Genomic DNA, 225,942 nt, shown 5'->3' with positions numbered 1-225,942 from the left:
CGGGAGGGATCCGGGCGACGAGGCCATGGAGTTCATCAGAGCCTTCATGGTCACCTCGTCTTCGAGCCGCCGACCGTGCCGGGGCTCAGACGATGAGCCGCCTGGGTCCTACGCCTTTTGGGACGAGGAGGCGGCACGTGAGCAGCTTGCTCCTGCTGACCAGCGCACTGGAGCCCTCCGAGGAGATCCTGCCCGCGCTCGGGCTGCTGCTGCACCCGGTGCGCGTCGCGCCCGCCGAGGCGTCCGCGCTCATCGACGCGCCGCCCGCCGACGTCGTCCTGGTGGACGCGCGGCGCGACCTCGTCCAGGCCAAGAGCCTGTGCCGGCTGCTGCGCACCACGGGCCTGGACGCCCCGCTGTTCGGCGTCGTGACCGAGGGCGGCCTCGCGGCGCTCAGCAGCGAGTGGGGCCTGGACGACCTGCTCCTGCAGACCGCCGGGCCCGCCGAGGTCGAGGCCCGCCTCCGCCTCGCCGCCGGACGCGCCGCCGCCGCCGGCGAGGACGACGACGCCCCCGGCGAGATCCGCAGCGGCGAGCTGACCATCGACGAGGCCACCTACACCGCCCGGCTGCGCCGCCGCGTCCTCGACCTCACGTTCAAGGAGTTCGAGCTGCTGAAGTACCTCGCCCAGCACCCCGGGCGGGTCTTCACCCGCGCCCAGCTCCTCCAGGAGGTGTGGGGCTACGACTACTTCGGCGGCACCCGCACCGTCGACGTCCACGTCCGCCGCCTCCGCGCGAAGCTGGGCGCCGAGTACGAGTCCCTCATCGGGACCGTCCGCAACGTCGGCTACCGCTTCGTCCCCGAACACGACCCGGGCGACACCGAGGAGAACACCCACGCCCCCGCCTGACCCCGGCAACTCCCGCGGCCGCCGAGGACCCCGGCACCGCGATCGCCCCCGAAGGCGGATGCGAGCGAAGCAGGCATCTGATCGCGAAGCGAGCCGCCAGGCGAGTTCGGAGCGATGCCGGCGATCGCCGCGGTGCCCGCCGAAGGAGGGCGCCCAGCGCCCGACGCCAAGGGCGATGCCATGAACGCAGCTATCCGAACCTGCCCGTGATGTAGTCCTCGGTGGCCTTCTGCTCCGGGTTGGTGAAGATCTTGCTGGTGTCGTCGATCTCGATGAGCTTGCCGGGTTGGCCCGTTCCCGCGATGTTGAAGAAGGCGGTGCGGTCGCTGACGCGGGCCGCCTGCTGCATGTTGTGGGTGACGATGACGATCGTGTACTGGCTCTTCAGCTTGCCGATGAGGTCCTCGATGGCCAGCGTGGAGATGGGGTCGAGCGCCGAGCAGGGCTCGTCCATCAGCATGACCTGCGGCTGGACGGCGATGGCGCGGGCGATGCACAGGCGCTGCTGCTGACCGCCCGACAGGCCCGCCCCGGGCTTGCCCAGCCGGTCCTTGACCTCGTTCCACAGGTTGGCGCCCTGCAGCGACTCCTCGACGATCTCGTCGAGCTGGCTCTTGCGGCGGACGCCGTTGAGCTTCAGCCCGGCGGCGACGTTGTCGTAGATCGACATGGTCGGGAACGGGTTCGGGCGCTGGAAGACCATGCCGACGACGCGGCGCACGGCGACCGGGTCGACCGAGGAGGCGTACAGGTCCTCGTCGTCCAGCATGACCTTGCCCTCGACGCGGGCGCCCGGGATGACCTCGTGCATCCGGTTGAGGGTGCGCAGGAACGTCGACTTGCCGCAGCCCGACGGCCCGATGAACGCCGTCACCGAGCGCGGCTCGATCGTCATCGAGATGTCCTCGATGGCGTGGACGCCGCCGTAGTAGGCGTGCAGTCCGGACACTTCGATCCGCTTGGCCATGGGGTGAATGCTCCTTGTCGGGTGGGTCAGGCCAGGTCGTGCCAGTTGTGCTGGGGGGTCAGCGGCCGGTGGGGGCGCGCCGTCCGGCGATGATGCGGGCGACCAGGTTCAGCAGCATGATGATGAGGATCAGGACGAGGGCGCCGGTCCAGGCGCGGTCGATCGAGTTCTGGCTCGGGTCCTTCGCCTGCTCCCAGATGAAGGTGGGCAGCGAGCCCTGCGGCCCGGAGAGCGGGTCGGTGTTGATCGCCTTGGTGAAGAAGATCGTGAGCAGCAGCGGGGCGGTCTCGCCCATGACCCGCGCCACCGCCAGCATGATGCCGGTGATCATGCCGGTGAGCGCGGTCGGGACGACGACGAACAGGATCGTCCGCCAGCGCGGGACGCCCAGCGCGTAGGACGCCTCGCGCAGCTCGTTCGGCACCAGCTTGAGCATCTCCTCCGTCGCCCGGACCACCGTCGGGATCATCAGGATCGTCAGCGACAGCGCGCCCGCGAGGCCGGAGAAGCCGAAGTCGAGCGTGAGCAGCCACAGCGCGAGGACGAACAGGCCCGCGACGATCGAGGGGATGCCGGTCATGACGTCGACGAAGAAGCTGACCACGCGGGCCAGCCGCCCGTTCGCGCCGTACTCGACCAGGTAGATCGCCGTCAGCACCGCGATCGGCACCGCGATCAGGCTGGCGATCGCGACCTGTTCGAGGGTGCCGATGATGGCGTGGTAGGCGCCGCCGCCGGTGTCGCGCCCGCTCACCCCGTTCATGGAGTGGTTGAGGAAGTCGGCGTCCAGGCGCTTGGCGCCGTTGCCGACGACCGTCCACAGCACCGACACCAGCGGGATCAGCGCGAGCGCGAAGGCCAGGTAGACCAGGCCCTGGACGGCCCTGTCCTTGATCTTGCGGCCGAGCGAGACCGAGCCGAGCGAGGCCGCGCGGGAGGGGGTGGTCAGGGAACTCACACGAACTCCTTGCGCCGGGCGACGACGGCCCGGGCGACCATGTTGATGACGAGCGTGATCGCGAACAGCACGAGACCGGAGGCGATCAGCGCGCCGCGTCCGGTGGCCGTGGCCTCGTCGAAGCTGTTGGCGATGTTGGAGGCGAACGTCGCGCCGCCGTTCTCCAGCAGGTGGATGTTGATGCCGGGCACGTAGGTCAGCACCATCGCGACCGCGATCGTCTCGCCCATCGCGCGGCCGAGGCCGAGCATCGAGGCGCCGATCATGCCGGAGCGGCCGTAGGGCAGCACCGCGAGCCGGATCGTCTCCCAGCGGGTGGCGCCGAGCGCGAGCGCGGCCTCCACGTTGGCCCGCGGGACCTGGAGGAACACCTCGCGGGTGATCGAGGAGATGATCGGCAGGATCATGATCGCCAGCACCACCGAGGCGGTGAAGATCGAGTTCTTGCCGGGCGAGTCGCCGCCGAACAGCGGGATCCAGCCGAGCACGTCGTTGAGGAACGTGCTGATGCCGTCCATGTGCTTGGACAGGAAGGCGAGGCCCCACAGCCCGTACACGATGCTCGGCACGGCGGCGAGCAGGTCGACGACGTAGCCGAGCGCGGAGGCCAGCCTGCGCGGCGAGTAGAACGAGATGAACAGCGCGATGCCGATCGCGATCGGCGTCGCGATCAGCATCGCCAGCAGCGACGACACGATCGTGCCGAACGCGAGCTGCGCGATGCCGAACCTTGGCTCGGTCGCGTTGGGGTTCCACTCCTCGGCGGTGAGGAAGTTCGCCTTGTTGTCCTGAAGCGCCGGGATCGCCTTCCAGACGAGGAAGACCGCGATCGCGGCCATGATCGCCAGCACGACGATGCCCGAGCCCCGGGCCGCCGAGACGAAGATCTTGTCACCGGCGCGGCCGGTGCTCATCCGCAGGCTTGTGGCGCCGCGGTGCCTTGCGCCGGCGGTCGCCTCGACGCCGGTCTCGCTGGTCACGGGGGGTCCTCCCTGGATCACATCGGCGGAACCCAGACCGGCCCCGCCGCCGAGCTCCTCGGCGGCGGGGCTGCTGGTGTCGTCATCGGTCGTCAGGACGGCTGCCTCAGGCCAGGGCCTTCACGGACGCCTGGACCTTGGTCAGGACGCTGTCCGGGACGGGGGCGTAGCCGAGGCCCGTCAGGACCTTCTGGCCGTCGGCGCTGGAGGTGTAGGTGAGGAAGGACTTGACGAACTTGGACTGCTCGGCCGGCAGGCCCTTCTCGCACGCGATCTCGTAGGTCACCAGGACGATCGGGTAGGCCCCGGGCTCCTTGGTGGTGTAGTCGATCTTCAGCGCGACGTCGTTGCCGGTGCCGACGACCTTGGCGCCGGTGACGGCCTTGGACGCGCTCTCCGGCGACAGCGTGGTGTACTCACCGGCGCCGTTCTTCACCTGCGCGGTCTGGAGCTTGTTGTTGGTCGCGTACGACAGCTCGACGTAGGAGATCGCGCCGGCGGTGTTCTTGACCTGGCTGGTCACGCCGTCGGACTTCGGCGCGCCCTGGCCGACCGAGTTCGGCCACTTCTTGGCCTTCTCCCACGTCCAGATCTTCGGCGCGGTGGTGTGCAGGTAGTTCGTGAAGTTGTCGGTGGTGCCCGACTCGTCCGAGCGGTAGATCGTCTTGATGTCCGAGGAGGGGAGCTTGGCGCCCTCGTTCTCCTTGGCGATGCCCGGGTCGTTCCACTTCTTGATCTTGCCGGCGAAGATGTTCGCGATCGTCTCGGGCGACAGCTTCAGCCCGTCCACGCCCTGGACGTTGTAGACGACGGCGACCGGGCCGACGACCATCGGCAGGTTGAGGGCGTTGGAGCCCTGGCAGCGCTGCTTGGCCGGGCCGACCTCCTCGGGCTTGAGCGCCGAGTCGGAGCCGGCGAAGGCCACCTGGCCCGCGGTGAACGCCTGGATGCCGGAGCCCGAACCGTTCGGGTTGTAGTTGAGGTTGGCACCCTTGCACTGCTGTGCGTAGATCTTGGTCCATTCCTCGATGGCGTTCTTCTGGGCGCTGGACCCGGCCGCGTTCGCGCTGCTCTTCGCACAGTCGATCTGGCTGGACGGCGCGTTGCTGCTGCTGGCCTCGGTCGTGTTGTCGTCACTTCCGCAGGCCGACAGGGCCAGCGCCCCCGCGACGACCACACCGCCAAGGGCGGCGAGTCGAGAACCGTTCTTCACCGGAGGGTCTCCTCATCAGATTTCGTCGGGCAGGTTCCCCCGACCGTCACGCTGGCGCGGTTCGGCCAGGTGGCGGGGTTGCCGTCGGAAGTGACGCTAAGCAGGGCAGGTGACCAGCCACCCCGATCCAGGTGAACGAATCATGAACGCCGCCGGGCAGAGCTACGAAGAATGTCCCGATTTGCCGTGACCAGGGGGTTAACACCGCAGCTCACGGGCTCCAAAGGGTCGCCCGGATTCGGCAAACCAGGTTTGACTGGCCGCCGTCGTGGGGAACGCGCACGCGCCCGACGATCGTTCCGCAAGCAGGAGTCTGACCTGCGTCGGAACGGCGGCCGCCGCCGGGCGGAGCCCTGTCAGGCGTCCTTGACCGCGGTCAGGCCGGTGTGATCAGGTCAGGCGTACATGACATCGACGGTGTGGGGCGTGAAGCCCAGCGACTCGTACATGCGGACGGCGGCGGTGTTCGACTCGTCCACATAGAGCATGAAGCGGGGCAGACCTTGGGCGCGCAGATGGTGCAGGCCGGTGAGCGTGAGGGCGCGGCCCAGCCCGAGCCCCTGCGCGGACGGGTCGACGCCCACGACGTAGACCTCGCCGAGGCCGTCCGGCTGCACCTTCGTCCAGTGGAAGCCGACGAGGTCGCCGTCGCGCTCGGCGAGGAAGAATCCGGCCGGGTCGAACCACGGCTCGGACTCGCGCTCGCGGAGGTCGTCGATCGTCCAGGCGCCCTGCTCGGGGTGGGACGCGAACGCGCGGGCGTTCACCCGGAGCCAGGCGTCCTCGTCCTGGCCGGGCCGGAAGGTGCGGAGGGTGACGCCGTCCGCGACCCGGGGCTCGGGGAGCGGTCCCCCGGCGGGGCGGCGCATCTGGAACAGGGCCCGCGCGCGGGCCATGCCCTCGGCGGACGCCAGCGCCGCGGCGGCGGGCAGGTCACCGTGCGCCCAGACGCGCAGGGGCCCGCCGGCCCGCTCGCGGAGCGCGCGCAGCAGCCCGCGCCCGTGCCCCCGGCGCCGGTGGTCGGGATGGACGAACAGCTCCGCCGACGCGGGCTCGTCGCCGGTCGCCGGGTCGAGGCGGCCGTAGCCGACGACGGCGCCGCCCTCGGCCACGACCAGGCCGGGACGCCCGGCGCGCACCGCGAGCAGCGCGTGCTCCGACAGCGGGGCGACGCCGTCGGCGCCGGCCGCGGCCCTGGCTGCGGCGAGCACGCCGTCGGTCTCGTTCACGGCCACCAGCCTAGGCGTCCGGCGGGGGCGGACCGTCCGCCTGATCCTGATGAAAACGTCACAAAACTGTCATTGGGTCGCCGGGGCGCGTATGCCGGGCCGTCCTAGCGTGCGGAAAATGACTCGACGACGCACCATCCTGGCCTGCGCCGCCGCCACCGTGACGGTCGTCGCGGTGGCGGCGCAGCCGGCCGCCGCGCGGCCCGCGCCCACCGCGGCAGTGCGGCTGCTCTCGCTGAACGACTTCCACGGCAACCTGGAGGCGCCGACCGGAAGCTCGGGCACCGCGATCGACGAGAACGGCAACGCCGTTCCAGCGGGTGGCGCCACCTACGTGGCGACCCACCTCAAGCGCCTGGCCGACCGGCACACGCTGACGGTCGCGCAGGGCGACCTGATCGGCGCGTCGCCGCTGATCTCCGCCGCCTACCACGACGAGCCCTCGGTGCGGTTCCTCGGGGACGTCGGCGTGACGGCCTCCGCCGTCGGCAACCACGAGTTCGACGAGGGCTACCGGGAGCTCCAGCGCATCCAGGACGGCGGCTGCCACCCCACCGACGGGTGCTCGCCCGCCGGGCGCTGGCGCGGCGCGGAGTACGACTACCTCGCCGCCAACGTGATCCTGGAGAAGCGGAACAAGCCCGTCCTGAAGCCCTGGACGATCCGCCGGGTCAACGGCGTGAAGGTCGGCTTCATCGGCGTCGTCACCAAGACCACCCCGTCCATCGTCACCGCCGACGGCATCAAGGGCCTGCGGTTCGACGACGAGGTCGCGGCGGCCGACCGGTCGGCGCGCGAGCTGAAGCGGCGCGGCGTCCGGGCGATCGTGCTGCTCGTGCACGAGGGCGACCAGGTCAGGTCGGGTTCGCGGCCGGACGAGTGCGGCGTCGTCCCCGGCGCCGGCACCCGCATCGCGCGCGACGCCGACCCCGAGATCGACGTCGTGCTGTCCGGCCACACCCACCAGCAGTACGTGTGCTCGGTCCCGGACCCGAAGGGTCAGCCCCGGCTGTACTCCTCCGGCTCCTCGTTCGGACGGGTGATCACGCAGGTCGACTTCCAGGTGAACAAGCGGACGGGCGACATCGTCCGCTCCTCGCTCAGGGGCGACAACCACGTGGTGACGCGGGACGTCCCGGAGGACCCGGCGACGGTGAGGTTCGTCCAGACCTGGAAGGACCGCGTCTCCGCGATCGCGAACAAGCCGATCGGCAAGATCACCGCCGACCTGACCCGCGCCCCCTCCCCCGCCGGTGAGACCGCCCTCGGCGACGTCGTCGCCGACGCGCAGCTCGCCTCGATGAAGGACAAGGGCGCCCAGGTCGCGCTGATGAACCCCGGCGGCGTCCGGACCGACCTCACCTACAAGGCGAGCGGCTCGGAGGGCGACGGCGTCGTGACCTACGGGGAGGCGTTCGCCGTCCAGCCGTTCAGCAACGTGATGGGCCAGACCTCGCTGACCGGCGCGCAGCTCGACGCGCTGCTGGAGCAGCAGTGGACGCCCACGACCGAGAAGATCCTCCAGCCCTCGTCCGGCCTGCACTTCACGATCGACCGCTCGAAGCCGATCGGCGACCGCGTCTCGGCCATCACGATCGACGGGAAGCCGGTCGACCCGGCCGCCGCCTACAAGGTGTCGGCGAACAACTTCCTGCTCGGCGGCGGCGACGGCTTCAGCGTCTTCACCCAGGGCAAGGACCAGGTCCTCGGCCCGATCGACCTGGACGGCCTCGTCTCCTACCTGGGCGCCCAGGGCACCATCGCGCCCCCGCCCCTGGACCGCATCTCCGGGAAGTAAGCGACCCGGGTGGGCCCGCCGTTCCCCGTGGAGGACGGCGGGCCACCAGGGGTCAGGCGCCGAAGAAGTGGACGATGCCGTAGACGAGGGCGGCGACGGCGGCGGCCGCGGGCATCGTGAGGACCCAGGCGAGGACGATGTTGCCCGCCATGCCCCACCGCACCGCCGACAGCCGCTTGGTCGCGCCGGCGCCCATGATGGCCGAGGTGATCGTGTGGGTGGTCGAGATTGGAGCGTGCCAGAAATACGCGGTCACGTACAGGACGACGGAGGCGGTCGCTTCCGCGGCGAAGCCCTTCGGCGGATCCACCTCGATGACCTTGCGGCCGAGCGTCCGCATGATCCGCCAGCCGCCCGCGTAGGTGCCGAGCGACAGCGCGCCGGCGCACGACACGATCACCCAGGTCGGGACCGAGTTCCCGTCGGAGTGGTCGGTGACGACCAGGGCGAGCACGATGATGCCCATGGTCTTCTGCGCGTCCTGGAGGCCGTGCCCGAGCGCGAGGGACGCCGCCGACAGCGTCTGCGCGATGCGGAAGCGGCGGCCGACCCGTCCCGGGTGCGCGTGCCGGAAGATCCACAGGATCGCGATCATCACCAGGTAGGCGAGCAGGAAGCCGACGACCGGCGACACCACCATCGGGATCGCGACCTTGTCGACGACGCTCGACCAGTTCACCGTCGAGGCGGAGGCGATGCCCGCCCCGACGACCCCGCCGATCAGCGCGTGCGAGGACGAGGACGGCAGCCCGAAGTACCAGGTGATCAGGTTCCAGGTGATCGCGCCGAGCACGCCGGCCGCGATGACCGTGAGGCCGTGCAGGTCGTCCGGCGGGGTGATGACCTCGCTGATCGTCTTGGCGACCTCCACGCCGAGCAGCGCGCCCAGCATGTTCATCACCGCGGCCATCAGCAGCGCGACCCGCGGGGTCAGCGCGCGGGTGGAGACGGCGGTGGCGATCGCGTTGGCGGCGTCGTGGAAGCCGTTGGTGTAGTCGAAGACGAGGGAGACCACGACGACCAGGACGAGTACGGCCGCCTGCGCGTCCGAGCGCAGCCCGACCGCTCCCGCGGCCGTGACCAGCGCGACGCCCGCGAGCAGCAGCAGCCAGGCGCGGCCGGAGACCCGCCGGGTGGCCTGCTCGCCGAGCGTGGCGCCCTCCCCGGCCGACGGCTCCCGCACGAGCGTCGAGCCGTCCCCCGGCGTGCTCATGATTCCTTGACCGCGATGGTCTCGACCGTGTTGGCGACGTGCTCGAAGGCGTCGGCCGCCTCCTCCAACCGGTCGATGACCTGCTTCATCTTCAGCACGGTGAGGGTGTCGTACTCGCCGCTGAACAGGTGCGCCAGCAGCTTGCGGTACACCTGGTCGCCCTGGTTCTCCAGGCGGTTGATCTCGATCCAGTACTCGTTGAGCTCCTTCATCGACCGCAGCCTCGGCATCGCCTCGGCGGTGAGTTCGGCCGCGCGCTCCAGCACCTCCACCATGTGGACGATGCCCTTCGGGAACTCCTCGATCTTGTAGAGAACGACGAGGTCGGCCGCCTCCTCCATCTCGTCCATCACGTCGTCGATCGTCGAGGCCAGCCGGTAGATGTCCTCCCGGTCGAACGGCGTGATGAACGTTTCGTTCAGCCGCCGCATGATCGCATGAGTGCATTCGTCGCCCGCGTGCTCGCAGGCGCGCATCTTCTCGGCGATCGCGGGCCGGTCGGCGCCGTCGCTGATGAGCTCCACGAGCAGCCTGGCGCCGGTGACCAGGTTGTTCGCCGAGTCGGCGAACATGTCGTAGAAGCTGTCCTCACGCGGCGTGAGACGCAAGCGCACGTCGTTCTCCTGATGTGCCGGAACAGTCCGCAGAGGATCGTAGGCGCAACCAGCCGTAAAAAGAACCTTTGCCCCAGCTTCGGCCGGTGTCCTCCATCCTCTCACCTACAAGATTGCCCTAGATCACCAGGTACATACCTGTGAGAGGGCCCCCTATCTGCGGCGATGGCGGGGATCCGGCGGCCACGTGGGCATGCCACGGAGAGTGACCGCGATGGCGAGTGAGATTACTAACAGCCCGGCGGGCGGTGGCGCGGGGGCGGCGTTTCGTCCGAGGTCGCGGGGGTGGCGGCCTCCGTTTCGCCGGGCCGGGGCCCCCGATCGGATGATCACTGTGCGTGGCAATGGCCCCGGAGCCGGGGCGCGCGGGACCGAACGCGGCCGGGCCGGTGGTGGGGTGGCGGGCCGCGGCCGCCTTTCCACGCGCCGTGGAACGGGCCAACCGAACGTTGCGGAAGCGGTCGAGGCCGATGTCGGACTTTCCGAAAAGCGGGCTGAGGGGTGGGCCCTAACGCGAACCGGGGACGCCCGTAATTCGGCGTCCCCGGTGCTCTCGCTGCCTGCTGCCTGCTGCCTGCGCGGCGTCGGCCGGCCGGGGGGCTAGCCCGTTGCTAGTCCCATGGCTAGTCTTGCGGCGTCAGCTCGCGACGACCGGATTCGTCGGACCGTACTCCGAGCACCATGTCGATCTCCGCGACGGACAGCGGCTCCTTGGCCGCCGCCACGGCGCTGAGCATCTCGGCATAGAGTTCGATCTCGTCCAGCGCAACACGGTCGTGGACGCGCAGGTCGAGGTATTGGCGCACCGCGTCCACCTCCGTTCGTTCCCCCCACACCCGGGTTCGAGGCTACGCGTCCCGCCCCGACGGGCACATGACCCAAGAGGGCCATTCGGGGGCCACTCTCCTTGCTGGTCTTCCCGGGTGGGCCGGGAATGATGCGAAAGTCCCGGCCATGAAAGGACACGCGGGCAAGATCGGCCTCCTGCGGGGCCGGGCCGCCGACCTGCGACGGAGAGGCGAAATCCCAGGTCAGCCGCCTGGACGGAAGTCGCCGAGCATCTGCTCCAGCGCCGACTCGGGCAGGTCGCGCGGGGTGAGGCGGGCGACGGTCGCGGCGTTGACGTCGGCGCCCGCGAGCCGCGCGGCCTGCCGCGCGACCGTCTGCTCGAACAGCGCGCGGACGGTGCGCGCGTAGGCGAACGCCGGGTCCTCGCGCAGCCGCGCGAAGCGGTTCAGCAGTTCGACGCGCAGTTCCTCGTCGAGCATGTAGAGGTCGCGTTCCGCATAGTTCTGAAAGAGCTGCACCAGTTCCCTGTCGGCCATTCCGGTGAACTCGACGACGCGTCCGAACTCGCCCCGGAACCCGGGGTTGCCCGCGAGGAACCCCTCCATCTCCGGTCCCTGGCTCGAACAGATCACGACGAACCGTCCGCCGCGGTCGTGCATGGCCCGCCGCAGCTCGCTCACCACGGCCGGGCTCCGGTCGAGCCGGTGCGCCTCCTGGATCAGCAGCACGCCGCCGAGCGCCTGCTCGATCATGCTCGCGACCCGGTTCTCGGTGTCGACCTGGTCGCGTCCGGCCAGGTGGACGGGACGGCACGCCACCACGTGCCCCGCCTCCAGCAGCCCGAGCGCCGCGTAGATGCCGCCGACCAGGCCCGCGACCGTCGTCTTGCCGGTCCCGGCCGGGCCGGTGAAGATCAGGTGCCGGCCGGTCTCGGAGGTCACGCCGTAGCGCGCCCGGTCGGCCGCGAGCCCCGCCTCCTCGGCCAGTTCGCGGACGGTCTCCTTCACCGCGTCCAGCCCCATGAGCTGGTCGAGGCGGCGCAGGTAGCCGCCGATGTCGCCGGGCGGGCGCAGCGCGGGCTCGATGCCCTCGGCGACGCCCGCGAGGTCGTCGGGGGTCAGCACGAGCCGGTCGCGGGAGGCCCCGGCGCGCTCCAGGTGCCGCTGGCACGCCTGGTCGAGGTAGGTCTCCACGAGGCGGGCGTTGACGAGGTCGCCGGGGCCGCGCAGGCGCTCCAGGTCCTCGCGGGCGACCTCCAGCGCGGACGCCCCGATCGTGACGCGGCGCTCCTCGGCGAGCAGGTGCAGCAGCGTCATGCGGTTGTCGAGGTCGCCGAGGTCGGGCATCCGGTGGACGCGGAACACCTGCACCAGCTTGGGATGGTCCTGGACGAGCCGCTTGTAGGCGCGCGGCTCGCACGTCGCGATCACCGGGGTCGCGTTGACCGGGTCGCGGCGGGCCCTGCGGACCGCGCCGACGACGGCCGCGGGGTCGAGCGCCGAGGTGATCGCCACGTCCAGCCGCTCGAACAGGATCGCCGGGCCCGGCTGCGTGAGCAGGCGCGCCATCCGCTCGGCCGGGGCGTCGCGGACGTCCTCGGCGTCGTGCGCGCGGATCGCCCCGTCGCCGACGCCCGCGTCGGCGAGCATCAGCGCGATCATCCGGGCCAGCCGGCGCTGCCCCGAGTGGGGCTGCCCGACCAGCAGCACGCCGGGGACCCCGGGCCGGATCGAGCTGGGCGCGCCGTCCACCCGCGTCCGCTCGGCGCCCGAGTCGGACGGCGCGTTCCACTCCTCGACCTGCGCGCGCAGGTCGTCCAGGAGCTTGGCCGCGTCGTGCTCGCCGGAGACGTAGCCGATCCCGAACCGCTCCAGCGTGCGGCGCCGGCCGCGGTCCTCCGGCGGCGGGATCTCGTGGACGGGCCGCTCCGGTGAGGGCGTGTCGTCCAGGAAGCCGAAGTCGCCGACCATCGTCTCGGACATGACGCGCGTCCCCGGGCCGACGCCGGGGGCCTCGCCGCCCTGCCCGCCGTCCGGGTCGCCCCCCAGGTCGGTGGGGCCGAGCACGCGCGTGCCGGGCGGGCCGGCGGGCGGCCCTGCCTGGGCGGGCTGGGGGGCGGGCTGGGGGGCGGGGCCCTCCAGGCGGGTGGCGTACGGGTCGAACGTCCCCTGAGGCTGCGCCTGCGGCTGCGGAGGTCGGGGTTGTCGCTGAGGCTGGGGCGGCGGCGGGCTTGCCATCGCGGCCGCCGGGACGTTCGCGCCCGGAGGAAGGCCCTGCGCGGGCGGCCCCTCGCCCGGCCGCTGGTAGCCCAGCTGCGTGTAGGGCGGCGCGAAGTTCTCCTCCGGGTGGTCGGGCTCCTGCTCCGGCGGCTGGTAGAGGTTCTGCGGCGGCTCGGGGGGCGGCGCGTACGACGGCCGCGGCGGCTCGGGCGCGTTGTAGGGCGCCGGAGGCTGGACCTGGTTCTGCCCCGGCACGGGTGCCCCGGGCATGCCGAAGGCGGCCTGCGCCCCCGGCATCGGTGCGCCCGGCATGGGATTCGGTACCTGGTTCGGCATGGGCGCGGCAGGCGCGCCGGGGCGCTGGAAGCCGAGTTCGGTGTAGGGCGGCGCGACGCTCGCCTCGTCCTGCTCCTCCTCCCCGGGCATGGGCGAGGCCGCCATCGGGTCAGGCGGAGCGAACGCGGCCTGCTGCCCGCCGTGCGCCATGGGCCCGGGGGCGTTCTCCCATCCCGGCTGCGCGGGCGGCTGGACGAACGGGCGGTCGGGCTGCGCGGGCACGCCGGGAGGCTGCGGGGACGCGCCGGGCGCGAGCCCGGGTTGGCTCTGCATGCCGAACGGCGACGGCTGCGAGGGCGCCGGGCTGGGCGGGGGCGTGGCCGGCGCCTGCGTCGGGGACGCGGCCGTGGCGCGGGCGCGGTTGCGTCCGATGATGCCCGCGACGATCGCCGTCGGGACGGGGAATCCGCGCGGCCGCGCGGGCATGCCGCCGAGGCGGCACCAGGCGAGGTCCACCTCGTACATCGCGGCCAGCAGCGTCTCCGCGCCGGGCCCGGACCCGGCGGCGGACCGCAGCGGCTCGGGCAGCCGCATGTCGACGGGCCACAGGCGGCGCAGCGGGTGCCCCTTCTGCTCGGAGACCGCCTGCACGGTGTAGCGGATCTCCGGGTCGAGCCAGGGGACGATCGAGCCCGCCATGTCCTTGCGGACGACCTCCAGGTCGGCGGCCAGCAGCGCGGCGGCGACCAGGCGCGGTTCCACGTACGCGGGGTCGGCGGGGTCACCGGACAGGTCGGCGATGGCCTCGCTCAGCGTGTAGAAGGCGTGCCGGAAGTTGTCCCCGGGGGAACTCTCGTTCCGCAGCGCGGGCACCAGGTTGGGCGGGCACCGCGTCAGCCACTGCTGGACGAGGGCCTGGTCTCCGTACGGGAGCGCCCCGTAGTCGACGGTCGGGTTGCTCAGCGTCGTCCCGAGGATGGCGAGCAGCGCGTCCGCGCGGGTCTGGAAGCGGGGGTCGTCGCGGAGCGCGCTCGCGACCGCCCACATCGTCCGCAGGACGACCACCGCCGCGTCCACCCGGCTCGCGCGCAGGCGCTCGGAGTAGAGCCCGACGAGCGTCTCCAGCGCGGGCGGGGTGAGCCAGCGCGGGCCGTCGACGTCCGGGAGGGGCTTGGCGCGGTAGGGCTTCCAGAGGTCGAGCATCTGCGCGTCCAGCCGCGCGTCGAAGGCGGGCGCGGACGCGCACCACAGCATCACGCCCCACGCGACCGCCACGGTGGACGGCGTCTCCGGCGTGAACTGCGACCACCAGTGCGGGTACTCGGGCGCGGCCAGCGCGGCGGCCGACTCCACCGTCGCGCGGACGCGCGCGGTCAACTCCGTCGCGAACCCGTGCCCGAAGAACGGCAGCCCGGCGGGCGGCGCGAAGGAGAAGTCGGGCCCGGCCGGGACCACGTGCGGCGGCAGGTTCGGGACCTGCGCGACCCCCTGCCCGGGACGGGCGGCCATGCGGACCGCGGGCGTGCGCGGCGGCGGGCACAGGTACCACTGGCCGTCGGAGGGGTGCAGCCGGTACCAGCGCGCCCACGCTCCGAACAGCCACCAGGTGCCGTCGGGGAGGACGAGCACGCGTCCGCCGATGGCGTGCTGGCGCTGCTGAGGAGGCGCCGACGGCCACCACGCCGCGGACACCATCGCCCTCGTGTCGCGCTCTGCCTCCGCGAACGGATCCTGCCCCATCTGGGGGCTGGGCGGCGGAGCGCTGCCATAGCCCGGTCCCCACACCACGCACGTCATGGTAGTCAGCCGATTGCGGCAGGGGGTCCGCCGACGGCGGCGAACCCGCGTCCCCGCAGGTCACAGGCTCAGCATTCGCCGGAGCCGGACAGCGCCGGCCCCCGGCACACTACTCCCAGTCCGCCGCGCGGTGCCGCGCCGCCTTCGCCGTGTAGATCGGCGGGGTCTGCTCCAGGACGAGCCGGTCGCCGTCCCGCAGCTCCCGGACGATCTTCGCGGGCGTCCCGGCGACGAGCACGCCGGAGGGGATCTTCTTGCCCGGCGGCACCAGCGCGCCCGCCGCGACCAGCGTGCCCGCGCCGATCCGCGCGCCGTTCAGCACGATCGCGCCGATGCCGATCAGCGAGCCGGTCTCGACGTGCGCGCCGTGCACCATCGCCTTGTGGCCGAGGCTGACCCGGTCCTCCAGGACGGCGGGCATCCCCGGGTCGCAGTGCAGGCAGCACAGGTCCTGGATGTTGCACTCCTCGCCGACGACGACCTCCTCGTCCTCGCCGCGCAGCACCGAGCCGTACCAGACGCTGGACGCGCGGCCCAGGCTCACGCGGCCCACCACGACCGCGCCGGGCGCCACCCACGCCTCCGGATGGATCTTCGGCCGGTCCTCGCCCAACGCACCCACGTAGTTCATGCGCCGATGCTAGGACGGCACCGGGACGCCCCCGCCCGCCGGGTCCGGGCGGGTGGGTGCGGGTGGGGTTCGGGTGGGCCGGACTCCACGACACAGCCGCCCGGATAGCGCGAATTTTCCTGACTTTGGATAGTTTGTCGGACCAGCCGGATGAAGAAACCGATGAAGAAACCGCAGCGAGAAGCGCGTTCCGGTTGCGCGAATGGGGTGGACCGGACAAGAGTCGTCCTGACGTTTCTAATGTGGGCCCGCTCACAGGCGGGTGAGGATCGCATCCGACCCTGACGGGGTGATGACCCCCGCCAACGACCCCCCAAGGCACCATGAGCAACGAAGCCGAAATCCTGCCGAACCTCCTCCAAGAAGAGTCCTTCGAGATCGTCATGCGCGGCTACAACCGCCGCCAGGTCGACGACTACATCGCCCGCGCGCAGCAGAAGCACCGCGAACTGGAGGCCCGGCTCGCCCGCGCCCAGGACGACGCCGAGCGCATCCGCCGCGAGATGGCCGAGGTCCGGGAGGCCCGCAAGCCGACCGGGGACGACCTGAGCGACCGGCTCCGCCAGATCATCAACCTCGCCGAGGACGAGGCCAGCGACAAGGTCGCCGAGGCCGAGGCGGCGGGCGCGGAGATCCGCGAGGACGCCGAGCGCGAGTCCAAGCGCATCATCGACGACGCGCGCTCGCACGCCGAGAAGAACCTGGCCCAGGCCCAGGAGAAGGCCGAGAACGTGCTCGCCTCGGCCAAGAAGGAGTCCGACAGCGTGCTGTCCGCCGCCAAGCAGGAGGCGGAGCAGACGGTGACCAGCGCCCGGATCGAGGCCGAGCGCACGCTCACCGCGTCCGAGCGCCGCGCCAGCGTGATCAACGAGGGCGCGACGCAGCGGCTGACCTCGCTCACCAAGAACCACACCCAGGCCCTCCAGCGCCTCACCGAGATCAGCGAGACGCTGCACCGGCTGCTGACCGCCGAGAACGAGGCGGGGCCGCTGGAGAAGATGGTCGAGGACGCCGTCCGGCAGTCGCCGCCGCGCAAGCAGCCGGCCGCCGCGCCCCCGGCGTCCCCTTCGGCGTCCCACTCCGCCTCGGCGCCGAAGCCGGTGAGCGCCGTCCCGGCGACGCCCGCGACGCCGGTGGCACCGGCCGCCCCGGCGAAGCCCGCCCCGGCGCCGGTCGCCGCCAAGCCGTCGTCCCCGCCGTCCTCGTCGACGTCGGCGACGCCGCTGCCGTCCGGCCCGTCCGGTCCGTCCGGCCCGTCGCTGAGCAAGGCCGACCCGGAGCCGGCGTCCGCCGACGCCCCGGCCGCGCAGGTGCCCCCGCAGGCCCCGCGCTCGCCGCAGCCGCCGCGCCCGCAGGAGGACGACGGCCCGCTGTCGCCGCGCGGCCCCGCCGACCTGGGCTGACCTCGGCTCCGCCGCCCGCCGCGTTCCGGCGGTTCCGGGGTCTCGTAGGATCTCGGGGTGAGCAAGAAGACCGCCGCGCACGCCGACCGCCGGGGACGGCGCCGCGGGACCCCCCGTCCGATCAGGCTCCTCGGGGACCCCGTCCTGCGCACCGCGTGCGACCCCGTGACCAGGTTCGACGAGTCGCTGGAACGCCTGGTCGACGACATGTTCATCACCATGTACGACGAGGACGGCGCGGGCGTGGCCGCCAACCAGGTCGGCGTCCCGCTCCGCGCGTTCGTCTACGACTGCAAGGACGACCGCGACCGCCGCCACGTCGGCCACGTCGTCAACCCGGTGCTGGTCGCCGCCGACGGCGAGCCGCTCGTCGAGCGCGAGGGCTGCCTGTCGCTGCCCGGCATGAACTTCCCGACCCCCCGCTTCCCCCACGCGGTCGTCGAGGGCGTGGACGTGAAGGGCAGGCCCGTCCGCGTCGAGGGCACCGGCTACTTCGCACGGTGCCTCCAGCACGAGTGCGGCCACCTCGACGGCGAGGTCTACGTGGACGTCCTGTCCGGCGACACGCGCCGCGAGGCGATGCGCGCGATCCGCGCGCTCAACCGCTGAATTCCGCGCGCCCGCCGACGATCCTCCGCGCGCGGACGGGTGACGTTCAGGTCGCTTTCAGGTTCGGATGCCACCCTCTGCCATGATTGGTGGAGGGGGGCCACACGTGTCACTGGTTGAGCGGACGGCGAACGGCGGCGGCAGGGCGGCCGAGGCGACGCTGCTCGTCGTCGAGGACGAGCCGAACATCCTGGAGCTGCTCTCGGGGAGCCTGCGCTTCACCGGCTTCGAGGTCGTCACCGCGACCAACGGCGCCGACGCCGTGCAGGCCGCCCGGCGGCACCGCCCCGACCTGATCGTGCTGGACGTGATGCTGCCCGACATCGACGGGTTCGACGTCGCGCGGCGGCTGCGGTCGGGCGGCGACCACACGCCGGTGCTGTTCCTCACCGCGCGCGACGCCGTCCAGGACCGCGTCAAGGGCCTGACGATCGGCGGCGACGACTACGTCACCAAGCCGTTCAGCCTGGAGGAGGTCATCGCCCGCATCCGCGCCGTGCTCCGCCGGTTCCGCGGCGGGGTGGCCGAGGCGACGCCGCGGATGGTCTTCGCCGACGTCGAGCTCGACGAGGACAGCCACGAGGTCTGGCGCGACGGCCGGCCCGTCCAGCTCTCGCCGACCGAGTTCAAGCTGCTGCGCTACTTCATGGCCAACGCGGGGCGCGTGCTGTCGAAGGCGCAGATCCTCGACCACGTGTGGAACTACGACTTCCGGGGCGACGCGGGGATCGTCGAGTCCTACGTCTCCGCGCTGCGCCGCAAGGTCGACAACGTCGAGCCGCGGCTGATCCACACGTTGCGCGGCGTGGGATACGTGCTGCGCGAGCCCCCCGCCCCGGGCTGATGGCCACGCGGGCCCCCGCGCTCGATCCCGCCGGTCCCGGCACCGCGCGGCCCACCTGGCGGCTCGGCTCCTTCTGGGGGCGGACGACGCTGCGCGTGAAGCTGGTGGCGGGGATGCTCGTCCTCGTCACGCTCGGGATGACCGCGATGAGCGCGGCGAGCACGTCCGTCCTGCGCGAGTACCTGGTGACGCGGGCCGACGACCAGCTGCGGGGCTGGGTGCAGCGCTCGCTGACGCAGGTCGTCCCGCAGTTGCAGACCGGACGCGCGCAGATCGACGTGCGCATCCCGAGCGAGATGAACGTGCAGATCCGCGACGAGGCCGGACGGCCCGTCCAGCAGAACAGCCCGTGGGGCGTGGAGGGCTACCCGAGGCTCCCGAAGAACCTCGACCGGCACCTCTACGAGCCGTTCACGGTGAGCGGCGGCGGCCCCGGCTCGCCGTGGCGCGTGCTCGCCGAGCCGATCCCGGGCGGCGGCGTGATCATCCTCGGGCTCAGCATGGACGAGATCGAGCGCACGGTCGGGCGGCTCGTCGCGATCGACGTGATCGTGGGGCTGCTCGTGCTCGCGGTGCTGGTCGTCCTCGGCGTGTGGGTGGTGCGGGCCTCGCTGCGCCCGCTCCGGGCGGTGGAGGAGACCGCCGGGGCGATCGCGGCCGGCGACCTGTCCAGACGCGTGCCCGAGGACGATCCGGCCACCGAGATGGGACGGCTCGGCCGCTCGCTGAACGTGATGCTCAGCCAGATCGAGTCGGCGTTCGGCGCCCGCGCGCAGTCCGAGGCCGCCGCGCGCCGGTCGGAGGACGCGGCCCGCCACTCCGAGGAGCGCATGCGCCGGTTCGTCGCCGACGCGGGCCACGAACTGCGCACCCCGCTCACCGCGATCCGCGGTTTCGCCGAGTTCTACCGGCAGGGCGCCGCCCGGGACCCGGCCGACGTCGCCCGGCTCATCGGGCGCATCGAGGAGACCGCGTCCCGGATGGGCCTGCTCGTCGAGGACCTGCTGCTGCTCGCCCGCCTCGACCGCGAGCGCCCGATCGAGCGGCGCCCGGTGGACCTGCTCGCGGTCGCCGCCGACTCCGTCCAGGAGGCGCGGGTCCTCGCGCCCGCGCGGACGGTCGAGCTGTCGGTCGAGGGCGGCATGGCCTACCAGGTGCGCGGGGACGAGCCGCGGCTGCGGCAGGTGCTCGGCAACCTGCTGACCAACGCGATCCGGCACACCCCCGAGGGCACGCCGGTCGAGGTGCGGCTGTCGCCCGGCACGCTGCGCGGCGCGCCCGCCGCGATCGTCGAGGTCGCCGACGAGGGGCCGGGGCTGTCCCCCGAGCAGGCCGAGCGCGTCTTCGAGCGGTTCTACCGCGCCGACCCGTCCCGCTCCCGGGAGGACGGCGGCACCGGCCTCGGCCTCGCCATCGTCGCCGCGCTCGTCGCCGCGCACAACGGGCTCGTGGAGGCCGACTCCACCCCGGGCGAGGGCGCGCTGTTCCGGGTCGTCCTCCCCCTGGATCCGGACTGATCTTTTTCGCGGGTGATCTTCAGGCTCCTTTCAGGAAGGTGCGCTTGGGTGAGTGATCACAGGGCGCGGCCCGATCCCGGCGGGACCGGGGGAGACGCGCCCTGGCCAACGTCACGGCACCGTGGCCGAGGGGGCGCACGCCGCACACCCCCTCGGCCACGGTTTTTTCGTGGCGTCTCCCCGTTCAGCACACTTTCAGGTTGGCTCCAGGCGGGATGCAGGCCCGGGACGCAGGCTCATGGGTGACGAGACAGGGAGAAGACATGAGCGCCGACCAACCGCGGCAGCCTTGGGAGCCGCAACGACCGGACCTCGCTCCGCACGGCCCGACCTGGCAGCGGCCCGGTGGACCCGGAGCGCCGTCCCACCCGACAGCCCCGACCGACCCGCCCTTCCACACCGACCCGCCCGCCCCGCCCTACCAGGCCGGGCCACAGGGCGGCCCGCACTTCCCGCCCTACCAGACCGTCACCGACCCGATCGCGCCGCAGCGGCCCGGGTTGTGGACGGCCCGCCGCAAGCTCGCCGCGTTCGGCGCCGCCGCGCTGATCGCGGTGGGCGCGGGCGGCACCGGAGCGGCCCTGGCGATGGCCGTGACGGACGGCACGACCGCATCCACCAGCCCCACGGCCGTCGCCGGGGCGTCCACGAAGGCGGGCACGATCGCGCAGGTCGCCAAGGCGGTGCAGCCGAGCGTGGTGTCGATCCAGGCGCAGACCGCGCAGGGCACCTCGGGCGGCTCCGGCGTGATCCTGCGCGCGGACGGCATGATCATGACGAACGCGCACGTCGTCTCCGGCGTCCGCCAGGCGCAGGTCAAGCTCAGCGACGGCCGCACCGCTCCCGCGCGCGTGCTGGGCGCCGACACCCGCAACGACATCGCCGTGATCAAGGCCGAGGGCCTGTCCGGCCTGAAGCCCGCCACGCTCGGCGACAGCGCGGCGCTCGCGGTCGGCGACCAGGTCCTCGCCGTCGGCAGCCCGCTCGGCCTGGACGGCTCGGTCACCTCCGGCATCGTCAGCGCCCTCGGCCGCCAGATCCAGGAGGGCGGCGGCGGTGGTGAGCAGAACCTGCCGCCCGGCATGCGCGGGCAGCTGTCCCAGCAGCAGCAGACGGTGATCGAGAACGCGATCCAGACCGACGCCGCGATCAACCCCGGCAACTCCGGCGGCGCGCTCGTCAACGCGGCCGGGCAGGTGATCGGCGTCAACACCGCCATCGCGACCTCCGGCGGCAGCGGCGGCAACATCGGCGTCGGCTTCGCGATCCCCTCCAACACCGCCAAGAAGGTGGTGCAGCAGATCATCGACGGTCCGCAGACCTGACCTGGGACGGCCGCCCGTTCAAGCTCTGGGGGGAGCGGGAGGACGGACGGCCGCCCCAGGTCAACAGGGCCTCTCCCGGGCCGGGGAGAGGCCCGAGAACGGCCGCGTGCCCTGGGGACACGCGGCCGTTCTCGCATTCCCGGCAGGAAAACCGGACGACAAGCCTTCGCCCGTCCGGGGATAATCGACGACATGTCCGAGGAGCTGCACGTCCGCGGCTCGGTCTCCGTGCCGGAGTCCGAGCTGCGCTGGCGCTTCTCCCGGTCCTCCGGCCCCGGCGGGCAGCACGTCAACACCAGCGCGACCGCCGCCGAGCTCTCCTACGACGTCGCCGCCTCGTCCCTGCCCGAGCCCTACAAGGCCCGCGCGCTGGAGCGGCTGGCCGGGCGCCTCGTCCGCGGCGTCCTCACGATCCGCGCCGAGGAGTTCCGCTCCCAGCTCCGCAACCGCGACGCCGCCCGCGCGCGGCTGGCCGCGATCCTCGCCGAGGCCACCGCCCCGCCGCCGAAGAAGCGCGTGCCCAAGAAGATCCCGCGCGGCATCAACGAGCGCCGCCTGGAGAACAAGAAGCGCCGCTCCGACGTGAAGCGCTCCCGCTCCCGCCGCTGGGACTAGCCGGGGGGTGTTCATGTCGATCCTGTACGGGCGCGGAATCGCTTCGCGGTCTTCGCGGTGGCTGAGGTCGCTGCCCTAAGCGGCCGCGCGTTCGGCCACGGGCTGCGCGTCCACCGCTTCTTCATGGGACGGCCCGGTGGGGCGCGTCGCCCGGATCAGGAGCGCGAGGGCCGCGAAGATCACGGCGGAGACGGCGCCGGTGATGTTCAGCCCGACGGTGAACGCGTCGTGGGCGGTGCGCAGCAGCGCCTCGGCCTGGTCGCCCGGCAGGTCGCGGGCGGCCGCGTCGGCGCCCGCGAGCGTCTGGCGCGCGGCGGCGGGCGCGTCCGCCATCCGGGACCGGTAGACGGCGGCGCCGACCACCCCGAGCGCCGCCATGCCGAGCGAGGAGCCGAAGTAGTTGCTGGTCTCCGACATCGCGGCCGCCGCGCCCGCCCGCCGCGGCGGCACCGAGCCGACGACCAGGCCGGTGCCGAGCGCGAACAGCGGCCCGGTGCCGAGCGCGAGCACGGTGACCCCGGCGATCAGCCACGGGAGGCCGTCCGCGCCGTCCACCCGGGTCAGCAGGACGCAGCCGGCGACCGACAGGCAGAGCCCGGCGGCGATCGCCGAGGCCGGACGCATCCGCCGCGCCAGCAGGGGTGCGGTCATCGTCCCGGCCGCGACGCCCAGGCCCATCGGCGCGAACAGCACCGCCGAGGCCAGCGGCGAGTGCCCCAGCACGCCCTGGAGGTACTGCGTGGCCATCAGCCCCGTCCCGGCCATGGCGACCCCCGCGAACACCAGACCCACCAGGACGGCGGCGAACGAGCGGTTCCGCAGCAACCGCAGATCCAGCAGCGGCTCCCCCAGCGTGAGCTGCCGCCGGACGAACACCACGCCCACGACCACGCCGCCGACGATCGCGGCGACCGGAACGGGCGTCCCGGCCGAGGCGTCGACGGCGAGCCGCTTGAGCCCGTAGACGACGGGCAGCACCGCCGCCAGCGACAGCCCGACGCTGAGCAGGTCGAGCCGTCCGCGCGCGGGGGCGCGGAACTCGGGCAGCAGCACCGGCCCGAGCACCAGCAGGCCGACCATGACCGGCACCGCGACCAGGAACACCGACCCCCACCAGAACCACCGCAGCAGCAGCCCCGCCAGCACGGGCCCGAGCGCTCCCCCGGCGAACTGGCAGGTCGCCCAGATCGCGATGGCTCGGCCGCGCCGCCGCTCGTCGCGGAACATGTTGGTGATCAGTGCGAGCGTCGAGGGCATCAGCGTCGCCCCCGCGACCCCGAGCAGCGCCCTGGCGGCGATCAGCATCTGCGGGTTCACCGCGTACGCGGACACCACCGACAGGACCGCGAACGCCGTGCCGCCGACCAGCAGCAGCCGGCGGCGCCCGATCCGGTCGCCGAGCGTCCCCATCGTGATCACGAACCCGGCCATCAGGAACCCGTAGCCGTCGGTGATCCACAACTGCTCGGTGCCGCTCGCGCCGAGATCCTCGCTGATCTGCGGCAACGCCAGGAACAGCGACGTGATGTCCATCGCGACCAGCAGCGTCGGCAGGACGAGCACCGCCAGCCCGAGCCATGCGCGCCGGGGCGCGATCTCCTGTGTCATGTCGGTCTCCTCTTCCGGAGGGGGCACGTTCACGACTGGGTCGGAGCCGCGGACCGGATCTCGACAACACCTTGACGTGAAGATCGCGTCAGGATCTCCTTGACGCATGAGCGAATCCGCGGAGTTGAACCGCGCGTCCCGGATCCGGGTGGCGCTGAGCGAGGCCGCCGCCCAACTGGCCGACCGCGCCGCCGTCCTCGTCCGCACCGGGTCCGACGGGCTCCCGGGCGACCTCACCGACGAGGCGCGGCGGCTCCTCGCGCAGGCCGAGCAGGTCCTGGAGCTGGCGGTGCTGTGCGACCGCAGGCGCGGCGCGCCGTGGGCGGCCATCGGCGAGGCCCTCGGCGACGTCTCGAAGCAGACCGCGCACGAACGCTACGCCGAGGCCGACCGGCGGCTCGACGAGGCGCTCATCGAGCACTGGCTGACCGGCGAGTCCCCCGCCGCCGACCTGCCGCCCGGCGCCGACGCGTCCGTCCGCACCCTCGTCCGGCTGGACGAGTGGGCCGCGACCCGCAACCGCGTCGCCACCGTCCCCGACGAGGACCCCGAACGCCAGGTGACCTCCGGCCTCGCACCGATGACGACCGCCGAGCACGGCGCCCTGCTCACCGCCGCCGAGGCCCTGATCGGCACGATCACCGACACCGTCCGCCGCCACGCCCTGGAGGAGGGCCACGCCAACCGCGCCGTCCAGTGGCACGAACGCCGCCTCGCGGACGAGCTGGCCGCCCCCGGCAGCACCGGAACCCCGGTAGAGGAACTCCGCGAACACCTGACCAAGGCCCGCACCCGCCTAACCGACCTCTAGCCCCGGAAAGCACGCGGCGACCCCGCACCTCCCCGCGACACCCGCGGCCGTTACGGGTGTGCGGAAGGTAGGCCTCACCGTTGCGTGCGGTGCGTCCCCTCACTCGCCAGTGTAACTTTTAGTAGTCGATTGAGTTCGAGGAGTAGTTGTGAAAGATGTTCCGGTCGCCCTGCGCGTTCTCGCCGCCGCGCCGAATGCGGTCCGGCGTGCGGGGGCGGCGTGAGAGGGATTCCTCGCCGTTCGGTTACGGGGTGATCTATCTCAGGAAATGAGTCGCATTGGTGAGGGGCCGCGTCGAGGGTCCGCGCATATCGCCGTGCCGGGTTTCATTGGGGTCCCCTTCGCGAGAAGAGCTCGTCCGGTGAACTCTGCTCTTGTGGACGGGGCCTCGACGCATGGGTGCCGGCCTTGCCGTGGCGTCCGTTCGGGCCGGGGCGAGCGATAAGTGCCGCTGCCGCGTGCCCGCGGTGTGACACTCATAGGTGCCTGGCGGCGTCCTCCCGGGCGTTCGCGCCCGGACGCCCGGGCACCGGCGAGGTTCGTCTAGCTGAAAGTTAGTCCTCGTCACACAGGGCGACAAGAACCGGGGGTAGAGGGCGCTTCTCACCGGGCGGCCATGGCACCCTCACCACCTGGGCCATGGACGCGCCCCGTCGAGCGGGAGTGACCTACTTGATCGAGAAAGCACGGAACAGGAGAGGGAGCGATGGTGCGCACGAACCCCGAGCGTCGGGAGGCCCTGCTGGACGCGGCGATCGAACTGCTCGCCCAGCGCGGAGCCCGCGGGGTCACCTACCGCGCACTCGACACCCAGGCCGGGGTCCCCACCGGCACCTCTCTGCACTACTTCCGCAACCGCGAAGAGCTGCTCAAACAGCTCGCCTACCGCGTCCTGAAACGCTACAAGCAGCGTGAGGACAGGAACCGCGACGCCGTCGCCGCCCCGCTCGACCGCGAGGCCCTCACGACGTTGTTCCAGCAGAGCGTCCGCCAGGCCATCGCCGACTCCACCCTCCAGACCGCCTCGATCGAGCTGGCCCTGGAGGCGTCCCGCAGCCCCGACCTTCAGCCGATCATGGTCGAGATGACCCGCACCGGGATCAGCGACGACTTCTCCGACCTGGCCGCCCGCCAGGGGGCGGACGGCACCAACGACCTCACCATGCTCTACATGGCCCTGCACTCGCTGGTCACCCACATGGTGCTCATTCCGGGCGCCCTACCGGTGACCGACATCGACGAACTCGTCGCCCATTTCATCCACCGCCTGATCCCAGAACAGGAACCCGACACCTCCTGACCCCGAGCACCCCTCCTCCCGGGCCGGGGCCGGCGCCGTCGCGCTTGCAGCATATTGCTCATGGTATATACCATCAGCGATATGTTCGCGATCGAGTTGGAACCCGAGGTCGTCACCTGGCTCGACGCCCTGACCTTCACGCAGTACCAGCGCGTCATGCGCAACGTGGACGACTATCTCGTCGAACGCGGTGACATCCTGGACGGGAACCACACCAGGGCGCTCCGTGAGGGGGTTCGGGAGTTACGTCTCTTCTTGCGGGAAACCACATGGAGGATCACCTATTGGCTCCCCACCGGGCGCGGACGCGTGGTCGTCCTGCTGACCGTGTTTCAGAAAGTCCGTAACGATATGCAGATCCGGGACATTGAACGGGCGGTCAAGATGCGGCATGTCTGCGAAGCGTCCACACCGGCCCGGCAGGCCATGTCTACGAGAGGAACGGATGATGGCCGGTCACAGCAGCTGGAAGGTCTACCGCGAGCAGCGGCTGCGCGAAGGGGTGGACGCGCATCCGGAGTACGACCAGGCCGGGCTGGATCTGCGGCTCGGCGACATGGTTCGCGAACGGCGCTTGGAATTGGGGCTCACGCAGCGGGAGGTGGCGGAACGGACCGGCATCAGCCAGCCCGCGCTGTCCCGCATCGAGGGCGGCGGAGGAATCCCCACCCTGGCGATGCTGGATCGAATCGCCAAGGCCATGAAGACCACTTTCACCATCACCGTTGGCGATACCGCGGCGGCTTGAGCTCCGCGGTGCGTGTGGTTCGAGCGGGGCCGGCCCCGGTGGTCGAGCGGGCGGGGGTTGCGCGCTCGGGGCCGGCCTCCGCGTAGGGGTGGCGCCGCGGTGCTCTGGGGAGAGCAGAGCACCGCGGCGTCGGGGAGGGGGGCTCGGGTCAGGCGACCTGCTCCCAGAGGGCCGGGACGGCGGCGGGCGTCCAGCCCGGCTGGGCGGTGTGGGGCTGGAGGCAGCGGTACTTCACGCCTTCGAAGGTGACGACGTCACCGGCCTTGTAGTCGGTGCCGGCGGCCCAGCTGGTGTCGCCCGGGTTGCCGGGGCCCGGGTCGTCGGGGCCGGAGCGCGCACCGACCTTGACGCCGGCCCACGCGTCGGCCACCGCCTTGTACTCGGGGCTGTCCGCGCCGTACAGCTTGGAGGCCGCCGCGAGCGTGCCGCGGCGCGCGTCCTTGTAGTCGGTGTTCGCGCGGAACTCCTCGGTGAGGGCCTTGTACCAGATGGCCGTGGCCTTCTCGCGCCCGATGCCGGTGACCGGCTTGTTGTCGGCGGTCGGGGAGTTGTAGCTGACGCCGTTGATGACCTTCGACCCGCTGCCCTCGGAGAGCAGGTAGTAGAAGTGGTTGGCGATGCCGGAGGAGTAGTGGACGTCCACGCCGCCCGCGTTCGGCCCCCAGTTGTCCAGCGACGAGCCGTCCTTGCTCGGACGGTCCATGTACCGCAGCGGCGACCCGTTGCCGGAGATGTTGATCTTCTCGCCGATGAGGTAGTCGCCGACGTCGCTGGAGTTGTTGGCCCAGAACTCGATGGCCGTGGCCATGATGTCGGACGTGGCCTCGTTCAGCCCGCCGGACTCGCCCTCGTAGATGAGGCCCGCCGTGTTGGCGGTGACGCCGTGGGTCATCTCGTGGCCCGCGACGTCCAGCTCGGTCAGCGGCTTGCTGTTGCCCTGGCCGTCGCCGTAGGTCATGCAGAAGCAGCTGTCCTCCCAGAAGGCGTTGACGTAGCTCCTGCCGTAGTGGACGCGGGAGTACGCGCCGACGCCGTCGCCGCGGATGCCCGCGCGGCCGAAGACGGTCTTGTAGAAGTCCCAGGTCTCGCCCGCGCCGTAGGCGGCGTCCACGGCGGCGGTCTGGGCGTTGCTCGGCGTGCCGTCGCCCCACTGGTCGTCGGCGTCGGTGAACAGCGTGCCCCGGCCGGAGGTGCCGCCGTTCAGGTTGGTCGTGTCGTGGTTGCCGCGGCCGGTGTCGCGCAGGGAGTAGCTGCCCCCGGAGCCGCTCGTGCCGAGCTGGACCGTCCCGGAGTACTGGCTGCGGCCGGTGCCGGTCTGGACGCCCTGCCACTGGATGATCTTCTTGCCGGTGGTGGCGTCGGTGAGGACGTGCAGGCGGTTCGGCGTGCCGTCCCGCTGCGTCCCGCCGACGACGGTCTCCCAGGCCAGCACGGCCTCGCCGTCGCGTCCCATCCAGACGACCTTGCGCGGCGCGACGCTGCCCTCGGCCTTCGGGGTGGCGGGCTTGGTGGAGGCCAGGGCCGAGGGGGCGGTGTTCAGCTTGAGCTGGTGGGTGTCGGCGCGCGAGACCCGCTCCAGCTTGCCGGACGCGGCGCGGTGCACGATGAGGTCGCCGCCGATGACGGGCAGGCCGTCATAGGTGCGCGTGTAGTGGGTGTGGGTGGTGCCGTCCTGGTCCTTGACGACGGTCTTGGTCTGCAACGCGACCTTGTCGCCGAGGTTCAGCTCGGACGCGGTCGCGCCCTGCTGGGACTGCGCCTTGCCGATGAGCGCCCGGTACTCCTGGGGGCTCACCTTGGCGGGCATCTGGCCGGCACCGGCGGCGGGCTTGGCGGGTGTGGCGGCGGCGGGTCCCGCCTGCATGCCGATGGCCGCCATGGCGGCGACGGCGACCAGCGCACTGCTCGTGCTGACGCGCCGGCGGGCGCGTCCGGGGGTAGTGGATGTCACGCGGAACTCCTTGTCTGAGACCGCCTCGGGGGGACGACCGAGGGGGGAGCGTTCCAGGGCGCTGGTGAGTACCCAGGAACTTCGGAGTGTCGAAGGGGTGGTTGACGGGGGAACAATCCCACGCATTTAGGTGCATGTCACCGGAAAGTTCGGCGCTGGACGCATCCATAGGGAGATCGGTTCCGCCGCAAGGGGAATCCCTACGCGCCCGAGGGTCTAACGAGGGTCCCCTAATCAATAGGAAGGTTTCCTAAGCAAGGGAAACGCCCTAGCCGGAAGGGGTCCGGACGGCGGGCGCCGAACCGGGGACAGTCCCGGGTTCGAGGGCCCGCGGACCCGCCGCGAGCGCACGGCAGCGTATCGAGACGATCAGCCGGACGGGCCGCCGGGCCCGATCGGCGGCGGGGTCAGCCGGGGAGGGAGGCGCCGGGGCCGTCCAGGCCGCCGCCCAGGAAGGAGCCCAGTTGCGCGCGGGAGCGTATGCCGAGCTTGCGGTAGATGCGGGTGAGGGACGCCTCGACGGTCTTCACGCTGAGGAACAGCCGGTTCGCGACCTGCTGGTTGGTGGCGCCCTGCCCGACCAGCAGCGCGATCCGCTGCTCGCCCTCGGTCAGGGACGCGCGGGCCGTCGCGCCGAGCGGCGCAGATCCGTCCCGCAGGCCCATGTCCAGGCGCGCGAGCCGGTGCCGCGCCTGCTCGGCCCAGGGGCGCGCCCCGCAGCGCAGGAAGATCTCCAGCGCGTCGGACGCGGCGTGGCGGGCGGGCCCGGCGCGCCGTCTTCGGCGTTCGATGCGGGCCTGTTCGAGCAGGCAGTGGCCGACTTCGAGGGGCTGGCCCAGCCGTTCGAACAGCGCGGCGGCCTTCAGCAGCTGCGCGACCGCCGCGTCGTGCTCGCCGCGCGCGGCGAGCACGGCGGCCTCGGCGCGGTCGAGCCGTCCGGTGACGCCGATGCCCCGGGCGCGGTCGCCGACGGCGGCGCGGGTCGCGGTGATGACGCCCTCCGCCAGTTCGACGTCGCCGAGCTGCGCGAGGCCCTGCGCGAGGTCACCGTGCCAGCGCAGCACCAGCGGGGACGGGACGCCGCGTCCCTCGCCGAGCGCGTCGATGCGCCACAGCGTCTCGACCCCGGCGCGGATGTCGCCGCCGCGCATCCGGGCGAGGCCCAGCACGTGCAGCAGCCGGCTCTGGAAGATGACGTCGTTCTCCTGCTCGGACGCCCGCAGCCCGCGCTCGGCGAGCGCGATCGCGCGCCGGACGCTGCCGCCCGCGAGTTCGGCGAGCGCCCCGTGGTACCAGGCCGGCCCCGGGCTGAGCGCCGCCTCCTCGGTGATGCGCATGGCGCGGTCGGCGAAGTCGAGGGCCTCCCGGCAGCGCCCCGTCCGGACGGCGACCTCGGACAGGTTGCGCAGCACGTGCACGACCTCCTCGCCCGACCCGCGCTCCACCAGGGCCAGCATCCGCAGGAGTTCGTCGCGGGCCTCCGCCAGCCGGTCCTCGACGACGGCGCAGTACGCCGCGATGTAGCGGGGCGTGGTGTGCATCTGGCCGTCGAGCGGAAGCTCCGGCAGCCGCCGCGCGCGCCTGAGGTCGCTGGCGTAGTCGCCGCGTCCCTCGATCAGCGAGATGTTGGCCCGGACGGCGAGCACCTTCGCCTCCAGCGCGGTGTCGCCGGTCTCGCGCGCGTGCGCGAGCGCGAGGTCGGCCTCCTGCTCGGCGCGCTCGGACGCGCCGTTCAGCAGCGCGCCGAGCGCCATCCGCAGCCGCAGCGGGCCGAGCAGGGACGGGTCTCCCTCCGCGTCCACCAGGGCGGCGGCGAACACCTCGCCCATCTCGGCGAGCCCCTGCCCGGACAGGTCCAGGATCGCGAGCCTGACCCGCACCCGCTGCGCGCGGGTCGCGTCGGCGGCGAGGACGGCCTCGGCCGAGCGGTGCACGAGGTCGGGCAGCCCTCCGTTCGCGCCGGTCTCGGCCGCCGCGACCAGCCATTCCAGGCGTTCGGCGGCGGGCTCGGCGGGCGAGCGGTCGGCGGCGAGCCGGTACAGCTCGGCGGCCATCCGGTGCGAGCCCTGCCGGACGGCCTGCTCGGCGGCCGTGACCAGCGAGTGCGCCAGCTCGGCGTTCGGGCCCGGGTCGGCGAGGGCGCGGTGCCGGGCGCGGCCCGCCGCGTCCGGCACGACGGCGGCCAGCGCCCGGTGCACCCGCGCGAGGTGCGCGGCCTCGGCGGACTCGGCGAGGACGGTGCCGACGGCGGGCGGGGTGAACCGGATTCCGCCGCCCTCGGTGATCAGCAGCCCGAGCACCGCCGCCTCCCGGATCTCGCGCGCGGCCTCGGCGCGCCCGGCGCGGCGCAGCAGGTCGGTCGTCGGACGGATCGCCAGCGCCGCCATCAGCAGCGTCTCGCGCGCCTCCGCCGACAGCCGCGCCAGCCGCTCGACGATCACCGCCTGGACGCGCTGCGGCAGCGGGGCCGGACGCCAGTGCCGGGGGATCCGGTCGGTGAACGCGCCGCCGAGCGCGAGCGCGAGGAACGGGTTGCCGCCGGAGTCGGAGTGCAGCGTGTTCACCACGCGGACGGGCAGCCCGTAGCTGTCGAACAGCTCGGCCAGCTCGTCGGGCTCCAGGGGCGGGACGGGGAGGTGGAGCGCGTCGGGCGCGGGGCTCCAGGTCGCCCCGGCGGCCTCGCCCGGGGCGAACCCGTCCGGCCAGCGTCCCGCGACCACGGCCCGCACGCCCCGGGCGCCGAGCCGCCGCACCGTGTAGCGGATGGCGTTGACCGACTCGGTGTCGAGCCACTGGGCGTCGTCGATGAGCAGCAGCACCGGCCGTTCCTCCGCGCACCGGGCGAGCAGCCCGCGGAACGTCAGCCTGCATGCGAGATGGTCCATGGGAGACCGGTCGGTGGAGGAGCGTCCGATCGGGCCCGCGTCGTCGTGCTCGTCGCCGGACGCCGCGCCGGACGCCTCTCCGGACGCCGCGCCGCCGCCCTCCTCGCCCGCGGCGGCGAGGTCGCCGGGCGCGGCCGAGTGCGGCTCGGGCAGCCCGGTCAGCCGCTCGCGCGGAAGCTGCGCGGTCAGCGTGCCGGGGAGCTGGTCGAGCAGTTCGGCGAGCCCCGAGCAGGGCACCCAGCGCTCGGTCTCGGTCCCGGCGACGCGCAGGACGAGTTCGCCCCGGGCGGCGGCCGCGGCGCCGACGGCTTCGAGCAGCGCCGTCTTCCCGATGCCGCTCGGACCCGTCAGCACGGCGCTGCCGTCCGCGGCGAGGCGGGCCTCCACGGACGTGAGCAGTGCGGATCGGCCCACCAGCGAGGGCGGCGTTCCCTTCCGGACAGCCGGCTGCGCGGCCCGAACGTCCATGGCTCGTTCCCTTCAGGAGGAATCCGGCGCCGCGCCGACAATAACCACGAGCCGGGACACTCACAACGCCCCTGACCGGCCCGAGCGCCGCCGGTTCGGACGGCGCCGCCCGTCGGCGCAGGTCACCGCCTCGGGCGCGACCGTATACGATCTTGATTCCGTCCCCTGACAGATCGCGGGCGGCGCCGAGTCAGGGCCCGTGCCGCAGCCCGCCCGCGCCCGGTGATCCTTTCCCGGTCGGACCCGGAAGCAGCAAATCCCGGCGCCGTGCGTGTAAGAGGCGTGAGAACCACAGCGGCAAGAGCGACGCGCCCTCCCAGCGCGGACGATCCCGTCGAGGACGCCATCACGGAGAGAACGGCGCACACTATGGAGGACGCCGTCGAGGACACCGCCGGATCCTGGCAGCGGGAGGCGGCGGGAGAGGCGGCGGGAGAGGCGGCGGGAGAGGCGGCGGGAGAGGCGGCGGGAGAGGCGGCGGGAGAGGCGGCGGGAGAGGCGGCGGGAGAGGCGGCGGGAGAGGCGGCGGGAGAGGCGGCGAAGGACACGGCACGCGAGGAGACCCGTGTCGCGGAGGCCAAGCTGGCGCTGGTGACGCTGTTCCGCGAGCACCAGTTGAGCCTCACCCGGACCGCGCTGATGATCGTCGGTGACCGGCCCACCGCCGAGGACGTCGTGCAGGACGCCTTCGTCGAGATGCACCGCCGGATCGACAGGATCACCGACCACGACCGGATGCTGCCCTACGTCCGCGCCGCCGTGGTGAACCGGTGCCGGTCGGTGCTGCGCCGCCGCAGGCTCGCGCCGCGGCTGTGGCGGACCTACGAGCCGCCGGTCTGGTCGGCCGAGTCGGCGGCGCTGATCGGCGAGGACCGCGCCGCCGTCTTCCACGCGCTGCGCCGGCTGCCGGAGCGGCAGCGCGAGGCGCTGGTGCTGCGCTACTACCTGGACCTGGACGAGCCCGAGATCGCCGAGGTGATGGGGATCAGCCGCAGCACCGTCCGGTCCGCCACCTCGCGGGCGCTCGCCGCGCTCGCCCGTGACCTGGGGGAGGAATCATGACCGGGACGGAACGGCGGCTGCGGGAGGCCTTCGGCTCCGCCGCCGACACCATCGACGCCGACTCGCTGAAGCCGCTCGTCCTGCCCACGCGCGGGCGAGGCTGGGCCGTCCCGTCGCTGATGGCGGGGGCGCTGGCGGTGACGCTGGTCGGCGGCGCCGCCGTCGGCGGGCAGCTCTTCCGGTCCCCGTCCTCCTCCTCGCCGGCGCTCGCGGGCGGCGGGGAGCGCCTCGTCGCGATCCGCGGCGGAGGGGCGGTGGTCGAGGACGGCTCGGGGCGCCTCGTCGCGAGGATCCCCGGCCGCTACGTCGCCGTGGCAGCCGCCGCGGACGCGCCGTCCGCCTCCGCCCCGCCTTCCTCCTCCGCGCCGAACGAGGCGTTGAGCAGCCTGGCCACCGCCACCTCGGCCGCCGCCAGCGGCACCTTCACCGACCCCACCAGCCCGGCTCCGAGCGGGAAGCCCGATCCGGTGTCGAGCGAGGGGCGCGTGTTCTTCCTGGCCTCGGAGGCGGGCCGCGGCGCCCTCGCCTTCTACCGGGTCACGCTGGACGACCCGTCCGCCCCGAAGCGGGTGCCCGGCGGGACGGTGCGGACCTCCGGGGCGGACGGCGCGGCGAACCGGTTCGCCGTCAGCGACGACGGCTCGAAGCTCGCCGTCGTCGGCAACACCGGCGACCGCGCCGAGGTGGTCGTGCTCGACGTCCGCACCGGCGCCCGCCGGACGTGGACCGCCCGCGGCGACCGTCCCGTCACGAGCGCTACCTGGTCCCCCGACAACCGCACGCTCGGTTTCATCTGGCCGGACAAGGACGGCGAACCCGGCCTGCGCGCCCTCGACACCGGCGGCGCCTCGTCCGACCTGGCCTCCGCGCGGCCGATCGGCGCGGCCGCGTTCCCCTCGAACGCCGTGGTGAACGCCTTCGCCTACGACCCGGACGGGCGGACGCTCACGGCGGCGGTCCAGGGCGAGAAGCACGGCGACGACGACGAGGCCGAGTACACCATGACCCGCCTGGACGCGCGGACGGGCAGGCCGGCGGGCTGGAGGGTCGTCCTGCCCACCGACTCCTTCTCGTTCAGGCCCGACGCGTCCGGCGGCCACTTCCTCCACGTCATCGACGGCCGCCTCGGCCGCGTGGACGGCGGCGCCTTCACCTGGGTGACGCGGCGCTACTCCGAATACCGGGACGCCGCCTGGTAAGCGGTGCTCCGCGGTGAGCGCGGCGGCCGCATGTGGACGGTGGACGCCCGGGGCCCGCGGGTCCCGGGCGTCCGGCGCTACTCGCCCGTCCAGACCGGCTTGCGCTTCTCGGCGAACGCGGCCGGGCCCTCCTGCGCGTCCTTGGACGCGTAGACGGGCAGGGTCACCTCGCCCTGCTTCGCCCACGCCTCCTCGGCCGTCCAGTCGGCGGACTCGACGATGACCCGCTTGGTGGCCGCGAGCGCGAGCGGCGCGTTCTCGGCGACCTTGAGCGCCAGCTCCCTGGCGGCGCCGAGGGCGCCGCCCGGCTCGGCGAGCCGGTTGACGAAGCCCAGCTCGGCCATCCGCTCGGCCGGGTACTTGTCGCCGGTGAGCGCGATCTCCATCGCGATGTGGAACGGGATGCGGCGCGGCAGCCGCAGCAGCGCGCCGCCCGCCGCGACCAGGCCGCGCTTCGGCTCGGGCAGCCCGAACAGCGCGTCCCGCGCGGCGACGACCATGTCGCACGACAGCGCGACCTCGCAGCCGCCGGCGAGCGCGTAGCCCTCGACGGCGGCGATCAGCGGCTTGGCGGGCGGCCGCTCCACGATGCCGGCGAACCCGCGCCCGTCCACGACGGGGTTGTCGCCGGTCAGGAAGCCCTTGAGGTCCATGCCCGCGCAGAACGTGCCGCCCGCGCCGGTGATGACGCCGACCGACAGGTCCTTGCGCGCGTCCAGCTCGTCCAGCGCCGCCGCGATCCCCTGCGCCACCGCGCCGTTGACGGCGTTGCGCGAGGCCGGACGGTTGATCGTGATGGTGAGGACGGCGCCGTCCTCCTCGGTGAGAACTTCGGTCATCGCTGGTGCCTCACTTCGGCTGGAAGCGGATGCCGCCGTCGAAGCGGATCGTCTCGCCGTTCATGTAGTCGTTCTCGATGAGGGCCTTGACCAGGTGCGCGAACTCCGACGCGCGGCCCATCCGCTTCGGGAACGGGACGGGCGCGTACAGCTTCGCCTTGAACTCCTCGGCGGCCTCGCCCTCGCCGTAGATGGGGGTGTCGATGATCCCCGGGCAGATCGTGTTGACCCGGACGCCGATCGCGGCGAGGTCGCGGGCGGCGGGCAGCGTCATGCCGATGATGCCGCCCTTGGACGCGGAGTAGGCGACCTGCCCGGTCTGCCCCTCGATGCCGGCGACGGAGGCGGTGTTGACGACGACGCCGCGCAGGCCGTCCTCGTCGACGGGCTCGGTCCTGGCGATCGCGGCGGCGCCGATGCGCATCAGGTTGAAGGTGCCGATGAGGTTGACCCGGATGACGGTCTCGTACTGGCCGAGGTCGTGCGGGCTGCCGTCGCGGTTGACGGTGCGCGACGCCCAGCCGATGCCCGCGCTGTTGACGATGACGCGCAGCGGCGCGCCGGTGTCGACGGCGGCCTGGACGGCGGCGGCCACCTGCGCCTCGTCCGACACGTCGGTCTTGGCGAAGGCGCCGCCGACCTCGTCGGCGACGGCCTTGCCCTTGTCCTCGTTCAGGTCGGCGACGACCACCGTGGCGCCCTCGGCGGCCAGCGCGCGGACGGTGGCCTCGCCGAGGCCGCTCGCGCCGCCGGATACGACGGCGGAAACTCCGTTCAGGTCCATGGACAGCACCTTACGTGAGGGACCGAATGTGGTTCGGGACGATGGTATCCAGACGCGACCGCGCCATCCCGCACCTACCCGCCGAGGGGGTGCCGCCCCGGGCCCTCGCCGGATGGCCTGCGGCGGGTCGCGGTCATGGGACGCCGCACGACCACGACCCGCCGCAGGCGGACCTCACCCTGTGATGGTCAGCAGTCGACCAGCTCCGGCGACTGGTTGAGGAGCTGGGCGCGCGGCGAGACGAACCGCTCGTGCCGCTCGGCGACGCCGTCGACGGCGAGGTCGAACGCGGCGACGCGATGGCAGTTCTGGAACGCCAGCCGGACGCCGAAGTGCCGCTCCAGCGCCCCGCGCATCGAGTCGCTGGCGAGGACGCGCAGCAACTGGCCGCGGGCCTGCTCGTCCGGCGGCGGGGTCTGGTTGTCGGCGAACCCGGCACCGCCGTCGCGCATCCGGGTGATGACGTCGCTGATGACCTGCCACGCGTACGGCAGCGAGTCGCGGACGCACGCCACGAACGACGCGTCGTCCACCTCGCCCTGCCGCGCCTTCTCCAGCAGCCGATCGTCGACAGTCAGGGACATGACCGAACTCCCCTCTCACCGTGTCTGGGACAGGGTTCAGCGTCGCATGGAAATGATTTTCGTTCCATACCCTGGAAGCGGGAGTGTTCTCTCATCCCGGACATCAACCAGTGATCGCGGAGGCACCGGACGGGGTGCGATACGGCACGCTCGAAGATCCCTGACGCGGGCGTGACGCGTCCGTGATGGGCGTCGCACCGGGCGCCGTCCGGATGTGGACGGCCCGCCCCCGCGGCTGTGGCACATATCACGCCCGAATAAAGAACAACTCGCTCGCCGGGGTCGCCATTCACCTCTCACCGGCCGGTCACATTTCCTTGATCGAGCGCCCGCGCACCCTCCCCCGGACGGTTGATCGCGACACCTTCCCGCCCCCGCCAACCCCGTGATCTGGGCACGCATTTCTCAAGAATGGCTCGTCACGCGACGCGCCGGACACTTCACGATCCGTTCGCGACCGGGCTTGCGAATCGGTTTCGCCAGCAGGTGTGACTCACCTCACAATGGACGAAATTCGGGCGCGGTAACCCCTGGCAGCACGGTGATCGCCACTCTCCGTCAAGATCTGTTCCAATGTGTGAATCGTCCAGGCATTTGCCACGGCGGCCGGAATCTGGCTACGTTCCTGCCCGGTTCATGCGGCACAGACGCCGCCCAGATAACAGAACACGCAAACCGACGAGCGGTTGCGGTACCGCCTCGGGCCTTTCCCCCCTCAGGTCCGAGGACCGTCCTCCCGGCGGCGCGGGTCCATGCCAGGGCCCGGCGCGCGTCCCGGGGACGGGGTCGCCGCAGTGGAGCCGCCGTCGCGAGCCGAGTCCGTGCAGCCATGAGGCACGGAGCCGGAATGCGGCCACGTCCGCGGCGATCAGACGACGCCCGGAACCCCCTCACGACGTCGAGCGACGTCCGGAAGGCGGAGTGGCCGCGGCAGCCCGAGACCCCCAGCGGTAGCACCGCCGAGGGTGACGGCTGCCCGGTAGGCATGGTCCGCGAAATCTGGAGTCATCCTGCATACCCCCCGATTCCCCCTGAAGTCCGCCATCACCCGCAGGTCGCTCACCGGCGGCCTGGTCCTCACCTCGGCGACCGCGCTCGGCGTGTCGCTGCTGGTGGCGGCACCGGCGGAGGCCGCGAACGCGCGGACGGCGTCATCCACCACGTCGGCGCGCACGGCGGCCGCCGCGAGCGTCTCGGCGGCCAGGATCTCCGCCTCGCGGAAGGCCCGGCAGAAGAAGCGCGCCGACTACGCCGTCAAATACGCTTACAAGCAGATCGGCGACCGGTACCGCTACGGCGGCACCGGCCCCGGCTCGTGGGACTGCTCCGGGCTGGCGGGAGGCTCGTGGCGCAAGGCCGGGGTGAAGCTGCCCCGCACCACGCAGCAGATCTACCGCGCGGTGAAGTACAAGGTCTCGTGGAAGGGCGCGGTCAAGGGCGACCTGCTCTTCTTCTACGGCGGCAGGTCCCACATGGGCATCTACGTCGGCAAGGGATACATGATCCACGCGCCCAGCTCGGGCAAGCGGGTCAAGAAGGTCAAGCTCAACGGCTACTACAAGCGCAACTTCCACGGCGCGGTCCGTCCCGGCTACTGATCCGGGTCATCCTCTGACGACATTCCGGGGTCCACCTGTGCCCTCGGTCTGTCCAGGGACGGCCATGGAAGCGCGGCAGGCCCCGCACCGTCCCGGTGCGGGGCTTCCGCCGCTTCCACAGGTCAGGACGTCAGGGCCGGGTAGTCGGTGTAGCCGCGGTGGTCGCCGCCGTAGAAGGTCTCCGGGTCGGCCGCGTTGTAGGGCCCTCCGGCCCTGATGCGCGCGGGCAGGTCCGGGTTGGCGAGCCACATCTCCCCGAACGCGACCGCGTCGGCCACGCCCTCGCGCAGCGCCTCCAGGCCGTGCTCCGGCGTGGACGGGAAGGACTCGGGCGTGGGGTGCGCGTTGAGGATCAGCGCGCCCGGCCAGGCGGCGCGGAGCTCGCGCGTCGTCCCCCGGTCCCCCAGTTCCAGAATGTGCAGGTAGGCCGGGCCGAGAGGCGCCAGGGCGGCGAGCAGCCCGGTGTACAGCTCGATGGTGTCGCTCTCGCTGACGCCGTTGGACGTGCTCCCCAGCGAGATCCGGAAGCCCAGGCGCTCCGCGCCGATCGCGTCCGCGACCGCCCGCGCGACCTCCACGCCGAACCTGATGCGGTTCTCCACCGTGCCGCCGTAGGAGTCGGTGCGCTCGTTGCTGCCGTCGGTGAGGAACTGGTGGATCAGGTAGCCGTTCGCGCCGTGCAGCTCCACCCCGTCGAAACCGGCGTCGATCGCGTTGCGCGCCGCGTCCGCGAACTCCTGGACGGCCTGGGCGATGTCGTCCCGCGTCATCTCGCGCGGCTCGGGGTGGTCGAGCATCCCGTCGGGCGTGAAGAGCTGCTCGCCGCTGGCGAGCGGCGACGGGGCGAGCGGCAGCGCGCCGTCCGGGTAAAGGTAGGGGTGCCCCACGCGGCCCGTGTGCATGAGCTGCGCGAAGATCCGTCCACCCTCGGCGTGCACCGCGCCCGTGACGGCCCGCCACGCCTCCACCTGGTCGCCCGCGTGCAGGCCCGGCGTCCAGATGTAGCCCTGCCCGAGGACGCTCGGCTGCGTGCCCTCGGTGATGATCAGCCCGGCGCCGGCGCGCTGGGTGTAGTAATCGACGGTCAACTCGGTCACCTTGCCGTCCCGCACGGCCCTGCTCCGCGTCATCGGCGACATCACCAGCCGGTTGGGCAGTTCCAGGTTCCCGACCGACAGCGGTTCGAACAGTTCCTTCATGACATCCTCCGCAGTGCGTTCTCGATGCCCTGAAGCTAGGGACGGCCGGGTACCGGGCGAATCCGTACGGTTTCGGTAGTCAAGCCCGTAGTTTGGATGCGTGCTCTACGGGCGGAACACCGAACAGGCGCGGATCGCCGCGCTGCTCTCCGAGGCGCGCGACGGCAGGGACTCCGCGACGGGGAGCGGCGGCGGTCGGCGCAGCGGCGCGCTCGTCCTGCGCGGCGAGGCCGGAATAGGCAAGTCGGCCCTGCTGGAGGACGCGGCGGACGGCGTCCCCCGCGTCCTGCGCGCGGTCGGGATCGAGGCGGAGTCGGAGATCGCGTTCGCCGGGCTCAACCAGCTCCTGTGGCCGGTCCGCGACCGCGTCGACTCGCTGCCCGGCCCGCAGGCCAGGGCGCTGCGCGCGGCGCTCGCCGGTTCCGGCGAGCACCCGGGCGACCCCGACTCCCGCGACCGCTTCACCACGGGCCTGGCGCTGCTGACACTGCTGGCCGACCTGGCCGAGGCCGACGCCCCCGTGCCCGGTGAGGCGACGATCCCCCACACCCCCCGGAACGGTCAGCCTCCCGGTGGGGGGACGACCCCCCACACCCCCCAGAACGGCCCTGCTCCCGGTGGGGGGGCGACCCCCCACACCCCCCGGAACGGCCCTTTGCTCTGCCTGCTGGACGACGCGCAATGGTTCGACGTCGAGACCTCCGAGGCGCTGCTGTTCGCGGCGCGGCGGCTCGCGGCCGAGGGCGTGGTGATGCTCTTCGCCGCGCGGGACGAGGCGTTCGCCGGGACCGGCCTGCCCGAACTGCACCTCGACCGGCTCGACCGCGACGCCGCCGAGCGGCTGCTCTCGACGCGGCGCCTGCCGCCGCTGACGCGCGCGCGGATCGTCCGGGAGTCGGAGGGCAACCCGCTCGCCCTGCTGGAGTTCGGCTCCGTGCGGTTCCCGGTGCCGGACGGCGCGCGGCCCCTGCCGGTCACCGACCGGGTCATCGCCGCGTTCCGCGACCAGATCGGCGGGCTCCCGGAAGCGACTCAGACGATGCTGCTCATCGCGGCGGCCGAGGGGCGCGGGCACATGCCGAGCCAGCTCGCGGCGGCGCGCGCGCTGGGCGTCGGCCTGGACGACCTGGAGGAGGCCGAGCGCGCCCGCCTCGTCGAGGTGACCGGGCGGACGATCGTGTTCCGCCACCCCCTCATCCGCGCCGCGTCCTACCACGGGGCGGTGGCGGCGCGGCGGCTCGCCGTCCACCGCGCCCTCGCGGACGCGGCGGACGACCTGGACTGCCGCGCACGCCACCTCGCCTCCGCCGCGATGGCCCCGGACGAGGACGTCGCCAGCGAACTCCAGCAGGCGGCGGAGCGCGCGCGGGGCCGATGCGGTTACGCGACCGCCGCGGCCCTTTACCGGCAGGCGGCGGAACTGACGCCTGTTCCGCATGCGCGGGCGGTCCGGTTGAGGTCGGCGGCGGAGCTGACCCTCCAGGCGGGGCAGCCCGACGAGGCCGAGTCCCTCGCGGCGGACGCCGAGAAGTTCACCGCGGACGCCGCCGAGCACGCGCGCCTCGGCCGCGTCCGCGCGTCCGTCGAGTTCGAGCGCGGCGACCCGGCGACCGCCGCGCGGATGATGGTGGAGCACGCCGAGCACGCCGCCCCGGACGACCGGGCCGAGATGCTGCGCACCGGCGCCACCTACGCGTGGAGGTCCGGCGAGGCCCCCGCCGTCCTGCGCGCCGCCCGCCTCCTGCCCGCCGACCGGACGATCCAGGGCCTCGCGCACCTGGTCGAGGGCGATGTCGGGCGGGGGCTCCCCGTCCTGGCGGCGCTGGTGTCGCAGGCCCGCGCCACCGAGCCGGCCGGACGGCTCCAGGCGGCGCGGCTCGCGCTCATCGTCGGCGACGACGCGGCGGCGCTCGACCTCACCACCGCCGAGACGGCGTTCTCCCGGGGGCACGGCCTGATCGGCTCGCTCCCCGACGTCCTGCGGACGCAGGCGCAGGCCAGGATCGCGGCGGGCCTGCACGGCGACGCGGAGCACAGCGTCGCGGAGGCGGTCGCGCTCGCCCGCGACATCGGCCTGCCGGTCCGCGAGGGACGGTTCCGCGCCGTCCTCGCGCGGATCCCGGCGATCGAGGGCGACGAGGCGCGGCTGACCGAACTGATGGACGACACACCGCAAAGCGGACTCACGGGCCTGCTCCACCTCGGTCTCGGACGCTACGACGACGCGCTCCGCCACCTGGAAGGCGCCGCGCACGGCCCACGCCGATACAGCGCGGGCGTCATGGTGTCTTCCGCGGACCTGGTGGAAGCGGCGGTCCGTTCCGGCGATCCCGACCGCGCACGCCCAGCGTTCGACCGTTTTCATGCATGGGCGCACGCAGGAGGACAGCCCTGGGCCCTCGCCGTGGCGTCCCGCTGCAAGGCTCTCCTGGACGACGCGGAAGAGCATTACGCTCAGGCCATTTCCCGGCACGAACGATCAACGCGACCGTTCGAGCGGGCCCGCACAGAACTTCTGTATGGCGAATGGCTTCGGCGCGCCCGCCGCCGCTCGGACGCCCGCCACCCGCTCCGCTCGGCGGTGGAGATCTTCGAACGCCTCCGCGCGGCACCCTGGCTCGACCGCGCACGCGCCGAACTGCGGGCGACCGGCGTGCCCGGCGCCGCGTCCGTTCCCACGGCCCCGGACCTCTTCGACCGCCTCACCCCGCAGGAACTCCAGGTCGTCCGCCTGGCGGCCGAGGGCACGAGCAGCCGCGACATCGCCGCACAACTGTTCCTCAGCCCGCGAACGGTCGAATACCACCTTTACAAGGCGTATCCCAAGCTCGGCATCTCCTCGCGCAAGGAACTGTCGCGGCTCACCCTTGAGCCGGCTCATTCCTGAGAGTGCGCGCGAGGAACTCCTCCGCGAGCCGCCACGCCTTTTCCGCCGGTTCGGGCTGGTGGAACATGGGCGCCTTGCGGTTGTGGAACGCGTGCCCGCCGTCCTCCTGGACGTGGATCTCCATGTTCTCCCGCCCCTCGACCGCGCGCTCGACGGCCGCCACGTCCTCGCGAGGGATGTAGGGGTCGGAACCACCGAAGTGGAACTGCGCGGGCGCCTTGATCCGCTCGATCTCCCCGAGCGCGCCCGGCACCCCGGAGCCATAGAACGACACCAGGGCATCAACGTCCGCCCGCGCGGCCAGCAGATAGGCCAGCGTCCCGCCGAAACAGAACCCGAGCACGCCCACCGGCCCCGACACCTCCGGAAGCCCCCGCACATGTCCGAGCGCGGCCTCCAGATCCTCCGGCCCCTTCTCCCAGTCGAACCGCGAGACCATCGACGCCGCCTTCGGCAACGCCTTCTCGTCATGCCGGACGGACCATTCCGGCTCGATCCGCCAGAACATGTCGGGCGCCGCCACGACATATCCCAGCGCCACGAGATCCCGCGCCACGGCCTCCATGTAGTCGCCGACCCCGAAGATCTCCTGGACCAGCAGGATTCCCGGCCCCGATTTCTCCGGGGCCCACACGTGCAGGGCGAACTCGCCGTCCGCGACACCCACTCGCTCGATACGCATCAGCCCATGATCGCGTAGACGGCACTCGCGTGCGCGACCACGGCGGAGTCCCCGTCCAGGGTCAGGGTCACATCGGCGAACGCGAGCGTCCGCCCGAGCTTGCTCAACCGCACCGCGACGAGCACGTCCCGCCCGACCACGGGCCGCTGGAAGGACGTGTTGAGCTGGACGGTCGTCATCGGCGCATAGCCGCCCTTGGCCCCCGCGACCGCCACCACGACCCCGGTGTCGGCCGCCGCCATCATCGCCTGCCCCGACAGCGCGCCGCCCTCCCGGGCGAGCCGCTCCGACCACGGCAGCCGCAGCACCGCCGTCCCGTCCCCCACCTCCTCCACGACGAGCCCCAGGTCGAGCACCCAGGGCGCGAAGTTCTCACGCAGGATCTTGTCGCCGTCCACGGGCTGCAACGTCACACCGCCATGATGCACTCTGAAGGCATGCACGAGGAGATCTTCCTGCCCTCGACCTACGCGGCCGGGGTCCCCTACGCCGCCTTCCGGAAGCTGCGCGCCGAGTCACCCGTCGCCTGGATACCGGAACCCGCCGTCGGCCTCTGGCCCCCCGGCACCGGATACTGGGCGGTCTTCTCCCACGCCGACGTGAAACACGTCCTGCGCTCCCCCGACCTCTTCTCCTCCCACCTCGGCGCCACCCAGATCCGCGACCCCGACACACCCGAGGACCTCGACTTCGTCCGCGCGATGATGCTCAACCAGGACCCCCCGTCCCACTCCCGCCTCCGCCGCATCGTCGCCGCCGCGTTCACCCCCCGCGCCGTCCGCGCGCTGGAGGAGACGATAGAAACGCGGGCGCGTACCCTCATCGCCTCCGCCGTCGGCCACGACACCGACTTCGTCGAGCTGGCCGCCGACCTCCCCGTCTGGACGCTCGCGCACATCATGGGCGTCCCCGAGACCGACCGCCGCCTCCTCTACGACTGGGCGTCCCGCGTCATCGGCTACCAGGACGACGAGTACGCCGACCTCTCCACCACCACGTCCATGAGCCCCATGGCCCGCGAGGCGACGCGCCGCAAACCGTCCACCACCCACCCGGACGGCCGCCCGGTCAACCCCCGCTCCGCCGCCGCCCTCGCCGACATGTTCGCCTACGCCCACGCCCTGGCGGCCGTCAAGAAGAAGCGCCCGACCGACGACATCATGTCCCGCATGCTCGAAGGCGGCCTCACCGGCCACGAGTTCGAGAACATGTTCTTCCTGTTCGCCGTCGCCGGAAACGAGACCCTGCGCAACGGCATCCCCGGCGGCCTGCTCACCCTCCTCGACCACCCCGCCGAACTGGCCCGCCTCCGCGCCGACCCGTCCCTCCTCCCGTCCGCCGTCGAGGAGATGCTCCGCTTCTGGCCCCCGGTCATGGACTTCCGCCGCACCGCCACGACCGACCTCACCCTCTCCGACCGCCCCATCCGCGCGGGCCAGAAGGTCGTCGTCTACCACGCGTCCGCCAACCGGGACGAAACCGTCTTCCCCGACCCGGACCGCTTCGACATCACCCGCGCCCCCAACGACCACGTCAGCTTCGGCTTCGGCCCCCACTACTGCCTGGGCGCCCACCTGGCCCGCACCCAGATGCGCGCCCTCTTCCGCGCCCTCCTCCCCCACCCCGTCGAACGCACCGGCACCCCCGTCCGCCTGGCCTCCAACTTCCAGAACGGCCTGAAGCACCTCCCCGTCCGCCTGACCCCCACCCCCTAACCCCGTCGCGAACCCGTCCCCGATCTCGGTACGCTTGCAACGAGGGTCGCTAGCTCAATTGGCAGAGCTCCGGACTTTTAATCCGTAGGTTGTGGGTTCGAGTCCCACGCGACCCACCTAGAGGCCGCCTGACCTGCCGGTTCTCTAACGAGGGGGGTTCGGCTCCCCACTGGATCCCCACGAGATGGGGGATCAAGCCGCCTTGATACGGCGGCGTGCCAGCGCCTTACGCGCGGCGGCCCGTCCCTGCTCAGAGGGGTCGGCGTACATGTCCAGCGTGATGCTGGCCTTGCTGTGCCCGAGGATCGCTTGGACGGTCTTGACGTCCACACCGTCACCGATCAGCAGGGTTGCCATGGTGCGGCGGAGCCGGTGACGGGTGATCTTGATGTTGGCCTTTTTGCACGCCTTATCCCAGCGCCAGCGGAGATACTCGCGGGTCATCGGCTGGCCGTCGTCGGTGGTGAAGATGAGCCGGACCGTTCGGGTTTCCTCATCCCCGTTGCGGTAGCGGTAAGTCATCTCCCGCTCTACAGGCGGGTTGGCCTCCATGTAGGCCGTGAGGGTCTTGGACAGGTGAGGGGTCAGGACGGCCGCGCGGACCCCGGCGCGGGTCTTGGGCTCCTTGAGGTACCACTCCTTGATTTCGCGGTGCTTGCGGATCTGACGGTCAAGGGTGATGTCGTCGGCGTCGATCTGATCGACGCACATACCGGGTCACGGGTTGGGTCATGCCCGCATGACAGCCCTGACGGCATCAAGGCGCGAACGGATCACCCATCGATGTCCGCTCGTCCCGAGGCCGGAACGGGTCGTCCGCCAGGCCACCAGGCCACCAGGCAGAGGCGATCGAGGCGGTGTAGGAGCAGCGGGCGGCGGGTTCAGCAGCGGGCCCATGACCGCGTCTTCGAGGTTTGGGTACTTTCCCCGGAGAGCTTCAGGGAAGGTGATTGTCAGGAGGTCGGTCCGGTGCTTCGGCCCTTGCGAACCAAAAACCCATGGTCCAAGAAGACGTCCATGACCTTCTTGAGGGGGGCATTGGAGTGAATGCCAAGGTTGTCGCTCAGCTTCCGGCGAGACACGAAAACCTCACCGCTACTCCGGTTGAAGTGATTCCTTGTACAGCGTCTCCATGTACAACTACTTGGACTCGTGCGTGAAGTCCAGCGCACGGCACGGTGCGGCCAGCGGTTCTCCTTGCGGCTCCGGTGCCCTCAACACTTGGCGCTGTCACCTGAGGACGGCGACTCGCCCGGCGGACACGGCCCCGCCGCCGAGCGCAAGATCACACTACGTCCAAGTTTGGGGTAGATCGACCCACAGCGCATCAGTCACGGGCCGGTTGTGTGGGAGTGCGACAACGGCTCTCCCTGCGAGTGGCCCCGGTTTCCTACAAGACGCGTGCGTTACGGTGCTCTGCCCACTGCCGGGCAATGGCCAGGTTGGCCGGAGGCTCTGCGTCTGGATTAGCTGCGGCGCGTCGTCTCCAGCGTTCAGCCGATGCTCGCGTGTACAGGTCGAGCGCCTCAGGGGCGGCGCTTGCCCAGGCGGGAAACTGGGCCGCCCATCGTTCGGCGTCGGCGAGGACGTGCCCAGCATGGATCAACCAGGGGATGATCTGGCCGATCTCCACCCAGGGCGCGCCCCGAGACGCGAACCCCCAATCCACCACGTAGACGCGGTGCTCTGGGGTGATCAGCAGGTTGTGGGGGTTGAGGTCGGTGTGCAGAAGGGCGTCACCGGCCATCGGAGCCACATCCGGTACGAGATGTTCCCAACGACGTTCCACACGCATGACGACCGCATCCGGGCATGGCGTGCCTTGGAGTTGATGCACCGTCTTCGCCAGAATCGCCAGGTCGGGGGAACCGGCCGAGTAGTCGGCATGGCGACCGTGCACGTGCTCGAAGCCCACCGCGAGCCACCCCCCGGCTTCCACGGTCCACAGAAGCCGGGGGGCGAACTCGGGCACGACAGGGTTGATCGTGGCTTCCCTGCGCAGCGCGCGGACGCGTGGTCCGTCCTGGCCCGGCGAGGTCTTCCGAGCGGCCTTGACGAACGATGGCCCGGACGAGCCGGTCACAGTGGCGGCAAAGTCGGCATTACTGCCGCCGGGAACGGCCCGAACGCTGAGGACCACGCCGGTTCGTCCGGTGATGGCCGTCCGGACCGCTGCCGGTAGGCGGGTCCACTGGTCGCGCATCCTCGCCCTTCGTCAGTCGGCGATCGTGCTGCACTCGGGCGGGCAGCAGCCCGCCCCGACACCGGCCTCCCAGAATTCCATGTCCACGTGATAACCCGTGGCCCGCAGGATCGGGACAGTCCTCTCCAGAGCGGCCCCGGAGAGGATGTCAGCGTCCACCACCGGCACGTGGTGAAGGTACGCTCCCGCGTGTGTCATGCCGAACTCGTGGTAGGGCTTGGTGCGCTTGAGGAAGGCATGCCATCCCTCATCCACCGGTACCGACGGAACGATTCTGACCCACGCCTCAGGGTCCGTCGCGGCGGCCTTGATGAGTTCGGCGTGTGCCTTGAGGAACACCAGGGCCTGCCCCATCAGGCGTTCGGCGTAGGCGCGGGTGACGTGGTCGTACCGCATGATGTCTTCGACCAAGAGGGCGAACACCTCAGGTGAGACCAGGTCGCGGGGGTCCTTGACCGCCTCCGCCGTTCTCTCGGGAGCGATGGTCATTGCGACTACCTCCAGGGACTGAGCGCGACCGGTTGCCGCGCTTGAACCTCCGAACGGCGGCGGAGCGTGAGAGTCGACGAAGACCCGCCACCACCGCGCGGAGGGGTCTAGGCGCCGGGTTCGGCGCTATCCTCCTGCGCCGCTACCTCGGCAAGCTGGGACTCGGCGTAGGCGTGAACCTCGGCGATCTTCCCCGCGAGCATCCCCGCGCGGGTCATAGCCTCCTGATAAGCCCCCCTGGCTATCTCCAGCGCTGCGGCCACCTCCTCGGCTGTCGGGGCTTTCATCGGCGCAACCGCCGAACAAAGCGCCGGCCCCAGCGCACCAGATCGGGCCCGAGCACGTAACCGAACAAAGCCCCGAAGGCCACGCACACGGCCCCGAACAACGAAAGAAGTCGAAACGTCTCGCCCAGTTCGCCCGACATCAGCCATGCACCCGCGCGTGGGCGCCCACGGCATAGCTAACGAGATCGACAACGCCGTCCACGTGTCTTGCATGTCGGGGAGTGTCGAAGCTCATGCCCACAACGCTAGGAACGTCTGTTCTCGGTCGTCCACGATGTTGCAGGTTGTTGAGCACTAGAACGCCGCAAGTGCCTTCCTGATCAAGGCTCGGGCCTCCGGGCCGTAGACGGCGGCCTCTCTGAGCACGTCAAACATCCGAACATACTGCGCCACCTCTTGGGGGCGAGTCACTTCAATCGAAGCAGTAGGAGTCTCCAAGCAAACAAGGGAATCATCGAAGATCCAGAATCCAGCGGAACCCACGGCTCTCCGCTCCCTCATCATCGGGATGATGCCAATCGATACATTGGGCAATCCCATGACAGCCAGCAAGCGTTCAAGCTGTCCGATCTGAACTTCCGCTGTTCCGAACCAGGTGCACAGAGCCTGTTCTTCCAGAAGTACGGCAACGCGCCTGCTGCTTTGATATATGACCTTCTGACGATCCATTCTGATCGCCAGGGCTTGCCCAAGGTCGTTAGGCGAGTCCAGGAAGTCAATCCAGAAGGACAGCATCGATGCCGCATAGTCGGCGGTCTGGAACAGTCCAGGAATCGCGTTGTGCTCATAGATTCTGAAGTGCTCGGTACATTCGTAGAGCGGAACGTGCGCCGCCATAAGACGCTTCATTCCCGCACGCGTTTGTCTGCGGAATTCCACGTAGGCCGACTCGACTGCCCGAGCGGTTGCAACGAGGTCCGGAGCTTCCTCCTCTACGCCGCAAGCATTGCACCAGGCTCGAATGTCCGCATCCGTGGGCGCCTGCGAGCCAGTCTCCAGACGACTCACCTTGGAGTAGTGAAAACCCACACGAGAGGCAAGTTCCCTGCCAGAGAAACCGGCATCCTTGCGAAGCTCCCGTAGACGCGCCCCGAGTGCCTCTCTCGCCTGCCTGGCCGAACTAGAAGGGACGGTAGCCACTGTGAGGGACCGAGAACTTCCATACCGCCTCAAAGGAGGAACGGCAGAGGTCAGCTACATCTGGGTCATCCGTCGCCGTCATTCCAACAGACAGGCCGTTGCCAGCATAATGAAGGAAGACCGCCAAGCGGCCGTCGAAGAGATAGAAGTCGTTGCCGGGAATCCCGACAGCAGATACCGCAGGGCGAGGGATCCACCTGATGTCCTCGCCGGCCTCCACCATCGGGCCAGCGATGCTATGTGACCAGAGTTGGTATTCACTCAGAGGCTCGGACACGATCCTGGCCCGCCGGACCGACCTCCCCGCCTTGACGTGCTTGCGAAGCGTTTGACACCAGCCATCCAGCCATGCCAAGTCGTCCGGCTCACCGGCAAGCCATTTAGCAAGGTATGGCAACTCGGTGGCAGTGCCGTACGCATCCCTCGCCTCAAGATGCAGGGCTTCACGTTTGAACGTCTTCAAGAGCCGTTCAAATTCATCAGCTTCCACTCTCCGCACGAGCCTCCTCCTCGAAGAATTCTCGGAAGAACCAAATCATGCGGTCCGGGATCTCAACAACCGTCTCTCCTTCGGGGATGTCCATCGTCGCGAGCGCCTCCGGGTCCGACACGACCCACCCCTGAACGAACCAAGAGCCCCGGTCCGTCCGGTAGATCGTCGGCGAGCCAGTCGGGTTCGAGTCCGGGTCCTTGCCGACCAATCTAGGACGCATGAGCCTCTCCCGTCGGGTTGTTGCGCTGTGTTGCGCCCCCTCAGGCTCCTGTTGGGCCGCGTTGACCGTCAAGGGGTGTTGCACGAGGTTGCACACCAATAGCCGCAGGGCCGTGTTCCACCTCCATTCGATCCCCACGGATGGGGCCTGGTGGAGCTCCAAAGGACTCCGACAGCCCGAAGTTGGAGCCCAATGAAACATGCCCCCTAGCTGCACGGACACCTTCAGATCGACACTAGGCCGGAACAGGCTCCAGACAGCCGGAAACTCCCTCGTTAATCCGTAGGTTGTGGGTTCGAGTCCCACGCGACCCACCACCCCCGACCAGGGCAAACACGAGTCTGCCCCGGTATGTCACTCGCCCGTTTCGCCCCGATACGCTGCGAGCGTGCCGTTGTAGACGTGGTCGCGCTTGTCCTAGCGGGTGGCCACCGCGCGATAGTGCTTCCACTGGTCGACGCACCGCTCGGCGGCACCGCGGTGCCGGTACCGGGCTCGGTCGGGGTCGCCGCCGCGATCGCCCACGCCGTCCACCACGCCACCCGGGGTCCGCGTCCGTGATCTGCCCTCACCCCGGGAGGCCGGCCATCAGCGGGGGCGGGCGTCGCCGCCCTTGACCGGCACCGCCTCAAGGATCGTGAGCGCCCCCGGGGTCGGGACGACCTGGTTCACGGCGAGACCGGCCTCGCCGAGGAGCTCGGCGAGATCCGCCTCGGTGCGCTCGCGGCCTTCGAACACCGCCATCATCAAGACGTCGGAGAGCCTGGTCGAGTCCGGGCAGGCGCCGCTCACCGGAATGAGCGGGTCGATGATCAGCAGGCGCGCCGCGGCGGGCATCGCGCGGCGGCAGGCCCGCAGCAGCCGGACGCAGTCGGCATCGGTCTTGTCGTGCAGGATGCGCTTGAGGAGGTAGACGTCGGCGCCCGCCGGGATCTCGGCGTAGAAGTCGGCCGCCTGGGCCTCCCAGCGGCCCGCGACGGCTGGGTCGTCCAGCCGGGCGGCGGACACGACCGGCTCCCGGTCGAGCAGGATTCCGGTGAGACCAGGGTTCCTGGCGAGGACCGTGTGCAGCAGGCCGCCGAGCCCACCGCCGATGTCCACGACGGTCCCCCTCTCGGGGAACGGGTAGCTGTCGACGATCGGGCCCTGTTCGATCGTCGACAGGGTGGCCATCGCCTCGCAGAACAGCGTGTTCGTGGCCCCGTCGGTGAGCAGGTGGTCGAAGAACTGGGAGCCGAAGACCTCCCCGAACACCGCCTCGCCCGTGCGGACCGTGTCCTCCAGCCGGCCGGTGGGGAGCCAGCAGAGCGGGTCGGTGAACAGCAGGACGAGCGGGCGCAGCGAAAGAGCCGCGTCCGAGCGCAGCAGGACGGCCGCTGTGGTCAGCTCGAAGTCGCCACCCTCGCGTTCGCGGAAGACGCCGCGAGTCGCGAGGAAGCGGAGCACCCGCCTGAGGTGGTCCGCCTGGACGCCACCGAGCTCTGCGAGCTTCTCGGGCGGCAGCGGCCCGGTCGCCAGGTGGTCGGCGACCCCGGCGCGCACCGCCGCTCTCAGCGCTGCCGGATACAGGTATCCGAGCGAGTCACCGAGCAGTTGCCGCACCGCGGCGCCGAGCGCCGCAGGATCCGCGTCAGTCAACGTCTCCACTCCCATCGGACGAGTTCGCCCCCAGTCTCGCGAGGCGGGCTGACCGGCCGCTGACGTCCGGTTGACGCGCGGCGCGACGACCTCGGCGTCGCGGGAGCGCCTCAGTCCAGCCCGGTCACCAGGTGACCGGGAACTCCTCGTAGTTCCTCAGCGCGGCGAAGTCCTTCCACTTCAGCTCTTCCGCCGGGATCGCCAGCCGAAGGCCGGGGAACCGGCGGAACAGTCCCCAGATCCCGTACTCCAGTTCCATCCGCGCCACCGGGGCCCCGAGGCAGAAGTGCGGGCCGTGGCCGAAGAAGACCTGCGAGAGGGGCTTGCGCCGGATGTCACCCGCTCGACCTGGAACCGGTCGACGAGCAGGTCGACCAGCTTCTCGTACATCGTCGGCATGACAGGTTCCTTCCGTTGGTTCCGGTTCGTGCGTGTGAAACCGCGGTCCGCGGCCGTCCCGTCACGGGACGCATTCGATGTCCGGCCAGGTCAGGAGCGCGGAGCCCCAGGTGAGCCCGCCACCGAACGCGGTCAGCAGGACGCGCTGCCCGGCCCGGAGGCGGCCTTCGGCGTGCGCGTCGGCGAGCGCCAGCGGAATGGACGCCGCGGCGGTGTTGCCGACCCGGTCGATGTTGGTGAGGGACCGCCCGGACGGGATCCCCAGTTCACCGGCGAGGCTCCGCAGGATCCGGGAGTTCGCCTGGTGACCGACCAGCCAGTCGACGTCCTCGACGGTGAGTCCGGCGGAGCCGAGCGTGGTCCGGGCCGATTCCGCCATGCGCTGCACCGCGTGCCAGAAGACCTCCTTGCCCTCCATCGTGAAGTACCGGTCGTCCGGATCGGGCGAGGCCGCCGAGAGCCGCTGCTCCGAGCCGCCCGCCCGCACGGTGATCAGGTCGCGGCCCGCGCCGTCGCTGCCGAGGTCGAACGGGCCGATGGCGCCGGGCTCGGCCGGCTACCCCGCGCGCAGCACCACGGCGGCGGCCGCGTCACCGAAGATCACCGAGGTGGTGCGGTCGCGCGGATTCAGGATGCTGGAGTAGGTCTCCGCGCCGATCACGAGGGCCCGCTCGGCCGTGCCCGCGCAGATCAGCCCGCAGGCCGTGGCGAGCGCGTAGAGGAAGCCGGTGCACACCGCGGAGACGTCGTAGGCCGCAGCCCCGGCGAGGCCGAGCTTCCAGGCCACGTAGGGGGCGGTCGCCGGACACGGGCGGTCCGGTGTCGTGGTCGCGACCACGACGGCGTCCACCGCGAGATCGTCGGAGGACTTCAGCGCCCTCTCCCCGGCGGCGACCGCGAGGTCGGAGGTCGCCGTGCCCGGCTCCGCGAAGTACCGCTGCGCGATCCCCGTCCGGGAGCGGATCCACTCGTCGGAGGTGTCCAGGACCTCGGCGAGCTCCCCGTTGGACACCGCCCGCGGGGGGACGTGGCCGCCGATCCCTGCCAGCACCGCCGCCCGAGGAGAGATCATGATGGCGTCCTCCGGTCCTCGACAGCGCCCTGACCTTCGCGTTCTCAGTCTGGCGCACGGCACTGACGCCGGATTGACGTCCCGCTGACCGGGCTCAGACCTGCCCGCGGGCGAGGGCCTCCAGCCGCTCGGGCGCGTTGTTCACCACGAACTCCTCGAACTCCGCGAGCCCGGCGCCCGCGGGCGCCGCGATGACGAGCCGGTCCACACCGAGCTCGGCGAACGAGCGCACGACATCGGGATCGAGCCTGCGCGCCGGGGTCACCGAGATCTTCAGCGGCGGTTTGTCGCGGACGATCCCGTCGGCGGCCCCACGCAACAGGCGCAACTGCTCGGCCGTGGCGCGCAGGCCGAGCATGAAGCCGTACCACTCGTCGCCGTCGGTCACGGCGCGCCGGTGCGCGGGCGCGCTGTGGCCGCCGATCACCAGCGGCACCGGCCGCTGGATGGGGCGGGGATGGGCGTCCACGCCTTCGAAGTCCACGAACTCGCCGTGGAACGAGGGCTTCCGGTCGTACCAGAGGGAGAAGATGGCCCGCAGCGATTCGTCCAGCCGCCTGCCACGGGACGCGACGTCCACGCCGAGGGTCCGGAGTTCGGGAACGAGGTAACCCGCCACGGCACCGAAGTGCAGCCTGCCCCCGCTGAGGACGTCCACGCTGGCGAGCTGCTTGGCCAGGACGAGCGGATTGCGCTGCGGGACGACGACGCACCCGGTCGCGAGCCTGATCCGGCTCGTGACGGCGGCGATGTACGCCAGGGTCACGAGAGGGTCGAGGAGCGGCTCGTCCGGCTCGATGGGTGAGGGCTCGACACGGGGCGCGGGCACGACGACATGGTCGGCGACCCACAGCGAGTCGTACCCGAGATCTTCGGCCAGGGTCGCGATGCGCCGGGTTCCGTGGAGATCGGCGGTGCCGTGCATGTTGGGCGCATACAGTCCGATGTGCAGTGGCATGCATGGGATGCTAACCGTGAGTTAGGATATCGTTACCTCCTGTGTGAAGAATTGACTCACGCGTGCAAGGAATTCCGCGTTCTCCTCAAGGTGCGGCATGTGGCTCGATTGCTCGAACAGGACCCATCGCGCATCGGGCAGCCCGCGGTGCAGGCCCTCCACGGCGGCGGGCGTCACCTCGTCGTACCGCCCGGAGACCAGGAGCACCGGCACCTCGATCCGATGCAGCCGATCGGTGATGTCCCAGTCGCGCAGGATCCCGGTCATGGTGAACTCGCTCGGCCCCGCCATCGCCTGGTAGACCGCCGGGTTCCGGCCTAGGGCCCCGAGGGTCCGCATCAGGTCGTCCGGTATCGCGCCGGCCCGGAAGACGTGTTCGCGATAGAACACCCGAACCGCTTCCTGATACTCGGGCGCCTCGGTCGTGCCCGCCGCCTCGTGGCGCTCGATCACCGACCCGGTCTCCTCCGGCAGGGCGGCCACCAGCCCGGCGACCTCCCTGGTGTAGGCGGCGCTGGAGGCGAAGGCGTCCGCCACCACGATCGAGCGCAGGCCGGGCGGGCGCCGCACCGCCAGTTCCAGCGCGAGCATCCCTCCCCAGGAGTGACCGAGCAGGTGGTATCCGCCCGCGAGCCCGAGATGCTCAACGAGAAGCTCCAGTTCCCGGACGAACAGCTCGACCGTCCAGAAGTCGCGGGGCGCCTCGGGACGGTGATCGGAACGTCCGTTGCCGACCTGGTCGTAGAACACACAGGGATGGCCCGATCCGGCCAACCCCGCCACCGGCAGGAGATAGTCGTGGGTGAGCCCCGGTCCGCCATGGACAACGATCACGGGGAGCCGCTCAGCGGTTCCCGGCGCGCGGTCCATTGTGCGATACCAGGTGGTGAGTCCATCCCACTCCATGATTCTCTTGGTCATGATGCCGCCGAGCTTCGCCGTCATGTTTCTTTCCTCGGGGACTGAGCGGATGATGTACCGGAACATCTTCACCAGGGCCGCTGACGTCCCGCTGACCGGGCGCTGACGGGCCCCTCTCCCGGCCCTGTCGGCGACGTACGCTGATTCGGCCTGTTCTGACAAGGAGTGATGCGAGTGAGTGCGGTGCCCGAACCAATCGTCCAGTATGGCCACGTCGAACCGACCTTCGTTCACTTCGACGATCTCGACTCGATGGGAATCGTGCACAACTCCCGTTATGCGGTGATGCTGGAGCGCGCCCTGACCAACTTCTGGGAACAGCACGGCTATTCGCATTCCGGCGGCAAGCCCAGCCATCCCGACGCCTTCGTGGCCGTGGTCGAGTACTCGATCGGCTACAAGGTGCCGGTGTTCGGAACCGGGGAGATCCTCATCCACTTCTGGGGCGACCGGATCGGCAAGACCAGCGCGACCTACGGTTTCCGCGTGCTGTCGACGGACGGCAAGACCGTGCACGCGGAAGGCAGGCGGGTGCACATCCGGCTGGACCAGGAAAGCCTGACCCCGACCCCCTGGGCGGCCGAAACTCTCGCGATCTACGAGACGATCCTGCCGCCCGAAGGCTCGGCGGCCTGACCGGACGTCCACCACGATCTACGTCGACGTGCGCGGGCTGTTCGCCTGCGGCGGCCACCCGACGGGGCACAGGGGAACGGCCGCCACACGTCCTCGGACGGGTCGCGGCCGCCTATCCTGTCGCCGCCTTCCCTAGCCGACGTCCGCGGCCTGGTCACGCGTGACGAACGCGGCGACCGCGGCCCTGTTGGACACCCCGAGCTTCGCGAAGACCTTGGACAGGTGCATCTCCACCGTCTTCTCCGAAATGTGCAGTCGTCTGGCGATGAGCCGGTTGGTCAGCCCCTCCCGGACCAGTTCCGCGATCTGGCGTTCGCGACCGGTGAGTCCCACGTCCGGGCCGTCGGGCTCCCCCGCGATGGCGATCTTCGCCTTGGACGCGAGCGCGGCGAGCCGGCGCCGCTCGGTTCTGGCCCGCTGGGAGAGCGTGACCGCGCCGAGCTGGTTCAGGGCGAGCTGCGTGTCCTTCACCTCGCGCGTCGCGTCGTCGTAGCGGTCGTGATGCCAGAGCGACTTGGCGAGGATCACCCGGGCGCGGTGCGCGTCCACCGTCATCCCGGCCGCCGTCAGGCTGGACACCGCCCGCTCCGCGCTCGGCAGCGCCGCCTCCGGCTCGGTCGCGAGCAGCGCCTCGGCCTGCGCGAGCATGGCCAGACCGTTCCGGCCCTGCTGGTCGAGGAGCGTGGCGGCGCTCGTCGCCGCCTCGGCCCACTTGGTCGCGGCCTCCGCCCGGCCGAGTGCCAGCTCCGCCCGGGTGAGCAGCTCATACCAGGCCATCCGGGAACAGGCGTCGGTTGCGGGCAGCTCGGCGCCGCCGACCGCGGGCAGCAGGGTCAGGCACCCCTCGGGGTCACCCGCCAGCAGCTTGGCCTCGGCGAGCATCCGCAGCGCCAGCGCCTCGAACCCGCCGACCTCGCCGCGGACGTGGTCGGTGGCGACCAGGATGCTCTCCAGCCCCCGGTCCATGCGTCCCATGATGACGTCCGTCCACGCGAGCATGGAGTAGGCGCTGATCATCTGATCGGGACTGCGGGACTGCTGCGCGAGATACACCGCGTTCTCCGCGGCGGCCTGGGCCTCCGCGAGCCTGCCGGTGTTGTAGAGGGCGAACACCTGTCCGACGAGCAGGTGCGGCAGGGCGAGCTGGCGGCCCGTCCGCGTCGCGAACTCGACGGCCTTGCCGAAATGCCGGAGCGCGTCGTCCCAGCGCTCCAGCAGCGCGTCGCTCCAGCCGACCCACACGACGGCGTCCAGGCTGTAGGTGAAGTCACCGTCGAGCATGCCGTCGAGAATCGCCGTGGCCCGCCCGAGATGATCGGCCGCGGCCTCCAGCATCCCGCCGCTGACGCACGCCTTGGCCAGGAGCCCATGGCAGGCGAGCTGCCGGGAGCGGCTGCCGCACTCCTCGGCGAGCCGCAGTGCCTGCCGCGCGACCCTGGAGCAGGCCGACCAGCCGCCACCGCCGTGGAGTTCGCGCGCGGCGAGCTCGAACATCAGCGCGGCGCGGCCCGCGGGGTCGTTGTCGCCGAGCGTCTCGATCTCGGCGCGGAGCAGCGCCGCCGTCTCGGCGTGCGAGCCCAGCAGCCGCTGCACCGTCGCGGTGAAGGCCACCGCCTTCGCATGCTCGCCCAGCGGTTCGCGGGGCAGGACGCGCAGCACCTCGTGCATGAGATCGCGGCACTCGCGCAGCTCCCCGGCCGCCCCCCTCGCCTTCGCGAGGCGCAGCAGCAACCGGGTCTGGCGCGCCTCGTGGCAGGGCTGGTGCGGCAGCAGCCGCCACGCCGCCGACAGCCAGGACGCGGCCGTCACCGGCTGCGTCCCGCTGACCGCCTGCGACGCCTCCTCAAGCACGTCCACCGCGGCGAGGTCTCCATGGCCGGCCCACTGCTCGACGTGCGGCGCCCGGACCACGGCGGCCGCGCCGCGCTCCGCGAGGACTTCGTCGGCCCTGACGTGCAGGCGCACCCGCACGCTCAGTTCGCTTCCGTAGTAGACGGCTCGGTGGACCACCGGATGGCGGAACGCGAAATAGGGGCCGCGCGCCACCGAGCGGACCAGATCGCGGCCCATGAGATCCCCGATGGCGTCGAAGATCTCTGACTCCGGACGATCCAGCATCCGGGCGACGAGCTCGGCGTCGAAGTCGGCGCCGACGACGGCCGCCGCCTCGGCGACCGTCCTCGCCCACTCGCTCATGCCGTCGAGTTCGCGCAGAAAGACGGCGTAGCTCCCGGCCCGCGCGAGCGGCTCCATCCCCGTCTCGGCCACGCGGCCGGGGAAGACCAGATGCTCGGAGATCAGCGCTCTGAGGTAGCCGGGGTTGCCCCAGCTGTCCTCGTAGATCTGCTGTCGCCAGCTCGCTATGCCCTGGCTGGCCAGGATCTGTCCGACCGCGCCTTCCGAGAGAGCCCGGAGGTGGACATGGGCCACCCGGCCACCCGACAGCGAACCGCCGATGGCCGACCGGAGAACGGCGTCGGCCTGCTGGTCGCGGTACCCGAGAACGAAGAGCACCGGCGCCGTGGCGGCTGCCGGACCAGATGCGCCAGCAGGTCGACCGACTCGTGGTCCGCGAGGTGCAGGTCGTCGAGGATCACGACGAGCACGGGGTCGGCGAGGTCCTCCAGCAGCTCGCGGACCTCGTCATGTGAAGCCCCGGCCGCCCCCTGGTGCGGCGCGCCGACGGCTTGGAGGAGGGCGTAGCCTGAAGCGCCGTCCGATCTTCCACCGCTCCAACCGGCCCGGACGACGGCTCCCCGCGCCTCCGCGACCTTCGCGAACTCGGTCAGCAGCGCGGTCTTGCCTATCCCGGGATCACCTGTCACCTCGATGACGCGGTCCCGTATTTCGCCGCAACCGAATCTGTCCAGGATGTCGACCAATTCGCGCAACTCGGTCTCGCGGCCGACAAGATCCCAGACCTTGTCGACGGAGGACCAGCCCCTTTGCCGAGGAAAACTATTGACAGTCGATCCTCGCCAGCGATCAGGAATTAACATCTGCTTTCCCCCGAATCAGACGTCCAGCAAAACCCATCAGCCTCTCTGTAGACCTGAATCCCATGCAAGCGTCCAGCCAAGGGCCTCATACGGCCGGACGCGCCCGCCCTCTCACCACGGCCGCCCGCCCCCCACCCCTGTCACCTCACCAAGGATAAGCAAGTCAATCTCGGATCAAACCGAACAGTCACAGGCTAGGCCAATATCGGACATCCCGTGTTGATCATCATTCAATTAAGTGAGGCGAACTACACCCGAACTCGGCGCCATCCCTTGATCATCCGGGTGCCGTCCGCTGGTCCGGGCACCGGGCGAGCAGGCGCGGGAGCCCGAGTACGGTCTCGCCTCACGCCAGACCAATTCGCCCCCGCCGACCGGAAAGCTGGACCACGCACCGGCTGCTGTTGCGTGGGGCCGGTGGATCATGTGTTGGGCTGTGACCAGAACGATCGCCGCGCGGCAGTCGCGGACGAGTTCGTCGTAGCGGGTGGCGATGCCGCGCCCTGCTTGAGGCGCCCGATGCAGCGCTCGACCACGTCGCGGCGCTTGTAGAGGGTCGGGTCGAAGGCCGGCGGACGACCGCCGCGCGAGCCGCGCCGGACCCGCCCGGCCTTTTGCTCAAGGCGTTCGGAGATGGTCGCGGCGCCCCCCCGCACCCGCAACGACCGGCGGATCGCCGCCGGGCCGGCACCGAGGCCGACTTGAAGCGTGCCGCAGCACGGCGAAGGCGGTCCAGTCGTTGACGTTCCCGGCGGTGACCACGATCGACAGCGGCAGGCCGCGCCCGTCCACGGCCAAGTGGACCTTGGCGGTCAACCCGCCCAGCGCCTGACCGGATGCCCGGTTCGTCCCACCCGGTTCCTCTTTTCGCGGGCCCCGGCGGCGTGCTGATGAGCGCGCCCGATGGTGGAATCGACGCTCCCGGTCCAACCGATGCGCCCCTCCGACACGGACTCCGGGTGACCTGTCCGCCGACGCGGCGTTCCCCGCGGACGCCGAGCGCCGGCTCGGCCAGCTGAACGGCCTCCGGGCCGCCGGGGTCCTCTGGACGGTCGGGGCGGGCGATGTCATGGTGTGGCGCACACCCGAACGGCACGCGCGCGGCGACAACAAGGAGGGCGTCAGCCTGGTCGCCTCCCGGCTCGGCATTACCAGCGCCCGGAACCAGCCCGCCGTGTTCATCGGCGACACCGCGTTCACGGTCATCGGCATCATCGACGATGCACCGGAGCGGCCAGCGCATCAGACCTGCTGTAACCCCCCGCATTATCCCTTGGTGGACACAATCCTCTGAGGGGACAGCATGCGGAAAAGAACGATTCCCTTCCTGGCACTGGCCGCCGCGGGCCTGCTTCTGGCGAATACCGCCGCAGCGGACGCGAGCGCCTCGATCTTCCGGGTGGTGCCCAGTGTTGACACCGCCACGGCGCCGATCTCCAACGACCTCCTGACCTCGACAGCGAGCATTTCGCCGCAGGACGGATGGGCGGTCGGTTTCGTCTCGCACCCCGACACCACCGAACACACCCTGGCGGAGCACTGGAACGGGACACGCTGGTCGGCCACGCCATCCCCGGACGGCACGTCGGGAAGTCAGCTCGCCGCCGTCGCGGCCGTGTCGTCGAAGGACGTCTGGGCGGTCGGCCGCCAGAACTCCAACCTGTCCATCGAGGCCAGCACCACGCTGATCGAGCACTGGAACGGCACCGCGTGGTCGATAGTGCCGAGTCCGAACGCGGGCACGGAGGGCGCCCAGTTGACCGGCGTCGCCGCGGTGTCGACCAGTGACGTGTGGGCGACCGGCTATTTCTCGACCACCACCCAGATCCTTCCGCTGTTCGAGCACTGGAACGGTACGGCGTGGAGCGTCGTTTCGGTGCCGGACGTCCCGAACGGAGTGAACTTCGTGAGGGCTATTTCGGCGGCGTCCACGAACGACGTATGGGCCGTCGGCTCCGACGTCGACTCGCACAGCGGCAACACCGACGAACTGATCCTGCACTGGAACGGCACCCAGTGGTCCGTCCTGCCGACCCTGCCCATCGGGCAGAACTCCCTGGAAGCGGTACACGCCGTGTCCTCCAGCGACGTCTGGGCCGTGGGCCGGTCACTCGGCGACAAGGGCGGAGAGTCGCGCAATCTCGCACTGCACTGGAACGGCACGGCGTGGAGCAAGGTGCCGGTGCCCAATGTCGGCAACAGCGTCAATCCCAATTTCCTCACCGGCATCACCGCGCTGTCCTCGCATGACGTGTGGGCGGTGGGCGCGGCCACCGGTGGCGCCGACGGCGTCAACCAGTCGCTGATCGAGCACTGGAACGGCAGCGCATGGAGCATCGTGCCCAGCCCCAGCAACCCGAACGGCTCGAACTCCACCACCCTGGGCGGGGTCGCCGCGATCGCACCTGGAAACGTCACGGCGGTCGGCAGCTGGAACAGCACGCAGCAGGGCAATCCCGGCCTGCGCACCCTCGTCGTCACGACGTCGCGCGGCTAAGGATCAGCGCCAACAAGTGATCGTGGCGAGACCACCGTCGAAGCCCGCATCTCTGGTGCGCCTCTGGGAGACGATTGCCACCAAGGCCGCGTGGGCGACTGGCCAGGTCTGGTCGCCGACGCCGAAGAAGAGCGCCGCGACCGTGAGCAGAAGCCCCTTCTGCTCACGGTCGTTGACGATCGTGGCCGGCATCCGCGCGACACCAGCAGCGGCTCCGGATATCGACTCAATGATCGGCACAGCTCCTCTTCAGAAATGGCGGCGAGGGACGCCGCTAGATCAGATAATCAAGCAGCTTCGTCGCCGCGAGTCTCGTCCTCTTCGGAGGCGCCCCGGCGATGCTCCGAGCGATAGGTGCTACCGGCAGGAAGGTCCTCCCCCGTTGCTTCCCTGTACGCCGCCCTGCGCTGCTCGCTAGCTTGCTGTCCAGCGGGGAGCTTCACCACGCTCGCGGATACGTTGTGTCCATTGCGTTTCGGAGTGGCCGAGTGTTCGGAGGCAGGGAGCGGCGCGGACTCCTCCGCGTCCCACGCCTTGGTATCGCTCCTTTCGGCGAGGTGGGCGATCACGCCCAAGCCCGCGATCAGAGTCACTGCGCCGACTGCGCGGATCTTCGTTTTGTGCTTCTGGTACCAGTTCTTCGCGTTCTCCGCAAAGGAGGTGGGCTCGCTATCCTCGGGGGGCGTGGGATCGGTCACGCGCTCACATCTATCGGACCCTCCCCTCAGCTGTCAGGCAATCGCCGGACATCATCTGATCGGGCTCTGGGAGGCAGCGGCGGTACCGGGCTCATGCCGGGCAGGGCGGCGGTAGGGTGCACAATGCTCTGCACGATCATCTCGTTCCGGCCGGCCGGTACTCGTCATTCCCGTGGGTGTGAGCATGGACGCTGAGAAGCAAGGGGCCCCGGTTCAGCCTGGCCGACTCGCGAACCTCCGTTCGAGGCTCCGCGACGGGCAGGACCGTCCGCCTACCTCGGTGTTCGTCGTCGGCACACTGTTCTCGGGCTCGACCCTGCTCGGGCGCGACATGACCACTCGGATCCGGAGCGCCCACTACGTCGGTGAGCTGAACAACTTCACGCAGATGCCCGGGTACAGCCACAAGGACGCCGGTCAAGAGTGCGGGCCCTGCTCACTGCTCGGCAAGGAGTGCCGACACTTCACGGCCGCGCTCCGGGAGCGGGCGTCCTATGACGACATCCTCGGCATGCACCGGCACTTCGCCCGGTCACTGGGCGTTTCGGTGGTCGTCGACGGAAGCAAGTACGTCACCTGGCTCCGGCGGGCCATCGAGCAGCAGTCCGCCGACCCGACGAACCGTGCACCGGTGAACGTGATCGTCACGGCGCGGAACCCGATCGCCTTCGCGATCAGCCACCGGAACCGGACGGGGGAGCCGCTGTGGCGGGGCGCGGGCATCTGGCGGGACACGTACGTGGACGCGCTCCGCACCGTCAACACGTACGGTCTGCCGCACATGGTCGTCCGCTACGAGGATTACATGGCGCGCCCGGAACGGTCATTGGAGCGGCTGGCCGGCTTCCTGCACCTTCCGCTTGACTCGCAATCCGATACCACGAGGATCCACGACACCGGCGGCAATTGGAGCTCTTTCGTCCCGTACGTGGGGAAGGAGCAACTGGAGGGGTACATCCGGCGCCTCGACGGCCCCGGGCGTGCGGAGGCGGAGGACTTCATAAGGCATGCCCGGGCATATTGGAACGACGAGAAGCCCCGGGAGGACACCCGCTGGCGAGGCGGCTTGGAGGCCGGTGAGGTCAACGCGGTCCTCAGCACTCCGGGGCTGACCGACCTGGCCAGCGTCCTCGGCTACAACGTCGCGGAGGTCGTCCATGCCGCCGTCCGGGACGAACCGGCGAAGCCCCGCGAACCCATGCCCGCCACCGAGCAGTGATATTCGCCGCCGCGACGGCCATGCCGGCTCGTTGCCTGCTCGGCGGCCCCGGCACTGCAGTGAGCAGCACTCTCACCCTGTTCGACGGAGCCTCCCATTACGATCACATCCGTCAACACCCGTGACAGTTGGTAGTCGACGATTGCGTTGGCTGAACAGCCGCTCCGAGCGATTCTTGCTCGCAACATTCGCAGGGCAGTCGGCGCCTCGATGGATATGAAGCGCCAGTGGCTGGTTCGAGGCGGCTGTGAGTGCTGTGTCGCTTTGCTGGTGTTCAGTCTCTCCAGGCCCAGACCTGTTTCTTCTCGATGAAGTCGATCTGGACTGTCCGGCGCTCGATGTGCCAGAAGCCGCCCTCCCGGCGGTAGGCGTCGCTGTAGCGGAGATGCCAGGCGAGGTCGGTGGGCTTTCCCGGCTCCTCTTCGTTGAGATGGTGCGCGACGCAGGCGATCTGTCCTGTCGCCGTCGCGTTCTCGCGTCCCGGATCGAATACCTGGCCCACGATCTCGTGCGACGTGCGCGGGAACCTCTCCAGGGATCGGAACGCCTTGCCGATCTCGTCTCGTCCCGTGAGGGTACGGACGGGTTCGAGCTGCTCCGGAGGGTCCGGCAGGACCAGCACCGCGTCGTCGGCGAAGAGACCCACGAGACCGGTGTACCTGAGGTGGTCGGCGTAGAGCGCGTACCTGGCGACGAGGTCGGCGAGCGCGATCCGGTCGCGGTGGTCGAGCACCCTCATGAGAGCCCCATGCGTTCGGCGCCGAGCCTCTCCGGCGGCCAGGGAATCTCGTCGTAGCGCGACGTGAAAAGCCCAAGATCCAGCGACATGTCCGGAGCATACAGCGGGCCCGAAAGGCGCTCTGCGACCAACGAGCGTGGAGGTGGGCTCCGACCAGCCCTTGTGAGCCGCACCGCGCTCACCCCTCGTTGGAGCATTTCGCTTTCAAGGGCAGAGCGAAACGGCGGGGGGCGGGATGGCGCTGGTGGGTGGGGGTAGCTGTTTGCCTGGTGTTAGGCGGCGGCCGCTTGGTGGTTGGTTTCGGGCAAGCTGCGGACCCTTTGATGATCGCGCCGATTCTGTTTTGCCTGATCAGAGAGGTTCTCATGCGTCCCAAACCCCTCCCGGCCCTGGCAGCGGTCGTGACCGTGCTGGCCGTGAGCATGCCCGTCGCGGCGGCCGCTCGGACCGCGCCCATTCCAGAAGGGGCTCAGGCCGCGCCCGGGTCCTTCTTCGGGGGCAGGCTTCCGCTGAGCGGGCGGCCGGTGACCACCGAGGTGGCGCGTGGAGTGACGCTGACCACGATGTCGCTCGGCGCCAAGGACGCCGACGACTACTGGACCGTCCACGTGTACCTGCCGGCCACGATCGACGGGCCGCTGAACAAGGCCGGGACGGCGCTGGGTTCGGAGGAGATCGCGCGCCGGGTGGCCGAGGCGGTGCGGGGCAAGGGGTTCGAGCCGCGGTTGGAGCGGGTCTCCTCGCCCGCGTTCGCCGACCGTCCCGCGGGGACACTCGGGTGGACGGTGCGGGTCGGCCGGTACGCCACCGACGCCGAGGCGTCGGCCGCGCTCGCCACGGTCAAGGCGGCGGGGTTCGCGGGCGGTACGCGCTACACCGCTCAGGACGGCACCGACCCGGGCGCGCCCCAGAAGGTGCACATGATCAGCGTCGACTTCCGCGAGTTCCGCGGGTCGGTCGGCACCGACTTCGGTCCGACCCTGAACGGCACCGAGAAGCTGACCGACCTGGTCGCCGCGAACCGCGCGGTCGCGGGGATCAACGCGCAGTGGTTCTACAACAGCGCGCCCGGCGGCATGTACGTCAAGGACGGCAAGCTGATCGGCGGGGCCACGCAGGGCCGCGGCGGCATCAAGCTCACCAAGGACGGGCGGCGGGCCGAGGTGGACGCCTACACCGCCCACGTCACGATGCGGGTCGGCAAGGCCACCGTCGAGCTCGACGGCGTCAACCGGGTGCCGGGTGAGATCTGGAACTGCGGCGGGGTGGGCGGCGACCAGCCGACCGAGAAGCCGCAGCACGACCTGAAGTGCACCGACGACAGCGAGCTGGTGCGGTTCACGCCCGAGTGGGGCGTCCCGCCGAAGGGCGCGGGTGCCGAGGCCGTCCTGGACGAGCGCGGCAGGGTGACGGCGGTGAACGGCTCGCGCGGCGCGGCCGTGCCCGCCGGGGGTTCCACCATCCAGGCGACGGGCGAGAGCGCTTCCTGGCTGCTCGACCGGGTCAAGGCCGGCGACCGGCTGAAGGTGCGCGAGCGGGTCGAGGACGGCCGGGGCCACCGCGTGTCGCTGAAGCGCGGCACCACGATCCTCCAGGTCGGCCCCACCCTGGTCAGGGACGGGCGCGTCTCGGTGAACGCCCAGGCCGACGGGCTGATCCGCGAGGGCGACGACCAGACCTTCACCTACAACTGGACGCTGCGCGCCAACCCGCGCTCGATGATCGGGATGGACCGGGACGGACGGCTCATGCTGGTCGTCGTCGACGGCCGCCGGGACGGCTACAGCGAGGGGCTCGGGATCGCCCAGACCGGCGAGCTCATGAAGCTGCTCGGCGCCGAGGAGGCGATGAACCTCGACGGCGGCGGCTCCAGCGTCCTCGTCACGCGGGACGGCGGCATCGTGAACCGGCCGTCCGACGCGACGGGCCAGCGCTCGCTCGGCAACGTCATCCTCGTCCGCCCGTAGCCATGGGCATGCCCACCGTGCGGCGGGGGCCGCACGGTGGGAGACCCCGCGCACCAAGATCCTCGACAGGTGATCATTTTCGCCTCCGTCGTATAGCGTCCGAGTCGTTCGGACATCTGATCTTCTGGAGGCGGGCATGACGGCAGTGAGCCGGCGGGACTTCGGACGGGTGGCGGGGCTGGCGGGCCTCGGCGTCGGCGCGGCCGCGCTGCCGGCGGGCCGCGCGTCGGCACGGGCGGCCGCCCGTTCCTGGCAGGCGACCGGACCGCTGCCGGCGGCTCTCGCGGGATTCGACTCGACGATGAAGGGCTTCATGCAGGCCCGCGACATCCCGGCGGGGCAGCTCGCCGTGGTCAAGGACGGCAGGCTGGTCCTCGCCCGCGGCTACACCTGGAGCGCGGACACGACCTCCCCCACCCAGCCGACCTCGCTGTTCCGCATCGCCAGCATCAGCAAGCCGCTGACGGCGACGGCGGTGCTGCGGCTCGTCCAGGACGGGCGGCTGAAGCTCACCGACCGCGCCGCCTCCCTGCTCGGGCTCTCGACGGCCGCCGACTCCCGGCTCGCGGACGTCACCGTGCTGCGCCTGCTCCAGCATCTCGGCGGCTGGGACGGCTCCGTCTCACCGGATCCCATGTTCCAGGACGCGACGATCGCCAAGGCGCTCGGCGTTCCCCTGCCGGTCTCGCAGGCCGCCATCATGAAGTACGTATCGGACCGCAGGCTCGACCACGCGCCGGGCACGAAATACGCGTACTCCAATTACGGGTTCCTGCTGCTCGGCCGCATCATCGAGAAGGTCACCGGGCAGAGTTACGGCTCCTACGTCCAGCAGGCCGTCCTCACCCCGCGTGCCATCAAGCGGCTGAAGCTCGGGCACTCCCGCACCAGTGAGAGCGGCGAGGTCCGCTACTACTCCGGTTACACCGGCCCGACCGTGTTCGACAACAGCGGGACGACGGTCGCCTATCCGTATGGCGCGTTCAACCTGGAGAACATGGACTCGCACGGCGGCTGGCTCGCCACCGCCCTGGACCTGACCCGGTTCGCGGGCATCTACGACGGCGGGACGACCGTGCTGAACTCCGCGTCGATCCAGCGCGCGTTCGCCGAGCCGGAGACCGGGATCAGTGACGGCTACTACTACGGCTGCGGGTGGCAGGTCCGTCCCGTCGGCGGCGGGACCGGCATGAACACCTGGCACACCGGTTCCCTGGCGGGGACGTTCACCCTGCTCGTCCGCCGGTACGACGGGCTCGCCTGGGCGGCCCTGTTCGACCAGCGGCAGGAGGGAGACGCGCCCGGCTACGGCGACATCGACCCGGCCTTGCACGACGCCGCCGACGCCGTGAAGACCTGGCCGACGGGAGACCTCTCGTCCCGCTACTTCTGAGACGCGCCGCAGCTCGGATGGCGGAGGCCGGCTTCAGCCCAGGACCGCGAGGACGGCCTCGGCCACGCCGCGGGCCGAGGCGGGGTTCTGTCCGGTGACCAGGCGCCCGTCGACGACCACCTGGGAGGTGAAGTTCTCGGCCGGCACGTGCGCGGCGCCCTGGGCCACCAGGCGGTCGGCCAGCAGGAACGGCACCACCTCGGCCAGGCCGACCGCGGTCTCCTCGGCGTTGGTGAACGCGGCGACCTTCTTGCCCGCCACCAGGTAGGTGCCGTCGGAGAGGGTGAGGCCGACCAGGGCGGCCGGGCCGTGGCAGACGGCGGCGACCACGCCGCCCCGCTCGAACAGCGTGCGGGCCAGCCGCGCCAGGCCCGGGTTGTCGGGGAAGTCCCACATGCTGCCGTGCCCGCCGGCGAACAGGATCGCGTCGTAGCCGTCGGCGTCGATCCGGTCGGGGGTGGTGGTGTCGGCCAGTTGCGCGGCGATGTGCTCGTCCGCCAGGAAGCGGCGCTGGACCGGGTCGGAGCGGTCCTCGCCGTCGCGCGGCGGGACGCCTCCGGCGACGCTGACCAGGTCCACCCGGTGGCCGGCGGCGGTGAACACCTCCCACGGCACCGCCGCCTCGTCGACGTAGAAGCCGGTCTTGCGCCCGGTCGAGCCGAGGGCGGCGTGGCTGGTCAGGGCGATGAGGATCCGCTTGGACATGGCGATGGTTCTCCCTACGGGATCGAGTGGCCGTCGAGACGCCTCGGTCCCCGTGCGGGGCCGAGGCGGCGACGACTTGATCATCAGCCGTCCCCGGCATCGAAATCCAATAGGACGTCACGCGTGCTGCTATCGGTTTTCTGATACAAGGGTCGGGTGCGCGACGTCTCGTTCGATCTCTTGCGGACCTTCGTGGCGGTCTACCGGACCGGTTCGGTGTCCCGTGCCGCCGAGCTGCGGGGGCTGTCCCAGCCGACCGTCACCGCCCACGTCAAGACGCTGGAGTCCGACCTGGACCGGCCGCTGTTCGACCGCGTCCCGCGCGGCATGGCCCCCACCCCGGCCGCCGACCACCTGGCCGCGCGGATCGCCCCGGCGATCGACAGCCTTGAGGACTGGGCCCACACCGACCTGGATCGCTCCGCCGACCCCTTCGGGCGCGCCGTCCACCTCGGCGGGCCGGCCGAACTGCTGTGCGCGCGCGTGCTGCCGTCGCTGGCCCACCTGATCGCCCGGGGACTACAGGTGCGGACCCGGTTCGGGATGCCCGACGACCTGCTGGCCGATCTCTCCGGGGGCGGGCTGGACCTGGTCGTCTCCACCGTCCGTCCACGGCGGCGGGGGCTGGACGTCGAGGTGCTGACCGACGAGGAGTTCGTCCTGGTCGCCGCCCCCGTCTGGGCCGCCGAGGACATCGACCGCGCCCCGCTGATCACCTACGCCGAGAACCTGCCGATCCTGCGGCGCTACTGGCGCACCGTCTTCGACACCCGCCTCACCCGCAGCCCCGCCGTCGTCGTCCCCGACCTGCGCGGCGTGCTGGCCACGGTGATCGCGGGCGCCGGAATCACCGTCCTGCCGGCCTACCTGTGCGCCGCCGAGCTGGCGGACGGCCGCCTGCGCCTGCTCCACCAGCCCGAGGTGCCGCCGATCAACACGCTGTTCCTGGCCGGACGCGCCGGAGCCGCCCACCCGGCCGCCACCGCCGTCCGCGGCCGGCTGCTCCACCAGGGCCGCGTATGGACGGCGGAGGTCACCTGACCGGCGAACCCCGGTTCACCTGCGCAGTGCGGCGAGCACCCGCAGCGTCACCGGCACGAGGGCGTACACGACGCTGGGCACGACGATGGCCGTCACCACGAGGGTCCTGACCGGCAGGGCCAGCGCTCCGAGCAGGGGCCCGAGCAGCACCTGGGTGACCATGATCATGGCGTAGACGGCCAGCCACGTGATCACCGCCCGCAGGTGGATCGACGGGGCGACCGGCTTGGTGGACCGAGTGCGTACCGATGCCATGACGTCTCCCTGATACCTCTGGACGCGAGGGAAATTCCAACTCGCTGGTTGGAGTTTGGCACGGCGATCCCCAGATATCCAACCAGCGAGTTGGAGTTGGCGGTATGCTCGACTCATGGCTTGGGACACAGAGCGGACCAAACGGCTCATCCTGGACGCCGCGATCGGCGAGTTCGCCACCCACGGCCCCGAGGCGGCGCGCATGGATCGCATCGCCGCCACGGCCGGGGTGAACAAGGAGCGCATCTACTCCTACTTCGGCAACAAGCAGCGCGTGTTCGCCGTCGTCCTCACCGCGGAGCTGGAACGCCTGGCCGAGGCCGTCCCCATGGATTCCGAGGCGGCCGCCGACCTCGGCGAGTACGCCGGGCGCGTCTTCGACTACCACCGCGCCCACCCGCACTTCATCCGCCTGCTGCACTGGGAGGGCCTCCACTCCGGCAAGGACGAACCGGTCGCGGCGCAGGCCGAGCGGACCGCGCACTACGCCCAGAAGATCGCCGCCCTCGCGGACGCCCAGCGATCCGGGCGTCTCAACCCCGACGTGCCGCCCGAAGAGCTGATGTACGCCGTCATCGCCCTGGCGGGCTGGTGGTTCGCGACCCCCCAGTTCCAGCGCATGCTCATGCCGGACCTCAACGACGACCCGGACGGCCAGCGCCTCGCCCTCGTCCGCCTCGTCCGCCTCCTCGGCAAGCCCACCTGAGGGGAGATACGGCGTTGACAGGGGTGTCGCTTGACCGCAGAGTCTTGGCGGGAAGGGCTGCCACGGCGGTAGGGGGCGCGGGTGGACGTCAGGACGGGGCTCATCGGGACGGGTTCGGACGCCGATCCCTATCCGGCGTACGCGCGGCTTCGCGAGGAGCGGCCGGTCTGCCGGGTGCGTCTGCGCGACAATGCGCATTGCTGGGTCGTGTCGCGTTATGAGGACGCGCGGTCCGCGTTCGCCGATCCGCGGCTCAGCCGGGACCCCCGGGCGGCCGGGCCGGCGTGGCGCGAGGCCGACCGCGGCCGTCCGCTGGAGGACGGCGCGGGCCTGGGCGTGCACCTTCTGACCCGGGAGCCGCCGGACCACGAGCGGTTGCGCCGCCTGGTCTCCGCCGTCTTCACCAAGGCCCGGACCGAGGCCCTGCGCGAGCGGGTGGAGCAGGTCGCCGACTCGCTCATCGACGCCTTCGAGGAACGCGGTGAGGCCGAACTCATCGCCGAGTTCGCCTATCCGCTGCCCATCACCGTCATCTGCGAAATCCTCGGTATACCGGCGGAGGACCGGAGCCTTTTCCGGCAGTGGACCTCCAATGCCGTCGCGACCGAACCCGGGGACGTCGACGGGCGCCTGAACGGCGTCCAGCCTCCGGGCGAGTATCTTCGAGCGCTCGTCGCGGCCAAGCGGGACGCCCCGGGCGACGATCTGATCAGCGCGCTCGTCGCCGACCAGGGGCAGGGCCGGCTCAGCGAGTCCGAGCTGCTTTCGATGATCTTCCTGCTGGTGATCGCCGGGCACGAGAACACCGCCGGGCTCATCGGCAACGGCCTCGTCGCGCTGCTGCGCTCCCCCGAGCAGTTGGCGCTTCTGCGGGAACGGCCCGAACTGGCGGACGCCGTCGTGGAGGAGGTCCTGCGGTACGACGGGCCGATGGAGCTGGCGGCATGGCGCTGGACCACCGAGCCGGTGGAGATCGGCGGAACGCTGATCCCGGCCGGTGAACCGGTGCTCATCGCGCTGGCCGGCGCCCACCGCGACCCCGCGCGGTTCGCCGAGCCCGACCGGTTCGACGTGGAACGCCCCGACAACGCCCACCTGGGGTTCGGGCACGGGCGGCACCACTGCCTCGGGGCCCCGCTCGGCCGGTTGGAGGGCGCGGTGGGGCTGCGTGCGCTCGTCCGGCGTCTCCCCGACCTGGCGCTGGCCGTGCCGCAGGAGCGGCTTCGCCGCCAGCCGAGTTCCATCGTCCGTGCGCTGCATGAGCTCCCGGTCGTGTTCACTCCCGTGCGCGGGCCGGGCGGGGCCGCCGGTCCGCCGGCACGGCGACGATAGGCGCGGATGTCGCGTCCGACGCTCTTGCGAATGCGTAAGCGACTTACGGTTGTGCAGCGACTTACTTTTCCTTAGTATCGGCGTGTGGACATCACCGACACCGCGTTCTGCCCGCGCTACCACCGCGCCGTCGAGGTCATCGGCAAGCGGTGGACCGGTGCGATCGTGCGGGCCCTGCTCCTCGACGTCAACCGGTTCGCCGACCTGCGGGTGGTCGTTCCCGGGCTGAGCGACCGCATGCTGACCGAGCGCCTGAAGGAACTCCAGGACGAGGGCATCGTGGAGCGGATCGTCCACGACGAGACCCCCGTGCGGATCGAGTACAAGCTCACCCAGAAGGGCCTGGAGCTGCACGACGCGGTCTACGCGCTGAGCCGCTGGGCCGATCGCTGGGTCCCCCTCGAAGCGACCACCTGACCCCGGCGCACGCCGGACACCAACCCCATAGCGACCTCCCCCGACGAGCCGAGCAGGGCCCGCCGCGGGACGCCCCTTCCCTTTTGTTCGCCGGGCCTCCCGCCCGCTCGCGACGCGACGCGCGCTGCCCGGACTCCCCCCACCTGGAGGTCACCGTGCCCTTGCCCGACTCGCCACCGCGGGACGCCGAGCGGACGACACCGCGGATGTGGCTCGGCGTGCTCACCGTCTCGCTGGGCATCTTCTCGATGATCACCGCGGAGCAGCTCCCGGTCGGGCTGCTCCCCTCGATGTCCGAGCAGCTCGGCGTCGCGGTGGGGACGGCGGGCCTCACGGTCACGGTGCCCGGCGTCGTCGCGGCGTTCTCCTCGATCGGGCTGCCGCTCGCGGTGGGCAGGCTCGACCGGCGGGCGCTGCTGGCCGTGCTGCTCGCCGTGATGGCCGTGGCCAGCACCGTCTCGGCGCTGGCCACGAACTTCGGGGTGCTGCTCGCGTCCCGGCTGCTGGTCGGGGTCACGATCGGCGGGTTCTGGGCGATCGCCGGCAGCCTCGCGGTGCGGCTCGTGCCCGGGCCGTCCGTCCCCCGCGCGCTGGTGCTGATCTTCGGCGGGGTCGGCGCCGCCGCCGTGCTCGGCGTACCGGTCGGGACGATGATCGGCGAGCTGCTGGGATGGCGCGGCGCGTTCTGGTCGCTCACCGGGTTGAGCCTCGCCGTCCTGGCCGCCGCGCTCGTCCTCCTCCCCCCGCTTCCGGCGGCCGAGCCGGTGCGCCCGCGGGCCCTTCGCGCGCAGACGCGCAACCCCGTCCTGATGGCCGGGATCGCCGCGACCGCCCTGCTGATCGCCGGGCACTACGGCGCCTACATCTTCGTCAGCCCGGCGCTCCGGGACGTCGCCGGAGTCGGCGCCGCCGCCGTCGGGCCGCTGCTGCTCGGCTACGGGATCCTCGGCATGGTCGGCAACGCGGCCGCCGGAAGCCGCGCGTCCCGGGCCCCGGGCCGCACGCTGGCCTCCATCGTCGTCGTGCTCGCCGCCGCGCTCGTCCTGTTCCCGCTGCTGGGCACGACGCCCTGGACCGGCGCCGCGCTGCTGCTCCTCTGGGGCCTGGCCTACGGCGCGGCGCCCGTCGCGCTCCAGACCTGGATCCTCGGCGCCGCCCCGGACGAGGCGGAGGCGGCGACGGCGATCTACTGCTTCGTGTTCAACCTCGCCATCGCGCTCGGCGCGCTCGCCAGCGGCCTGGTGGTCGACGCCACCGGCGTCCGGAGCGTGTTCTGGATCGCCGCCGCGCTCGTCCTCCTCGTCCTGCTGACGGTGCGCCGCGCCCCGGCGACCCGCCCGTCGGCCGACTCGCGGTCGCCTGTGGTGGAAGCACCGGCCCAGGAGCGGACAGCGCGCCAGTAGCGGGCTCGATCCGCCGCCGCGGAACGGCCCCGGCCGTTCCGCGGCGGCTCACCCGTGCACGGGCTTGACCTTGTCGTCGGTGTCAGGCCCTACGGTGGACCGCCTATGACCCAGGACGCCCTGCTCCAGCACGACCGGCTCTTCTTCCAAGCGCTGATGAAGGGCGACGCCGCCCGCCTGGACGCGCTCCTCGCCGAGGACTTCCTCCTGGTGGGCGTCGAGGACGGCGCGGTCGTCGGCAAGGCCGCCCTGCTCGCCCTGGTCTCCGGCGGCGACCTGCGCTTCCCGGCGATCGACTCCTTTCCTGAAGAGGCCGTCGTCCGCAGGGTCGGTGACGTCGGTCTGGTCGTCGGCCGGACCAGCATGACCTTCGAGAACCCGGACGGGACGGCGTTCAGCGCGGGCAGCCGCTACACCCACGTTTTCGCCGCCGAGTCCCCCGGTGAGTGGCGCCTGCTCTCGGCCCAGGGCACGACCATCAAGCCCTGAGGCGTGAAGTGGGCGGGGCGCGGATGGCAATACACAGGTGACAGGAATCCGCACCCGCTCGAAGGGCCGGAGATGACCACGAAAGTGCCGCCGTACCGCCTGTGGCGGCGGCGATGACGTCCGAGCCGGTGACCACGGCCGGGCGGAGACCGCGTGAGGGCGACGAGAGGATCGTCGCGGTGTCGCTCACGGAGCCGGAGACGTTCGGTGTGCTGTTCGACCGGTACTACGACGCGCTGCGGCGGTACGTCGCGCGCCGGCTCGGTCCGGAGGCCGCCGACGACGTCGCCGGTGAGACGTTCCTGGTCGCGTTCCGGGAGCGCGGCCGCTACGACCCCGCGCGAGGCGGGGTCCGGCCGTGGCTCTTCGGTATCGCGACCCATCTGATATCGCGGCACCGCAGGTTGGAGGCCACCCGCTACAGGACGCTCGCCCGGACGCCGGTGGAGGCCGACGACGACGCCCTCGGCCGGGTGGACGACAAGGTGAGCGCCGAGGCGGCCCGGCCCGCGCTGGCCGGGGCGCTGGCCGCGCTGGCGCGGCGCGACCGGCATGCCCTGCTGCTGGTGGTGTGGGCCGGGCTCTCCTACCAGGAGGCGGGCGAGGCGCTCGGCGTCCCCACCGGCACGGTGGCCTCCCGCGTGAACCGCGCCCGCCACAAGGTCCGCCAGGCACTCGGCGGACGCGACCCCCTGCGTGATGACCGACTCGACGCGGAAGGTGATCGAGATGAATGACCTGACCGAGCTGGGCCGAAGCCTGGACGAGCCCGTCGACCCCATCGCCCGGCAACGCCGGCGCGTGGCGTTGATGCGCGAGGCCGAGGCCGGGACGCGGGTCCGCGCGGCATGGAGCCGCCGGTGGGCGGGCCGGCGGCTCGCGCTGGCGGCCGCCGCGGGAAGCGTGGTCGCCGCCGGTGCCGTGTTCACCATGGTGGCGACCGAGTCCCAGGGCAGCCCCGCCTATGCCGCCGAAAGGCTCCCGGACGGCACGATCAAGGTCACCATCCGCGAGTTCCGGGACGCCCCCGGGCTCGAACGACGGCTCCGGAAACTCGGCGTGCGAGCCGTGATCACGTATCTGCCGCCCGAGAAGCGGTGCGTGCACGGGCCGGGATGGGAAAAGCGGCTCATCAGCCAACGGCGACAGGTGTTCGAGCTCGTCAACGTGCTCAACAAGGACCGTGTACCGGTGGACTACAAGGAGGCGATCGTCCACCCTGAGCGCATTCCCGCCGGATACACCATCTATGTCGACGTCCTCTACAGTCCGGCGCAGAAGGGCGACAAGAGCCTTTGGAGGGGCGAGGTCATCGGAACGATGGAGGCGCTCGCCTCGGGGCCGGCGGATCGCTGCGTTCCCACCCCGTGGCCGCCGCCGCACAAGCCCGGTACCGGACGACCCGCCAACTGAACCGGTCCGATCCGCGATGCGGGGCCGCCGCCCGGGGGAGGCGGCGGACCCGCATCGTCCGCCTAGGCCGTGGGCGGGTAGCGCACGGGGCCCTCGGAGGTGATCTTTCCGTTGGTGACGGTCATCAGGCGGGTCGCGGCCGCGATCCGCTCCGGCGGCACCGTCAGCGGGTTCTCCTTGAGGACGACGAGGTCGGCGTACCTGCCGGGCGACACCGTGCCGCGCTGCCGCTCCTCATACGAGGCGAACGCCGCCTTCGAGGTGATCAGGCGCAGCGCGGCGGGGACGTCGAGGCGCTGCTCCGGCATCCAGCCGCCGGGCGGCGTGCCGTCGAACTCGGTGCGGGTCACCACGCGTTGCAGGCCCCACAGCGGGTCGAGGACCTGCCTGGCCACCTCCTCCTGCATGACCAGCAGGTCGTTCTTCATCTTCTCGGTGACCGGGCTGCGGGTGCGGTTGTCCACAGGCGTCTCGCCGCGCGCGTGGATCTCCAGGTGCCGCTTCCCGTTCCGCCTGCGCGACTCGAACGCCTCGCCCTCGTCGTAGGGCTTCCACACCGGACGGTAGGTCTCCGCTCCCGCGCCGGTCAGCGCCGTCTGGATGAGGTGCGTGTGCTGGTCGCGGAATCCCGGGCCGACGAAGGCGCCCCGCAGGTCCACCCGGCGCGTGCGGTCCCCCGCCCATTCGAGGACGTGCTCGTCGGAGCCGACGGCCACGATCCGCATTCCCTTCACGGCCACCGCCCGGGCCGTGCCGTTCCCGGTCCACACGGTTCCCGAATGGAGCACCAGGTCGGCGTGCTCCCGGGGGCGGCCCGCGGCCACGCCTCCCACGGCCGCGCCGGTCAGGACGAGAGCCGATCGACGCGATACCGAAGACTCCATGGCGCACTCCTCACATGATCAGGTACATCCCGATCGCTTGGCTCGCCACCAATCTGACCGGAATCACATCAGAGCGCAAGCCATGGAGAAAACCGACAATCAAATTCCTTCCATCTCGACCATTCAAAACGCCCCAGGATACTCCTTGCCAACCCTTATTGATTCGCACGGAAAAGGGAAGATACGGCTTACCGGCGTCGTTTCAGGCGACGGCGGATCCCATGGCATCCCCGGCCGATGGCCCCAGCTCGCGGCCGTGGGACGGTCGGCGCCGCGCCGCATCCCGGGACTCCGCCGGGTGACCACCTCATTGCGACGTTCCACTGACCGCCGCCCCGCCAGGTCCACAGCCCCCGGACCTATTCAGTCGGCCACGGAATTGATATGATAAATGAATCTCAGAAAGGATCACCATGACTTCTGCCGCGCCTTCGGCTGCCGACGTCTACGCGTCCTGGATCGACGGATCATGGCGCGAAAGCGACACCCGTTACCCCGCGATCAACCCGACCACAGGACGGCCGTTCGCCGATGTGGCGGCGGCCTCGACGGGCGATGTGGACGCCGCGGTCGCCAGTGCCGAGGCGGCCTTCCGCAAGACACGTTCCGCACGTCCCGCCACCCGCGCCGCGTGGTGCCGATCAGCCGCCCAGGTGCTGCTCGCCTCGCATGAGGAACTCGCCGAGGTGCTCTCCACCGAGCACGGCAAGCCGGTCGCCGAGGCCCGCGGCGAGATATTGTTCGCGGTTCGCGGGCTGGAGATGGCCGCGGAATCCGTTCTCGCGATGAGCGGGGAAACGCCGCACGTGGAGGACCCGAACAAGCGGGTGATCGTACGCCGTGAAGGGCTCGGCGTATGGGCGGTCATCACCCCGTGGAACTTCCCGGTGAACATTCCGGTCGAATATCTCGGCCCGGCCCTCGCGTCCGGTAACGCCGTGGTGTGGAAGCCGGCCCCCACCACCGCCGTCGTGGCGGCGAAGTTCCGGGAGATCCTGCTCGCCGCGGACTTCCCGCAGGAACTGCTGCAATTGGTGGTCACGAACGAGGTCGCGGTCGCCGAGCATCTGGTCACGCACCCGGGAATCGTCGCGGTCGGTTTCACCGGTGGCAGCGGGACCGGTCAGTCCATCGCGAAATCCGCCTGGGACAAGAAGCTCCTGCTCGAACTGGGCGGGAACTCCCCCATCGTGGTGCTCGGTGACGCCGATCTCGACATCGCCACGGCGGCCATCTCGAACGCGGCGTTCTGGAACGCCGGCCAGGTGTGCAGCGCCGCGGGCAAGGTGCTGGTGGCGGCGTCGTGCGCGGACGAGTTCACCCGGCTGCTCGCGAAACGAGCCGAGGACACGGTGCTGGGGTCCCCGCTGGATCCGGAGGTCACGATGGGACCGGTCCACCTGGAATCGGGCATCGCCCGGTACGACCGGTTGATCGCGGACGCCCGGGCGCACGGCGCCGACGTCGTGACCGGTGGTGAGCGCGTCCAGGACAAGGACGGGTTCTTCTTCCCCCCGACGGTCGTCACCTCCGTCGGTTCCGACGCCGCCCTCTTCACCGAGGAGACGTTCGGCCCGATCGCCTCGCTGTCGGTCTTCGACGACGAGGAGGACATCGTCGCGGCCGCGAACTCCGGCGACTTCGGGCTCGTCGGCGCGCTGTTCACCTCCGACGTCTCGAAGGCGTTCCGGATCGGCGAGCGCATCGACTGCGGGCTGGTGGTGGTCAACGACTCCTCCAACTACTGGGAGTACAGCCTGCCCTTCGGCGGCGCGGCCGGGCGGCGGTCCGGCCGGGGCCGGCTCGGCGGCCACTGGGTGATCGACGAGTTCAGCCAGATCAAGACCCTGGCGATCGACGTCCGGTGACCCGGTCGGCGAGCGGGGCGGCGGCCGGTCCGGCCGGGCCCCGCTCGCCGTCGTCCACCCGAAGGGCCGGCGAGCGTTTCGTGATTCACCGATTCACGCGAATGCCCGGGGGCGGAGGATCCGCCCCCCGATTCTCATGAAGACGGATTTCCGCTGGTGAGGCTCGGGCCCGCGAGCACCGTCTCCTGGTGCTCCCCGAGGCCCGGTGCCGGAGCCGGGTCCGGCGGGGTGTGGCCGTGCAGCGTGAGCGGGAATCCCTTGCGGCGGGTCGCGCCGTCCCCCAGGAAGACCCTCCGCTCGCTGAAGCGCGGTTCGCGCCCGCGTTCGGACGCCGTGAGCACCGGCGCGCTGGCCACTCCCGCCCCGGCCAGGGCGTCGAGGCATTCCGCCCGCGAACGGGCGCGGGTCCATGCCCCGATCAGCTCGTCCACGCGCCCCTCGTGCGCCCACCACCACTTCTCGGACCGCTCCGCCAGCTCCTCCGGCGCGACGAGGGCCGCGAGCGCGTCCCGTTCGGCCTGGGTGTGGCAGGCGATCGCGACCCACCGGCCCTCACCCGCGCAGGGGTAGACGTCGTGGGGCGTGGCGCCGGGGCGCCGGTTGCCGGTGGGCGCGGGAAGCGCGCCCGTGCAGGTGTGCTCGGCGATGCGGTCGGCGAGGGTCCAGCTGATGAGCTCGCGCTGCGAGACGTCCAGGTGGACGCCCCGGACGTCGCGCTCCAGGCAGTACGCGACGAGGCCCGCGCCGAAGAGGGACGCCACCTGGTCGGGGTAGTTGACCTCGGCGGAGGACCACATCGGCCCGCCGTCCAGGTAGCCCGTCACCGAGGCCAGCCCCGACAGCAGGTCGAGCGTCGAGCCGTAGGACCTGCGGCCGGACTCCGGGCCGTCCTGCCCCTGGCTCGACAGCGACAGGTAGACCAGCCGCGGGTTGACCGCGCGCAGGGTCTCGAAGTCGGCCCCGAGCCGCCGGGTCACGCCCACGGTGAAGTTCTCGATCACGACGTCCGCGCGGGCGGCCAGCCGGTACAGCTCCGCGCGACCGGTCTCGGTCTTGAGGTCCAGCACCACGCCCAGCTTGCCCGCGTTGTTGGACTCGAACATGGGCGAGAGGGTGCCCTCGGCCGGGGGGCTGCCCGCCACCGGCCACTGCCGGAACGGGTCCGGGTGGCTCGCCGACTCGACCTTGATCACCGTGGCGCCGTAGTCGGCGAGCAGCCGCCCGGTGGCCGCGCCCGCCGTGATCGTCCCGAGGTCCAGGACGGTCACGCCCGCGAGCGGCGCCTCCCCCTCACCGGACGACCCCCGGGGCGCCGGGACGGGCGCCCCCGCGGCCTGGGCGCCGTCGCCGGGTTCCGGCGGCGGGCCCGAGCGCCACGGCAGTCCCGCGGCGCGGGCCGGAGGGCCGACGGGCGCGATCGTCCTGCCGTCCCGCCGCGGCCCGCGGAAGAAGCCGCGCGCCTCGTACTGCGGGTCGCCGAGGAGGTCGCCCAGGTCGGCGCTGAAGCCGACGGCCAGGCCGAGCGCCTGCGCGCGCTCGTAGACCGTCCGCTTGGGCAGTCGCGCCGCCCACCGCTCGATCAGCGCCCACCCCCGCTCCGGGTCGTCGGACGGCGCCGGCGCGGCCCCGCCGGCGAGTTCGACCAGCAGGTCCCACTGCGCGGGCTGGAAGATCACGCCGACCCAGCCGTCGGCCGCGCGGACGATCCGCCACTGCCCCGCCGTGGCCCCCGTGCGCGTCGGGGCGGTGGCGGCGACGTGGGTCTCGATGTCGCTCTTCCAGTCGATGTACGCCGCGACGTCGCACAGGGCCACGTCGACGACGTCGCCCGTCGCGGCGTGCGCGCGGCGGCGCAGCGCGAGCATGCCCCCGAGGAAGCCCGCGAACGCGGCGGCGTGCGCCGCCTGCTCCCCGCCGAGGCTCAGCGGGGCGCGGTCCGGCTCGCCGATCATCGAGGCGAGGCCGCCGTGGGCCTCGGCGAGCAGGCTGTCGCCGGGGTGGTCCGAGCGCGGGTCGTCCAGGCCCGCCGCCGTGACGCTCACGGCGACGAGGCCCGGCCAGGCGCGGCGGATCTCCGCCGCGGTCAGGCCGAGCGCCCGCGCCCGGGTGGGGCCGAGGTCGGTGATCAGGACGTCGGCACGTTCCAACAGGTGGTGCAGCGCCGCCCGGCCGTCCGCCGAGTCCAGGTCGAGGACCACGCTGCGCTTGTCGGCGTCGAGGCTGGAGAAGGTGAGGCCGACGCCGTGCCCGTCCAGCGGGGCCCGCGTCCGCAGCGGGTCCCCGCCGGGCGGCTCGCACAGGAGCACGTCGTGTCCCAGCCCGGCCAGCAGGCGCCCGCAGACCTTCGCGGCCACCCCGCCGGACAGTTCCACGACCCGCAGCACCGCGCCGGCGTCGCCGTCCCGCTTCTCCTCTGAAGGTGCCACCGGCTCAGCGCGCCGTGTCGGCGGCGCCCGGTCCGGTGCGCTCCCACTCCCAGCCCTCCGCGGGACGGGGCCAGTTCAGCACCGTGGCCGCCGTCCGGCCGAGCATCCAGACCTTGTCCTCCTCGCTGAGGAAGTCGAGCGTGTAGCGGACGTGGTCGAGGTTCTCCCGCCACGTCGCGCCGCGCACGCGCGTGGTGTCCGAGGCCCACATGAGCCGCTGGGGCCCGTAGGCGTCGTAGACGCGCTTCAGCGTCGGGGTCAGCGACGGGTAGGGGTAGGGCTCGTTCGTGTAGTCGGGGATGGCGGAGTACTTCATGTAGACGTTCGGGTACTTCACGAGCGGGAAGATGTCGTCGATGTGCGCCCAGAGGTCCTGGGTGTCCGGGTCGCCGATGATCAGGCCCATGTGGTCGACGATCAGCTTGAGGTCCGGGTGCCGCTCGGCGATCGCGGCGACCTTGCGGACCTCGGGGCCGTAGATCAGCAGCATCAGCGGGATGCCGAGCCGTTCCGCGGCCTCCCAGAACCACGGGAACGTGTCGACGTCGATCCACTCGCGTCCGCGGAAGTCCGGGTAGCTCATCCGGATGCCGCGCATGTACGGGTTGTCGAACCACCGCTCGATGCGCTCGCGGTCGGGGTCCCAGAGGTTGAACCGGCCCATCACGCCGAACCGGCCGGGATGCTCCGCGGCCCAGCCGAGCGCGGGCCCGTTGTCGTCGCCCGCCCAGATCGCCGGGACGATCGCCACGGCGTCGATGCCGAGCTCGTCCATCCTCGGCAGGATCTGCTTCGGCGTCGACTCCGGCTTGCCGGAGTAGCTCTCACCGATGTCCGGCCAGGGCCGTTCCGGTGTGTTGGGCAGGAACATGTGGATCTGGGTGTCGAGAATGAACACGCCTCCCCCTCCTCAAGGTTGCCGGACGGTCGCTTGGTCCGGCGACGTCGCCCGTGGAATGACCGCGATGTGCCGGTACCAGAGCCGCCACGGCGTCGTCTTCCTGGTCCAGGACGCGGGGCCCGGCGTCCAGCCGTCCGAGTCGATCAAGGTGCGCAGCGTCGCGCGGGCCTGCTCGTCGCTGCCGTCCGCCTGCTCGTAGACCGCGAGGAAGCGCGGGCAGCCGGGGGCCGGGTGCTCCAGCTCGCGCCGCAGCGTGTACCTGCTCCCCCGGCTGAAGCCCCCGATGGCCACCGCCTCGGGCAGGTGGACGCCGGTGTAGAACTCGTCGAACTCGGCCAGCTCGTCACCGACGTCCGCGGGCGGCTCGATCCCGATGATGTAGATCGAGCCGGGGTCGCCCGTCGAGGGCCCGGTCTCCGAGACCTTCTCGTAGACGACGCGCCAGCGGTGGGTGAGCAGATCCGGCCAGAGCGGCGGGTCGTCGCTGTAGGGGGGACGGGTGCCCCCCGGGGCCGTCGTCCCCGCGATGTACTTCTCGACCGCCTGCTCGTCCTCGACCTCGTAGGCCGCCAGGTACCCCCCGCCGAAGTCGCCCCGCGGGTCGGGGATCTGGAGGGAGAAGCGGTGCGCGACCCGGAAGCCCGGGTACCGCGAGAGGACCTCCGGGACGTGCGTCTCGTTGTAGAAGCGCTCGAAGCGCGCGAGGTCCGCCGGTTCCGAGCCGGCGAAGTCGAGCGATATCCAGTACAGGAACTCGCTGGTGAAGGGCGGCGGCGCCGCGCCGGCCGGCGCCGTCATCGCTCGCCGTTCCCGCCCGCGGCTCCGATCTCGCCCGCCGCCTCGTTCCTGCCCGCGGCCTCGTTCTTGCCCACGGCCCGGCGGTAGGTCTTCGCGCCGTCGGACAGGACGTCGCTGCGGGCCTGGATCTGCGCGCGGACGTCCTCGCCGTAGCGCAGCGCCGTCGTCCAGTCGGAGATGTGCTGGGGGATCTCGTGCAGCGCCCGCTTCGACCAGTCGAGGCTGACCGGGTCGAACTGCGCGATGTCGCGGGCCAGTTCCAGGGCCGCGTCGGCGAGGTCGGCGAGCGGGACCGCCTCGTTGACCAGGCCCCACTCGGCGGCGGTGGTGCCGCTGATGCGCTTGGTGGTCAGCACCATCCAGGCCGCCCGCTTCGGCGAGAGCCGCAGCTGGGTCGAGGGCCCGGCGAGCCCCGGGTACAGGCCGAACCCCAGCTCGGGCATGCCGAGCCGGGCCTCGTGCGCGGCGATGGCGAGGTCGGCGGAGTTGGCCAGCGTGACGCCGCCGCCGAGCGCGAACCCGTTGACCGCCGCGATGACGATCGCGGGGTGGCGCCGGATCCTCTCCTGGACGGTGTGCCAGCTCGTCCGCCTGCCCTCGACGGTGTCGTCGGCGCCGGGGCCCTCCTCGCCGGCCTCCTTGAGGTCGACCCCGGAGCAGAACGCGGTGCCGGCGCCGGTCAGGATGATGACCCTCGCCGTCCCGTGGCAGCGGTCCAGGGCCTCCAGCAGCGCCGACCGCGCGGCGCGGCTCATCGCGTTGCGCTTCTCCGGCCGGTTGAGGGTGATCCGGGCGACGCCGTCGCCGAGGTCCTCGTGCAGGACGAGCTGCTCACTCGACTGGGCGCTCACGCCGCGTCCTCCGGGGTCTCGATCGCGAACTTGAGGATCGTGCGCTCGCTCAGGCCGGGCTCGAACACGGCCCGGACGGGCAGGTCGAATTCGAGGTCGTCCGGCACGTCCACGAGCGTGCTGATGATGGGCGGGCCCTCGTCGAGCTTGATGTAGGCCACCAGGTACGGCCTGACCTCGTCGAAGGCGCTGAGGTAGCGCTGGTGCATCCGGATCCAGGACCACAGCCGTCCCTTGCCGCTGACCGCGCGCCAGCCGAACGAGCCGGACAGGCAGCGCGGGCACACCTCGCTGTCGGGGAAGCGGTACTCGCCGCACGCGTCGCAGCACTGGAGCCGCAGCTCGCCTTCGGCGAGGCCGTCCCAGTACGGGCGGTTCTCCGGGGTGATCTCCGGCAGCAGCCGGTCGTAGCTCTCGGCGATGCTCTGGGTGTCGTTCTGGACGCTCATCGGGTGACCGCCTCGTCATTGGTGAGGATGTGCGAGGTGACGATCGGCGACGCGCACATGTACTGCACCGTCGAACATCCGGGCACCTGCCTGCCGCCCGCCTCGCCGCGCAGCTGGCGCACCGCCTCGACGTGGTGCGCCCAGCCCTGCATGTAGCTCTCGCTGGTGTGCCCGCCCGCCGTGTTCAGCGGCCGCGGGCCGTCGTGGCGGATCTTCTCCTCGTCCACCCAGCGCCATGCCTCGCCCTGCGGCGCGTGGTTGAAGCCCTCAAGGGTGAACAGGATCGTGGGCGTGAAGTTGTCGTAGATCTGCAAGCAGTCGACCTCCTCCGGCGCGATGCCGGTCTGCTCGTAGAGCCGGCTCGCCACGTCCTGGCAGGCGGAGTAGAAGAAGTCCTCCGCCGTGTAGTAGTTGCCGATGTGCCCCAGGCCCGCCGTCCCGGCGACGCGGACCGGCGCCTTGCGCAGCGACCGCGCGCGGTCCATCGAGGTGACGATGAAGGCGACGGCGCCGTCGTTGATGAGGCAGTAGTCGAGCAGCCGCAGCGGTTCGGCGATGTACCGGGAGCTCAGATACTCCTCGCGGGTGAACTCCTTCTGGAGGACGGCGACCGGGTTGAGCGCGGCGTGCCGGCGGTTGTTGATCGCCAGCGGCGCCAGCGCGTCCTCGCCCGCCCCGTACATGCCCCGGTAGCGCTGGTACATCATGCCGACGTAGGCGCCCGGCGAGGTCATGCCGTACATCTCGTCGTAGGCGGTGGTCGGCCCCGCGCCCTCGCCGCCGTACTTCACCTTCGCCGACCGGCCGTTGTTGCCGTAGACGCAGGCGACGACGTCGGCCACGCCGCTGGAGATCAGCGCGGCGGCCTCCTGGAGGGCGATGCCGCTCATCCGGCCCGTCCCCTCCAGGTCGTGGACGAAGCGGGGGCTGCTCAGGCCGGTCACGGTGGCCAGCCGGTCGTAGGGCACACGGCAACTGAGCAGGCCGTCGATCTCGTCCTTGTCGATCCCGCAGTCCTCGATCGCCTCCCGGAGGGCGGCGGCGGCCAGCCCGAAGGCGTCCCTGGGACGGTCGGTGGGGGCGTAGAGCGCGCGGAAGTCCGACTGCCCCACGCCCACGATCGCGATATCAGCTAGCTCATGCTGCATGAGTCTCTCCGGTCGGTAGGCCATTGCTCGCCCGTCCGAGTCGGGCACGACTTTCTCCGGGCACGCCGCCTTCAGGGGCATGCCGCTGTTTCCGTGTACGCCGTTGTCACGGGGTGAACCGCTCTTCTCGGGAACGCCGCCGCGCGGTCCGGGGTCTCGGAGTCGCCGCCGCGCGGTCGGGGCGGGCGCGCGGTGGAACCGGCGCCCGGCGCGGTCACGCTCCCGAGGCTCGTTCTTCTTCCAGCTTCGCGATGGCCGCCAGTGCCGCCTCCTTCGCGGCGTCCACGTGGACACGGGCGAGTTGGGCGGCGCGGTCGGCGGCCCGGTCGGTGATCGCGGCGACGAGGTCGCGGTACTCCTGGTCGGATTTCTCCCGGCGCCCGGGGGTGCTGAGCGACAGGCGACGTAGCGCGTGGATGCGAGCGTGCAGCGGCGCGAGGGTGGACTCCAGGAGGGCGTTGCGCGCCCCCGCCATCAGCAGCTCGTCGAAGTGGTATATCGCCGTGAGCTGGTCGTCGTCGCTCTTGCCCGGTCGGGTGAGCTTGACCAGCTCCAGGACCTCGCTGTCGGTGGCGCGCTGGACGAAGAGCGAGGCGGCCTCGGACTCCAGCGCCGCGCGCACCTCGTAGACCTGCCGTATGTCGTCGCTGCTGAGCACCGCCACCCGGACGCCCCTGCCGCCCGACGTCTCGACGAGGCCCAGCGTCTGGAGATGGAGGACGGCCTCGCGGATCGAGGTGCGGCTCACGCCGGTGAGCTCCATGAGCTCCCGCTCGGTGAGCCGGCGCCCCGGCAGCAGCGCGCCTTCCAGGATGGCCTGCCGAACCCTGCGCACGACCAACTGCGGGACCGTCTCCGCAGGACGGTCGATCCGCAGGTCCGGTCCGGTCTCTGGCATCCCATCTCCTCACACTTTGTATGACGTAATATAGTCGTACCCAAAGACAAGGTCAACCTCCAGCGGGCGCCCCCGCGCGGGACCTGGGCGGCAGCCCTCCAGCCCGACCTTGACCGCTTGTCAGCAGCGACAACGCCATCTTGTCGGCAAACTTCATGTGATTTTCGATGTTGACGCCACCTGGGGTGTCTGATTTAGTACGTCATACAAAGTGCCAAGTAGCCAGACTCGGTCGGACAGGATGACCTCTTGTTCGCGCACGTTTGCGGAGCACGGCAGCCAAGGACACCGACCGATCTCGTTCCGGGCAAGAGCTCCCATCGCACCCACAGCGTCTTTCTAAGGAGGAAGGATGTTGAGTCGAATGGTCGGCAAGGGGTACAGGAGACATCCCCGGATGCTCGCGCCCATGGTGGCCTCCGCCATGGCCCTCAGCCTCGCGGCCGCATGCTCTTCAGACTCGTCGGAGGGGCAGGGGGGTGCGTCAGGGGGGATGCTCCGCGTTGGCGTGGTCGCCAGCACGATCTCCACTATCGACGCGTACTCCAACCTGCGATCACAGGACTTCTACGTCCGCAACGCCTCGTTGTTCGAGCCGCTCGCCCACCGGACCAAGGACGGCGGCTTCCAGTGGGCACTCGCCACCGGCATCACGCACAACAAGGACAACACCGAGTGGACGGTCAAGCTCCGTCCGAACGTCAAGTTCCACGACGGCAGCGCGTTCAGCGCGGACGACGTGATCGCGGTGTTCCAGCGGATCCTCGACAAGAAGAACACGCTCATCGAGCGCAACTACATCGACTTCATGGACCCCAAGGGGATCGAGAAGGTCGATGACCTGACCGTGAAGTTCAAGCTGGCCAAGCCCTACGGGCCGTTCGACTTCGCCGTCACCAACAGCAACATCATCTTCTACAAGAAGGGCTCCAAGCCCGAGCAGGCGATGGGGACGGGCCCGTTCAGCCTCGTCTCCTTCACCCCCGGGCGGGAGACCGTCGTCAAGCGGAACGACACCTACTGGGGCACCAAGCCCAAGCTCGACAAGGTCAAGCTGATCAGCTTCAAGACCGCGGAGGCCTCGACCAACGCGCTGATCGGCGGGCAGATCGACGCGAGCTCCAACATCCTCCAGACCTCGCTTCCGACGATCGAGAAGACGCCGGGCAAGAAGGTCATGAAGAGCGATGTGAACCTGAAGGTCAGCATCGGCATGCGCGCCGACGTCGCGCCCTTCAACGACGTGCGCGTCCGCCAGGCGATGCGGCTGATCATCAACCGCAAGCTCGCGCTCACCAACGCCTTCGACGGCCTCGGGGAGCTGGCGAACGACTACTCGGGCTTCGACAAGTGCGTCCCGGAGGTCCCCCAGCGCGACCAGGACCTCAACCAGGCGAAGAAGCTGCTCGCGGACGCCGGCAAGTCGAACCTCAGCATCGACCTGGAGACCGCCGCGAACAAGCCGGGTATGCTCCAGCTCACCCAGATCCTCGCCGAGGACGCCAAGAAGATCGGCGTCAACATCAAGGTGCAGAAGATGGAGCTGGGCGCCTACCTCGAAAAGTGGGGTAAGCGGACGTTCTACACCGGGTACGACACGCGCCCCTACCTGGAGGGCGTGCCGGAAATGATCAGCAAGGACGACACGCTCAACCACACGCACTGGCACGACCCGGAGTTCGAGTCGCTTTCCAAGAAGCTCTACGAGACCTCCGACCCGCAGCAGCAGTGCGACATCTCCAAGCAGATGAAGAAGATCGAGTACGAGCGGGGAGCGTCCATTCTCGCCGCGACCAACCCCACGGTGAGCGTGTACTCCTCGAAGGTGCACGGCCTCGTTCCGGACTACCCCTCGGGGAACCTGTACGACTTCACCAAGGTCAGCATCAACAACTGAGCAGGTAGGGCGGTGTCGCGCGAACCGGAGTTCGCCCTCCTCGGGTCCAGGCCTTCGTGGGCCTGGGCCCGGCGAGGGGGCGGCTCCGTGTTCCGCAAGCACGGAGTCGTGGCCAGGAGGTGTCCGCTTGTGGCGTTCCGACCCGAGCGGTGCCAAGGCTACAAGCCGACCGCGCCGGCGGAGGCGATCGCAGAAGGCTTTCTCGTGAACATCGCGGAAGATTCTCCCGCGAGCGTCGCGGAGGGCTTTACCGCGAACATCTCGGGGGCCATTCTCCCGAACAGCCCGGGGGAATTCCTCCCGAACGCCGACAACGGCGCCAGCGCCTGCCCTGGGCACCGCTCGGACCGGAAGGTCACCAGCGGACGCCCCCTGGCCCAAACGACGACCGGACACGTTGAACGGGATTGTTGCAATGGCTATTGAGACGACGACCGCCATCGCGGTCAAGGCCGCCCCGCCCCGGCGCCGTTCCCGAAAGGCCACGCTCGCGTGGCAGATCGGGGTACGCGTGCTGATGGGCCTGGTGACCTTGTGGTGCATCTCCGTCATCGTCTTCGTGGCGACGCAGGCGATGCCCGGCGACGTCGCGAAGATCATCCTCGGCCCGAGCGCGACCAGCGAGCAGGTCGCCCAGATGAACGAGAACCTGGGCCTCAACCAGCCGCTGATCAGCCAGTACTGGGACTGGCTGAGCAACGTCCTGACCGGGAACATGGGCGACTCGCTGGTCAGCGGCCAGCCCGTGTCGGAGCTGCTGTCCGAACGGATCTTCAACTCCGCGACGCTGACCGTGATCGCGATGGTGCTGATCCTCCCGCTGTCGCTCCTGGTCGGCCTGATCGCGGCCGTCTTCCGCGACAAGTTCGTCGACCGCTCCTACCTCGGCGCCTCGCTCGTCGTGACGGCCACCCCGGACTTCGTCCTCGGCAGCCTCGTGATCGCGCTGTTCGGCACCGTCGTGTTCAAGGTCCTCCCGCCGGTGTCGCTGATCCCCCCGGGTGAGGCGCCCTGGGAGCACCCGCGGCAGCTGATCATGCCGCTCGCCGTCATGACGGTCGTCGGGGTCACCTACCTCTCGCGCCTCGTGCGCGTGTCCTTCATCGACGTGCTGGAGAGCGAGTACGTGCAGCTCGCGACGATCAAGGGCCTGTCCACGCGGCGGATCCTGTTCCGGCACGCGCTGCCGAACGCGCTCGCGCCCAGCATCCCCGCGGCGAGCATCATGGCCGCCTACACCATCGCGGGCTCGGTCGTGATCGAGTACCTGTTCGCCTACCCGGGCATCGGCTCCGCGCTCGTGGACTCGGTCGCCGGCCACGACCTGCCGATGATCCAGGCGATCATCATGCTGATGGCGACCGCGTTCTTCTGCTTCAACCAACTCGCCGACGTACTCGGAACCCTGAACAAGTCCCGCTGACAGACGAAGGAGCGTGCGGCCATGATCCGAACGCGACCCAAGGAGCAGGGGGACCAGGCTCCGCCCAGGACTCTCACCCACCGCGTCCTGACCGCCCGGCAGACCCGGCTCGGCCTGATCATGATGCTCGTCATGATCGTCTTCGCGCTCGCCGGCCCGTTCTTCGCGCCGCACTCGCCGACCGCGGTCCTCGCCAAGCCCTACGCCGACCCCGGCGACGGCCTGGTGCTCGGCGCCGACTCGCTCGGCCGGGACATCCTCTCGCGCATCCTCAGCGGTGGCGCCAACCTGACCTGGATGGCCTTCGCCGCCACCTTCATCGGCGTGACGCTCGGGACCACGATCGGGCTGGTCGCGGCCTTCAAGGGCGGGATCGTCGAGGCGCTGCTCATGCGGCTCGTCGACATCATGCTGACGTTCCCGACGATCATCATGGCGATCCTGTTCATCTCGATGGTCGGGCCGAGCCGGGTGATCCTCGTGGTCCTCGTGGCGATCGGCCTCACCCCCGGGATGGCGCGCGTGATGCGCGGCGCGGCGCGTCCGGTGATGCGGCGCGAGCACGTCATGTGGGCCCGGACGATCGGACTCTCCTCCCGCCACATCCTCATGCGCGAGGTGCTGCCGAGCGTCACCTCCCCGCTCATGGTGGAGATCGGGCTCCGGCTCATGTGGTCGGTCGTCGGCCTCGCCTCGCTGAGCTTCCTCGGCTTCGGCGTCCAGCCGCCCGCCTCCGACTGGGGCCTCATGGTCAGCGAGAACAAGGACGGCCTCGCGATCCAGCCGCTCGCCGTCATCATCCCCGCCGTCTGCGTCGCCCTGTTCACGATCGGCGGCAACCTCTTCGCCGAAGGCGCCGCGCGTGTGATCGGCCGCACCGAAGGGACCCGTTCATGAAGGCGGTCGAAGTCACCGGCCTCACCGTCACGCTCGACGACGGCAGCGTGATCGCCAACGACGTCTCGTTCAGCCTGGACACCGGCCAGGTCATGGGCCTGGTCGGCGAGTCGGGCTCGGGCAAGAGCACGGTCGGGCTCGCGCTGCTCGGCTTCGCCAAGTCCGGCGCGAACATCACCGGCGGCAAGGTCGTGGTGGGCGGGGTCGACCTGCTGGCGCTCGGCCCGAAGGAGCTGCGCGAGGCGCGCAAGAAGCTCATCGGCTTCGTGCCCCAGGACCCCGCGACGGCGCTCAACCCGGCGATGCGGATCGGCACCCAGCTGACCGAGGGACTGCTCGGCGGCAAGAAGGAGAACCTGCCGAGGATCCGCAAGGTCCTGGAGGACGTCGGCCTTCCCTCGGACGACGCGTTCCTGCGGCGGCACCCCCAGGAGCTGTCGGGCGGCCAGCAGCAGCGCGTCGCGATCGCCATGGCCGTCGCGAAGGGCCCGAAGCTGATCGTCTTCGACGAGCCCACGACCGGCCTGGACGTCTCCACGCAGGCGAGGGTCCTGGAGATGGTCGCCGGCCTCTGCTGCGACAACGGCATGGCCGCCGTCTTCGTCTCGCACGACCTCGCGGTCGTCGGCACGGTCGGCGACCTGGTGACCGTGATGTACGCCGGGCAGATCCTGGAGACCGGATCGCGCGAGGAGGTCCTGCTCTCCGCCGCGCACCCCTACTCCATCGCGCTGCTCGAATCGGTGCCGTCCACGCGCCAGCGGCTGCCGCTGGTCGCCATCCCCGGCCGGGCGCCGGCGGCGGGGGCAAAGTTCGAGGGCTGCGTGTTCGCCGACCGCTGCGCGTTCGTCGAGGACCGCTGCCGCGAGGCCGCGCCCGAGATGGTCACGACGTCCACGGGCAGCCAGGCGCGCTGCATCCGGGTTGAGCACGTCCTGCAGAACCAGAAGCTGCTGGTCAAGGAGCCCCTGCACCACACCGAGAACAAGGGCGGGGACAGGCAGGCCGTCCTCAGCGTGCGGAACCTGAACGCCTCCTACAACCGCACCCAGGTGCTCTACGACCTCTCCTTCGACGTCGCCCCCGGCGAATGCCTGGCGGTCGTGGGCGAGTCGGGCAGCGGCAAGACGACCATGTCCCGATGTCTGATCGGTCTCCACGAAGAGCAGACCGGCGACTTCGAAATGGACGGCAAGCCGCTTCCCTCCCGGTTGCGGGACCGCCCCAAGGCCGTCAAGCAGCAGATGCAGTACGTCTTCCAGAACCCCTACGGTTCGCTGAACCCCCGCGAGACGGTCGCGACCGCGGTGACCGTTCCGCTGAGGCACTTCTACGGCGAACGCGGAAAGGCGGCCCGCACCAAGGCCCAGGAGGCCCTTGAGCGCGTGGAGATCCCGTGGCGGCTCGCGGATCGCTACCCCGCCGAACTGTCGGGCGGGCAGCGCCAGCGGGTGGCGATCGCCCGCGCCCTCGCCTGCAACCCCTCGCTGCTGATCTGCGACGAGGTCACCTCGGGCCTCGACGTCTCCGTCCAGGCCTCGGTCGTCGAACTGCTCCGCACCCTGCAGGACGACGGGCTGAGCATGGTCTTCATCACCCACAACCTCGCGGTCGTGCGCAGCATCGGCGACCAGGTCGTCGTGTTGAGCAAGGGACGCGTCGTCGAGTCGGGCGCGGTCGAGTCGGTGCTCACCGACCCGCAGCACCCCTACACCCAGGGGCTGCTCGCCGACACGCTGGAGGTCGACCGCTCCGACGCGGAGACGAGCGACCTCACCGGATGAGAAACGTCCTCCCACGGGTGCCCCCGGCCCGTGGGAGGATCCCGCCATCGCGAACTACGGCGGCTCCCCAAGACGCGTAATTCACGACGAAAGAGCTGTGCGATCTCCGATCGCACAGCTCTCGTCTTTTAGTGGGGCAGGTCTATTGAGAGGCCACGGGAAGGGCGCCCCGGGCCTCCGGGTCGGACACGGCGGGATGCTGGAAAAGGGCCCCGGACCGACGGTGCTCAAGCTCGACCGTCCGCAGATGGGACCAACCGGCTTTGCGGTAGAAGTCATGAAGCTGATAGTTGGTGCGCCACGCGTCGAGCCTGACCCACCGAGCGCCCTGGCGGGCGCCCAGGTCGACCGCCCAGCGAAGCAGCAGCCCCCCGAGGCCCTGCCCGGAGTACTCGCGGGCGGTGGCGAGCTTGGCCACGTAGCGCGCGGGCTCCGCGCGTTCCTCGGTGGTCCAGAAGTCGGCGTCCCCGTCGGTGGAGACGGTGACGGTGGCGATCGCGGCCCCGTTCTCGCGGACCACGTACAGCTCACCGCGCTCGATGATCGGCGCCATCTTCTCGGCGGTGAACCCGATGGCCCACTGCCTGATGCCCCGGGACATCAACCACGACGCGACACCGTTCAGCAGCGCCAGCACCTCGTCCAGATCATCGGGCCCGGCGGTCTCGATGCTCCTCACGCGACCGACACCACGAGTTTGGAGCGCTCCACGAGCCCCGCAGCTGACTCCATGACGAATGCCATCTCCCCCCACTTTGTATGACGTAATATAGTCATACATCGACAAGGGAGCAATACTCCCGAGCCCACCGGTGCCCCTGAGCCCCAAGTGACCTCACCCAGAGCACGGCCCTGGTCGGCGTAGCAGGCGCGCGAAGAACTTCAACGCCGATCGGCCTTCGGCCTCCGGTCGGGGACGGGCCAGGAAGATCGCCTCTCCTCCATCCAACAGCCCCGCCACGGTCTCGACGGCCTTCCACAGCCCGGGGATTGCGTGTCGGCTTCGGGGCCGGGTGGAATTCGGTGGCTTTTCAAGGGCGGGGCAGGTGAAATGTGATGATGATCTTGGGGGGAACTACTTTTCCAGAGTTCCGCGGCGGGGCCGTAAGAGGTTGAGCTGCGGTTTTGGAGATCCTTCGGGCGGTAATCACAGGCGCCGGGGGCGGCGGTGCGGGTCGAAGGGAATTAGCATGCCCTGATCAGAGACACAGGTCGCGTCGCAACGGCCCAGGTCGCGACCACCGCTCCGCCGAAGCGAGGTCCCCGTGAAACGTACCGGCCGCCTGACCCTGCTGACCGCCGCCGTCGCCCTGTCGCTGGTGCCCGGCCCCGCAGCCGTGGCCTCGGCCGCGCCGGGCGGCGCGGCCGAACCCTACTGCTACGGAGAACCCTCGACACCGACGGCCGACATCAGCGACGTCAAGGCGCGCTTCGGCTCCGGGAACTGGATGGCGAGCCTCCAGGAGATGTACAAGCGGCGCTGGCCGAGCGGGCAGAAGCTGGCCGTCGCGCAGGCGGGCGACAAGTACTGGAGCCAGTTCGTGAACACCCGGAGCTTCGAGGGCTTCGCCGAGTCGATGATGGTGGCGATCCACGAGGAGACGCACATGTGGGACCTGGATCCGTCGCGGACCCGGTGGGACGTGCACATCGCGGCCTGGATCAACGCCTCGCAGCAGGCGACCACCGTGCCGCTGCACGGCGGCTTCCCCCGCCGCGAGATCCTGCCCCTGATCACCGACAAGTACAGCGACAGCATGGACGGCATCTACCTGCGCGACTCCCAGCAGGGCAGCTACAAGTTGCAGGGCGTGCTCGCGGAGCTGAACGCCGGCCTCATGGGACTGCCCGCGGTGACCGTCGTGCAGGAGTACATCAAGGGGGTCGGGGCCAGCAACGCCCGGGACATCGCTGCCACCAACCTGCGCTACCTGCTGCTCTATTTGCGGGTGGCCAAGGACAAGCACCCCGACTACTGGGCGCAGATCAAGGGTGAGCCGAAGCTGCGCGAACTCGTCCTGACCGAGTTCCTGCGCACGGCCTACTGGCTGGAGAAGTCCGCGCCCTACACGGGCAAGCTCGGCAGCCCCGACGCCGACCGGATCACCGCGACGAACTACGCCCCGGCGAACATCGCCATCCTTGAGGAGTTCACCGGCGCCACCGTCCGCCGCGACACCGACAAACACTGCACCAGCGCCTGACGGGGCCTACCGCTGGGGACCGGGGGCGGGCGGCGTGGTTCCCGACGACGTGGACGAGAGCTCGGTGCGGACGTCGCCTCCGGCGAGCCATCGGGAGTTGGCGTGCGGTCCGCTCACTCGGATCGGGCGGACGAGGGTCGTGCGTCCGGAAGCGCGACTATTGGTTTTGCCCATGAGCGGCCTTCGGGGTTTTTGAGGATCAGGTATTCCGCGTCCACGTGGGGTTCGATCGCGCTGTGCTTGTCGTTGGGGGCTCCGATGATGAGTTGGAAGCCCAGGCCGCGCCAGGCGCCGATGGCGCGGCCGGTGAAGTGCGCGTCGGCCTTGATGAGCGCCTCGTCCAGGAAGACGGGGGCGTAGCGGGGGCGTTCGGCGCCCGCGTCGCCCAGCTGGTAGCGCAGCGCGGCGCCGACGATGAACGCGACCAGTTCCTGGGACTCGCCGCCCGACTTCTCCCCGATGTGGTCGTAGACCGCGACATGGCGGCCGGTGAGGTCGCATTTCTCCGCGCTGATCCGGACGTGGTTGCGCACGTCGACCAGGTCGGCGAAGTCGGGGGCGGTGCGGCGGATGCGATCGATCACCTTGGCCATGCGGTGGTAGGCGCGTTCGCGGTCGGAGTCCGTGGTCGATGTGTCGATGGCGGCGCGGACGTCGCGCAGTTCCTTGCGGAAGCGGGCGCGTACCGCGGAGTGGCTTTCCTGCGGGTCGATGCGCAGCCGGTGGCCGTCGTCGTTGAAGGGCAGTTCGGCGAGGATGCGGTTGACCGGGTCGATCCGGTCGCGGATCTCGCGGACGGCGGCGGCGAGTTCGCTGTCCAGGCTGGTGAGGTCGTTGCCGGAGAGCTTGAGCAGGCTGTCGCGCCACTCGGTCTCCAGCTCGTGCAGGCCGCTGGTCTCCAGGTCGGTGAGCAGGCGGTCGAAGTCGCGGTAGGACGCGTCCGGTTCGGTGCCGAGGTTCGGGTTCGGCCAGCGCTCGACGAAGGTCGAGAAGGTCTCGCGGAGTGCCTGGCGTGAGCGGTCGATCGACTCCTCGGCCGATTTCCGGTCGTCGCGCATCCGTTCGACGCCGCGGCGGTGCGCGGTGTCGAAGTCCTTCAGCGCCGTCGCCGGGTCGGTGCCGTCGGGGGCGTCGTCGAACAGGGCCGCCAGGTACTCGCGGTGCCGCGGGCTCACCTCGGTGCCGCTCGCGGCGGCGGTGTCGAGCGCCTGCTGGGCGCCGTCCACCTCGTCCACGATCGCTTCCCAGGACTCGTCGAGGCGTTTGGCCTCGCTCTTCTGCTCGCCTATGCGTTCGGTCAGCGCGCTGACCCGGGTCTTGAGCTCCTCCGCCTGTCTCTGCAGCCGGTCGATCTCCGGGTTGTCGTCGCGGACCTCGGTGATGAGCCGGTTCCAGCGGTCGTGTTCGGCGGTGACGGACGCGACGTCCACCTGGTCCCAGGAGAGGTCGGTCACGGTCTGGTAGGCGGCGCGTCTCTCCTCGAAGGAGTTGAGGTTCCGCTCCGCTTTCCTCGCCTGCGCGAGGGCGTCCTCGTGGCGTTCCCTGGCGTGCTCGATCCGGGTGTCGAGGTCGGCGAGCAGCCTGGTGTTGGAGAATCCCAGCAGGTTGGCGCGGCCGTGGCCGCCGTGCGCGCCCCGGCCGCGCTGCGAGGTCTGGCCGGTGATGGTGAGCGCCCTGGGATGCTGCACCAGCAGTTTGGGCGACTCGACGCAGACGAAGTCGAACCCGCGCGCGAGTTCGCCCTTGAGCCAGGCCGTGAACGGCGACGGCCGGTAGTCGAGGCGGCCGGGGAGCGTCCTGTCGTTCAGCCCGACCTCGTCGCGCATGCCGGTGCGGACGCCCTCGAAATGCAGCCGCCGGGCGACGGGCACCGCGTTGATCGCCTCGCGGAACGCGTTCAGCCGGCCGATGTCGATCAGCATCCGGGTGGCGAACCCGCCGAGCGCCAGGTTGAACGCCTCCCGCCACGGCTCGAACTCCGTGCGCACCTCGATCAGCTCACCGACGAAGGGCAGGTCGTCGGGGGTGAGCCCGGCGGCCTCGGCCAGCAGGTCGCGGGCGGTGTGCAGGTCGGTGGGGATGTTGCCGCGGCGGGCCTTGACCCGGGTGTGCTCGGCGCGCAGCGCGGCCAGGTCGCGTTCGGCGGCGCCGCTCTCCGACGCCGCCTTGGCGAACTCGTTCTGCGCGGTCTTCCTGGCGTCGGAGTCGGCCAGCGTCCGGTGCGCGGTGTCGACCAGTGCGGCGAACTCCTCATCGGACGCCGCGGTGGCGCCGAGGGTCGCGAGGACGTGGTCCAGCCGCTTGCGCGCGCGCTCGACCTCGGCCAGCCGCAGTTCCACGCCGCGGATCTCCCGGCGGGCGGTCTCCAGCCGGTCGCCGCCGGAGGCGCGCAGGGTGTCGAGGACCGCGTCGCGCTGGGCCTCCGCCGCAGTGATCAGCGTGGAGGTCTCCTGGACGTCCCCGGCGGCCCGGTGGCGCCGCCTGGTCAGGTCCTGCTCGGCCGCGCGCAGCAGGTCGAGCCGCCGCTCGTGGCGCCACAGCGCGGCGGGGGACGCCGGGTCGGCGAACGATCCGACCTCGTCGATCACCTGCAAGCGGGTCACCGCGTCGTCGATGGCGGCCCGGTGGTCGCGGATCGGGGCCAGCGCCCGCACCTGTCGGCGGGCGGTGATCATCCGGTCGCGGGTGCCGGACAGCTCGTCGAACTGCTGCACGACCTCGTCGGCCGTCGCGAGGGTGGACGGCTCCTCCAGCACCATCGTCTTGTACAGCGCGTCGACCGTGGTGATCTGCTGGCCCGCCTGGATCCGGCCGAGCAGCCCGACCGCCTTGTGCCCGTCCCCGGCGGCGCCGATGCCGAGCGCGGTGTGCAGCCGGGCGGTGAAGTCGCGGTCGGTGCCGAAGCAGGTCAGGCCCGTCGCGGTGACGGCGTCGCGGGCGAACCTGCTGCCCGCGGGGCCGTCCAGTTCGCGCAGGTCGTAGGCGTCGTCGCGGGTGGCGCGGACGACGGCGACGTCGTCCAGGACGCGCGCGGCCGAGGGCACGTACCAGGCCCGGAGCGCGGTGAACACCGCGCCGCCCGGGTCGGCCCAGGTCATCGCGATCGCCGACCAGGTGTCGCGGCCGTCCCCGCGCAGCACCCGCGACCTCGTCTCGCCGTCGGTGCGCGACTCGTCGAGCTTCCCGCGCGCGTAGGAGAGGATGTTGCGCTGGTCCTTGCCGCGGGGGCGGCCGACCACCCCGCCGTTGGAGGCGCCGTTGAACGGGGTGGTGTGCGGCATCAGCAACGCGATGTAGGAGTCCATCAGCGTCGACTTGCCCGATCCGGAGCCGCCGCTGAACAGGGTCGCGCCGGGGGCGAACCGGATGCGGTGGTAGCCGTCGTAGCCGCCCCAGTTGACGAGCTGGAGGTCTCGCGCGACCCACTGCTGCCCCCGCGAGGCCGCCGGGATCAGCCCGAACAGCGTGTCGATCATGCTCATGACGCGGCCTCGTTCCGCTCCCGCAGCCACCGGCTCAGCTCGGTGAGCCGCTCGGTGCTGAGCACGACCTCGACCAGCGAGGTGATCCGGTACCGGCCCGCCGACTCCTCCGCGAGCAGGCCCTCGGTGACCAGCCGCTGCACGGCGTTGCGGATCTCGCGCTGGCCCCGGGCGAGGTTGTGGTCGTCGGGGTCGAAGTAGGTCAGCACGGTCTGTTCCAGCTCTTCGATGTCGACCCGCGCGGACGTCTCGCCGGTGCCGCGCTCCCGTTGGAAGACCGATCGGAGGTGGACCAGCACCAGGGTCTCGGCCCGGTTGTAGGGGTCGTCCTTCAGCAGGATCGGGACGTCCAGCTCCGCCGTGCGGACCTGCTGCTTGTAGGCGATGCCCCGGTCGTGGTCGACGACGAGCCGGACGAAAAGGTCGTGCAGCCGCGACTCGATGATCTGCTGGTTCTCCAGCAGCGTGCGCCACTGCGCCGGGTGCTTCTCGGCCAGCAGGAACCTGCGCTGGAGCAGCCGGACCAGCACCCGCCGCACGTCGACGTCCAGCGTGCCGGTGTCGCCGGCGAACAGCTCGGCCGGGTCGTCCTCCATCGGGACCGGCTCGATGAAGCCCGCCGCCGCGCCGGACGACCGGTCGTCGCCCGCGCCGTCCCCTTCACTCATCGTCGCTTCCCTGGCTCTCGTCCGCGGCGCCGCTCGTCGCGGGGTGCGCCGGGTTCGCCGCCAGCACGCCCCCGAACGCGAACCGCCGCCCGGTCAGGTCGGGCCTGACCGCGTCGACCGTCACCATCTCAGCCGTGTCGGACATTCCGAGGTCGTGCGCGATCTCCAGCAGTCCGAGCAGGTCCACCGGGCGCCGGATCCGCGCGGCCGCCGCGCGGAACGCCGCCGCGACGTCGACGCCGTCCGCGTCCCCCGCGAACTCCTCCAGGTGGGCGCGCAGTTCGGCGTACTGGGGGCCGCCCCACGCACGGGTGTCCGCGGACGGCACGTCCTCGATGTCGTCCCATTCCCGCAGGGGCGTGGGCGGCTGGGGAGGCCGCAGGTCGTTCATGGTCTGGCGCAGTTGCCCGACGTCGGCCACCGGGAGGCGGCGCAGCGGGTCGACGACCGTGCCGCGGCGCGCGCCGGGCACCCAGGTGTGGAACCCGGCCATCACGTCCCGGAGCAGCTCGTCCACCTGGCGGTCGCGCATCGGGTCGTGGTTGCGCACCTGGGTGGTGATGACGTGCGACGCCTGCCGCTGCGCGGTCAGCACCTCCTTCACGCCCTGCTCGATCCGGCGCGCGATCTCGGCGAGCTCCCGCCGCTGCGGCTCGGCCATCTGGTGGGTGAACCCGTGCCTGAGGACGGTGCGCAGCAGGTTCGACAGGTCGTCGATCCGCGCCGGGTCGCCGATCAGGCGCAGCGCCCCGGCGAACGCGCGGCCCTCCGGCGTCGCGTCCATGATCTGCCGGCCGCGCTCCAGGTACTCGCGCAGCACCTCGCCGGTCGGCCGGACGTCCTGCCGCAGGTCGGAGACGACGTCCCGCTGCATGGCCTTGATCGACTCGGCGACGCGGGCGAAGTCGGCGGGCAGCTCCCGCGCCAGGTGCAGGACGTTCTCGGCCGCTTCGAGCAACTGGTCGTCGTCGACGGTCTCGACCGCGCCGCCCCGTTCGAGCCGGTCGAGTTCGCGGCGGCGCTGGTCGATCTCCGTCTGGAGGCGCGCCATCCGGGCCATCACGTCCGGGTCCGCGTCCTGCGCGAGCCGCTCGACCGCCTCCAGCAGCGTCCGGACGCGGGACTCCGACACCCGGGTCCGGGCTCCGCCGACCCGTCCCGCGACCTCCAGCGCGCCGACGCCGTGCGCGGACAGCCGGTACACCTCGACGTCGTCGGCGACCTGCCGGACGAGCCAGCCCGCGTGCACCCACTGCCTGCACAGGTCGCGCGCGTTCCCGGCGGGCAGGGGCTGGTCGCCCTCGTCGCCGTGGCCCGCCGCCCGCAACCGGTCCAGGGCGTCGGCGATCTCCGCGTGGGCGTCCGCCACCGCCACCGCCGGACGCTCCGGCGTGAACATCATCGCCAGCACCGTCACCACGAACGGCGCGTAGGTCCGGTGGAGCAGATCGAGCATCGGGTTCTGAAACGCCCGGAGCGCGCCCTGGTACGCGCCCTCCACACCTCGTGTTCCCATCGCGGACCAGGGTACGACCTGCCGCTCGGCCCGGACGCATCGGCGAACCGGCGCGGGCGCGGGGCCCGGTCTCCGCTCAGCCGGCGGCGGTCGTGCGGCGGGTCAGCCGGCACTTCATGCCGGTGGGCAGCAGGACCGGCCCGTACTCGGCGCCGATCTGGTGGAGGTCGGGAACGTCCAGGTCGTAGCCGGCGGCCAGTCGCGCCGCGGCGAGCAGGAGAATGCTCAGCCCCAGTTGCGCGGCGAGGCAACCGCGCGGGCCGCTGCTGAAGGGAAGGTAGGCGTGGGGCGCGTGGGGACGCTCGCCGGTGCTCCAGCGCTCGGGTTCGAAACGGTCGGGGTCCGTCCAAAAGCGCGGGTCGTGGTGCAGCAGATAGGGGCTGAACATCACGGCGGTGCCGGCGGGGATCCGCATCTCGCCCACCGTGATGTCGGCGATGGTGTCGCGACCCAGCAGCCATGCGGGCGGATGTACTCGCAGCACCTCGTGGAGGAAGGAATAGGTATAGGGCAGGGCCTGCTCGGGAGCGGCGCGGATGGATTCCCATCCGGAGGCCGAGACCTCGCCGCGGATGCGGTCGAAGGACTGGGGGGCGGCGGCCAGGTGGTAGAGCAGCCAGCACCAGGCCCCGCCCATCGTGCCGATGGCGCCCAGCGCGCTCATCCCCGCGGCGCCGTGCGCGATGTCGTGCGGCACCGGTTCGGGCGCGGCCCGCAGGATCTCCAGCAGAGTCGGTGGGTCCTCGGCCGGCGCGTCGTCCTCCAGCATCAGCGAGATGCGGTCCCTGATGCGCTGATCGGCGGCCTCGATCCGGCGCCGGGCCCGGCTGGGCCACCAGTTGGGCACGCGGCCGAGCGACGCGGAGGAGGTCTCCGTGAAGGACTCCATCAGCGCGTCTTCCAGTTGCGGCGACGGGTGCGGCGCGTAAACCGACAGCAGCGCCCTGACGCAGAATCGCCACCCCTGCTCGGCGGGGTCGAACCACTCCCCCTCAAGCGCCCGCAGGTCGGCCTCCACCACCTGGTTCACCATCGGCAGGTGCGCCGGAAGCGCCGTCGGCCTCAGGACGGCCAGGGCCTCCTGGCGGGCCCGCATCCATCGCTCGGTCTCCTCGGCGGCGGGGAAGCGCCCTCCCCGCAACGGGTTCGCATTGGGGACGGAGTCGCGGTTGGTGCGCGCGAGCACCTGCTGGATGAGCGCGGGATCGTTGACCACGACCACGCCGGTGTCGAAGCGGAAGACGTCGCCGTACTCCCGGTTGCACCAGGCCAGGTACTCGGCCGGTGCGGCCTCGTACGCCTTGAGGTGCCGTGCGAACACCCCGCCGTCCGGCCCCGGAATCTCCGCGTTCGACGCCCGCCGCAGCATGTCTCCCTTTCGACGTCCTACTCCCACACGCAGCCCGACGCGGTGCCGGAAAGCACGTCGCCGTTCCGGCACCGCCGGCGGGATGGGTTACCGGACGCGGTAAATCCTGTAGCGGCCAGGCATCTGACCGCGGTGGACGCCCAGCGTGCGCTTCACGAGCCTCATCATGATCTCTACTTCCTCCTCCCCGTCGCCCAAGGAGCGTGCGCATGCACGCCCCTCGAATCAATTACCCCTTGGGCGCCTGTCCAATGTCTCCAAGCAGATAGATTGTTGGGAGATTAATTGACTACACGCTGTTGCGGGATTTGGATACGGCCGTCAGAGGATTTGGGTGCGAGCAAAAATGCCCGCCGAACCCGGCGGATCAGGCTCCCGAGACACAGTTCCGGCCTTCGGCGCGCACATTCGGCCGGCCGGAATACTTCCAGCGGCATACGGCGGTGGGGCCGGCTATCGTTCCGTTCTCACCTTCACGGTCTTTCGAGCAGACCGCCTGATCGGCCCAGACGGCGGAATAGGGATAGCCGTGCGCCCTACAGTAATCGGAGTAATCCTGCGCGCTCAGGGAGCCGAGGTTCCGCGACTTCGGCCGGGGCGTCCTCTGGGACGGCCGGCGTGTCGGCGCCGGATCACTCTTCGTCGCCGCCGGGCTCGGATGAGACCCCGGACTCTCCGGCGGCGCGCTCACGCCCTCGGTCGTGCCCGTGGTCGGACTCGGGCTTTGACCGGGCTCTTTCGACGGGCCCGGGGCGGGCGTTGCGGACGGCGCGCCGGGGGGCGTCGGCGAAGGGCGCGCTGTCGCGCCCTCCCCCTCCCCTGGGAGCCGGATGTAGAGGGCACCGACCATGGCCGGCACCGCCAGCACCACGGCCGCGAACCCCAGGCGTCGGCGTTTTGCGCCGGGGGGCTCGGGCGGTCGGCGGGGTTCGGTGTCGTCGGGGGCGGGCCGCGGTGTGCGGGAGTCGAGGAGGCGGTCGCTCACCTCGGCCGCGGTGGGGCGTTCGGCGGGGTCCTTGCGCAGGCAGTCGCGGACGACTTCCGCCAGGTCGCCTTCCATTCCGTCCAGATCCGGTTCCTTGTGGAGGACGGCGAGGGCGACCGCCGAGACGGTGGTGCCGGGAAAGGCTCTGCGGCCGGTGGCCGCGAACACCATCGTGGCCGCCCAGGCGAACATGTCCGCCTCCGGGCCGGCCTTCGCACCGTCGATGTGCTCGGGGGCCATGTAGCCGGGCGTCCCGACCACCTGGCTGCTGGTGAGCGACTGGCTGAGGTCCAGGGCGCGCGAGATGCCGAAGTCGATGACCACGGGGCCGTCGGGGGCGAGCAGGACGTTGCCGGGCTTGAAGTCGCGATGGACCACCCCGCCCTTGTGGATGGCCGCCAGCGCGGTGATGGTGTTGACCGCCAGCCGTTCGAGTGCGGAGTCGCCGCGCGGCCCCGCGTCCTTCACGGAGGCCAGCAGGGAGGGGCCGTCGACGAATTCGCTGACGATGTAGGGCTGACCGTTGATCGTTCCGCTGTCGAGGACCTGTGCCGTGCAGAAGGGGGCGACCCGTTTGGCGATCTCGACCTCGGCCAGAAAGCGGGTGCGCGCCGTTTCCTGGGTGATCAGGTGGGGGTGCAGGAGTTTGATCGCGGCGCGCCGTCCCCGCTCGTCCAGCCCCAGGTAAACGGTGCCCTGGCCGCCGACGCCGAGGCGCCCCCGCAGCTCGTACCCGCCGATGGCCTCGGGGTCGGTGGGCAAGAGCGGCGTCACCTCGGGCACGCGTCCTCCAAATGCACGGATCCCATGATCTTAGAAATCGCCGATAGATCATGGAGTGATTCGGGGCGATCAAGTCCCTTGGTGCGTCCCGCCCCCGACCTGCGCGGCTTGTCGTGGCCGCGCGCAATCGGCGGCCGCCAAGCCCCGACATGTCTATCGGACCCGATCACCGATCGGCAAGGGACCCCTACCGCGCCGCCACCACTCCGCGCATTCGGACTGTTGACACAGGCCCTATTGCTCGGAATCGCCGAATGGTGCGGGCCGGCACCCGCCCGCCGCCGGACACGGTCACCCGAGGAATTCCCGCAGCGAACGCGGTTCGCGGCCCAGGATGTCGGCCACGGTCGTGGTCGTGCCCGCCCACCGGCCGTCCCCGATCTGCGCCATCAGCTCGGCCAGGTCACGGGCCGCCGGGGCGGGCATGCCGCGCTGCTCCAGGTGCACGGCGGCCTCCTGCACCGTCAGGTCCACGTACCGGACGGCCCGGCCGAGCGCCCGGGTGAGCTCGGCGGCGATCTCGTCATGCGTGGGCGCGGCCGGTCCGGTGAGATCGTAGGTGGCACCGGGCCCGACGGGACGCGTGAGCAGCGCGGCCGCGACCGCCGCGATGTCGCGCGCGTCGATGTAGCCGACGCCGCCCCGGCCGTACGCGCCGACGATCCGCCCCTCCTCGTCGACGTCGCCCGCGAGGTTCTGCATGAAACCGACGGGTGCCAGGATCGCCCACGGCACCCCCGACGCCCTGAGGTGCTCGTCGACCTGGCCGTGCATGCCGAACCCGAGCAGGCTGCCCGACGTCACGCCGAGCACGGACACGGTCACGACCTGGGCCACGTCCGCGGCCGCCGCGCGGTCGATGACGGCCTTGTGCGCCCGCGCGAAACCCGGCCACTGCGAGCTGTTGAGGAAGAGCCGGTCGCCCGGTTCGAGCGGGATGCTCTCCGGCCGCTCCAGGTCGCCGACCACGTAGTCGCATCCGAGCTTCCCGGCCAGTTCCTCGCCCTGCTCCGCGCGCCGCACCACGGCTCGCGCCGCGCCGCCGAGCTCCGCGACCAGCGCGCGTCCGATCGTGCCCGTCGCACCCGTCACCACGATCATCGCGTTCCCCTCAAGTGGAATGTTGGCTTCCGGTTATATAATAAGCGGAAGGTCATCGTCCAGTTGAAGGAGAGCCATGCGCGCCGACGCCCGCCGCAATCGGGACAGGATTCTGGAGGCGGCGCGCGGGGCGGTCGCCGAGCGCGGCCCGGACGCCCCGATGGAGCTGATCGCCCAACGGGCCGGGGTCGGCGTCGGCACGCTCTACCGCCGCTTCCCCGACCGCGCCGCGCTGCTCGCCGCGCTGGCGGAGCAGTACGTCCACGAGCTGATCGACGCCGTCGACCGCGCCGTGGCGGCCGAGCCCGGCGCGTGGGCGGCGGTCCGCGCGTTCATCGTGTACGGGGTGGAGAAGGGGCGCGGCGCCGTCGCCACCGCGCTGGCCGGGACCTCCGCGCCGCAGGCCAGGCGGGCACTGGTGCGGCGGCTGGACGAACTCGTGCGGCAGGCGCAGGCGGACGGCGCGATGCGCGCGGACGTCGGCACCGGCGACCTCATGGAGCTGCTCGGCGCGTTCGCCTGCCACCCCGGCGTCATCCCCGAGCGCTTCCTGCCCGTCCTGCTGGACGGTCTCGAACGGCGGTAGCCCCGCCGCCCCGGCGAGAAGGGCCGGTCGGGCGCGCCGCGCGCTCGCGCTCGACCGGCCGGGATCAGATCAGCGGCAGGGCTGGTTGCTGTTGTTGTACTCGCCGTAGCCGCCGCCCCAGTTGACGCAGGTGCCCGTCACCTTCACCGGGCCGGCGTACTCCCTGTAGCGGCCGACGTCGCTGTCCGCCCCGCCGGGGCGGGCGTCGATCCAGACGCCGATCTTGACGTTGTTGCCGACGGCCTTGCCCAGCTTGAAGGTCGCGGCGCAGGCGTGCGAGCCGTCGGAGCGGTAGAACCGGATCTGGGCCTCGCTCGACTCGCCGACGGGGAGCGTGCCGCGGAGCGTGTAGCCGCTGCCGCACGGGTTGGCGGCGGCCACCGACGCGGTGCTCGCGTTCGCGGTCCCGGACGTGGCCAGCGGCACCGCGACGGTCGCGGCGACGCCCACCAGGGCCGCCGCGCGCTTGATCTTCCGCATGTCTCCTCGCTTCCTCCGCGGCCCTCGCCGCGGAGCACCCACACAAGATCAACAACGTGGCGGGCAACGCCCCGGTGAACAACCTGAAGATGATCTTGAAATGAACAGATGATCTTGAAAGGGCCGGGAGGAGCAGCATCGTCGCAGGTCAGCGCGCAAGTGCTGGGACGGGCGGAACACCTCGCGCCGAGCCGACGGCCCGCCGCGACCGCGCGGGCGGCCCCGCCGGCGCGGTGCGCGGCCGCCGCCGTAACCGTCGAGGCGGATCCCGTTCACCTTCCTGGGATACCGCCCAGGCGGGATCGGGCTACGGGAGCCGCCAGAACGGGCCGGTGAGGCCGCACTCGTCGAGGAGCCGCTGGTTGTGCTCCCGGCTGTGCGGCTGGAACTCGGAATCGAGGCGGTCGCCGTACCACGGGCCCGCCAGGCGCCACACGGTCGCCGCCTCGGCGATGTAGCCGCCGCCCGGCGCGTTGTCCGCCGTCCACCGCTCGGCGTGGCCGCGGTCGCAGAACGTCCGGATCATCGTGCAGGTGGCGACCACGTCGTCCCACCATTCCCCGGCGGGCCGGGGGAAGCGGACGGCCAGTTCCGCCGGAGGCGGGAGTCGCGGGCCCGCCTGGTACGCGATCGGGGTTCCGCACTGCGGGCACGCCGTGTCGATGCGGACGTCCAGGTCGAGGGCGGCGCTGATGCCGAAGGAGTCCCAGGCGCAGCCGCCCCACCAGCGCCGGTCGTCATGCCCGTCCAGCGGTGTCACGACGAACGCCATCGGCGCCGCCGTGAACGGGTGGGCCATCCGCACCGCGTCCCCGTCGGCCGTCAGGACCAGGGCGTGGGCCTCCGCCAGCTCATGCAGGATCTTCTGTGTCGCTTCGGTGGTGCTCCGCGTCCTGCGCGCCAGCTCCGCCACCGACGGCGCCCGCCCCTCCGACGCGAGCGTCTCGTAGACGAGGTCGCGCACTCTCCGCGAATCCGGTGTGTTCACAGATGTCCCCCTTGTGTCCGAACTCTCACCCTATTCGGGCACGGCCGGAGAGGAGGGAGGAGGACTTCAGGGCTTGCGGGCCACGCCGCCCCACATGCCCGTCTTGATGGGTGCCGGAGGCGATTCCGGACGCCATTCCTGGACGGCGACCACACCGGGTTCGAGCAGGTCAAGGCCGGTGAAGAAGCGGCCGACGCCCTCGCGGGTCCGGAAGGTGACCCGGTAGCCCATCGCGTCGGTGAGGGCCTTCTCGGCGGCCGCCATCTGGTCGGGCAACTGGTCGATCCCCGGATGGGTGACCGCGAGGAAGCTGCCCGGCGCCAGGGCGCCCATCAGCGTCCGGACGAGCGCGCCCGGCTCCTCCTCGTCCGGCACGCAATGCAGGATCGCTATCAGCAGCAGGCCGATCGGACGCGTGAAGTCGAGCAGTTCGGCCGCGCCTTCCAGAATCCGCCCGGTGTCGCGCAGGTCCGCGTCGATGAAAGAGGTGGGCGCGGTCACGCCGGACAGCAGCGCCCGCGCATGGGTCAGCACAATGGGGTCGTTGTCGACGTAGACGACCCGGCTTTCCGGGCTGGCCGCCTGCGCGATCAGATGCGTGTTGTCGGCGGTGGGAATTCCGGTGCCGATATCGAGGAACTGGGTGACGCCCTCCCCCACCATGAACCGGACCGCGCGGCTGAGGAAGGCCCGGTTCGCGGTCACCCCCGGTTTGACCGTCGGTGTCGCCGCGATCACCTGCTCGGCGGCGGCGCGGTCGACCGCGAAGTTGTCCTTGCCGCCGAGCCAGTAATCGTAGATCCGCGCGATGTGCGGGGTGTGGACATCGATTCCCCGGGGCGCGATGGTCTCGTCGTCGGCGGCCATCGGGCCAGGCTAGCCCGAACCATCGAGGGCGATCACCTTTCACGCTATTGACGCCATCCCAAAACCCATCGGCCTGTCCCCCCGAAAAACGTCATCGCAGCGCGGCTCTGAGTTCCTCTTCCGTCGGCGGATCGGCCCCGGGACGCGCACAGGTAATGGCGGCGGACGCCAGCGCGGCGGCGAGCGGGCCCGACAGCGGCGACTCGCCGCCGTTGTCGAGGTCGGCGCGCCGCGCGGGGTCGAGCAGCCCGCCGTCCAGCAGCGCCGACACCAGGCCCGACATGAACGCGTCCCCCGCGCCCACGGTGTCGACGACCTCGACCGGCGGGGCGGGACGCTCGACCCGGCCGGACGCGGTGATGGCGACGCAGCCGCGCGGCCCCCGGGTGACGACCACGAGCGCGGGCCCGAGAGCGCGCCACCGGTGCGCGACCTCCACGGGATCGGCGCCGGGGTAGAGCCAGCCGAGGTCCTCGTCGCTGGCCTTGACCACGTCGCTGAGGGCGACCTGCCGCTCGACCCGCCGCCGCTCGGACGCGGGGTCGCCGAGCAGCGCCGGTCTGATGTTCGGGTCGTAGCAGACCGCGGGCGCCCCGGCCATCGCCGCCTCGACGGGCCCCTCCGCGAGCGCCGCCGCCAGCGATCCGGTGCACAGGACGGCCGCGTCCGGCGGGATCTCGGGCGTTCCGGGCGTCCAGGAAAGCGCGAAGTCATAGGACGGGACCCCCGCGCCGTCGACCGACACGACCGCGAGCGAGGTGAACGGGGCGCGACGCACATCCGGTGTCACGCCGGAGGCGGCCAGGTGCGCGGTGACGAGGCGGCCGAACGCGTCGTCGCCGAGGCCGGTCACCAGCGTGACGGCCTTGCCGAGCCGTCCGAGCCCGACGGCGACGTTGGCGGGGCTGCCGCCGGGGTCGGCCCGGTACCGGCGTCCGCCGGGCTCCCCGACCAGGTCGACCAGCGCCTCGCCGAACACCAGGATCCGGGCCATCGCGTCCCCCTCAGGTGAGCACCTTGCGCGCCTCGACATTCTCCCGGGTGACCTCCGCCGCGCGCCCGCCGAACGCCCAGGTGACGAGCGCGCCCAGGGCGAGCGCGGCGCCGAGGACGGTCGGCCCCGTCCAGCCGAAGGCGCCGAACAGGGCCGTGGTCGCCGCCGCTCCCGCCGCGGACCCGAGAGAGTAGAACACCATGTAGCCGCCGACGGTCGAACTCGTGCGGTCGGCGTAGGCGGTGGTCAGCGTGTGCTGGTTGCTCACATGCACCACCTGGACGGCGAAGTCGAGCACGATCACGCCGACGACCAGCAGCGGCAGCGACCAGGAGAGCTGCCCGATCGCGACCCACGAGACGATCAGCAGCACGAGCGCGGCGCCGGTGACCCGGCGCGCGTACCCGGCGTCGCCCCACCGTCCGGACCGGGCGGCCCCGAGCGCGCCGGCGAGCCCGGCGACCCCGAACAGGCCGATCTGCGCCTCGCTGAGGTGCCACGGCGCCCCGGCCAGCGGCAGCGCCATGCCGCTCCACAGCGTGCCGAACGAGGCGAACAGGAAGAACGCGATCAGCCCCCGGCTGAGGAACACCGGCTGGGCGAACAGCCCGCCGAAGGAGCGGAGGACCTGCCCGTACCGCGCCGCGTCCGGCCGGACGTCCGCGGGCAGAAGGGCGAGCGTGAGCAGCGCGAGCAGACCGGCCAGCACCGCCAGCACCACGTAGATGCTGCGCCATCCCCACACGTCCGCGAGCACTCCCGCGACGACCCGCGCGCCGAGGATGCCGATCACCACGCCCGAGGTCACGATGCCGAGGTTGCGCCCGCGCTCGGCGGACGGCGAGACCGACGCCGTGTAGGCGACGGCGGTCTGCACGACCACGGCGAACACGCCCGCGACGGCCAGCCCCGCGAACGCCGCCCAGGCACCCGGCGCCGCCGCGGTGATCGCCATCCCCACGGCCACCAGCGCGAGATGCCCGGCGATCAGCCGTCTGCGGTCGAGCATGTCGCCGAGCGGCACCAGCAGCGCCAGCCCGGCCAGGTAGCCGAGCTGCCCGGCGGCCACGAACCAGCCCACCGAGCCGACGGAGACGCCCAGGTCACGCCCCATCGGCGCCAGCACCGGCTGCCCCGCGTACACGCTCGCCACCGCGACACCGCACACGACCGCCAGCAGCAGCCTCGTCCTCCAGAGCACCGCCCTCACCTCCCAATCAGTTTCATTTTGCAACCAAGCCGACCCTAGGCCAGAATGGTTTCAATACGCAACTCTTGGGAGGCGCGATGGAACGCGACTGGACGGACCCGACCTGCCCGGTCGCCCGCACGCTCGACCTGGTCGGCGACCGGTGGAGCCTGCTCATCGTCCGTGACGCGATGGACGGCGCCCGCTCCTTCACCGACTTCCAGCAGCGCACCGGGATCGCCCGCAACATCCTCACCGACCGGCTCCGCAAGCTCACCGCGCACGGCCTGCTCGCGCAGGTGGAGGCCCCCACGGGCAGGCGCAGGCTCTACACGCTCACCGACGCGGGCAAGGCCCTCTTCCCCGTGATCGTCACGCTGCGCCAGTGGGGCGAGCACCACGCCTTCGAGCCGGACGAGACCCACTCGATCCTGGTCGACACGGGCGGCGCGCCCGTCCCGGCACTTCTCCCCGCGACACCGGACGGAGCCCCCCTGACCAGCGACACCACCTCGGTTCGACGCCCCGCCTGACGTCCGGCCGGAGCTCAGAACTCCAGGAGCTTGCCGACGAGGGTCGCGAGCCGGGCGCGTTCGTCGGGGGTGAGGGGGGCGAGGATCTCGTCCAGATAGGACGGGACGGTGCGCTCGGCCTCCGCGAGGCGCTCACGGCCCTCGCCGGTGATCGTGACGGCGTAGGAGCGGCGGTCGTCGGGGTTGCGATCGCGGCGGACGAAGCCGGACCTCTCCAGGTCGTCGCAGACGTTCACCATCACGCTGCGGTCGATCCGCAGCTCCTCGGCCAGCACCTGCTGGGAGCAGGGGCCGACGGCGTCGAGCATCTTCAGCACCAGGTGCTGGCCGACGCCGAGGCCGTGCAGGCCGGCGTGGGCGTCGGCGGCGCGGGCCAGGTAGGCCGAGGCGCGGCACAGCGCGATGTCGGGGCGCTCGGCCGCCAGCGTCGGGAAGTACGCCGGACGGGCGGTCTTGGACGGCATGGCTCTCCTGCTTCTGTCGGCCCGCCCGAGGCTACCAGAAACCGTCTGTCATCTGATTGTTTGACAGCAGATCATTGGCGGTCATACGTTTCATTCGTCTGCCCACAGATGATCTGCTCACAGATGGAGCACCGCGATGACCCTCGACCTGACCCCCGACGAACTGCTGTCCACCACCCGGGCCGTCCGCAAGCGGCTCGACCTCGACCGGCCCGTCCCCCGGAGGCTCATCGAGGAGTGCGTCGACCTGGCCACCCAGGCGCCCACCGGGCGCAACCGGCAGCGCTGGCACTTCATCGTGGTCACCGAGCGCGCGCGGCGGCGCGAGGTGGGCGACCTCTTCCGCCGCGCGCTGGCCGCCGCCGAGGGCCATCCGCTCACCGGGGACGACGTCCGCCGCATGAACCACGCCCCGCGCTCCACCCAGGGCGTGTTCGACGGGCTGCGCCATCTGACCGAGAACATCCACCGCGTCCCGGCGTTCGTCATCCCCGCCATCGAGGGGCGCACCGACCGCGCCTCGGCGGCCCTCCAGTCCGGGACCTGGGGCTCGATCCTGCCCGCGGCCTGGAGCTTCATGCTCGCCGCGCGGGCCCGCGGCCTCGGCACCACCTGGACCACCGCCCAAGGTCCGCTGGAACCCGAACTCGCCGCGATCCTCGGCGTCCCCTACCGCGAGGTGATGCTCGCCGCGTTCATCCCGCTCGCCTACTCCATCGGCACCGACTTCAAGCCCGCGCCCCGCATCCCCCGCGACCAGGTCCTCCACTGGGACCACTGGTGAGGGTCCGGGCGAGACCGCCGGAACTCAGGTGAGGAGCGACCTGGCCTCGGCGGCCAGGTCGAGCTGCCGCGCGAAGTCGTCGCCGTCCAGGGCGAGGCCGATCTCGTCGACCCCCGCCTCGGCGTACGCGGCGAGCCGCTCGGCGGCGCGGGCCGGCGCCCCCGAGAGGGAGATCTCGGCCACCTGCTCCGGCGCCATCTGGAAGGCGGCGCCCAGTTGCGCGACCATCGCCCCGCGCGCGGTCTCGTCGGCGGCACCGTCCCCCAGCACGGCGTGCACGCCGAGGTAGACGCGGGGCACCGGGCGTCCGCGCTCGGCCGCGAGTTCGCGCAGCCGCGCCGCGGCCTTCGCCACCTCCGCGGGCGTCAGCGCGGACGGCAGCCACAGGTCGCCGTACTGGGCCGTGCGGCGCAGCGCGGGCTCGGCCGCGCTCCCGCCGATGAGGACCGGCGGCATCGGGGCGCCCGGCGCCAGCGTGACGACCGGGCCGCCCGGGACGTCCGGCAGCGCGGTCGGCTCCCCGGCGATCAGGCCGGGCAGGACCTCCAGGGCGGCGTCGAGGACACGCCCGCGCCCCCGCGCCGGAGCCCCGACCGCCTGCCAGAACGGCGAGCCGGGGAACCCGCCGATGCCGACTCCGAGCCTGACCCGGCCGCCCGACAGGTGCTGCAACGTCTGGACCTGCGCGGCGAGCATGGCGACCGGGCGGGTCGGCACCGACAGCACGCCGAAGTCGAGCGTCACCCGCTCCGTGACCGCCGCCGCCGCGGCGAGCACGGCCACGCTCTCCAGCGCGGGCGTGCCGTTGCCGATCAGCACGTCCGCCGCGCCCACCGAGTCGAAGCCCGCGGCCTCGGCCCGCCGCGCGACGTCGGTGACCCCGCCGAGACCCGCCGCGGGCGCCCCTCCCAACGTGGGCAGGCCGATGCCGAGCTTGAGGGGTGTCACCTGTGGCTTCGTTTCCTCGAACATCCCTTCATGATGGAACCTGAAGCCTTGTTGAGGTCAACCGCGCCCGGTGGTCAGGTGGAGTACGCGCCGTCCCAGGGGTCGCGGAACCCGAGGCCGTCGGGGTAGAGCTCGGCCCAGTCGTCAGGGTTTGCGGGCCACGCCGCCCGCGCAGGAGACCTCGGGGACCTCCTCCTGGCCTGGGGCCGGGCGCCACCGTGTCACGGGGACGACGCCGGGTTCCAGCAGTTCCAGGCCGTCGAAGAAGCGGGTGATCAGTTCCGGGCTCCGGGGGGTGTAGGGGATGGCGCCGCTGCCGGCGTTGTAGGCGCGGATCGCCTCGGTGTAGTCCGGGTCCTGGTCGGTTCCGTCGTAGACGGCGAGGTGGCTGCCGGACGGCAGCGCGTCCATGAGCGTCGCGACGATCGACCTGGCCTGGTCGAAGTCGGGGACGAGCCCCAGGATGCCCATCAGCATGAGCGCGACCGGGCGGTCGTAGTCGAGGGTCCGGGCGGCCTCGGCGAGGACGGCGCCGGGGTCGCGCACGTCCGCCTCGATGTAGTCGGTGGCGCCCTCGGGCGTGCTGGTCAGCAGGGCCCTGGCGTGGTCGAGCACCATCGGGTCGTTGTCGACGTAGACGATCCGCGCGGTGGGCAGGGCCCGCTGGGCGACCTCGTGCGTGTTGTCCATCGTCGGCAGGCCGGTGCCGATGTCGAGGAACTGCGCGACGCCCGCCTCGCCCGCCAGGTACCGCACCACCCGGCGCAGCATCTGCCGGGACTGCTGGGCCATCGCGACCATCCCCGGGAACGTCGCGAAGACCCGCTCGCCCGCCTGCCGGTCGACCGGGTAGTTGTCGGTGCCGCCCAGGAGGAAGTTCCAGACCCGCGCCGAATGCGGCACGGAGGTGTCGATCCTGTCCGCCGGGTCCGTCACTGGCCGTCCTCGCTGGTCGGGTTCCGAAGTCCTCACCTGAGGGTTACCCCCAGATCGGCCGCTGACTACCGGCCCTGGTGGAGGTGGGCGAGGAATTCGTCATTGGGACGGGCCGGGGACGGGTGGCCGCGGCGGGAGTGGGTGAGGCCCGCGCGCAGGAGCTGCTGGACGAGCTGGTGCGCCGCCGCCCCCGGGTTGATGACGGGGATCGGGAGGTGCTCGGCCAGGTAGCGGTGCGACTGGTGCATGGTCGTGCTGCCCAGGATCAGCACGTGGACGTCGTCCTCGTCGATCGCCGCGCGCGCCGTGTCGAGCAGGACCGGGAAGATCTCGTCCTCGCGTCCGGTGAGCAGCGCCGCGGAGTCCGGGCGGACGCCGATGTCGCGCACGCTGACCAGGCGGTCGGCGAGCCCGGCGGCGGACGCGGCGGACGGGTAGAGCGCGTGCCAGGGCGGCCACATCGTGATCACGCCGATCCGGTGGCCGAGGACGCCCGCCAGCGCCATCGACGCCTGGCACGCGCCGACGACGGGGATGTCCAGCCGGGAGCGCAGCGCGTCGAGCCCGCTGTCGGACATGGAGTTGACCACGACGGCGGCGTAGCCGTCCGCCTGCGCGCCGGTGGCGGCGGCGAGCACCGCGACGTCGCTGAGCGTCCGCTCGTAGGCGCTGTCGATCATGTTGAGCGGGCCGTCCGCGGGGGCGGTGAACTCGACGGCCACGTCGTCGTCGACGATCTCCGCGGGGAGCTGCTCGGCGAACGCCGCCCGCGCGGCCGGGGGAACCGCCACGGGAAGGACGTGCAGGACGCGCCTGGTGGCCATGGTCTCCGTCATTTCCCGCAGGCGGCGACCGTGAGCCGGGAGACGGGCCGCGAATGGTTGAGGGTCTGGGTGGGCGTCTCCCCGAACCGGCGCCGGTAGTGGACGCCGAAACGGGTCAGGTCCATGTATCCGGCGGCCTCGGCTATTTTCGTGATGACGCCGGGAGCGGAATGCGCGGCGAGAATGGCGGCGCGGGCGTTGTCGAGCCTCACCCCGCGCAGGAGTTGGGTGGGCGTGACGCCCCACTGGTCGCGGCAGATGACCTGGAGCTGGCGGATGCCGATGCCCGCCGCCGCCGCGATGTCGCGGACGCCGATCGGCTCGTCGTAATGCGCGTGGACCCAGTCGCGGATCAGCGTGGCGAGGTAGTGCGGGACGCGGCGCGGCGGCTCCGCGAGCGACGCGGTCGCGGTGTGCGGGAGCCCGAGCAGAATGGCGGTCAGCAGCGCCTCCTCCATGTTCCGCGCCGCCAGCGGATGCAGGTGGGAACCGTTGTCGAGAATGCCGCAGACGTGCCGCCAGGTCTGCTCGACGATCGAGGCGGGGGCCAGTGCCGGGGAGCCGGATTCGGAATCGTGGAAGCGCAGCGGAAGGCCGGGCTGGTCGCCCAGGTAGTCGGCGAGGTAGTCGGTGAGCCGCCCCGTGCTGGTGGCGATGACCAGGCAGCCCAGCCGGGCGTCCGGCTTCATCCGCATCGGCCGGTCGTGGGAGAGGACGAGGCTTCCGCCCGCCGTGCCGTGGTCCTTGGAGTTGCGGTACTCGAAGTCCATCGGCGCGATCGGCGCGCACATGGCGAACTCGCCGTCGGTCGGCGGGGTGTCGACGATGACGCCGCCGCCGCCGTAGCGCACCCACACCAGGTTGACCGCGCCGACGCCGAGCGCGTTCACGCTGCCGTTCAGGGGAATGGCGCGGTCGAGCGCCTGGAGGTCGTGGCCAACGGCGAACGGCTCCACCTCGTCATGCAGGACGTCGATCTCCGTCACGCCGGAGACGCGCTGGTAGGCCGACAGCGGCGGCCGTTCTGGCCCGCGTTCCGGAAGGGCGGGCGGGGCGGTCTGGGTTTCAGTCATGTCGTCTGTGATCGATGTCGTGATCAACGGGATTCGGGACGCTCGGGATCGGAGACGCGGACGCCGCGGGCGCGGAGCCGGGGCATCACTTCGGCGGCGAAGTAGCCGAGCTCGTCGGCGTAGTTGAGGAATGACAGGGCGATACCGTCGAATCCCGCCTTCGCGAACCGCTCAAGGCCGTCCGCGATGTCGTCGGGATCGCCTATCAATGGGCAGCTTCCGTGCCCGGCCGCGAAGCGGTCGCGGTACACCTGGAGCATTTCCGGGGTGAAGGACTGCGCGTGCAGGCCCTGGAGCCGCATCACCTCGTCGACGGCGGGCCAGTCGGCGTTCTCGTCGGCGTAGTAGCGCAGGAACTCCTCCGCCTCGGCGCGGGTCGGGCGGCACACGACGTGGCCGAGGGTGAAGACCCCGACGCTGCGGCCGTGCCCGGCGGCCTCCGCGCGGATGGCCTTGACGATCTCCGCGCCGTCCTCGGGGCCGCCGACGACCGTGAACGCCCGGTCGGCGTTGCGGGCGGCGAACGAGCGGCCCTGCGCCGAGGAGCCCGCGTTGATCACCGGCAGCCGGTCGCCCCGGTAGGGCCCCGGCGCGCCGACGACCCCCTTGAGCTGGAAGAACCGTCCGTCGTGGTCGAAGGGTTCGGCGCTCGACCAGATGCGGCGCACGATGTCCCACCACTCCTGCGCGAGCGCGTAGCGGGTGTCGTGGTCGCCCGGCAGCGTGAGGCCGAACATCTCGTACTCGGGGGCGTGCCAGCCCGCGACGATGTTGAGCCCGGCCCGCCCCTTGCCGAGGTGGTCGGCGGTGGCGAGCTGCTTGGCCGCGACGACCGGGTGGTGGAACGCGGTGTGGACGGTGCTGAACACGCGGATCCGGGTGGTGGCGGCGAGCAGGCCGGACGCCCAGACGAGCGGGTCGAGGGCGCTCTTGTGGAACTCGGTGTCCGGGCCCCAGTGCGTCCAGCGGGCGACCGGCAGCAGGAAGTCGATGCCCGTCTCGTCCGCGAGGCGCGCGAGCCGGAGGTTGTTGTCCCAGGTGGCGTGCCACCGCTCCGGGACCTTCGTGATCGCCAGTCCCGACTCGGTGTTGGGTGAGAACAGGCCGAGCTGGAACCCCATCACGCATCTCCTCCACCCCGGCACGCCGCGCGGCACGTCAAGCACCGGCCGTCCCAGTATCGGCATCAGCCCGGCGATGGGCAACGGATCGCGCCGTGTTATCCCCGCCGAAACAGATGATCATTAACCGGGATGACAATTGGGCGGTTAAGCGTTTCGGGGTCAGGAGCCGGTGCGCCGCTCCGGGCGGCCGCCGCCCACCGGCATGACGCCGAGGCGCAGTTGGTCGAATGGACCGGGCGCGCGGGCCTCGCCTATCACCTGCCCTCTCGCGGTCGCGTACACACTGACCTGCGCGACGGCGGTGGTGTGGCGGTCGGCCCAGCGGATCAGGGTTTGGGTCACCCTGGCGAGGTGGACGCCGCACGCCCTTCGAGTTCGGCGGACGGCATGGCGGCCGCGGCAATTCTCCTGGTCCCGGCGATTGTCCTGCTCCAGCGCGATCCGGAAACACGACAGCCGGTCGCAGCCGGGCACCGAGCAGGTCTGGCGGGCATTCGCGGGCGTTCGGATTGGATCAGTCATCGGCAGATGCCTCTGGGCGTGGACCCCAGAAAAGGGTGGCGGGAGATTTGTCGGGGGCGTCGGGGTAAGGCCCGGGCCCCGCGGGGCGGCGGCCCGAGGGGGCGGCTTTCGCCGTCCCGCGGGGCCCGGGTTCGCCTTACGGCGATATGTGCCGCGCGAGCGGGGGCATTTCGGTTCCGAATCAACCGGAACGCGCCCTGTCCGCGCGGCGGGCGGTCCTACCGGCTTCGCCGCCAGGGGAGCGCGGCCAGGAGCAGTTCGAGCAGCCGGGCATTGTTGTCGAAGGTCGCCGGGTCGCGATGGGCGCGCCAGGCGATCACCAGGATGAACAGCACGTACAACGCGATGAGCACGCAGAGGACTATCGCGAGAGCAAGGCCGGCGGACCCGCCCGCGAGTGCGAGGTGTCCGGCGAGTTCGCCGGTGGGGGGTTCGGCGGGCGCCTTGACTCCGTGTCCAGTAATGTCGTGCATAGACGTGCCTCCGTCTTCCGGATACCGAGAGTGCTGGGTGCGGAGAGCACGAGGAGGGGTCGTCTTCCCGTAAGTCTGTTGGTCGCAGGTACGGGAGGGCGGCCCTTCCACTCTCCAAAAGGGCGGTGACCATGCGAAAGGCACCGCCGACCGCCATCGGACGCGATCAGATGTCACGAGCGGCGCGAAGCCGGTGACCTGCCGCGACCGGTGGCGTCACATTCATGCCGGGCATATCGCGCCGGACGCACCGCCGATCACGGCGGCGCCGAAACGACGGCGGTGAGCGGCGAACAGGCCGCATCCCTCATGCCCGTGGAGGCCGGAACACCCGGTCGCCGCCATGGCGTTCGGACCCGGCCGCCATTCCCGGTCAGGCCACGCTCGCTCGCGGATGAATTCAGCGGACGCATGACCATGCCCTCCTAAAAGGCGACCGGTACGAGACATGTGGCCGCCCGCTCGGCGGACGCCGGAAGCGGGCACCGGGTGGAACCGACGATCGCGCGGCGGCCCTCGCCGGTTTCGGCCAGGTTGACCCGCGCCCACCGGCGGCGACCGGCGGGTACAGATCAGCGGCTTCCAGCATGCCCCAACTTCACCGCCCGTTCAATTCGCAATTCACAGGAGCCGTGACGCTATCGACAGAACCCCCGTACGTGGCATTTATCCGGGAATACCCCTAATAGGCGTCCCTAGCGATATGCCGGTCTGGGGCGGCTTTGTTGGCAATTGTCGCGGTCGAACGGCGGCGCTTCCGGCGATGGCGCGACGGCGGCCCGCACGCGTGCTGAGCGGGGATTGCGCCCTCCACCCAGGACGAGGACGAACGTTTCAGAACAGCACATGAGGCACTCCGCGGACGGGCACCCAGAGCCGACTTTCCCGCCGGAAAGACAACTGTGGCGCCCCCGATCGCGGCCGGATGCGGCCATCACCGGACGCGCACCGCCCCGGCCCTGCCGAACGCGGGACCGGGGCGGTGGGCGTTTCGTCCGTTACCGCTGGTCGTCGTCCACGTCGTAGCGGCGCTCGGCCTTCACGGCGCCCGCCTGCGGGGACGGCGAGCGGTCGACCACGGTGATCCCCGGGCGTCCCGCCTCGACCCGGAAGCGCGCGGTCGTCGCGATCGTGCTGCCGGTCGGCTTCCACACCGAGCTGACGATCCGCAGCGAGGCCGACAGCCGGGCCGGGGTGACGTCGCAGACGACGTATCCGCGCTGGTTGTCGATGTACTTCCAGTGCGGGCTCTCGGCCATGATCGGGTCGAAGGTCCGGTGGAAGGAGACGGGGTCGGAGTCGCCGCCGGAGGTGATCGACGTCCCGGTGATCTCCGCGCCCACGACACTCGACGCGGGGTCGTCGAAGTCGGGCCGCAGGTCGCACACCCAGGTCGCGTGCCGGTCGCCGGTGAGCACCACCGGGTTGGACGTCCGGCCGGAGCCGAAGTACTCCAGCATGCGGCGGCGCTGCACGCGGTAGCCGTCCCAGTTGTCGAAGTCGTAGACCTTCTCGGGGCCGGCCTTGCGGTCGTTGGAGGCCCACATCACCTGGTTGGCCAGCAGGTTCCACCGGGCGCCCGACCGGGACATGCCCTTGACCAGCCACCTCTCCTGCTCGGCGCCGGTGAGCGTGCGGGCGGGGTCCTCGGCCTCGGCGAGCGTGACCGGCTGGACGCTGCGGTACTGGCGGGTGTCGAGCACGTGCAGGGACGCGAGCCGTCCGAACCCGAGCCGCCGGTGCAGGCGCATGTCGATGCCGTGCGGGGTCGCGGACCGGCGCAGCGGCATGTGCTCGTAGTAGGCGCGGAACGCGGCGGCCCTGCGCGCGAGGAACTTCTCGTGCGGCTGCTGGGCCGGGTCCTGCGGAACCTCGTCGGCCCAGTTGTTGTCGACCTCGTGGTCGTCCCAGGTGGTGATCCAGGGGAAGGCCGCATGCGCCGCCTGGAGGTCGGGGTCGGTCTTGTACTGCGCGTGGCGGTTGCGGTACTCGGCGAGCGAGTACGGCTCGTCGGTGCCCTCGTGGGTCCGGACGGTGGTGGTGCGCGGCGCCGATTCGTATATGTAGTCGCCCAGGAACGCGACGAACGCCAGATCCTCCTGCGCGAGGTGGTGGTAGGCGGTGAAGTAGCCGTCCTGCCAGTTCTGGCAGGACGCGAACGCGAACCGCAGGTGCCGGTTGACCGCGCCGTGCGCGGGCGCGGTCCGGCTGCGTCCGGCGGGCGAGAGCTCCGACCCCGCGCGGAACCGGTAGAAGTACGCGCGGTCCGGACGCAGGCCGAAGACCTCGACGTGCACGGCGTGTCCGTCCTCCGGCCGCGCCTTCACGACACCGGACGCGCGGACGCGCCGGAACCGCTCGTCCTCGGCCACCTGCCACGCCACCGGCACCGCCCGGTCGGGCATGCCGCCGCCGTCGAGGGGATTCGGGGCGAGGCGCGTCCACAGCACGAACCCGTCGGGCGCCGGGTCGCCGGACGCGACGCCCAGCGTGAACAGGCCGTGCGGAACCGGGCCGCCGCCATGGGTACGGACCGCGCCGAGCGCGCCGTCCTGACCCAGCATCGCGGGGCCCAGCACGACTTGGCCCGCGGTGAGAACGGACGCGGCTCCCCCGGTGGCCAGGAACCGACGGCGAGGAAATTCTCCGGACATATACCCTCCCTAATGCCGATACAGGAGGATGTCGGGCGACTGATGAACGGTGTCAGGCGCGTGGCCCGACACCGAGACGACCAGCGCGCGAACATTGATCATCTAAGGCTTCCCGCCTGCCGGTATGAACGGCATTCAAGCCGTCCCTTTCCCACCGCGCCCCAAACGGCCGACCCCAGACGGGAAAAGGACCTGGCAAGGCGTCGGACGGCATGATGCACTATGGACATGACCACTCCGGTCACATCCCTACATAAGGAGCGATCGCGATGGTAGACCCTCTCACCCTGGCGGTCGCCGTGGCGGCGGCGGGCAAAGCGGTCGAACTCAGCGGCGAACCCGTCCGGGACGGCATCGCCGCGATCGCCCGGAAGGTCCGCGACCGTTTCCGCGCCCGGCCCGCCGAGGCGGAGATCCTGAGCGGCGCGATCGCCGAACCGGATGACAAGGACCGGATTTCCCGACTGGCCGAAACACTTCGCCGCGTGATGTCCGAGGAGCCCGGTTTCGCCGACGACCTCCAGGCCGCGTTCCAGCGCGTCATGGCCGAAGCTCCCGAGTTCCGCGCCGAGGTCGACGCCCGCGTGCGCCAGACGACCGTGAACACCACGACCAGCGGCGGCGTCACCAACACCTTCAACGGGACGGCCGACAAGGTCATCCAGATGGGGGACGTCAACGGCGGCCTCACCATCAACTGACGCGGCCGGGCGTCAGTCCCGTCCGGCCTCGACGATCTTCTCGGCCAGCCGCTCGGGAGCCGTGAAGATCACTTCATGGCTGCCGGGCATCTGGACGAGGCGGTGCAGCCCCAGCCGGCCCGACAACCGGGGGTGCCATCCCCATTCGCCGGGTGGCAGCGCGGTGTCCTCGGTGGCGTTGAGATAGCTCTTCGCCAGCCTCACCTGGTAGAACCTCGACAGATCGAGGCGGGCCAGGAAGAGCCGGTACGGTTCCGGCGAGAGCCTTTCGTAGCCGGCCCTCGCCAACTCCAGGTCGGCGTCCTGGATGAACGCCTCTCGCCATATCGGGAACGGCAGCGTCACCGTGTCGTCCTCCGAGGCGGCGGCCAGCTCGGCGAAGAGTTCGCGGTAGTGCGGAGGGATGTCGTCGTTGATGCTGCCGTTCTGCCGGAGCACGAACGCGTTCCAGAAGATCAACCGGCGCAGGGCGTCGGGGATCTCCTCGGCGACGCGGGCGATCACCGTGCCGCCGAAGCTGTGCCCGAGCAGCACCACGTCGGAGAGGTCCCGCTCGACGATGAACCGCACGACCGACTGGACGCAGTCGTCATGGTCGACCGCCTTGTCCACGCCCTTGCCGTGCCCGGCGACCGTGGGCGCGTAGGCGGTATGACCGAGGCTCTCCAGGTGGAGGACGACCCGGTCCCAAGCCGAGCCGTCGTGCCATGAGCCGTGCACGAGAACGAATGTCGTCACCCTCGCCTCCACATTGAGAAGAATCCGCTGGGCTTTTGCAACGGGCCATCAAAGAATGGAACGCGGCACCGGCCAGGAAAGGCCCGTCGCGCGACAGGCACGATAGTTCACCGGATCCCGGCACGCACGGCGCGACGACTTACGTACGGGAGCGAAACGACTGATGCTGTCGCCCGTTAGCGAATAGGCGGCGGGACCTCGCGCCGTGTGGCGCCCTGCGCGAGCAGTGCACGGACGGCCTTCTCGGGGTAGCGCCGGTGACCCCCCAGCGTCCAGACGTAGGGGATCTTCTTCAGCTTCGCCCACCGCGTGACGGTTTTGGCGTCCACCCGGAACATGGTGGCCACCTCCGCCGGAGTCAGTAGGACTTCGTATTCGGGTGTCTGTCGTGGCATGGAGGTCTCCTTAGGGGGTTGGACCTCCGGGCACACCGGCGGGGCCTCCGCCAGGCCGACTCCCCAGCCGCCGATAGCGGACGCAGTGTGCCCGGAGGAGTTCAGGGACGTCGGCCAGAGGCGATGCGCAGCACGGCCCACACGGTCTTCCCGCCGCGCTCGTTCCGCACGCCATGGCGCCGGGACAGGGTCTCCACGATGCCCATGCCCCACCCATGCGGATCGGGTGCGTCATCAGGCACCGGCTCAGACGGCATCGTCAGATCGGGTTCGCTCTTCCTGGGCTTCTTCCTGGAGAAGTCGTGGACCTCGATGTGGAACCCGTCCTTGGACACGAACATCCGCAAAGCAATCGGCCACGCGCTCGCCCGGATCGCGTTGGTGACCAGCTCACTGGCCACGAGCACAGCGTCCTCGGTGGTCTCGGCCTCGATGCCGTAGCCCACCGCCGCCGCCCGCACCAGACACCGCACATCCGGCAGCACACTCGGCGTACTGGCCACCTTGTGCCGCACCGCCGGAAGCACAGAAGCCTGCGCGGTGACCTGTCGCCCACTCAGCCGCGCGGTCATGTCTCACTCACCCGCAGCCCGGCATCGGCGGCCAGAGAGTCCTGCTGCTCCATTAGCGCAGAGAGGGTTTCCCTGTTAGTAGCAGTGAGAGTGTCCACCAGACGGACGTCATCCCCCAGCAACTCGGGAAGCCGAAGGTGGACCACCCACATTTCCGTTTCAGCCTGCTGATAGGGCTCCGCCCACCTGCCCTCGGGTGGGGGAACCGCCGGCAGTGGGTCCTGGGGGTTGATGTACGGGATCGCGTCAGCGCGGTCTCCTGAGCGATGGCTGTCCATGATTACGGGTCCACTTCCTCGACTGCTCCGATTTCACTGGACAGCGAGCTACTTCCACTGCCCCACTTCGACGCCTAGGCCCGACTATTTCCGTTTTGTACGCAATGGATTTCGTCGGAACCTCTGACTAGAGTGCTATCCGCCATCTACCGTGTCCATTAATCAGCCAACTTCCACGAGGGCTGCGGAAATGATCAAAAGGAGGTGACCGCGCGAGATGAGCATGACGGATGAGGTGGACCCACGCTCCTCGCTGTGGGGCCTTATAGGCTTCTACCTGCGGTTTCTTCGTACATCGAAGGGCCTCACCGGCGCGGAGGCAGGCAAGATCGCGGGATGTGCGCCATCGACCATTTCCCGTATCGAGACCGGCGCTCAGCTCATGTCGACGAAGCACGCCGCGCGACTCGATGAGGCATGGAGGACCGGTGGGCTGTTCACGCTGCTGATCTACTACGCAGTCCGCGCGACGACACCTGACTGGTTCCAGTCGTACCTGTCCCACGAGCAGGGGGCCGACAGGGTGCGGATGTTCGCCGGACAGTACGTCCCCGGACTGTTCCAGACTCCCGAGTACGCCCAGGCGCTACTGGCCGAAGGACGGGCAAAGGACAAGAAGGCAGCCCTCGAACGGCGCATGGCTCGGCAAGAGATCTTGAGTAGACCCAACCCCCCAGAGGTCTGGGTCATCATCGCTCAGACCGTGCTTGAGTGGCCGGTCGGCGGGAAGAATGCCTTCAAGGCCCAGCTCGCCAGGTTGCTGAGTTTGTCCGAACAGCCGAACATCAGCATCCGCGTCGTGCCAGGAACAGCAGGGGCCTACGAAGGAATGGACGGCCCCTTTATGATCACCACTGGCCGGGAGGGCGAGATCGCGTTCGCCGAAGCCCCGAACGCAGGGAGGCTCGTCGCTCATCTGGAGGAGGTGAACGACTTCGTGATCCGGTTCGATCGGATCGGCATGCTGGCCCTCCCCGTCGGACCATCTCGTGACCTGATCAAGAAGAACATGGAGCAGATGACGTGAACTCGCCCCCCGTTTGGCGCAAGTCCAGCCGTTCCGAGGGAAGCACCAACGCCGAGTGCGTCGAGCTGGCCTCCCTTGACGGCTCGGTCGGCATCCGCGACAGCAAGAACCCCCACACCCCCCACATCACCGTCGGACGCGAGGGTCTCGCAAGGCTCCTCGATCAGATCAAGGACGGAAGCCTGGACCCGCACTGACGGCCCTGATTCTCCGAATCGGAGGGTGTGACGTGACCACACTATGGCGTAAGAGCAGCTACAGCGGCTCCGGCAACGCCTCCGACTGCGTCGAACTGGCCTCCCTTGACGGCTCGGTCGGCATCCGCGACAGCAAGAACCCCCAAATCACCCACATCACGGTCGGCCGCGAGGGCCTCGCAAACCTCCTCGATCAGATCAAGGACGGAAGCCTGGACCCGCACTGACGGCCCTGATTCTCCGAATCGGAGGGTGTGACGTGACCACACTATGGCGCAAGAGCACCTACAGCGGCGCAGGTGGCGAGACGCAAGGCGATTGTGTCGAGCTGGCTTCGCTGGACGGCTCGGTCGGCATTCGCGACAGCAAGAACCCACAGACTCCTCACATCACGGTCGAGCGCGAGGGTCTCGCGAGGCTCCTCAGCCGGGTCAAGGCCGGGGAACTGGACCTCTAGTCACCGCAAGGGAGCCCCTCGACTTCGGTCGAGGGGCTTTCTTGTTCAGACGGGTTCGCCATGTTCCAGGTAGTGGGTGGTTCCGTCTTGGTGGGCGGCGTGGGCGTGGACGAGGCGGCGGGCAAGGCGGGGGATGGTCAGGTCGTGGACCTGGGCGATGTCGTGGAAGTGATAGCCGACCACTTCCCTCGGGTCGGTGCGGATGGCGTTGAGCTGGTCAGCGGTGAGTGAACCACCGTCGAAGACGAAGAGGACCTTGTCGCCTTCGGCCCCGTTGGGCGCCCAGTCCGCGACCAGTAGTCGGCCGATCTCCGCGCGGATCCCCAGCTCCTCCGTGACTTCGCGTAGCGCGGCCTGGTGCGGGGTCTCGTTGTGCTCGACGTAGCCACCGGGGATGTCTCGATAATCCTTGTACGAGGGTTCGACCAGCATGACGCGGTCTTCCGCATCGAAGAACAGAACGCCTGCCGCCGCTCGGGCACGGGCGAAGGAGGCTGCTGGGTCATCGGCCACGGACGTCGAGCGTAGGAGATCGGAGCGATGAGTTTCGCCGGGGCCGCTGGTCCACATAGGCGAAACCACCACAGCAGGGAGAACACCGTGACCGAGCAGGACCAGGCGCGCATCACCGGCATCGGCACCGTCGCCGTTCCCGTCAGCGACCAGGACAGGGCCGTCGAGTTCTACGTCGGCGTCCTGGGGCTGGAGAAGCGGATGGACGTCCCGCTGGAGCAGATCGGCGGGCGCTGGATCACCGTCGCCCCGGCCGGGGCCGAGACCGGCATCGCGCTGATCCCCGGCGAGTCCACCGGCGTGGACACCGGGATCAGGCTCAGCGCCGGGGACGTCCCGGCCGTCCACGCCCGACTCAAAGAGCAGGGGGTCGATGTGAGCGACCTGCTTCAGTGGCCCGGTGTGCCGCCCATGTTCACCCTCCGGGACCGCGACGACAACGCCCTGGTGATCGTCGGCTAGGCCCGCGGCTCAGCGGGGGGTGGCGTCGATGATGGCGTCGAGCATGGTCCGGGCCGTGTCCATCTGGGTGATCGATCTGCTGATCCGGTCGCGTTCACGCTGGAGGTCGTCGAGCAGGCCGGGGCACGCCGCCGCGAGCCCCTCGCCGGTGTCGATGGTGCAGGGCAGCACGTCGGCGATCGTGGTCGTGCTGAGCCCGGCGGCCAGCAGGGTGCGGATGCGCCGCACGCGTTCGGCGTCGGCGTCGTCGTACTCGCGGTATCCGCTCGGCCGCCGCGACGGCCGCAGCAGACCCTGCTCCTCGTAGTAGCGCAGCAGCCGCTGGCTGACACCGGTCCGCTGAGACAACTCGCCGATGCGCACGGGTGCCTCCGGGTTGACTCTCACATGCATGTGAAGCTCTAGCTTAGCGGCGCAGGCACCGCGCGACCGCGCGGACCGCATGGGTGGAGGAGGAACTCGTGAGCCGTCCGATGGACCCCGTGACCGTGATCGGCCTGAACCCGCGAGGCATGGCACTGGCCCGAGTGCTCGCGGCGGACGCCCGGGTGACGGTCTGGGACGAGAGCGCGCCCGGAACGTCCCCGGGCGAGGGGCTCCAGCCGGCCGAGTCGTTGCGGGCCGCGCTCACCGACGCCTCGCTGGTCCTCATGTGCGTTGACGACTACGACGCCTCCCAGCGCATCCTCACCCAGGCCGAGCCGCATCTCGCCGCCGACGTCGTCAACCTGACGTCCGGGACGAGCGCGCAGGCCGAGCAGGCCGCCGCCGGGACGCGCGCCCGCTACCTCGACGGCGCGTTGATGGGCCATCCCGAGCACGTCGGCGCCCCCGAGACGGTGCTGGTGTACAGCGGCTCGGCCGAAGCCTTCGAGCACCACCGGGCCGTGCTCGACCGCCTGGGCGGCGCGACGTACCTGGGCGAGGCGCCGGGCACCGCGTCCCTGTACGAAGTGGCGATGCTCAACTTCGCCTGGGCCACCCAGCTCGGCTTCCTGCACACCGCCGCGCTGCTCGGGACGGCCCAGATCCCGGCCACGACGGTGGCGCCGCTGCTGATCCGCTGGCTGTCGGCCACCGTCGCGGACGTGATCAGCGACCAGGCCCGCCAGATCGACGACCGCGACTACCCCGGCGACCAGGAATGGCTCGAACTCGACGCCCCGCTGATGGACCACCTCGTCGAGACCTCCCGAGCACGCGGCCTCGACACCGCCCTTCCGGAACTCGTGCGGGCACTGACCGCCCGGGGCATCGAGGCGGGCCGCGGCGGGGAGGGCTTCGCCAGCCTGGCCGAGATCATCCGCGCTTAAGGGTGAGGGCCGGTCAGCGGTGGAAGATCACGCTGTGCGGGAGGTTCGGCGGGGTGAAGGTTCTCGACTGGCCGGGGCGCAGGGTGCTGTGCGTGTCCTCGCAGCCCCGGTCCGAGAAGAGGGTCGCGGTGGCGTTCGTGGCGTTCCTCGCGCGGTCCGCGCCCTGGAGGAGCAGGCGGCATTCGCCGTCGTCCGGGTTGTTGATCTCCAGGTCGCCGGACTCCGGCGAGTGGTAGAAGAACGTGCCCGTCGCGGCATGCGCGTCGGCGGGGAAAGCGCCAAGGGGAAGGGTGAGCGCTGCCGCGATGATCGCGGTCGTGCGGCGTAGGCGCTTGGAATGGCTCATGCCGTGTCTCATCCCCGACGGATGGGTTCCGGAAGCTCGCACGACGATGAGGGGCTTCCGACCGCGCGAGGAGGCAACTACCTCCTGTGGGCGCCTTGTGACGCTCTGCGTGGTACGGGTATACCGCGTGGCCCTGCCTCCCTGGATCCCAGGGAGGCAGGGCGCCTTTCAGGACTGGAAGAGGGGGCTCGTCAGGGCCCGGTGGTCGTGGCTCGGGATGACCTCGCAGTCCAGGGCGGCGACGTATTCGAAGGTCTCGTAGCACTCGATCAGGTTGGTGTGGATGGTCGGCGCGACGCTCTGGCGCCAGTCGCCGGAATCCCAGTTCTCGTAGACGCCGATCGCGTCGCCCGCGAGGAGGTAGCGGCCGTTGTCCGCCTCGACGAGAACCCCCTGGGAGCCCGGGGTGTGGCCGGGCATCGGGACCACGGTGACGCCGGGGCAGATCCGCTGTTCGCCGGTGATCGCCTCGGTGCGGTCCCAGGCCGACATCCAGGGGGCCTGGAGGCCGGGCAGTTTCTCGTACGCGCGTTCGTGGATCGGGAGCGGGTTGATCGCGTATTCGAGTTCGCGCCTGTTCACGAGCACCCGGGCGTTTCTGAACAGGGCGTTGTTGGAGCAGTGGTCCCAGTGGAGATGGGTGTTGACCACGTAGTCGATGTCGTCGGGTTCGATTCCGGCCTCGCGAAGGACGGTCTCGGGCGTCTCCTCGGGGTCGCGCGCGAAGTCGTAGGCGTGGTGCCGCCGGACGTATTCGGGCGCCAGCGTCCCGGTGTCCACGATCACGCGCGTCCCGGCGGACTCGATGACGAACATGAACATGATGATGTCGATGGTCTCGTCGCTCGCCGAGCCGTAGACGGCGGCGGGCAGCGGGACGTCGCGGGAGCGTCCCACGCGGAACGGGGTCACCTTCATCGGTCCACCAGCACTTCGACTCCCAGGGAATCGGCGACGCGGCGCAGGTCGGTGAGGGTTCGCTCGGGGAGGAGCAGGCCCTCGGCGAGGTTGCGCTCCTCGGCCAGGGCCTCCAGCTCGCCCGGGTAGCGCACTTCTTCGGCGCCTTCCCGGGAGCCGGATTTCAGCTCGGTGACAAGTGCCTTGATACGTTCTTCGAACTCGTCCGGAGGGCCGAAGGCGGCGATGTCGAGGGCCATGAAGAGGTGTCCTGAGCGGCCCGGGTGCTCGGATTGGTAGGGGCCGTTGACGAGGGAGCCGAAACCGCTTCCGCTGAGGACGCCGGAGAGCACGTCCATCATCACCGAGATCCCGTAGCCCTTGTGCCCGGCCATCGGCAGCACGGTGCCGAGCAGGGCGGCTTCGGGGTCCCGGGTGGGGGTGCCGTCGGCGGCGACCGCCCACCCGTCGGGGATCCGCGTGCCTCGATTGCGTGCGAGGTAGATCTTGCCCCGGGCGACGGCGGTGTTGGCGATGTCCAGCACCATCTGGCGGTCGCCGTCCAGCGGCGCGGCGATCGACCAGGGATTGCTGCCGACGAGCTTTCCGCGGCCGTCCCAGGGGGCCATCGCGGGGCTGGAGTTCGTCGTCAGGATGCCGATCTGGCCGCGCGGCGGCGCCATTCTCGTGAAGTAGGCGGCGGTGCCGAAATGGTTGGAGTTGCGGACGGCGACGACGCCGACGCCGTGCCGTCCGGCGCGCTCGACCGCCGCGCGGGCGGCGTGCGCCGTGATGACCTGGCCGACGCCGTCGTGGCCGTCCAGGGTCATCACGGCGCCGAGGTCGGAGACGGTCTCGATCTTCGTCTCCGGCCGCATCACGCCCGACCGGATGCGGTCGACGTACCAGCCGACCCGCAGCACCCCGTGCGACTGGTGGCCCCACAGGTCGGCCTGGACGAGGCTGTCGGCCACCAGCGCGGCGTCCTCCAGCGGCACCCCGGACGCGGCGAAGATCCGGGTGGCGGCGTCGCGCAGTTCGTCGGCGGCGATGCGGACCGGCATCTCAGGCCCCTGCCGGCTCGATCAGGATCAGCCTTTCCTCGCTCATCTCGCGGACGGCGTAGCGCGGCCCCTCCACGCCGTACCCGCTGTCCTTCACGCCGCCGTAGGGCATGAGGTCGGCGCGCGTGCTGGACGGCGAGTTGATCACGACGCCGCCCATCCGGAGGCGCTGCGCGGCGGACAGCGCGGTGTTGAGGTCGCGGGTGAACACGCCCGCCTGGAGGCCGTAGGGGGTGTCGTTCACCGTCTCGATCGTGGCGTCCAGGTCGTCGAAGGGGACGACGGACACGACCGGGGCGAACGCCTCCTCGCAGAGCAGCCGGGCGCGGGAGGGGACGTCCACGAGGATCGTCGGGTTCATCACCGGCCCGTTCCGCTTCCCGCCGGCGAAGACGCGGGCGCCCTGGACGACGGCCGCCTCCACCCACTGCTCGGCGCGCTCGGCGGCCGCCTCGCTGATCATCGGGCCGATGTCGGTCGCCGGGTCCTCGGGGTCGCCGACGACGAACTTGGCGGCGGCTGCCGACAGCGCGTCGAGGAACTCCTCCACCACGTCCGCGTGGACGTAGAGGCGCTGCACCGACGTGCACACCTGGCCCGACTTGCGGAACGCGCCGCGCGCGCACTGCTGCGCGGCGGAGGGGATGTCGGCGTCGCGGCACACGATCGTCGCCGACACGTTGCCGCACTCCATCGTCGCGCGCCGCATGCCGAGCCTGGCCGAGATCGCCTTGCCCGCCGCGGTGCTGCCGGTGAAGGTCACGAAGTCGACCCGCTCGTCCTCGACGAGGGCGGTGCCGACCGGGTCGCCGGGGCCGAGCACGAGGCCGATCAGCCCGGCGGGCAGGCCCGCCTCCAGCAGCATCCGGCACAGCGCCGCCGCCGCGACCGGGGTGAACGGCGACGGCTTGACCACCGCCGCGTTCCCGGCGGCGAGCGCGGGGCCGATCTTGTGGGCGACGGTGTTCAGCGGCGAGTTGAACGGCGTGATCGCGCCGACCACGCCCACCGGGTGGCGGACCGTGAACGCCAGCCGGTGCGCGAAGCCCGGCGCGGCCTGGATCGGGACGACCGAGCCGTCGATCCGCTTGGCCTCCTCCGCCGAGGTCAGCATGGTCTGGACGGCCCGGTCGGTGTCGCCCAGGCAGTCCTTCAGGCTGAAGCCGGACTCGCGGACGACGTCCAGCGCGAGGCGCTCGCGGTTGTCGGCGATCATCCCGGCGACCGTCCGCAGGATCTCGAAGCGCTCCAGCGGCTCCAGCGGCGTCCGGCTCGCCTCGCGGGCGACCGAGACGGCGTCGCCGACCATCTCGACCGTCGCGTCGGAGGCCACGGCGATGGGCTCGCCGGTGAACTTGTGGTGCACCAGGCGTTCCTGGCCGGTCGTCAGCCATTCGCCGTTGATCAGGTTGGCGACGGTGGGCAGATCTGTCATGAGGGTCGTCCTCTCGTCGTTGCCCGCGCCCGCGACGCCTCGGCCACCGGGGACCACCCGGTGTGCCGCTCGTAGGCGCGCCCCACCCGCAGGACGCGGGCGTCCCGGTGGCGGGGGCCCACGATCTGGAGCCCGGCGGGCAGCCCGGCACGCGTGATGCCGCACGGCACGCTCAGCGCCGGCTGCCTGGTCATGTTGAAGGGGTAGGTGTAGGGCGTCCAGGACGCCCAGACGTCCGACTGCTCGGGGGTGGGCCCGTTCCGGCCCGCCGGGAACGCGACGCACGGGACGGTCGGCGTGACCAGCACGTCGTAGGTCTCGTGGAACCGCGCCATCTTCAGGCCGAGGTCCGCGCACACCGCCATCGCGTCCAGGTAGGACACGGCGCTGATCTCGCGGCCCCGCTCCCCGTACTCCAGCAGCGCGGGATCGACGCGGGTGAGGTGGTCGGGCTCGAACGGGCGGAGCGTCCGCGCGATCCCGGCGCACCACATCGTCTGGAAGGCCGCGACGGGGTCGGCGAAGACCGGTTCGATCTCCCGCACCCGCGCGCCGAGGCCCGCGAGCGTCTCGACCGCCGCCGCGGCCAGCGCCTCGACCTCGGGGTCGTTGCGGCCATAGCCGAGGTCGGGCGAGTATCCGATCGTCAGGCCGGCGACGCCGGCCTCGATCTCGTCGGTGAACGACCCGCCCGGATGGGTCCCCGCCGCCCAGTCGCGGGCGTCGGGGCGGGCGAGGACGTCGAGCAGCGTCGCCGCGTCCAGCACCGACAGCGCGATCGGGCCGCGGTGCGACAGGTGCCCGTTGCTGCCGGGCGGGAACGCCGGGACGAGCCCGCCGGTCGGCTTGAACCCGACCGTCCCGGTGAAGGCCGCCGGGACCCGCACCGAGCCGCCGCCGTCGGTGCCGACCGACCACGTGCCCATGCCGGCCGCGACCGCCGCCGCCGAGCCCCCGCTGGACCCGCCGGGCGTCAGCGCCGGGTCCCACGGGTTCCTGGTGATCCCGAACCGGCCGGAGTCGGTGACGCCCTTCCAGCCGAACTCCGGTGTCGTGGTCTTGCCGAGGATGACGGCGCCCGCCTCGCGCAGCCGCGCCACGCTCGGCGAGTCGTCGCCTCCGGGGGTGGGGTCGCCCGACAGCCAGCTTCCGCGCAGCGTCGGCCAGCCCCGGGCCTGTTCGAGGTCCTTGACGGTGGTGGGGACGCCGTCGGCCGGGCCCCGCTGGGTGCCCCCCACCCAGCGGGCCTCCGACTCGGCGGCCGACCGCAGCGCCCCTTCGGCGTCGACCAGCACGAACGCGTTCAGCTCCGCGTCGCGCGCGTCGATCGCCTCCAGGGCGGCGCGGGTGGCCTCGACCGGGGACGTCTCGCCCCGCCCGTAGGCCCCGGCCAGTTCGGCGGCGGTCATCCCGAGGAGATCGGACATGGGACCCCCTAGGTCCGTGGCGTGCCGGCGGGACGGTCAGATCGCCGCGGGGGCATCCGCCTCCGCACCCCCCGCGTCCGAGCGGAGGAGTTCGAACTCGGTGAGCGCGGCGACCTCGTCCTCGGTGAACCCGGGCGCCACGTACTCGATCTTGAAGGCGTCGCCGTGGCGGCGCAGCACGCACAGGTCGGTGACGACGATGTCGACGCAGTTCAGGCCGGTCAGCGGGTACTCGCACTCCTTGACGAGCTTCGGCCGGCCCTTGGAGTCGAGGTGGGTCGTCAGCACCATCACCGTGACGTCGCCCGCGACCAGGTCCATCGCGCCGCCGATGCCGCCGCCGATCATGTTCGGCGTGCTCCAGTTGGCGAGGTTGGCGTCCGCGTCGACCTGGAACGCGCCGAGCGCGACGAAGTCGACCTTGCCGCCGCGCACCATCTCGAAGGAGGTCACGCTCTCGAAGAACGAGGCGCCCTTCTCCAGGTGGACGTACTGGCCGCCCGCGTTGTAGATCTCCGGGTTGTAGTCGTCGCGGCCCGCGATCGTGCCGTAGCCGAGGACGCCGTTCTCCGAGTGCAGGACGATGTCGCGCCCGGCGATGTAGTTCGAGATCAGCGTGGGGATGCCGAGGCCCAGGTTCATGTAGCTGCCGTTGGGCACCAGGCTCGCCGCGACCTCGGCCATCTGGAGGCGGGTCAGGCCGGGCTTGCCGTTGTAGGTGCGGGCGCTGTCGGCGCCGCGCCCCTCCCTCGGCGCCATGTGGTCGTGCGGGACGTCCACGGTCTTGCGGACGACCCGGCTCACGAAGATCCCGGGCAGGCCCACGGTCTCCGGGTCCAGCTCGCCGTCCACGATCTCGTCGACCTCGGCGATCGCGATCTTGGCGCCCTTGGCGAAGGCCGGCATGAAGTTGCGGCCGACGCCCTCGAACGAGAGGTTGCCGAAGCGGTCGGCCTTGGTCGCGCGGATGAGCGCGTAGTCGACCTTCAGCCCCATCTCCAGGACGTGCTCGACCCCGTCGATCACGCGGGTCTCCTTGCCCTCCGCGACGGCGGTGCCGACGGCGGTGCGGGTGAAGAACGCGCCGATCCCGGCGCCGCCCGCGCGCAGCCGCTCCACCAGCGTGCCCTGCGGGACCAGCTCGACCTCGATCTCACCGGCCGCGATCTGCTTCTCGGCCGCCGAGGTCGCCTCGCCCGCACGCGCCGAGAACGACACGATCAGGCGGTTGACCTGGTTGTTCTCGATGAGCGTGTTCGAGCGGTAGTCGCCCGTGCCGAGCGAGTTCGCGACGATGCACAGCCGCTTGGCGCCCTGCTCGCGCAGCGCCACGGTCAGGCTCGTCGGGAAGCTGTGGGTCATCCCGAACCCGGCGATCGACACCGACGCGCCGTCCGGGACGTCCGCCACCGCCGCCTGCGGGGACTCGTACACCTTGTTGATCGTCATGCCTGGCTCCCTGCCTCTGCGCGCACCGGACGGAAACGGGGCAGCGCGCTGCCGTGTCCCGTGTCCTCGAAAACCACCTCGACCTCGTCCCCGATGGCGACCGACTCGACGTCGCAGTCGACGATGTTGGTCATCATCCGGGGACCCTCCTCCAGCTCCACATAGGCGAGGACGTAGGGGGTGACGCCCTTCCACTCGCCTCCGGCCCGGTGGACCACGCTGAAGGAGTAGACGGTGCCGCGCCCGGTGAAGTCCTCCCAGCGCGTGTTGGAGCTGTGGCAGAACGGGCAGATCGGCCGCGGGTACCACATCGCCGATCCGCAGTCGTCGCAGCGGCGACCGATGAACCTGCCCTCGGCCGTCGCCTTCCAGAACTCCTCGGTGTCGGGGTTCACCACCGGCCGCGCGGCCGGCAGGACCGGGCTCCGAACCTCACTCATTTGGCTTCCCTTCCGAGGATCATGGTCGCGCTGCGCATCCGGGTGCCGAGGTCGCCGCCGTTGCCGTGGACCAGGGCGATCTCGCAGTCGGGCACCTGCACCCCCGCGTTCGCCTCGCCGCGCAGCTGCCGGACCGCCTCGATGATCTTGGTGACGCCGCCGCGGTGGCCGGGGTGGTTGTTGCTCAGCCCGCCGCCGTCGGTGTTGAAGGGCAGCCGACCGTGCGGGGCGACGAGCGCGCCGTCCATGACGAACCGTCCGCCCTCGCCCTTCTCGCAGAAGCCGAGGTCCTCCAGGATCTCCAGGACGGTGATCGTGAAGCTGTCGTAGATCGACACGTAGTCGATGTCGCGGACCGTGACCCCGGCCTGCTCGAACGCGCGCGGGCCGGACCAGACCGCGCTGGTGTAGGTCAGGTCGAGCCGTCCCCCGTTGGTCAGCTTCGCCGACTCGCCCTGGCCCATGATCCGCACCGGCTGCCGCTTCAGCCCGCGCGCCACCTCCTTGCTGACCACGACGATCGCGCCGCCGCCGTCGGTCACCAGGCAGCAGTCCGCGCGGTGCAGCGGGTCGGCGACCATCGGCGAGTTGACGACGTCCTCGACCGTCAGCACCTTCTGCAGGAACGCGTGCGGGTTGTGCGCGGCGTGCTTGGTCGCCGCGACCTTGATCTCCGCGAGCTGCTCGCTGGTCGTGCCGAACTCGTACATGTGCCGCTTGGCGGCGAGCGCGTAGGTGCTGACGAGCCCGGCGCCGGTGAACATCCCCATCTCGAAGGAGTCCTCGGGGCGGATCGGGCCGCCGCCGCCCGGCTGGACGCCCGTCCGCGGCTTGCCCGCGAGCGTGATCAGCGCGACGTTGCACTTGTCCGCCGCGATCGCCGCGATCGCGTGCGACACGTGGTAGATCGGCGAGGCGCCGCCGCTCTCGGTCGAGTCCATGTAGGTGAGGTCGCGCAGACCCAGGTACTCGGCCATCGAGACCCAGCCGCCGCCGTAGCCCGGCGCGTCGTGGCCGCAGAAGTAGCCGTCGACGTCGTCGAGCGTCAGCCCGGCGTCCGCGAGGGCCCCGATCGCGACCTCGGCGTGGATCTGAGCCAGCGACTTGTCGGGCAGCTCCCTCCCCGGATGTTCGTAGGCGCCGATGATCACGGCGGCATCGTTGACGTTCATGTCGTTCCTCCCGGACGCTGGGACGGCACTTCGACGGGCGCCGCGCTGATCGCCTCGGCGGGCGCGGCGTGCGGCCAGTGGGGGGCGCGGGCGTCGGCGTCGTGCTCACCGAGCCGTGGCGCCGGACGCGGCTGCCGCGGCTCGTGGCCGAGCAGGCGCAGCGGGTACCCCTTCTGGCGGCGGGGTCCGTCGAGGAACACCCGCCGAAGTCGGAAATGTGGGTCCTCGGCCCGCTCCCGGGCCGACTGGACGGGCGCGGCGGGGACCCCGGCGCGTGTCAGCTCGCGCAGGCACTCCTGTTTCGAGCGCCCGCGCGTCCACCTGGTGATCGCGCCGTCCACCTCCTCGTGGTCGCGCTCCCACCAGGAGGCCGGCATGTCGGCCATGTGGCCCGCGCCGACCAGTGCGGCCAGCGCGGCGCGTTCCGCGTCGGTCGTGCAGGCGATCGCTATCCACTGGTCGTCGCCCGAGCAGCGGTAGACGTCGTGCGGCGTGCTGCCGGGGCGGCGGTTGCCGGTCGGCTGTGGAACGGTCCCGGCGGCGAGGTGTTCGGCGATGCGGTCCGCGAGCGTCCAGCTCACCAGCTCGCGCTGGGAAACGTCAAGGTAGGTGCCGCGCAGACCCTGGGCCACGCAGTAGGCGATCATGCCGGCGCCGAACAGCGATACCAGCTGGTCAGGGTAGTTGATGTCGGCCGAGGACCACATCGGGCCGCCGCCGGGGTAGCCGGTGACCGAGGCCAGGCCGGAGAGCAGGTCGAGCGTGGAGCCGTAGGAGCGGACGCCCGACTCGGGCCCGGACTGGCCCTGGCTCGACAGCGACAGGTAGATCAGGTCCGGGTTGACCTCGTGGAGCGTCGGCGGGTCGATGCCGAGCCTGCGGGTCACGCCGACGGTGAAGTTCTCGATCAGGACGTCGGCGCGCGCGACGAGCCGCCGCATCTCCGCCCGTCCGTCCTCGGACTTCAGGTCGAGCGTGATCCCGAGCTTGCCCGCGTTGTTGGACTCGAAAAGCGGGGACTCCTCGGTGACCTCCGCGTCGCCCGAGGTCGGGGAGGGCCACAGCCGGAACGCGTCCGGCCGCCCCCTCGACTCGATCTTGATGACGGTGGCGCCGTAGTCGGCGAGCAGCCGCCCGGTGGCGGCGCCCGCCGTGATCGTGCCGAGGTCGAGGACGACGACGCCCTCCAGCGGGGCGCGGTCGGCGCCGTCGGCCGGCGGCGGCGCCGGACGCGGCACCGGGACCTCGTCGATGCCGGAGAGGCCCGGCGGGGGGCCGAACCGCCACGGCAGGCCCTTGAGGGGCGCCAGCGCGCCGTCCCGTCCCGGCTCCGGGAAGAACGAGCGGGCCTGGTACTGGGGGTCGGACGCCAGGTCGGCGATGTCGGCGCCGTAGCCGAACGGCAGGCCGAGGCGCTGCGCGTCCCGGTAGATCTCGCGTTTGGGGCGCCGCGCGGCCCACCGCTCGACGACCGGCCACCAGGAGTCCATGCGCTCGAACCGGACCTGGTCGCCGCGCAGCTCGGGGTCCTCCAGCGCCGGGTCGCCGATCAGCGAGATGAAGGCGTCCCACTGCTCGGGCAGGAAGATGATCCCGACCCAGCCGTCGGCCGCGCGGACCGTGCGCCAGCGGCCGCTGTTCGTGCCCGTCCGGCCGGGGACCACGCCGGTCTCGGCGTAGACGACGTCGCTCTTCCAGTCGATGTAGGCCGCGACGTCGCAGAGCGCGACGTCGACGACGTCACCGCCGGGGCGCAGCGCGGCGAGCATGGACCCGTAGAAGCCGACGAACGCGGCGGCGTGCGCGGTCTGCTCGCCGCCGAGCGTCAGCGGCTCCCGGTCGGGCTCGCCGACCATCGCGGCCAGGCCCCCGTAGCTCTCGGCGAGCAGGCTGTCGGCGTGGGCGTCCGACCTCGGGTCGGCCATGCCGTAGGAGGTGATCGCCACGACGGCCAGCCCGGGGTGGTCGGCGCGCAGGCGCTCGGCCGCCAGGCCGGTCTCCGCCGCGCGGGCCGGGCCGAGGCCGGTGATCACGATGTCGGCCGCCGCCAGCAGCGCGGACAGGCGGGCGCGGCCGTCCCGGCTCTCCAGGTCGATCTGGACGCTCCGCTTGTCGGCGTTCAGCGCGGCGAAGGTATGGCCCAGGCCGTTCGCGTCGACCGGCTCCCGCCGGCGGAGCGGGTCGCCGCCGGGGGCCTCGCACCGGGTGACGTGATGGCCGAGGCCCGCGAACAGCCGTCCGCAGACCTGGACGGCCACGCCGTCGCCGAGTTCGACGACCCGCAGGAGCCTCCCCCGCCCCCCGGTCCGGGTTCCGTCGCTCATCGGGGACCCGCGCAGATAGAGGCCGCATGCGATACGCACTCCGGCCTTTTCGATTTCAACGCCTCGTGCACAATTTTATGATCAGCGATCGGATCCATGGGAAACAAAACCTCACATGCCTATGGGCGGCCGCGCCGCCGGCCCGGTCGGTGCCGCCGGGCCGGCGGCGCGGTCGGCTCACGCCGCCGCGCCGGTACTGAATTTCAGGACGGTGCGGTCACCGGCGATCGGCTGGAAGACCGCGTGAACCTGCCGGCCGATCTCCGGTTCGCCCGGCTCACCGGCCAGCACACTGATCACGAGCGGCCCTTCGGCGAGCCGCACGTACACGAGCTGGTAGGGGACCTCGTCGGCGAACGCGGCGAAATACTTCTGGTGCATCGTGCACCAGGACCAGATGGTCCCCGCGCCGCTCACGGCCTCCCAGGACGACTCGCCGGAAAGGCACTCCGGACAGAGCGGAGCGTCCGGGAAGCGGTGCCGGCCGCAGGCCGCGCACTTCTGCAACCGGAGCTCTCCGGCGGCCAGGCCGTCCCAGTACGGCTTGTTGCGGGGGGTGATATCGGGAAGAAGTTTCGCGTACGCGGCGACGTCCATCGGCGTGCCCTTCTAGTCGGCCGTGAATATGTGCGACGTCACGATGGGCGAGACGCACATGTACTGCACGGTGCCGCAGTTCTCGACCTGCCGTTCGCCGGCCTCCCCGCGGACCTGCCGCACCGCCTCCACATGGAGGGCGAAGCCCTGCATGTAGCTCTCGCTCGTATGGCCGCCCGAGGTGTTCATCGGGCGCTCGCCGCCGAGTTCGATCCGGCCGTCGCGGATCCATTCCCAGGAGGCGCCGCGCGGCGCGTGGCCGAAGCCCTCCAGGGTGAAGAGGATCGTCGGAAGGAAGTTGTCGTAGACCTGCATGCAGTCGATCTGGTCAGGGCCGATACCGGACTTCTTGTAGAGGTCCTCGGCGACCGCCGCGCTCGTCGCGTAGTAGAAGTCGGGGCTGATGTAGCTGCGGCCGAGCTCGGCACGGCCCGCTGTGGCGGCCACGCGTACCGGCTTCTTGCGCATTCCCCTGGCGCGATCCATCGAGGTGACGATGAACGCGACCGCGCCGTCGTTGATGATGCAGTAGTCGAGCTTGCGCAGCGGCTGCGAGATGAACCGCGACGCGAGGTACTCGTCCTTGGTGATCTCCTGCTGGAACACCGCGATCGGGTTGCGGGCCCCGTTGGCGCGGTTGTTGATCGCGAGGGGGGCCAGCGCGTCCTCCGGGGCGCCGTACAGGTGCCGGTAGCGCTGGTACATCATCGACAGGTACGCGCCGGTGGAGGTCATGCCGTACATGGCGTCGTAGGCCCCGGCGGGGTCGGCGTCCCCGCCGCCGTACTTCAGGCCCGCCGTCCGGCCGTTCGTCGCGTACACGACGGCGACGGTGTGGGCGGCGCCCGACTCCACGAGCGAGCACGCCTCCTGGAGCGCGACGCCGCTCATGCGCCCGGTGCCCTCCAGGTCATGGACGAACCCCGGACCGGTGAGGCCGGTCATGTCCCCGAAGGGACCGTACTTGATGTTGACGCACAGCAGCCCGTCGACGTCCTTCTGGGTGGCGCCGCAGTCCTCCAGCGCGTCCCTGAAAGCCTCGGCCGCGAGCTGGTACACATCGTTCTTCTGGCTCTTGTCGGCGTACAGCCGCCGGAAGTCCGACGTGCCGACACCGACGATCGCCACGTCCTTCATGGCCATCGCGATATCACCCTTGTACTCGTGCAGGTCGTGGCCGCGGGCCACGATGTCGCGCTATGACGTCGGGTGCTCTTTCTCCAGGATCTCCACGGCTTCGAGCGCCGCCTTCGCGGCCGCGCGGATATGCCGGTGCGCGGCCTCGGCCGCGCGCTCGGGCGAGCGCGCGCTGATGGCTTCACCGAGGTCGACGTATTCCTGTACCGACGATTCGAGTCGTCCTGGAATGGTCACGGAAAGGCTGCGCAGCGCGTGGATGCGGGTGTGCAGCGGGCCCAGCATGGAGGCCAGCAGCGAGTTGCGGGCGCCCGCGACGAGCAGCTCGTCGAACTCGTATATGGCCTGGAGGCGCTCCTCGCCCCGGGGGCGCGGGCGCGTCTTCTCCACCAGCTCCGCGACCTCCTCGTCGGTCGCGCGCAGCACGAACAGCTCGGCCGCGGCGGGCTCCAGCGCGTCGCGGACCTCGTAGATCTCCCGTACCTCGGCGCTGCCGAGCCGCGCGACGCGGACGCCGCGGCTCGGCGAGGGCTCCACGAGCCCGAGGGTCTGGAGGTGCCGCATGGCCTCCCGGACCGACGTCCGGCTGACACCGGTCAGCTCGACGAGCTCGCGCTCGGTGAGCTTGCGACCCGGGGGGAGGAGACCCGAGGCGATCGCGTGCCGGATCCGCCGGACGACCATCTCGGGAATGGACTCGGTCGGGCGGTCGATCAGCAGGTCGAGCTTCGGGTCGGTCACGGCAGTCCCTTACTTTTGTCTGACGTACTACAGACTACGTCTGCCAGTAGAAGCCGGTCAAGGTGAGCCGGATCACGGGTCAGGAATGCCGGTCGCCGCCTCATGCCGCGGGACCCGGCCCCTTCGGGAGGGCGCTCAACGGCGCCCCCGCCAGCGTCGGACCGCTCGTTTGCAAATGGCACGAGACCTCTCCCCCGCCCTCCACAACGGTCGGTTCGGGCACCCGCTGCCGGCAGATGTCCATCACATGGCCGCACCTCGTCTGGAACGGGCAGCCCACCGGGGGCCGCGCCGGATCGGGCAGGTCCCCCTCCAGCACGATCCGCTCCGATTTCCGGCGCGGATCGGGGATCGCCGACAGCAGCGCCCGGGTGTAGGGGTGCGCGGGCGCGGTGTAGACGCGCTCCGCCGGGCCGGTCTCGACGATCCGGCCGAGGTACATCACCCCGACCCGGTGCGAGATGTGCCGGACGATGGCGAGGTCGTGCGCGATGAACAGGTAGGTCAGCCCGAACTCCGCGCGCAGCCGCTCCAGCAGGTTGATCACCTGGTTCTGGGTGGAGACGTCCAGCGCGGACACGGCCTCGTCGCAGACGACGAAGCCCGGGTTCAGCGCGATGGCCCGTGCGATCGCCAGCCGCTGGCGCTGCCCGCCGGAGAACTCGTAGGGGTAGCGGTCGGCGTAGCTGGCGCGGAGCCCGACCATCTCGATCAGCTCGTGCACCCGCTCCCGCGCGGCCCGTCCCGAGAGCTTCTCGTGGACGATCAGCGGCTCGGCGATGCTCGCCGCCACGGTCGAGGACGGGTCCAGCGACGAGTAGGGGTCCTGGAACACCATCTGCATGCTCCGCCGCGCCGTCCGCAGGGCCTTGCCGCGCAGGCGCGTGACGTCGTGCCCGGCGACCGTGACCGAACCGGCCGCCGCCGGCACCAGCTTCAGCAGCGCCCGCCCGGTCGTCGACTTGCCCGACCCCGACTCGCCGACCAGGCCGAACGTCTCGCCCTGGTCGATGTGGAAGGAGATGTCGTTGACGGCGCGGACGACCCTCGGGGCCGCGAGCGTCCGCCGCTTGCGGAAGACGACGCTGAGGTCGCGGACGTCCACCAGCGGCCCGGACGCGGGCGCCGGCTCCGGCGAACCGGGCGCCGGGACCTCGGCGCTCGACTTCATGACGCTCATGGGGACCCCACCAGACGCAGTTGCTCGGTACGGCAGCAGCGGCAGCCGCGGCCCTCCCCGACGATCCGGAACTCCGGCGGCGCGGCCGTGCACGTCTCGTTCGCGTGCCCGCACCGGGGGCTGAACCTGCACCCCTCCGGCATCCGCCAGGGCTCGGGGGTGCGGCCCGGGATCGTCGGCAGTTCCTCGCCCCGGACGCCGAGATGCGGCATCGCGCTCAGCAGTCCCGCCGTGTACGGGTGCTTCGGCGCGTCGTACAGGTCGAGCGCGGGCGCGGTCTCGACGACCTCGCCCGCGTACATCACGACGACCCGGTCGGCGAGTTCGGCGACGAGCCCGAGGTCGTGGGTGATGAACAGGATCCCGCAGCCGGTCTCGTCGCGCAGCCGCGCCAGCAGCGCGACGATCTGCGCCTGCACGGTCACGTCGAGGGCGGTCGCGGGCTCGTCGGCGATCAGCAGCCGCGGCTCGCACACCAGCGCCATCGCGATCATCGCGCGCTGCCGCATGCCGCCGGAGAACTCGTGCGGGTAGTCCCGGACGCGGTGGCCCGCGTCCGGGATGCCGACGAGGTCGAGCATCTCGGCGGCGCGGGCGAACGCGGCGCGCCGCGAACCGCCCTTGTGCCGCCGGTAGCCCTCGGCGATCTGGTCGCCGATCGTGTAGGCCGGGTTCAGGCTCGTCATCGGCTCCTGGAAGATCATCGAGATCTCGTTGCCGCGGATGTCGCGCAGCTCCCGCTGCGGCATGCCGATCAGGTCGCGGCCCCGGTAGCGGACGTGGCCGCCGGGCGTGCGGGTGTAGGCGGGCGGCAGCAGCCGCAGCACCGACAGGCTCGTGACGCTCTTGCCCGAGCCGGACTCCCCCACCAGGCCCACGATCTCGCCCGGCCCGACGTCGAAGGAGACGCCGGCGACGACGTTCGTCCAGCCCCGGTCGGTCAGGAAGTCGACGTGCAGGTCCTCGATCTCCAGCAGTTTCGCAGGCTCGTGTTCGGGGGTCATGACGCCTTCCTCGTCTCGCGGCCGAAGGCGTCCCGGAGGCCGTCTCCGATGAGATTGAAGCAGAGCGTCGCGATGGCGATCGCGATTCCGGGATACACGGCGAGGGACGGGCTGCTGCGCATCTCCAGGAACGCCTGCCCGAGCATGCTCCCCCAACTCGCCGTCGGCGGCAGCGCGCCGAGGCCGAGCAGGCTGATCGTCACCTCGGCCAGCAGCGCGGAGGCGAGCAGGAACGAGAGCTGGACGAGCGCGGCGGGCAGGATGTTCGGCAGCACGCGCTTGCGCAGGATCATCAGGCTGGGCGTCCCGATGCTGGTGGACGCCTCGATGTAGACCGCGCGCCTGACCTCCATCGTGCTGCCCCTGACCACGCGGAACATCCGCGGCGCGTAGACGATGCCGAGCGAGACCATCGCGGTCGTGAGCCCGGGGCCGACCGCCGCGATGATGGCGATCGTGAGGATGATCGCGGGGAAGGCCATCAGCACGTCGGCGGCGCGGTCCAGCAGCCAGTCGACGATCCCGCCGAAGTAGCCGCTGACGAGGCCGAGCGGCAGGCCGATGGCGGTGGCGATCGCGACCGCCAGCCCGGCCGCCGCGAGCGACACGCGTCCGCCGTGCATGAGCCGGCTCAGCGTGTCGCGCCCGAGCGTGTCGGTGCCGAGCCAGTGCTCGGCGGTGGGGCCCGACAGCCGGTCGCCGATGTCGACCTGCGCCGGGCCGTAGGGGGCGAGGAGCGGGGCCGCCGCGGTCACGACGATGATCGCCAGCAGCAGCCCGAAGCCGACGACGGCCGACCTGTTGCCGCCGAACCGGCGCAGCAGGGCGCGCCCGCGGGACGCGGGGACGGCGGCGTCGGAATCCTTCTCCGCCGGGACGGGGGCCGGTTTCTTGATGTCCACGCTGCGACTTCGCGTCATGACACCTTGACCTTCGGATTGAAGTAGCCGTACGAAAGGTCGACCGCCAGGTTGATGAGCATGATCAGAATGGCCGTGATGAGCAGGATTCCCTGCACCATGGGGAAGTCCCGGGAGAACACCGAGAAATAGGCGAGCTTGCCGACGCCGGGGAGCGCGAACAACTGCTCGATGACGACGGTCGCGCCGATGAGGCGGTTCGCCTCGACGCCGAACGCCGTGACCACGGGGACGGCGGCGTTCTTCAGCACGTGCTTGACGACGAGCCGGCTGGGATGCAGCCCCTTCGCGCGGGCGGTGCGGATGAAGTCCTCCTGCATGACCGAGGTCACCGACGCGCGCGTCTGCCTGGCGACGACGGCGGTCGGCACGGTCGCGAGCGAGAAGGCCGGGAGGATGAGGTGCTGGAACCACTCCAGCGGGCTCTCGGTGAGCGGCACGTAGCCGACGGCCGGAAGCGTCCGCATCTGGATCGCGAAGACGAGCACGAGCATCATGCCGACCCAGAAATAGGGCAGCGACATGAACGCGCTCGCGGTGACGGTCGCGATCCGGTCCGCCCAGGTGCCCGGCCGCAGCCCGGCCGCCAGGCCGAGTGCGAGCCCGAGCACCGCCGCGATGACCAGCGTGAGGACGACCAGCGAGAGCGTCACCGGGAACCCGGAGGCGACCGCCGAGCGGACGCTCTGCCCGTCCACGAAGGACTTGCCGAGGTCGCCGTGCAGCGCGCCGGTCAGCCAGCTCCAGTACTGGGACATGAACGACTTGTCGAGGCCGAGCTGTTCGCGGATCGCCGCGATCCTCTCGGGCGTCGGATTGTTCCCGGCGAGCGCCACCTCGGGCCCGCCCGGTACCAGTGCGATGAGGCTGTAGATCAGGAAGCTGACGATGAGCAGCATGGGAACCATCGCCAGAAGTCGGACGGACAGCAGACGCAGCACGCCGGGGCCTCCGTTTCTGTGGTGGCGGGTTCCGGCCGGGCGTATCGGGCTCCGGCCGGAACCCGCCCGCTATCGGCGCGTCACTTCTTCTTGACCGCGACGCCGCGGAACTGGCGGGACCCGTCGACGAAGACCTCGACTCCCATCACCTTGTCGTTCATCGCGAGAGGCGTGTTGAGATGGCACAGCGTGACCGGTGAGGCGGCGTCGTCGTGGGCCGCCCGGAAAAGCTGCTTGTAGATGGCCGCGCGGCTCGCCCGGTCCTCGGCGCCCTGCGCCTTCGCGGCGAGATCGTTGATCGTCGGGTTGGAGTAGCCGCCCGGGTTGCTGAACCCGTCCGCGCCGTAATAGGACGAGATCTGGATGCTCGGGTCGGCGTCGGCCTTCTGCTGCACCATGATGGCGTCGACCGACTTGTTCACCGAGAAGCCCTCCATCAGCTTGGGCAGCTCGACCGGCCGGATCGTCATCTTGACGCCGACCTCCTGGAGATTCGCCTGGAGGAGCTCCGCGACCCGCTGGTAGGCGTCGAGGTTGTCGGTTTCCAGGGTGAAGTTGAAACCGTTCTTGATGCCGGCCTTGGCGAGCAGTTCCTTCGCCTTCGCGGGGTCATAGGGGTAGGCGCCCGCCGTGAGCGAGGGGTCGGAGGCGTAGTAGGTGGAGGGGAACATCTGCACCCCGGGCTGGCAGAAACCGCCCTGGAGCTCGTTCACCGACGCGCGGTCGATGGCGTAGTTCAGCGCCTGCCGCACTTCCTTCTTGTCGAACGGCGGCCGTTTCACGTTCAGCGCGATCGTGAAACTGGCGAGGCTCGGCTTCTGGCAGACGGCGAGCCCCGCGTCCTTGGCGGGCTTGTACATGCTGGAGCGCAGGAACGTGACGTCGGCCTGCCCGGTGATGGTGGCGTTCAGCCGCGCGTTGTCGTTGCTGGAGATCAGGAAGACCATCTTCGCGACGTTGACCGCGGCCGGGTCCCAGTAGCCCTTGACCGGCGTGTACTCGACCTTGGTGTTCGGCTCGTAGGCGGTGACCTTGAAGGCGCCCGACCCGCCGGTGGGCATCCGCGCCTGGTTCGGGTCGTCGAAGACCTTCGGGCTCATCATCATGCCCGCGGAGCTGCCGAGGATCCCGATGAGCGGCGCGGCGCCGTCCTTGGTCACCACCTTGACGGTGGCGGAGTCGACGACCTCGACCGAGGTGACGCCCCGCAGCGCCTGCTTGTTGAAGCTCTTGGCGTCGCGGTGCCGGTCGATGTTCGCCTTGACGGACGCGGCGTCGAAGGCCGTCCCGTCGTGGTACTTCCAGTTGTCGATCAGCGTCAGCGTCAGGGACTTTCCCTTCTCGCCGATCTTCCATTTCTTCGCCAGCATCGGCTTGGGCTCGCCATTGGCGTCCATGCGGACGAGCGTGTCGTAGACCGGGTACAGGTACATCCAGCTGTTGCTGGTCGTGATCTTGTCCGGGTCGAAGCTCGTGTTGGCGACGCTGTACATCCAGGTGAATGTGGCGTTCTTGTCGATCGCGGCCTTGTCGATCGGCGGACACGCGACGTTCTGCGCCGGTTTGCCCGCACCGGTGCCGCCGCCGCCGTCGTCATCGCCCGCGCTGCACGCGGTCGTGAGGGTGAGGAATGCGGCGGTCGCCGCGACGATGAGCCTTTTCCGCATCAAGGAGTCCTCCGAACCAAGATGTGGGAGGGGAAAACGCGGGTGGGGGGGTGGCCTTTGTGCTCCGGATGTCGCGCTATTTCGCGTCCGGAGGGGGACGGGGCCTGATCGCTCGCAGGGTTCCTGCGTCCGGAGGGGACGGGCCCGATCGCTCGGAGGGTGGGTCGCTGAGCGGACTGCCACGGGGTCGCCGCGGCGACTGTTTGTACTTTGTCTGATGAATGAGAACATACGTCTGCTTGCCCGTCAAGATTTGTTTCCACGGGCCGGGTAACGGCGACGGGCCGGAGGCGAGGATCGTCCTCGCCTCCGGCCCGTCGGGCGGAAACCCCGTCGCGCGGGTTTCCGCGCCGAAACCTCAGAACATGATCAGCTCACCGGTTCGAGACTCCGGTCGGGCGCGTCGGCCCCCTCCGGGTGCCCGGTGCCCGCCGCCCGCTTCGGCAGCAGGACGGCCACCGCGATCATCACGACGGCCAGCCCGGCGGCGACCACGAACGCCAGCCGCATCCCGTCGAGCTGGGCGAGCGTCTCCTCGACGCCGCCGGCGATCCGGGAGTCGGCGCGGCGCGCCATGACCGTGACGACCAGCGCCGTGCCGAGCGCCGCCGCGACCTGCTGGAGCGTCCCCAGCATGGAGCTGCCGTGGGAGTACAGGTGGGCCGGCAGCGCGCCGAGGCCGAGGGTGAACACCGGCGTGAACATCGTGGCCAGGGCGACCATCAGCAGCGTGTGCATGCCGAGCACCTGCCAGTACGGCATCGTCTTCGAGATCTGGGTGAACCCCGCCAGCGCGACCACGATGCCCACGGACCCGGGGATGACCAGCATCCGGCCGCCGAAGCGGTCGTACAGCCGTCCGATCGTCGGGCCGAGCAGGCCCATCGCGAGGCCGCCGGGCATCATCAGCAGCCCGGTCTCCAGCGGCGACAGGCCGCGCAGGTTCTGGAGGTAGATCGGCAGCAGGATCATCGCGCCCATCATCGCCAGGAACCCGAGCGACATCAGCAGCAGCGACAGGGCGTAGGTGGCGTGCCGCAGGACGCGCAGGTCGAGCAGCGGGACGTCGCGGCGCTGCAACCGGAGCTGCCGGACGGCGAACACCGCGATCAGCGCGAGGCCGGTCGCGACGATCACCGTGGGCATCGCCGCGCCGCCCGCGCCGTACCGGCTCAGCCCGTACACCAGCGAGCCGAACCCGGCGGCGGCCGCGACGACGCTGAACCAGTCGATGGCCGACAGCTGCGGCTCCCCGACGTTCTCCAGCCGCGCGAGCCCGCGCCAGGTGACCACCGCCGCGATCGGCAGCACCGCCGCGAACAGCAGCCGCCACGAGCCGACCTGCAGGATCAGCCCGGAGACCGCCGGACCGAGCGCGGGCGCGACCGAGATCGCCATCGTCACCGTGCCCATCACCCGGCCGCGGTCGCGCTCGGGCACCACGGTCATCAGCGTCGTCATCAGCAGCGGCATCATCACCGCCGTGCCCGCCGCCTGCACGATCCGCGCGAACAGCAGCACCTCGAACACCGGCGCGACCGTCGCCAGCGCCGTGCCGGCGAGGAAGACCCCCATCGCGGTGGCGTAGGCGCGGCGCGTGGTGACCCGCTGCAGGAACCACCCGGTCACCGGGATCACCGCCGCCATCGTCAGCATGAACGCCGTCGAGACCCACTGCGCGGCCTGCTCGGTGATGCTCAGGTCCGTCATCAGCCGCGGGATCGCGTTGATCATGATCGTCTCGTTGAGGATGACGACGAACGTCGCGAGCACCAGCAGCCGGACGACGGCGGGGGTCCGGCCGCCGGAGCCGGAGGCGGTCACGCCCTCGTGGGTGACCGCCTCGCGGCCCGGCTCGCGGTCGGGAGTGGCTTCAGGTGTGCTGTTCATGCCGGGGTAGACCGGCGCCGCCGCCGGAACTCATCGCTCCGACCCGAAAATTTATTCGATCATGGCACCGCCCCCGCTCGGCACGCGCCGCTGACCGGCCGGGTTGCCCCGCCAGCGGGCGCTCGGCGGGATCTGCTCGCCCTTCATCAGGAAGGAGTCGGCGTCGAGCGTGGACCCCTCGCCCATCGTCACGTCGTAGTGGATGAACGCCTCCACACCGACCGTGCAGCGGGCGCCGATGCTGGTGCGGCCCGACTTGAAGACGCCCTCCTCCAGGGAATGGCACTGGATGACGCTGCCCGCGTTGAGCGTGCATTCGTCGCCGAGCGTCACCAGCGTCTTCTCGGGGATGGCGCAGCCGTCGTCGAAGACGCGGCGGCCGACGCGCACGCCGAGCAGGCGCCAGAGCACGTTCTTGTACGGGGTGCCGCTGAACAGCGCCTGCCCGCCCATCTTCCAGAGCCGCTCGTGGAACCAGAAGTACGGGTCGTAGATCGAGCAGAGCCGCGGTTCGAGGGAGCGGAAGTGCAGCAGGGCCCGTTCGACCAGCACGCCGTAGGCCGCGCCGAACAGCAGGGTGGCCGCGACCCCGGCCGCCACCCCCGCCGCGGCGTGGTCGTGGAACTGGTCCTCGGCGAACAGCCACAGGACCGTCACGGCGAAGAGCCGGAACCACCGCACCGCGAGGAACAGCAGCATGGTGGCGAGGTTGTAGCGGTTCTTGGCCGCGAGCCGGCGGCGGAACTCCTCGCCCTTCTCCAACTCGGCGAACGCGTGGTCGCGCTCGACCGCCCTCGGGATCTCAAAGCACGGCGAGCCCAGCAGCCCGGTGTTCTCGCGGACGGGGCCGTCGACCGGGACGGCGACCTTCGTCCCGAGCAGGACGTTGTCGCCGACGGCCGCGCCCGCCGGGAACGCGATGTTGTTGCCGAGGAAGTTGCGCGCGCCGATCCGCACCTCCGACACCGTGAACGACGTGCTGGAGAAGTCGATGTTCATCACCCACAGCGCGTCCGAGACCATCGTTCCGCTGCCGACGGTCGTCAGATACGGCGAGTGGTGCTGGAGCTCGGTGCCGAAGTTGCTTCCCGTCTGCACGATCGGACGCGCGAACCGGTACCCGAGCGCACGCAGGTAGCCGACGATGTAGGAGCTGTCGCCGAACAGGTCGTGGAAGAAGGTGATGTTCGTCAGGCGCCGGGTCGCCGTGACCGCCCAGTAGTGCCACCCGTACAGCCGGTAGACCTTTCCGGGCCGGACGAACGGGGCGATCACCCGGGGCACGGTCAGCACGAAGATGAGCCCGAGCGCCGCGCCGCCGAAGAACAGCAGGCCCGAGATGATGATCGCGTCGCCGTAGAGCGCCATGCGGCCGAGGCCCTCGGTGTCGGCCGCCATGATGTCGGCCAGCATCGGAAGCTGTGTGAGCAGCGCGACCGGAACGATGATCGCCAGCGGCCAGGCGACCGCGAGCAGAGCGAACAGCTGCGCGACGCCGTAGCCGAACCTGCGCGCGGTGCCGCACCGGCGCGGCGGGACGGTCAGGTAGCCGGTGCCGGTGGGACGGGCCGGGCAGCCGTGCCAGCGCTCGCCGCCCGGCACGACCTGCCCGGAGTGCAGCGAGGAGGCGTGCCCGAGCTGGGTGTCGTCGCCCATGGCGGTGTCGACGTCCAGCACCGTCTTGGCCCCGACGAAGACGCGGTCGCCGAGTGTGATCGCGCCCGTCCGGACCACCCCGCCGTCGACCCGGTAGCCGGGCATCGCGCAGTTCTCCCGGACGAGCGTCCCGGCGCCGATCGTGAGCAGGTCGGTGCAGACCATCGTCCGGGAGAGCACGACGGCACCCGGGCCGATCTTCGCGCCGAGCGCCCGCAGGTACAGGACGTGGAGCGGCGATCCCGCGAGCAGCATCAGCGGGCTCGTCCGGACGAGCGTCTTCACCGTCCAGAACCGCACGTAGGCGAGGCTCCACACCCGGAACCGCCGGGGTTTCCAGCGGCCGATCAGCGCCCACTTCGCCAGCACGGGCAGCGCGCACAGGTAGCCGAACGTCGCGGCGCCGAACGCGACGCACCGCAGGTAGAGGTCGGGGAACCCCTCGAAGTCCGAGGTCCATTCGTAGCCGACCGTCGCGACGACGGCGCCGACATAGGTGGTCGCGACGAACAGCAGCAGTTGCAGGACGGCGCAGACCACGTACTCGTGGCGGCGCGTCCGCACACCCGCCTCGGGCACCGCCTCGGTGTCCGCCGCCGCCGCGGCCTGGTCGAGCACCCGTTCGGCGAGCACCGCCGCCAGGCCCCTGACGTCGGGGTTCTGGTAGACGTCGAGCATCGACACCGGCAGGTCGGTACGCTCCCGCAGCGCGGCGCAGAAGCGCGCCATCAGCAGCGAGTCGGCGCCGAGGTCGTCGAAGAAGTCCGCGTCGGCCGACACCCGCTCCACCCGCATGACCCCGGCCAGCGCGGCGGCGACCGCGCGCTCGGCGTCGGTCTCCGGCGCGAGGTGGCCGCGCCGCCCGGCGAGCGCGCGCGGGGCCGAGGGCGCCGGCAGCCGGGCGCGGTCGGCCTTGTCGCTCGGGAGCATGGGGATGGCCTCCAGCTCCTCGAAGTAGGCGGGGACCATGTAGCCGGGCAACCGCTCGCGCGCGCGTCCGCGCAGCGCGTCGCGGTCCACGGCGACGCCGGGGTTCCGCCGCGTGTAGTAGGCCACCAGCTCGGTCTTGCCCGGTTCGGACTCGTGGGTGCCGACCACCACCTGCGCGACGTCGGGCGCCTGCGAGAGCACCGACTCGATCTCGGTCAGCTCGATCCGGTAGCCGCGGATCTTGACCTGGGTGTCGATGCGGCCCTGGTACTCGATCTCGCCGTCGGGGGTGATCCGGCCCAGGTCGCCGGTGCGGTAGATCCGGCCGGAGGCGTTGCCCTCGATGCCGACGAAGTCGCGGACGAACTTGCGCGCGGTGAGGTCGTCCCGGTTCACATAGCCGCGCGCGAGCCCGATGCCCGCGATGCCGATCTCGCCCGACTCGCCCGGCGGCAGCGCCCGGTCCTCGTCCGGGTCGAGGATGACCACGGCGTAGGTGGGCAGCGGGATGCCGATGGTCACGGGGCGGCCCGGGTCCAGGGGCGTCCACGTCGCGGTGACCGTCGCCTCGGTCGGCCCGTAGACGTTGAGGAACCTGCGGCCCGGACGGTGCCAGCGCGCGACGAGCTCCTGGGGGCACGCCTCGCCCGACACCAGCAGGAAGCGCAGCCGGGGCAGGTCGCCGTCGAGGGTCGCGAGCAGCGTCGGGACGCAGCACATCGCGGTGACGCCGTGCTCCAGCAGGAAGTCGCGCAGGTCGGGGCCGACCAGCACCGATCCGCGCGGCTTCGGGACGAGCGTCGCCCCCGCCAGCAGCGGCACCCAGATCTCCTCGACGGAGAAGTCGAACGCGATCGTCATGCCCTGGTACATGCGGTCGGTGTCCTGGACGCCGTAGACCTCGACGGCGACGCGCACGAAGTTGCAGATGGCGGCGTGCTCGATCGCGACGCCCTTCGGGCGGCCCGTCGACCCCGAGGTGTAGACGATGTAGCACAGGTCGTCGGCCGGGGCGCCCCTCTCGGCGGCGGTGAGGCGGTGGCCGGGCAGCGCGCCGATCCGCTCGTCCGCCTCGTCCAGGCACACCACCTCGGCCTCGGCCTCGCGCAGATGTTCGCGCAGCCGGGTGAGTGACAAGGCCGTGCGGACGCCCGCGTCCTCGATGATGTAGGCGAGCCGGTCCGGTGGGTACCCGGCGTCGAGCGGCACGAACGCCGCGCCCGCCTTCAGCACGGCCAGCATCGCCACATAGGAGCGCACGGCCTCGTCGAACAGCAGCGCGACCCGGTCCCCGGGGCCGACGCCGCGGGCCAGCAGGTGGCGGGCGAGCCGGTTGGCCCGCTCGTCCAGATCACCGAAGCTCAGCGTGGACCCGCCGGTGTCGACGGCCGGATGGTCCTCCCTCCCCGCCGCCAGGAAACGGTCGCAACGCTCCTCGAACAAACCCTCCAGCCGCTCACCCGGCCGCCAGCGGATGTCCCGCCCGTGGCCCGTGGGCACCAGGACGTGGTCCGCGGTGACGTGCCGGGCCGTCTCCGCGGGGGCGACCGGTATCCGGTCGCCCGCCTCCGTCGTGCTGTTCGTACCGCCCAACTGAAACTCCTCGAATCGCCTCCGCGCCCTAGTCAAGGGCCGCAAAGAAGGGAGGTCAGAATCGGAAGATGGTCTAACCCTGCCATTGGATTTCCAACAACAATGACCGGAGGCGGTCATTGGGCAGGCTGGCAGCCATATCCATTGACAGGCGCGCGATATGGGTTTGAACGTTTCAATAACGGTTCACCGGCGCCGCTGTCCCGACTAATTTCGGTAAAGCGGTCGGGGCGATATTCGGCCCGCGCCCCGGAGGTGGCCGACCTCACAATTCACAAGTGGTCTACCACAGGCGCCCCGAAGGAAACCCGCAGGATATACCACCGCCGCCCGCCCGACTATTCGGTCGTGGCGCCGGCGCCCCGCCGGTGGTCAAGGTAGGTGAGGACCGCCTGGACGCGCCGGTGGCCGCCCGCGTCGGGAGGCAGCCCGAGTTTCGCGAAGACCGAACCGATGTGTTTGTGGACGGCGTTCCCGGTGATGCGCAGCCGACACGCGATGGCGGCGTTGTCGTGCCCCTCGGCCATGAGCGCGAGCACCTCGTGTTCGCGCGGGCTGAGGCGCGCCAGGGCGTCGTCCTCGCGGCGGACGAGAAGCTGCGAGATGACCTCGGGGTCCATCGCGGTGCCCCCGGCCGCCACGCGGCGCAGCCCGCCCGTGAACTCCGCCACCCGGCTCACCCTGTCCTTGAGCAGATAGCCGATTCCCCCGCGCCCGTCGGAGAGCAGTTCCCGCGCGTATTCGCGCTCGACATATTGCGACAGCACCAGCACGGGCAGCCCCGCGTGCAGTCGGCGGGCGCGCAGCGCCGCGCGGATCCCCTCGTCCTTGTAGGACGGCGGCAGCCGCACGTCGACGATCGTGACGTCCGGGCGGTGCTCGGCGACCGCGTCCAGGAAGGCGGGCGCCTCGCGGGCCACGGCGGCGACCTCGAAGCCCCGGGCGGCCAGCAGCAGCTCCAGGCCGCCGGCCAGCAGCACGTTGTCCTCGGCGATCACGACCCGCACGGGACCTCCACGGCGAGCGCGGTCGGGCCGCCCGGGGGGCTCGTGAGGCGGAGCGTCCCGTCGAGCGCCGCCACCCGGCGGCGGATCCCGGCGAGGCCGGTGCCGCGCGCCTCGTCCGCGCCGCCCGCGCCGTCGTCGGTCACGAGGATCGACAGCCGGTCGCCCGCGCGCTCGACGCGCACCTGCGCCCGGGTGGCGCGGGCGTGTCTCGTGATGTTCGCGAGCGCCTCGGTGACGGCGAAGTAGGCCACGGTCTCGACGGCGGCCGGGACCTCGTCCAGCCGCCCGACGCTCAGCCGGGTCGGCACGGCGGAGTCGGCGGCCAGCGCCGCGAGCGCCCCGGCGAGGCCCCGGTCGGCGAGGATCGGCGGGTAGACGCCCCGCACGACGCCGCGCAGCTCGGCCATGGCCTCCTCGACGCCCTCGTGCGCGTCCCCCACCAGCACGGCCACGTCCTCGGGGGCCCCGGCGAGCGACTCGCGGGCGACGCCGAGCCGCACCGCGACCGCCACCAGCCGGGCCTGGACGCCGTCGTGCAGGTCCCGCTCGATCCGGCGCAGCTCGGCGGCGTGGGCGTCCAGGGCGTCCGCGCGGGTCCGGGTCAGCGTCTCCACCCGCGCGGACAGCCGCTCCGACAGCCTCTCGGCGGGCGTCGGCGCCAGCAGCGCCAGGCAGAGCCGGGCATGGGCGCGCGCCAGCGGAGGGCCGCCCCACCACGCCACCGCGAGGAGCACGGCGGCCTGCGCGGGCGCGGCGGTCAGCGCGACCGTCCAGCCGTCCACCGGGACGTCCCCCTGGAGATGGGGCGGTGCGTCGGCCGGGAACGCCCACCAGGCCGTCATCGCCACCAGCGCCGTCACGATGTTGCCCACGCACAGCACCAGCGCGAGCCCGGAGGGAAGCGCGGTGCCGACGTGCGCGACCGGCCACAGCAGACCGCGCCGCAACGCCGGGCCGACGCGGGCCCTGGTCATCGGAGGGGTCATCGGACGGGTCATCGGACGGGCGGGCACCGCGACGCCCAGCAGCCGCCCGGCGCGCCGCCGGTGCCGCTCCGCCCAGGCGCGCCCCTGCGCCGGGACGGCGAGCAGCGGCGCCCCGAGCACGGTGACGACGGCGGTGCCCAGCGCCCCGAACAGGTAGGCCGCGGCCGCCCACCGGTCGCGCATGTCCACTCCCTCCCGTCGCCGAGCCCTCAGTATCCGGGCGCCGCGCACGGCGGGCACTACGGCTAGCTGTAGTCACGACCCGCAGCGGGCTGCATTCTCGCGGCGGGCGTACGGACCTAGCGTCCCGGCCCATGACATCGAGAACACTCACCCGCGCCCTGGCGCGACGGCTGGGCGCGCTGGTCGCGCTACCCGTCCTGGCGGCCTCGGGCACGGTCGCCGCAGCCGCCGGGCCCGGCCCCGGCCCCGGACTCGCCCGCTACTACGGCCAGCACGTCACCTGGACGAGCTGCCGGCAGGGCTCCGACGACGAGCAGGGCCGCGAGCTGGACCGGGCCGGGGCCCGCTGCGCGCGGATCACCGTCCCGCTGGACCACACGCGCCCCGGCGGCCGGACGATCACCATCGCGCTGTCCCGGATCGCCGCCACCGACCGGGACCACCGGGTCGGCGCGATGATGCTCAACGAGGGCGGCCCCGCCGAACCGACGCTCGGCATGCCGCTGGAGGCGCGCCGGTACATGGGCGCGGTGGGCGCGCGGTACGACCTGGTCGGGATGGACCCGCGCTTCGTCGGACGCAGCACGCCGCTCGACTGCGGATGGCCCGGCGGCATGTGGATCCGCTCGGCGGGCTCCACCAGGGCCGCCTTCGACAGCCAGGTCGCCCTCCAGAAGGACCTGGCCGAACGCTGCGCGCGCAGCAGCGGCGACGTCCTGCCCTACGCCGACACCCGCGATACCGCCCGCGACATCGACATCGTCCGCGCGGTGCTCGGCGAGCGCCGCCTCTCCTACCTCGGCTACTCCTACGGCTCCTACCTCGGCGCCGTCTACGCGCAGATGTTCCCCGGGCGGACCGACCGGATGGTGCTCGACAGCCCCGGCGACCCGCGCGTGTGGGGTCCCCGGCTGACCGGCACCGAGGGCCCCTCGGAACGGGCGCTGCGCGCGTGGGCGGCCTGGACGGCGGCGCGGCACGGCGAGTACGGCCTCGGCCGGACGCGGGCCGCCGTGCTCGGCACCGTCGCGCGGATCGTCCGGGCCTCGGCGGCGCGCCCGCTGCGCGTCGGCCGGTACACGGTCGACGAGCACCTCGTCCCGTACCTGGTCTACGGCGGTGTCGGCAGCGACCGCGACGAGGCGCGGGCCTCGTTCGCCTCCAGCGTGAAGGTCCTGGACGCGGCGGCGCGCGGCGAAGAGGCCACGCCCACGCCCGAGCTGGAGGGCGCGCTGCGGTTCAATCTGAGCGGCGGGAGCTCCGCGCTCGTCAGCCCGGCGGCGGCGATCCTGTGCGGCGACCGGGCCGCCCCGCGCGACCCCGAGGTCTACTGGGGCGACGTCCAGCGCTCCCGGCACCGCCATCCGCTCTTCGGGCCCATCACGAACAACATCGGGCCCTGCGCGTTCTGGCCCGCGCCGCCGCGCGAGCAGCCGACCGCGATCACGACCGGGGCGCCGGCGCTGCTCGTGTCCGCCACCGGCGACACCGCCACGACCTACCGGGGCGCGCTCGGGCTGCACGGGCTGATGAGCGGATCCCGCCTGCTCACCCTGCGCGGGACCATCGCCCACGGCATCTACGGCGAGTACGGCGCCCCCTGCGTGGACGCCGAGGTGAACGCCTACCTCGCGTCCGGGACGCTCCCCTCTCGGAACCCCGCATGCGCGCCGGGCCGGAGGTGACGCGTCAGGCGTTCAGCAGAGGAACGATCTCCTCCAGGACGTAGGTGCCCGGGTCGCGACCCTTGAGCGGCGTCTCCAGCACGCGGACGCCGTGGGTCGCGGCCTGTTTCTTCAGCAGCGAGCGCGAGCCGGACTCGACGCCGCCGCCGATCACCAGCAGGTCGACGTCCCCGCCGCCGAGATGCGCGATCGCGTCGGCGTCGACGGTGACGCCCGTCCCCTCGATGCCGTGCTCGCTCATGGCCTTGGTGACGGAGTCGACGATGGCGCGGCCTCGGCCGATGACCAGGACGGTCATGGGGTCCTCCTCTGTGGCGTGGGAGCCTCGCTCGGAATGAGCGCGAGCAGGAGGCGGTTCAGCTCCGCGATCCGCTCCGCTCCGATCTCTATGACTAGTTCCCGTTGGAAGTCGTCCATATCGTCGCGGGCCTCGCGATGGCGCCGCCGCCCGTCGGGGGTGATGAGCAGCAGGTGCTCCCGGCGGTCGTCGGGGTTGCGGTCGCGCCGGATCACCCCGGCCCGCTCCAGCTCGTCGATCGACTGGATGATCGCCGGGCCGCTCACACCCATCAGCCCGGCGAGCCGCTGCTGCGAGCAGGGCTCGGCGCTCGCCAGCGCGGTGAGCAGGCCGAAGTGGCGCGGCCGCAGGCCCCGCGAGGCGAGCCGCTGCTCGCCGCGCCGGCGGAGGCGGTGGTGGCAGCGGGCGATGAGGAACCCGGTGCGCGCCAGCAGTTCGGCGGGCAGCGCGTCCCGCAGGTCGGGGATCAGGTCGAGCAGGATCGGGACGAGGCGGGCCCGCTCGTCCGCCGACAGGCACGCGAACGCTGCCCGCTCGGCCTCGTCGGCCGCCGCGCGCAGCTCCTCGCACGCGCGCTCCCCGGCCTCGGTCGCCCGCAGCGCGTACCGGCGGCGGTCGGCGGGGTCCCGCTCGCGGACGACGTAGCCGGGGGTTTCGAGGCCGTCCACGACCTTGACCATGTCGGTGCGGCTGATGTCGAGCAGCGCGCCCACCCGGGCCTGGGACAGGGGCCCGGCGTGGATCAGCAGGAGCAGCACGCCGATCTCGCGCGGATGCCGGCCGATGGGCATCGCGTCGGCGCCGTGGGCGTGCACATGGAGGAACGCGCGCTTCATCAGGTGCCCGGTGTAGCCGAGCAGACCCCGGTCGGAGCCCGGGGGGGTCATATCTTCACTGGTCATCAGTATAAGTCTAGCAAAGTTTACGGATGATTAAGCATCTTGACGATTAACGAGCTGGACGCTACCTTGGTCTCCGTCGCACGAGCGAGGACTGGGGGCTCCATGTCCGATTTGTCGCAGTGTGTAGGGGGATCGACGTCTCTATCGGAGACGTCGGATTCAGGGCCGGATTCCGCCCCGGATTCGGGGCCGGATTCAGAGCCGCATTCACGGGCGGCCACCCGCGGGTGGGCCGGTCCGCCGGGCCGAGCCCGCGCCGGGCTTTTCGCCGGGAACCGAAGCAGGTAATCCGCCGGCTCCCGGCGGGGGGGACGAGGGACGTGTGCGGTGCGGCCGGCGGGGCCGCCGCACCGCACACCTACGAGCGTCCGGCGGCTAGGCCGGGCGCCGGCTTTCCCCTGCCCTCAGGTCGATGATTTCGTCGAGGTCGTACAGCGCCCTTCTCGTGGTGCCGTGCCGGGTGAGCTTGCGACGGCTCGCCCACTTCCTGATCGTGGCCTCGGAAACGCCCGCGGCGAGCGCGGCGAGTTCGGTCGGGACGAGGCGAGTCTGTGTTCGCGGCGTCATCCTGTTCCCCCCATAAGACCATCCCCCGGGTTTTCTCTCCGTCGTAGCTGATGCGCTAGGTCGAGCCATTGATGAGGACGCCAAACATGGCCCGCCGCGCACTTGACATCGCGTCCGCCGCGGCCGTCCCATTCGCGCGGAGACGCCATGATCTTCGCGTTGCAGCCGGGCCAGACGCATTCGCCGATCTCCAGCCGCCCGGCATCGGGCGTCGAGTCGCGGCCGACCCGCGCCACCGCGACGACCTCATTGGCGAATTCGACCGCCGCGGAATGCGCCAGCATCCAGTCGAGGTGGGTGAGGACGAACGCCGCCAGCGCGCGCGGCTCGCGCCGCTCGGGCCGGCAGACCCGGCGCTCGTCGGCGATCAGGGCCGCCCAGGACGCGAGCGTGGACAGGATCGCCGACCGCGCGGCGACGGCCCTGTCGTTGAGCGTTATCCCTGCTCGGCGGCTTCCCCTGCGGATCTGGCCGACCGGCGGGCCGGCCGTGTGGGCCAGTGCGGCAGCGCACTCGTCGAAGAGGTCGGGGAGCTGCTCGACGGCGCTGCGGGTGGATTCGTGACACGCGACGCAGACCCGGCTTCCGGGCCGCGGGATCTGGCGCCGCCGCTGGGGTCGACGGTCGCCACAGCTAGGTCCGCCACAAAGAACTATGTCCATTTTGATCACCTGACAACTAAGGACCAGTCAACGGGCATGATGGGCGGGGACCATCGCGTTCATGCTCAGCACGACAGTGCAAGCGGTGCCCTCGGCACGCTTCCCTGTTTTCGCCGCCGGCGTCCGCCTGATCGGCGAAGAACCCTCACGGTGAGAGAATTAGTACGCTACGTCCCCGGATACAAGCCCACAGCCGTATAGCCCCCCGTCGTTAATCTCGCGTTCCGCATCGATCATTGCTCGCGGCTTCGCAGCGGCGGCCTGTCCTCCACCGCTTCCCGATCGAACGCTAAGGAACGGCCGCTGGATCCGTCCAGTCTGTATACCAATCATTTCGTTGTCCACACCTGGACATGCCTCCCCGCTAACTCCTCTTGCCGTGGCGTCGTCTCAGGGGTTTCATTGCGCGGCCGCGCCCGCGCATTGATCATCAGTGCCCGCAGCGATCTTCAATCGCGCTTCAGACCACAATTTGTGAATGCCACCTCACGTTATGAAATGAGCTCTGACCGGCCCGTCTTTCCAGCTCGGAGCCGATCAGTTTTCTGCCCGTTGACATCGGTCGACCGATGATGTCACGCTGATTCCGGCGGCAGAGCCATGCGCTCGGCCGAGACGGCACCGAGAGCCTCTCCCTCGCCCCGCACGGTCTCACTCCGTGATCGCATTCGTCCTCCACACCCCCGCGGGTCCGACCCGGCCGGCGTCCCCTCGACCATCGAGCGGGCCGCCCCCCGTCCGGCATCGTGCCCACCCCGCCGACGCACACGATCGACGCGCACGGCGCATCCATGTCGCTCCGGCGCGAGGTGGAGGAGACCGGGGAGATGGGTCCCGGAGCCTTGACAGTCCGCTCATTCGAGGAGTTGGCGACGTTGCTCACCCAGGGACAGACGGAGGATGACCTCGCGCGGGACGTGCGGCTGAACGAACTGCGCGCCCTCAAGGAGACCGTGCGCGAGGGGGCCGATCCGGAGGCCACCAGGCGCCAGCACGGCAAGGGCAAGCTCACCGCGCCCGAACGCATCGCGATGCTGCTCGACGAGGGCAGCTTCACCGAGATCGAGGGGCTGCGCAGGCACCGCGCCACCGGTTTCGGGATGGAGCGGCGCAGGCCGCACTCCGACGGTGTCATCACCGGCTGGGGCACGGTGTTCGGCCGCACCGTCTTCGTCTACGCGCACGACTTCCGGATCTTCGGCGGGGCGCTCGGCGAGGCGCACGCGGAGAAGATCCACAAGGTCATGGACATGGCGCTGGCGGCGGGCGCCCCGCTGGTCAGCCTCAACGACGGCGCGGGCGCCCGGATCCAGGAGGGCGTCACCGCGCTCGCCGGCTACGGCGGCATCTTCACCCGCAACGTCCACGCGTCGGGGGTGATCCCGCAGATCAGCGTGATGCTCGGCCCGTGCGCGGGCGGGGCGGCCTACTCCCCCGCGCTCACCGACTTCGTGTTCATGGTGCGCGGGGTGTCGCGGATGTTCCTGACCGGGCCGGACGTCGTCCAGTCCGTCACCGGCGAGGAGGTCTCCCAGGAGACGCTCGGCGGCGCCGACATGCACGCGACGACGTCGGGGCTGTGCCACTTCGTCCACGACGACGAGGAGAGCTGCCTCACCGACGTCCGCTACCTGATCTCGCTGCTGCCCTCCAACAACCGGGAGATCGCGCCGGTGCGCGTCACCCACGACCCGGCCGACCGGCGCACCGACGCGCTCGAACGGCTGGTGCCCGCCGAGCCCAACCGGTCCTACGACGTGCGCGACGTCCTGGAGGAGATCCTCGACCTCGGCGAGTACATCGAGGTCCAGACGCACTGGGCGGCGAACGTGGTCTGCGCCCTCGGCCTGCTGGACGGGCGGACGGTCGGCATCGTCGCCAACCAGCCCGCCGTCCTCGCCGGGGTCCTGGACCTCGACGCCAGCCAGAAGGCCGCCCGGTTCGTCCGGTTCTGCGATGCCTTCAACATCCCGCTCGTGACGCTGGTCGACGTCCCCGGCTTCCTGCCGGGCGTGGACCAGGAGCACGGCGGGGTGATCCGGCACGGCGCCAAGCTGCTGTACGCGTACTGCGAGGCGACGGTGCCGCGCGTCCAGGTCATCCTGCGCAAGGCGTACGGGGGCGCCTACATCGTCATGGACTCCCGCTCGGTCGGCACCGACCTGTCGCTGGCCTGGCCCGGCAACGAGATCGCGGTGATGGGCGCCGAGGGCGCCGCCAATGTGATCTTCCGGCGGGAGATCGCCGCCGCCCCGGACCCGGAGGAGGCCAGGAAGCAGAAGATCAAGGAGTACCGGGACGAGCTGATGCACCCCTACTACGCCGCCGAGCGCGGGCTCGTGGACGACATCATCGAGCCGGGCGAGACGCGCGCCGCGCTCTGCGGGGCGTTCAGGATGCTGAGCGCGAAGCACGCCGTCCCGCCCACCCGCAAGCACGGCATCCCGCCCCAATGAGCGGCGTGCTGCAAGTGGCCGGCGGGCGCCTCGACCCCGCCGAGCTGGCCGGGCTGGTCCTGGCGCTCCACCTGGCGCGGCGGGCGGCCGCGGCCGCCGCCACCGCACCCGGTGGACGCAGCGTGCTGATCCCGCCGCCGTTCGTCCCGCCGCACAGCTGGACGCGCCGGGAGCCCGGCCGTCCCTGACCGCCTCCACCGATGCTCCCGATGGTCACCCGCCACCAGTGAAACGCGAGGCGCGCGAGCGCCTTACGAAGGCCGGACCCGTCCCGGGTCCGGCCTTCCTCATCTCATTCTTCCTTTCCCTATCAGGGAGGTTTGGTGGACACGCCCGTCATCGTCGTCGGCGCCGGTCCCTCGGGGCTGGTCCTGGCGGCGGAGCTACGCCTCGGCGGCGTCGAGGTCATCGTCCTGGAGAAACTGGCGAAGCGCTCGGGGGAATCCCGGGGACTCGGATTCACCGCGCGCACGCTGGAGATGTTCGACCAGCGCGGGCTCGTGCCCCGTTTCGGCGAGGTCGAGACGAGCCCGCAGGGCCATTTCGGCGGCATACCGATGGACTACTCGGTCCTCGCGGACGCCCACTTCGGGGCGCGCGGGATCCCGCAGTCGCGCACCGAGGAGGTGCTGGAGGACTGGGCGACCGAACTCGGCGCCGACATCCGGCGCGGCGTCGAGGTCGTCGGGATCACCGACGACGGCGAGGGCGTCGACGTCGACGCGGTCGGGCCCGACGGCCCGCTGACCCTGCGGTCCCGCCACGTGGTCGCCTGCGACGGCGGCCGCAGCACCGTCCGCGCGCTCACCGGCTTCGAGTTCCCCGGGACCGACTCGACCATCGAGATGTTCCTCGCCGACGTCGGCGGCTGCGTCATCGAGCCGCGCCAGATCGGCGAGAAGGTGCCCGGCGGCATGGTGATGTCCGCGCCGCTCGGCGAGGGCTACGACCGCATCATCGTCGTCGAGCGCGGCACGCCGCCGCGGCGGCGCACCGCCCCGCCGGACTTCACCGAGGTCGCGGACGCGTGGCAGCGCCTCACCGGCCAGTCCCTGCACGGCGGGCACGCCCGCTGGGTCAGCTCGTTCGGCGACGCCACGCGCCAGGTCACGCGGTACCGGCTGGGGAACGTGCTGATCGCGGGGGACGCGGCGCACACCCACCTCCCCGCGGGCGGCCAGGGCCTCAGCGTCAGCGTCCAGGACGCCTTCAACCTCGGCTGGAAGCTGGCCGCCACCGCCGCCGGACGCGCGCCGGACGGCCTGCTCGACAGCTACCACGCCGAGCGCCACCCGATCGGCGCGCGGCTGCTGATGAACACCCAGGCGCAGGGGATGCTCTACCTCAGCGGCGTCGAGATGGACCCGCTCCGCACGGTCTTCTCCGAGCTGATGGACGACGCGAACGTCCGGCGGCGGCTGGCCGGGATGGTCAGCGGCCTCGACGTCCGCTACGACGTCGGGCCGGGTTCGCACCCGCTGGTGGGGCGCCGCGTCCCCAAGGTCGAACTCGTCGTCGGCGACGCCAAGACCAGCACGTTCGGCCTGCTGCACGACGGCCGCCCGGTGCTGCTGCGGCTGCGCGAGGGCCTCGCGCCGGCGGCGGGCCTCGCCGAGCACGTCAAGGTCGTCGACGCCGTCCCGCACGGGCTGCCCGACGACAGCCCCCTGTGCGGCACCGCGACGCTTCTGGTCCGCCCCGACGGCTACGTCGTCTGGGCCGGCGACGACGGCTCCGGGCCGCGGGACGCGGCGTCCCGCTGGTTCGGCACACCCCGCTAGTCAGGACCCTCGCGAGCGAAGGAGAGATCCGATGCACAGCACCCTCATCGTCGCCCGGATGGCACCCGAGTCCGAGGCGGAGGTCGCGGGGCTGTTCGGCGCGTTCGACAAGACCGAGATGCCCGGGCTGATGGGCACCCGCCGCCGCCAGCTCTTCCACTACCGGGGCCTGTACTTCCACGTGCAGGACTTCGCCGACGACCACGGCGGCGAGGCCATCGAGCAGGCCAAGACCCATCCGCTGTTCGTGCAGGTCAGCGACGACCTCCGGGCGCACATCACCGCCTACGACCCCGCAACCTGGCGCTCGCCGTCCGATGCGATGGCGACCCGCTTCTACCACTGGTCCACGGAATGAGCCGAGGGGGCGACGCCTCGATGGGGCATCGAGCAGTGATCACGGGAATCGGTGTGACGGCACCGGGCGGCATCGGGACGAAGGCGTTCTGGAACCTGCTCGCCGAGGGACGCACCGCCACCCGCACCATCAGCTTCTTCGACCCGGCGCCGTTCCGGTCCCGGGTCGCGGCGGAGATCGACTTCGACCCCGAGGCGCACGGGCTCGGGCCGCAGGAGATCCGCCGGATGGACCGGGGCGCGCAGCTCGCCGTCGTCACCGCCGCCGAGGCGCTGGCCGACAGCGGGCTGGAGCAGGGCGACCTCGACCCGCACCGGGTCGGGGTCACGGTCGGCACGGCGGTCGGCGCGACGATGGGCCTGGACCAGGAGTACCGGGTGGTCAGCGACGGCGGCCGGCTCGACCTCGTCGACCACGCCTACGCCGTCCCGCACCTGTACGACTACTTCGTGCCGAGCTCGTTCGCCAAGGAGGTCGCCTGGTCGACCGGCGCGGAGGGCCCGGCGACGGTCGTCTCGACGGGCTGCACGTCCGGGCTGGACGCCGTCGGCCACGCGATCGAGCTGGTCCGCGACGGCGAGGTGGACGTCATGATCGCCGGTGCGTCGGACGCGCCGATCTCACCGATCACGGTCGCGTGCTTCGACGCGATCAAGGCGACCACCGCGCGCAACGACGACCCGGAGCACGCGTCGCGGCCGTTCGACGGGTCCCGGAACGGGTTCGTGCTCGGCGAGGGCTCGGCGATGTTCGTCATCGAGAGCCTGGAGCGGGCGCGGCGGCGCGGCGCGCACATCTACGCCGAGATCGCCGGGTTCGCGACGCGGTGCAACGCCTTCCACATGACGGGCCTGCGCCCGGACGGCCGCGAGATGGCCGAGGCCATCTCGCGGGCGATGGACGAGGCGCGCACCGACCCGGCCGACGTCGACTACATCAACGCGCACGGGTCGGGCACCAAGCAGAACGACCGGCACGAGACCGCCGCGTTCAAGCGCAGCCTCGGCGAGCACGCCTACCGGGCCCCGGTCAGCTCGATCAAGTCGATGGTCGGGCACTCGCTCGGCGCGATCGGCTCGATCGAGATCGCCGCGTCGGCGCTGGCGATCGAGTACGACCTCGTCCCGCCGACCGCGAACCTGCACACGCCCGACCCCGAGTGCGACCTCGACTACGTCCCGCTCACCGCGCGCGAGCAGCGCACCGACACCGTGCTCACGGTCGGCAGCGGGTTCGGCGGCTTCCAGAGCGCGATGGTGCTGCGGAGCGTCGCATGAAGTCGGTGGTGATCACCGGGACCGGTGTGACCGCGCCCAACGGCCTCGGCAAGGACGACTTCTGGGACGCGACCCGCGCGGGCCGCACCGGCATCGGGCCCGTCGGACGGTTCGACGCCACCGGGTACCCCTCCACGCTGGCCGGCGAGGTCCCCGGGTTCGTCGCGCGCGACCACCTGCCGAGCAGGCTGATCCCGCAGACCGACCACATGACGCGGCTCGCGCTGGTCGCGGCCGACTGGGCGCTCGCCGACGCGGGCATCGTCCCGTCGGAGTGGCCCGAGTTCGGCATCGGCGTCATGACCGCGAGCTCGTCGGGCGGGTTCGAGTTCGGGCAGGGCGAGCTGAAGAACCTGTGGAGCAAGGGCGGCCAGTACGTCAGCGCCTACCAGTCCTTCGCCTGGTTCTACGCGGTGAACAGCGGCCAGATCTCGATCCGCAACGGGCTGCGCGGGCCCGGCGGCGTCCTCGTGTCCGACCAGGCGGGCGGGCTGGACGCGGTCGCGCAGGCGCGCCGGCAGATCCGCAAGGGGGGCGGCCTGGTCCTCGCCGGAGGCGTGGACGGGTCGATCTGCCCGTGGGGCTGGGTCGCGCAGATCGCGGGCGGGCGGCTGAGCACCGACCCCGACCCGGGACGGGCCTACCGCCCGTTCGCCGCCGACGCCGCCGGGCACGTCCCCGGCGAGGGCGGCGCCCTGCTGGTGATGGAGGAGGAGGACGCGGCGCGGGCGCGCGGGGCGCGGATCTACGGGCGCGTCGCCGGCTACGGCTCCACCTTCGACCCGCACCCCGACACCGGGCGCGAACCCGGCCTGCGCCGCGCGGCGGAGATCGCGCTGCGGGACGCGGCGCTCCGCCCGTCCGACATCGACGTGGTGTTCGCCGACGCGGCGGCGATCCCCGACCTCGACCGGGTCGAGGCCGAGGCGATCAACGCGCTGTTCGGTCCGGGCGGCGTCCCGGTCACCGCGCCGCAGACCATGACCGGGCGCCTCAACTCCGGCGCCGGGCCGCTCGCGCTGAGCACCGCGCTCTACGCGATGCGGGACGGGCTGATCCCGCCCACGCTCACCCGCGACCCGTCCCCCGCCTACGGGCTCGACCTCGTCCGCGACACGCGGGAGGCGGCCATGAGCACCGCCCTGGTCCTCGCGCGGGGCCAGGGCGGGTTCAACTCGGCGATGGTCGTCGCCACCGCCGAGGCGCCCGTCGCCGCACCCGCCTGACCAGGCTTCACGGAAGGAACCACGATGTCCGAATTCACCGTCGAGGACCTCGGCCGCGTCCTGCGCGAGGCGGCCGGCGAGAGCGAGGTGGCGGTCGGCGGCGACAGCCTCGACACCGACTTCGCCGAGATCGGCTACGACTCCATCGCGCTGTTGGAGGCCGCCGGGCGGATCGAGCGCCAGCTCGGCATCCAGCTCGACGACGAGACCGTCGGCGAGGCCACCACGCCGCGCCTGTTCCTGGCGGTCGTCAACCGCCAGGGCTCCGCCGACGCCGCCTGACACGTCCCGAACCGCAAGCGACCCCCGAAAGGAGCAACGATGCCGACGACCGAGCAGCGCGCGCAGGAGGGCCGCGTCGCCCTCGTCACCGGCGCCACCAGCGGGATCGGGCTGGCCGTCACCCGGCGGCTCGCCGAGACCGGGCACCGGGTCTACATCTGCGCCCGCACCGCCGAGACCCTGCGCACGACGCTCAAGGAGCTGCGCGAGGAGGGCCTGGAGGTCGACGGGACGCCCTGCGACGTCCGCGACCCGGAGCAGGTCAGGGCGTTCGTCACCGCGGCCGTCGAGCGGTACGGGCCGGTGCACGTCCTGGTCAACAACGCGGGCCGCAGCGGCGGCGGCGTCACCGCCGAGCTGCCCGACGAGCTGTGGCTGGACGTCATGAACACCAACCTCAACAGCGTCTTCCGGGTCACCCGGGAGGTGCTCACGACCGGCGGGATGCGCGGGCGCGGCCGGGGCCGGGTCATCAACATCGCCTCCACCGCGGGCAAGCAGGGCGTGGTGCTGGGCGCGCCGTACTCGGCGTCCAAGCACGGCGTCGTCGGGTTCACCAAGGCCCTCGGCAACGAGCTGGCGCCGCACGGCATCACCGTCAACGCGGTCTGCCCCGGCTACGTCGAGACGCCGATGGCGCAGCGGGTGCGCAGCGGCTACGCCGCCGCCTACGGCGTGTCCGAGGACGAGATCCTCACCAAGTTCCAGGCGAAGATCCCGCTCGGCCGCTACTCCACCCCGGACGAGGTGGCCGGTCTCGTCGGCTACCTCGCGACCGACACCGCCGGGTCCATCACCTCGCAGGCGCTCAACGTCTGCGGCGGCCTCGGCAACTTCTGACCCCCGGTGATTTCCGAAGCGAAGGAGGAGAGACCATGACAGCGCCATCCGGCCTCCACGAGGTCGAGCACACCGTCACGGTGCGGGCACCGGCGGCCGAGGTCTACCGGCTCCTCGCCGACGTCGGGAACTGGCCGCGGCTGTTCCCGCCGACCGTCCACGTGGAGCGGCTCGGCGAGATGGACGGCGGCGAGCGGATCCAGATCTGGGCGACCGCCAACGGCGAGGCGAAGGGCTGGACGTCGCGGCGCCTGCTGGACCCCGAGGCGCGGCGCATCGAGTTCGCGCAGGAGGTCACGGTGCCCCCGGTCGCGGCGATGGGCGGCACCTGGATCGTCGACGCCGTCTCCGACGAGGAGAGCCTGGTGCGGCTGCTGCACCACTACCGCGCGATCGACGACGACCCGGACGGCCTGGCCTGGATCGACACCGCCGTCGACCGCAACAGCGACGCCGAGCTGGCCGCGCTCAAGGCCAACGCCGAACTCGGCGGCACCGAGCCCGACCGGCTGCTGTCCTTCCAGGACTCGCTGCGCGTCGAGGGCTCGGCCAAGGACGTGTACGACTTCCTCAACGAGGCCGGGCTGTGGGCCGAGCGGCTCCCGCACGTCGCGCGCGTCGGCCTCACCGAGGAGAGGCCGGGCCTCCAGATCCTGGAGATGGACACCCGCACCGCGGACGGCTCGACGCACACGACCAAGTCGGTGCGCGTGTGCTTCCCGCACGAGCGGATCGTCTACAAGCAGATCACGCTGCCCGCGCTGATGGACCTGCACACCGGCTACTGGCTGCTGGAGGAGGACGGGCAGGACGGCGTCCTCGTCACCTCCCAGCACACGGTGGTGCTGAACACCGAGAACATCACGAAGGTGCTCGGCGCGGACGCGGGCGTCCTGGAGTCGGCGCGGTTCGTGCGGAACGCGCTCAGCCGCAACAGCACCGCGACGCTCGGCCATGCCAAGGAATACGCCGAGAGCAGGCGCTGAGGTGGCGGCCGACGCCGACCCGCGGCAGGTCGTCGTGGTGGGGGCGGGCCCCGCCGGGCTGCTGCTCGCCGGGTCGCTCCGCCTCGGCGGGGCCGAGGTGACGGTGCTGGAGCGCCGCACCGAGCGCGCCACCGAGACGCGCGCCACCACGCTGAACGCGCGGACGATGGAGATCTTCGACAAGCTGGGCCTGCTCGACCTGCTCGGCGTCCCGCCCAACGAGCCGATGGGGCACTTCGGCGGCATCCCGCTCGACCTGTCCCAGGTCGACTCCCCCTACCCGGGCCAGTGGAAGGTCCCGCAGACGCGGGTCGAGGAACTGCTGGAGAAATGGGCCATCGAGCAGGGCGCGCAGGTGAGGCGGGGCGTCGGCGTCCGCTCGGTGCGCGTCCGCTCGACGTTCGCCGAGGTGGGCGGCGACGGGCTGGAGGAGCCGCTGCGCGCCGCCTACCTCGTCGGCTGCGACGGGCAGGACAGCACGGTGCGGAGCGAGGCCGGGATCGCGTTCCCCGGCACGTCCGCCACGCACGAGCTGCTCGCGGCGGACGTCGCCGGGATCGACGTCCCGAACCGGCGGTTCGAGCGGTTCCCGGCGGGGCTGGCCGTCGCGTCCAGGCGGTCGGACGGGCTGACCCGCGTGATGGTCCACCGGCACGGCCACCTCACCCCCCGCCGGATCGGCACGCCCTCGTTCGGCGAGGTCGCCGCCGCCTGGCGGACGGTGACCGGCGAGAGCATCGGGCACGGCACGGCCGTCTGGCTGCACGCCTTCGACAACGCCGCGCGGCAGGCCGAGCGGTTCCGGCGCGGCCGGATCCTGCTCGCGGGCGACGCCGCCCACCGGCAGATGCCGGTCGGCGGGCTGCCGATCAACCTCGGGATCCAGGACGCGCACGCCCTCGGCCCGGCGCTCGCCGCCGTCGCCACCGGGCGCGGCCCCGAGTCGCTGCTGGAGGACTACCACGACCGGCGGCACGGGACGGTGCGCAAGGCGCTCAGCGCGATGCGGGTCCAGGAGCAGCTGCTGCTCGGCGGCCCGGAGCAGGACCCGCACCGCGCCCTGATCGCCGACCTGATGACGCACCGGTCGGTCCGGCGCAAGCTCGCCGCGTTCGCCAGCGGCCTCGACCACCAGGAAGACGAGAAGGACGCAGAGGAGAAGTGATGTCCAAGACCGTGACGATGAAGAGCCCCGACAAGAGCGACGGGAAGACCCACCTCGTCGACGTGGTGATCCTCGGCTCCGGGCTGGCCGGTTCGGTCACCGCCTCGATCCTCGCGCGCCAGGGCGTCAAGGTCGCGCTGATCGACGCCTCGCAGCACCCGCGCTTCGCGATCGGCGAGTCGATGACCCCGCAGCTCGTCGAGTGGCTGCACATCCTCGCCGAGCGCTACGACGTCCCCGAGATCAAGGGCCTGACCTCGATCACCGCCAGCACCCGCGACATCGGGCCGACGTTCGGCAACAAGGCGCACTTCGGCTTCATGCGGCACTACCCGGGCAAGGAGCCCGACCCGCGCGAGTCCACCCAGTTCACCATCCCCAAGATCCTCACCCAGGCGAGTCACATGTTCCGCCAGGACTCCGACTCGTTCATGTTCCACGCCGCCTGCCGGTACGGCAGCGTCACCCGGCAGAACTGGCGCGCCACCGACCTGGACTTCGACGACGACGGCGTCACGGTCACCGGCAAGAACGGCGAGGTGTTCCGCGCCCGGTACCTGATCGACGCGAGCGGGTTCCGCTCGCCGCTGGCCGAGAAGTTCGGGCTGCGCGAGACGCCCGCCCGCTTCAAGCACCACTCGCGGTCGCTGTTCACGCACTTCGTCGGCGTCCGGCCCTTCGACGAGGTGAGCCGGCACCCGCGCAAGGAGCGCCCGCCGAAAGCCTGGCACGAGGGCACGATGCACCACCTCATCGAGCGCGGCTGGTTCTGGATCATCCCGTTCGACAGCTACAAGAAGTCCAAGAACCCGCTGTGCAGCGTCGGGCTCACCATCGACCCGCGCCGCTACCCCAAGCCCACCGACATGACGCCCGAGGAGGAGTTCGAGTCCTTCCTCGACCAGTACCCGGCGGTCAAGCGGCAGTTCACCGACGCGCACCGGGTCCGCGAGTGGGTGTCGACCGACCGGCTCCAGTACTCCTCGTCCCGCACGATCGGCGACCGCTGGTGCCTGATGTCGCACGCCGCCGGGTTCATCGACCCGCTGTTCTCGCGCGGCCTGTCCAACACCTTCGAGGTCGTGGACGCGCTGGTGCACCGGCTGCTCGGCGCGCTGAAGGAGGACGACTTCAGCGAGGAGCGCTTCGCCTACGTCGAGCAGCTCGAACGGGGCCTGCTGCACTTCAACGACGAACTCGTCAACAGCTCGTTCATCTCGTTCGAGAACTTCGAGCTGTGGAACGCGATGTTCCGGGTCTGGGGCGCGTTCATCACGCCCGGCGTCATGCGGCTCACCCGCGCCCGCATGCTCTACCTCAAGTACGGCCGGGACGAGAGCTTCCTCGAACTGGAGGACGCGCCCTACCCCGGCCTGTGGTGGCCCGAGAGCGACAAGTTCAAGAACCTCCTCGAAGGCGCCGCCGAGGCGTGCGAGAAGTACGAGGCCGGCGCGCTGACCGGCACCGAGGCCGCCGCGATCGTCCACCGGCTCATCCAGACCACCGACATCGTCAACCCGGTGTTCGGCTGGAAGGACCCGGAGCAGCGGCACATCTTCCCCACCACCTTCATGATCGCGCGGTTCCTGTACTGGGCGTCGGTGCAGGGCCCGCCCGAGATGAACGAGCTGGGCCGCGAGTTCATGAAGGGCATCCTCAAGAACGGCGTGAAGATGCGGAAGCTGCTCTAGCGCCGGACGGCCGACCGCGCACACCCCCCACCACACCTTCGACAGGGAGAGACATGGAAGCCCCCGACCGTCTGCTGGCGATGAACGCCGCGCACGCGGCGTTCCGCCGCGACCTGGACCGGCTGGCCACCGCCGCCGGCCGCGCCGACCTCGCCGACCCCCGCCGCCGCGCCGCGCTGCTGGCGGGCTGGCGCACCTTCAAGACCCAGATGCGCAAACACCACCAGGGCGAGGACGACCACATCTGGCCCCGCCTGCGCGAGCGGCTTTCGGGCAGCGAGAACGCCCTCTCGGTGCTGGCCGAGATGGACGCCGAGCACGCGCGGCTCGACACGCTGCTGAAGGCCGTCGACGACACCCTGGAAACGCCTGGTCAGAACGGCGTGACCGGGGGGTCGGCGCCGGCCGGGCGGGCGGAGGTCGAGGGCGCGGTACGCGAGCTGCACGAGGCGCTGTCGGCCCATCTCGGCCACGAGGAGCGGGACGCGTTGCCGCTGATCGGCATGGCTCTCAGCGATGCCGAATGGGACGATGTCATGGACGCGATCCGGGCCTCGGCCGACCTCGCGTTCGTCGCCGAGTACCTTCCGTGGCTGGCCGACGGCGCGACGGGCGAAGAACTGGAGCGCATCGAGACGATCGTGCCTCCGCCCTTCCGGGCGGTCTACCGCCAGGAGTGGAGGCCCGACTACGCCCGGACCGACCGCTGGTGAGGAAGGCGTCCGATGTTAGATTCCATGGCCCCCCCGGCCGACACCAGGATCGCGATCATGTTCGCCGGTGTGGCGGTGGTACTGCTCACCGGGATCCTCTTCGGCCGGATCGCGAAGACGGTCCGCCAGCCCCTCGTCATCGGTGAGATCACGGCCGGCATCATGCTGGGCCCGAGTCTCATGGGCCAATTCCCGGGTAATCCTACCAAGCAACTTTTTCCCGGGGACGTGCGGCCGCTGCTGTCGGCGGTCGCGCAGATCGGCGTGATCCTGTTCATGTTCTCGGTCGGGTGGGAGTTCGAGAGGAAGCTCATCCGCAAGCACCTCACCGCGGCGGCGGGGGTGTCGCTGATGTCGGTCGCGCTGGCCTTCGGGCTCGGCGTCGCGGCCGCCTCGGTGCTGTACCCGCGGCACGACTCGGTGGACGGGCACCACGTCTCCGCGCTGGCGTTCTCGGTGTTCCTCGGCGCCGCGATGTCGGTCACCGCCTTCCCGGTGCTGGCCCGCATCCTCAGCGACCACCGGATGGCCGGGACGCGGATCGGCACGCTCGCGATGGCCAGCGCCGCCGTCGACGACGTGCTCGCCTGGTGCATGCTCGCCTACGTGTCGGCGCTGGTCACCTCCGACGGCGACCCGTCCGAGCTCGGCACGATCGCGCTGCGTTCCGCGGTCTACGTCGCGCTCATGTTCGCGGCCGTCCGTCCGCTGCTCCGGGCGCTGGTGGCGCGGCTCACCGGCGCCGAGCAGTGGCGGACGCTGCTCGGGGTGCTGTGCGCGGGGGCGCTGCTGTCGGCCTGGGCGACGACCTGGATCGGCATCCACGCCATCTTCGGGGCGTTCCTGTTCGGGTTCGTCACGCCGCGCGAGCCGGCGGAGCGGCTGGTCGAGCACGTCCGGCGGCCGCTGGAGCACCTCAGCCTGATCCTGCTGCCGGTGTTCTTCATCGTCACCGGCCTCGGGGTCGACATCGGCGGGCTGCACGGCACGCAGTACCTGGAGCTCGCGCTGATCATCCTGGTGGCGTGCGCCGGCAAGATCGTGGGGGCCGCCGCGCCCGCGCGGCTGGCGGGGATGACCTGGCGGGAGACCGGGACGCTCGGGCTGCTGATGAACACCCGCGGGCTGACCGAGCTGATCATCCTCAACGCGGCCGTCGGGCTGGGCGTCCTGGACGGCCAGATGTTCACGATGATGGTGCTGATGGCGCTGGTCACGACCGCGCTGGCGGGTCCGCTGCTGCCGCGGGGCGAGGCCCTGGAGCGGCTGCGGGAGCGTCCCGCCGAACTCGTCCCCGCCCGGTCCCCCGGCTGAGCCGGGCGACCGGGGCCGCGGGGGCCCGCTCGACCCGCCGGGCGGACGTTCAGTCCGTCCGGCGGGGGCGGCCCGGGGCCTTGGACCGCCGGTGCGCCTCGCGCAGCACCGTGACGTGGGCGCGCATGATGCCCGACACCGTCCGCAGGTAGTCGAGGATCACCTCGCGGTCGCGGGGGCTCAGGGCCAGCCGGAGCCCCTCGTAGGTCTCATCGAGCGGCTCGAACAGCCGGTACAGCTCGGCGATCTTCTCCGGGACGGGCCGGATCAGCTGCCTGCGGCGGTCCCTCGGGTCGCGCTCGCGGGTGACGAACCCGGCCGCCTCCAGCCGGTCGACGACCCCGGTGATCGCGCCGGTCGTCAGCCCGGTCAGCTCGGCGAGCCGGCCGGAGGTGACCGGCTCGTCCTGGGTGGCCTCGGTGACGTGCCACAGGCAGAACGAGTCGCTCGGGCTCATGCCCATCAGGGCCGCGCCCGCGGAGTTGAGCGCCACGGCCGCGAGCGCCACCTCCTGGGTCGCGGCCATCAGCCGGCGGAGCGACGGCCCGTCAGGCGAACCGCCCGACGGGCCGCCCGCGCTGGTAGATGGCCTGGAGGACGTCTCGTCCCCGCTGGTCGGCGTGCCGTCGAAGGCGATGTCCCCGCGTGGTTCCGTCGTCATCCTTGACACCTCAAAACCGGTTTCCTTAGCATCTATATAGTTCACTAGCTTATCGATTAAGGGCTCGGATGAGCCCATCAACTAAGGTAACTGGAGGCCCCTCGTGGTCCAGGACGTGCACAGCCGGCCCGACCCGCCGGGCCCTCCCGCCGACTGGGAGGACCTGGACCCCCGGCGGTGGCTCGGCCTCTCGCTCGTACTGGTCGCCGGATTCATGGACCTGCTGGACGCCACGATCGTCAACGTGGCGATCCCGAGCATCCAGCGTGACCTCGACGCCCAGTACGCCTCGATCGAATGGATGGTGTCGGCCTACCTGCTGGCCTTCGCCTCCGTCCTCATCACCGGCGGCCGGCTCGGCGACATCGTCGGCCGCAAGCGCATGTTCCTGATCGGTGTGCTCGGCTTCACGGTCGCGTCCACCCTGTGCGGCATCGCGCCGACGCCGGGCGTGCTGATCGCCTCGCGCTTCCTGCAGGGCGCCATGGCGGCCCTGATGGTTCCGCAGATCCTCGCCATCATCCACGTCACGTTCCCACCCGAGGAGCGCGGCAAGGTGTTCGGCCTGTTCGGGGGCATCATCGGCTCGGCGGCGGTGGCCGGGCCGATCCTCGGCGGCATCCTGGTGGAGGCGAACCTGTGGGGCCTGCAATGGCGTCCCATCTTCCTCGTGAACATCCCCGTCGGAGTGATCGTTTCGATCCTGGCATGGCGGGTGCTGCGCGAGTCCAAGTCCCCCACGGCCGCCAAGCTCGACCTGCTCGGCGTGGTGCTGGTGACGGCGGCGGTGCTGCTGGTCATCTACCCGCTCACCGAGGGCCGCGCCAACGGCTGGCCGCTGTGGGGCTACCTGATGATGGTCAGCGCCATCCCGGTGCTCGCGGTGTTCATCGTCTATGAACGGCGCCGCACCGCGACGGTCGGCTCCCCGCTGGTCGTGCTGCGCCTGTTCAAGGCCCGCGCGTTCGACGGCGGCCTGCTGGTGTGGCTGCTGTTCCAGGTGGCGCTCGGCGCGTTCTTCTTCGTCTGGACGCTCTACATGCAGTTCGGCCTCGGCTGGACCGCGCTGCACGCCGGCCTGACCGCCGTCTCGTTCGCGCTGGGCGCCTCGCCCGCCGCGGGCATCTCCATCCAGGTGCTCACGCCCAAGTTCGGCCGCAAGGTCGTCATGGCCGGGGCGCTGCTCAACGCGGCCGGGTTCGGCGCCTACATCTGGGCGATCCACCACTACGGCACCGACATCACCTCCTGGGAGATGGTGCCGCCGCTGGTGCTGTCGGGCTTCGGCTTCGGCCTCGTGGTCGCGCCGATCACCGACATCGTGCTGTCGGGGGTGCCGACGCGGGACGCGGGCTCGGCGTCCGGCCTGTTCAACACCACCCAGCAGCTCGGCGCGGCACTCGGCATCGCGCTCGTCGGCGTGCTCATGTTCCACCTGATCGCCCAGCAGGCCGACGGCAGCGTCGACGAGGTCGAACCGAAGCTGCGGGCCGACCTCGCGGCCGTCCAGGTCACCGGGCAGCAGCAGGACGCCCTGGTCCAGGGCTTCCGCACCTGCGTGAGCGACCGGGCGAACGCGACCGACCCGAGCGCCACGCCCGAGAGCTGCCGGCAGCCGGTCATGGGGGCGCCGAACCCGCAGGCCGCCCAGCAGGTGGCCAAGGTCCTCACCGACAACGGCACGGAGGCGAACGCCAAGGACTTCTCCAAGTCGTTCACCATCGGGCTCGGCTACCTGATCGGAGCGCTGATCATCTGCTTCCTCGGGATGTTCACGCTGCCGCGCCGCGCGACCTACGACTCGACGATGGCGGACACCTGATGATGACCAAGCCTCTGCATCTCGACGACGTCACGCCCGTCCGCTGGGGCGGGCAGGAGGCCGCGCGGTTCCTGCTGCGCGGCACCGACACCGCCGGGCGGTTCTCGCTCTACGAGGTGAGCCTCCCGGAGAACGAGGGCTCGATCGTCCACACGCACGAGCACATGGACGAGACGTTCTTCGTCGTGGAGGGCCGGATCACCGTCCGGCTCGGCGACGAGGAGTTCGACCTGCGCGCGGGCACCGTGCTGTTCTGCCCGCGCGCGATCCCGCACGCGTTCCGCAACAGCGGGACGGGCACCGCGAAGATCCTCTGCGTCACCACACCCGGGGGCATCGAGGACTTCTTCGAGGAGCTCTCCGCCCTGATGGCGGGCGCGACGCCCCCCGAGTGGCCGCGCATGCGCGAGGTCGCGGCACGCCACGGCATCGTCGCCCACCCGCCCGCGACATCCTCGTCTGGGGAGAGGACATGACCCACAGCAACGTCAGTGCCCGCTATGTCGACAACGAACGGCTCATCGCGCTGAACGCCTCCCACGCGGCCTTCAGGCGCGACCTCACCAAGATGGCGCGCGTGGCGACGGTCGCCAACTTCCGCGATCCGGCGCATCGCAGGTCGATCCTCAACGGGTGGGCCGTCTTCAAGAACCAGCTTGAGCAGCACCACTCGCACGAGGACCGGTTCATCTGGCCGAACCTGCGGGAGAACATGGCCAACAGCGAGGCGGCCATGTCCGTCCTGGACGACATGGAGTCCGAGCACGCGCTGATCGACCCGCTGCTGCGCTCGGTCGACTACGCCTTCGAGCACCACGAGACCGCCGACCTGGCCGCCGTGCTGGACGAGCTGAACTCCAAGCTCGGCTACCACCTCACGCACGAGGAGCACGACGCGATCCCGATGATCGTCGAGGCGATCCCCGAGAAGGAGTGGAAGAAGATCGTGTCCGGCATCAAGAAGGCGTCGATGTCGGGGGCGCCGGAGTTCATGCCGTGGGTCACCGAGGGGGCGACCGACGGCGAGGTCAAGCGGATCCTGAGCATGCTCCCCCCGCCCGCGCGCCTGATCTACCGGCGCGTCTGGGTCCCCAAGTACCGCAAGGTCAGCCGCTGGTAGTCCGCTCCGGCAGTCGCGATCCTCGGTCCGGTCCGTCCGGGCCGGGGATCGTTTCCGTTCATGGAGGTTGATGTGTCCGTGATCGACCCGAAGACCCTGCGGAATGTCTGCGGGCTGTTCGTCACCGGCGTCACCGTCATCACCACCGAGGAGGAGGGGAAGCCGACCGGCACCACGGTCAACTCCTTCACCTCGGTGTCCCTCGATCCCCCGCTCGTCCTGTTCTGCCTGCACAAGGACTCGCGGCTCGCGCCGGCCCTGGCGCGCTCGCGCAGCTTCGGCGTGAACTTCCTCGCCGGCCGGCAGGAGCGCCTCGCGTGGGCGTTCGCCGGCCGCGACCCCGCCGCGCTGGAGTCGGCCGTCCACCACACCACCGAGACCGGCGTGCCGGTGCTCGGCGAGGCGCTGGCGTTCCTCGCCTGCCGGCTGGTGAACGAGTACGACGGCGGCGACCACACCATCTATCTCGGGGAGGTCGCCGAACTCGGCGGCTCCCGCCACGGCGCGGAGCCGCTGGTCTTCTTCCGGGGCTCCATGGGGGTCCTGGAGGAGCAGCTGCTCGGCATCCATCCCATTCTGGACGGGTGAGGCAATGACGGTCAGTCGCAGAACCTTCCTCGGCGCCGGTGCGGGCGCCCTCTCGCTGCCGGTGCTCACGGGGTCGCTGGGCCCCGCGCGGGCGGCGGCCCGGGCGCGGGCCACCCCGTGGGACGCGCTCGCCTCCCGGTTGCGCGGCACCCTCGTCCAGCCCGGCGACGCGGCCTACGAGCAGGCCAAGCAGCTCGACCTCGGGCAGTTCGACGCGGCGCGCCCGCAGGCGGTCGCCTACTGCCAGAGCCCCGCCGACGTGTCGCTGTGCCTGCGTTTCGCGCAGGACAACGGCGTCCCGCTGACCCCGCGCAGCGGCGGCCACAGCCTGGGCGGGTACTCGACGACCCAGGGCCTGATCGTGGACGTCTCGCGGCTGAACGCCGTCACCCCGGGCGAGGGCACGGTGCGGTTCGGCGCGGGCGCGCAGAACATCGACCTGCTCACCGGGCTCGCCCCGCACGGCCGCGCGGTCGTCGGCGGCGCGCACGCGACGGTCGCGGCGGGCGGGTACGTCCAGGGCGGCGGGGTCGGCTTCCTGACCCGGAGGCTCGGCATGGCCTGCGACGCGATGACCTCGGCCGAGGTCGTGCTCGCCGACGGGCGCGTCGTCACCGCGTCCCGGCGGCGGCACCCGGAGCTGTTCTGGGCGCTGCGCGGCGGCGGTGGCGGCAACTTCGGCGTGGTCACCTCCTACACCGCGACCACGGCGCAGGTCGGGACGGTCGCGGCGGCCACCCTCGCCTGGCGTTTCGACGACGCCGCCGACCTCCTCGACGGCTACACCCGCTGGCTGGTGGACGCGCCGTCCTCGATCGGCGGCATCGTGCTCGTGTTCCTGCCGGACGCGGCGCCCGGCACCCCGCCGGTCGTCGCGCAGCAGCTCGTCGGGACCGGCGGCCCCGAGCAGCTCACCGCCGAGGTCGACCGGATGCTGTCGCTGGTGGGGAGGGCCCCGCAGTCGAACCGGGTGGCCGAGCTGCCCTATCGGGACCTGATGATGAACATCTACGGTTGCGCCACGCTCAGCACCGACCAGTGCCGCCGCGTCGGCACCCGGCCGGACGCCCGGTTGCCCCGCACCCCGTTCGGCCTGGCCCGCAGCCGCCTGTTCAGGGGACCGATCCCGCGCGCCGCCTGGGACCGGGCGCTCGCCGTGTTCGACACCGCGCGCGTCCCCGGGCAGCGCCACCAGATGGAGGTGCTCGCGCTCGGCGGCGCCGCGAACGCCCCGGGGCGGACCGACACCGCCTACGTACACCGCGACAGCCTTTTCAACATCCAGTACGTGACGCCCGTCTTCCAGCCGACCGACGAGGGGCGCGCCGCCGCCCGCGCCTGGGTGGACACCGGGTTCCAGGCGATCGACCCCCATTCCAGCCGCGAGTCCTACCAGAACTTCATCGACCCCGCGCTGCCCGGCTGGCAGCGCGCCTACTACGCCGAGAACTATCCGAGGCTGAGCCGGATCAAGCACGCCTACGACCCGCACGGCGTGTTCCGCTTCGCCCAGGGGATCCGCTGATCCCCCGCGCCCGGCCTTTCCGGCCCCGCTGACCTTTCCCACCCTTCCGACCCGCCCGTTCCTGAGCGTCCGGCCCCCTGAGCCCGGGGCCCGCGCGCCGGGCCGGGCCTCCACGGCCGCGTCTCCGCCACCCGTCCGGCGGGGACGCGGCCATCGCCGTGCCGGGGCGCCCGGACAACGCCCCCTCTCCCCGTACAGAAGAAAGAGGTGTCGCCGATGTCGATCCAACGACGGCTCGCGAGGTTCAACAAGATCGTTGCCAACCGCATCATCGGCCGTCCGATGGCGCGCATGCCCGGGTTCGGCGCGCTGTTCCACACCGGCCGCAGGTCGGGGCGGCTCTACCGGATCCCCGTCAAGGTGTTCCGGCGCGACGGCGTCTACGTGCTGCCGATGCCCTACGGACCGGACTGCGACTGGGTCCGCAACGTCGTCGCCGCCGGCGGCTGCGAGCTGCGCACCCACGGGCGGCGGGTGAAGCTCGCCGACCCGCACGTGATCATCGATGAGCGGCAGCACGACATCCCGGCCCACATCCGGTTCGTCCTGCTGCGGCTCGGCATCAAGCACTTCATGGTGCTCAACCCCGTCTGAACCCCGCGGATCGCGGACGGCGCGCCGGCGGCTCCGCGCCCGCCGGCGCGCCGTCCGATCCGCGCCCCACCGACCCAGGGCCGCACCGACTCAGGGCCCCACCGATCCGGGGCCGCGACCCGCGGGCCCGCTGCCGAGAGGAAGAGCCGTGCGCAGGATACTGATCGCCAACCGCGGGGAGATCGCGGTCCGCATCGCCCGCGCCTGCCGCGACGCCGGGCTGACCAGTGTCGCCGTCTACGCCGAGCCGGACCTGGACGCGCTGCACGTCCAGGTGTCCGACGAGGCGTACGCGCTGGGCGGCGCGACCGCCGCCGACTCCTATCTGGACATCGGCAGGGTCCTCGAAGCGGCGAAGAAGGCGGGCGCGGACGCCGTCCACCCCGGCTACGGCTTCCTGGCCGAGAACGCCTGCTTCGCGAGGGCCGTGCAGGACTCGGGGCTGACGTGGATCGGGCCGCCCCCCGACGCGATCAACGCGCTCGGCGACAAGGTCAAGGCCCGCGCCCTCGCGCAGCGGGTCGGCGCGCCGCTGGTCGCCGGGACGGACGGCCCGGTGTCGGGCGCCGCCGAGGTCGAGGCGTTCGCCCGCGAGCACGGGCTGCCGATCGCGATCAAGGCGGCCTACGGCGGCGGCGGGCGCGGCCTGAAGGTCGCCCGCACGATGGACGAGGTCCCCGAGCTGTACGAGTCGGCCGTCCGGGAGGCCGTCGCCGCGTTCGGGCGCGGCGACTGCTTCGTCGAGCGCTACCTCGACAAGCCGCGCCACGTCGAGACGCAGTGCGTGGCCGACGCGCACGGCAACGTCGTCGTCGCCTCCACCCGCGACTGCTCCCTCCAGCGCCGCCACCAGAAGCTGGTCGAGGAGGCCCCGGCGCCGTTCCTCACCGCCGAGCAGGACGCGCTGCTGCGCGAGGCGTCGAAGGCGCTCCTGCGCGCCGCCGGGTACGTGGGCGTCGGCACCTGCGAGTTCCTGGTCGCGCAGGACGGCACGATCTCGTTCCTGGAGGTCAACACCCGGTTGCAGGTCGAGCACCCGGTGACCGAGGAGGTCGCGGGCCTCGACCTCGTCCGCGAGATGTTCCGCGTCGCGGCCGGTGAGCCGCTCGGCTACGACGACCCGCCGGCGCGCGGCCACTCGATCGAGTTCCGGATCAACGCCGAGGACGCCGGGCGGGGGTTCCTGCCCGCCGCCGGGACGCTGGCGCGGTGGGAGCCGCCGTCGGGGCCGGGCGTCCGGCTGGACTCCGGCTACGTCGCGGGGCAGACCGTCCCGCAGGTGTTCGACTCGCTGATCGCCAAGCTCGTGGTCACCGGCGCGACCCGCCGCCAGGCGGTCGAGCGCGCCCGCCGCGCGCTCGCCGAGTTCGGCATCGCGGGGCTGCCGACCGTGCTGCCCTTCCACCGCGCCGTCCTGGACGACCCGGCGTTCGTCCCCGCCGACGACGACGCCCCGTTCACCGTCCACACCCGGTGGATCGAGACCGAGTTCGACAACCGGATCCCGCCGTGGGAGCCGGACGCGGCGGCCGACCCGGCCGAGGCGGACGCGGGCGAGCGCGAGCGGATGACCGTCGAGGTCGACGGCAGGCGCGTCGAGCTGGTGTTCCCGCCCGGGTTCGGCGCCCCGGCGCCCGGCGCCGTGCCGCTCAACGGCGGCGTGGTCGCCCCGGCGCGGCGGCGGCCCGGGAAGGGGCGCGGCGCCCGGACGTCCGGCGACGCGCTCGTCTCCCCCATGCAGGGCACGATCGTCAAGATCGTCGCGGCGGACGGCGCGGCCGTCGAGGCGGGCGACACCGTCCTGGTCCTGGAGGCCATGAAGATGGAGCAGCCTCTCGCCGCGCACAAGGCCGGGACGGTGACCGCGCTGTCCGCCGAGGTCGGCCAGACCGTGACCTCCGGCGCCGTGCTCTGCACGATCGAGGGCTGAGCTCAGGTGGGGCGCTCGACGTGGTCGGGCGTCCCGGCGCTCCAGCTCGTCAGGAAGTTGAGCGCCTCCGCCGACGGCGACCCGGCCTCGGCGGTGTAGGTGACGAGGACCTGGTCGGGGTCGGAGGGCAGCCGCAGCGTCTCGAAGTCGAGCACGAGGTCGCCGGCGACCGGGTGCCGCAGGTGCTTGCGGCCGTGCGCCTTGTCGTGCACGTCGTGGCTCGCCCACCAGTGCCGGAAGTCCGCGCTCTTCACCGACAGCTCCCCGACCAGCGCGGCCAGCTCCGGATCGTTCGGATGGCTGCCCGCCTGGAGGCGCAGGTAGGACACGGTCTCGCGGGCCTTGACCGTCCAGTCGTCGAACAGGTCGCGGATCTCCTGCTCCAGGAAGATCATGCGGCCCCAGTTGCGCAGCGCCGGCGGGCGCGCGGCGAAGTCGGTGAACAGCACGCAGGCGAGCCGGTTCCAGGCGAGCACGTCCACCCGCCGCCCCACCACGTACGCGGGGACGTTCGCGCTCATGTCGAGCAGCCGCTGCAATCCCGGGCGCACCCGCTCCGGGCGGGGCGGGCGGCGCCGCGCCGGCACGGGCTTGGCGATGTTGCGCAGGTACGCCTGCTCGTCCTCGTTCAGCCGCAGCGCCTGCGCGACCGCGTCGAGCACGGCGGCCGAGGCGTTGCGGGCCCTGCCCTGTTCGAGCCGGACGTAGTAGTCCACGCTGACGCCCGCGAGCTGCGCCAGCTCCTCCCTGCGCAGGCCGGGCACCCGCCGCTTGCCGAGGGCCGGCAGGCCGACGTCCTCGGGGCTCAGGCGGGCGCGCCTGGACCTCAGGAACTCGCCGAGTTCGGTTCGCTGGTCCATGGTCCCAGTGTCACCCCTTTCCCCTTCCGATGCCTGTGCCTGGTAGACCTAGGTAGCAGAGTCCTAGGGACGTCAGGACACTGGGCAGCATCCCGCCTGGGGAGCATGATTCGAGCATGCACCGGCGGGATGATGATGAACGGCACCGATCCCGGCGGTGCCCCCCGCGCCGGTACGGGCGACGCAGACGCTGTGCGGGGTGTCGGCCTCTCCCCGGCATCCCGCACAGCCTTTCCCCTCCGTTTCAGCCTTGTCTTCGGCCTTCGCCGGCCGTGCCGCTCAGCGCGCCTTCTTCGGGGCGTCGACCGCCGCCGTCAGCACGCCGGAGCAGCGGCCCAGATACTCGATCAGTTGACCAGCCTCCCTGGTGTCGAACTCCGCGCTCAACCTCGACTCGATCGTGACCGCGGCGGCGTCCGCCTCGGCCAGCAACGATCTCGCCTTCCTCGTCAACCGGACCTCAAGGATGTGGCTGTGGATCGGATGGGGCGTTCGCTCCACCAGCCTGCGTGATTCGAGCGTCGCGAGGACCGACGACATCGTCTGCGGTGTGACCAGGCAACGTCGCGCCAGCGCCGCCCCGGAGAGCCCGGGCTCGTGCGAGAGGACGAGAAGGACCGTGTACTGCGGGACGTTCAGGCCGAACGGCCGCAGGGCCACGGTCTTCGCGGCGATGAGCTCCTGCTCGACCCGTTTGAGGTGGTGGCCGAGCCGCTGCTCGATCGGAAGTGCACTCATTGTGCCATCATAGACCAGATACTATTAAGGTGTCTGATTCCATTTCGAGGCTTGAGCCCTATCAGCCGTGGTAGCGGCCGCCGCCCCCACCGCCGCGGCCGCTCCGAGCGTCGCACGCAGTTCCTCCCTCAGCCGGTCGAGGTCTCCGTCGTGGCCGTGGGCCGCGAGATGGCCGTCCGGCCGGACGAGGTAGTAGGACGGCCGCGCGCACGCCCGCGCGCCGGACGCCGCGGCGACGCGCACCTGCGGCCACGGCGCCGCGGCCTCCTCCAGCGCGCCGCACCACCTCTCGTCGCCGTGCGCGATCCCCACCAGCCTCCATTTCGCGGCGTCCGCGCCGCCGCCCTCGCGCGGGAACACGCCGCCGACGCGCAGGCCCCCGCCCGGCAGGCGGCCGCGCGCCAGGCGGCAGCCCGTCCGGTCCGAGGGTTCCTGGGTCTCGCGCACCTGCGGGTAGGCGAGCCTGCGCCCGGCCATGACGGGGACGTAGTGCCGCGCCATCACACCCGACCGGTCGAGCAGGCGGAACGCCGCGTCCCGCGCGGCGACCTGGAGCGGGTGCTTGAGCATCCACCCGCGCGTCTGGATGTCGGTCTCCCGGACGACGCGCCGCGCGACCGCCTTGCGCTCGGGCTCGTAGGTGGCGAGCAGCCCCGCCGGAGCCTCCCCGTGCAGCACCGCCGCGATCTTCCACGCGAGGTTGTGCGCGTCCTGGAGCCCGGTGTTGAGCCCCTGCCCGCCCGCCGGGCTGTGCACGTGCGCGGCGTCGCCCGCGAGGAACACGCGGCCGAGCTGGAAGTCGGTCGCGTGCCGCCGGTGGACGCGGAAGACCGCCTCCCACACCGGATCCACCAGCCGCACGCCCCGCGGCCCCTGCTCGTCGACCACGCGTTGCAGCAGCGGCACGCTCACCCGCCGCCCCGGCGGCAGGCTGGTGAAGAACCGGTACACCCCCTTCGGCAGCGCGACGACGACCAGCGCCCCGGCGGGCGACTGGTAGTACAGGGCGCGGTCCGGCGGCAGCTCCCCCTCGATGTGCGCGTCCACCAGCGCGAACGCGGTCTCGTAGGTGGCGCCGGTGAAGGCCGTGCCGAGCTGCGCGCGGACGGCGCTGCCCGCGCCGTCCGCGCCGATGACGAAGCGGTGCCGGGCGCGTTCGACCCGGCCGTCCCCGGAGTGTTCGAGGATCGAGGTCACCGTCCCGCCCTCGGCGATCCGGCCCGAGTAGTCCAGGCCGTCGAAGGCCAGCAGCCGCACGCCGCGCTCGATCGTCCCGCCGAGCGCGTGCAGGGCCCCGGTCAGCACCCGCTCGGTCTCGCTCTGCGGCAGGCAGAGCGGGGCGAGCGCGGGCGGGAAGTCGAACGTCGCGAGTGGCCGTCCGGCGGAGTAGTAGTCGAAGGCGTTGATCAGCAGGCCGGCCTCGTGGGCGGCGCCGAGCGCGCCGAGATCCTCCAGCAGGTCGAGGCTGCGCGGCCACAGCAGCAGCGCCTTCGGAAAGGGCGAGGGGGCGGGCGCCCGGTCGATCAGCCGGACGCCGACGCCGCGCCGCAGCAGTTCGCACGCGGCCATCAGCCCGGTCGGCCCCGCGCCGACGATCAGCACATCTCCCGGCGCGTCCCCGCCGGTCGCGGAAGCGATGGGTTTCGTCTCGGAACTCAAGAGGTCAAACCTCCCCGTACGGTCCGTCTTCCCGGTGGCCAGAACTTTATATTCATTCGACCTCAGATGACTATAAGACACCGAATGATCTGGTCAGTCTAGACATCGCCGCACCCGGAAGGGTGGTCACGCCAGACCTAGGTAGCGGGGACCCAGGAAAGACAGAACCCTGGGCACCCGCCGCCGCGCCCCACACGATGGGAAACGTCAGAGACCATCGCGCCGAGGGGGAGGCAGGCGATGCATGCCAAGGTCGGAGTCGCGGGCGCGGCCGGCGCCGCACTGTGCGCCCTCGCCCTCGCCGTCGCGAGCTGCGCCGGGTCGCCGGACGGCACCGGGGCGCACGCCCACGGGACCGCCGGCGGCGCGACCGGCGGCGCGGCCACCCTCGGCACCGAGGGGACCGGCGACCCCGGAGCACCGGCCGGCGCGGCGGGCGCTCCGGTGTTCCGGCTCGCCGCCCAGAGCGACGGGTCGCACGCGTTCGACCACAACCGGCACACCGCGTCCGGCGACCGGGTCCTGCTCGTCTTCCGCAACGACTCGGGCATCCCGCACGACATGGTCGTCGAGCGGGACGGCCGGGTCGTCGGCCGCACCCGCGTGATCACCAGGGGCGAGACGCAGGCGCTGGTCACCGGGCTCACCCCCGGCCGCTACGCGTTCTACTGCTCGGTCGGCCGGCACCGCGGCGACGGCATGGAGGGCGTCCTGGAGATGACCTCCTGAGCCGCGGGCCATCCGGGCCACCGAGCCGGAATCCATCGAGAAGGAGACCGACGTGTCCAGGACCATCTCTCCCGGCGTCGCGCTCGCGACCGCGTTGCTCGCCGTCTCGCTGACCGCCACGGCCTGTTCGAGCGACGAGGACGATCCCAAGGCAGCCCCCCCGTCTGCCGGGACCACGTCGGCCGCCCCGCAGGCGGCCGGCTCCTCGTCGGCCGTGCCCTCGGCGGCGGCCGCCGAGGGCACGGCCCCCGGGGCCGCCGGGGTGGTGGGCACCTGGGCGAGCGACGACGGCAGCCTGCGCCTGGTCCTCAACTCCGACGGCACCTTCGTCGAGGACTACAACGGCCAGAAGGCGGCCTACTCGGGCAAGTACACCGTCAGCGGATCGACGCTGACGCTCAACGACAAGACGGGCGTCACCGCGAACGGGACGGTCAAGACAGGATCGATCTCGCTCAGCGGATCGACGCTCACCAAGAAGGGATGAACGAGACCGTGCAGCAGAGGACTCTCGGATCGACGGGCCTGACCGTGGGGGCCATCGGCCTCGGATGCATGGGGATGAGCTTCGCCTACAGCCCCGGCCGGCGCGACGACGAGGAGTCGGTCCGCGTCGTCCACACCGCGATCGACCGGGGCGTCACGCTCATCGACACCGCCGACGTCTACGGCCCCTTCACCAACGAGGAGCTGGTCGGGCGCGCCCTGCGGGACCGCCGCGACGAGGTGGTGCTGGCCAGCAAGTGCGGCCTGGTGGTGCGGGACGGCGAGATCGTGCCGAGCGGCCACCCGGACCACATCCGCGCCGCCGCCGAGGGTTCGCTGCGGCGCCTCGGCGTGGACGTGATCGACCTCTACCAGCTCCACCGCGTCGACCCGCGGGTCCCCGTCGAGGAGAGCTGGGGCGCGATGGCCCAGCTGGTCATCGAGGGCAAGGTCCGCCACATCGGCATGTCCGAGGCGGACGTGGACCAGCTCGCGGCGGCGCACGCGATCCACCCGGTCGCGACCGTCCAGAGCGAGCTGTCGCTGTGGAGCCGCGACCAGCTCGACAAGGTCGTGCCGTGGTGCCGGGAGCACGACGCGGCGTTCATCGCCTACTCCCCGCTCGGCCGCGGCTACCTCACCGGCGTGCTGACCACCGCCGACCAGCTGGAGGAGGGCGACTGGCGGCGCGGCAACCCGCGCTTCCAGGCCGAGACGATCGAGCGGAACCGGCGCGTCGTCGCCGTCGTCGACGAGGTGGCCCGCGAGCGGGGAGCGACGCCCGCGCAGGTCGCGCTGGCCTGGGTGCTCGCGCTCGGCGAGGACATCGTCCCGATCCCGGGCACCAAGCGCCTGACCTACCTGGAGGAGAACCTCGGCGCGGCCGACGTGCGCCTCACCGCCGCCGACCTGGAGGCCCTGGCCCCGCTCGCCGACCAGGTGACCGGCACCCGCTACTGATCGCGATCCATCCAGCCGGCCCCCACCCCATGTGACGGGGGAACGGGCCGGATGACGGCCGGGTCGGCACCGGGGTGAAACCGGTGCCGACCCGGCGCCATTTCCGCGGATCGCGCTCCCTCTCCCTGAACGCCATCCGCGGGCCGCCCGCCGCCGGGGCGGACGTCTCGGCCACGCGACGCGAACGCGGCGTCAAGCAGGCTCGGGTACGGGACATGGATTCTTCCCCAGGAGCGCGGAAAACGCCGCACCACGTGCGGCTCTTTGCACCCCCGGTCATATCCCGCCGCAGACTTTATCATTCATGATAAGACCACGTCTCGAACATATGGGCACCCGCCAGGGCACTTGGCGGACGAGATCTCAGCCACACTCCGGGCGCGCGCAGGCGAATAAGCACCAACAACTTCGCAGGGTGAGAACAGAATTACATTCAGCGCCCGCAGGAAACTGCAACCCGGGTATGACAGCTTCTGTCATACCTTCGGTTGATGGTGAAACCGGCGACCCACATTCATCCCGCGTTACCTTGCGCCGTACTGTAAGAGACCTTATAGTTGCTCGGTGCCTGATGATATTTCGTCCTCATAGAGAGGGGGCCTGGACGTATGTCTGCCAGCACGGAATCGGAAATTGCGCGACCCGGCTCGCCGGAACGGGTGCACACCGTTCCCACCCTGGCCGCCATCGCCCTCGCGAGCATCACGCTCCCGCTCACCGTGACGGGCCCCGCCGTCGCCCTGTCGGACATGGCGGCCGACCTCGGCTCCAGCGTGGCCGCGGCCCAGTGGGTCCAGAACGCCTACGGCGTCACCTTCGCCGCCTGCCTGCTGGCGGCGGGCGGGCTCGCCGACCGGTTCGGCCGCCGCCGCGTCCTGCTGACCGGCCTCGCGCTGTTCTGCCTCATGTCGCTGGTCTGCACGGTGGCGACGAGCATGCTGCTGGTCGACGTCGCGCGCGCCGTCCAGGGCATCGGCGCGGCGGGCGTGCTGACCAGCGGCGCCGCGATCCTGGCCGCCTCGTTCCAGGGCCCGGCGCGGGCGCAGGCGTTCGGCGTGCTCGGCGGCTCGTTCGGCTGCGGCCTGGCGCTCGGACCGCTGACGGCGGGCGCGCTGGTGAGCGCGGGCAGCTGGCGCGCGGTCTTCGCCATCAACGTGGTCGTCGGCATCGTGGTGCTCGCCCTCGCCCGGTTCATCCCCGAGTCGCGCAACCCCGTCGCGAGCAGGGTCGACTGGGGCGGCGCCGCCACCTTCAGCGGGAGCCTCGGGCTGCTCGCGCTGATGTTCGTCGAGGGGCCGGCGCGCGGCTGGCTGACCCCGGCGGCGCTCGGCTCGCTGGCGGGCGCGGTCGCGCTGATGGTCGCGTTCGTGCTGGTCGAACTGCGGGTCGAGCACCCGATGTTCGACCTGTCGCTGTTCCGCCGCCCGACGTTCATCGTCGTCGTGTGCCAGCCGTTCACGATCACGTTCGGGTTCGTGGTGCTGCTGGTGTACCTGCCGCCCTACTTCCAGGGCGTGGGCGGGCACTCGGCGACCGAGGCGGGCGCGCTGCTGCTGCCGCTGACCGTGCCGGTCTTCCTCGTCCCCCTGGTGGCGGGGCGGATCGCCGCGCGGATCCCGCTGCGGGTGATGCTCGCCGCGTCCTCGGCGCTGATCGCCGTCGGCTCGCTCTGGCTGATGACCCTCCAGCCGGACGCGTCGTGGACGAACCTCGCGGGCCCGCTCCTGGTCTTCGGCGTCGGCGTCGGCAGCGCGTTCGGCGTCATGGACAACGCGGCGGTGAGCGTCGCGCCGGTCGAGCGCGCGGGCATGGCGTCCGGGATCTTCAACACGATGCGCATCACCGGCGAGTCGGTCGCGATCGCGGGCGCCGCCGCGCTGCTGGCGAGCCTCACGCTGCGCGACCTGGACGACCGCGCGCCCTCGCTGTCGGGGAACGCGCGCGACCTGGCGGGCGAGGCCACGCAGGGACGCATCGACGGGGCCCTTGACTCCGTCCCGGCGGGGCAGCGCCAGTACGCGCTGGACGCCGCCGCGCACGGGCTCACCTCCGCCATGCACACCGCGTTCCTGCTCCTGGCCGGGCTCGCGCTGCTGGGCGCCATCACCACCTACGCGGTCATCCGCGACCGCGAGTTCGACGACGCCGCCGAGACCGCCCCCGAGACCGCCGAGGCCGCCGCCGCGGCGGGCGGCGGGACCGCCGAACCGGACCCGGCCGGCGCCTGATCCACCCACGAGCCCCCGCTCCCGCGCGGACCCCGCGCCGCGCGGAGCACCCCGCACGGATTCACAACGCAGAAAGGAAACGCGATGCGGTACCGCTATATGGGCGACACCGGGTTGATGGTGTCGGAGCTGTGCTACGGCTCGTTCAACTTCGGCGGCAACGCCCCGTTCCTCGGCGCCCCCGACCGCGACTGGGCCGAGTTCGGGACGGTCGAGGAGCAGGAGGTGTTCCGCCTCGTGAACACCGCGCTCGACGCGGGCGTCAACTTCTTCGACACCGCCGACGTGTACAAGAACGGGATGGGCGAGCAGTTCCTCGGCGTCGCGCTGAAGAACGTCCGCGACCGGGTCGTCATCGGGACCAAGGGACGCTGGCGCATCACCGACGACCCGAACGACCTCGGCTCGTCCCGGCACCACCTGTTCGCCGCGGTCGAGGCCAGCCTGCGCCGCCTGAACACCGACTACATCGACATCTACCATCTGCACGGCTTCGACCCGCGCACCTCGCTGGATGAGACCCTGCGCGCCCTGGACGACCTCGTCAGGTCGGGCAAGGTGCGCTACCTCGGCGTGTCGAACTTCGCGGCCTGGCACCTGATGAAGGCGCTGTCGGTGTCCGAGCGGCGGAACCTGGCGCGCGTCGTGACCTACCAGGGCTACTACAACCTCGCCGCCCGCGAGCTGGAGCGGGAGATCGTCCCGCTGAGCGTGGACCAGAACGTCGGCATCACCGTGTGGTCGCCGCTGGCCGGGGGCTTCCTGACCGGCAAGTACCGGCGCGGCGAGGGGCGCCCCGAGGGCAGCCGGCTCGCCAACGCGACCGCCGCCGAGTCGGCGCCGCTGACCGACGAGGAACAGGCCTACGACATCGTCGACGAGCTGTCGGAGATCGCCGCGGAGCGCGGCGTGACGGTGCCGCAGGTCGCGCTGAACTGGGTGCTGGCCAAGCCCGGCATCACCGCGGCGGTCGTCGGCGCCAGCAAGCCGAGCCAGCTTGAGGACAACCTCAACGCCATGGAGTGGACGCTGACCGAGGCGGAGGTCGAGCGCCTCGACAAGGTCAGCGAAGTGCCCGCGCCCTATCCGTACTGGCACATCCGCACGGTCGGCGCCGACCGGAGGCTGCCGGGCGACGTCTACCCCTGACGGGCACCGCCGACCGGTCGCCGCCGACCGGTCCCCGAGCCGCGACGCCGAGAATTCCAGCATTCCTGCCCGGGTTTGGAAACTCGGCGTCGCGTTCGTCCCCTATTCGCCGTCTGGACGGGAATGCGATGTACCGCGATGACCATGAGAGCCGGATCACAGTGCACCGCCGGGCCCTCGGAGGCGGCCCGCGTCGTCGCTGATCAGCCCCATGGCCACCCCTATCCGGACGACCGAAAACACCCGCGTCCGATACTTCGGCCGACCCTTTCCAAACGCAATTCTTGGAGGTCTTCCCTGCACCGTTAAAGTACGTTGACAATGTCTTCAAGGCACGCATAGCCTTATCGAGCAAGATCATTTGATAGCTGATGCCGTCACCATGGTCGATTGGAGAGGATGACACCATGGCCCAAACGAAAATCAGCCCGCAGGCGATCGATCTCGAATTCGCGCGTACCATTGACCGCACACTGGTGCACCGTGAATCGCTCGCCGAAGTGTTTCTCACCGACAGCCGGCAGGTGGACGAGGACACCTACGCCGTCGCCGCGTTCCTGCCCCGCTCGCACGCCTACTACGGCGACCACCTGCTCACCCCGGCCGCCTACGACCCGATGCTGCTACTGGAGGCGTGCCGGCAGGGGGCCATCCTCGGCGCGCACCGGCACTACGACGTGCCGCTCGACCACAAGTTCATCCTGACCCACATGCGGATCAGGATCGACCGGCCGGAGCTGCTCACGGTCGGCGCGAAGCCGCGCCGGGTCACGATGACCGTCACGACCTCGCGGCGCGTCCGCGACGACCGGATCACCGGCATCGACTACGCGATGCGGCTGGAGATCGCGGGCTTCGAGTTCGGAAGCGCGGCGATCGGCATGCGGTTCAAGTCCCCGGAGGGCTACATGGCGCTGCGGCTGCGCAACCGCGACGGCGCGCTGCTGCGCTCGACGTCCGTCCCGCCCGAGCAGAGCCCGGGGGCGCCGGTGGCGCCGCACCTGGTCGGCAGGATGCTGCCCGACAACGTCGTGCTGTGCGACGCGAAGGCGGAACGGTCCGGCGCGAGCGCCGTGCTGCGGCTGGCGGCCAACCACCCGAGCCTGTTCGACCACCCCCAGGACCACATCCCGGGGATGGTGCTCGCCGAGGCGGCCCGCCAGGTCGTCCACTACGGGGCCCTGGAGGTGCGCGGCGTGTCGGCGGTCAAGAGCTACCTCACCGAGCTGTCCGCGACGTTCAGCGCGTTCGGCGAACTGGAGCGCGACATCACGCTGCACGCCTCCATCGGCGCGCCCGAGGCGGCGAGCGGGCCGGGGAGCCCGCTGGCCGAGGACGGCATCACCTACACGGCGGCGGGCCCCGGGGAGATCGAGGGCCTTCCCGGCGACCCGGCGGCGGCGCCGCTCACGGTCGTCGCCGACGTGGACGTCCGGCAGAACGACCGCTCGATCTGCGCGGTCGGCTGCGTGCTCACCGGCGTCCACGGCCGGTGAGCGCCGACGCGCCCGCGGGGGCGGCCGCGTTCTTCGACGTGGACGAGACGCTCGTCCATTTCAAGAGCATGTTCCGTTTCCTGCGGTACCACCTGAGGACGCAGGGCGAGCCGGACGGCACCTACGGGCGCCTCGCCGGCGAGTTGCACGCCGCCGCCGCGGCCGGGGCGAACCGGGCCGAGGTCAACCGGCGGTACTACCGGCTCTTCGCGGGGCAGGAGGCGCGCCGGCTGGCCGAGAGCGGCGCCGCCTGGTTCGCCGAGGAGTCACGGGAGCGTTCGCCCTTCGTGCCCGCGACGCTGCGGGAGTACCGGCGGCACCAGGCACGGGGGAACCTCGTCGTGCTGCTGTCGGGCTCGTTCTTCGCCTGCCTCGACCCGATCGCCGAGGCGCTGGGCGGCCACTGCTGGGCGCTCGGCACCAGGCCGCTCGTCCGGCGCGGCGCGCTGACCGGCGAGGTGCTCGCCCCGCTGATCGGCGTCGCGAAGGGCCGCGCCGCGCGGGCCGCCGCCGCCGTCCGCGGCCTGGACCTCGCCCGGTGCAGCGCCTACGGCGACCACTCCACCGACCTCCACCTGCTGGAGGCCGTGGGCGACCCGGTCGTGGTCGGCGACGACCCGTTCCTGCTGGAACGCGCGAACCTCGGGCGGTGGCGCAGGCTGCGCACCGGGACCGCGCCCCGCGCGGCGGTCTCCTGATCCGCGGCGGTCGCCGCGCGGCGGTCCGCCGACCGGATCCGCCACGCGGCGCCCGCCCGGTGACCGCGCCCTGCGCCAGGCCAACCCAAGAACTGGAGCAATCCTTCTCATGGCCCAGATAGGCATTCTCAGTACGGGTTCCTACCTGCCCGACCGCGTCGTCGGCAACGACGAGATCGCGGGGCCGGCCGGAGTGTCGGCCGACTGGATCGTCCGCAAGACCGGCATCGTGGAGCGGCGGCGGGCCGCCGCGCACGAGGCGTCCTCCGACCTCGCGGCGGCCGCCGCGCGGCGGGCCCTCGACCAGGCCGGGCTCTCGCCCGAGCAGCTCGACTACGTGGTCGTCGCCACCTCCACGCCCGACCACCCGCAGCCCGCGACCGCGAGCATCGTCCAGCACCTCATCGGCGCCGAGGGCGCGGGCGCGTTCGACATGAACGCCGTGTGCAGCGGCTTCGTGTACGCGCTGATGGTGACCGAGCGGCTGCTGCGCGGTGACGGCGGCGGCGGTTACGGCGTGGTCGTCGGCGTCGACATCTACTCGCGCATCCTCGACTACTCCGACCGCAGGACGGCGATCCTGTTCGGGGACGGCGCGGGCGCGGTCGTGCTCGGTCCGTCCCCGTCCGGAGGCGGGCTCGCCGACGCGCTGATGATGAGCCGCGGCGACATGCACGGCCTCATCCGCGTCCCGGCGGGCGGGAGCCGCATGCCCGCGACCGAGCACACGCTGGAGGAAGGCCAGCACTTCTTCAAGATGGACGGGCGCGGCGTCCGCGAGTTCGTCCACGACACCCTCCCGGCCACCGTGGCGCAGCTGCTGCGGCGCGGCGGGGTGCCGCCCGAGGAGGTGCGGCACTTCGTCCCGCACCAGGCCAACGGCGCGATGCTCGCCGACATCGTGCCCTCCCTCGGGCTCACCACGGCGCACACCCACCTGACCGTCGAGCGCTACGGCAACACGGGCGCGGCGTCGATCCCGATCACGCTGGACGCCGCGTACCGGCGCGGCGCGATCGGGCCCGGCGACCTCGTCCTGCTGGCGGGCTTCGGCGGCGGCATGGCGCTCGGCGCGTCGCTGGTCCGCTGGACGAGCCCGCGCCTGACCGTGCCCGTCCAGACCGCGGCGGGGGCCGCGGTCTAGTACCACTGCCGTCCGGCCGGTCCCGCTGGGGAGCGACGCGGCCGCCGGGCGGCACTCCGGGAAGGTGGCCGTGTTCGGGGAACCAGGACCCCGGGCACGGCCACACCCGTTGGTGGACCCTGCGTCCGGAGCGAGTTACGGTCCGTCTACCTCCGGGTTTCCGGACGGTGTGATCTGTGTAACCGTGTACAAGATCATCATCGGCCGTCCGGTACGGCATATTCCCTGGTAAAGCAGTAGGTTTTGTCGGTTTTGCATGATCCTTGCGGCGTCTCCGCAGGTCGGGCGGGCTTTTCAGGGTCTTCCCCCAGGCTGCGTCCATGTGCATGCTAGGAGCATGAACGCAACGGAGGCACTGGTGGCGAGGCGCCACATCGACCTCCTCCGCGTGTGCAGCGCGTCCTGTTGACCCGCCCCTCCGCACGCCTCGGCCGCTGATCCGCCGCCCCTCTCTTCTCTTCCCCCCTTCGCTCACGCCTGTCGGCCGCACGGCCCCATGCCCGCCGGATCCCCCTGCCTGCCTGCCCGCGTCCCGCCCTGGAGGTAACGCATGTCCACAGAGCTGCTCGATCCACCCCGGTCCGCGCTGCCGCGCGCCGCGGCGCCGCGGGCCGCCGCGCGCTCGGGCGCCGTGGCGCTGGCGCTGCTGCGCCGCGCCCGCAAGGTCAGCGGGCTGGTGCTGGTGCTCGCGCTGTGGGAGATCGGCGCGCGGGCCGGCTGGCTCGGCAGCACGACGCCGCCGCTCAGCGACGTCGCGGCGCGGGGCTGGGAGATGACCTCCTCGGGCGAGCTGACCGACAACCTCGGGGTCTCGCTGCTGCGGGTGCTGAAGGGCCTCGCGATCGGGCTGCCGCTCGGGCTCGGGCTCGGCCTGCTGTCGGGGCTGTTCCGGGTCAGCGAGGACATCATCGACGCGCCGCTGCAGGCCGTCCGGATGCTGCCGCACCTGGCGCTGGTGCCGCTGTTCATCATCTGGTTCGGGATCGGCGAGACCTCCAAGGTCGGCCTGATCGCGGTCGGCGTGGTGTTCCCGCTCTACATCAACGTGTTCCACGGCATCCGGGGCGTGGACGAGCGGCTGGTGGAGTCCGCGCGGACCTGCGGGCTCGGCCGGATCGGGCTGGTCCGCAAGGTCATCCTGCCCGGCGCGCTCCCGCAGATCCTCGTCGGGCTGCGGCTCTCGCTCGGCGTCGCCTGGCTGACGCTCGTGGTCGTGGAGCAGTCCGCGACCGCCAGCGGCATCGGCTTCGTCATCAACCAGGCCACGCAGTTCCTCCAGATGGACACGGTCTTCCTGGTGCTCGTCGTCTACGCGCTGCTCGGCGTCTCGACGGACCTGCTGGTGCGGCTGGTCGAGCGCCGCGTCCTGGCGTGGCGGAGAGGGCTGGTGGCGCGATGACCGTCGGAACCAGAAGCGGCGTGAGGGTGCGCGGGCTCACCCGCGTGTTCGGTGAGCGGACCGTGCTGGACGGCGTGGACCTCGACATCGCCCCCGGCGAGTTCGTCGCGCTGCTCGGCGCGAGCGGCTCGGGCAAGAGCACGCTGCTGCGCGCGCTGGCCGGGCTGGACGGCGAGGGCGGCGGCGAGATCGACGTCCCGGCCAAGCGCGCCGTCGTCTACCAGGAGCACCGGCTGCTGCCGTGGAGCCGCGTCTGGGACAACGTCGTCCTCGGCTTGTCGAAACGCGGCCTGCGCGGCCGGGACCTGCGCGCGCGGGCCGAGGACGCGCTCGCCGAGGTGGGGCTCTCGGCCCGCGCCGACGCCTGGCCGCTCACGCTGTCGGGCGGCGAGTCGCAGCGGGTCGCGCTGGCGCGGGCCCTGGTCCGCACCCCCGACCTGCTGCTGCTGGACGAGCCTTTCGGCGCCCTCGACGCGCTGACCAGGCTCAACGCGCAGGCGCTCGTCGCCGACCTGTGGGCCGAGCACCGCCCGGCGGTGCTGCTGGTCACCCACGACGTCGAGGAGGCGCTGCTGCTCGCCGACCGCGCGCTGCTGCTCGCGGACGGGCGGATCGCCCGCGAGTACGCCGTCGACCTGCCGCGTCCCCGCTCGATGGACGACCCCCGCTTCGTCGCGCTGCGCCGCGACCTGCTCGACGGGCTCGGTGTCCGCCCCGTCGCCACCAACCTGACCACCGCCCGGGAGGCGCTGTGACCATCAACGAGATCGACGCGGACGTGCTGGTCGCGGGCGGCGGCCCCGCCGGGGCGTGGGCCGCGGTGAAGGCGGCGGAGGCGGGCGCGAGCGTCGTCCTCGCCGACAAGGGCTACCTCGGCACGAGCGGCGCGACCGCGTCGGCGGGCACCGGCGTCTGGTACGTCGAGCCTCGGCCGGAGGCCCGGGAGGCGGCGATGGCGAGCCGCGAGGGCCTCGGCGGGTACCTCGCCGACCGGGAGTGGATGGCCCGCGTCCTCGACCAGACCTACGCGAACATGAACGAGCTGGCGGAGGTGTCGCGGTACCCGTTCCCGGTCGACGACGACGGGCGGCAGATCCGGCGCGGCCTCCAAGGGCCCGAGTACATGCGGCGGATGCGCGTCCGGGTGCGCCGGGCGGGCGTGCGGGTCCTCGACCACAGCCCGGTCACCGAGCTGCTCGCGGACGGGTCGGGCGCGGTCGCGGGAGCGGCCGGGTACCGGCTGCGCGACGAGCACCCGTTCCGGGTCACGGCCCGCGCGGTGGTGCTCGCCACCGGCGGGTGCGCGTTCCTCAGCAAGGCCCTCGGCTGCGACGTCAACACCGGCGACGGCGCGCTGTTCGCGGCGGAGGCGGGCGCGGAGCTGTCGGGGATGGAGTTCTCCAACGCCTACGCGATCGCCCCGGCGTTCACGTCGGTGACGAAGACGGCGTTCTACTCGTTCGCGACCTTCTACCACGCGGACGGGAGCGTCCTCGAAGGCGCGGGCAGCCAGCGCGGGCGCTCGGTCATCGCGCGGACGCTGCTCACCGAGCCCGTCCTGTGCCGGATCGACAAGGCGACGCCGGAGGAGCAGCGGGCGATGCGGCTCGCGCAGCCGAACTTCTTCCTGCCGTTCGACCGGCAGGGCATCGACCCGTTCACCGACCTGTTCCCGGTCACGCTGCTCGCCGAGGGCACCGTGCGCGGCACCGGCGGCATCCGGATCACCGGCCCGGACTGCGCCACGACCGTGCCCGGCCTGTACGCGGCGGGCGACGCCGCGACCCGCGAGCTGATCTGCGGCGGCTTCACCGGCGGCGGCAGCCACAACTCCGCGTGGGCGATGTCGTCGGGCACGTGGGCGGGGCGGGGCGCCGCGCGGCACGCCGCCGAGCTGGGCGGGCGCGCCACGGGACGGCCCGTGCGCGCGCTCGGCGAGGCGGGCGTCCGCCCGGCCGGGCCCGCGACCGGCGGCCACGCCGAGTACGTGCGGGCCGTGCAGGCCGAGGTGCTGCCCTACGACAAGAACCTGCTGCGGCACGCCGACCGGCTCGTCCCGGCGCTGGACGCCCTCGACCGGACGTGGCGGGAGCTGGCCGGCACGCTGCGCGGCGAGGGCGCCGGGCTCGTCCGGGCGCGGTCGGCCGCCGCGATGACCGCGCACGCCCGCTGGATGTACAGCGCCGCGCTCGCCCGCACGGAGACGCGCGGCATGCACAAGCGGCAGGACCTGCCCGAGCAGGACCCGTCCCAGCGGCGGCGCCTGGTCACCGGCGGCCTGCACGAGGTGTGGACGCGGCCCGAGACCGCCGCGCTGGCGGTGGCGTCGTGATCGAGATCGTGTCGCGGGAGCGGTGCATCGCGTGCGACAAGTGCATCGCGGTGTGCCCGACGAACGTCTTCGACCGGGGCGCGGACGGCATCCCCGTCCTGACCCGGCAGAGCGACTGCCAGACCTGCTTCATGTGCGAGGCGTACTGCCCGGTCGACGCGCTGTTCGTCGACCCGCGCTCGCACCCGCTGCCCGAGCCGCCCGACGAGGCCGACCTCGCCGCCGAGGGGCTGCTCGGCAGCTACCGCGAGCAGATCGGCTGGGGGCGCGGACGCACCCCCGGCGCGAGGCTCGCCGTCGGCCCGTCGCTGAACCGCTCCGGCGCCCCGCTCACGTCCTGAGACACCGAGAGGAAAGAACTGTGAAGATCCCCAAGATCCTGGCCGCCGGGCTGCTCGTGCTGGGCGCGGCGGCGTGCGGCTCGTCCGCCGCCGCGGGCGGCTCCAAGACGCTGCGCGTCGGAGTGATCGGGACGGCCGTCGGCAACAAGCTGAACCGCACCGTCGGGTTCCTCGACGAGCGCGGCGAGCTGCTGCCCGAGCTGAAGGCCGCCGGGATCGACAAGATCCAGGTCGCGACGTTCCAGAACGGCCCCGACCTGAACCAGGCGCTCGCGGGCGGGTCGCTGGACATCGGCGTCTACGGCGACACCCCGGCGCTGATCGGGCGCGGGCAGGGCCTGCCGACCCGGCTGGTGTCGCTGAACTCCATCCGGCTGGACGCGGCGATCGTCGCCAAGAAGGACGGCGGGCCCACCTCGCTCAAGGACCTGGAGGGCAAGCGGATCGGCGTGCAGACCGGCTCCTACATCCACCGCTACCTGCTCGGCGCGCTCCAGCAGGCCGGGGTGAGGCCGAAGCAGATCATCCACATGTACACGCCCGCGATCATCGCGGCGCTGGAGAAGAACGCGATCGACGCGGGCGGGCTCGTCTCGGCCGACCAGGTCGCCGAGGAGGCGAAGGGGTACCGCTCGGTCGACGTCGCCTCCCGCGACCACCCCGACCTGCTCGGTACGTCCGCGACCGTCGTGACCGAGAAGTACCTGTCCGGGCACAAGGACATCGTCAAGGTCTGGCAGCGGGCCGAGTCGAAGGCGACCCGGGTGGCCAAGGCGAACTGGCCCGCCTACACCGCCTACGTCGCGCGGACCGGCGGCTACGCGCCGCAGGTGACCATCAAGACGACGCTGAGGGAGCAGCTCCCGGACACGCCGTTCCCCCCCGAGGGGCTGAAGCTGCTCGACGGGACCAAGGGGTTCCTCGCCGGGCAGAAGCTCCTCAAGACCGACTTCCCGATCGACTCGTGGCTGGCCCCGGGCGCCCGGACCGCCGCCGGGGCCACGCCGTGATCGAGCACGACGCCGACGTCCTCGTGCTCGGCGGCGGGCCCGCCGGGGCGTGGGCGGCGCTGGCCGCCGCCACGGCCGGGGCGCGGGTCGTCCTCGCCGACAAGGGGTACTGCGGCACCAGCGGGCCGACCGCGTCGGGCGGCAACAACCTCTGGTACGTGCCCCCGGACGCGGCGGAGCGCGAGCGGGAGGTCGACGCGCGGTTCGAGCAGAGCGCCCGGCTCGCCGACCGCCGCTGGATGGCCCGCGTCGTGGACGAGACCTACCGCCGCGTCGACGACCTCGCCTCGTTCGGCTACCCGTTCCCGGTCCACGACGGGGTGGAGCGGCGCGGCAGCCTCCAGGGGCCGGAGTACATGAAGCGGATGCGGCGCCGCGTCCACCGGTCGGGGGTGCTGATCCTCGACCACCATCCGGCGCTGCGGCTGCTGACCGACTCCTCGGGCGTCGTCGCGGGCGCGGCCGGCATCGCCCGGCAGGAGGGCGAGGCGCCCTGGACGGTCCGCGCGGGCGCGGTCGTGCTCGCGACCGGCGGCTGCGCGTTCCTGTCCGGCGCTTTCGGCACCAACGTCGACACCGGCGACGGGCACCTGATGGCCGCCGAGCTGGGCGCGGAGCTGTCGGGGATGGAGTTCTCCAGCGTGTACGGGCTCTCGCCCGCCTACGGCGCGCACACCAAGGGCCTGATGATGCAGTTCGCGACGTACTACGCCGAGGACGGCACGCGCATCGAGGTCCCGGACCCGCTGTGGGCCAGGGCGCAGGTCGCCGAGCGCCTCGCGGCCGGGCGGAAGGTCTTCGCGCGGCTCGACCAGGCGCCCGCCGAGCTGCGGCAGGCGATGCGCGACGCGCAGCCGAACTACTTCCTGCCGCTGGACAAGGCCGGGATCGACCCGTTCCGCGACCCCTACGAGGTGCGGATGGTGCTGGAGGGCACGGTCCGGGGCACGGGCGGGCTGCGGATCGTCGGCGACGACTGCGCGACGACCGTCCCCGGCCTGTACGCCGCCGGGGACGTCGCGACCCGCGAACCGGTGTCGGGCGCGGTCAGCGGCGGCGGCGCCTACAACGGCGCGTGGGCGATCTCGTCGGGCACCTGGGCCGGACGCGGCGCCGCGCGGTTCGGCCTCGGCCGGGACCGGACACGCACCATTCCGGCCGGGAGGGCCGGCCTGACGCCCGGGTCGCTGGACGCGGCGCGGGTCGTCCGCGCCGTCCAGGCCGAGATCCTGCCGCTCGACCGCAACCTGTTCCGCACGCGCGAGGGGCTCCGCGCCTCGCTGGCCTCGCTGGACGCGCTGTGGGAGCGCGTCACGTCCGAGGGCGTCGCCGGGACGGGCCGCGAGCGCCTGCGCGCCCGGTCGGCGGCGGCCATGACCGCGCACGCCCGGTGGTGCTACCGCGCCGCGCTGGCCCGCGAGGAGTCCCGGGGCATGCACCGGCTGGACGGCCTGCCGACGCTGCGGAGCTTCGAGCACCGGCTGCTGGTCGGCGGCCTGGAGGAGACCTGGACCTCCACCGAGCCCCAGGAGGTGGCGGCGTGATCGAGGTCGTGAGCGCGGAGCGCTGCGTGAAGTGCGACGTGTGCGTCAAGGTGTGCCCGACCGACGTGTTCGACCGGGGCGCCGACGGCCTCCCGGTGATCGCGCGGCAGAGCGACTGCCAGTCGTGCTTCATGTGCGAGGCCCACTGCCCGACGGACGCCCTGTACGTCGCGCCCTTCAGCGGGCCCGCGCCGGACGGCTCCCCGCACACCGACGAGGCCGCCCTCGCCGACGCGTTCGGGGAGTACCGGCGGATCGTCGGCTGGGGGCGCGGCCGGACGCCGGGCAGCCGCGCCGACAGCAACCACATCTTCACCGAGCGGATCCGATCGCCTCGCTGACGGCATTGACCTGGACGGGGCCGCACGCGCACAATTCACACTATGTCAGTAGGGAATATGGAAAATAGCCACGATCCCCTGAAGTTCGCCTACTGGGTCCCCAACGTCAGCGGCGGGCTGGTCGTCAGCACGATCGAGCAGCGCACCGACTGGGGTTACGACTACAACCGGGAACTGGCCGTGCTCGCCGAGCGGAACGGCTTCGAGTACGCGCTCAGCCAGGTCCGCTACATCGCCTCCTACGGCGCCGCCTACCAGCACGAGTCGACCGGGTTCAGCCTCGCGCTGCTGCTCGCGACGCAGCGGCTGAAGGTGATCGCCGCCGTGCACCCCGGGCTGTGGCACCCGGGCGTGCTCGCCAAGTTCATCGCGACCGCCGACCAGCTCTCGGGCGGCCGCGCCGCCGTGAACGTCGTCAGCGGCTGGTTCAAGGACGAGTTCACCAAGCTCGGCGAGCCGTGGCTGGAGCACGACGAGCGGTACCGGCGCAGCGAGGAGTTCATCCGGGTGCTGCGCGAGATCTGGACCTCCGAGCACGCGGAGTTCGGCGGCGACTTCTACCGGCTGCACGACTTCGACCTGCGCCCCAAGCCGCTGGCCGGGCCGGGGCGCCCGCACCCGGAGATCTTCCAGGGCGGCAACTCCACCAGCGCCCGCCGCATGGCCGGGCGGGTGTCGGACTGGTACTTCAGCAACGGCCGCGACTTCGACGGCGTCACCGAGCAGATCCGCGACGTCCGGGCCGAGGCGGGGCTGCACGGGCGCCGCGTCCGGTTCGGGCTGAACGGGTTCCTGATCGCGCGCGACACCGAGGCCGAGGCCCGCGAGGTGCTGCGCGAGATCGTCGCGAAGGCCGACCGGAAGGCCGTCGAGGGCTTCGGGTCGGCGGTCAGGCAGGCGGGGCGGTCGGCGTCGGACGGCAAGGGCATGTGGCAGGACTCGGAGTTCGCCGACCTCGTCCAGTACAACGACGGGTTCCGCACCGGGCTGATCGGCACACCCGAGCAGATCGCGGAGCGGATCGTCGCCTACAAGCGGCTCGGCGTCGACCTGTTCCTGCTCGGCTTCCTGCACTACCTGGAGGACGTCGAGTACTTCGGCGAGCGCGTCCTGCCGCTCGTCCGCGAGCTGGAAGCGGACCTGGAGACGCCGGCACACGTGAACTCCTGAAAACCCCCACGACACAGGAGAGGCAATGTCCGTCGAGACCGAGCAGAGCATCGCAACGAACGACGAGCGGTTCGCCGCCGCGCTGCACCGCGCCGACGTCGTCGCCGCCGAGCTGCGGGCCACCGCCGCCGAGCGCGACCGCGCCAACCGGGCGCCGCGCGAGGAGGTCGAGCTGCTGCGGCGCAACGACCTGCTCCAGGTGCAGGAGCCCGTCGAGCACGGCGGCGACGGGCTGTCGTTCGCGCAGGCGGCGCAGGTCGTCCGGCGGATCGCGCGCGGCGACACCTCGATCGCGCACCTGATCGGCTACCACTACGCGCAGACCCGGGTCGCCTCGCTGTTCGGCACGCCCGAGCAGGACGCCGAGCTGTCGCGGCGCAACGGGCGGGAGAAGGTGTTCTGGGGCGGCGTGCAGAACCCGCGCGGCGGCTCCGACGTCGTGCTGTCGCGCGACGGCGACCGGTTCCGGCTGGACGGCCGCCGCTCGTTCGCCTCGGGCGCCGGGCTCGGCGACTACCTGTCGGTGACCGCCGCCTTCGAGGGCGAGCTGCTGTTCGTCGCGCTGCCCGCCGGGCGGAAGGGCTTCCGCGCGCTCGGCGACTGGGACAACATCGGCCAGCGGCTCACCGACTCCGGCGGGGTCGAGTTCACCGCGACGCCCGTCGAGCGGCACGAGGTCCTCGGCCCCGACCCGCTCACCGGACGGACGATCACCCCGTACCAGACGCTGGTCACCCCGCACTGGCAGCTCGCGTTCGTCAACTTCTACGTCGGCACGGCCGAGGGCGCGCTCGACGAGGCGCTGGACTGGACGCGCCTGCACGGCGCGCCCTGGGAGACCTCCGGCGTGGACAGCGCGACCGACGACCCCTACGTCCTCCAGACGGTCGGGGAGCTGCGCAGCGAGATCCGCGCCGCCGCCCTGCTCGCCGACCGGGCCGGGGACGCGCTCCAGGACGCGCTCGGCATCGGCCCCTCGATCACCGCCGAGCAGCGCGCGGACGCGGCGGTCGCGGTCTACGAGGCCAAGTACCTGTCGACGAAGGTCGCGCTGTCGGTCGCGTCCCGGCTGTTCGAGATCCAGGGCGCGCGGGCCACGACCAGCGCCTACGGCTTCGACCGGCACTGGCGGAACCTGCGCACCCACACCGTCCACGACCCGGTCGCCTACAAGGCCCGCGAGGTCGGGGACTGGACGCTGAACCGCCGCGCCCCCGCCTTCTCCCTCTACCGCTGAGGACGACGATGCCGAACGCGCACGTGATCCGCTCGGGCGCGGAGGCCGTGGAGGTCGCGCGCAAGCTCGCCGCCGCCGTCGCCGTGCGGGCGGACGAGCGCGACCGCGACCGGCGGGCACCGGCCGCCGAGCTGGCCGAGCTCTCGGGCTCGGGCCTGCTCGGCGCCGCGGTGCCCGCCCGGCACGGCGGCGCCGAGGTGGGCGCCGCCGTGCTGGCCGAGGTGTTCCGGACGCTCGCCGCCGCCGACGCGAGCCTCGCGCAGATACCGCAGAGCCATTTCGTGTTCCTGGACGCGCTGCGGCGGCAGGGCACCGAGGAGCAGCGGGCCCGGTACTTCGCGAGGGCGCTGGACGGCGCGCGCTTCGCCAACGCCCAGACCGAGCGCGGCGGGCGCACCGTCACCGACGACGCCACCACCCTGCGCCGGACGCGGCCCGGCCGCTACGTCCTCGGCGGCGTGAAGTACTACAGCACCGGCGCGCTGTTCGCGGACGTGCTGGTCGTCCGGGCCGTCCTCGCCGACGAGCCGCCGCTGCCGGGCGGCGCGCCGCCCAAGGCGCTCGCCTACATCGCGCGCGACTCCCCCGGCGTCGCCATCGACGACGACTGGGACGGCATGGGGCAGCGGACCACCGCGAGTGGAACGGTCCGCCTGGAGGACGTCCCGGTCGGCGCCGACGACATCGTCCCCTACAACGCGCTCTTCGACGGGCCGACGACCTACGGCGCGCGGGCGCAGGTGCTGCACGCCGCGCTGGACGCGGGCATCGCCCGGGGCGCGGTCGCCGCCGCCGTCACCGCCGCCGGGCGGGCGCGGCCGTGGTTCGAGAGCGGCGCGGAGACCGCGACCGGCGACCCGCTGCTCGTCCAGCGGGCGGGCGAGCTGGAGATCACCGTGCGGGCCGCCGAGGCGCTGCTGCGGGAGGCCGCCGAGGCGATCGACGCGGCCGAGCGCGACCTCTCCGACGACTCCGCCGCGCGGGCGTCGATCGCGACCGCCGCCGCGAAGGTCGCCACCGGCCGCGCCGCGCTGGAGGCCGCCTCGACGCTGTTCGAGCTGGGCGGGACGCGGTCGGCGGCGGGCGCGCTCAACCTCTCGCGGCACTGGCGGGACGCGCGGACCCACACCCTGCACGACCCCGAACGCTGGAAGGTGCAGCACATCGGACGCTGGCTGCTGACGGGCGCTCCCCCGCCCCGGCACGGGCAGCTCTGAGGAAGGAAACCCCAACCGTGACCCTGTCGTTCCACTGGTTCCTGCCCACCTACGGCGACTCGCGCTTCATCGTGGGCGGCGGCCACGGCCGTCCCGCGGACGCGGCGTCCGGCGACCGGCGCGCCACGATCGGCTACCTGTCCTCGATCGTGCGCGGCGCCGAGGAGCTGGGCTTCACCGGCGCGCTCACCCCGACCGGCGCGTGGTGCGAGGACGCCTGGCTGACCACCGCGATGCTGGCGCGCGAGTCCGAGCGGCTGGCGTTCCTCGTCGCGTTCCGGCCGGGACTGATCAGCCCGACGCTCGCCGCGCAGATGGCCGCGACGTTCAGCGCGCACGCCCCGGGGCGGCTGCTGCTCAACGTCGTCACCGGCGGCGAGGCGCACGAGCAGCGCGCCTACGGCGACCACCTGTCCAAGGACGAGCGGTACGCGCGCTGCGCGGAGTTCCTGTCGGTCGTGCGGCGGCTCTGGGACGGCGAGACCGTCACCCATCGCGGCGCGCACCTCGACATCGACGCCGCGCGGCTGCCGACCGTCCCCGACCCCGTCCCGCCGCTGTACTTCGGCGGGTCCTCGGCCGCCGCCGGACCGGTCGCCGCCGAGCACGCCGACGTGTACCTGACCTGGGGTGAGCCGCTCGACGCGGTCGCCGCCAAGATCGAGTGGATCCGCGGGCTCGCCGCCGCCCGGGGCCGGAAGCCGAGGTTCGGCATCCGGCTGCACATCATCACCCGCGACACCGCCGAGGAGGCGTGGCGGCTCGCGGGGCGGATGGTCGAGGCGCTCGGCGAGGACACCGTCGCCGCCGCCCAGGCCGCGCTCGCCCGCAGCGAGTCCGTCGGCCAGCGGCGCATGCGCGAACTCCACGAGACCAGCCGCGCGGACGGCTCCTGGCGCGACCCCCGCGCCCTGGAGATCGCGCCGAACCTGTGGGCGGGCGTCGGGCTCGTCCGGGGCGGCGCCGGGACGGCGCTGGTCGGCGACCACGCCGAGGTCGCCGAGCGCATCGCCGAGTACGCCGGCCTCGGCATCGACGAGTTCGTCCTGTCGGGCTACCCGCACCTGGAGGAGCTGTACTGGGTCGGCGAGGGCGTGCTGCCCCGCCTCGCCGAACGCGGCCTGTTCCACGGCCCGGCCGGGCCGGCGGGCCAAGGCGCCACCGCCTTCCTCCCGAAGGACGCGGCGCGATGACGGCGCTCGGACTCGACCTGCGCCGCGTCTACGGCGCCTACCCGACCGGCGTCGCCGTGGTCGCGGGCCTGGTCGGCGGGCGTCCCGCCGGGATCGCCGCCAGCTCGTTCGTGCCGGTGTCGCTCGACCCGCCGCTCGTGTCGGTGTGCGTCGCGCACACCTCCACGACCTGGCCCCTGCTGCGCGAGCGGCCCACGATCGGGATCAGCGTGCTCGGCGCGCACCAGGAGCACGTCGGCCGCCGCGTCGGCGCCCGCGACGGCGACCGGTTCGCGGGCGTCGAGTGGCGGGCCACCGAGGGCGGCTCCGTGCTGGTCGAGGGCGCGTCCGCGTGGTTCGACTGCGTCGTCGAGCAGCAGGTCCGCTCCGGTGACCACGACATCGTCGTCTTCCGCGTCGAGGACCTGGACGCCGCGCACGACGTCCCGCCGCTGGTCTTCCACGCCAGCACCTTCCGTTCCCTCCGCTAAGGAGCCTTTCCGTTGCCCGTCAGCGTCCACGTCGAAGTCCGCGCCGCCGCCTGGGACGACCCCGCGGCGGAGGCGCTGCGCAGATCCATGGACGCGGAGATGCGCGACCGCTACGAGGACCGGCTGGAGGAGATCGAGGCCCTCGTCGCCGAGCCGGAGTGGCGGAGCGCGCTCGTCGTCGAACCGCACGAGGCCGTCCACGTCGCGGTCGCCTACGCCTCCGGCGAACCCGTGGGGCATGCCGCGCTGCGCCGCCTGGACGGCGGCGACCTGGAGCTGAAGCGGATGTACGTCGCGTCCGCCGCGCGGGGCACGGGGGTGTCCACGGCGCTGCTGGCGGCGGTGGAGGACGCGGCGCGCGCGCTCGGCGCGTCCCGGCTCGTGTTGCAGACCGGCGACCGGCAGCCCGACGCGGTCCGGCTGTACGAGCGCGAGGGCTACACCCGCGTCCCGGTCTTTCCCCCGTACGAACGGTTGCATTTCTCGATCTGCATGGCAAAAGTATTGTGACTAAGGGAGCGAACATGAGCATTGTCGTTCTGGTAGGGAATCCACGTCCCCAGTCCCGGACATTTCAGGTGGCTCTGAAGGCCGCGGCCGCGATAGCCGAACGGATCGGCGACGGCGACGCGGTCGAGGCCGTCGATCTGTCGGCACTGGCACCCGGCCTGCTCGGCGCCGTGCCGGCCCCGGAGACGCAGGACGCGCTGGACCGGGTCGCCTCCGCCGACGTCCTGCTGGTCGCGAGCCCGACCTACAAGGCCACCTACACGGGCCTGCTCAAGGTGTTCCTGGACCGGTTGCCGGGCGGCGCGCTGGCCTCGACGGTCGCGCTGCCGCTGCTGGTGATGGGCGATCCGAAGCACTCCCTGGCCGTGGAGGTGCATCTGCGGCCCCTGCTGGTGGAGCTGGGCGCGGTCGTGCCCACACCGGGGCTGGCGTTCCTGGAGACGCAGATCGCGGCCGCGGAGGAGGTGCTCGGCGCCTGGGCCGACATCGTCGCGCCGCAGGTGGTGGCGGCGGAACTCGCCCGCGATGCCGCGCGGATCTGAGAAGGGGGCCGTTCCGGTGCCGGTCAAGCAGATCCATCTGGCCGCCCATTTCCCCGGCGTCAACAACACGACCGTGTGGTCGGATCCGGGCTCGGGCAGCCAGATCGACTTCGGCTCCTTCGTCCACCTCGCGCGGACCGCGGAGCGCGGGAAGTTCGATTTCTTCTTTCTCGCCGAGGGGCTCCGGCTGCGGGAGATGAAGGGCCGCATCCACGACCTCGACGTCGCCGGGCGGCCCGAGTCGCTGACCGTCCTGTCGGCGCTGTCGGGGGTCACCGCGCGGCTCGGGCTCGCCGCGACCGTCAACTCGACGTTCAACGAGCCCTACGAGGTGGCGCGGCGCCTGGCCACGCTCGACCACCTCAGCGGCGGGCGCGCCGCCTGGAACGTCGTCACGAGCTGGGACGCGTTCACCGGCGAGAACTTCCGGCGCGGCGGCTACCTGGCCGAGGCCGACCGCTACAACCGCGCCCGCGAGTTCCTGGGCACCGCCCGCGAGCTGTGGGACTCCTGGAGCGGCGGCGACCTCGTCGCCGACCCCGCCTCGGGCACGTTCGCCCGCCCGGACGCGGGGGCGTTCGCACATCGCGGCCCGCAGTTCGACATCGCCGGACGGTTCAACGCGCCGCGTCCGCCCCAGGGCCGCCCGGTGATCATCCAGGCCGGGGACTCGGCGGAGGGGCGCGAGTTCGCCGCCGCCGAGGCCGACGTCATCTTCAGCCGGCACGGCACGCTGGAGGACGGCCGCGCCTTCTACAAGGACGTCAAGAGCAGGCTCGCCAAGTACGGGCGCCGCCCGGACGAGCTGAAGATCATGCCCTCCGTCACCTACGTGCTCGGCGACACCGAGGAGGACGCGGCCGAGCGCGCCGCCGACATCCGCCGCGCGCAGGTGACCCCGCAGGGCGCGCTGGCCTACCTGGAGGGGTTCTGGGGGCGCGACCTGTCCGGCTACGATCCGGACGGCCCGCTGCCCGACGTCGAACCCGACCTCGGCGAGGGCGTGTCGAAGGGCCGCGCGCAGTTCCGCGGCGACCGGAGCGAGACCGTCCGCCGGTGGCGGGCGCTGGCCGCCGAGCGCGGCCTCACCATCCGCGAGCTGGTCATCGAGGCCACCGGGCGGCAGACGTTCGTCGGGACGCCGCGCTCGGTCGCGGACCAGATCGACGAGTTCGTGCGGACCGACGCCGCCGACGGGTTCGTGCTCGTCCCGCACCTGACCCCGACCGGCCTGGACGACCTGGTCGAGCACGTGGTGCCCCTCCTCCAGGAGAAGGGCGTGTTCCGCGCCGACTACACCGGCCCGACCCTGCGCGACCACGTCGGACTGGAGGCGCCATGACCGAGCTGCACCTCGCCGCCGCGCTGAACGACGCGGGCTGGCATCCGGCGGCCTGGCGGGACCCGTCGGCCCGCCCGTCCGCGCTGTTCACCGCCGGGTACTGGGGCGACCTCGCCGCCGAGGCCGAGCGCGGCCTCCTCGACTTCGTCACCATCGAGGACGCGCTCGGCCCCCCGGCCCCGCCCGGCGGGGTGACGGCGCGGCTGGACGCGGTGCTGATCGCCGCGCGGCTCGCGCCCGCGACGTCCCGGATCGGCCTCGTGCCCGCGACCGTCGTCCAGCACACCGAGCCGTTCCACGTCTCGATCGGCATCGCCTCGCTCGACCACGCCAGCCGCGGCCGCGCCGGATGGCGGCCCGACGCCGCCCCCGCCCACCACGCCCACGCGCCGCACTTCGGCCGCCGCGACCTCCCGGACGCGGCGCTGCTCGGCGAGGCGGCCGAGTTCGCCGAGGTCGTCCGGCGGCTGTGGGACTCCTGGGAGGACGACGCGGAGATCCGCGACACCGCCACCGGCCGGTTCCTGGACCGCGAGAAGCTGCACTACATCGACTTCGAGGGCGAGCACCTCCGGGTCCGGGGGCCGTCGATCACGCCGCGCCCGCCGCAGGGGCAGCCGCCGGTGACCGTGCTGGCCGACGACGTCGCCGGCTATGAGCTCGCGGCGCGGGCCGCCGACGTCGTCCTCGTCGCCCCGCGCTCCCGCGGGGACGCGGTGACCGTCGTCGCCCAGGTCAGGGAGGCCGAGCGCACGGTCGAGCGGACCGGCGAGCCGCTCCGCGTCCTCGGCGACCTGGTCGTGTTCCTGGACGCCGTGCCCGGGGCCGCCCACGCCCGGCTCGCCCGGCTGGACGGCCTCGCGCGCGCCGCCTTCGACGCCGAGGTCTTCACCGGAACCCCCGGCGACCTCGCCGACCTGCTGCTCGACTGGCGCGAGGCGGGCCTGGACGGGTTCCGGCTGCGGCCGGGCGTCCTGCCCGCCGACCTCGCCGCGATCACGCGCGAGCTGGTGCCGATCCTGCGCGGGCGCGGCGCGTTCCGCGAGAGCTACGGGACGGCGACGCTGCGCGGGCATCTCGGGCTGCCGCGTCCCGCGAACCGCTACGCCGTGTCCGACCCTGGGAGGCGCCCGTGACACCGCTGTCCGTCCTCGACCTCGCGCCGGTCCCGGCCGGCGGCACCGCGCGCGACGCCGTGCGCGACGTCCTCGACCTCGCGCGGCGGGCCGAGGCCGCCGGCTACCACCGGTACTGGCTCGCCGAGCACCACCTCTCGCCGGGCGTCGCGAGCGCGGCGCCGCAGGTCCTCATCGGGGCGGTCGCCGCCGCCACGTCCCGGATCCGGGTCGGGTCCGGCGCCGTCCAGACCGGGCACTGGACGCCGCTGGCGATCGTCGAGCAGTTCGGCACGCTCGACGCCCTCCACCCGGGGCGCATCGACCTCGGCGTCGGACGCTCCGGGCAGAAGCGCCAGGAGGCCGCGGGGCGGGCCGCCGCGCCGCCGCGTCCCGCGCGCGAGGCCACGTTCGTGGACGGCCTGCTGATCCCCACCCCCTACGACACCTCGCGGGCCGCGAGGTCGCCGAGGCTCCTGCTCCAGGACTCGCTGCTGCGGCAGGCCGGGGCGCGGGCGCCGCGCTTCCCCGACGCCATCGACGAGGTCACCGCGCTGCTGGACGGGACGCTCCAGCGCGACGGCGTGGACGCGCACGCCAACCCCGGCGAGGGCGCCTCGCTCGCGCTGTGGATCCTCGGAAGCAGCGGGGGCGAGAGCGCCCGCGTCGCGGGCGAGCGGGGCCTGCCGTTCGCCGCGAACTACCATGTCGCCCCGGCCAGCGTGCTGGAGGCCGTGGACGCCTACCGCGCGGCGTTCCGCCCGTCGGCGGCGCTGGAGGAGCCCTACGTCCTCGTCTCCGCCGACGTGGTCGCGGCGCCCACCGAGGCGGAGGCGCGCGAGCTCGCCTCCCCCTACGCGCTGTGGGTGCACAGCATCCGGGCGGGCGACGGCGCGATCCCGTTCCCGACGCCTGAGCAGGCCGCCGCGCACGAGTGGCGGCCCGAGGACCTCGACCTCGTCGCCGACCGCGTCGAGACCCAGTTCGTCGGGACGCCCGAGGCGGTCGTCGCCGGGCTGGAGACGCTGCGCCGCGTCACCGGCGCCGACGAACTGCTGCTCACCACCATCACCCACGACCACGCCGACCGCGTCCGCTCCTTCGAACTGATCGCCGAGGCATGGACGCGCAGCTCGGAACGGACGTCCGCAAACGCGCCCGGCGCGGGCTGAGCTCCGCTGACCGGCGCCTTCCGGCCGCCTGCCCCGTAGTTGATATACGGTCGGCGGCCGTCTTGGCAGGTTCCCCCCCTTGCCGGGGCCCGCGCCCGGCCGGACTATTCCGGCAACCCAGGACCCTGGGCGTCCATCCCCGCAGGAGACCCCCGTGAGACTCCGCATCTCCTCGGCGGCCGCGACCGCCGCCGCCTGCGCCATCGCCACGCTCGCCGCTCCCGCCCCGGGCGCGATGGCATCATCCGCCTCCCCCGCCTCCCCCGCCGCCCCGCCCTCCGCCGTCGGCGGCCAGACCGTCTACGCGAGCGACGGCTCCCCGTGCACGCTCGGTTTCAACGTCCGCAGGAGCGACGGCTACTACTTCCTCACCGCCGGTTCGTGCGCGCGGCAGGACCAGAGGGTCTACGCCGACTCCGCCAAGACCACCGCGCTCGGCACCGTCGTCGCGCGCACGCCCCTCGGCGTCGGGCTCGTCCGCTATGTCGAACCGCAGGCGGAGCGTCCCGGCGGCGTCGACACCCACCCCGGTTCGCAGCACATCAAGGGCGCGGGCCACGTGCCCATCGGCCAGCAGATCTGCCGCAGCAGCCCGGTCTCCGGGCTGCGCTGCGGCAAGCTGAAGGCGGTCGACCTGAGCGTGATGCTGCCCGACGGCACGATGGGCACCATCGCGCAGACCGACGCCTGCGGGCTGCCCGGCGACGCCCCCGGCGCGCCCTACTTCGCCGGCGGGACCGCGCTCGGCGTGGAGTTCCAGGGCTCCGGCGCCTGCGAGGGCGGCGAGAACTCCTACTACCAGCAGCTCGACGAGATCCTTGTGCAGTTGGGAGGCGGCGAGGTCTACTGAGCACGTCCCGATCCCGACCACCGGCCCCGGAGCCGCGCCGCGCCGCGCCGAGCCGCGCCGCGCCGAGCGCGATCACACGGGGCGGACGGACAGCGCGTGGCGGAAGACGTCGCGCGGATCCCACTTCGCCTTGATCCGCTGGAGCCGCGGGTAGTTGCCGCGGAAGTACAGGACGTGCCACGGCGCGCCGCCGTTCAGCGCCGGGTCCGCGAGGTCGGTGTCGGGGTAGTTGATGAACGCGCCGTCGCCGGCCGCGGGCACGCCGCCCGTGTCGGCGTAGAGGTCGCGGTAGACCTCGCGCGTGTAGGCGATGTGCCGGGCGTCGTCGGCGGCGTCCTCCCACCCGTTGATGAAGAACATCTTCATGATCGTGTCGCGGTGGGGCGCCGCCGTCGCGTCCGGGCGGACGGCGTTGACCCGCCCGCCGAAGGTGTAGAGGCTGAGGATCGCGCCGGGGTGGTCGTAGTCGGTGCGGGTCAGGTGGTGGTGCAGGACGCCGATCTGCCGGTCGGTCAGGCGGCGCCGCAGGTAGGCCGACTTCACCTTCAGCCGGTACCGCGGCCCCGGGTCGCCCGGCGACCCGGCTAGCGCGGCCGCGAGCCACGGCTGGTTCGCCGCCTTCCTGACGGGTGCGGCCGGCACACCCTCGCTGATCGCGGCGATGTGGCCGTCCAGCAGCCGCTCGGCGGCGGACGCGCCCGCGACGGCGGCGACCTGGCCGATCATGCCGATCGTCCCGGCCGCCGGGCGGGTGAGCTGGAGTTCGCTGTAGAGCGCGGCCGCCGGGGAGCCCGGCGCGCTGTTGCGCTCCACCCAGGTGCCGTGGTTGCGGACGAGCCGCTCGAACGCGGCCCTGTCCAGCCTGCTCCAGTCCCAGTCGACGGAGAACGTCAGCGCCGTGGACGGCGGCGCGGGCAGCAGCCGGGACGGGTCGTCGCCGCGCGCGTCCGGCGTCCGGAACCAGTAGCGGGTGGCGACGCCGAACGTCCCGCCCCCGCCGCCGGTGTGCGCCCACCACAGGTCCCGGTTCGGGTCGGACGCCCCGCTCGTCGCCACCACGCTCCGGGCCCGCCCGTCCCGGCCGACGACGACCACCTCGACCGCGTGGAGGTGGTCGACGGCGAGGCCCATCGTCCGCGACAGCGGGCCGAAGCCGCCGCCGGGCACGTGCCCGCCGGCGCCGACGGTCGGGCACCACCCGGCGGGGATCGTCACGCCCCATCCCAGGTAGAGCCTGCGGTACACGTCGCCGAGCAGCGCGCCCGCCTCCACCGCGAAAGCGCGGCGGCGGGCGTCGTAGTAGACGTCGGTCATCGCGGAGGTGTCGATGACGACGCGCACGGCGGGATCGCCGACGAAGCCCTCGAAGCCGTGGCCGCCGCCGCGGACCGCCACCCTCCTGCCGGTGTCGACGGCCCGCTGCACCGCCGTGACCACGTCCTCGGTCGTCCCGACCACCCACACGTGGTCGGGATCGCCCACGAACCGCCGGTTGTAGCCGCGCGAGGCCAGGGACGGGAAGCGCGGGTCGCCGCGTCCGACCTCCGACGCCGGAGGCGGCGGCGCGGCAGGCCCGGCCGCCTCGGCCGGTGCCGCGCCCAGGGCGGGCGCGGCGACCCCCGCCGCCGTGGCCGCCAGCCCGCCCCGCAGGACGTTCCTCCGCGTGTGCTCGGTCATCCGGACTCCTCAGATCGCGAATGACCACCAACGTAGGGACGGCGCGGGATGCGGTCAGTGGGCCTGGCCCCACCTCATCGGTAGGCGCAACCCCCGGATGTCAGATGTCGACGAGAAGCCGGATCTGCCGTTCGACGCCGTCCGGGCCGCCGAGAACGGGGAAATGCTCGATGGCCTCCGCGCACAGGTCGATGAGCTGCTCCTTCTTGGTGCGCTCCTGCTCGTCCGCGTCGAAGTCGTAGAACTGGAAGGAGGGCGCCGCGTGCCGCCCCTTGTAGGGGCCGTCCGGAATCGGCGTCGTGACCAGCGCCTGCGCGATGGGGTAGAGGATCCCTTGCATCACCGCGACGTCGTTGCGTTCGAGCCGGTACCGGTGGCTGAACATCTCCTCGCGGTCGGTGCCCGGGACCTTCTTCGTCTTCACGTCGTCGGTGGAATGCGCGTAGGTCTCGTCCAGCAGGCACAGCGTGTAGCAGTAGGCCGCGTTGAACAGCGTCATCAGGCTCTGGACGCCGGGCTGGTCGTCGAAGTCGGCCACCAGCGGGTCGGCGACGACGGGCCAGGTCGCCTCCGGGTCGTCGATGTCGATCCGGTGCTCGGGGCCGCCGTCGACCGCGCCGATGCCCTCGATGCCCTCCTGGACGCGGACGAACTTCTCGTAGTGGGTGTAGTCCTCGACGCCGGGCCTGATCTCGATCTTCTTGTGGTCGGTGATCGTGCCCTCGCCCTGCTCGATGATGATCCGCAGCGCCTGCCGGGCGGTGGCGAGGTCGTGGACGCGGATCGGCTTGCCGTTGCCGAACTCGTTCCAGAACCCGCGCTTGTACTGCTTGCGCGCGTCCTCCACCGCCCACTCGATCTCGTCCTCCAGGTCGATGAACCCCTGCTCGATCGCGCGGTAGAACTCGCCCAGGCTCGTGTACTGGCCGACGTCCCGCGGGTGCCGCGCGAACGTCTCCGCGCCGAGGTCGATGTCGTCGGGCATCTCGACCCGGCGGAAGGTGTTGACGTGCTCCTTGGAGAGCCGGTCCAGGCTGAGGATGATCTCCGGGCCGTCCGGGTCGTCGGGGTTGTAGCGGTTCAGCATCGTGCTCGGATACGACGGGATGAACTCCTCGTCGTAGAAGGAGATGTCCTCGCCGTACCCGATGGCGACCATCAGGTTGCGCACGAGCGCCAGGTGCAGCATCTCCTCGATCGAGATCCCGACCAGCGTGCGCAGCACGCCCCGCGGCGCCGCCCACTGCGAGTGCCCGCGCGTCCGGATCGAGTACGCGGAGAACAGGTACATCGGGATCGTGGACAGCTCCACCTGCGCGGCGACGTACAGGTGGTCGGCCAGGTCGTCCACGGTCCGGATGCCCGCCGCCGGGTCGAGCCGGCGGATCGGTCTCGTCCGCACCAGCCGGTCGCCCGCTTTCCGCGCGGCGCGCGCCTTCGTCCTGGCCTGCGTCTTGGCCTGCGTCTTGGCCTGCGTCTTGGCCTGCGTCTTGGGCTGCGTCTTGGGCTGCGTCTTGGGCTGTGTCTTGGCCTTCGTCTTGGACGCGGGCTTGCGCGCCTTCGTCCGGGTCGTGGTGGTGGTCATCGTCTCGCCCTCTCCTCAAGGTGTTCGGGTGCGCGGTGGGCGCGGGTGAAGTAGCCGAGTCCGGCCCAGCGGCGGAGCGCCTCGGCGGACGGGTCCGCGAGGACCGCGCCGACCGCCGCGCCCCCGGCCAGCGCCCGCAGCGCCCGGTGCGCGGCGGGGTCGAGCTCGCGCATCGTGACCCGGTAGTCGCGGCGGCTCACCGCCAGCGCGACCGGACGCGGCGCGGGCGGCTCCGGGTCCTCGCCGCGCCGGACGGCCGCCAGGTACTCGTTGACGGGGAAGGCGAACGTCGGCAACCGCAGGCACGGCGCCGTCTCCAGACGCAGGTCGCAGCCCCGCGAGAGGTCGAGGGCCGCCGGGAGGTCGTCCGGGCGCAGGACGGGCCCGCCCTCGGTGCCGGGGCCCTCGACGACCTCCGTGATGATCCGCTCCAGCCGGGCCAGGTCGATGATCAGGTCCGGCCACTGCTCGCGGTGCGCCGCGCCGTCCGGCCTGGTCGCCTCCAGGTGGTCGGCGAACCCCTCGTCGAGCCGGGTGAGCGTGTACGTCCGGGACGGGCGCGCGTCGAGGTAGTCCAGGGCGAACCGGTCGAACATCTCCTCGCCCAGCAGCCGCGTCAGCCCGGGGTGCAGGCCGCGCATGTTCTCCAGCAGCCGGAGCCGGTAGCCGCGCCGGTAGATCCCGAGCCGCTCCCGCGCGGTCAGCGACGACGACGCCGTGAGAGTCCTTTCGACGCCGTCGGCCGCGCCATCGCCGAGAATGGCGGCCTGCATCCACCGCTGGGTCCCGGCCAGCCCCGCCACCGGTTCAGGCATCCGGTACGCCCTGGAGCGCCGAGACCGGGTCGCGTCCGGCGGCGGCGAGCCTGGCCTTGCCGAGTTCGGCCTCAAGGACGGGGAACTCCGGCAGCCGGTCGTCCCATTCCAGCAGCGTGGGAATCGGCCCGGCGCGCTCGGTCACGAGCCGGTAGAGGTCCCAGACGGCGTCGGAGACCGGGCGGTCGTGGGTGTCGATGAGATGCGTCCCGTGATCGGCGTGCCCGGCCAGATGGATCTGCTCGACGCGCTCCATCGGCAGCGCGTCGAGATAGTCGACCGGGTCGAAGTCGTGGTTGGCCGCCGAGACGTAGACGTTGTTGACGTCCAGCAGCAGCCCGCAGTCGGCCTCCTCGGCCAGCCGGGTCATGAACTCCTGCTCGGGCATCGCGGACGCGGTGAACCCGACATAGGTGCTCGGGTTCTCCAGCACCAGCCTGCGGCCGAGGAACTCCTGCGCGATCCGGACGCGTTCCACCACGTGCGCCAGCACCGCCTCGGTGAAGGGGAGCGGAAGCAGGTCGTGGGTGTTGCGGCCCATGACCCCCGTCCAGCAGACGTGGTCGGACACCAGCGGCGCCCGCACCGCCGCGGCCAGCCCGCGCAGCCGCGCCAGGTAGCCGAGGTCGAGCGGGTCGGTGCCGCCGATCGACAGCGAGACCCCGTGCAGCGCGATCGGGTAGTGCTCGGCGATCGCCTCCAGCGCGCGGCGGCGGCCGCCGGCGCAGTCCATGAAGTTCTCCGAGACCACCTCGAAGAAGCCGACGTCCGGGCGGTGCCGCCGGACGTGGTCCATGTGCGGCCCGCGCAGCCCGATCCCGAACCCCGGCATGCCCGCGGCGGTGCCCGCTGGGGTGCCCGTTGCGGTGTCCGCGGCGGTGTCCGCCCAGGTCACCGCGCCTTCCTCGGCGCGGCCTTCCGGGCCTTCCCGGCGGTCTTGCGGCGGGCGCCGTCCCCGGACGCGGCGCCGCGCCGCCCCACCGGGCCCACCAGGTCCTCGCCGTCGTCGACGTCGTACTCGGGCAGCAGGTCGTCGGGGATCCCGTCGCCCGGGGACGGGCCGTAGGCGAGGCCCGCCCGGTACATCCGGTCCTCCATGAGCCGCCGGGCCTGCAACCACACGCTCCTGCCCTTCATCGGCCCGGCGCTGAACACGCGGCTGACGTTGAGCGGGCTCGCGCAGCTCCCGTTGAACCGGCACGCCTGCTCCCCGGGGCGCCACTGCTGGTCGTCGCCTCCGGCGTAGCCGCAGCCGCCCTGGCCGCGGCACTGCCCCTCGCCGTGGCAGACATGGCGGACGGTCGCGCAGTTCCCGGTTCCGGCCATGACGGCGCCGCCGTCGACGTCGAAGGCGTTGCACGCGTTCAGGCCCATGCACACGTGCTGCTCCAGGCCCTCGGCGGGCCCGCCGCAGCTCGCGCCGCCGAAACTGCGCCCGCTCGCGTCGTAGTGCTGCTCGACCGCGTACTCCTGCGAGGACACCACCTCCGGGCCCGCCGCCCGGTCGTGCCCGTTGTGCTCGCGCCTCACTTTTGCCATGCCGCCCTCAAATTCACCGAATTGCAGGTCCACCTGCGTCTTCACCCGGGACGAAGATCAGTAAGCGCGCGGCTCGACTTATTACGACACGTGGAAACGGCATGCGCCCACGTTGACCGAAAATTGGCGATCACCTGATGTTGATACAAGGCGGTGACCAACATTGGCACTTCCTCCCCTTGCCGGTGGCCGCGCTTTTCCGCACTATTCCGGAAAGTCAGCCCCCCGGCAGGAGGCCCCCGTGAGAGCCCGCATTCGTGTGATCTTCGCGTGCGTCGCGACCGTCATGAGCCTGCTCGTCCCCGGCACGGCCGCGGCCACCGCCCCGCCGCCGTCCGAGGGCGGGCGGGCGATCTACGCGGCCAACGGCGTGCGCTGCGCCCTCGGGTTCAACGTGGTCAGGAGCGGCACCTACTACTTCCTCACCGCGGGCGGCTGCGCGCAGGCCGGTCTGCGGATCTACGCCGACCCGGCGCTGACCGTCCCGCTCGGCACGGTCGCCGCGGTCACCAACTACAAGATCGCCCTCGTCCAGTACGTGGACCCGAAGACGCAGCGGCCCGGCACCGTCCACACCTACCCCGGCACGCAGGAGATCGTGACGGCCGGGGCCCCGGCCGCCGGCCAGCGGGTCTGCCGCAGCGGCCCCGTCAACCACCTGGTCTGCGGGCCCGTCACGGCGACCAACCTGACCATCAACCTCCCCGACGGTGTGATCAACGGTGTGGCGCAGGCGACCGTGTGCCCGGGCGAACTCCCGGGCGCGCCCTACTTCGCCGACACCAGGGCGGTCGGGCTCGAAATCGGCAGGTCCGGCAGTTGCGCCGGCGGCGGCTCGTCCTATTTCCTACCGGTCGGCCCCATCCTGAGCGCCTTCGGCGTCGCGGTGTACTGACCGCGGTCCCCCGCTAGGAGCGCGGGTTCCACAGCGCGGTCGCGACCGCGGACAGGCCGATCTCGCCCGACGCCTTCACCAGGACGACGTCGGCCGGGCGCAGCAGGCTCCGCAGCAGGGCCACCGCCTCCCGGCGGCGCGGCAGCGCGTGGGTGGCCACGCCCGCCCGGCGGGCGGCCTCGGACAGGGCGTCGGGGCCCTCGCCGGTCCCGACCACGACGAGGATCGCGACGCCCAGTTCGGCGGCCAGCCTGCCGACGGCGGCGTGGTGCCGCGCCGCGTCCCCGGCCTGGCCGGTCATCTCGCCGAGGACGGCGATCGTCCGGCGTCCGGCCGACATCGTCGCCAGCGTGCGCAGCGCGGCGCGCATGGAGACGGGGTTGGCGTGGCAGGCGTCGTCGATGACCGTGATGCCGTCGGCGCGCTCGACGAGCTGGAACCGGTTCGGCGAGCGCGGGGCGGCGGCGCTCAGCCGCGCCGCGATCCGGCGGGTCGTGACGCCGAGGACGTCGGCGACGCTCGCGGCCGCCAGCGCGTTGCCGACCTGGTGCTCGCCGGGCAGCCCGAGCCGCACGGCCGCCGCGCCCGACGGGGTGTGCAGGATGAACGACGCGCGGCCCTCGCCGTCGACCGTGACGCCGCCCGCCCGGACGGACGCCTCGGCGTCGCGGCCGTAGGACACGACGCCCGCCGACGTCGCGCCCGCCATCGACGCCACGGCCGCGTCGTCGGCGTTGAGGAAGGCCAGCCCGCCCTCCCCCGCCGGGGGCAGCGCCCGCACCAGCTCGGCCTTCGCCCGCGCGACGCCGATGATCCCGCCTAGCGTGAGCAGGTGCGCGGGCCCGATGTTCAGCACCAGCCCGAACTGCGGGCGCGCCACCCACGCGAGGTGGGTGATGTCGCCCTGGCGGGCGGCCCCCATCTCCAGGACGAGGTAGCGCGTCCACCGGTCGGCGCGCAGGATCGTCAGCGGCAGCCCGATCTCGTTGCCGTCGGAGCCGGCGGTGGCGACGGTCGGCGCCTCGCGTTCGAGGATCTGGGCGAGCAGGTCCTTGGTCGTGGTCTTGCCGACCGAGCCGGTGACGCCGATGACGACGAGGTCCAGCATGTCGCGGACGAACATGGCGAGGTCGGTCAGCGCGGAGACCACCTCGTCCACGACGACGCACGGCCCCTCGACGGCGCGGGTGCCGAGCACCGCGCACGCGCCGAAGGCGTAGGCGCGCGCGGCGAGGTCGTGCCCGTCGCCGCGCTCCCCGGCGACGGCGACGAACAGCGCGCCGGGGGTGACGTCCCGCGCGTCGATGACGACGGGCCCGGTGACGGTGGGACCGGGGGCGGGGGCGCCGTGCACCGTTCCGCCGACCGCCAGCGCGATCTCGTGGAGGGTCAGCGGGATCACGGCACCGGCCGCGCTGACCCGCGATGCGCACCGGCCCCGTCCGCGGCGGCCTCGGCGACCGCCGCGGACGGGTCCGGCCTCCAGGTACCGTCCCGCTCGACCCCGCCGACGGCGGGACGGTACTCCCCCCTCCGGAGGCCCATGAATGCCTGCATGATCTCCCGTCCGGCCCCGGCGCCACCCCTTAGCGCCAGATCGTAAAACGCCCCGAACACACCGGGATACCGGGCATTCGGCCCGGACCGACCGGGGTCTGCGCCCCCGCGCACCGGGCAGTCCCGGGCCCCGCGCCAGGTCACGGCGCCGCCGCGCAGAGGGCGAGGACCTCGTTGGTCAGCGCGGCGGCGGCGCCGGGCCGGCCGAGGCGGCGCGCCATCGCCGACATCTCCGAGCGGCGCAGCGGGTCGGTCAGCAGCAGCGCCAGCTCCCGCACGAGCCGGGCGGGCGTCGCCTCGTCCCCGGCCAGCACGCGGGCGGCGCCGTGCGCGGCGAGGTGCTCGGCGTGGCGGCGCCGCTCGTCCCCGGGGGCGCGGGCGGGCAGGACGAGCACCGACGGCTTCCCGAGCGCGGTCAGCTCGCCGACCGTCCGGCAGCCGCCGCGCGACACCGCGACGTCGGCGAGCGCGAGCAGGTCGGCCAGCTCCTCGCCGACGAACCCGCGCGCGAGGTAGCGGGGGCGCAGCTCGGGCGGCAGCGCCTCGGCCGCCGCCAGCACCGGCCCGAGCAGCTCGGCGCCCGCCTGGTGGAACACGTTGGCGTAGCGCAGCAGCTCGGGCAGGATCGCGGTGACCAGCTCGTTGAGCCGGCGCGCCCCGATCGCGCCGCCGGTGACGTAGACGGTCGGGAGCGAGGGCGCCCAGCCGTCCCAGCGGAGCCGCGCCGGCGCGGAGCCCGCGTCGCCGCCGGCGAGGCCGGGGCGCAGCGGGTTGCCGGTCACCACCGCCCGCCCCCGCAGCCGCTCGGGCAGCAGGTCCATGGTCGGCTCGGTGCCGAGCGCGACGCGCGACGCCCCGCGCATCGTGATCCGGTTGGCGAGCCCCACCCGCACCCCCTGCTCGTGGACGAGCAGCGGCCGGTGGCAGAACCGCGCCGCCAGCCCGACCGGCACCGAGGCGTACCCGCCGGTGCACAGCACGGCGTCGGGCCGGATCCCCCGGACGACGTTGACCGCCTCGGTCACCGCCATGGGCGCCCGGCCGACGGCGGCCGACACCCGGCAGAGCCGGTTGCGGGCGCGCCGCGTCCCGCCGGTGGGGATCGCGGTGAACGGCACGCCCTCCTCCGCCGCGACCTTGGCCTCGACGTCGCGCTCGGCGCCCACCCAGAACGGCTGGAGCTCCAGGCCGTGGTGGCGGAACGCGGTCCGCGCCGCACGGACGACCGCGACGGCCGGGAAGGTGTGGTCGCCGCCGCCCCCGCTGACGATGAGCCGGACCGGGCTGCGCCGGTCGATCAGGGCTTGGGGGACGACGACATGCGTCATGACCACTCCACGGGGCGGGGCGTTCGGGCGGACAGGGCGGGGTTCAGGCGGACTCAGGCGGACTCAGGCGGACAGGGCGGCGGCGAGCTGGCGCCGCCCGCTGATGCCGAGCTTGCGGTAGGCGCTGGTGAGGTACTGCTCCACGGTGCGCTGGGTCAGCACCATCTCCTCGGCGATCTGGCGGTTGGTGGCGCCGGCGGCGGCGCGGTCGGCGGCGGCGCGCTCCTGCGCGGTGAGCGCGGTGACGCCGCTGAGCCGCCCGAGGTCGGGCTTGCCGCCCGCGCGGCGCAGGTGGCGGGCCGCGCGCAGCGACAGCGGCCGGGCGTTGATCTCGTGCGCCAGCGCGAACCCGTCCTGGAGGCGCTCGTGGGCCTGCTCGGCGTCGCCCCCGCGCAGCAGCACGGCGCCGAGGTCGATGAGCGCCGCCGCGCGGAGGAGTCCGGCGTCCAGCCCGTCGAGGACGGCGACGGCCTCGCGCGCCGCGTCCGGGTCGGCGGCGACCACGCCGAACGCGGCGAGCGCGGCGCTCAGCGGACGCGGCGCGCCCCACCGGCGGGCCAGCGCGACCTCCTCGGCGGCCAGGGACTCCGCCGCCCGCGTGTCGCCGAGCGCGGCGCCGCACCGCGCGGCCCGCGACCGCCACGCCGACAGCGCGGGGTTGTCGATGCCGAGCGGGCGCAGCGTCTCGCCCGTCTCCAGGAAGCCCTCCAGCGCGTCCTCGTTCTGGTCGCGGGCCATGGCCAGCGACGCCTTCGCGAAGGCGAACACGGCGGCGGCCCAGGCGGGCTGCGCCTGCGGCGGCGGGGCGTGGTCGCGCAGCACCCGGTCGGCGGCGTCCAGGTCGCCGAGGTCGGTCAGGACGCGCGCCAGCCGCGCCGCCGCGGCCGCGCCGACGTCGAGCGGGGCGTCCAGCGCCACCACGAGCCGCGCCTCGGCCTCGCGGAGCGCGCCGCGGCCGTGCAGGAGGCATCCGCGCACGTAGGCGGTGAGCTGCGGGCCGCCGGGCGCGGTCTGGCAGCGGGTGGAGTGGCCGCCCATGTCGTCGGGGTCGCAGGGGATGCCGTCCTGGTCGGCGGCGAGGAGGACGGCGTGCGCCAGTATCGCGAGCCGCGCCTCCCACGTCCGGCGCGGGTCAGCGACCCGCACCGCGGCCAGGGCGCGCCGCACGCTCTCGGCCCGCGCCCGCCCGTGCCGGGTGTCGGTCCAGGCGGCGGCCACGCCGGTCAGCGCGCCCAGCCGGGCGTCCCCGGCGGCGAGGTCCGCCAGGGCGGGCAGGCGCCGCTCGACGAACTCGTCGGCGTCGGCGGAGGCCGCGTACGCGGCGAACGCGCCCAGCTCCACCTCGACCACCACCTCGCCGCGCTCGGGCGGCACCAGCGCCCGCACCTCCTCGACGACCTTCAGCGCGGTGCCGAGCGGGCGCCCGGCGTCCGCGTGCAGGCGGGCCAGCTCGGCGCCGATCCGGGCGCGCAGGGACGGGTCGTCCGCCAGCGCGAGCGCCTGGATGAGCGTCCGCTCCCCGCCGGGGACGTCCGCGCCGATCTCCGCCGCGCCGATGTCGGCCAGCAGCTCCGCGCGGACGGGTCCGGTCACCGGCTCGGCGAGCGCGCGGCGCAGGTAGCCGAGCGCGCGGTGCGGCAGGCCGCCCTCCAGCGCGTCCGCGGCGGCGGCGCGGAGCGTGTCGAGCGCCCACGGCTCGCCGAGCATCTCGACGGCCATCAGGTGGTCGGCCGCCCGGCCCGGATCGGGGTGGTGGTCGCGGACCATGCGGGCCGCGCGCAGCCGCTGCGAGGTCCGCAGGCCGGTGGAGATCTGCGCGTCCACGGCCGCCCGCACCAGCGGATGGACGTAGCGCAGCGGCGTGCTGTCGGACAGGATCCCGAGCTCGATCAGCCGGTCGAGCGCGGCGGCGGCCTCCTCCAGCTCCAGGCCCGCGAGCTTGGCGACCAGCACCGGCTCGCCGTCGTCGCCGAGCACGACCACCGCCTGCGCGACGGCCAGCGCCTCGGGCCCGCCCCGCATGATCCAGGGCAGCATGCGGCGGCCCGCCATCACGCCCACGCTCTCGATCGAGGCGGCCGAGGCCCGCACCGGCGGGACCGACCGCACCGCGAGCGCGGGCAGCAGCGAGGCCAGCAGCGCCGCGTTGCCCCGCGTGGCCCGGTGGCAGCGCTCCAGGAACGCCTCGTCGGGGCGGGCGCCCAGCACGTCGATGATCCACTGCCTGACCTGCGGGGGCGTCAGCGGCCGCAGCGTCTGCCGCTCGCTCGCCGCGACCAGCTCGTCCACCAGCAGCCGCCGCTCGCCGCCCTCGCCGGCCGTGCGGGCGAGGACGATCGCGAGCGCCCCGGCGCTGCGGTGCGCGAGGTGGGCGAGCCAGCGCAGCGTCAGCGCGTCGCACCACTGCACGTCGTCCAGCGTGATCAGGGACGGGCCGCCCCCCACGAACTCGCACAGGTGGTCCGACACGCGTTCGAAGACCTCGAACGGCGAGGCGTCCCCGCCGCGCGCGGCGAGCGAGGCGGCGGACCGCCCGTCCGGCAGCGCCGGCAGGCCGGCGAGCACCTGCCGCAGCACGCCGAAGTCGTTGGCGGTCTCCAGGATCGTGGCGCGCGCGTTCAGCACCCTCCAGCCGCGCCGCCGGGCGTCGTCGCGGACGGCGGCCAGCAGCGCGCTCCGGCCGAGGCCGGCCGCGCCTTCGAGCGACAGCATCCGCGGTCTGCCCACGGCGACGGCGTCCAGCGCCGAGGTGAGGACGGCCGTCTCGGACTCCCGCCCGTACAGCCGCCTGATCGGGCGGACGCCGGGCCCGCCGTCGATGTCCGGTTCACATGTCTGCATGATCACCTGCCCTGCGAGCGAGTGCCGGTGGCCTCTCCCCGTTCATGACAATGAACGTTATGAGCGTGGAAGGCGGGATTCGTCGCCCGCGGAGAGGATGTTGGGAGGCTCCGTTCAGGGTCCGAAAAGACGAGGAGTCCGCCTCCCTCCCACAAAAGGACTAGGGCGCTCGAAAGGACCGGGACGCTACCGTCGGAGCCATGGGCCTCTTCGACGCGATCGTGCGGCGCCGCCTCCCGCCCCTGGCCGTCGACGTCGCGCTCGCCATGATCATCCTCGCGGGCAGCCTCGTCACCCTCGGCGGGAAGGCGCCCGGCGAGGAGGAGTTACGGCCGATGGACACGTGGGGGGTGCTGCTCCTGCTGATCGCCGGCGTGCCGATGGCCTTCCACCGCCTCCGCCCGGTGCCGGTGCTCACCGCCATGTGCGTCGCCACCCTGATCCTCCAGGGGGGCGACTACATCTACCCGATGATGGGCCGGTGGGGCGGCCCCGCCGTCGGCGCCCCCTACATGGGGCTCACGATCGCGGTGTTCCTGACCGTGCTGCGGGCGCCCCGCGCCACCTGGTTCCTCCTCGTCCTGGTCACGGCGGTGGTCGTCACCGAGGCGCTGCTCAACCGCGCGTACTGGGTCGGGACCTCGGCCGTGCTGTCGTTGCTGCTCTTCGGCGCCTGGACGGTCGGGACGCTGTTCGTCGCGCGCCGCCTCGTCGGGCAGGAGGCGGTGCGGCGCGCCGCGGCCGTCGCCCGCGAGCAGACGGCGGTCGCCCGCGAGGCCGTCGCGCACGAGCGGACGCGCATCGCCCGCGAGCTGCACGACATCGTCGCCCACAACGTCAGCCTGATGGTGGTGCAGACGATCGCCGCCGACCGGATGCAGGAGCGCGACCACGCCAAGACGCACGAGCTGCACCGCACGATCGAGGAGACGGGCCGGGCGACGGTCGCCGAGCTGCGGCGGCTGCTCGACGTCCTGCGGACCGACGACGACGGCGACCCCGGGTCCGGCCAGTGCCCGCAGCCGCCGCAGCCCACCATCGCGGCCCTCCCCGACCTGGTCGAGTCGATGCGCGCCGCGGGCCTGCGGGTCGAGTACCGGGCGAGCGGGACCCCCGTCCCGCTGCCCGCCGGGACCGAGCTGGCCGCCTACCGCGTCGTCCAGGAGGCGTTCACCAACACGCTCAAGCACGCGGGGCCCACCGAGAGCAGGCTGACCGTCTCCTGGCTGGAGGCTCCGCGCCGCCTGAACCTGCGAATCTGCGACGAGGGGGAGCGCCGCGAACGGGAATTGATCGCGGACGAGGGGTCCCGGACAACAGGCCACGGACTCGTCGGGATGGCCGAGCGGATCGCCGCCGTCGGCGGGATACTGGAGACCGGTCCACGCCCCGGAGGCGGGTTCTGCGTGCACGCCACCATCCCCCTGCCCGCGGCCGCCCACGAAGGAACCCTCGATGCCGCCGATCCGTGTTCTGCTGGTCGATGACCAGCCGATGATCCGCACCGGTTTCCGGCTCATCCTGGAGACCGAGCCGGACATCGAGGTGGTCGGCGAGTCCGCGGACGGCATGGCCGCCGTGCGCGACACCGCCGAACTGCGGCCCGACATCGTCCTCATGGACATCCGCATGCCGAGGCTGGACGGGGTGGAGGCCACCCGGCTCATCGCGCGCTCCGGCCCCGAGAGCAAGGTCATCATCCTGACCACCTTCGACCTCGACGCCCACGTGCTGGACGCGCTGCGCGCCGGGGCCAGCGGCTTCCTGGTGAAGGACGGCCCGGCCGACTCCCTCGTCGCGGCGATCAGGACCGTCGCGACCGGCGAGGCCATCCTCGCCCCGCGCGTGACCCGCAGGCTGCTGGACCGCTTCGCCCGCATCCCCGAGCAGGAGCAGCGGGTGCAGGAGGCGGCGGCGCCTCCGGCCCTGGACGCGCTCACCGCCCGCGAGCTGGACGTGCTGCGCGCGATGGCGAGCGGCCTGTCCAACGCCGAGATCGCCGAGCACCTCACGGTCAGCGAGGCGACGATCAAGACGCACATCGCGAACATCTTCGAGAAGTTCCAGCTCCGCAGCCGCGTCCAGGCGGTGATCCTCGCCTACGACACCGGGCTCGTCGCCCCGCGCGCGGCCCCCTGACCGCCCGTCCGGCGGCGCAGCACGGCGATGTTGGCGGCGAGCGTCAGCGCGACCGCGAGGCCCATGCCGAGCACGGCGCCGCCGAGCCCGAGCACCGGCGGGCTGAAGCCGAGGGCGAGCACGGCCAGCGCGCCGCCCGCGACCAGCGGGCCGTGCCCGACGGCGCCGGTGCCGGTCAGCCGGTGCAGCAGGCCGAGGACGGCCAGCACCACCACGACCGGGACGGCGACCGCCAGGCCCGCCCCCCGCTCGGTGAGGTGCGCGTGGTGCTCGGTGGTCTCCAGCGCCGCCTCCAGCCCGGCGCCGAGCGCGGCCAGCGACGCGAACACGAAATAGTGCCCGTAACCCCAGGTCAGCGCCGTCCGCAGCGTGGTGAGCCCGGCGTCGGCGCCGGTGAAGTAGATCCACCAGAGCGCGAACACCAGCAGCAGCCCGCCGATCGCGATCAGCAGCACGGGCGCCGACAGCCCCCGGTCGGTCACCGCCGCGCGCACGGCCGACTGCGTGCCGAGGATGACCTCGCCCAGCACGATGATCGTGAACAGCCCGTAGCGTTCGGCGATGTGGCCGGGATGCCAGTTGGTGGGGTTGCCCCGGGCCTCCGCCCACGCCGGGACGGCCAGCTCGGCGGCCACCAGCGCGACGAAGGTGACCGGCTCCCACACGCCCGCGGCCCAGAGCCGGGCGATCCACCCGGCCTGGACCACGGCGACGCCCGCCGCGTACCGGAACGCGCCCGGACGTCCGGCGGGATGCTCGGCGGCCGCGCGCAGCCACTGCGCGATCAGCGCGACCCGCATGATGACGTATCCGGCCACGACGAGCGCGAAGTCGCCGTCGAACGCGTCCTCCACCCCGGACGCGAGCACCAGCACCCCGCCCATCTGGACGAGCGTCAGCAGCCGGTAGAGCACATCGTCGGTGTCGTAGGCGGACGCGAACCACGTGAAGTTCATCCACGCCCACCAGATCGCGAAGAACACCGCCGCGTACCCCGCCAGCCCCGGACCGAGGTCGTCCTCGGCCAGGGCGTGGTGGAGCTGGGACGCCGCCTGCGAGACGGCGACCACGAACGTCAGGTCGAACAGCAGCTCCAGCGGCGTCGAGACCCGGTGCTCCTCGCCCGGGTCGCGCCCGCCCATCACCCGCCGCAGCGGCCCGCCGATGCTCATCCCGCTCCCCTGGACGCCCGCCGTGATCCCTGCCCACGGACGGTACAGGGTCGGGGAGAGGCCGAGGTCGGCTCGGCTGGCGCGTCGGCATGATCGTGATCTGCTGGAGGTTGGCGCGCGGCGGGAGCGCGGCGATGAACCCGACGGTCTCGGCGACGTCGCGCGGCGTGAGCCACTCGATGTCCTCCTTGGAGCCCTCCAGCCACGCGCGGGCGCCCTCGTCGGTGACGTGGCCCTGCGACTCGGTCCCGACGATGCCGGGCTCCAGCGCCGACACCCGCACGTCCTGCGCGCCCAGCTCGACCCGCGGATGCCGCGAGAGGTGCGAGACGTAGACCTTCGTCGCGGAGTACACGGCGAAGTTCGGGAAGATGTCGCTCGCCGCGATCGACGAGGTGTTGATCAGGTCGGCGGTGCCGTACGCGGCGGCGGCCTCGACGAGCTGCGGGGTGAACGCGCCGATCACGTTCATCAGCCCGGTGAGCACCTCCTCGACCTGCTGGCGCGCCCGACGCCCCCCCGGCGGCTCGCCGACCTCGTGGGCGAGCTGATGCTGCGGTGCCCCGAGTTCTCCGACTGGTGGGGCGACCACCGCGTGCTCCGGCGCACGCACGGCGGCAAGGGCTACCGTCATCCCCTCATCGGCGAGCTGCATTTCTCCTACGAGTCGCTCCAGCCTCCCGGCGGCCCCGACCAGACGCTGTGCGTCTACAACGTCGGCCGGGCTCCCCGACCGCCGAGGCGCTGGCGCTGCTGAGCAGTTGGACCGCTCCGGACGACCGTCCGGTAAGTGGTGAGATCGGGTGATATTCCGAGGCGATCAGGGCGCTGGCCTGGGGGAATTCATCCGCTGATCACCACCCGGACACCGAGATGTCGGGCGGGTGCGGGGAGATAGCCCACGTGCCCGTGGGCTTGACCGACACCGCGTCCCGGCGCGCCGACCCGCCGGACTCGCCGGCCCGCCGCTGGACGGACTCACCCTGGCTCGTGCCGGGGCTCCTCGGGCTGGCCTGGCTCGCGGTCCTGATCCTCAACCTGCGCACGCCCGTGCCGTCCGACCAGCTCAACTACATGCTGGCGGCGGACCGCTTCCCGCACCGGGTCGAGGCCACCACCGAGATGCACCAGGTGACGCGGTTCGGGCTGATCGTCCCGGTGCGGCTGGCGATCATGGTGTTCGGGTACTCGCAGGCCGCGTACGCGACGGTGCCGATCCTCGCGACGCTGACGCTGCTGCTCGGCACCTACGCGCTCGGCACGCTGCTGTTCGCGCGCCCGGCCGGGGTCGCGGCCGCCCTGATCGTCGTCGCGGCCACGCCGGTCGCCATCGACTCCACCGACCTGCTGCCGGACGTGTTCGCGGCCGGGCTGTTCGTGTGCGCGCTGGCGCTCGCGGTGTGGCTGCGGCGGCGCCCGGACGCGCCGGGCCCGGGGGCGCTGCTGGCCGTGGGGGCGCTGCTCGGCTGGTCCTACCTGGCCCGCGAGTTCGTCGTGTTCATGTGGCCGGTCGTCGTGGCCGTGCTGTTCCGCCGGACGCGCTGGACCGGCCTGCTGTGGGTCGCGGCCCCCGTCGCCCTCATCGGGCTCGCCGAACTGGCGCTGTGCTGGCGGCTCTACGGCGACCCGTTCGCGCGGGCGCAGGCGATCCTCGGGCACGGGCAGCGGCCGTCCACGCCGAGCGTCGCCGCGTCCTACCGCGACAAGTCCCGGATGACGTACGTGCTGCGGCTGCCCCACACGCTGCGCGCCTACCCGGAGGGGCGCGTCCTGAAGATCCTGATCGGCCTGACCCTGCTGGGCGGGCTGCTGCGGATGCGGCGGATCCTCGTGCTCGTGGCGGCCTGCGCGTCGCTGTGGCTGCCGCTCACGCTGCTCGGCGGCGTCCTCGACCCGAGCGCGCCCAAGCTGCGGCTGCAACTGATCCGGTACTGGTTCCCCGTCTTCCCGGCGTTCGTCCTCGGCGGCGTCGGCCTGGTCTGGATCGCGGCGGCCGCCCTGGCCGGACGGATCCCCCGGCGCGGACGGGCGCGGGTGGCGGCGGCGGCCGCGCTGCCCGCCGCCGCGGTCCTCGCCGTCGCCGCGGTCAGCGTCGGCCCCGCCACGCACTCGTGGTGGGCGGGGCCCGCGACCAGGGCGGGCGGCGGGACGCAACTGGAGTCCCTGCGGTCCTGGATGCGCGACAACGACCAGGGGCCCGACACGCGGGTGTGGACCGACAAGCACACGAGGCGGGTGCTCAAGGTCTACCAGGACGGCGCCTTCGGCGGGCAGGCGTGGCCGGGACGGATCCGGACCGTGCCGCCGGACGGCGAGCGGCCCCGCCCGGGGGACCTGCTCGTGGTGTTCGACGCCGAGACCGGGCGGGTGTGCGCGCTCTGCCGGGTGTCGGCCCAGACCATGCTGCGCAATCCGGTCTGGGCCGGGCCCGGTTGGCGGCAGGTCTACGGGACCGACGACCGCGTGGTCCGCGTCTACCGGCTCGCCCCCGGCTAGGGGCGGATCAGAGCGTGTCGGATCAGAGCGTGTCGGCCGAGCCGAGCGAGTCGGCGGCGCCGAGCCGCTCGCGGGCCATGCGCTCGACGAGGATCGGGACGAAGTCGCGGATGGGTCTGTCGTCGAAGCGGTGGAGGACGGCGCTCACCGTCTCGGTGACCTGACCGTCGCTGTAGGTGTCGCCGAACGACCGCCGCAGGCGGTCGGTCACCT

General features: G+C 71.9%; 211 protein-coding genes, 1 tRNA gene and 4 pseudogenes (1 of these 216 running past the window's edge). 101 read left to right on the top strand and 115 right to left on the bottom strand.

Annotated elements, in window-relative coordinates; all coding sequences use genetic code 11:
- Window positions 1–137 precede the first annotated feature (137 nt).
- Window positions 138–854, top strand: coding sequence for a response regulator transcription factor (locus KLI87_RS08560; protein ID WP_214616448.1), 717 nt, complete (start codon window positions 138–140; stop codon window positions 852–854).
- A 190-nt stretch (window positions 855–1,044) separates the two neighbouring features.
- Here KLI87_RS08560 and pstB read toward each other — a convergent pair whose 3' ends face one another.
- The 5 genes from pstB to mshD all read right to left on the bottom strand — a co-directional run bounded on the left by pstB (window position 1,045) and on the right by mshD (window position 6,210).
- A complete protein-coding gene (gene pstB, locus KLI87_RS08555; protein WP_156214031.1) occupies window positions 1,045–1,821 on the bottom strand; it encodes a phosphate ABC transporter ATP-binding protein PstB in 777 nt (258 codons plus the stop codon).
- A 58-nt stretch (window positions 1,822–1,879) separates the two neighbouring features.
- Window positions 1,880–2,779, bottom strand: coding sequence for a phosphate ABC transporter permease PstA (pstA, locus tag KLI87_RS08550; RefSeq protein ID WP_308165902.1), 900 nt, complete (start codon window positions 2,777–2,779; stop codon window positions 1,880–1,882).
- The gene (gene pstC / locus KLI87_RS08545; RefSeq protein WP_242891195.1) at window positions 2,776–3,759 is read right to left on the bottom strand and encodes a phosphate ABC transporter permease subunit PstC; all 984 of its coding nucleotides are present in this window, start codon (window positions 3,757–3,759) and stop codon (window positions 2,776–2,778) included. Before pstC ends, pstA begins: the two co-directional genes overlap by 4 nt.
- Before the next feature lie 106 nt (window positions 3,760–3,865).
- Window positions 3,866–4,972, bottom strand: a complete 1,107-nt coding sequence (gene pstS, locus KLI87_RS08540) for a phosphate ABC transporter substrate-binding protein PstS (RefSeq protein WP_214616447.1) — start codon at window positions 4,970–4,972, stop codon at window positions 3,866–3,868.
- A 395-nt stretch (window positions 4,973–5,367) separates the two neighbouring features.
- A complete protein-coding gene (mshD, locus tag KLI87_RS08535; RefSeq protein WP_156214032.1) occupies window positions 5,368–6,210 on the bottom strand; it encodes a mycothiol synthase in 843 nt (280 codons plus the stop codon).
- Between the two features lie 109 nt (window positions 6,211–6,319).
- Here mshD and KLI87_RS08530 point away from each other — a divergent pair, with 109 nt between their 5' ends.
- Entirely contained in the window at window positions 6,320–7,999 is a 1,680-nt protein-coding gene (locus KLI87_RS08530; RefSeq protein ID WP_214616446.1) for a bifunctional UDP-sugar hydrolase/5'-nucleotidase, read from the top strand.
- A gap of 52 nt (window positions 8,000–8,051) precedes the next feature.
- Here the strand turns inward: KLI87_RS08530 and KLI87_RS08525 are convergent, their stop codons facing one another.
- The 5 genes from KLI87_RS08525 to KLI87_RS08505 all read right to left on the bottom strand — a co-directional run bounded on the left by KLI87_RS08525 (window position 8,052) and on the right by KLI87_RS08505 (window position 15,538).
- Window positions 8,052–9,212 carry an inorganic phosphate transporter gene (locus tag KLI87_RS08525; protein ID WP_156214034.1) on the bottom strand — a complete coding sequence of 387 codons (1,161 nt, stop codon included), beginning with the start codon at window positions 9,210–9,212 and terminating at the stop codon, window positions 8,052–8,054.
- The gene (locus KLI87_RS08520) at window positions 9,209–9,826 is read right to left on the bottom strand and encodes a DUF47 domain-containing protein (RefSeq protein WP_214616445.1); all 618 of its coding nucleotides are present in this window, start codon (window positions 9,824–9,826) and stop codon (window positions 9,209–9,211) included. The genes KLI87_RS08525 and KLI87_RS08520 overlap by 4 nt, the downstream gene beginning before the upstream one ends.
- A gap of 623 nt (window positions 9,827–10,449) precedes the next feature.
- On the bottom strand, window positions 10,450–10,641 hold the full coding sequence (locus KLI87_RS08515) for a hypothetical protein (protein WP_156214035.1): 192 nt from the start codon (window positions 10,639–10,641) through the stop codon (window positions 10,450–10,452).
- A 216-nt stretch (window positions 10,642–10,857) separates the two neighbouring features.
- Entirely contained in the window at window positions 10,858–14,898 is a 4,041-nt protein-coding gene (locus KLI87_RS41455) for an AAA family ATPase (RefSeq protein ID WP_214616444.1), read from the bottom strand.
- A 118-nt stretch (window positions 14,899–15,016) separates the two neighbouring features.
- Window positions 15,017–15,538, bottom strand: a complete 522-nt coding sequence (locus KLI87_RS08505; protein WP_156214037.1) for a gamma carbonic anhydrase family protein — start codon at window positions 15,536–15,538, stop codon at window positions 15,017–15,019.
- Between the two features lie 323 nt (window positions 15,539–15,861).
- Here KLI87_RS08505 and KLI87_RS08500 point away from each other — a divergent pair, with 323 nt between their 5' ends.
- From KLI87_RS08500 to arfB, 6 genes are all read left to right on the top strand, one after another.
- Window positions 15,862–16,941 carry a DivIVA domain-containing protein gene (locus KLI87_RS08500; protein ID WP_214616443.1) on the top strand — a complete coding sequence of 360 codons (1,080 nt, stop codon included), beginning with the start codon at window positions 15,862–15,864 and terminating at the stop codon, window positions 16,939–16,941.
- A 57-nt stretch (window positions 16,942–16,998) separates the two neighbouring features.
- Window positions 16,999–17,550 carry a peptide deformylase gene (gene def, locus KLI87_RS08495; protein ID WP_214616442.1) on the top strand — a complete coding sequence of 184 codons (552 nt, stop codon included), beginning with the start codon at window positions 16,999–17,001 and terminating at the stop codon, window positions 17,548–17,550.
- Between the two features lie 106 nt (window positions 17,551–17,656).
- Entirely contained in the window at window positions 17,657–18,394 is a 738-nt protein-coding gene (locus KLI87_RS08490; protein WP_374225426.1) for a response regulator transcription factor, read from the top strand.
- The gene (locus KLI87_RS08485) at window positions 18,394–19,911 is read left to right on the top strand and encodes a cell wall metabolism sensor histidine kinase WalK (RefSeq protein WP_156214039.1); all 1,518 of its coding nucleotides are present in this window, start codon (window positions 18,394–18,396) and stop codon (window positions 19,909–19,911) included. Before KLI87_RS08490 ends, KLI87_RS08485 begins: the two co-directional genes overlap by 1 nt.
- A 263-nt stretch (window positions 19,912–20,174) precedes the next feature.
- Entirely contained in the window at window positions 20,175–21,236 is a 1,062-nt protein-coding gene (locus KLI87_RS08480; protein ID WP_214616441.1) for a S1C family serine protease, read from the top strand.
- A gap of 192 nt (window positions 21,237–21,428) precedes the next feature.
- The gene (arfB, locus tag KLI87_RS08475) at window positions 21,429–21,851 is read left to right on the top strand and encodes an alternative ribosome rescue aminoacyl-tRNA hydrolase ArfB (RefSeq protein ID WP_214616440.1); all 423 of its coding nucleotides are present in this window, start codon (window positions 21,429–21,431) and stop codon (window positions 21,849–21,851) included.
- A gap of 75 nt (window positions 21,852–21,926) precedes the next feature.
- On the opposite strand, the gene KLI87_RS08470 is transcribed toward arfB, so the two are convergent.
- Entirely contained in the window at window positions 21,927–23,459 is a 1,533-nt protein-coding gene (locus KLI87_RS08470) for an MFS transporter (protein WP_250903501.1), read from the bottom strand.
- A 106-nt stretch (window positions 23,460–23,565) separates the two neighbouring features.
- Here KLI87_RS08470 and KLI87_RS08465 point away from each other — a divergent pair, with 106 nt between their 5' ends.
- The 4 genes and pseudogenes from KLI87_RS08465 to KLI87_RS08450 all read left to right on the top strand — a co-directional run bounded on the left by KLI87_RS08465 (window position 23,566) and on the right by KLI87_RS08450 (window position 26,318).
- Entirely contained in the window at window positions 23,566–24,270 is a 705-nt protein-coding gene (locus tag KLI87_RS08465; RefSeq protein ID WP_156214043.1) for a hypothetical protein, read from the top strand.
- A gap of 706 nt (window positions 24,271–24,976) precedes the next feature.
- A complete protein-coding gene (locus KLI87_RS08460; RefSeq protein WP_214616439.1) occupies window positions 24,977–25,570 on the top strand; it encodes a TetR/AcrR family transcriptional regulator in 594 nt (197 codons plus the stop codon).
- A 60-nt stretch (window positions 25,571–25,630) separates the two neighbouring features.
- Window positions 25,631–25,894, top strand: a pseudogene (locus tag KLI87_RS41450) (hypothetical protein); the annotation flags it as partial.
- A 124-nt stretch (window positions 25,895–26,018) separates the two neighbouring features.
- Window positions 26,019–26,318, top strand: a complete 300-nt coding sequence (locus KLI87_RS08450; protein WP_214616438.1) for a helix-turn-helix domain-containing protein — start codon at window positions 26,019–26,021, stop codon at window positions 26,316–26,318.
- 148 nt (window positions 26,319–26,466) lie between these two features.
- On the opposite strand, the gene KLI87_RS08445 is transcribed toward KLI87_RS08450, so the two are convergent.
- Window positions 26,467–28,269 carry a M4 family metallopeptidase gene (locus KLI87_RS08445; RefSeq protein ID WP_214616437.1) on the bottom strand — a complete coding sequence of 601 codons (1,803 nt, stop codon included), beginning with the start codon at window positions 28,267–28,269 and terminating at the stop codon, window positions 26,467–26,469.
- Window positions 28,270–28,676: 407 nt separating this feature from the next.
- Complete coding sequence (locus tag KLI87_RS08440; protein WP_173390579.1) at window positions 28,677–31,568, bottom strand: LuxR family transcriptional regulator; 2,892 nt, start codon at window positions 31,566–31,568, stop codon at window positions 28,677–28,679.
- Window positions 31,569–31,991: 423 nt separating this feature from the next.
- On the opposite strand from KLI87_RS08440, the gene KLI87_RS08435 reads away from it, so the two are divergent.
- Both KLI87_RS08435 and KLI87_RS08430 read left to right on the top strand, forming a co-directional pair.
- Window positions 31,992–32,684 carry a SigE family RNA polymerase sigma factor gene (locus tag KLI87_RS08435; protein WP_308165900.1) on the top strand — a complete coding sequence of 231 codons (693 nt, stop codon included), beginning with the start codon at window positions 31,992–31,994 and terminating at the stop codon, window positions 32,682–32,684.
- Entirely contained in the window at window positions 32,681–33,883 is a 1,203-nt protein-coding gene (locus tag KLI87_RS08430; protein ID WP_156214050.1) for a hypothetical protein, read from the top strand. The genes KLI87_RS08435 and KLI87_RS08430 overlap by 4 nt, the downstream gene beginning before the upstream one ends.
- Before the next feature lie 77 nt (window positions 33,884–33,960).
- Here the strand turns inward: KLI87_RS08430 and KLI87_RS08425 are convergent, their stop codons facing one another.
- From KLI87_RS08425 to KLI87_RS08415, 3 genes are all read right to left on the bottom strand, one after another.
- On the bottom strand, window positions 33,961–34,722 hold the full coding sequence (locus KLI87_RS08425) for a crotonase/enoyl-CoA hydratase family protein (protein ID WP_156214051.1): 762 nt from the start codon (window positions 34,720–34,722) through the stop codon (window positions 33,961–33,963).
- A 10-nt stretch (window positions 34,723–34,732) separates the two neighbouring features.
- Window positions 34,733–35,506, bottom strand: coding sequence for an SDR family NAD(P)-dependent oxidoreductase (locus tag KLI87_RS08420; protein ID WP_156214052.1), 774 nt, complete (start codon window positions 35,504–35,506; stop codon window positions 34,733–34,735).
- Between the two features lie 188 nt (window positions 35,507–35,694).
- On the bottom strand, window positions 35,695–36,090 hold the full coding sequence (locus KLI87_RS08415) for an SCO5389 family protein (RefSeq protein WP_156214053.1): 396 nt from the start codon (window positions 36,088–36,090) through the stop codon (window positions 35,695–35,697).
- A gap of 1,100 nt (window positions 36,091–37,190) precedes the next feature.
- On the opposite strand from KLI87_RS08415, the gene KLI87_RS08410 reads away from it, so the two are divergent.
- A complete protein-coding gene (locus tag KLI87_RS08410) occupies window positions 37,191–37,688 on the top strand; it encodes a C40 family peptidase (protein ID WP_308165899.1) in 498 nt (165 codons plus the stop codon).
- 122 nt (window positions 37,689–37,810) lie between these two features.
- Here KLI87_RS08410 and KLI87_RS08405 read toward each other — a convergent pair whose 3' ends face one another.
- The gene (locus tag KLI87_RS08405) at window positions 37,811–38,887 is read right to left on the bottom strand and encodes an alkene reductase (RefSeq protein ID WP_214616436.1); all 1,077 of its coding nucleotides are present in this window, start codon (window positions 38,885–38,887) and stop codon (window positions 37,811–37,813) included.
- A gap of 100 nt (window positions 38,888–38,987) precedes the next feature.
- On the opposite strand from KLI87_RS08405, the gene KLI87_RS08400 reads away from it, so the two are divergent.
- Entirely contained in the window at window positions 38,988–41,774 is a 2,787-nt protein-coding gene (locus KLI87_RS08400) for a LuxR family transcriptional regulator (protein WP_214616435.1), read from the top strand.
- Here KLI87_RS08400 and KLI87_RS08395 read toward each other — a convergent pair.
- Window positions 41,749–42,456 carry a dienelactone hydrolase family protein gene (locus tag KLI87_RS08395; protein WP_214616434.1) on the bottom strand — a complete coding sequence of 236 codons (708 nt, stop codon included), beginning with the start codon at window positions 42,454–42,456 and terminating at the stop codon, window positions 41,749–41,751. The genes KLI87_RS08400 and KLI87_RS08395 overlap by 26 nt on opposite strands.
- Entirely contained in the window at window positions 42,456–42,869 is a 414-nt protein-coding gene (locus tag KLI87_RS08390) for a PaaI family thioesterase (protein ID WP_214616433.1), read from the bottom strand. Before KLI87_RS08390 ends, KLI87_RS08395 begins: the two co-directional genes overlap by 1 nt.
- A gap of 24 nt (window positions 42,870–42,893) precedes the next feature.
- On the opposite strand from KLI87_RS08390, the gene KLI87_RS08385 reads away from it, so the two are divergent.
- The gene (locus KLI87_RS08385) at window positions 42,894–44,171 is read left to right on the top strand and encodes a cytochrome P450 (RefSeq protein WP_250903500.1); all 1,278 of its coding nucleotides are present in this window, start codon (window positions 42,894–42,896) and stop codon (window positions 44,169–44,171) included.
- 43 nt (window positions 44,172–44,214) lie between these two features.
- Window positions 44,215–44,287: transfer RNA gene (locus tag KLI87_RS08380), tRNA-Lys, on the top strand.
- 76 nt (window positions 44,288–44,363) lie between these two features.
- On the opposite strand, the gene KLI87_RS08375 is transcribed toward KLI87_RS08380, so the two are convergent.
- The 14 genes and pseudogenes from KLI87_RS08375 to KLI87_RS08320 form a co-directional block, all read right to left on the bottom strand.
- Window positions 44,364–44,882, bottom strand: coding sequence for a tyrosine-type recombinase/integrase (locus tag KLI87_RS08375; RefSeq protein ID WP_214616432.1), 519 nt, complete (start codon window positions 44,880–44,882; stop codon window positions 44,364–44,366).
- Between the two features lie 679 nt (window positions 44,883–45,561).
- Window positions 45,562–46,374, bottom strand: a complete 813-nt coding sequence (locus KLI87_RS08370) for a phosphotransferase (protein WP_214616431.1) — start codon at window positions 46,372–46,374, stop codon at window positions 45,562–45,564.
- A gap of 12 nt (window positions 46,375–46,386) precedes the next feature.
- Complete coding sequence (locus KLI87_RS08365) at window positions 46,387–46,863, bottom strand: hypothetical protein (protein WP_214616430.1); 477 nt, start codon at window positions 46,861–46,863, stop codon at window positions 46,387–46,389.
- 107 nt (window positions 46,864–46,970) lie between these two features.
- Window positions 46,971–47,150, bottom strand: a complete 180-nt coding sequence (locus tag KLI87_RS08360; RefSeq protein ID WP_214616429.1) for a hypothetical protein — start codon at window positions 47,148–47,150, stop codon at window positions 46,971–46,973.
- A 294-nt stretch (window positions 47,151–47,444) separates the two neighbouring features.
- Window positions 47,445–48,029, bottom strand: a complete 585-nt coding sequence (locus tag KLI87_RS39855; RefSeq protein ID WP_308165898.1) for a DUF5753 domain-containing protein — start codon at window positions 48,027–48,029, stop codon at window positions 47,445–47,447.
- A 57-nt stretch (window positions 48,030–48,086) separates the two neighbouring features.
- A pseudogene (locus KLI87_RS41855) lies at window positions 48,087–48,290 on the bottom strand (helix-turn-helix domain-containing protein); the annotation flags it as partial.
- Window positions 48,271–48,780 carry a DUF6879 family protein gene (locus KLI87_RS08350; protein WP_214616427.1) on the bottom strand — a complete coding sequence of 170 codons (510 nt, stop codon included), beginning with the start codon at window positions 48,778–48,780 and terminating at the stop codon, window positions 48,271–48,273. The gene KLI87_RS08350 and the pseudogene KLI87_RS41855, both read right to left, overlap by 20 nt.
- Window positions 48,770–48,991 (bottom strand): hypothetical protein, encoded by a 222-nt coding sequence (locus KLI87_RS08345; RefSeq protein ID WP_308165897.1) that lies wholly within the window; start codon window positions 48,989–48,991, stop codon window positions 48,770–48,772. The genes KLI87_RS08350 and KLI87_RS08345 overlap by 11 nt, the downstream gene beginning before the upstream one ends.
- Before the next feature lie 600 nt (window positions 48,992–49,591).
- Window positions 49,592–50,641: a methyltransferase gene (locus KLI87_RS08340; protein ID WP_214616426.1), complete on the bottom strand. Its 1,050-nt coding sequence runs from the start codon at window positions 50,639–50,641 to the stop codon at window positions 49,592–49,594.
- Window positions 50,642–50,765: 124 nt separating this feature from the next.
- Window positions 50,766–50,900 (bottom strand): hypothetical protein, encoded by a 135-nt coding sequence (locus tag KLI87_RS40935; RefSeq protein WP_284734058.1) that lies wholly within the window; start codon window positions 50,898–50,900, stop codon window positions 50,766–50,768.
- 201 nt (window positions 50,901–51,101) lie between these two features.
- Window positions 51,102–51,527, bottom strand: a complete 426-nt coding sequence (locus tag KLI87_RS08335; protein WP_214616425.1) for a 3-oxoacyl-[acyl-carrier-protein] synthase III C-terminal domain-containing protein — start codon at window positions 51,525–51,527, stop codon at window positions 51,102–51,104.
- A 69-nt stretch (window positions 51,528–51,596) separates the two neighbouring features.
- Complete coding sequence (locus tag KLI87_RS08330; RefSeq protein ID WP_214616424.1) at window positions 51,597–52,112, bottom strand: hypothetical protein; 516 nt, start codon at window positions 52,110–52,112, stop codon at window positions 51,597–51,599.
- A 94-nt stretch (window positions 52,113–52,206) separates the two neighbouring features.
- A complete protein-coding gene (locus KLI87_RS08325; RefSeq protein ID WP_214616423.1) occupies window positions 52,207–53,070 on the bottom strand; it encodes an LLM class F420-dependent oxidoreductase in 864 nt (287 codons plus the stop codon).
- 21 nt (window positions 53,071–53,091) lie between these two features.
- Complete coding sequence (locus tag KLI87_RS08320) at window positions 53,092–54,015, bottom strand: proline iminopeptidase-family hydrolase (RefSeq protein ID WP_214616422.1); 924 nt, start codon at window positions 54,013–54,015, stop codon at window positions 53,092–53,094.
- Between the two features lie 150 nt (window positions 54,016–54,165).
- Here KLI87_RS08320 and KLI87_RS08315 point away from each other — a divergent pair, with 150 nt between their 5' ends.
- Complete coding sequence (locus KLI87_RS08315; RefSeq protein ID WP_308165896.1) at window positions 54,166–54,627, top strand: acyl-CoA thioesterase; 462 nt, start codon at window positions 54,166–54,168, stop codon at window positions 54,625–54,627.
- 132 nt (window positions 54,628–54,759) lie between these two features.
- On the opposite strand, the gene KLI87_RS41445 is transcribed toward KLI87_RS08315, so the two are convergent.
- From KLI87_RS41445 to KLI87_RS41845, 3 genes and pseudogenes are all read right to left on the bottom strand, one after another.
- Window positions 54,760–57,141, bottom strand: coding sequence for a LuxR C-terminal-related transcriptional regulator (locus KLI87_RS41445; protein WP_308165895.1), 2,382 nt, complete (start codon window positions 57,139–57,141; stop codon window positions 54,760–54,762).
- Window positions 57,142–57,203: 62 nt separating this feature from the next.
- Window positions 57,204–57,626 (bottom strand): annotated as a pseudogene (locus KLI87_RS41850) (ATP-binding protein); the annotation flags it as partial.
- A gap of 618 nt (window positions 57,627–58,244) precedes the next feature.
- Complete coding sequence (locus tag KLI87_RS41845) at window positions 58,245–58,697, bottom strand: transposase (protein WP_374225431.1); 453 nt, start codon at window positions 58,695–58,697, stop codon at window positions 58,245–58,247.
- On the opposite strand from KLI87_RS41845, the gene KLI87_RS08295 reads away from it, so the two are divergent.
- Complete coding sequence (locus KLI87_RS08295) at window positions 58,696–58,920, top strand: hypothetical protein (RefSeq protein ID WP_214616417.1); 225 nt, start codon at window positions 58,696–58,698, stop codon at window positions 58,918–58,920. The two genes, KLI87_RS41845 and KLI87_RS08295, sit on opposite strands and share 2 nt — an antisense overlap.
- A 9-nt stretch (window positions 58,921–58,929) precedes the next feature.
- Window positions 58,930–60,123, top strand: coding sequence for a hypothetical protein (locus tag KLI87_RS08290; protein ID WP_214616416.1), 1,194 nt, complete (start codon window positions 58,930–58,932; stop codon window positions 60,121–60,123).
- 3 nt (window positions 60,124–60,126) lie between these two features.
- On the opposite strand, the gene KLI87_RS08285 is transcribed toward KLI87_RS08290, so the two are convergent.
- Together KLI87_RS08285 and KLI87_RS08280 are read right to left on the bottom strand one after the other, a co-directional pair.
- The gene (locus KLI87_RS08285; RefSeq protein WP_214616415.1) at window positions 60,127–60,363 is read right to left on the bottom strand and encodes a hypothetical protein; all 237 of its coding nucleotides are present in this window, start codon (window positions 60,361–60,363) and stop codon (window positions 60,127–60,129) included.
- Between the two features lie 47 nt (window positions 60,364–60,410).
- Window positions 60,411–60,821, bottom strand: coding sequence for a hypothetical protein (locus KLI87_RS08280; protein ID WP_214616414.1), 411 nt, complete (start codon window positions 60,819–60,821; stop codon window positions 60,411–60,413).
- A gap of 331 nt (window positions 60,822–61,152) precedes the next feature.
- Between KLI87_RS08280 and KLI87_RS08275 the strand changes: the two genes are divergently transcribed.
- Entirely contained in the window at window positions 61,153–62,040 is an 888-nt protein-coding gene (locus KLI87_RS08275) for a sulfotransferase domain-containing protein (protein WP_214616413.1), read from the top strand.
- A 274-nt stretch (window positions 62,041–62,314) separates the two neighbouring features.
- On the opposite strand, the gene KLI87_RS08270 is transcribed toward KLI87_RS08275, so the two are convergent.
- Window positions 62,315–62,779 (bottom strand): nuclear transport factor 2 family protein, encoded by a 465-nt coding sequence (locus tag KLI87_RS08270; RefSeq protein WP_214616412.1) that lies wholly within the window; start codon window positions 62,777–62,779, stop codon window positions 62,315–62,317.
- A 365-nt stretch (window positions 62,780–63,144) separates the two neighbouring features.
- On the opposite strand from KLI87_RS08270, the gene KLI87_RS08265 reads away from it, so the two are divergent.
- A complete protein-coding gene (locus KLI87_RS08265; protein WP_214616411.1) occupies window positions 63,145–64,746 on the top strand; it encodes a phosphodiester glycosidase family protein in 1,602 nt (533 codons plus the stop codon).
- Window positions 64,747–64,882: 136 nt separating this feature from the next.
- Complete coding sequence (locus KLI87_RS08260) at window positions 64,883–66,139, top strand: serine hydrolase (protein ID WP_214616410.1); 1,257 nt, start codon at window positions 64,883–64,885, stop codon at window positions 66,137–66,139.
- Between the two features lie 33 nt (window positions 66,140–66,172).
- On the opposite strand, the gene KLI87_RS08255 is transcribed toward KLI87_RS08260, so the two are convergent.
- Entirely contained in the window at window positions 66,173–66,844 is a 672-nt protein-coding gene (locus KLI87_RS08255) for a type 1 glutamine amidotransferase domain-containing protein (RefSeq protein ID WP_156214068.1), read from the bottom strand.
- A gap of 156 nt (window positions 66,845–67,000) precedes the next feature.
- Here KLI87_RS08255 and KLI87_RS08250 point away from each other — a divergent pair, with 156 nt between their 5' ends.
- Window positions 67,001–67,885, top strand: coding sequence for a LysR family transcriptional regulator (locus KLI87_RS08250; protein ID WP_214616409.1), 885 nt, complete (start codon window positions 67,001–67,003; stop codon window positions 67,883–67,885).
- Window positions 67,886–67,900: 15 nt separating this feature from the next.
- Here the strand turns inward: KLI87_RS08250 and KLI87_RS08245 are convergent, their stop codons facing one another.
- Window positions 67,901–68,140 carry a hypothetical protein gene (locus tag KLI87_RS08245; protein WP_214616408.1) on the bottom strand — a complete coding sequence of 80 codons (240 nt, stop codon included), beginning with the start codon at window positions 68,138–68,140 and terminating at the stop codon, window positions 67,901–67,903.
- Window positions 68,141–68,255: 115 nt separating this feature from the next.
- On the opposite strand from KLI87_RS08245, the gene KLI87_RS08240 reads away from it, so the two are divergent.
- The 7 genes from KLI87_RS08240 to KLI87_RS08210 all read left to right on the top strand — a co-directional run bounded on the left by KLI87_RS08240 (window position 68,256) and on the right by KLI87_RS08210 (window position 73,900).
- Window positions 68,256–68,846: a TetR family transcriptional regulator gene (locus KLI87_RS08240; RefSeq protein ID WP_214616407.1), complete on the top strand. Its 591-nt coding sequence runs from the start codon at window positions 68,256–68,258 to the stop codon at window positions 68,844–68,846.
- A gap of 81 nt (window positions 68,847–68,927) precedes the next feature.
- A complete protein-coding gene (locus KLI87_RS08235) occupies window positions 68,928–70,178 on the top strand; it encodes a cytochrome P450 (protein ID WP_214616406.1) in 1,251 nt (416 codons plus the stop codon).
- Window positions 70,179–70,262: 84 nt separating this feature from the next.
- The gene (locus tag KLI87_RS08230) at window positions 70,263–70,595 is read left to right on the top strand and encodes a helix-turn-helix domain-containing protein (RefSeq protein WP_214616405.1); all 333 of its coding nucleotides are present in this window, start codon (window positions 70,263–70,265) and stop codon (window positions 70,593–70,595) included.
- A gap of 155 nt (window positions 70,596–70,750) precedes the next feature.
- Window positions 70,751–71,998 (top strand): MFS transporter, encoded by a 1,248-nt coding sequence (locus KLI87_RS08225; protein WP_214616404.1) that lies wholly within the window; start codon window positions 70,751–70,753, stop codon window positions 71,996–71,998.
- A 105-nt stretch (window positions 71,999–72,103) separates the two neighbouring features.
- Entirely contained in the window at window positions 72,104–72,487 is a 384-nt protein-coding gene (locus tag KLI87_RS08220) for a DUF4440 domain-containing protein (protein ID WP_156214071.1), read from the top strand.
- Between the two features lie 113 nt (window positions 72,488–72,600).
- Complete coding sequence (locus KLI87_RS08215) at window positions 72,601–73,224, top strand: RNA polymerase sigma factor (protein WP_214616403.1); 624 nt, start codon at window positions 72,601–72,603, stop codon at window positions 73,222–73,224.
- On the top strand, window positions 73,187–73,900 hold the full coding sequence (locus tag KLI87_RS08210; protein WP_214616402.1) for a hypothetical protein: 714 nt from the start codon (window positions 73,187–73,189) through the stop codon (window positions 73,898–73,900). The genes KLI87_RS08215 and KLI87_RS08210 overlap by 38 nt, the downstream gene beginning before the upstream one ends.
- A gap of 62 nt (window positions 73,901–73,962) precedes the next feature.
- On the opposite strand, the gene KLI87_RS08205 is transcribed toward KLI87_RS08210, so the two are convergent.
- Window positions 73,963–74,784 (bottom strand): amidohydrolase family protein, encoded by an 822-nt coding sequence (locus KLI87_RS08205; protein ID WP_214616401.1) that lies wholly within the window; start codon window positions 74,782–74,784, stop codon window positions 73,963–73,965.
- Between the two features lie 413 nt (window positions 74,785–75,197).
- On the opposite strand from KLI87_RS08205, the gene KLI87_RS08200 reads away from it, so the two are divergent.
- A complete protein-coding gene (locus KLI87_RS08200) occupies window positions 75,198–76,652 on the top strand; it encodes an aldehyde dehydrogenase (protein ID WP_156214075.1) in 1,455 nt (484 codons plus the stop codon).
- A gap of 134 nt (window positions 76,653–76,786) precedes the next feature.
- Here the strand turns inward: KLI87_RS08200 and KLI87_RS08195 are convergent, their stop codons facing one another.
- From KLI87_RS08195 to KLI87_RS08165, 7 genes are all read right to left on the bottom strand, one after another.
- Window positions 76,787–79,078, bottom strand: coding sequence for a CoA transferase (locus KLI87_RS08195; protein ID WP_214616400.1), 2,292 nt, complete (start codon window positions 79,076–79,078; stop codon window positions 76,787–76,789).
- 4 nt (window positions 79,079–79,082) lie between these two features.
- Window positions 79,083–79,976 (bottom strand): amidohydrolase, encoded by an 894-nt coding sequence (locus KLI87_RS08190; RefSeq protein WP_156214077.1) that lies wholly within the window; start codon window positions 79,974–79,976, stop codon window positions 79,083–79,085.
- Between the two features lie 12 nt (window positions 79,977–79,988).
- Entirely contained in the window at window positions 79,989–80,777 is a 789-nt protein-coding gene (locus KLI87_RS08185) for a DUF4286 family protein (protein ID WP_156214078.1), read from the bottom strand.
- On the bottom strand, window positions 80,774–81,628 hold the full coding sequence (locus KLI87_RS08180) for an enoyl-CoA hydratase/isomerase family protein (protein ID WP_214616399.1): 855 nt from the start codon (window positions 81,626–81,628) through the stop codon (window positions 80,774–80,776). Before KLI87_RS08180 ends, KLI87_RS08185 begins: the two co-directional genes overlap by 4 nt.
- Window positions 81,625–82,077 (bottom strand): Zn-ribbon domain-containing OB-fold protein, encoded by a 453-nt coding sequence (locus KLI87_RS08175; RefSeq protein WP_156214080.1) that lies wholly within the window; start codon window positions 82,075–82,077, stop codon window positions 81,625–81,627. Before KLI87_RS08175 ends, KLI87_RS08180 begins: the two co-directional genes overlap by 4 nt.
- Entirely contained in the window at window positions 82,074–83,225 is a 1,152-nt protein-coding gene (locus tag KLI87_RS08170; RefSeq protein ID WP_156214081.1) for a thiolase family protein, read from the bottom strand. The genes KLI87_RS08175 and KLI87_RS08170 overlap by 4 nt, the downstream gene beginning before the upstream one ends.
- Window positions 83,226–83,439: 214 nt before the next feature.
- On the bottom strand, window positions 83,440–84,123 hold the full coding sequence (locus tag KLI87_RS08165) for a GntR family transcriptional regulator (protein WP_156214082.1): 684 nt from the start codon (window positions 84,121–84,123) through the stop codon (window positions 83,440–83,442).
- A 493-nt stretch (window positions 84,124–84,616) separates the two neighbouring features.
- Between KLI87_RS08165 and KLI87_RS08160 the strand changes: the two genes are divergently transcribed.
- The 5 genes from KLI87_RS08160 to KLI87_RS08140 all read left to right on the top strand — a co-directional run bounded on the left by KLI87_RS08160 (window position 84,617) and on the right by KLI87_RS08140 (window position 90,124).
- On the top strand, window positions 84,617–86,020 hold the full coding sequence (locus KLI87_RS08160) for an ABC transporter substrate-binding protein (RefSeq protein WP_173390586.1): 1,404 nt from the start codon (window positions 84,617–84,619) through the stop codon (window positions 86,018–86,020).
- Between the two features lie 129 nt (window positions 86,021–86,149).
- Window positions 86,150–86,446 (top strand): hypothetical protein, encoded by a 297-nt coding sequence (locus tag KLI87_RS08155; protein WP_156214084.1) that lies wholly within the window; start codon window positions 86,150–86,152, stop codon window positions 86,444–86,446.
- Window positions 86,436–87,443, top strand: a complete 1,008-nt coding sequence (locus tag KLI87_RS08150) for an ABC transporter permease (protein ID WP_156214085.1) — start codon at window positions 86,436–86,438, stop codon at window positions 87,441–87,443. The genes KLI87_RS08155 and KLI87_RS08150 overlap by 11 nt, the downstream gene beginning before the upstream one ends.
- 21 nt (window positions 87,444–87,464) lie before the next feature.
- Window positions 87,465–88,340: an ABC transporter permease gene (locus KLI87_RS08145; protein ID WP_156214086.1), complete on the top strand. Its 876-nt coding sequence runs from the start codon at window positions 87,465–87,467 to the stop codon at window positions 88,338–88,340.
- A complete protein-coding gene (locus tag KLI87_RS08140; protein ID WP_156214087.1) occupies window positions 88,337–90,124 on the top strand; it encodes an ABC transporter ATP-binding protein in 1,788 nt (595 codons plus the stop codon). The genes KLI87_RS08145 and KLI87_RS08140 overlap by 4 nt, the downstream gene beginning before the upstream one ends.
- A 142-nt stretch (window positions 90,125–90,266) precedes the next feature.
- Here KLI87_RS08140 and KLI87_RS08135 read toward each other — a convergent pair whose 3' ends face one another.
- Window positions 90,267–90,803 (bottom strand): GNAT family N-acetyltransferase, encoded by a 537-nt coding sequence (locus tag KLI87_RS08135; RefSeq protein ID WP_214616398.1) that lies wholly within the window; start codon window positions 90,801–90,803, stop codon window positions 90,267–90,269.
- Window positions 90,804–91,389: 586 nt separating this feature from the next.
- Here KLI87_RS08135 and KLI87_RS08130 point away from each other — a divergent pair.
- The gene (locus tag KLI87_RS08130) at window positions 91,390–92,328 is read left to right on the top strand and encodes a hypothetical protein (RefSeq protein ID WP_214616397.1); all 939 of its coding nucleotides are present in this window, start codon (window positions 91,390–91,392) and stop codon (window positions 92,326–92,328) included.
- A 113-nt stretch (window positions 92,329–92,441) separates the two neighbouring features.
- Here the strand turns inward: KLI87_RS08130 and KLI87_RS08125 are convergent, their stop codons facing one another.
- The 6 genes from KLI87_RS08125 to KLI87_RS08100 form a co-directional block, all read right to left on the bottom strand.
- Window positions 92,442–95,810: an ATP-binding protein gene (locus KLI87_RS08125; protein ID WP_214616396.1), complete on the bottom strand. Its 3,369-nt coding sequence runs from the start codon at window positions 95,808–95,810 to the stop codon at window positions 92,442–92,444.
- Entirely contained in the window at window positions 95,807–96,478 is a 672-nt protein-coding gene (locus tag KLI87_RS08120) for a DUF4194 domain-containing protein (RefSeq protein ID WP_156214090.1), read from the bottom strand. Before KLI87_RS08120 ends, KLI87_RS08125 begins: the two co-directional genes overlap by 4 nt.
- On the bottom strand, window positions 96,471–97,994 hold the full coding sequence (locus KLI87_RS08115) for a DUF3375 domain-containing protein (RefSeq protein ID WP_214616395.1): 1,524 nt from the start codon (window positions 97,992–97,994) through the stop codon (window positions 96,471–96,473). The genes KLI87_RS08120 and KLI87_RS08115 overlap by 8 nt, the downstream gene beginning before the upstream one ends.
- Window positions 97,995–98,070: 76 nt before the next feature.
- A complete protein-coding gene (locus tag KLI87_RS08110) occupies window positions 98,071–99,363 on the bottom strand; it encodes a cytochrome P450 (protein WP_214616394.1) in 1,293 nt (430 codons plus the stop codon).
- Window positions 99,364–99,730: 367 nt separating this feature from the next.
- Window positions 99,731–101,131, bottom strand: a complete 1,401-nt coding sequence (locus tag KLI87_RS08105; RefSeq protein WP_214616393.1) for a serine/threonine-protein kinase — start codon at window positions 101,129–101,131, stop codon at window positions 99,731–99,733.
- 291 nt (window positions 101,132–101,422) lie between these two features.
- On the bottom strand, window positions 101,423–102,232 hold the full coding sequence (locus KLI87_RS08100; RefSeq protein WP_214616392.1) for an NAD(P)H-binding protein: 810 nt from the start codon (window positions 102,230–102,232) through the stop codon (window positions 101,423–101,425).
- Between the two features lie 76 nt (window positions 102,233–102,308).
- On the opposite strand from KLI87_RS08100, the gene KLI87_RS08095 reads away from it, so the two are divergent.
- Window positions 102,309–102,818, top strand: coding sequence for a TetR/AcrR family transcriptional regulator (locus KLI87_RS08095; protein ID WP_156214095.1), 510 nt, complete (start codon window positions 102,309–102,311; stop codon window positions 102,816–102,818).
- Between the two features lie 69 nt (window positions 102,819–102,887).
- On the opposite strand, the gene KLI87_RS08090 is transcribed toward KLI87_RS08095, so the two are convergent.
- From KLI87_RS08090 to KLI87_RS08070, 5 genes are all read right to left on the bottom strand, one after another.
- Window positions 102,888–103,298 carry a serine/threonine protein kinase gene (locus KLI87_RS08090; RefSeq protein WP_156214096.1) on the bottom strand — a complete coding sequence of 137 codons (411 nt, stop codon included), beginning with the start codon at window positions 103,296–103,298 and terminating at the stop codon, window positions 102,888–102,890.
- A gap of 307 nt (window positions 103,299–103,605) precedes the next feature.
- Entirely contained in the window at window positions 103,606–104,286 is a 681-nt protein-coding gene (locus KLI87_RS08085) for an alkylmercury lyase family protein (RefSeq protein ID WP_214616391.1), read from the bottom strand.
- A gap of 66 nt (window positions 104,287–104,352) precedes the next feature.
- Window positions 104,353–105,153: an SAM-dependent methyltransferase gene (locus KLI87_RS08080; protein WP_156214097.1), complete on the bottom strand. Its 801-nt coding sequence runs from the start codon at window positions 105,151–105,153 to the stop codon at window positions 104,353–104,355.
- A gap of 91 nt (window positions 105,154–105,244) precedes the next feature.
- Window positions 105,245–106,147, bottom strand: a complete 903-nt coding sequence (locus KLI87_RS08075) for a carbohydrate kinase (protein ID WP_214616390.1) — start codon at window positions 106,145–106,147, stop codon at window positions 105,245–105,247.
- A gap of 10 nt (window positions 106,148–106,157) precedes the next feature.
- A complete protein-coding gene (locus KLI87_RS08070; protein ID WP_308165894.1) occupies window positions 106,158–107,348 on the bottom strand; it encodes an MFS transporter in 1,191 nt (396 codons plus the stop codon).
- 86 nt (window positions 107,349–107,434) lie between these two features.
- Here KLI87_RS08070 and KLI87_RS08065 point away from each other — a divergent pair, with 86 nt between their 5' ends.
- Complete coding sequence (locus KLI87_RS08065) at window positions 107,435–107,869, top strand: helix-turn-helix domain-containing protein (RefSeq protein WP_214616389.1); 435 nt, start codon at window positions 107,435–107,437, stop codon at window positions 107,867–107,869.
- Between the two features lie 14 nt (window positions 107,870–107,883).
- Here KLI87_RS08065 and KLI87_RS08060 read toward each other — a convergent pair whose 3' ends face one another.
- Complete coding sequence (locus KLI87_RS08060; RefSeq protein ID WP_214616388.1) at window positions 107,884–108,333, bottom strand: MarR family winged helix-turn-helix transcriptional regulator; 450 nt, start codon at window positions 108,331–108,333, stop codon at window positions 107,884–107,886.
- A gap of 136 nt (window positions 108,334–108,469) precedes the next feature.
- On the opposite strand from KLI87_RS08060, the gene KLI87_RS08055 reads away from it, so the two are divergent.
- The gene (locus KLI87_RS08055; protein ID WP_156214102.1) at window positions 108,470–109,117 is read left to right on the top strand and encodes a nitroreductase family protein; all 648 of its coding nucleotides are present in this window, start codon (window positions 108,470–108,472) and stop codon (window positions 109,115–109,117) included.
- A gap of 24 nt (window positions 109,118–109,141) precedes the next feature.
- Here the strand turns inward: KLI87_RS08055 and KLI87_RS08050 are convergent, their stop codons facing one another.
- From KLI87_RS08050 to KLI87_RS08020, 8 genes are all read right to left on the bottom strand, one after another.
- Window positions 109,142–110,089: an LLM class flavin-dependent oxidoreductase gene (locus KLI87_RS08050; protein ID WP_214616387.1), complete on the bottom strand. Its 948-nt coding sequence runs from the start codon at window positions 110,087–110,089 to the stop codon at window positions 109,142–109,144.
- A gap of 120 nt (window positions 110,090–110,209) precedes the next feature.
- Window positions 110,210–111,001, bottom strand: coding sequence for an SAM-dependent methyltransferase (locus tag KLI87_RS08045; protein WP_214616386.1), 792 nt, complete (start codon window positions 110,999–111,001; stop codon window positions 110,210–110,212).
- 65 nt (window positions 111,002–111,066) lie between these two features.
- Window positions 111,067–111,837: an aspartate/glutamate racemase family protein gene (locus KLI87_RS08040; RefSeq protein ID WP_214616385.1), complete on the bottom strand. Its 771-nt coding sequence runs from the start codon at window positions 111,835–111,837 to the stop codon at window positions 111,067–111,069.
- Window positions 111,834–112,898, bottom strand: coding sequence for an AraC family transcriptional regulator (locus KLI87_RS08035; RefSeq protein WP_214616384.1), 1,065 nt, complete (start codon window positions 112,896–112,898; stop codon window positions 111,834–111,836). The genes KLI87_RS08040 and KLI87_RS08035 overlap by 4 nt, the downstream gene beginning before the upstream one ends.
- A 23-nt stretch (window positions 112,899–112,921) precedes the next feature.
- Window positions 112,922–114,019, bottom strand: a complete 1,098-nt coding sequence (locus tag KLI87_RS08030) for an LLM class flavin-dependent oxidoreductase (protein ID WP_214616383.1) — start codon at window positions 114,017–114,019, stop codon at window positions 112,922–112,924.
- Window positions 114,020–114,181: 162 nt separating this feature from the next.
- Window positions 114,182–114,364, bottom strand: a complete 183-nt coding sequence (locus KLI87_RS08025) for a hypothetical protein (RefSeq protein ID WP_156214106.1) — start codon at window positions 114,362–114,364, stop codon at window positions 114,182–114,184.
- Window positions 114,365–114,762: 398 nt separating this feature from the next.
- Complete coding sequence (locus KLI87_RS40930) at window positions 114,763–114,897, bottom strand: hypothetical protein (protein WP_272498981.1); 135 nt, start codon at window positions 114,895–114,897, stop codon at window positions 114,763–114,765.
- A 1,118-nt stretch (window positions 114,898–116,015) separates the two neighbouring features.
- Entirely contained in the window at window positions 116,016–117,581 is a 1,566-nt protein-coding gene (locus KLI87_RS08020) for an alkaline phosphatase (RefSeq protein ID WP_214616382.1), read from the bottom strand.
- Window positions 117,582–117,940: 359 nt separating this feature from the next.
- On the opposite strand from KLI87_RS08020, the gene KLI87_RS08015 reads away from it, so the two are divergent.
- Window positions 117,941–118,372 (top strand): hypothetical protein, encoded by a 432-nt coding sequence (locus tag KLI87_RS08015; protein WP_156214108.1) that lies wholly within the window; start codon window positions 117,941–117,943, stop codon window positions 118,370–118,372.
- Between the two features lie 12 nt (window positions 118,373–118,384).
- On the opposite strand, the gene KLI87_RS08010 is transcribed toward KLI87_RS08015, so the two are convergent.
- The 3 genes from KLI87_RS08010 to KLI87_RS08000 form a co-directional block, all read right to left on the bottom strand.
- Entirely contained in the window at window positions 118,385–119,110 is a 726-nt protein-coding gene (locus KLI87_RS08010; protein WP_214616381.1) for an alpha/beta fold hydrolase, read from the bottom strand.
- A gap of 176 nt (window positions 119,111–119,286) precedes the next feature.
- A complete protein-coding gene (locus tag KLI87_RS08005; protein WP_214616380.1) occupies window positions 119,287–119,505 on the bottom strand; it encodes a BldC family transcriptional regulator in 219 nt (72 codons plus the stop codon).
- Between the two features lie 101 nt (window positions 119,506–119,606).
- Complete coding sequence (locus KLI87_RS08000) at window positions 119,607–120,077, bottom strand: ATP-binding protein (protein ID WP_214616379.1); 471 nt, start codon at window positions 120,075–120,077, stop codon at window positions 119,607–119,609.
- Between the two features lie 495 nt (window positions 120,078–120,572).
- Between KLI87_RS08000 and KLI87_RS07995 the strand changes: the two genes are divergently transcribed.
- Genes KLI87_RS07995 through KLI87_RS07980 form a run of 4 tightly spaced genes read left to right on the top strand, consistent with a single transcriptional unit; the run spans window position 120,573 to window position 122,036 of the window.
- On the top strand, window positions 120,573–121,382 hold the full coding sequence (locus KLI87_RS07995) for a helix-turn-helix transcriptional regulator (RefSeq protein ID WP_214616378.1): 810 nt from the start codon (window positions 120,573–120,575) through the stop codon (window positions 121,380–121,382).
- Entirely contained in the window at window positions 121,379–121,579 is a 201-nt protein-coding gene (locus KLI87_RS07990; RefSeq protein WP_214616377.1) for a DUF397 domain-containing protein, read from the top strand. The genes KLI87_RS07995 and KLI87_RS07990 overlap by 4 nt, the downstream gene beginning before the upstream one ends.
- 32 nt (window positions 121,580–121,611) lie before the next feature.
- Window positions 121,612–121,806, top strand: coding sequence for a DUF397 domain-containing protein (locus KLI87_RS07985; protein WP_214616376.1), 195 nt, complete (start codon window positions 121,612–121,614; stop codon window positions 121,804–121,806).
- A 32-nt stretch (window positions 121,807–121,838) separates the two neighbouring features.
- Entirely contained in the window at window positions 121,839–122,036 is a 198-nt protein-coding gene (locus tag KLI87_RS07980) for a DUF397 domain-containing protein (RefSeq protein ID WP_308165893.1), read from the top strand.
- A gap of 45 nt (window positions 122,037–122,081) precedes the next feature.
- Here KLI87_RS07980 and KLI87_RS07975 read toward each other — a convergent pair whose 3' ends face one another.
- Window positions 122,082–122,549, bottom strand: coding sequence for an NUDIX hydrolase (locus KLI87_RS07975; RefSeq protein ID WP_308165892.1), 468 nt, complete (start codon window positions 122,547–122,549; stop codon window positions 122,082–122,084).
- Between the two features lie 87 nt (window positions 122,550–122,636).
- Here KLI87_RS07975 and KLI87_RS07970 point away from each other — a divergent pair, with 87 nt between their 5' ends.
- Complete coding sequence (locus KLI87_RS07970) at window positions 122,637–123,011, top strand: VOC family protein (protein ID WP_214616374.1); 375 nt, start codon at window positions 122,637–122,639, stop codon at window positions 123,009–123,011.
- A gap of 9 nt (window positions 123,012–123,020) precedes the next feature.
- On the opposite strand, the gene KLI87_RS07965 is transcribed toward KLI87_RS07970, so the two are convergent.
- The gene (locus KLI87_RS07965) at window positions 123,021–123,404 is read right to left on the bottom strand and encodes a MerR family transcriptional regulator (RefSeq protein ID WP_156214116.1); all 384 of its coding nucleotides are present in this window, start codon (window positions 123,402–123,404) and stop codon (window positions 123,021–123,023) included.
- 68 nt (window positions 123,405–123,472) lie between these two features.
- Between KLI87_RS07965 and KLI87_RS07960 the strand changes: the two genes are divergently transcribed.
- A complete protein-coding gene (locus KLI87_RS07960; RefSeq protein ID WP_308165891.1) occupies window positions 123,473–124,324 on the top strand; it encodes an NAD(P)-binding domain-containing protein in 852 nt (283 codons plus the stop codon).
- A gap of 13 nt (window positions 124,325–124,337) precedes the next feature.
- Here KLI87_RS07960 and KLI87_RS07955 read toward each other — a convergent pair whose 3' ends face one another.
- From KLI87_RS07955 to KLI87_RS07855, 21 genes are all read right to left on the bottom strand, one after another.
- Entirely contained in the window at window positions 124,338–124,670 is a 333-nt protein-coding gene (locus tag KLI87_RS07955; RefSeq protein WP_156214117.1) for a hypothetical protein, read from the bottom strand.
- A 168-nt stretch (window positions 124,671–124,838) separates the two neighbouring features.
- The gene (locus KLI87_RS07950) at window positions 124,839–125,588 is read right to left on the bottom strand and encodes an N-acyl homoserine lactonase family protein (RefSeq protein ID WP_156214118.1); all 750 of its coding nucleotides are present in this window, start codon (window positions 125,586–125,588) and stop codon (window positions 124,839–124,841) included.
- Window positions 125,585–126,631: an Ldh family oxidoreductase gene (locus KLI87_RS07945; protein ID WP_214616373.1), complete on the bottom strand. Its 1,047-nt coding sequence runs from the start codon at window positions 126,629–126,631 to the stop codon at window positions 125,585–125,587. Before KLI87_RS07945 ends, KLI87_RS07950 begins: the two co-directional genes overlap by 4 nt.
- A 1-nt stretch (window position 126,632) precedes the next feature.
- Window positions 126,633–128,066 carry an aldehyde dehydrogenase family protein gene (locus tag KLI87_RS07940; protein ID WP_156214120.1) on the bottom strand — a complete coding sequence of 478 codons (1,434 nt, stop codon included), beginning with the start codon at window positions 128,064–128,066 and terminating at the stop codon, window positions 126,633–126,635.
- A complete protein-coding gene (locus KLI87_RS07935; RefSeq protein WP_214616372.1) occupies window positions 128,063–129,493 on the bottom strand; it encodes an amidase in 1,431 nt (476 codons plus the stop codon). The genes KLI87_RS07940 and KLI87_RS07935 overlap by 4 nt, the downstream gene beginning before the upstream one ends.
- Before the next feature lie 36 nt (window positions 129,494–129,529).
- Window positions 129,530–130,942 carry a 3-oxoacid CoA-transferase gene (locus KLI87_RS07930; RefSeq protein WP_214616371.1) on the bottom strand — a complete coding sequence of 471 codons (1,413 nt, stop codon included), beginning with the start codon at window positions 130,940–130,942 and terminating at the stop codon, window positions 129,530–129,532.
- A complete protein-coding gene (locus tag KLI87_RS07925; RefSeq protein ID WP_156214123.1) occupies window positions 130,939–131,382 on the bottom strand; it encodes a Zn-ribbon domain-containing OB-fold protein in 444 nt (147 codons plus the stop codon). The genes KLI87_RS07930 and KLI87_RS07925 overlap by 4 nt, the downstream gene beginning before the upstream one ends.
- Entirely contained in the window at window positions 131,379–132,554 is a 1,176-nt protein-coding gene (locus KLI87_RS07920; RefSeq protein WP_214616370.1) for a thiolase domain-containing protein, read from the bottom strand. Before KLI87_RS07920 ends, KLI87_RS07925 begins: the two co-directional genes overlap by 4 nt.
- The gene (locus KLI87_RS07915) at window positions 132,551–134,878 is read right to left on the bottom strand and encodes a CoA transferase (protein WP_214616369.1); all 2,328 of its coding nucleotides are present in this window, start codon (window positions 134,876–134,878) and stop codon (window positions 132,551–132,553) included. The genes KLI87_RS07920 and KLI87_RS07915 overlap by 4 nt, the downstream gene beginning before the upstream one ends.
- A gap of 177 nt (window positions 134,879–135,055) precedes the next feature.
- On the bottom strand, window positions 135,056–135,475 hold the full coding sequence (locus tag KLI87_RS07910) for a Zn-ribbon domain-containing OB-fold protein (RefSeq protein ID WP_156214126.1): 420 nt from the start codon (window positions 135,473–135,475) through the stop codon (window positions 135,056–135,058).
- A 12-nt stretch (window positions 135,476–135,487) separates the two neighbouring features.
- Window positions 135,488–136,663, bottom strand: coding sequence for a thiolase family protein (locus tag KLI87_RS07905; protein WP_214616368.1), 1,176 nt, complete (start codon window positions 136,661–136,663; stop codon window positions 135,488–135,490).
- Window positions 136,664–136,672: 9 nt separating this feature from the next.
- The gene (locus KLI87_RS07900) at window positions 136,673–137,353 is read right to left on the bottom strand and encodes a GntR family transcriptional regulator (RefSeq protein ID WP_156214128.1); all 681 of its coding nucleotides are present in this window, start codon (window positions 137,351–137,353) and stop codon (window positions 136,673–136,675) included.
- A 100-nt stretch (window positions 137,354–137,453) separates the two neighbouring features.
- A complete protein-coding gene (locus KLI87_RS07895) occupies window positions 137,454–138,533 on the bottom strand; it encodes an ABC transporter ATP-binding protein (RefSeq protein ID WP_214616367.1) in 1,080 nt (359 codons plus the stop codon).
- Window positions 138,530–139,537, bottom strand: coding sequence for an ABC transporter ATP-binding protein (locus tag KLI87_RS07890; protein ID WP_156214129.1), 1,008 nt, complete (start codon window positions 139,535–139,537; stop codon window positions 138,530–138,532). The genes KLI87_RS07895 and KLI87_RS07890 overlap by 4 nt, the downstream gene beginning before the upstream one ends.
- Window positions 139,534–140,457, bottom strand: coding sequence for an ABC transporter permease (locus KLI87_RS07885; protein ID WP_214616366.1), 924 nt, complete (start codon window positions 140,455–140,457; stop codon window positions 139,534–139,536). Before KLI87_RS07885 ends, KLI87_RS07890 begins: the two co-directional genes overlap by 4 nt.
- On the bottom strand, window positions 140,454–141,398 hold the full coding sequence (locus KLI87_RS07880) for an ABC transporter permease (RefSeq protein ID WP_214616365.1): 945 nt from the start codon (window positions 141,396–141,398) through the stop codon (window positions 140,454–140,456). The genes KLI87_RS07885 and KLI87_RS07880 overlap by 4 nt, the downstream gene beginning before the upstream one ends.
- Window positions 141,399–141,478: 80 nt before the next feature.
- Window positions 141,479–143,065 (bottom strand): ABC transporter substrate-binding protein, encoded by a 1,587-nt coding sequence (locus KLI87_RS07875; RefSeq protein ID WP_214616364.1) that lies wholly within the window; start codon window positions 143,063–143,065, stop codon window positions 141,479–141,481.
- 369 nt (window positions 143,066–143,434) lie between these two features.
- Window positions 143,435–144,955 carry an MDR family MFS transporter gene (locus tag KLI87_RS07870; protein WP_214616363.1) on the bottom strand — a complete coding sequence of 507 codons (1,521 nt, stop codon included), beginning with the start codon at window positions 144,953–144,955 and terminating at the stop codon, window positions 143,435–143,437.
- A 51-nt stretch (window positions 144,956–145,006) separates the two neighbouring features.
- On the bottom strand, window positions 145,007–149,134 hold the full coding sequence (locus tag KLI87_RS07865; RefSeq protein WP_214616362.1) for a Pls/PosA family non-ribosomal peptide synthetase: 4,128 nt from the start codon (window positions 149,132–149,134) through the stop codon (window positions 145,007–145,009).
- A 338-nt stretch (window positions 149,135–149,472) separates the two neighbouring features.
- A complete protein-coding gene (locus tag KLI87_RS07860) occupies window positions 149,473–150,141 on the bottom strand; it encodes a response regulator transcription factor (protein WP_214616361.1) in 669 nt (222 codons plus the stop codon).
- Window positions 150,129–151,310, bottom strand: a complete 1,182-nt coding sequence (locus tag KLI87_RS07855) for a histidine kinase (protein WP_214616360.1) — start codon at window positions 151,308–151,310, stop codon at window positions 150,129–150,131. The genes KLI87_RS07860 and KLI87_RS07855 overlap by 13 nt, the downstream gene beginning before the upstream one ends.
- Window positions 151,311–151,441: 131 nt before the next feature.
- Between KLI87_RS07855 and KLI87_RS07850 the strand changes: the two genes are divergently transcribed.
- The gene (locus tag KLI87_RS07850) at window positions 151,442–152,995 is read left to right on the top strand and encodes an alpha/beta hydrolase (RefSeq protein WP_214616359.1); all 1,554 of its coding nucleotides are present in this window, start codon (window positions 151,442–151,444) and stop codon (window positions 152,993–152,995) included.
- A 4-nt stretch (window positions 152,996–152,999) separates the two neighbouring features.
- On the opposite strand, the gene KLI87_RS07845 is transcribed toward KLI87_RS07850, so the two are convergent.
- The 4 genes from KLI87_RS07845 to KLI87_RS07830 form a co-directional block, all read right to left on the bottom strand.
- Window positions 153,000–153,293 (bottom strand): hypothetical protein, encoded by a 294-nt coding sequence (locus KLI87_RS07845; protein ID WP_156214135.1) that lies wholly within the window; start codon window positions 153,291–153,293, stop codon window positions 153,000–153,002.
- Window positions 153,290–154,195 carry a MarR family winged helix-turn-helix transcriptional regulator gene (locus KLI87_RS07840; RefSeq protein WP_156214136.1) on the bottom strand — a complete coding sequence of 302 codons (906 nt, stop codon included), beginning with the start codon at window positions 154,193–154,195 and terminating at the stop codon, window positions 153,290–153,292. Before KLI87_RS07840 ends, KLI87_RS07845 begins: the two co-directional genes overlap by 4 nt.
- Window positions 154,196–154,570: 375 nt before the next feature.
- Window positions 154,571–154,762 (bottom strand): hypothetical protein, encoded by a 192-nt coding sequence (locus tag KLI87_RS07835; RefSeq protein ID WP_156214137.1) that lies wholly within the window; start codon window positions 154,760–154,762, stop codon window positions 154,571–154,573.
- Window positions 154,759–155,424 carry a hypothetical protein gene (locus tag KLI87_RS07830; protein WP_156214138.1) on the bottom strand — a complete coding sequence of 222 codons (666 nt, stop codon included), beginning with the start codon at window positions 155,422–155,424 and terminating at the stop codon, window positions 154,759–154,761. Before KLI87_RS07830 ends, KLI87_RS07835 begins: the two co-directional genes overlap by 4 nt.
- A gap of 875 nt (window positions 155,425–156,299) precedes the next feature.
- Between KLI87_RS07830 and KLI87_RS07825 the strand changes: the two genes are divergently transcribed.
- The 13 genes from KLI87_RS07825 (at window position 156,300) to KLI87_RS07765 (ending at window position 169,513) form a co-directional block, all read left to right on the top strand.
- A complete protein-coding gene (locus KLI87_RS07825) occupies window positions 156,300–157,880 on the top strand; it encodes an acyl-CoA carboxylase subunit beta (RefSeq protein ID WP_374225425.1) in 1,581 nt (526 codons plus the stop codon).
- Window positions 157,881–157,885: 5 nt separating this feature from the next.
- Window positions 157,886–158,068 carry a hypothetical protein gene (locus tag KLI87_RS07820; protein WP_156214139.1) on the top strand — a complete coding sequence of 61 codons (183 nt, stop codon included), beginning with the start codon at window positions 157,886–157,888 and terminating at the stop codon, window positions 158,066–158,068.
- Window positions 158,069–158,203: 135 nt separating this feature from the next.
- Window positions 158,204–159,661: an FAD-dependent monooxygenase gene (locus KLI87_RS07815; RefSeq protein ID WP_214616358.1), complete on the top strand. Its 1,458-nt coding sequence runs from the start codon at window positions 158,204–158,206 to the stop codon at window positions 159,659–159,661.
- A gap of 31 nt (window positions 159,662–159,692) precedes the next feature.
- On the top strand, window positions 159,693–160,019 hold the full coding sequence (locus tag KLI87_RS07810) for a TcmI family type II polyketide cyclase (RefSeq protein WP_156214141.1): 327 nt from the start codon (window positions 159,693–159,695) through the stop codon (window positions 160,017–160,019).
- 20 nt (window positions 160,020–160,039) lie between these two features.
- On the top strand, window positions 160,040–161,296 hold the full coding sequence (locus tag KLI87_RS07805) for a beta-ketoacyl synthase (RefSeq protein ID WP_156214142.1): 1,257 nt from the start codon (window positions 160,040–160,042) through the stop codon (window positions 161,294–161,296).
- Complete coding sequence (locus tag KLI87_RS07800) at window positions 161,293–162,522, top strand: ketosynthase chain-length factor (protein ID WP_156214143.1); 1,230 nt, start codon at window positions 161,293–161,295, stop codon at window positions 162,520–162,522. The genes KLI87_RS07805 and KLI87_RS07800 overlap by 4 nt, the downstream gene beginning before the upstream one ends.
- Before the next feature lie 24 nt (window positions 162,523–162,546).
- Window positions 162,547–162,804, top strand: coding sequence for an acyl carrier protein (locus tag KLI87_RS07795; protein ID WP_156214144.1), 258 nt, complete (start codon window positions 162,547–162,549; stop codon window positions 162,802–162,804).
- A 39-nt stretch (window positions 162,805–162,843) separates the two neighbouring features.
- Window positions 162,844–163,644, top strand: coding sequence for a 3-oxoacyl-ACP reductase FabG (fabG, locus tag KLI87_RS07790; RefSeq protein WP_156214145.1), 801 nt, complete (start codon window positions 162,844–162,846; stop codon window positions 163,642–163,644).
- Window positions 163,645–163,679: 35 nt separating this feature from the next.
- On the top strand, window positions 163,680–164,630 hold the full coding sequence (locus KLI87_RS07785) for an aromatase/cyclase (RefSeq protein ID WP_156214146.1): 951 nt from the start codon (window positions 163,680–163,682) through the stop codon (window positions 164,628–164,630).
- A gap of 1 nt (window position 164,631) precedes the next feature.
- Complete coding sequence (locus KLI87_RS07780) at window positions 164,632–165,795, top strand: FAD-dependent monooxygenase (protein ID WP_214616357.1); 1,164 nt, start codon at window positions 164,632–164,634, stop codon at window positions 165,793–165,795.
- Complete coding sequence (locus tag KLI87_RS07775; RefSeq protein ID WP_214616356.1) at window positions 165,795–167,486, top strand: NAD(P)/FAD-dependent oxidoreductase; 1,692 nt, start codon at window positions 165,795–165,797, stop codon at window positions 167,484–167,486. Before KLI87_RS07780 ends, KLI87_RS07775 begins: the two co-directional genes overlap by 1 nt.
- A 53-nt stretch (window positions 167,487–167,539) precedes the next feature.
- Window positions 167,540–168,199 (top strand): hemerythrin domain-containing protein, encoded by a 660-nt coding sequence (locus tag KLI87_RS07770; protein ID WP_156214148.1) that lies wholly within the window; start codon window positions 167,540–167,542, stop codon window positions 168,197–168,199.
- A gap of 24 nt (window positions 168,200–168,223) precedes the next feature.
- Window positions 168,224–169,513 carry a cation:proton antiporter gene (locus KLI87_RS07765; RefSeq protein WP_214616355.1) on the top strand — a complete coding sequence of 430 codons (1,290 nt, stop codon included), beginning with the start codon at window positions 168,224–168,226 and terminating at the stop codon, window positions 169,511–169,513.
- A 49-nt stretch (window positions 169,514–169,562) separates the two neighbouring features.
- Here KLI87_RS07765 and KLI87_RS07760 read toward each other — a convergent pair whose 3' ends face one another.
- Complete coding sequence (locus KLI87_RS07760; RefSeq protein ID WP_246249327.1) at window positions 169,563–170,174, bottom strand: MarR family winged helix-turn-helix transcriptional regulator; 612 nt, start codon at window positions 170,172–170,174, stop codon at window positions 169,563–169,565.
- Window positions 170,175–170,277: 103 nt separating this feature from the next.
- On the opposite strand from KLI87_RS07760, the gene KLI87_RS07755 reads away from it, so the two are divergent.
- The 7 genes from KLI87_RS07755 to KLI87_RS07725 all read left to right on the top strand — a co-directional run bounded on the left by KLI87_RS07755 (window position 170,278) and on the right by KLI87_RS07725 (window position 177,753).
- Complete coding sequence (locus tag KLI87_RS07755) at window positions 170,278–171,996, top strand: MFS transporter (RefSeq protein ID WP_308165890.1); 1,719 nt, start codon at window positions 170,278–170,280, stop codon at window positions 171,994–171,996.
- Complete coding sequence (locus KLI87_RS07750) at window positions 171,996–172,472, top strand: cupin domain-containing protein (protein WP_156214150.1); 477 nt, start codon at window positions 171,996–171,998, stop codon at window positions 172,470–172,472. The genes KLI87_RS07755 and KLI87_RS07750 overlap by 1 nt, the downstream gene beginning before the upstream one ends.
- Window positions 172,469–173,116, top strand: a complete 648-nt coding sequence (locus KLI87_RS07745; RefSeq protein ID WP_156214151.1) for a hemerythrin domain-containing protein — start codon at window positions 172,469–172,471, stop codon at window positions 173,114–173,116. The genes KLI87_RS07750 and KLI87_RS07745 overlap by 4 nt, the downstream gene beginning before the upstream one ends.
- A 60-nt stretch (window positions 173,117–173,176) precedes the next feature.
- Window positions 173,177–173,704 carry a flavin reductase family protein gene (locus KLI87_RS07740; RefSeq protein WP_156214152.1) on the top strand — a complete coding sequence of 176 codons (528 nt, stop codon included), beginning with the start codon at window positions 173,177–173,179 and terminating at the stop codon, window positions 173,702–173,704.
- 4 nt (window positions 173,705–173,708) lie between these two features.
- Window positions 173,709–175,229: an FAD-binding oxidoreductase gene (locus tag KLI87_RS07735; RefSeq protein ID WP_214616354.1), complete on the top strand. Its 1,521-nt coding sequence runs from the start codon at window positions 173,709–173,711 to the stop codon at window positions 175,227–175,229.
- Between the two features lie 216 nt (window positions 175,230–175,445).
- A complete protein-coding gene (locus KLI87_RS07730) occupies window positions 175,446–175,823 on the top strand; it encodes a nitroreductase family deazaflavin-dependent oxidoreductase (protein ID WP_156214154.1) in 378 nt (125 codons plus the stop codon).
- Between the two features lie 148 nt (window positions 175,824–175,971).
- Window positions 175,972–177,753 carry a biotin carboxylase N-terminal domain-containing protein gene (locus KLI87_RS07725; RefSeq protein WP_214616353.1) on the top strand — a complete coding sequence of 594 codons (1,782 nt, stop codon included), beginning with the start codon at window positions 175,972–175,974 and terminating at the stop codon, window positions 177,751–177,753.
- A gap of 2 nt (window positions 177,754–177,755) precedes the next feature.
- Here the strand turns inward: KLI87_RS07725 and KLI87_RS07720 are convergent, their stop codons facing one another.
- The 3 genes from KLI87_RS07720 to KLI87_RS07710 form a co-directional block, all read right to left on the bottom strand.
- Entirely contained in the window at window positions 177,756–178,613 is an 858-nt protein-coding gene (locus KLI87_RS07720) for a helix-turn-helix domain-containing protein (protein WP_156214156.1), read from the bottom strand.
- 279 nt (window positions 178,614–178,892) lie between these two features.
- Window positions 178,893–179,351: a MarR family winged helix-turn-helix transcriptional regulator gene (locus KLI87_RS07715; protein ID WP_156214157.1), complete on the bottom strand. Its 459-nt coding sequence runs from the start codon at window positions 179,349–179,351 to the stop codon at window positions 178,893–178,895.
- A gap of 24 nt (window positions 179,352–179,375) precedes the next feature.
- Window positions 179,376–181,010 carry an FAD-dependent monooxygenase gene (locus KLI87_RS07710; protein WP_250903497.1) on the bottom strand — a complete coding sequence of 545 codons (1,635 nt, stop codon included), beginning with the start codon at window positions 181,008–181,010 and terminating at the stop codon, window positions 179,376–179,378.
- Between the two features lie 240 nt (window positions 181,011–181,250).
- Here KLI87_RS07710 and KLI87_RS07705 point away from each other — a divergent pair, with 240 nt between their 5' ends.
- The 26 genes from KLI87_RS07705 to KLI87_RS07580 all read left to right on the top strand — a co-directional run bounded on the left by KLI87_RS07705 (window position 181,251) and on the right by KLI87_RS07580 (window position 207,685).
- Window positions 181,251–181,739: a cupredoxin domain-containing protein gene (locus tag KLI87_RS07705; protein ID WP_214616352.1), complete on the top strand. Its 489-nt coding sequence runs from the start codon at window positions 181,251–181,253 to the stop codon at window positions 181,737–181,739.
- A gap of 52 nt (window positions 181,740–181,791) precedes the next feature.
- A complete protein-coding gene (locus KLI87_RS07700; protein WP_156214159.1) occupies window positions 181,792–182,226 on the top strand; it encodes an Atu4866 domain-containing protein in 435 nt (144 codons plus the stop codon).
- Window positions 182,223–183,185, top strand: a complete 963-nt coding sequence (locus KLI87_RS07695; protein ID WP_250903496.1) for an aldo/keto reductase — start codon at window positions 182,223–182,225, stop codon at window positions 183,183–183,185. The genes KLI87_RS07700 and KLI87_RS07695 overlap by 4 nt, the downstream gene beginning before the upstream one ends.
- A gap of 659 nt (window positions 183,186–183,844) precedes the next feature.
- Window positions 183,845–185,413, top strand: coding sequence for an MFS transporter (locus tag KLI87_RS07690; RefSeq protein ID WP_308165889.1), 1,569 nt, complete (start codon window positions 183,845–183,847; stop codon window positions 185,411–185,413).
- An 84-nt stretch (window positions 185,414–185,497) separates the two neighbouring features.
- Complete coding sequence (locus tag KLI87_RS07685; RefSeq protein WP_156214162.1) at window positions 185,498–186,562, top strand: aldo/keto reductase; 1,065 nt, start codon at window positions 185,498–185,500, stop codon at window positions 186,560–186,562.
- 371 nt (window positions 186,563–186,933) lie between these two features.
- Entirely contained in the window at window positions 186,934–188,058 is a 1,125-nt protein-coding gene (locus KLI87_RS07680; protein ID WP_156214163.1) for a ScbA/BarX family gamma-butyrolactone biosynthesis protein, read from the top strand.
- Window positions 188,055–188,756 (top strand): HAD-IB family hydrolase, encoded by a 702-nt coding sequence (locus tag KLI87_RS07675; RefSeq protein WP_308165888.1) that lies wholly within the window; start codon window positions 188,055–188,057, stop codon window positions 188,754–188,756. The genes KLI87_RS07680 and KLI87_RS07675 overlap by 4 nt, the downstream gene beginning before the upstream one ends.
- 109 nt (window positions 188,757–188,865) lie before the next feature.
- Window positions 188,866–189,900 (top strand): 3-oxoacyl-ACP synthase III family protein, encoded by a 1,035-nt coding sequence (locus tag KLI87_RS07670; RefSeq protein WP_156214164.1) that lies wholly within the window; start codon window positions 188,866–188,868, stop codon window positions 189,898–189,900.
- 550 nt (window positions 189,901–190,450) lie between these two features.
- Complete coding sequence (locus tag KLI87_RS07665) at window positions 190,451–191,299, top strand: ABC transporter permease (RefSeq protein WP_156214165.1); 849 nt, start codon at window positions 190,451–190,453, stop codon at window positions 191,297–191,299.
- The gene (locus KLI87_RS07660; RefSeq protein WP_156214166.1) at window positions 191,296–192,054 is read left to right on the top strand and encodes an ABC transporter ATP-binding protein; all 759 of its coding nucleotides are present in this window, start codon (window positions 191,296–191,298) and stop codon (window positions 192,052–192,054) included. The genes KLI87_RS07665 and KLI87_RS07660 overlap by 4 nt, the downstream gene beginning before the upstream one ends.
- Window positions 192,051–193,631: an FAD-dependent oxidoreductase gene (locus tag KLI87_RS07655; RefSeq protein WP_214616350.1), complete on the top strand. Its 1,581-nt coding sequence runs from the start codon at window positions 192,051–192,053 to the stop codon at window positions 193,629–193,631. The genes KLI87_RS07660 and KLI87_RS07655 overlap by 4 nt, the downstream gene beginning before the upstream one ends.
- Window positions 193,628–193,972 (top strand): ferredoxin family protein, encoded by a 345-nt coding sequence (locus KLI87_RS07650; protein WP_214616349.1) that lies wholly within the window; start codon window positions 193,628–193,630, stop codon window positions 193,970–193,972. The genes KLI87_RS07655 and KLI87_RS07650 overlap by 4 nt, the downstream gene beginning before the upstream one ends.
- A gap of 20 nt (window positions 193,973–193,992) precedes the next feature.
- Window positions 193,993–194,982: an ABC transporter substrate-binding protein gene (locus KLI87_RS07645; protein ID WP_214616348.1), complete on the top strand. Its 990-nt coding sequence runs from the start codon at window positions 193,993–193,995 to the stop codon at window positions 194,980–194,982.
- Entirely contained in the window at window positions 194,979–196,526 is a 1,548-nt protein-coding gene (locus tag KLI87_RS41440; protein WP_214616347.1) for an FAD-dependent oxidoreductase, read from the top strand. The genes KLI87_RS07645 and KLI87_RS41440 overlap by 4 nt, the downstream gene beginning before the upstream one ends.
- Window positions 196,523–196,867, top strand: a complete 345-nt coding sequence (locus KLI87_RS07635) for a ferredoxin family protein (RefSeq protein WP_214616346.1) — start codon at window positions 196,523–196,525, stop codon at window positions 196,865–196,867. Before KLI87_RS41440 ends, KLI87_RS07635 begins: the two co-directional genes overlap by 4 nt.
- A 42-nt stretch (window positions 196,868–196,909) precedes the next feature.
- The gene (gene sfnG, locus KLI87_RS07630) at window positions 196,910–198,037 is read left to right on the top strand and encodes a dimethylsulfone monooxygenase SfnG (RefSeq protein WP_246249330.1); all 1,128 of its coding nucleotides are present in this window, start codon (window positions 196,910–196,912) and stop codon (window positions 198,035–198,037) included.
- Between the two features lie 25 nt (window positions 198,038–198,062).
- Window positions 198,063–199,274, top strand: coding sequence for an acyl-CoA dehydrogenase family protein (locus tag KLI87_RS07625; protein ID WP_156214168.1), 1,212 nt, complete (start codon window positions 198,063–198,065; stop codon window positions 199,272–199,274).
- A gap of 8 nt (window positions 199,275–199,282) precedes the next feature.
- Entirely contained in the window at window positions 199,283–200,491 is a 1,209-nt protein-coding gene (locus tag KLI87_RS07620) for an SfnB family sulfur acquisition oxidoreductase (RefSeq protein ID WP_156214169.1), read from the top strand.
- Between the two features lie 17 nt (window positions 200,492–200,508).
- Entirely contained in the window at window positions 200,509–201,684 is a 1,176-nt protein-coding gene (locus tag KLI87_RS07615; RefSeq protein ID WP_214616345.1) for an LLM class flavin-dependent oxidoreductase, read from the top strand.
- Window positions 201,681–202,154, top strand: a complete 474-nt coding sequence (locus tag KLI87_RS07610) for a flavin reductase family protein (RefSeq protein ID WP_156214170.1) — start codon at window positions 201,681–201,683, stop codon at window positions 202,152–202,154. Before KLI87_RS07615 ends, KLI87_RS07610 begins: the two co-directional genes overlap by 4 nt.
- A gap of 12 nt (window positions 202,155–202,166) precedes the next feature.
- Window positions 202,167–202,664, top strand: coding sequence for a GNAT family N-acetyltransferase (locus KLI87_RS07605; protein WP_250903495.1), 498 nt, complete (start codon window positions 202,167–202,169; stop codon window positions 202,662–202,664).
- A 14-nt stretch (window positions 202,665–202,678) separates the two neighbouring features.
- A complete protein-coding gene (locus tag KLI87_RS07600) occupies window positions 202,679–203,206 on the top strand; it encodes an NADPH-dependent FMN reductase (protein WP_214616344.1) in 528 nt (175 codons plus the stop codon).
- A 16-nt stretch (window positions 203,207–203,222) separates the two neighbouring features.
- Window positions 203,223–204,548, top strand: a complete 1,326-nt coding sequence (locus KLI87_RS07595) for an NtaA/DmoA family FMN-dependent monooxygenase (protein ID WP_308165887.1) — start codon at window positions 203,223–203,225, stop codon at window positions 204,546–204,548.
- Complete coding sequence (locus tag KLI87_RS07590; RefSeq protein ID WP_214616342.1) at window positions 204,545–205,684, top strand: LLM class flavin-dependent oxidoreductase; 1,140 nt, start codon at window positions 204,545–204,547, stop codon at window positions 205,682–205,684. Before KLI87_RS07595 ends, KLI87_RS07590 begins: the two co-directional genes overlap by 4 nt.
- Window positions 205,681–206,835, top strand: coding sequence for an LLM class flavin-dependent oxidoreductase (locus KLI87_RS07585; RefSeq protein WP_214616341.1), 1,155 nt, complete (start codon window positions 205,681–205,683; stop codon window positions 206,833–206,835). Before KLI87_RS07590 ends, KLI87_RS07585 begins: the two co-directional genes overlap by 4 nt.
- Before the next feature lie 154 nt (window positions 206,836–206,989).
- The gene (locus KLI87_RS07580) at window positions 206,990–207,685 is read left to right on the top strand and encodes a S1 family peptidase (RefSeq protein WP_214616340.1); all 696 of its coding nucleotides are present in this window, start codon (window positions 206,990–206,992) and stop codon (window positions 207,683–207,685) included.
- A 72-nt stretch (window positions 207,686–207,757) separates the two neighbouring features.
- Here the strand turns inward: KLI87_RS07580 and KLI87_RS07575 are convergent, their stop codons facing one another.
- The 5 genes from KLI87_RS07575 to KLI87_RS07555 form a co-directional block, all read right to left on the bottom strand.
- Window positions 207,758–209,362 (bottom strand): FAD-binding oxidoreductase, encoded by a 1,605-nt coding sequence (locus tag KLI87_RS07575; protein WP_214616339.1) that lies wholly within the window; start codon window positions 209,360–209,362, stop codon window positions 207,758–207,760.
- A gap of 100 nt (window positions 209,363–209,462) precedes the next feature.
- Window positions 209,463–210,947, bottom strand: a complete 1,485-nt coding sequence (locus tag KLI87_RS07570; RefSeq protein WP_214616338.1) for a ferritin-like protein — start codon at window positions 210,945–210,947, stop codon at window positions 209,463–209,465.
- The gene (locus tag KLI87_RS07565; protein ID WP_156214178.1) at window positions 210,944–211,762 is read right to left on the bottom strand and encodes a DNA-binding domain-containing protein; all 819 of its coding nucleotides are present in this window, start codon (window positions 211,760–211,762) and stop codon (window positions 210,944–210,946) included. Before KLI87_RS07565 ends, KLI87_RS07570 begins: the two co-directional genes overlap by 4 nt.
- Entirely contained in the window at window positions 211,755–212,657 is a 903-nt protein-coding gene (locus KLI87_RS07560; RefSeq protein ID WP_308165886.1) for a DUF692 domain-containing protein, read from the bottom strand. The genes KLI87_RS07565 and KLI87_RS07560 overlap by 8 nt, the downstream gene beginning before the upstream one ends.
- Window positions 212,654–213,346 carry a hypothetical protein gene (locus tag KLI87_RS07555; protein ID WP_156214179.1) on the bottom strand — a complete coding sequence of 231 codons (693 nt, stop codon included), beginning with the start codon at window positions 213,344–213,346 and terminating at the stop codon, window positions 212,654–212,656. Before KLI87_RS07555 ends, KLI87_RS07560 begins: the two co-directional genes overlap by 4 nt.
- Before the next feature lie 196 nt (window positions 213,347–213,542).
- On the opposite strand from KLI87_RS07555, the gene KLI87_RS07550 reads away from it, so the two are divergent.
- Entirely contained in the window at window positions 213,543–214,196 is a 654-nt protein-coding gene (locus KLI87_RS07550) for a S1 family peptidase (RefSeq protein WP_156214180.1), read from the top strand.
- A gap of 13 nt (window positions 214,197–214,209) precedes the next feature.
- Here the strand turns inward: KLI87_RS07550 and murF are convergent, their stop codons facing one another.
- The 3 genes from murF to KLI87_RS07535 form a co-directional block, all read right to left on the bottom strand.
- Window positions 214,210–215,598, bottom strand: a complete 1,389-nt coding sequence (gene murF / locus KLI87_RS07545; RefSeq protein ID WP_214616337.1) for a UDP-N-acetylmuramoyl-tripeptide--D-alanyl-D-alanine ligase — start codon at window positions 215,596–215,598, stop codon at window positions 214,210–214,212.
- Between the two features lie 295 nt (window positions 215,599–215,893).
- Window positions 215,894–217,081, bottom strand: a complete 1,188-nt coding sequence (locus KLI87_RS07540) for a glycosyltransferase (protein WP_214616336.1) — start codon at window positions 217,079–217,081, stop codon at window positions 215,894–215,896.
- A gap of 63 nt (window positions 217,082–217,144) precedes the next feature.
- The gene (locus KLI87_RS07535; RefSeq protein WP_214616335.1) at window positions 217,145–219,922 is read right to left on the bottom strand and encodes an AAA family ATPase; all 2,778 of its coding nucleotides are present in this window, start codon (window positions 219,920–219,922) and stop codon (window positions 217,145–217,147) included.
- A gap of 200 nt (window positions 219,923–220,122) precedes the next feature.
- Here KLI87_RS07535 and KLI87_RS07530 point away from each other — a divergent pair, with 200 nt between their 5' ends.
- Both KLI87_RS07530 and KLI87_RS07525 read left to right on the top strand, forming a co-directional pair.
- Window positions 220,123–221,409, top strand: coding sequence for a sensor histidine kinase (locus tag KLI87_RS07530; RefSeq protein WP_214616334.1), 1,287 nt, complete (start codon window positions 220,123–220,125; stop codon window positions 221,407–221,409).
- Window positions 221,378–222,061 (top strand): response regulator transcription factor, encoded by a 684-nt coding sequence (locus KLI87_RS07525; RefSeq protein ID WP_156214185.1) that lies wholly within the window; start codon window positions 221,378–221,380, stop codon window positions 222,059–222,061. Before KLI87_RS07530 ends, KLI87_RS07525 begins: the two co-directional genes overlap by 32 nt.
- Here the strand turns inward: KLI87_RS07525 and KLI87_RS07520 are convergent.
- Both KLI87_RS07520 and KLI87_RS39840 read right to left on the bottom strand, forming a co-directional pair.
- A complete protein-coding gene (locus tag KLI87_RS07520; protein WP_214616333.1) occupies window positions 222,022–223,233 on the bottom strand; it encodes a low temperature requirement protein A in 1,212 nt (403 codons plus the stop codon). The two genes, KLI87_RS07525 and KLI87_RS07520, sit on opposite strands and share 40 nt — an antisense overlap.
- A 190-nt stretch (window positions 223,234–223,423) precedes the next feature.
- A pseudogene (locus KLI87_RS39840) lies at window positions 223,424–223,705 on the bottom strand (SDR family NAD(P)-dependent oxidoreductase); the annotation flags it as partial.
- A 66-nt stretch (window positions 223,706–223,771) separates the two neighbouring features.
- Here KLI87_RS39840 and KLI87_RS07510 point away from each other — a divergent pair.
- A complete protein-coding gene (locus tag KLI87_RS07510; RefSeq protein WP_214616332.1) occupies window positions 223,772–223,990 on the top strand; it encodes a hypothetical protein in 219 nt (72 codons plus the stop codon).
- 146 nt (window positions 223,991–224,136) lie between these two features.
- Window positions 224,137–225,729, top strand: a complete 1,593-nt coding sequence (locus KLI87_RS07505) for a glycosyltransferase family 39 protein (RefSeq protein ID WP_173390591.1) — start codon at window positions 224,137–224,139, stop codon at window positions 225,727–225,729.
- A 22-nt stretch (window positions 225,730–225,751) separates the two neighbouring features.
- On the opposite strand, the gene KLI87_RS07500 is transcribed toward KLI87_RS07505, so the two are convergent.
- Window positions 225,752–225,942: the 3' portion of a three-helix bundle dimerization domain-containing protein gene (locus tag KLI87_RS07500; protein ID WP_374225430.1), read on the bottom strand. It continues 7 nt past the right edge of the window; only the last 191 of its 198 coding nucleotides appear in the window; its start codon lies beyond the right edge, outside the window; its stop codon occupies window positions 225,752–225,754.

Source organism: Actinomadura sp. NEAU-AAG7, assembly GCF_018603865.1.
In the GTDB taxonomy this organism is placed as follows: Bacteria; Actinomycetota; Actinomycetes; order Streptosporangiales; family Streptosporangiaceae; genus Spirillospora; species Spirillospora litoris.
Note: the sequence above shows the minus strand (reverse complement) of the source record. Positions and strands in the feature narration are given on the sequence as shown.

Excerpts from the sequence above, each read along its gene's own strand:
- pstB (WP_156214031.1), bottom strand. The coding sequence starts at position 1,821 with ATGGCCAAGCGGATCGAAGTGTCCGGACTGCACGCCTACTACGGCGGC.
- KLI87_RS08530 (WP_214616446.1), top strand. The coding sequence starts at position 6,320 with ATGACTCGACGACGCACCATCCTGGCCTGCGCCGCCGCCACCGTGACG.
- KLI87_RS08525 (WP_156214034.1), bottom strand. The coding sequence starts at position 9,212 with ATGAGCACGCCGGGGGACGGCTCGACGCTCGTGCGGGAGCCGTCGGCC.
- KLI87_RS08505 (WP_156214037.1), bottom strand. The coding sequence starts at position 15,538 with ATGAACTACGTGGGTGCGTTGGGCGAGGACCGGCCGAAGATCCATCCG.
- KLI87_RS08500 (WP_214616443.1), top strand. The coding sequence starts at position 15,862 with ATGAGCAACGAAGCCGAAATCCTGCCGAACCTCCTCCAAGAAGAGTCC.
- KLI87_RS08485 (WP_156214039.1), top strand. The coding sequence starts at position 18,394 with ATGGCCACGCGGGCCCCCGCGCTCGATCCCGCCGGTCCCGGCACCGCG.
- KLI87_RS08480 (WP_214616441.1), top strand. The coding sequence starts at position 20,175 with ATGAGCGCCGACCAACCGCGGCAGCCTTGGGAGCCGCAACGACCGGAC.
- arfB (WP_214616440.1), top strand. The coding sequence starts at position 21,429 with ATGTCCGAGGAGCTGCACGTCCGCGGCTCGGTCTCCGTGCCGGAGTCC.
- KLI87_RS08470 (WP_250903501.1), bottom strand. The coding sequence starts at position 23,459 with ATGACACAGGAGATCGCGCCCCGGCGCGCATGGCTCGGGCTGGCGGTG.
- KLI87_RS08465 (WP_156214043.1), top strand. The coding sequence starts at position 23,566 with ATGAGCGAATCCGCGGAGTTGAACCGCGCGTCCCGGATCCGGGTGGCG.
- KLI87_RS08460 (WP_214616439.1), top strand. The coding sequence starts at position 24,977 with ATGGTGCGCACGAACCCCGAGCGTCGGGAGGCCCTGCTGGACGCGGCG.
- KLI87_RS08450 (WP_214616438.1), top strand. The coding sequence starts at position 26,019 with ATGGCCGGTCACAGCAGCTGGAAGGTCTACCGCGAGCAGCGGCTGCGC.
- KLI87_RS08435 (WP_308165900.1), top strand. The coding sequence starts at position 31,992 with ATGGAGGACGCCGTCGAGGACACCGCCGGATCCTGGCAGCGGGAGGCG.
- KLI87_RS08430 (WP_156214050.1), top strand. The coding sequence starts at position 32,681 with ATGACCGGGACGGAACGGCGGCTGCGGGAGGCCTTCGGCTCCGCCGCC.
- KLI87_RS08425 (WP_156214051.1), bottom strand. The coding sequence starts at position 34,722 with ATGACCGAAGTTCTCACCGAGGAGGACGGCGCCGTCCTCACCATCACG.
- KLI87_RS08420 (WP_156214052.1), bottom strand. The coding sequence starts at position 35,506 with ATGGACCTGAACGGAGTTTCCGCCGTCGTATCCGGCGGCGCGAGCGGC.
- KLI87_RS08415 (WP_156214053.1), bottom strand. The coding sequence starts at position 36,090 with ATGTCCCTGACTGTCGACGATCGGCTGCTGGAGAAGGCGCGGCAGGGC.
- KLI87_RS08405 (WP_214616436.1), bottom strand. The coding sequence starts at position 38,887 with ATGAAGGAACTGTTCGAACCGCTGTCGGTCGGGAACCTGGAACTGCCC.
- KLI87_RS08395 (WP_214616434.1), bottom strand. The coding sequence starts at position 42,456 with ATGCGTATCGAGCGAGTGGGTGTCGCGGACGGCGAGTTCGCCCTGCAC.
- KLI87_RS08385 (WP_250903500.1), top strand. The coding sequence starts at position 42,894 with ATGCACGAGGAGATCTTCCTGCCCTCGACCTACGCGGCCGGGGTCCCC.
- KLI87_RS08375 (WP_214616432.1), bottom strand. The coding sequence starts at position 44,882 with ATGTGCGTCGATCAGATCGACGCCGACGACATCACCCTTGACCGTCAG.
- KLI87_RS08370 (WP_214616431.1), bottom strand. The coding sequence starts at position 46,374 with ATGCGCGACCAGTGGACCCGCCTACCGGCAGCGGTCCGGACGGCCATC.
- KLI87_RS08365 (WP_214616430.1), bottom strand. The coding sequence starts at position 46,863 with ATGACCATCGCTCCCGAGAGAACGGCGGAGGCGGTCAAGGACCCCCGC.
- KLI87_RS08360 (WP_214616429.1), bottom strand. The coding sequence starts at position 47,150 with ATGAAAGCCCCGACAGCCGAGGAGGTGGCCGCAGCGCTGGAGATAGCC.
- KLI87_RS40935 (WP_284734058.1), bottom strand. The coding sequence starts at position 50,900 with ATGGAACTGGAGTACGGGATCTGGGGACTGTTCCGCCGGTTCCCCGGC.
- KLI87_RS08330 (WP_214616424.1), bottom strand. The coding sequence starts at position 52,112 with ATGATCTCTCCTCGGGCGGCGGTGCTGGCAGGGATCGGCGGCCACGTC.
- KLI87_RS08325 (WP_214616423.1), bottom strand. The coding sequence starts at position 53,070 with ATGCCACTGCACATCGGACTGTATGCGCCCAACATGCACGGCACCGCC.
- KLI87_RS08320 (WP_214616422.1), bottom strand. The coding sequence starts at position 54,015 with ATGACGGCGAAGCTCGGCGGCATCATGACCAAGAGAATCATGGAGTGG.
- KLI87_RS08295 (WP_214616417.1), top strand. The coding sequence starts at position 58,696 with ATGGTGTGGCGCACACCCGAACGGCACGCGCGCGGCGACAACAAGGAG.
- KLI87_RS41845 (WP_374225431.1), bottom strand. The coding sequence starts at position 58,697 with ATGACATCGCCCGCCCCGACCGTCCAGAGGACCCCGGCGGCCCGGAGG.
- KLI87_RS08290 (WP_214616416.1), top strand. The coding sequence starts at position 58,930 with ATGCGGAAAAGAACGATTCCCTTCCTGGCACTGGCCGCCGCGGGCCTG.
- KLI87_RS08275 (WP_214616413.1), top strand. The coding sequence starts at position 61,153 with ATGACCACTCGGATCCGGAGCGCCCACTACGTCGGTGAGCTGAACAAC.
- KLI87_RS08270 (WP_214616412.1), bottom strand. The coding sequence starts at position 62,779 with ATGAGGGTGCTCGACCACCGCGACCGGATCGCGCTCGCCGACCTCGTC.
- KLI87_RS08265 (WP_214616411.1), top strand. The coding sequence starts at position 63,145 with ATGCGTCCCAAACCCCTCCCGGCCCTGGCAGCGGTCGTGACCGTGCTG.
- KLI87_RS08260 (WP_214616410.1), top strand. The coding sequence starts at position 64,883 with ATGACGGCAGTGAGCCGGCGGGACTTCGGACGGGTGGCGGGGCTGGCG.
- KLI87_RS08255 (WP_156214068.1), bottom strand. The coding sequence starts at position 66,844 with ATGTCCAAGCGGATCCTCATCGCCCTGACCAGCCACGCCGCCCTCGGC.
- KLI87_RS08245 (WP_214616408.1), bottom strand. The coding sequence starts at position 68,140 with ATGGCATCGGTACGCACTCGGTCCACCAAGCCGGTCGCCCCGTCGATC.
- KLI87_RS08240 (WP_214616407.1), top strand. The coding sequence starts at position 68,256 with ATGGCTTGGGACACAGAGCGGACCAAACGGCTCATCCTGGACGCCGCG.
- KLI87_RS08220 (WP_156214071.1), top strand. The coding sequence starts at position 72,104 with ATGACCCAGGACGCCCTGCTCCAGCACGACCGGCTCTTCTTCCAAGCG.
- KLI87_RS08215 (WP_214616403.1), top strand. The coding sequence starts at position 72,601 with ATGACGTCCGAGCCGGTGACCACGGCCGGGCGGAGACCGCGTGAGGGC.
- KLI87_RS08210 (WP_214616402.1), top strand. The coding sequence starts at position 73,187 with ATGACCGACTCGACGCGGAAGGTGATCGAGATGAATGACCTGACCGAG.
- KLI87_RS08205 (WP_214616401.1), bottom strand. The coding sequence starts at position 74,784 with ATGGAGTCTTCGGTATCGCGTCGATCGGCTCTCGTCCTGACCGGCGCG.
- KLI87_RS08200 (WP_156214075.1), top strand. The coding sequence starts at position 75,198 with ATGACTTCTGCCGCGCCTTCGGCTGCCGACGTCTACGCGTCCTGGATC.
- KLI87_RS08185 (WP_156214078.1), bottom strand. The coding sequence starts at position 80,777 with ATGACGGCGCCGGCCGGCGCGGCGCCGCCGCCCTTCACCAGCGAGTTC.
- KLI87_RS08175 (WP_156214080.1), bottom strand. The coding sequence starts at position 82,077 with ATGAGCGTCCAGAACGACACCCAGAGCATCGCCGAGAGCTACGACCGG.
- KLI87_RS08170 (WP_156214081.1), bottom strand. The coding sequence starts at position 83,225 with ATGCAGCATGAGCTAGCTGATATCGCGATCGTGGGCGTGGGGCAGTCG.
- KLI87_RS08165 (WP_156214082.1), bottom strand. The coding sequence starts at position 84,123 with ATGCCAGAGACCGGACCGGACCTGCGGATCGACCGTCCTGCGGAGACG.
- KLI87_RS08160 (WP_173390586.1), top strand. The coding sequence starts at position 84,617 with ATGCTCCGCGTTGGCGTGGTCGCCAGCACGATCTCCACTATCGACGCG.
- KLI87_RS08150 (WP_156214085.1), top strand. The coding sequence starts at position 86,436 with ATGGCTATTGAGACGACGACCGCCATCGCGGTCAAGGCCGCCCCGCCC.
- KLI87_RS08145 (WP_156214086.1), top strand. The coding sequence starts at position 87,465 with ATGATCCGAACGCGACCCAAGGAGCAGGGGGACCAGGCTCCGCCCAGG.
- KLI87_RS08140 (WP_156214087.1), top strand. The coding sequence starts at position 88,337 with ATGAAGGCGGTCGAAGTCACCGGCCTCACCGTCACGCTCGACGACGGC.
- KLI87_RS08125 (WP_214616396.1), bottom strand. The coding sequence starts at position 95,810 with ATGAGCATGATCGACACGCTGTTCGGGCTGATCCCGGCGGCCTCGCGG.
- KLI87_RS08120 (WP_156214090.1), bottom strand. The coding sequence starts at position 96,478 with ATGAGTGAAGGGGACGGCGCGGGCGACGACCGGTCGTCCGGCGCGGCG.
- KLI87_RS08115 (WP_214616395.1), bottom strand. The coding sequence starts at position 97,994 with ATGGGAACACGAGGTGTGGAGGGCGCGTACCAGGGCGCGCTCCGGGCG.
- KLI87_RS08110 (WP_214616394.1), bottom strand. The coding sequence starts at position 99,363 with ATGCTGCGGCGGGCGTCGAACGCGGAGATTCCGGGGCCGGACGGCGGG.
- KLI87_RS08100 (WP_214616392.1), bottom strand. The coding sequence starts at position 102,232 with ATGATCGTGGTGACGGGTGCGACGGGCACGATCGGACGCGCGCTGGTC.
- KLI87_RS08095 (WP_156214095.1), top strand. The coding sequence starts at position 102,309 with ATGCGCGCCGACGCCCGCCGCAATCGGGACAGGATTCTGGAGGCGGCG.
- KLI87_RS08090 (WP_156214096.1), bottom strand. The coding sequence starts at position 103,298 with ATGCGGAAGATCAAGCGCGCGGCGGCCCTGGTGGGCGTCGCCGCGACC.
- KLI87_RS08080 (WP_156214097.1), bottom strand. The coding sequence starts at position 105,153 with ATGGCCGCCGACGACGAGACCATCGCGCCCCGGGGAATCGATGTCCAC.
- KLI87_RS08075 (WP_214616390.1), bottom strand. The coding sequence starts at position 106,147 with ATGGCCCGGATCCTGGTGTTCGGCGAGGCGCTGGTCGACCTGGTCGGG.
- KLI87_RS08065 (WP_214616389.1), top strand. The coding sequence starts at position 107,435 with ATGGAACGCGACTGGACGGACCCGACCTGCCCGGTCGCCCGCACGCTC.
- KLI87_RS08060 (WP_214616388.1), bottom strand. The coding sequence starts at position 108,333 with ATGCCGTCCAAGACCGCCCGTCCGGCGTACTTCCCGACGCTGGCGGCC.
- KLI87_RS08055 (WP_156214102.1), top strand. The coding sequence starts at position 108,470 with ATGACCCTCGACCTGACCCCCGACGAACTGCTGTCCACCACCCGGGCC.
- KLI87_RS08050 (WP_214616387.1), bottom strand. The coding sequence starts at position 110,089 with ATGTTCGAGGAAACGAAGCCACAGGTGACACCCCTCAAGCTCGGCATC.
- KLI87_RS08040 (WP_214616385.1), bottom strand. The coding sequence starts at position 111,837 with ATGACGGAGACCATGGCCACCAGGCGCGTCCTGCACGTCCTTCCCGTG.
- KLI87_RS08035 (WP_214616384.1), bottom strand. The coding sequence starts at position 112,898 with ATGACTGAAACCCAGACCGCCCCGCCCGCCCTTCCGGAACGCGGGCCA.
- KLI87_RS08030 (WP_214616383.1), bottom strand. The coding sequence starts at position 114,019 with ATGGGGTTCCAGCTCGGCCTGTTCTCACCCAACACCGAGTCGGGACTG.
- KLI87_RS08020 (WP_214616382.1), bottom strand. The coding sequence starts at position 117,581 with ATGCTGGGTCAGGACGGCGCGCTCGGCGCGGTCCGTACCCATGGCGGC.
- KLI87_RS08015 (WP_156214108.1), top strand. The coding sequence starts at position 117,941 with ATGGTAGACCCTCTCACCCTGGCGGTCGCCGTGGCGGCGGCGGGCAAA.
- KLI87_RS08005 (WP_214616380.1), bottom strand. The coding sequence starts at position 119,505 with ATGCCACGACAGACACCCGAATACGAAGTCCTACTGACTCCGGCGGAG.
- KLI87_RS08000 (WP_214616379.1), bottom strand. The coding sequence starts at position 120,077 with ATGACCGCGCGGCTGAGTGGGCGACAGGTCACCGCGCAGGCTTCTGTG.
- KLI87_RS07995 (WP_214616378.1), top strand. The coding sequence starts at position 120,573 with ATGAGCATGACGGATGAGGTGGACCCACGCTCCTCGCTGTGGGGCCTT.
- KLI87_RS07965 (WP_156214116.1), bottom strand. The coding sequence starts at position 123,404 with ATGCATGTGAGAGTCAACCCGGAGGCACCCGTGCGCATCGGCGAGTTG.
- KLI87_RS07955 (WP_156214117.1), bottom strand. The coding sequence starts at position 124,670 with ATGAGCCATTCCAAGCGCCTACGCCGCACGACCGCGATCATCGCGGCA.
- KLI87_RS07950 (WP_156214118.1), bottom strand. The coding sequence starts at position 125,588 with ATGAAGGTGACCCCGTTCCGCGTGGGACGCTCCCGCGACGTCCCGCTG.
- KLI87_RS07945 (WP_214616373.1), bottom strand. The coding sequence starts at position 126,631 with ATGCCGGTCCGCATCGCCGCCGACGAACTGCGCGACGCCGCCACCCGG.
- KLI87_RS07940 (WP_156214120.1), bottom strand. The coding sequence starts at position 128,066 with ATGACAGATCTGCCCACCGTCGCCAACCTGATCAACGGCGAATGGCTG.
- KLI87_RS07935 (WP_214616372.1), bottom strand. The coding sequence starts at position 129,493 with ATGTCCGATCTCCTCGGGATGACCGCCGCCGAACTGGCCGGGGCCTAC.
- KLI87_RS07930 (WP_214616371.1), bottom strand. The coding sequence starts at position 130,942 with ATGACGATCAACAAGGTGTACGAGTCCCCGCAGGCGGCGGTGGCGGAC.
- KLI87_RS07925 (WP_156214123.1), bottom strand. The coding sequence starts at position 131,382 with ATGAGTGAGGTTCGGAGCCCGGTCCTGCCGGCCGCGCGGCCGGTGGTG.
- KLI87_RS07920 (WP_214616370.1), bottom strand. The coding sequence starts at position 132,554 with ATGAACGTCAACGATGCCGCCGTGATCATCGGCGCCTACGAACATCCG.
- KLI87_RS07915 (WP_214616369.1), bottom strand. The coding sequence starts at position 134,878 with ATGAGCGACGGAACCCGGACCGGGGGGCGGGGGAGGCTCCTGCGGGTC.
- KLI87_RS07910 (WP_156214126.1), bottom strand. The coding sequence starts at position 135,475 with ATGGACGTCGCCGCGTACGCGAAACTTCTTCCCGATATCACCCCCCGC.
- KLI87_RS07895 (WP_214616367.1), bottom strand. The coding sequence starts at position 138,533 with ATGAGCGTCATGAAGTCGAGCGCCGAGGTCCCGGCGCCCGGTTCGCCG.
- KLI87_RS07890 (WP_156214129.1), bottom strand. The coding sequence starts at position 139,537 with ATGACCCCCGAACACGAGCCTGCGAAACTGCTGGAGATCGAGGACCTG.
- KLI87_RS07885 (WP_214616366.1), bottom strand. The coding sequence starts at position 140,457 with ATGACGCGAAGTCGCAGCGTGGACATCAAGAAACCGGCCCCCGTCCCG.
- KLI87_RS07875 (WP_214616364.1), bottom strand. The coding sequence starts at position 143,065 with ATGCGGAAAAGGCTCATCGTCGCGGCGACCGCCGCATTCCTCACCCTC.
- KLI87_RS07870 (WP_214616363.1), bottom strand. The coding sequence starts at position 144,955 with ATGAACAGCACACCTGAAGCCACTCCCGACCGCGAGCCGGGCCGCGAG.
- KLI87_RS07855 (WP_214616360.1), bottom strand. The coding sequence starts at position 151,310 with ATGCGCGACCGGTGGGCGGCCGCGGCCTACCTGTTCGGGGCGCTGGGC.
- KLI87_RS07850 (WP_214616359.1), top strand. The coding sequence starts at position 151,442 with ATGACATCGAGAACACTCACCCGCGCCCTGGCGCGACGGCTGGGCGCG.
- KLI87_RS07845 (WP_156214135.1), bottom strand. The coding sequence starts at position 153,293 with ATGACCGTCCTGGTCATCGGCCGAGGCCGCGCCATCGTCGACTCCGTC.
- KLI87_RS07840 (WP_156214136.1), bottom strand. The coding sequence starts at position 154,195 with ATGACCAGTGAAGATATGACCCCCCCGGGCTCCGACCGGGGTCTGCTC.
- KLI87_RS07835 (WP_156214137.1), bottom strand. The coding sequence starts at position 154,762 with ATGACGCCGCGAACACAGACTCGCCTCGTCCCGACCGAACTCGCCGCG.
- KLI87_RS07830 (WP_156214138.1), bottom strand. The coding sequence starts at position 155,424 with ATGGACATAGTTCTTTGTGGCGGACCTAGCTGTGGCGACCGTCGACCC.
- KLI87_RS07810 (WP_156214141.1), top strand. The coding sequence starts at position 159,693 with ATGCACAGCACCCTCATCGTCGCCCGGATGGCACCCGAGTCCGAGGCG.
- KLI87_RS07805 (WP_156214142.1), top strand. The coding sequence starts at position 160,040 with ATGGGGCATCGAGCAGTGATCACGGGAATCGGTGTGACGGCACCGGGC.
- KLI87_RS07800 (WP_156214143.1), top strand. The coding sequence starts at position 161,293 with ATGAAGTCGGTGGTGATCACCGGGACCGGTGTGACCGCGCCCAACGGC.
- KLI87_RS07795 (WP_156214144.1), top strand. The coding sequence starts at position 162,547 with ATGTCCGAATTCACCGTCGAGGACCTCGGCCGCGTCCTGCGCGAGGCG.
- fabG (WP_156214145.1), top strand. The coding sequence starts at position 162,844 with ATGCCGACGACCGAGCAGCGCGCGCAGGAGGGCCGCGTCGCCCTCGTC.
- KLI87_RS07785 (WP_156214146.1), top strand. The coding sequence starts at position 163,680 with ATGACAGCGCCATCCGGCCTCCACGAGGTCGAGCACACCGTCACGGTG.
- KLI87_RS07775 (WP_214616356.1), top strand. The coding sequence starts at position 165,795 with ATGTCCAAGACCGTGACGATGAAGAGCCCCGACAAGAGCGACGGGAAG.
- KLI87_RS07770 (WP_156214148.1), top strand. The coding sequence starts at position 167,540 with ATGGAAGCCCCCGACCGTCTGCTGGCGATGAACGCCGCGCACGCGGCG.
- KLI87_RS07765 (WP_214616355.1), top strand. The coding sequence starts at position 168,224 with ATGGCCCCCCCGGCCGACACCAGGATCGCGATCATGTTCGCCGGTGTG.
- KLI87_RS07760 (WP_246249327.1), bottom strand. The coding sequence starts at position 170,174 with ATGACGACGGAACCACGCGGGGACATCGCCTTCGACGGCACGCCGACC.
- KLI87_RS07750 (WP_156214150.1), top strand. The coding sequence starts at position 171,996 with ATGATGACCAAGCCTCTGCATCTCGACGACGTCACGCCCGTCCGCTGG.
- KLI87_RS07745 (WP_156214151.1), top strand. The coding sequence starts at position 172,469 with ATGACCCACAGCAACGTCAGTGCCCGCTATGTCGACAACGAACGGCTC.
- KLI87_RS07740 (WP_156214152.1), top strand. The coding sequence starts at position 173,177 with ATGGAGGTTGATGTGTCCGTGATCGACCCGAAGACCCTGCGGAATGTC.
- KLI87_RS07735 (WP_214616354.1), top strand. The coding sequence starts at position 173,709 with ATGACGGTCAGTCGCAGAACCTTCCTCGGCGCCGGTGCGGGCGCCCTC.
- KLI87_RS07730 (WP_156214154.1), top strand. The coding sequence starts at position 175,446 with ATGTCGATCCAACGACGGCTCGCGAGGTTCAACAAGATCGTTGCCAAC.
- KLI87_RS07720 (WP_156214156.1), bottom strand. The coding sequence starts at position 178,613 with ATGGACCAGCGAACCGAACTCGGCGAGTTCCTGAGGTCCAGGCGCGCC.
- KLI87_RS07715 (WP_156214157.1), bottom strand. The coding sequence starts at position 179,351 with ATGAGTGCACTTCCGATCGAGCAGCGGCTCGGCCACCACCTCAAACGG.
- KLI87_RS07705 (WP_214616352.1), top strand. The coding sequence starts at position 181,251 with ATGCATGCCAAGGTCGGAGTCGCGGGCGCGGCCGGCGCCGCACTGTGC.
- KLI87_RS07695 (WP_250903496.1), top strand. The coding sequence starts at position 182,223 with ATGAACGAGACCGTGCAGCAGAGGACTCTCGGATCGACGGGCCTGACC.
- KLI87_RS07685 (WP_156214162.1), top strand. The coding sequence starts at position 185,498 with ATGCGGTACCGCTATATGGGCGACACCGGGTTGATGGTGTCGGAGCTG.
- KLI87_RS07680 (WP_156214163.1), top strand. The coding sequence starts at position 186,934 with ATGCCGTCACCATGGTCGATTGGAGAGGATGACACCATGGCCCAAACG.
- KLI87_RS07670 (WP_156214164.1), top strand. The coding sequence starts at position 188,866 with ATGGCCCAGATAGGCATTCTCAGTACGGGTTCCTACCTGCCCGACCGC.
- KLI87_RS07665 (WP_156214165.1), top strand. The coding sequence starts at position 190,451 with ATGTCCACAGAGCTGCTCGATCCACCCCGGTCCGCGCTGCCGCGCGCC.
- KLI87_RS07660 (WP_156214166.1), top strand. The coding sequence starts at position 191,296 with ATGACCGTCGGAACCAGAAGCGGCGTGAGGGTGCGCGGGCTCACCCGC.
- sfnG (WP_246249330.1), top strand. The coding sequence starts at position 196,910 with ATGTCAGTAGGGAATATGGAAAATAGCCACGATCCCCTGAAGTTCGCC.
- KLI87_RS07625 (WP_156214168.1), top strand. The coding sequence starts at position 198,063 with ATGTCCGTCGAGACCGAGCAGAGCATCGCAACGAACGACGAGCGGTTC.
- KLI87_RS07620 (WP_156214169.1), top strand. The coding sequence starts at position 199,283 with ATGCCGAACGCGCACGTGATCCGCTCGGGCGCGGAGGCCGTGGAGGTC.
- KLI87_RS07610 (WP_156214170.1), top strand. The coding sequence starts at position 201,681 with ATGACGGCGCTCGGACTCGACCTGCGCCGCGTCTACGGCGCCTACCCG.
- KLI87_RS07600 (WP_214616344.1), top strand. The coding sequence starts at position 202,679 with ATGAGCATTGTCGTTCTGGTAGGGAATCCACGTCCCCAGTCCCGGACA.
- KLI87_RS07590 (WP_214616342.1), top strand. The coding sequence starts at position 204,545 with ATGACCGAGCTGCACCTCGCCGCCGCGCTGAACGACGCGGGCTGGCAT.
- KLI87_RS07575 (WP_214616339.1), bottom strand. The coding sequence starts at position 209,362 with ATGACCGAGCACACGCGGAGGAACGTCCTGCGGGGCGGGCTGGCGGCC.
- KLI87_RS07570 (WP_214616338.1), bottom strand. The coding sequence starts at position 210,947 with ATGACCACCACCACGACCCGGACGAAGGCGCGCAAGCCCGCGTCCAAG.
- KLI87_RS07565 (WP_156214178.1), bottom strand. The coding sequence starts at position 211,762 with ATGCCTGAACCGGTGGCGGGGCTGGCCGGGACCCAGCGGTGGATGCAG.
- KLI87_RS07540 (WP_214616336.1), bottom strand. The coding sequence starts at position 217,081 with ATGACGCATGTCGTCGTCCCCCAAGCCCTGATCGACCGGCGCAGCCCG.
- KLI87_RS07535 (WP_214616335.1), bottom strand. The coding sequence starts at position 219,922 with ATGCAGACATGTGAACCGGACATCGACGGCGGGCCCGGCGTCCGCCCG.
- KLI87_RS07530 (WP_214616334.1), top strand. The coding sequence starts at position 220,123 with ATGGGCCTCTTCGACGCGATCGTGCGGCGCCGCCTCCCGCCCCTGGCC.
- KLI87_RS07525 (WP_156214185.1), top strand. The coding sequence starts at position 221,378 with ATGCCGCCGATCCGTGTTCTGCTGGTCGATGACCAGCCGATGATCCGC.
- KLI87_RS07520 (WP_214616333.1), bottom strand. The coding sequence starts at position 223,233 with ATGAGCATCGGCGGGCCGCTGCGGCGGGTGATGGGCGGGCGCGACCCG.